The organism is Ralstonia psammae, assembly GCF_958405935.1.
In the GTDB taxonomy this organism is placed as follows: domain Bacteria; phylum Pseudomonadota; class Gammaproteobacteria; order Burkholderiales; family Burkholderiaceae; genus Ralstonia; species Ralstonia psammae.
The window spans coordinates 452070-659709 of sequence record NZ_CATZBU010000002.1; the positions used below are offsets into that span (position 1 = coordinate 452070).

Consider the following 207640-nt stretch of genomic DNA (forward strand, 5'->3'; position numbering starts at 1 on the left):
CGTGGCTCTTGATGACCAAGCCGCGCAAGCCAAGCAGCGCGGCGCCATTGTAGCGCCGATGATCGACGCGCCGCTTGAAACGCGTCAGCACCGGAAGCGCCACGACGGCGAGCAGCTTGGTGAACCACGAGCGACTGAATTCCTGACGCAGCATCTCGCCGATCATCTTGGCCAGGCCTTCGGTGCTCTTGAGCGCCACGTTACCGACAAAGCCATCGCAGACAACGATGTCGGTCGTGCCCTTGAAGATGTCGTTGCCTTCAACGTTACCGAAGAAATTGAGATCGGACGCGCGCAGCAACTCACCCGCCTGCTTGACCACCTCGTTGCCCTTGATGACCTCTTCGCCGATGTTGAGCAGGCCCACCGTCGGGCGCGGCTTCTGCTCCACCACCGACACCATTGCCGAGGCCATCTGCGCGAATTGCAGCAGGTGCTCGGGTTCGCAGTCGGCGTTGGCGCCAAGATCCAGCACGGTGGTGCCGGCACCCTTCTCGTTCGGGATGGCGGTGGCGATGGCCGGGCGGTCAATACCGTCCAGCGTCTTGAGAACGTAACGCGACACGGCCATCAACGCACCGGTATTGCCAGCGGAAACGCACGCCTGAGCGGCGCCTTCCTTGAGCTGATTGATAGCCACGCGCATCGAAGAATCTTTCTTCTTGCGCAGCGCGACTTCAACCGGATCGTCCATCGACACCACCTCGGAGGCGGGAACAACGTGGACGCGCGGGTTCGCGGTGGCGTGGAGTCGCTTGAGCTGTGCCGCAATAGCATCGGGCTGCCCGACGAGCAGCATTTCGACGTCTTCGTGTGCGGCGAGAAAATGGATCGCTGCAGGGATTGTCACGCCAACGCCGTGATCACCGCCCATGCAGTCGATGGCAAGCTTGATGGTCATGCGAGTCTGAGTTGCGGTTTCACGTGCGGCTCCGGCCGTTGGCGCGCGTATGGTACACAAACCCGTACACGCATTGCCGAATTTCGCTCAACAAAAAAGCGGCAAATTGGCTTGCCGCTTTTTCGCTTGCATCATGAACCTGTGCATTCAGACCAACCCAACACGCTTGCCAGAAAACTGGCAAATCGCATCAGTCGTTCTTGGTCTTCACAACCTTGCGGCCGCGATAGTAGCCGTTCGGGCTCACGTGGTGACGCAGGTGCACTTCGCCGGTGGTCGGCTCGACAGCGATCGGGGCCGCCGTCAGGAAATCGTGCGAACGATGCATGCCGCGCTTGGACGGCGACTTCTTGTTTTGTTGAACAGCCATGACTGACTCCTAAGCAATTTGATCGATTTTATCACATCACACGGAGCCGGAGCGTAGCCATTCCGGTAGGCGTGTGAAACGTACTGCCATCAGCGCGCGCAATACTCGCGCACGCCTAATGTTTGGTCTTCAGGTTTGCCAGCACCGCGAACGGCGACGGCTTCTTTTCAGCTTCGGTCTCTTCCGGCAACACCTCATCCGGGCAGACTGCGTGACGCGGCGACACCGGCAACGCCAGCAACAGCTCATCTTCGATCTGCGTGATCAGATCGAAGCTGCGCGAGCCGACGATGACATCGGCCTCGTCGTCATCCAGCGGAGCGGCATCGGCCTCGGCTTCCGAGCGCATGACTTCCAGGCGCGTGCGCACTGGCAGCGGTTGCTCGTAGGCCTTGAGGCAGCGCTGGCATTGCAGCCAGACCGCGCCATCCACCTCCAGGTCTACGAAGAGACGCTGGCGGGGCAACTGACCGGCGGTGGCCTCTTCGCGCACCAGACCCTGCAGTTGCCAACGGAACTGCGTGTTGGCGTCAGCTGGGGCATCGGCGGCCTGTTCGGCCCGCAGGCGGGACATATCGGCCAAATGGACCGCGCCGCTTGCCGGCTCACCCGCGCGAATGAACGCGAAAAGATCGAATGCACGAAAATCCACGAATCGAACCTGCTGAACGCGTTGCTGTTGGTGCGCGAACCGGATCGACCGCTCTGCAGCGCCCGACACCTTGCGCCTGGGCGCCCGGTTTGCGACACTGCGCGGCCAAACCGCGAAACGCGGGATTATAGCGGGCAGAAACCTCTGGCGTCAAAAGGTTTTGCTCAAAATCTACTGCATCTTCAAGCACTTATGACTTCTGCATCGCGTCCACCGTTAATTCTCGCCTCCAGCTCCCCGTATCGGCGGGAATTGCTCGAACGCCTGCGCCTGCCGTTTGAGATCGTGGTACCGAACATTGACGAGACCCCCGCCCCGGACGAGTCGCCCGACCAGACCGCTCTGCGCCTGGCACGGCAGAAGGCGGAGAAGGTCGCGACAGGCCATCCAGGCACGCTGGTCATCGGCTCCGATCAGGTCGCCACACTGGACGGCAAGCAGGTCGGCAAACCCGGGGACCACGCCCGCGCACTGGCGCAACTGCGCTGGATGCGTGGACGCACCGTCACATTCCATTCCGCGTTGTGCCTGTACGACGGCCGGACCGGGCAACACCAGAGCGAGGACATCCGCACGCTGGCCACCTTCCGTGATCTTTCCGATGAGGAGCTGGACGCCTATCTGCATCTGGAACACCCGTACGACGTTGCCGGGAGCGCCAAATCGGAAGGCCTGGGCATCGCCCTGCTCGAACGCGTGGAGTCGTCGGACCCGACCGCGCTGGTTGGCCTGCCGCTGATCGCACTGACCAGCATGCTGCGCAACGTCCACTACCCGCTCTTCGCCTGAACCATGGCCGGTACGCTTTACCTCATCCCGAATACGCTGGGCTCGCGCGATGCGGCTGACCCGCTGCCCGACGTGATTCCGACTGGCGTGCAGCAGATCGCCGCGCAACTCGATTACTTCGTTGCCGAGCATGCCAAGACCGCACGTGCGCTGCTGAAGAAGCTGTCCGAAACTACGCCGCTGGCGCGCCCGCTGCAGGAAATCACCATCCGCGAGCTGAACGTCAAAACGCCGGAATCGGAGCTGGAAGCGCTGCTAGCGCCGGTGGTTGCCGGCCAGGATGCGGGGCTGATGTCGGAAGCCGGGGTGCCTGCGGTGGCCGATCCGGGCGCGAACCTTGTGCGTCTCGCGCACCGACGCGGCGTGCGCGTAAAGCCGCTGGTAGGGCCGAGCTCGATTTTGTTGGCGGTGATGGCGTCCGGCTTGAACGGCCAGAGCTTTGCGTTCAACGGCTATCTGCCGGTCGATGCAGCCGAACGCAAGACCGCGCTGCGCACACTGGAGCAGCTTTCACGCTCAGCGGGCCAAACGCAGGTGTTTATCGAAACGCCCTACCGCAACGGCGCATTGCTCGAAGCCATTCAGGCTGGCTGCGCGCCGAGTACGCTGCTATCGATTGCAGTGGACCTGACGCTGCCCAGCGAGCAGGTGGTCACTCTGCCCGTGAGCGACTGGCGCGCAGACCGCATGAACCTGCACAAGCGGCCGGCAATCTTCTCGCTGCTGGGGCGATAGCGCCCCGCTTCCTTCTTCTACTCCTTCATCAGGAGCTTGAGCTGGCCCGTGGTGGCCAGCGCCTTCACAGCGCCCGCGCCCATCGCCGTACCGAGCTTGCGCGCCACGCGCGAGGCAAAGTTTTCCTTGACGGTGTAGTCGACCACGTCCGGCGCCTTGATGACGCTGCGCGCAACGAAGTCCGAACTACCGATCGCGTCGGCCAGACCCAGATCCACGGCCTTGGCGCCCGTCCAGAACAGCCCGGTGAACAGCGTCGGATCGTCCTTCAGGCGGGTGCCGCGCCCCTGCTTGACCACGTCGATGAACTGCTGGTGCACCTGGTCCAGCATCTCCTGCGCATATTGCTTCTGCTGGGGCGACACAGGCGAGAACGGATCGAGCATCCCCTTGTTCGAACCGGCCGTGAGCAGGCGGCGCTCCACGCCCACCTTGTCCATCAGACCCGTAAAGCCGAAGCCGTCCATCAGCACGCCAATCGAGCCGACGATGCTGGCCTTGTCGACGTAGATTTTGTCAGCGGCGGCGGCCACGTAGTAACCGCCTGACGCGCACATCTCCTCCACCACGACGTACAGCGGAATCTTCTTGTACTTGGCGCGAAGACGGCGGATTTCGTCGTTGATCATGCCCGCCTGCACGGGCGAGCCACCCGGCGAGTTGATTTTCAGAATCACGCCGACCGTGTTGTCGTCTGCAAACGCCGCCTGCAACGATGCATTAATGTTCTCGGCGCTGGCGTTTGTGTTGGCCGCAATCTCGCCGTCGAGCGTGACAATCGCCGTGTGACGGCCCGTGCTGACGGTTTCGCCCTCCAGGCTGGCGAACGCATAAATAAGCACTCCAATCAGGCCCAGGGTCACGAACCGGAAAAAGATGCGCCAGCGGCGCGCAGCACGCTGCTCACGCACGGTCGCCATCAGCACTTTTTCGAGCACCTCGCGCTCCCAGCCGCCGGCTTGTGCGAATGCGGATGCTGCTGGCGCAGCTGCCGATGCGGGCTTGCCTGCAGCCGGGTCACGCAATTCAGCTTCAAGCGGATGATCAGCGTGCTGCGTAACTTCCAGCGCTTCTGGTTTGCCTGCACCCTCGTTGGGGGCGTCGCCGGGGCCATTCGGCGGAATCGAGTCGGTCATAGACAAGAAGAAAAACGATCGAGAAGAAGAACTGCGCTAGTCGGCAGAAGATATTGGTTACGGTGCAGGTGCAGGCGCCCGGAATAACGCATCCGGCTGCCACCAGACCGCGCCGTCGTGCTCAGCCACTTCAAGCTTGGACAAATGCGAGCCCCGGCACGGCCCGCCGACGCACCGGCCCGTATCCGGCTCGTAAATGGCGCCATGCGTCGCGCACATCAGATACAGGCCCGAGCTTTCAAAAAACTGGCCTTCCTGCCAATCCATTTCCATTGGCACGTGCGCGCACTGGTTCAGATAACCATGGACGCCGCCCGCGTAACGGACGACAAACGCGCTGACGAGCCGCCCGCGCACCTCCACCTGAAACCGGACACCCAAGCCGCCATCTTCCAGCGCAACGCTTTCGCACACACGAACCGGCTCAGCCATATCAGGCATGTTCTGTCAGCCAATCGTGCAAATCGGTGACCGACGTGGCGCAATACAGCGGCGCGAGCGTGTCCAGCACATCGACAGGATGCGCGCCGTATGTGACGGCCACGCCGGCGGCCCCCGCATTGGCCGCCATCTGCAGATCATGCGTCGTGTCGCCAATCATCACCGTGCGCTCGACGTCCATGCCAAGGTCGCGCGTGAGTTCGAGCAGCATCGCGGGGTGCGGCTTGGAGAAAGTCTCATCGGCGCAGCGTGTGTTGTCGAACATACCCGTGAGATTCGTCACTTCCATCGCACGTTGCAGGCCAACGCGGGACTTGCCCGTCGCCACAGCCAGCAGATAGTTCTGGCGGCGAAGCGCTTCCAGCATTTCGCGCACCCCGGGAAACAGCACGAGATGCGCGTCGCGGCTGAGGTAGTGGAAGCGATACCGATCCGCCAGCTTGCCGTAGTCGGCAGGGTCGAGCGTCGGGACGGCATATTCGAGCGCATCCCGCAGGCCCAGGCCGATCACGTGGCTCGCCCGTGCATCGTCCGGCACCGGCAGGTCAAGATCGCGGCACGCAAGCTGGATCGACCGGGTGATGGCCGACGTCGAATCCATCAACGTGCCGTCCCAATCGAAGACGATCAGATCAAAGCGCTGCTGCGGCATCGGAATCGGGGCCCTGGAAAGCGTTAAGAAAGTCGGCGCACTCGGCGGGCAACGGGGCAGTGAATGTGACGGTTTCGCCGCTTTGCGGATGCGTCAATTGCAAGCGATGCGCATGCAGGAACATCCGCGCCAGTCGCGGAGAAGCATTCGCGCGTGACAACGCTTTGTTCAGGGCGAAGTCGCCGTACTTGTCGTCGCCCAGGATCGGAAAGCCGGCGTGCGCCAGATGCACACGGATCTGGTGCGTACGCCCCGTCTTCAGCTCGGCCTCCAGCAACGTGTACGGACCAAACACGCCAACCTTGTTGAAGATCGTGTGCGACGCCTGCCCATCGGCCTGCACGCGCACGCGACGCTCGCCTTCCGGCGTGGTGTATTTGTGCAGCGGCGACTTGATGTGTTGGCGCTTGTGCGGCCAGACACCCTTCACAGCGGCAAAGTAACGTTTATCGAGCTGCCCTTCGCGAATCTGCTCGTGCAGCGCCACCAGCGCAGAGCGCTTTTTGGCGAGCAGCAGAACACCCGACGTTTCACGGTCAAGACGGTGCACCAACTCGAGAAACTTCGCATCCGGTCGGGATTGGCGCAATTGCTCAATCACCCCGAACGCCACCCCGGAGCCGCCGTGCACGGCCACGCCGGCGGGCTTATCGATCACCAAAAGGTGCGTATCTTCGTGAAGGATCGTGAATTCTGCCGCCGGAATCGCGCGCGGTGCTTCGGCCTGCTGGGCGATCCGGAGGGGCGGAATACGGACCAGATCGCCGAGTTTCAGCCGGTATTCCGCATCGATACGGCCCTTGTTAACCCGTACCTCGCCGGAACGCAGGATGCGGTAGATATGGCTTTTGGGCACGCCCTTGGCCAGGCGCATCAGAAAATTGTCGATGCGCTGGCCTTCGGCGTCTTCGCCGATTTCAACATAGGCAACGGATTTGCCGTCGAGTGTGTCGCCGAGTGTGCCACGTCCGGCCTGTTGAATGCGGCCATCAAATGGATGGCGTAACTCATTCATTTTCAATATAATTTTCTCGCTGGACAGTCGTTTAGGCGCCAGCAACAGCCGGTCGGAACGAAACAACAGGTATTGTACACAGCCACCGTTTCGGTCCGGAACGTGCCGATCTCTCGCCCACTTGTGTTACAAAGCTAATTACGTGGCCGGCTAATCGGCACGAAAGCAGCACGCACCGCTGTCCCATCGCGCAGGACGTGAACCAAAGATCACGTCGGCAACGTCGGCCAGCGTAGAACGAGCAGCTGGTAGAACAGAATTCAAAGGCGGGCGCCACATGGGTCATCCCATACGGCGCCCGCTTGGTGAAAGAAGCCCTTGCCGCACCAGACTGGTGCCGGCCGGCTGAACATCCGGTTACCGCGTTGCCATGGCGGTCCGGCGGCAAAACTCTAAAAAGCAGCACGCCGCCCGATTTGCCCGCCGCGGGTTTCGTCCGGACAGGCCGTCCGTCAATTCGCTCTTTGTGGTCGCTTCACGCGACTCGCCGCCGCCGGCCCGCCTGCAAATGCAGTGGGCCCGTGGCACGAGTGACAGGACGCGCAACTGGACGCCAACCGCGTCCGCAGACTCCGCCCTGCCATCCGTGACGCCCTCATTTCTTTCACCCGTGCCCCGTCGCGCCTTTTTTTATTGGCCGACACTTCGGCAATTCGTTGACCACCCGCTCCGCCTTTGCGTGCTCCATGAAGCGCCGTGCTTGCACGGCATTGGAGTGAGGTTGCAATGAAACGCATGTTGTTCAATGCGACGCAGCAAGAAGAATTGCGCGTCGCCATTGTCGATGGTCAGAAACTGATCGATATCGACATCGAAACCGCCGGGCGCGAACAGCGCAAAGGCAATATCTACAAGGGTGTCATCACCCGAATCGAACCGTCGCTGGAAGCCTGCTTCGTCAACTACGGCGAAGAGCGGCACGGTTTCCTCCCCTTCAAGGAAGTCGCCCGCGCCTATTTCAAGAACGGCGTGGACGTGCGCACCGCACGCATCCAGGATGCCCTGTCCGAAGGGCAGGAACTGATCGTCCAAGTTGAGAAGGAAGAGCGCGGCAACAAGGGCGCCGCCCTAACCACGTTCATCTCGCTGGCCGGCCGCTACCTGGTCCTGATGCCGAACAACCCGCGCGGCGGCGGCGTGTCGCGCCGCATCGAGGGCGAAGACCGCCAGGAACTGCGCGAGACGATGGCGCAACTGGAAGTGCCGGACGGCATGAGCATCATCGCCCGCACCGCCGGCATCGGCCGCTCGGCCGAAGAGCTGCAGTGGGACCTGAACTACCTGATGCAGCTGTGGAAGGCCGTTGACGGCGCCGCCGTCGACAACAAGGCCCCGCTGCTGATCTATCTCGAATCCAGCCTGGTGATCCGCGCGATTCGCGATTACTTCCAGCCGGATATCGGCGAAATCCTGATCGATACGGACGATATCTACGATCAGGCCCGCGCGTTCATGAGCGTGGTGATGCCCGACAACATGAATCGGGTGAAGAAGTACCGCGACGACGTTCCCCTGTTCTCGCGCTTCCAAATCGAGCACCAGATTGAATCGGCGTACTCGCGCATGGTCATGCTGCCTTCAGGCGGCGCCATTGTGATCGACCACACCGAGGCGCTGGTCGCCATTGACGTGAACTCGGCACGCGCCACCAAGGGAGCCGATATCGAGGAAACCGCCGCGCGCACCAACCTTGAAGCTGCCGACGAAATCGCCCGTCAGCTCCGTCTGCGCGACCTGGGTGGCCTGATCGTGATCGACTTCATCGACATGGAGTCGAGCAAGGCTCAGAAGGACGTCGAAACCCGCCTGAAAGACGCGCTGCGCCATGACCGCGCCCGCGTGCAGATGGGCAAGATCAGCCGCTTCGGCCTGATGGAGTTGTCGCGCCAGCGCCTGCGCCCATCGCTGTCGGAAGGCTCGCACGTCACTTGCCCGCGCTGTAACGGCACGGGTCACATTCGCGATACCGAATCGTCCGCCCTGCAGGTGCTGCGCATCATCCAGGAAGAGGCGATGAAGGAAAACACCGCCGCGATCCACTGCCAAGTGCCGGTGGAAGTGGCTGCTTTCCTGCTCAACGAAAAGCGTCCGGACATCAACCTGATCGAGACCCGCTTCAAGGTCAACGTGCTGCTGATCCCGAACAAGCATTTGGAAACGCCGCACTACAAGCTGGAGCGCCTGCGCCACGACGATCCACGCCTGGACGACGACAAGGCCAGCTACAAGATGGCCGAAGAGGCCGCCAAGGAACTGGAAGCCGACACCGCTTACAGCACCCGCAAGGAAACTGCCAAGCCGCGCCAGGAAGCAGCCGTCAAGGGCATCACGCCGGACCAACCGGCACCCGTGTCGGTGCCGCGCGCTGAGCGTCCGGCTCGCACTGAACCCGCTCCGGTACCGCAAGCGCCGGCTCCGGTGCCTGCTCAGGGTGGTTTTGTTTCGTGGCTGAAATCGCTGTTTGGCGCCAAGCCGGCCGAGCCGGTGGTGGCTGCGCCGATCGAAGCGCCGAAGCAACGTGCAGACGAAGGCAACCGCCAAGGCCGTGGCAATCGCCAGGACCGTGGTGGCCGTGGCCAACGCGGCGAACGTGGCGAGCGCCAAGGTCAGGGCCAGAACGGCCGCGATGGCAGCCGCCAAGGCCGAGAGCGCAACGAAGCCCGCGAAGGTCAGCAACAAGGCCAGCGCGAGGGTCAACGTGACGGCCAGCGTGGCAACCGCGATCGCAACCGCCAGCCGGCTCAGGTCGAAAGCACTGTTCGCGAGACAGCTGAAGCCCGCCTGCCCCAGCAAGGCCAGGAAGTCCGTGCCGAGGGCCAGAATCAGGGCCAGGGCCGCCGCGAGCGCAATCAAGACCGTCGCGAGCGCCAGCCGCGTGAGGGCCGTGAAGCCCGCGAAGGTCGTGAGCCGCGCGAGCCGCGTGAAAACCGTGAACCGCGCGAAAACCGCGGCGAGCGCGATCAACAAGCCAAGGAGGCCGCAGCCGTGGCCACCGAAGCCCTGCTCGACCAGACCGCCGCATCGCCAGTGCCGCAACCGCTGCTCGACACCGCTGCTCCGGCAGAAAGCGTCGTGGACGAAGGCGTGACCCCGGGTGCGGAAGGCAACGGTGAAGGTGAAGAGCGCCGTCGTCGTGGCCGTCGTGGTCGCAACCGCTATCGCCGTGACCGCGAGGGTGCGGAAGGCGTCCGCGCAGAAGGTGAAGGCGAAAACGAAGGCGCCGAAAGCGCAGACGAAGCCGTCGCAGAGATGCATGCCGAGCCGGTGCTACCCGCAACTGTGACGGAACCTGTGCAGACGACGTCGTTCGCACCGGTTGAGAACCCGGCTCCGGTGGTGCAAGAGCCAGTGCATACGGCGGAAGCCGTGGCACCCGTGTCGGCCCTGCCGCAAGTGCAGCCGACTGAGCCCGTGCTGGCAACCGCTGCTGCAGCGCCTGCCGCGGAAGTGCAAGCGCCTCAAGAGGCCATCGTGACGGCCTTTGCCGAAGTGCCGGCGCCGGTCAGCACGATTGCCCAGGCTTCGCCGCTGCCGATCGAGACGCTGCAGAGCGTGCTGGACAACGCCGGCATGACCTGGGTCCACACGGATACTCAGAAGCTGCGCGCCTCGCAGGAAGAAGCTGCCCGCACCGTTCCGGCACCGCGTGTGCCACGCGAGCGCAAGCCGCTGCCGCCGGTCCAGCACGGACCGATGGTTCTGGTCGAAACCAACCGCCCGGCGGGTGGTGCAGACCAACAGTAAGCAGCACACCGGCGGGCAACCGCCGGGGCACATGCCTGAGGGCGGCTTCGGCCGCCCTTTTTCCTGTGCGCGTGATATCGAGTATGAAACCCCACCGCTCGCGTGGCACAGGGGCTGCGCTACACTCGAAGTTGTATCGGATGCGACAGTCCCGCTTCGCGGATTGACGCACCGCACCACACCATGACCGAAACCGTCATCCCCCTCTACGATCTGCGCGATGGCCAGCACCACCGCGCCACGGTGCCCACCGTGCCCAATGTGCTCGTCCCTGCAGAGGGCCGGCTGACGGACACGCGCGGCCGCCGGTTGCACGATCTGCGCATCTCGGTGACGGACCGCTGCAACTTCCGCTGCGTCTACTGCATGCCGAAGGACGTGTTCGACAAGGATTACCGCTTCCTGCGGCATTCCGAGCTGTTGTCATTCGAAGAGATCGAACGCATGGCGCGGCTGTTCATCGAGCACGGCGTCGAGAAGATCCGCCTGACCGGCGGCGAGCCCCTGCTGCGCAAGAACATTGAGCGCCTGATCGAAATGCTCGCCCGCCTGACCACGGCCGAAGGCAAGCCGCTGGACCTGACGCTCACCACCAACGGCGCCCTGCTCGCACGCAAGGCGCAGTCGCTCAAGGACGCTGGCCTTAGCCGCGTGACCGTCAGCCTTGACGGCATCGACGATGCGACTTTCCGCCGCATGAACGACGTCGACTTTGCCGTGAGCGAAGTCCTGCAAGGCATTGAAGTCGCGCAGAACATCGGACTGGCACCAATCAAGGTCAACATGGTCGTCAAGAAAGGCGACAACGATGATCAGATCGTGCCGATGGCGCGTCACTTCCGTAGCAGCGGCATCATCGTCCGCTTTATCGAATACATGGATGTGGGCACGACCAACCACTGGGAAATGCGCTCCGTCGTGCCCTCGGCGGAGGTCGTCAAGCGTCTCTCCGCGGAGTTTGCGATTGAGCCCCTGTCGGCCAACTACAGCGGCGAGACCGCCGAGCGCTGGCGCTACGTTGATGGCGCTGGCGAAGTCGGTGTGATTTCCAGCGTGACGCAGGCGTTCTGCCACGATTGCACACGCGCCCGGTTGTCGACCGAAGGTAAGCTGTATCTCTGCCTGTTCGCCACCGAAGGCTTCGACCTGCGCGCGCTATTGCGCGGCGGCGCGACCGATCTCGAACTCTCCAATGCGATCCGCACGGTCTGGCAAGGCCGCGCCGACCGCTACTCCGAATTGCGCGCCAGCGGCGAGGCCCATCCGGCCGGCCGGCGCATCGAAATGTCCTACATCGGCGGCTGAATCCGCCAGCGCTCAACGACATGATTCCGACATCCGACATCACCGGCCTGATCCTGGCCGGCGGCCGGGGCAGCCGCATGGGCGGCGTCGACAAGGGCCTCCAGACGCTTCGCGGCGCGCCGATGGCGATGCACACGTTGATGCGCCTGTCGCCACAGGTCGGCCACATGCTCGTCAACGCCAATCGCAACCTGGCCGCGTACGAATCGTTCGGCGTGCCGGTGGTGGTGGATTCGGTACCGGACTTTGCCGGCCCCTTGGCGGGCATCCTGGCCGGGCTGGAGCAATGTCAGACGCGTTACCTGCTGACTGCGCCATGTGATTCCCCCTTCGTGCCGACCAACCTCGCGGCCAAGCTCTCGCAGGCAATGGAAGAGGCCAACGCGCGGATCGCCATGCCGGTGACGATGGAGCCGGATGCGCACGGTCAAGCGCGCCGGCAAGTGCAGCCGGTATTCTGTCTGATCGATGCGCTGCTGGCCGACGACCTGATTGCCTATCTGCAAGGCGGTGGCCGCAAGATCGAAACCTGGACCGCGCGCCACCCGACGGTGGACGTGTTATTTGACGACAGCACCGCCTTCGCCAACATCAACACGCTGGAAGAACTGCACCACCTGGCCGAGCGCCGCTAGAGCGCCAACGCCACCTGATCCCTCATCGACGTCATGACCACCCTCGCCTCTGTCGTTTCGTGCCTGTCCGATTACGATCCGAATGCCCTGCCCGTGGCGCAGGCGCAAGCCATCATGCGCGACTTCGTGCAGCCCGTGAGCGGCATTGCACGTGTGCCCATCCGCAGCGCGCTCGATCGCGTGCTGGCCGAAGACGTGCTGTCGTCCATCGACGTGCCTTCGCACGACAACTCGGCGATGGACGGCTTCGCCTTTGCCAGCGCAGAGCTGGCAGGCGACGCGGGCGAAGTCTCGTTGCGCGTGATCGGCACGGCGTATGCGGGGGCCGCGTTTGAGGGTGCGCCGAGCATCGGCGAAGCCGTGCGCGTGATGACCGGTGCCGTCATGCCGGCGGGCTGCGATACGGTCATCCCGCAGGAGTTTACGCAAGGCGATGCAAGCACCGTCCGCTTTGCCCGCGATGCCGTGCGCGCCGGCGACAACCGCCGTCTGCGTGGTGAAGATCTCGCGCGGGGCAGCGCCGCGCTGTCGGCCGGCCGTAAGCTGCGCCCCGCCGATATCGGCCTGCTCGCCTCGCTCGGTATCGCCGAAGTGTCAGTGCGCCGCAAGCTGCGCGTGGCGTTCTTCTCCACCGGCGATGAGCTGCGCTCCATTGGTGAACCGCTCGACGCTGGCTGCGTGTACGACTCCAACCGTTACACGCTGCACGGCATGCTCTCGCGCCTGGGCGTGGAACTGCTCGACATGGGCGTCGTCCGCGACGACCCGGCGGCACTCGAGGCCGCTTTCCGTACCGCCGCCGAAAACGCCGATGCGATCATCACTTCGGGCGGTGTCTCCGTCGGCGAAGCAGACTTCACCAAACAGATGATGGCCAAGCTTGGCGACGTGACGTTCTGGAAGATCGCCATGCGCCCAGGCCGGCCGATGGCGTTCGGGCGCATCGCGTCAAATGGCCGCAGTGCTTTCCTGTTTGGCTTGCCCGGCAACCCGGTGGCGGTGATGGTGACGTTCTATCACTTCGTGCGCGGCGCGCTGCTGCGCATGATGGGCGCGACTGACGCCGGCGCTCCGCTGGTGCCAGCGGTGAGTGCCGCCCCGATCCGCAAGCGCCCTGGGCGCACGGAATATCAGCGCGCAATTGCCGCCCTGAACGATCGCGGCCAGCTCGAAGTCCGCCTGACCGGCCAGCAAGGTTCCGGCGTGCTGCGTTCCATGAGCGAAGCAAATTGCTTCGTCGTGCTCGCCCACGAACAGGGCCAGGTCAACGCTGGCGACGCCGTGCAGGTACTGCTGTTCGACGGTCTCGTCTAAGCGGCGTGACGACGGCGGCTCTTGTGCCGGCTGCAACACCGTACGCTGTCGGTTTTTTGCGTCACCTCCCGGCTGCGGGTATCGGCGCCTCGGTCGATTCGCTACACTCTGCGCCAGTTTGATTGTTTCGGATTTGAGCCTGAGCACTGCCATGATGACCAAGGAGATTGCGTATCTTCACCCGGCCCACACCGCGCGCGCGCTGGTGCTGGTGTATCTCTGTTTCTCGCTGCCGGTCGTAGGGCTGTTCTTCTTCGTCGGCTTTGTCCGCTACGGTGAACTGCCGACGATCGTCGTGCTCAGTGGCCTGATCCTCAATGCCCTCGTTGGTTTTGGCGCGCTGTGGCTCGCCTGCCATGCCTACAACTGGGTCGCCGAGCGCTTTGGCGGTATCGAGATCCTGTTGCGCGACGTGCCGGAAGAAGCCTGATCGGCTTCCGTGGTTCAAGAAGAAGGGGCGGAAATATCCGCCCTTTTTCTTTTGCTGACGCCGATGGCCTGTTCGCCCCCGCCTTACTCGGCCTCAGTTTCGTCGTCCTGCGGCACGGCGGTTTCCAGCCCCAGCACGCTCTGCGCGGAATCGCTCGGCAACGCCTCTACCGCCTTGAGCTTGCGGTTCATCTGGCGGGTACGCACCTCGGCCTGCTCGATGTTGCTGACGGCGCGCTCCAGCGTCTTCTTGGTCGCGGCCAGCACATCGCCAAACTTTCCGAACTCGCTCTTCACCGCACCGAGCACTTGCCAGACTTCGCTCGAGCGCTTTTCCAGCGCCAGCGTTCGGAAGCCCATCTGCAGGCTGTTGAGGATGGCCGTGAGCGTGGTCGGGCCCGCCACCGTCACGCGGAACTTGCGCTGCAGCTCGTCCGTCAGGCCCGGGCGGCCCAGCACTTCGGCGTAAAGGCCCTCGGTCGGCAGGAAGAGGATGGCGAAGTCGGTCGTGGCCGGCGGCGCGATGTACTTCTCGTGGATGGTCTGCGCCTCTTTGCGCACTGCGACTTCCAGCTCGCGGCTGGCGCCGGCAGCGGCGTCGACATCAGCACGTTCCTGTGCGTCGAGCAGGCGTTCGTACTGCTCCTTCGGAAACTTGGCATCGATCGGCAACCAGACAGTTGCATCGTGATCGGCATCGGTTTTGCCGGGCAGGCGGATGGCGAATTCCACGCGCGCACCGGTGCCGCGCGCGGTCTCAACGTTCTTGTCGTACTGGTCGGGCGTGAGCATCTGCTCCAACAGCATCTCAAGCTGGACTTCGCCCCAGGTGCCGCGCGTCTTCACGTTGGTCAGCACCTTCTTCAGGTCGCCCACGCCCTGGGCCAGCGCCTGCATTTCGCCCAGGCCGCGATGCACCTGTTCAAGTCGATCCGACACCAGCTTGAACGACTCGCCCAGGCGTTGCTCCAGCGTGGCGTGCAGCTTTTCGTCGACGGTGCGGCGCATCTCGTCGAGCTTGGTCGCGTTGTTCGCCTCGATGTCCTTGAGCTTCTGTTCCAGTGTGGCGCGCACCTCAGCCAGACGGCGCTCGTTGCCCTCACCCAGTTGGGTGAGTTGCTGCTGCATCGCCTCACCAAAGCGGCGCAGCGCGTTGCCCTGCTCGTCGCGTGCCTGCTGCGCTTGCTGCTGCAAGTTCTGGCGCACGGCTTCGAGCTGCTGCGTGTTTGTCTCGGTCAACTTGGTGAGCTGCTGCGCAAACGTGTCGATCTGGTTGTTCTGCAGCGTGGCGACACTGGTGAGCTGCGTGGCCAGCACCTGCTGGAATTGCCCCAGTTGCTGGGTAATGTCACTGCGGCCGATACGGGCCGTCTCAGCGATTTCGCCACGCAGTTCGCGCTCGATGCGTTCGTTGCCGCGGGTCAGTTCGTCGCGCAGTGCCGCGAGCATCGGCGCCACATCGTTCTCCGCGGGGCGAGACACACCGCGCCAGATCAGCACGCACAGCACAGCCACCACGGCCACGCCCAGCAATGTCAGTAAAGCCAACCATTCCATATCAGCGTTCGGTCAGGAAGATGCGCGCTGCGCCAGCGCATCCGGGTTCAACAAATTGGGTGGGTGCCCTGCGCGCGGGCCGAAGCCAAGCGCAGCGATCAGGTTGTCGGCCGCCAGATTGGCCATGCCCAGGCGCGTACCAAAGGTGGCACTGGCAATGTGCGGCGTGAGCGCGACGTGCTCGGCCTCCAGCAACGCCGGGTGCACCTTCGGCTCACCCTCGTACACATCCAGGCCGGCCGCGAAGATGCGCTTATCCGCCAGCGCCTGCGCCAGCGCGGCGTCATCCACGATGCCGCCTCGCGCGAGGTTGACCAGGGTGGCGGTCGGCTTCATCTGCGCCAACTCAGCCGCACCGATGGCGTGGTGGCTCTCCTTGGAATACGGCAGCACCAGCACGAGGTGATCAGCCTGCTTCAGCAATTCTTCCTTGCTGACGTACGTGGCGCGCGTGTCCTGCTCGACTTCCGACGAAAGCCGGCTGCGGTTGTGATAGATCACGCGCATCGAGAAGCCGCTTGCACGCCGCGCCAGCGCCTGGCCGATGCGGCCCATGCCGAGAATACCCAGCGTGCTGCCATACACCTCGGCGCCGAGGAAGGTGTCGTACGTCCAGCGCTTCCACTGCCCTGCACGTAGCCAGCGTTCGGATTCGGACACACGGCGTGCGGCGGCCATCAGCAAGGCCCAGCCGAAATCGGCCGTGGTCTCGGTGAGGATGTCCGGCGTGTTGGTGGCCAGGATGCCCGCGCGCGTCATCGCCGCAAGATCAAAGTTGTTGTAGCCGACCGCCATGTTGCACACCGCGCGCAGCGTCGGTACGCGGCTGATCAGATCGCCGTTGATGGTGTCGGCTGCGTTGGACAGCAGGCCCACGCGACCTTGCAGACGCTCGGCCAGCGCTTCGGGCGGATAGTTGACGTCCGCCTGGTTGTCGATCACGTCGAAGGTCTCGCGCAAGCGCTCAAGCACTTCGGGAAACATCGCACGGGTGACAAGGATTCCGGGTTTCATACGTTCAGCACACGTTCGGTTAGCGGAAGAAGACGAAGGTCATCAGAACGAAAATCGGCACGAGAATGCACACGGACCACAGCATGTAGCCAAAGAAGCTCGGCATCTGCAGCCCACGGCTTTCCGCGATGGCCTTGACCATCAGGTTGGGCGCGTTGCCGATGTAGGTGTTGGCGCCCATGAACACGGCCGCGGCCGAGATCGCTGCCAGCGTAGAGGCGCCCTCGCTCATCAGCATGCTCGCGTCGCCGCCGGCGGTGTTGAAGAACACCAGATACGTCGGCGCATTGTCGAGGAACGACGACAGCAACCCGGTCGCCCAGAAGTACATCGCGTTGTTCGGCTGACCCGCGCTGTCGTTGACGAGATGGACGATGCCTGCGAACGGGCCATCCACGCCGGCCTTGAGCATGGCGATCACCGGCCCGATCGTGATGAAGATGCCGGCAAACAGCTTGGCGACCTCCAGGATGGGCTCCCAGTTGAACTCGTTGCCGGCGCGCGCGCCACTGGGGGTGAGCCACAACGAAAGCAGTGCGATGGCGATCAGCCCGATGTCGCGCACCACGTTCTGCAGCAGCACCTCGGTGCCCATCACGTGGAAGACGATGCCAGGCTTCCACAGCCCGCTCATCAGCACGAGCCCCAGAATGCCTGCCAGCAGCACGAAGTTGACGTTGCCTTCGAAGCGTAGCGGGCCCGCGTCGTCTGGTGTGGCGTCGGTGATGTTGGGCAGTTCTTCCTTGCCCGTGTGATAGAAGTAGCTGTCGATGACGAAGAAGCTGGCCAGCAGCAGCACCCACATCGTCAACGTCTGGCGCCAAAGATGTTGCGCGGTCCAGAAGAAATCGACCCCCTGCAGAAAGCCGAGGAACAGCGGTGGATCGCCCAGCGGCGTAAGCGCTCCACCGGCATTGGCCACCAGAAAGATGAAGAATACGACGACGTGCGCGCGATGCCGGCGCGCCTCGTTGGCGCGCAGTAGCGGCCGGATCAGCAGCATGGCGGCACCGGTCGTCCCCATGACGCTGGCCAGGGCCGTGCCGAGCGCGATCAAGCCCGTATTGAGCTTTGGCGTGCCATGCAGATTGCCGCGGATGCAGATCCCGCCTGCAACAACGTACAAAGCGGCGATCAGCGCGATGAAGGGGATGTATTCAGCAAGGGCTGCGTGATTGACGGACGCGATGGACGCCTCCGGACCGAACACGATCCCGAACGGCACCAGAAGCGCCAACGCCCAGGCCGCCGCGATCTTGCCGTAATGGTCGTGCCACAGCTTGGGCACCATGAGCGGTGCGATGGCAATCGAGAGCAGGATGCCCGCAAACGGCAAACCCCAGAGCACGGACAACTCCGCGCCATTCACATCAGCGGCGCGCGCCAGGCCACAGACAAACAGGAAGACAAGGGGCCAGAGGCGTTTCACGTAGGCGTTCTCCTAAGCGTGGGCGCGCACCGCAAACGCAGTCGCGCCGCACAAACAAAGACGCCAGTGTAAACGCCCGAGGTCTGTCGCCCACTAAACCTCCGCAGATGTTTGATCGGGCAACGAGCCCCGGATGCTGCCTCAGGCAGCGGTCACCACGATCACGTGCACGCGATACGGGCCATGGGCGCCGAGCACGATGGTCTGCTCGATATCCCCCGTACGCGACGGCCCGCTGATGACGTTGGTGGCGCGCGGCAGTTCGCCCCGCTCCGCGCGCATCAGCGCATAGGCGTCTTCCAGATCGGCGACGATGCGCGACTGCGGTACCACGGCGATATGCGTCTCGGGCAGCAGCGCCGTGGAGGCGACGTTCTCCGGCCCCGACAGCAGCATCAGCGAGCCCGTCTCGGCAATTGCGCAGAAGCAACCCGTAATGCCGACGAGATCGGCGTGCTCCTGATCGGCTTGGACTTCACGCACGGGAGGACGGAATTCGATGCCGATGCCGGCGGCCGCCCAGTCGAGCGATTGCAACGTGGTCCAGGCCACCGCCTGCGGTTGGAGCTTCAGGCCAGACAGATAGCGGGCCACAGCGCCCGGCACGTCGGATAGCGCGTCCACCGTGTCCAGCGTGGAGGCCAACTTCAGCGCCTGCTCGGCGAAATGCGCGGCGAGATTCTCGGGCATTGGCGGGCGCGGGCCGGCGGGATGGCGCGCGAGGTAATCCGCCACCGCGTCGCGCTCACCCTGTGTCGGTTTCGCGGGACGATGCTGCGCATTGCGGATGCGCGCAAAGATGGCATCGCGTGCGCGGCTGGTGTCGAGCGGGTCGACGGGGGTGTCCGGTTGTGATTCCATGGCGGCTCCGAAAGATCGGTCGATTATACGAGCCGCTCTCAGCACGATCCGCCAACGCGATTGAAACTTATTCGGCGCCGACGTGAGCCTTATTGCACGCCAAACACTTGCTTCAGATACGTGAGGTAGGCCGGATCGTCGCACATGGTCTTCTCCGGTGCATCCGACAGTTTGGCCACCGGCTGGCCATTGCAGCGGACCATCTTGATGACGATCTGCAGGGGCGTGTAGCCCAGGTCGTTTGTCAGATTGGTCCCCACGCCAAACGCCAGCTTGCACCGGCCATGGAAACGCTCATACAGGCCGATGACCTTGGGCATGTCGAGGCTGTCGGAGAAGATCAGCGCCTTGGACTTCGGGTCGGCGCGCATGTCGTCGTAATGCTTGAGCATGCGCTCGCCCCACTCGAACGGGTCGCCGGAATCATGGCGAACGCCGTCGAAGAGCTTGCAGAAGAACATGTCGAAATCGCGCAGGAAGGCGTCGAACCCGTAGGTATCCGATAGCGCGATACCGAGATCGCCGCGGTATTCCTTGGCCCAGGTTTCCAGCGCAAAGGTCTGGGAATCGCGCAGGCGCGGACCCAGTGCCTGGCAGGCTTGCAGATACTCATGCGCCATTGTCCCCAGCGGCGTCATGCCGTGCTTCATGGCGAAATACACATTGCTGGTGCCGGCGTACTGGGCGCCGAGCTGTGCGTGCGTCTCCAGCAGCACATGCTCGTGCCAGGTGTGCGAGAAGCGGCGGCGCGTGCCGTAGTCGGCAATGCGACAGTCTTCCAGGCCGGGGCGCATCAGCGAGGCCAGCTTGTCGGTCAGGCGGCGTTTGCCCTCCTCCCACTGCGGGTGCGTCTGCGTGCGGCTGAAGAACACCTCGTTGACGATGGCCAGGACTGGCACCTCAAACATGATCGTGTGCAGCCACGGCCCCGCGATGACGATCTCGATCTGCCCGTCGTTGCTGGGCGCCTGGCGCACGTCGATGTACTTCTCGTTGAGATGGAACAGGCCGAGAAAATCGACGAAATCGCTCTTGATGAAGCGCATGCCGCGCAGGTAATCCAGCTCGGCATCGGTAAAGCGCAGGGTGCAGAGATGGCGGATTTCCGCGCGAATCTCGTCAATGAACGGCACCAGATCGACGCCCGCGTTGCGGCACTTGAAGCGGTATTCGACGTGCGCGCCAGGAAAGTGATGCAGCACCACCTGCATCATCGTGAATTTATAAAGATCGGTATCGAGCAGCGAGCGGATGATCATCGGACAGCGCCAAAAGCCATGTGGACTGGCCGTCATGCTAACCGAAGCCAAGCGGGACGCCCGTGGCAGTCACATAAATCCCGGCGCGCGCCCCGGAAAATGGCCGTTTTGGCTGTCTATACAGACGGAAAACCCCTTGATTCCGCTATAATTTCCGGTTTCCGACCGGATTTTTGCACCATGGAAGCAGAACGCCTCAATGCCATCCAGAACACGTTGGCCGACCTGAAGTCGCGCGCCGACGACCTTCGGAGGTATCTTTGACTACGACGTCAAATCTGAACGTCTAGTTGAAGTCGACAAAGAACTCGAAAACCCCGAGGTCTGGAACGACCCCAAACGCGCCCAGGAGCTGGGCCGCGAGAAAAAATCCCTTGAAACCGTCGTGCTGGCGCTGACCAAGCTCGACGAAGACCTCACCGGCGGCGCCGAGCTATTCGAGCTGGCCCGCGAAGAGGGCGACGACGATACCATCGAAGCCATCGAGGCTGACACCGCGGGCATGCGCGCCATTGTCGAAGACATGGAATTCCGCCGCATGTTCTCCGGCCCGATGGACGCCGCCAACTGCTTTATCGACATCCAGGCCGGCGCGGGCGGCACCGAAGCATGCGACTGGGCATCGATGCTCCTGCGCCAGTACCTGAAGTACTGCGAGCGCAAGGGCTTCAAGACCGAAGTGCTGGAAGAGTCCGAGGGCGACGTTGCCGGCATCAAGAGCGCGTCGATCAAGGTCGAGGGCGAATACGCGTTCGGTTTCCTGCGCACCGAAACCGGCGTGCACCGCCTGGTGCGCAAGTCTCCGTTCGACTCCGCTGGCGGGCGCCACACGTCGTTCTCGTCGATCTTCGTGTATCCGGAAGTGGATGACTCGATCGAGATCGAGGTCAATCCGGCGGATCTGCGTGTCGATACGTATCGCGCTTCCGGCGCGGGTGGTCAGCACATCAACAAGACTGACTCGGCCGTGCGGATTACGCACATCCCGACCGGCATCGTCGTGCAGTGTCAGAACGACCGCTCGCAGCACCGCAACCGCGCCGAGGCGATGACGATGCTGAAGTCGCGTCTGTACGAGCATGAGCTGCGCAAGCGTCAGGCCGCGGCAGACGCACAAGAAGCCGCCAAGACCGACGTGGGCTGGGGCCATCAGATCCGCTCTTACGTGCTGGACCAGAGCCGCATCAAGGATCTGCGCACCAACGTGGAGATCTCCAACACGCAGAAGGTGCTGGACGGCGACCTGGACCCCTTTATCCAGGCCAGCCTGAAGCAAGGCGTCTGACCCAAGCCAAACCAGAGCGACCGCCATGTCTGAGACGTCCCTGTTCATCCTGACCGGTGCCTCGCGCGGCCTGGGCGCTGCGCTGGCCCAGGCGCTGATGCGGCCCGGCCACCGCCTCATCTGCGTGGCACGCGGCGATAACGCCGAATTGCGCGCGCAGGCGGCAGCCGCTGGCGTGACACTCGACTGGCACCAGGTTGACCTGTCCGACGCGCATGCCGCCGAGGCCTGGATGACCAAGACGATTGCGAGCCTACCCGCTTTTGCCAACGTGACGCTGGTGCTCAACGCTGGCGCAGTGGAGCCCATCGGCACCATCGACACGCTGCGCGCCGACACGCTTCTGCCGCATCTGCAATTGAACCTGGCCGGCCCGATGGCGCTGACCGCTGCCCTGCTGCGCGGTACCGCCGGGTGGAACGCGCAGCGCCGCGTACTGGCAATCTCGTCGGGCGCCGCGCGCCGGCCGATCGCTGGTTGGGCCGCCTATTGCACGGGCAAGGCGGGGCTCGACATGTTCGTGCGCGCCATCAACGCCGACGGCGACGCCAGCGTGCGCGCCGTGGCGCTGGCCCCCGGCGTGATCGACACTGACATGCAACGCACCATCCGTGGCGCCGAGTTTTCCGGCGTGCAGCGCTTCCGCGATCTGCACGCGCACGGCGAGCTGGTCTCGCCGCAAGACGCCGCCGCGCGCATCGCCTCTTACCTGGTCCGCCCCGACTTTGGCGCGACCGAGCTGGACGACCTGCGCAACATCGCCTGATACGACATTCCTCTCATCACCATCATGACCGAACAGAACAACCCGGCCGAATCGAACACCGTGGCCGCCGTGCCGGCGCAGGACGACAACAAGATCATCGCCGAGCGCCGCGAGAAGCTGGCAGAGATCCGCCAACAAGGCGTCGCGTTCCCCAACGATTTCCGCCCGACGCACCATGCCGGTGATCTGCAAGCCAAGTACCGCGAACTCGAGCAGGCTGCACTGGAAGCCGAACCGGTACAGGTGGCCGTCGCCGGCCGCATGATGCTCAAGCGCGTGATGGGCAAGGCCAGCTTTGCCACCGTGCAGGACGCCACCGACCGCATCCAGTTCTACATCAGCCGCGACGCTGTTGGCGAAGACGTCTACGCGAGTTTCAAGAAGTGGGATCTGGGTGACATCGTGGCCGCGCGCGGCACGCTGATGAAGACAAAGACCGGCGAACTCTCGGTCGCCGTGACCGAGCTGCGCCTGCTCTCGAAGAGCCTGCGACCGCTGCCGGGCGACTACTACGGCCTGGCCGATCAGGAACAGAAATATCGTCAGCGCTACGTTGATCTGATCGTGTCCAAGGAGACGCGCGACACGTTCCGCGCCCGCACCAAGGCCATGGCCTCGCTGCGCAACTTCATGGCCGGCAACGGGTTCATGGAGGTCGAGACGCCGATGCTGCACCCGATTCCGGGCGGCGCCGCAGCCAAGCCGTTCATCACGCACCACAACGCGCTGGACATGCAGATGTTCCTGCGCATCGCGCCGGAGCTGTATCTCAAGCGACTGATCGTCGGTGGTTTCGAGCGCGTGTACGAAATCAACCGCAACTTCCGTAACGAGGGCGTGTCGCCGCGGCACAATCCCGAGTTCACGATGATGGAGTTCTACGCTGCCTACACGGACTACCGCTGGCTGATGGACTTCACCGAGCAACTGATCCGCCAGGCTGCCATTGACGCCTCGGGCACCGCCACGCTCACTTATCAGGGCCGCGAGCTAGATCTTGCCAAGCCGTTCCATCGCCTGACGATCTGCCAGGCGATCCAGAAATACGCACCGCAATACACCGACGCGCAACTGGCCGACGTGGACTTCCTGCGCGCCGAGCTGAAGAAGTTCAAGATCGACACCAATGCGCCGCAATTCCTGAACGCCGGCGTTGGCACGCTGCAGCTCGTGCTGTTTGAAGAAACCGCCGAGTCGCAACTGTGGGAGCCGACCTTCATCATCGACTACCCGGTCGAAGTATCGCCGCTGGCGCGCGGCTCTGACACGCTGCCGGGCATCACCGAGCGCTTCGAGCTGTTCATCACCGGCCGCGAAATCGCCAACGGCTTCTCCGAGCTGAATGACCCGGAAGACCAGGCCGAGCGCTTCCGCAAGCAGGTTGAGCAGAAGGACGCCGGCGACGAAGAAGCCATGTTCTATGACGCCGACTACATCCGCGCATTGGAATACGGCATGCCCCCGACCGGCGGTTGCGGCATCGGCATCGACCGTCTGGTGATGCTGCTGACTGACAGCCCGAACATCCGTGACGTGATCCTTTTCCCGCATCTGCGCCGCGAAGACTGATCGGCTCCGTCATTTGCCTTGGAAAGAACGCCCCTTCGGGGGCGTTTTTTTGTTGCCCGCGCGCTCGCAATTGGCGCGCCTACCCCGCCATTTGTAACATCGCCCCGCATTCACAGTATGTATCAAAGCGCGGCAACTCACTGATTTTTAACAGAAAAATGAGAGTACAGATGCTTACAAATTAAAACGGCATCCGTTTGGGCGATGGACCACACTGTGTTCATCGAAGGGCCGAACAATCAATGGGCCGCAGGAGAACGAAGATGAACAACATCCAACCGAACCAAGGTCAACAATACGGCGGCACGTCGCCGGGTCAGGTCCCGCCGTCGTCACGACGCATGCATCCGCTGATGACGACGGCTGCGGTGGCCGTAATCATCGCCAGCCTGACGGCGGTGGCCGCCATCACCGGCGTGCTGCCGACCTCGAAGGCTACGCAGGGCAGCACCGACCCGAATGTCGCCGCCCAATCGGCCGCGGCAATGCCGGGCGCTTCGGCCCCGATGGCACTGGCTGCACCGGGTCAGACAACGCAACCGAATCAGGCTGCCCCCTATCCGGCACAGAACGTGGCACCCGCTCCGACACGAGCCCGTGAGCCGTCGTACGCTGAACGCGCACCCTCGACCAGCCCGAGCTATGCACAAGCACAGCCGCGCCAGTCGGCCAGCCCGTATGCCGGCCACGTGACGTCAATCACCCCGATTACCACGCAAGGTAAGGAAACCGGCCTGGGCATGATTGGTGGCGCCGTGGTGGGGGGGTTGCTGGGTAACCAGATTGGCCGCGGCAATGGCCGTACGCTCGCCACGGTGGGCGGCGCGGTGGCGGGGGGCTACGGTGGCCACGTGGCGGAAAACTACTACAGCCGCGACACCCAGTACCGCGTGAACGTGCGCATGGACAACGGCACCAACCGCAGCTTCACCTACAAGGCAGCGCCGGGCTTCCAACCGGGTGAGCGCGTGCACATTGAGAACGGCTCGCTGGTGGCTGGCTAAGCCAATCTCCTCGCCAAAGAAAAACCGGCCTTCGGGCCGGTTTTTTCATGCGTACGCGTTCTAGGCTACGCGCTTATTCCGCTTCGTCGATCCAGGCTTGCTGGATGGCTTCGAGGAACTTCTCGCCGCCACGCTTGTGGTCGTCGTCAAAGCCTTCCAGCGTGACGACCTTGTTGTGCAGATCGACAAAGTTCAAGCGCGTCGGATCGACGTCGGGGTACTTGTCGTACAGCGCTTCGGCGATCTGCTGGATGTCGTTCCATTTCATGATGGGCTCCCTCCACCGCTGGCCACTCGGCTCAGTGGTTTTCCTTGGCGTGGTTGATCGTGTACTTCGGAATCTCGACGGTCAAATCCGTATCCGCCACCTTGGCCTGGCACGACAGGCGCGAGTTCGGCTCCAGGCCCCAGGCCTTGTCGAGCAGATCCTCCTCCTTCTCCGTCGCCTCATCCAGCGAGTTGAAGCCCTCGCGCACGATCACGTGGCAGGTCGTGCAGGCACACGACTTCTCGCATGCATGCTCGATCTCGATATCGGCGCCGAGCAGCGCGTCGCAGATGGTCGTGCCGGGCTTGGCTTCGATCACGGCCCCTTCCGGGCAGTATTCGACGTGAGGAAGGACGACGATTTGTGGCATGAAGAAACTCGTTCGATAAGTGTGTTTTGGGGGATGCAATCGGCGATCAGCCGAGTTCCTCGATACGTTTGCCAGCGAGCGCCTTGCGGATGCCGCGGTCCATGCGGCGCGCGGCGAATTCGTCGGTACCGTGCGACAACGCGTCCACGGCGTCCTTGATGGCGCGGTGGTCTTCGCCCTGCAAGGTGGTGCGCAGCGCGGCGATTTCGGTGTCGATGGTGGCGCGCTCTTCGGCGGAGAGCAGATCGCCATCGGCCGCCAGTGCCTGTGACAGCGCCTCAAGCAAGCGCTCGCCTTCAACGCGTTCTTCCGCCAGCGCACGACGGCGCATGTCGTCTTCGGCGGATTGGAAACCTTCCCGCAGCATGCGAGCGATATCGTCATCGCCCAAGCCGTACGACGGCTTCACGGTAATCGACGCTTCCACGCTAGACACCGTTTCGCGGGCAGATACCGACAGCAAGCCATCTGCATCGACCTGATACGTCACGCGGATGCGCGCGGCGCCGGCCACCATCGGCGGGATGCCGCGCAGCTCAAAACGTGCCAGCGAACGGCAATCGCTCGCCAGTTCGCGCTCGCCCTGCAGCACGTGGATCGCCATGGCCGTCTGGCCGTCCTTGAAGGTGGTGAATTCCTGCGCGCGCGCTACGGGAATCGTGCTGTTGCGCGGGATGATCTTCTCGACCAGGCCACCCATCGTCTCGACACCCAGCGACAGCGGGATCACGTCGAGCAGCAGCCAGTCTTCACCCGGCGCACGGTTGCCGGCCAGCAGGTTGGCCTGCATGGCCGCGCCGATCGCGACCACCTGATCCGGGTCGAGGTTCGTGAGCGGCGTGCGGCCGAACAGTTGGCCCACGGCACGACGGATGATCGGCATGCGCGTCGCGCCACCGACCAGCACCACGCCCTTTACGTCGTCCATCGTTACGCCCGCATCGCGCAGCGCGCGGCGCACGGGCGACAACGTCTTCTGCACGAGGTTGGCGGTCAGTTCGGCAAAGGTCTCGGCAGTCAGCACGAGATGCACGGTCTCGCCGGTGGACAGCATCGCGTCAATCTCGGTGTTGTCGGCGGTGGAAAGCCATTCCTTGGCAGCACGCGCCTTGTTCAGCAGCAGGCGCGTGTCTTCGGCGGAGAGCGGCTGCAGGCCCGCCTGCTCGACGATCCAGCAGACGATGCGCTGGTCGAAATCGTCACCACCGAGCGCGGAATCGCCGCCCGTCGACATCACCTCGAACACGCCCTTGGTGAGCTTGAGCACCGAGATGTCGAACGTACCGCCGCCCAAGTCATAGACCGCGTAAATGCCTTCGGCGGCGTTGTCCAGGCCATAGGCGATGGCAGCTGCGGTCGGCTCGTTCAGCAGGCGCAGCACGTTCAGGCCGGCCAGCTTGGCGGCGTCCTTGGTGGCTTGGCGCTGCGCATCGTCAAAGTACGCGGGCACGGTAATGACGGCGCCGACCAGCTCGTCGCCAAGCGTGTCTTCCGCGCGCTGGCGCAGCGTGGCGAGAATCTCCGCCGACACTTCCACCGGGCTCTTCACGCCGGCCACGGTCTTCAGTTGGACCATGCCGGGCGCGTCGACAAAGTCGTACGGCGTGTTCTCGATGTGGGCGACATCCTTCAGGCCGCGCCCCATGAAACGCTTGACCGAGATGATGGTGTTCTTCGGGTCACGCACGGCTTCGGCCTGCGCCTTGTAGCCGATGTGCGCACCGCCTGTGGGCAGATAGCGCACCACGGAGGGCAGCAACGGGCGGCCCTGATCGTCCGGCAACACTTCCGGCACGCTGCTGCGCACGGAGGCCACCAACGAGTTGGTCGTGCCCAGGTCAATGCCCACCGCCAGACGGCGCTGGTGCGGTGCGGGCGATTCGCCGGGTTCGGAAATCTGCAGTAAAGCCATGGGGATGTCTCGATTGCGCGGATGAGCTGCCTGCCAGGGCAAACCCAACATTGTCGCAAATTCTGGGTTCTAGTCTTCCAGCCGGTCGATGGCCTCGGCGGTGTCGCGTTCGATCTTTTCGATGAACATCAATTGGCGCACGGCATCGGCTGCTGCTGCGGTGTTGCCATCGCCATCGAGCAGACTGGATAGCGCCTGATAACGCGTGCGTTTTTCCTTGCGCAGCATGCCAAGCAAATCGTCCAGCGCATCCACGTTGCGCTCCGCCTTGGCGTCGCCCAGCGCTTCGCGCCACTCCATTTGCTGCATGAGAAACGCGGGCGGCATGGCCGTGTTGTTCTCGGCCTGCACATCGACACCGTGCAGGTGCAGCAGATACGTCGCCCGTTTGAGCGGGTCGCGCAGCGTCTGATATGCCTCGTTGGCGCGCGTGGCCCATTGCATGGCGACGCGGCGTTCAGCGTCGCCTGCGTGGGCATAACGGTCTGGATGCGCCTGCGATTGCACCGTGCGATACGCAGCGTTCAGCGCGTCGGCGTCGACCTCGAAGTGCTCGGGCAGACCGAAGAGGGAAAAATGCGTCGTGTTCGCTGACAAGCCGGAATTCATGAATAAAAAAAGCGGCCGTGCCGCCTCGTGTTCCTTATTCGACCGGCTCGCCCCGATCGCACTTCAGGCATTCCACCACCACGCCGATCCTGCTGGCGCGCCCGGCTTCGGTTTCCGTCCAAGGCCGCAACTGCCAGGGCGGATCGTGGCGCATGTGCTGCCCATGTCCGCAGGCGAGACGGGCGACCCAGTGGCCCTCCTCGTCCCGCTCGAAACCGACAATCGCTTGCTTCAATGTGTCCCGCTCACACGCGGAACGACTCGCCGCAGCCGCACTCGTCCTTCACGTTCGGGTTATTGAAGCGGAAACCTTCGTTCAACCCTTCGCGTGCGTAGTCCAACTCGGTGCCATCGATGTACGGCAGGCTCTTCGGATCGACGATCACCTTGACGCCGTTGGATTCGAAGACCTGATCTTCGGCGGCAATCTCATCCGCATATTCGAGCTTGTAGGCCAGGCCCGAACAGCCCGTGGTCTTCACGCCCACGCGCAGGCCCACGCCCTTGCCACGGCGGGTCAGGTAGCGGGAAACGTGCTGCGCGGCCTTGTCGGTCAGGGTGATCATGCTGCGTCCTTTCTATCCAATCCGGCTCAAGCAGCCTTCTGCTCGGCCGAGCCGTGCTTTTCCTTGTAGTCGGCCACGGCCGCCTTGATGGCGTCTTCGGCCAGGATCGAGCAGTGGATCTTCACCGGCGGCAGGGCCAGCTCTTCAGCGATGGCCGTGTTGCGGATTTCCAGCGCTTGATCCAGCGTCTTGCCCTTCACCCATTCCGTCACCAGCGACGACGAAGCGATGGCCGAACCGCAGCCGTAGGTCTTGAACTTTGCGTCTTCAATCACGCCCTGCTCGTTGACCTTGATCTGCAGCTTCATCACATCGCCGCAAGCGGGCGCGCCGACCATGCCGGTGCCGACCGTGTCGTCGCCCTTCTCGAACGAACCGACGTTGCGCGGATTTTCGTAATGGTCCAGAACTTGGTTGCTGTAAGACATTTCACACCTCTATCAATCGTTGGCTGGCGCGGGGGCGCCCGTTATTCGTCAAACGCCGCGCTCAGTGCGCCGCCCATTGAATGCTGTTCAGATCCACGCCGTCCTTGTACATCTCCCACAGCGGGGAGAGGTCGCGCAGCTTGCCGATCTTGCTCTTGAGCAACTCGACCACGTAGTCGACTTCTTCTTCCGTCGTGAACCGGCCCACCGTGAAGCGGATCGAGCTGTGTGCCAGTTCGTCGTTGCGACCCAGCGCACGCAGCACGTACGACGGTTCCAGCGAGGCGGATGTGCAAGCCGAGCCCGACGACACGGCGACGTCCTTGATTGCCATGATCAGCGACTCGCCTTCAACGAAGTTGAAGCTGATGTTCAGGTTGTGCGGCACACGGGCTTCCATGTCGCCGTTGACGTACACCTCTTCCATCGTGTTCAGGCCGCGATACAGGCGGTCACGCAGCATGCGGACGCGCTCGTTTTCGGTGGCCATTTCTTCCTTGGCGATGCGGAAGGCTTCGCCCATGCCGACGATCTGGTGCGTGGCCAGCGTGCCCGAACGCATGCCGCGCTCGTGGCCACCGCCGTGCATCTGCGCTTCAATGCGGATACGCGGCTTGCGGCGCACGTACAGCGCACCGATACCCTTCGGACCATACGTCTTGTGCGCCGAGAACGACATAAGGTCGACCTTCAACTTCTGCAGATCGATGCCAACCTTGCCCGTCGCCTGTGCGGCGTCGACATGGAAGATCACGCCCTTCTCGCGGCAGATCTCGCCGAGCTGCTCGATGTCCTGAACGACGCCGATCTCGTTGTTCACCATCATCACCGACGCAAGAATGGTGTCGGGGCGGATGGCTTGCTTGAAGACCTCGATATCGATCAGACCGTTGTCCTTCACGTCCAGGTACGTCACTTCGAAGCCCTGGCGCTCCAGCTCACGCGTCGTGTCCAGCACAGCCTTGTGCTCGGTCTTGACGGTAATGATGTGCTTGCCCTTGCTGCTGTAGAAGTTGGCAGCACCCTTGATGGCCAGGTTGTTGGATTCCGTGGCGCCGGACGTCCAGACGATTTCGCGCGGGTCGGCGTTCACGAGCGCGGCAACCTGTTCGCGCGCGGTCTCGACGGCCTTCTCGGCTTCCCAGCCAAACGGGTGGCTGCGCGAGGCGGGATTGCCGAAGCTCTCGCGCAGGTACGGGATCATCTTGTCGACCACGCGCGGGTCCACCGGCGTCGTCGCGGAATAGTCCATGTAGATGGGAAGTTGCAGGGTGCTCATATCTTGTCTGCCTGATGTGGGGGGCGATATTTTTGTGCGGGGCTGGCGTCGTGGCCGGCCTCACGCTGGCGCAATCACGACTGCGCCAGACTGAAAACGGAGTTGACCAGCGGGGCGCGCTTGACGGGCTCGGCGGCCACCGACGCGGTGGCGGGCGCATCCACGCTGCGGGTGCGTGCCGGTGTGCGCTCACGGCGTGCCGGACGCGCCTCACGCATGTCCTGAATCACTTCGGGCTGACGTTCGCGTTGCTGATCGACCAGGTTCTGCAGCGACACCGAATCGAGATACTCGACCATCTTCTGGTTGAGCGTGGCCCACAGGTCGTGCGTCATGCAGCGGCCCGTATGACCGCCGGCGTGCTCTTCACCGCCGCAGTTGCCCTTGCCGCCGCATTGGGTGGCGTCCAGCGGCTCGTCCACGGCAATGATGATGTCGGCAACGGTAACGTCGTCGGCACGGCGCGCGAGGCTGTAGCCGCCGCCCGGACCGCGCACGCTTTCCACGATTTCGTGGCGGCGCAGTTTGCCGAACAGCTGCTCCAGATACGACAGCGAAATCTTCTGACGCTGGCTGATGCCAGCCAGCGTGACCGGACCCTGCTCTTGGCGCAGCGCCAAGTCAATCATGGCGGTGACCGCGAAGCGGCCTTTGGTGGTCAATCTCATGGCGTCGGGGAAATACCTGATCGTTTTGCTCAAGTATAAAGGAACCCGACAAAATCAGTCAACTAAGGTGTCGGGGGATTCCGCGTCGCAGCAAGGGGATTTGCAGAGCCCGAAAAATGGGGTGGCCACGCGGCAGGCCGTATTGTGGACCAAAACAATCAACCACGTCCGATAGGGCTATCACGCCACTCCCGCAGCGCAACCTGCGAGTCAGGCGCCAAGGCACCGTCACTGCGGGTTTTTACTTATGCAGTGAAAAGCGCAATTTCATTGACTTCTGTTACGCGGTAGCCGAGACTGTCAGATACGCAAACGTTTGCGAAGAGCGAGGCGCGATTGCCCTTAGGAATGCCTTACGGCGTGACACGGTAACGACGCCCGCACCCCACCCGCCCCAGATAGGCCTCTTCCTGGAGGAGACACCATGGATATCCGCCGTCGCCGCGCCCTTCAACTTGGCGCGGGTTCTGTCGTAGCTGCAGCACTGCCATTCCCGTTTTCGCTCGCGCACGCCGCCAACCAGCCGCCCAAAGTTGCGCTGGTCATGAAGTCCCTCGCCAACGAGTTCTTCCTGACCATGGAGAACGGCGCGCGCAAGCATCAGAAGGATCACGCGTCGGAGTACTCGCTGCTGACCAACGGCATTCGCGACGAAACCGACACCGCCGGGCAGATCCGCCTGGTCGAGCAGATGATCGTCGCGCGTGTGGATGCGCTGGTGCTGGCACCGGCCGACTCCAAGGCGATGGTGCCGGTCGTCAAGAAGGCCGTGGACGCGGGCATTCTGGTCATCAACATCGACAACCGGCTGGACCCCGCGGCACTCAAGGAGAAAGGGCTGCACGTGCCTTTCGTGGGGCCGGACAACCGCAAGGGGGCGCGACTCGTGGGCGACTTCGTTGCCAAGTCGCTCAAGCCGGGCGATGCCGTGGGCATCATCGAGGGCATTCCGACCACCACGAACGCCCAGCAACGCACCGCTGGCTTCAAGGACGCGGCCGAAGCCGCCAAGCTGAAGGTCGTGGGGGTGCAATCGGGCGAATGGGAGATCGACAAGGGCAATAAGGTAGCGGCTGCCATGCTGCGCTCGGAGCCTGACCTGAAGGCCCTGCTGTGCGGCAACGACAACATGGCGATCGGCGCCGTATCGGCGGTGCGCGCGGCAGGCAAGCTGGGCAAAGTGCTGATTGGCGGCTATGACAACATCGACGCCATCAAGGCCATGCTTGCTGACGGGCGCGTCGTTGCCACGGCTGATCAGCACGCCGATCAACAGGCGGTCTACGGCATCGAGACCGCTCTGAAAGCGCTGGCCGCCAAGACGCCGCAGGCGAAGCTGTCGGGTGTCGTCGAGACACCCGTCAACCTCGTCACGCGCACGTAACGCCACAGACGGGCAAGCCGCCGCCAGCCATGTCTGCCGCTCACGAACCCCGCCCGCCGCTGCTGCGCGTCTCCGCTGTCAGCAAGCACTACGCCGCCCCCGTGCTGCGAGACATCGATCTCGACGTGCATGCGGGCGAGGTGCTGGCGCTCACGGGGGAAAACGGCGCGGGCAAGAGCACGCTCTCAAAGATCCTGTGCGGACTGGAGACAGCGACGTCGGGTTCGATGACGCTAGCCGGCACGCTGTACGCGCCCGACTCGCGCAACGCAGCCGAAGCGCTGGGCGTGCGCATGGTGCTGCAGGAACTGAGCATGGTGCCCACGCTCACGGTGGCCGAGAACCTGTTCCTCGGCGAGCTGCCCCGGCGGCTGGGTTTTGTGGATCGCTCTGCGCTGCGGCATCGGGCCGAACAGGCGCTCGCGCGCGTCGGCCTGGACCTCGACCCGTGGACGCCCGTGCACACGCTCGGCATGGGCCACCGGCAGATGATCGAGATTGCCCGCGCGCTGGCCAGCGCGTGCCGTGTGCTGATCCTCGACGAGCCGACGGCCATGCTGAGCGCGCACGAAAGCGCCACGCTGTTCGAGCGCATCGACGCGCTGCGTCGCGAGGGCGTGGCCATCCTTTATATCTCCCACCGCCTGGACGAACTGGCGCGCATTGCTGACCGCATTGTCGTGCTGCGTGACGGCAAGTTGATCACCGATGCCCCGGCCGCCACGATCACGCAGGACGCGCTGATCCAGGCGATGGTCGGTCGTGACGTGGCAGCCTCATCCGAAACGGAACGTGCGGCGCGCGCGCCGTGGTTTGGGGACGGCTCGCCGGCGCTGCGTGTGACCGGCCTTACGCGTGCACCAGCCGTGCGCGATGTGAGCTTCGACGTGGCGCCGGGAGAGATCTTCGGCATCGCGGGCCTGGTCGGTGCGGGGCGCACGGAACTGCTGCGGCTGATCTTCGGTGCGGACCGCGCGGATGCGGGCACCGTCGAAGTCGGCTCACCGCTGGCGCCCGTGCGCATCCGCTCGCCCGGCGACGCGGTGCGCCACGGCATCAGCCTGCTCACCGAAGACCGCAAGGACGAAGGCCTGATGCTGAGCCTGCCGATCGCTACCAACATCGCGCTGGGCAACATGCCAAGCGTCACGAAACGCGGCTGGCTGCAACCAGCGCGCGAGCGTGCGCTGTCGCAGCGGCACATCGGCGCCTTGCGCATCCGTTGCGCGGGGCCGGAGCAGCCGGTGGGTGAACTCTCGGGCGGCAATCAGCAGAAGGTGGCGATTGCCCGCTGGCTGGAGCGCGACACGCCCGTGCTGCTGTTCGATGAGCCCACGCGGGGCGTGGATGTGGGCGCCAAGTTCGACATCTACACGCTGCTCGACGCGCTGGCCGCGCGAGGCAAGGCGCTGGTCGTGGTGTCGAGCGATTTGCGCGAACTCATGCAGTTGTGTGATCGCATCGGCGTCATGCGCGCCGGGCGGCTCACGCACATCTTCCAACGCGACGCCTGGAGCCAGGACGCCCTGCTCGCCGCCGCTTTCGGTGAATCGGGTGACTCCGATTCACCTGCACCTCAATCGCCTTCGGAGACCGCCGATGCGCTCTGATTCCACCTTGCCCCCGACGCCGCCCGCTGCGCCCGCCTCCACGCGCGCGGCGCTGGGCATGTCGCTTGGCACCATCGGCGGATTGCTCGCAGCGCTGGTCGCCATGCTCGTGCTGTTCGGCACGCTGTCGCCGACGTTCTTCTCGCCGCCCACGTTCACGACCATCGCCAACGAGATTCCCGACCTGTTGGTGATGGCCGTGGGCATGACCTTCATCCTGATGATCGGCGGCATTGATTTGTCGGTCGGCTCGGTACTCGCGCTGGCGGCTTCGGTGCTGTCGGTGGCCATGACCAAGTTGGGTTGGGGCCTGTTGCCGGCAGCGCTGGCGGGCGTGGTGCTGGCCACGGCGGCGGGCATGCTGACCGGTGCCGTCACGGTTCACTGGGGCATTCCGTCATTCATCGTTTCACTGGGCGTGCTGGAAATGGCGCGCGGCCTCGCCTATAGCCTCACCGATTCGCGCACGGTGTACATCGGCAGCGCGGTCGACTGGCTCGCCAACCCCATCGCGCTGGGTATTGCGCCGTCGTTCCTGATCGCGATTGCCATCACGGTCGTTGGCCAGATCGTGCTGGTGCGCACGGTGTTCGGCCGTTACCTGGTGGCCATCGGCACCAATGAAGAAGCCGTGCGGCTGGCGGGCGTGAATCCGCGCCCCTACAAGATTGCAGTGTTCGCGCTGATGGGGCTGCTCTCGGGCCTCGCTGCGCTGTTCCAGGTGTCGCGTCTGGAAGCTGCCGATCCGAACGCCGGCGTAGGCATGGAGCTGCAGGTGATCGCCGCCGTGGTGATCGGCGGCACGAGCCTGATGGGCGGGCGTGGTTCGGTGGTGCGCACGCTGTTTGGCGTACTGATCATCTCGGTGCTCGAATCGGGCCTGGCACAGATCGGCGCATCCGAGCCCACGAAACGAATCATCACGGGCGCAGTCATCGTCGCGGCCGTGGTCATGGATACCTATCGCAGCAAACGCAACCGCGTCAAGCACCACTAAGAGACAGAGGAGATCGTCATGGCAACCATCAAGGACGTGGCCGCACTGGCCGGCGTTTCTTTCACCACCGTCTCACACGTCATCAACAACACAAGACCGGTAAACGCCGAGACACGCAAGCGCGTGGAAGAGGCCATCCGGGCCACGCGCTATGTGCCCAGCGCCGTGGCGCGCTCGCTCAAGCACCGCACCACGCGCACCATCGGCGTGCTCGTGCCCACCGCCACCAACCCATATTTTGCGGAGCTGGCGCGGGGCATTGAAGATGTGTGCGCCGCCGCCGGCTACAGCGTCATTCTGTGCAACTCCGACGACGACCCCCGCAAGCAGCGGGACTATCTGCGCGTGCTGATGGAAAAGCGCGTCGACGGCATCATCGTCAGCAGTGCCGGGCCGGACACGGCATTGGTCGAAGCGCTCGGTGAATCCGCCCTGCCCATCGTGATGGTCGACCGCCCGACCGAAGGCATCCAGGCCGACCAGGTGCAAGTCGATCACGAAGAAGGCGCCTACATGGCGACCAAGCATCTGCTGGAACTTGGCCACCGCCGCATCGCTTGCATCAGCGGGCCGTCGGCGCTAAGCGTGACGGCAGAGCGCCTGGCCGGTTTCCACCGCGCGCTGCGGGAAGCCGGCGTGCCGGAAGCCTCCGCCCGCATTGCCGAAGGTGACTTCACCAGCCCTGGCGGCTACCGCGCCGCGCGCCAGTTGCTGACCGAAGGCGAGATGCCCACTGCCATCTTTGCCGGCAATGACCTGATGGGCATCGGTGCGCTGCGCGCCGCGGCCGAACTGGGCATTCCCGTGCCGAAGTCGCTGTCCGTGATCGGCTTTGACGACATTGAACTCAGCCGTTACGTCTATCCGGCGCTGTCCACCGTTGGCCAATCGATCCGCCAATTGGGCGAGACCACCGCGCAGACGCTGCTCCAACACCTCGGCGACAACGCCTTGCGCCATCCAGTGGAAGAGCCGCGCGCACGTCGCATCGTGCTGCCACCGCGCTTGTCGCTGCGCGAGTCGACCGCCGAGCCCGAGCGCCCGGCGCGTGCCGCCTGAGCCCGCATTCCTTTCACGCTTTCAACGTAGTCCCGCCATGGTGGCCAAGCGCCCTTCCGCTTCTTCTGCGCACGCCGCTGCCGACGTGCTGATCGTCGGCAGCCTGAATATGGATCTCGTGATCCGCACGCCTCGTTTGCCGCGTCCCGGGCAAACGGTTGCAGCGCCTGCGCTGGAAACCATCCCCGGCGGCAAGGGCGCCAATCAGGCCGTGGCCGCCGCACGCTTGGGTGCCCGTGTCGCCATGCTCGGCTGCGTGGGTAATGACGCCTACGGCGCCGCGCTGCGCGACGGCCTGCGCCGCGAGGGTGTGGACACATCCATGGTGTCGGTGCACGCCGGGGCCGCCACCGGCATCGCCTGCGTGACCGTGGCCAACAGCGGCCAGAACACCATCGTCATCGTGGCCGGCGCCAACGAATTGCTGACGCCAACCATGATCGAAGCGCAGCGCGCTGCGTTCGAGCGCGCACATGTGATCGTCTGTCAGTTGGAATCGCCGCCCGATGCGGTGGAATGCGCGCTCAAGCTGGGCCAGCGGCTGGGCAAGACGGTCATCCTGAACCCGGCACCGGCGCTCGGCCCGCTGCCTACCCCATGGATTGCCGCCTGCGATTACCTGATCCCGAACGAAACCGAAGCCGCGCTGCTGACGGCTCGGCCCGTCGATTCGCCCGAAGCTGCGCTGGATGCCGCCGCTGATCTCCATGCGCAAGGCGCGCGGCACGTGATTGTCACGCTGGGGGCACGCGGCGTTGCTTACGTGGATGCCCACTCGCGCCTGCTGATGCCGGCGCCGACCGCACACGCCATCGACACCACCGCTGCCGGCGATACGTTTGTCGGCGCGCTGGCGGCCGCACTGGCGGAAGACGCGGCACCCGATGCAGCCATCGAATTTGGGCAAGCTGCGGCGGCCGTGTCAGTCACGCGGCTGGGCGCTCAGCCGTCCATTCCGTTCCGCAGCGAGCTGGGTGCGCCTACCGCGCCCGCAGCCAACTAGACCGGCGTGCTGGTGCTGGGCGGCGTGCTCGCAGTCGGGGCGCGCGGCACCAGCAGGCACAGCGGATCCCGCAAGATGCGGCGCCAGACGGCGCCCGTCACGCGCTTGCGGTCAACCCCGCGCAGGTTGCGCGAGCGCATCGCCATGTTGAAGGCCAGCGCAAACGACACCAGCACGTTGAGCACACCCATCAGCGCAATGCCGGCCACGGCCAGCCAGAACGGCGCCGTATGCATGACGTTGACGCCCAGCACGCCCACCGCGGTTGCCACCGCACCGGTCGACAGCGTGACGTGACGCACTTCCATATGCGGGCCGAAAAACGACAGGATCTCGGGCCCCAGCCCCAGCATGAAGCCCAGCGACACGTTGGCGACGATGCCCGACAGATTGCGCTTCCAGAAGCTGGCGATGCGCTGTGCGCCCTGCGTGCCCACCATGAAGCGCAGGCGCCGGTGGTAGGCAATCACGTCATGCACACGGTGCAGCGCAAACCAATTGTCGGCCCAGCCCGCCGCCAGGCTTGATGCCCACAACAGTACGCCCGTGAAGATGGCGTACAGCGGTGTCGGCCCGAGAATGGAGAACGAATCGATGGTCGCCATCGCCTTCTCTGCCGAGATCAGATCCGTATGGACGAAACGCCCGGCCAACCACTGCACCAGGAAAGCCACCGGCGCCACGGCCACCAGGTTGCCCGCAATCGCCGCGGCGTTGGAGCGGATCATGGCAACCGTGTCGTCGACAAAGCGGTCCAGCCCTTCCTGGCGGCTCACCTGGTCGAGCCGGTGCGCCAGCGCAGGCGCCGTCATGGCGGGCTGCTTGGTGGCCAGCGTGAAATGCGCGAAATGGATGCCGAGAAAGCTCACCGCATAGTTGATCGAGGCGAACAGGCCTTCGGTAAAGCGCGAAAGATGCGCCCCCGTGATGAAGAATTTGATGTACACCGTGGCCGCCGTAATGACGCCACCGCCGGCTGCGGCCTTGACCATCGCGCCGTATTCCTTCCCGTCGCGGGTGATGTAGTGCTCGCCGGTCTCGGCGGAACGCTCCACGACTTTGCGTGCCAGATCAGCAAACGTGGAGCGAATCAGATACCCCACGCTGCGGCGATGCTGGCTGGCCGACACCAGCTCGGCCGTCAGATGCACGAAGCGGCGCGAGCCCTGCGTGTCCGCCCACGCCGTGAGCAGCAAATCGATGCGGCTCAGCCACGCCTTCATGCGCTCGACCTGGAACACGACTTCCACCGAAACGCCGTTCTCGTCCAGATGCTGATACACGCTGGCCGTAGCCGCGCGGCAGCGGTCCAGCACAGCGCGGAAGTAGTTGAGTTCCTGCAGCAAGCGCTCGGGGCTCGCAAGCGCCGTGTTGGGCCGTTCCAGGAAGATCGCGTTAGCCGCGTCGGCCAGCAGGTAGAACGGTGAATCGGTGAGTTCCGCGTGGTCCATGCGGCTGCGAATGCCGCGCGACAACCCTGCCGCGCGCACCTGGCTGATCAGGATCTGGATGCCGATGCCAAGGCTGCGCTCCAATCGTGTCTGGCCCACAGCGTGCTCGTCATCCGCCATCCCCGCGCGGAACAGCGCGTGCAGGCGCGCGACCAGTTCGTCGTCCAGACCATCCACCCACTGCGCATCGGTCGGCCCCACAAACAGCAGTGCAAACAACGTTGCCAGTTGCGGCTGATTGGGTGCGGGCGGCAGCAAGCGCGCCTGCCAGCGGTCGATCAACTCGCTCCAGAAACCGGAGCGTGACGACAAGCCCGTATCGCACAGCAGCGACACCGGATCGTTGTCCTGCACGATGCTGCGCAACGTCTGCGCGACGCGCTCGGCCAGGACCGGGTTGTTCTCCAGCACCTGCAGCAGATAGCGCAGGCGCGCATAGCGCCAAGACTCTGATACGGCACCCACAGGCCGGTCCGCCCGGCGCAGCCAGTAGCCCAGCTCGGTCAGCCATTCATTGCGTTCGGCCAGACTGCGCGTGGGCTCGAACTGGGCCAGGATGGCATCGAGTTGATGGCTGGCGTGCCGGGAAGCGCGCCACTTGCGCCACGGGTTAAGCAAAAAATCGAACATCGAACTCCCTTGATGGCGGACGCGTGCAGTCGAACGCTGCAGCACGTGCCAGTTCCCCCGTCAGGCGACACGCAGCGCCTGAGTGTGATCTGAAATGGCGTGGACAGTAACCCGCCGGCTGCCCTGGGGCAAGGCGGCGGGAGTCCGACAATCCAAGTGGCCGAGCAGTTCAGGCGGCCGGAACGATATGGTCTTCGCCGCTCGCCCCAAAGAGCTGGGACTTGAGCTTGGCAAGCTGATCGCGAACCGCCGCCGCCTTTTCGAATTCGAGGTTCTTGGCGTGGTCGAGCATCTGTTTTTCCAGGCGCTTGATTTCCTTGGACGCCTGCTTCTCGCTCATGTCTTCGTACTTGGCGGCCTCTTGCGCGGCCTTCAGTTCGGCTCGCGCGTCGTCGACGTTGTACACGCCGTCGATGATGTCCTTGATGCGTTTGACGACGCCGCGCGGCGTAATGCCATGCGCCTCGTTGTGGGCGATCTGCTTGGCGCGGCGGCGCTCGGTTTCGCCAATCGCCTTCTTCATCGAATCGGTCATGCGATCGGCATAGAGGATGGCGGTGCCGTTCACGTTCCGCGCCGCGCGGCCGATGGTCTGAATGAGCGAGCGCTCGGCACGCAGGAAGCCTTCCTTGTCGGCATCCAGAATCGCCACGAGTGACACTTCTGGAATATCCAGACCTTCGCGCAACAGGTTGATGCCGACCAGCACGTCGAACGTGCCCAGGCGCAGGTCACGGATGATCTCCACGCGCTCCACGGTGTCGATGTCCGAATGCAGGTAGCGGACCTTGACGCCGTTCTCCGACAGGAACTCGGTCAACTGCTCGGCCATGCGCTTGGTGAGCGTGGTCACCAGCACGCGCTCACCAGCCTCGACGCGCACATGGATCTCAGACAGCAGATCGTCGACCTGCGTCGTGGCCGGGCGCACCTCAATGATCGGGTCGACGAGGCCCGTCGGGCGCACCACCTGCTCGACGACTTCCGTGCCCGCGGTCTTCTTTTCGTAATCGCCGGGCGTGGCGGAAACGAACGTAACCTGGCGCATCTTGGTCTCGAATTCGGCAAACTTGAGCGGCCGGTTGTCGAGCGCAGAAGGCAGGCGGAAACCGTATTCGGATAGCGTTTCCTTGCGCGCACGGTCACCGTTGTACATGCCGTTGAGCTGGCCGATCAGCACGTGCGATTCATCGAGGAACATCAGCGCATCGGGCGGCAGGTAATCGACCAGCGTCGGCGGCGGCTCGCCAGGCGCGGAACCGGATAGATGGCGCGAGTAGTTCTCGATGCCCTTGCAAAATCCGAGTTCCTGGAGCATCTCCAGATCGAAGCGCGTGCGCTGCTCCAGCCGCTGCGCTTCCACCAGCTTGTTTTCCTTGTAGAAGAAATCGAGCCGTTCGCGCAGCTCCGCCTTGATGGTCTCGATGGCGCGCAAGACGGTCTCGCGCGGCGTGACGTAGTGGCTCGACGGGTACACCGTGAAGCGCGGAATCTTTTGCCGCACACGGCCGGTCAGCGGATCGAACAACTGGAGCGATTCGACCTCATCGTCAAACAGCTCCAGGCGCACGGCCATTTCTGCGTGCTCGGCGGGGAAGATGTCGACCGTGTCGCCGCGCACGCGGAAGGTGCCGCGCTGGAAATCGGTCTCGTTGCGCGTGTACTGCATGGCGATCAGGCGCGCGATCACGTCGCGCTGGCTGACCTTGTCACCCGCGCGCAGCGTCAGGATCATCTGGTGGTATTCGCTCGGGTTGCCAATGCCGTAGATGGCCGACACGGTGGCCACGATCACCACATCGCGGCGCTCGAGCAGGCTCTTGGTGGCCGAGAGCCGCATCTGCTCGATGTGCTCGTTGATCGACGAATCCTTCTCGATGAAGAGGTCGCGCTGCGGCACGTATGCCTCAGGCTGGTAGTAGTCGTAGTACGAGACGAAGTATTCGACCGCATTGCGCGGGAAGAACTCGCGGAACTCCGAATACAGCTGCGCCGCCAGCGTCTTGTTGGGCGCAAAGACAATGGCCGGCCGCCCCACCTGCGCGATCACATTGGCCATGGTGAAGGTCTTGCCTGAGCCCGTAACGCCCAGCAGGGTCTGGTACGACAGGCCGTCGCCAATGTTCTCGACGAGCTGGCGGATCGCCTCCGGCTGGTCGCCGGCCGGCGGATACGGCTGGTACAACTGGAACGGCGAGCCCTCGAAAGTCACGAACTTCGACTCGTCGTGCGGGCTGGGGACTTGGCTCAGATCGGTCATGGCGGCGGGTAGGATGGCGGCGCAGGAAGTCGACAAAGTGACTCGCACGCCCTCAGCAAATAAGGGCGGCAGCGGCAATTGCAACCAATCGTCTAGTGTAGCGCGCGCCTTTGGCAATCGTTTGGACCGCGGGGCCGGCACATCTGTACCGGCCGTTGAAACGCTTTAGGCCCCTGTTACGCAAGGATTTTTCGGGCGATTAGAGCCTGTATTCGGTACAATCTGTCTTCGTGCGCGCCTCGTTGTACATCTGGCGCCGGGCGATCCGCCCCGGAGTCCACGCCGCACCGCCTGCAAGATCCCACCGAATTCCGAACCAACCGATCGAGACATCTCATGTCGCTTTTCTCCGCAGTCGAACTGGCCCCGCGTGACCCTATCCTGGGCCTGAATGAAGCTTTCAACGCCGATACCCGCAGCACCAAAGTGAATCTGGGCGTGGGCGTGTACTTCACCGACGAAGGGAAAATTCCGGTGCTGCGCGCCGTGCAGGAAGCCGAAAAGGCCCGCCTGGCCGCCGCTGCCCCGCGTGGCTACCTGCCGATCGAAGGCATTGCCGCCTACGACCAGGCCGTGCAGAAGCTGCTGTTCGGCGCTGAATCGCCCCTGATCACCGAAGGCCGTGTGGTCACCGCACAAGCCCTGGGCGGCACCGGCGCGCTGAAGATCGGCGCCGACTTCCTCAAGCGCCTGTACCCGAACGCCAAGGTCGCAATTTCCGACCCCAGCTGGGAAAACCATCGCGCGCTGTTCGAGTCGGCCGGCTTCGAAGTCGTCAACTACGCGTACTACGATGCCCCGTCGCACGGCCTGAACTTCGCCGGCATGATGGATTCGCTCAACAGCTACGCGCCGAACACGATCATCGTGCTGCACGCCTGCTGCCACAACCCGACCGGCGTGGACATGACCACCGAGCAGTGGAAGCAGGTCGTGGAAGTCATCAAGGCCAAAAACCTGATCCCGTTCCTCGACATGGCCTATCAAGGCTTTGCCGACGGCATCCAGCAGGACGGCCTGGCCGTGCGCCTGTTTGCTGAATCGGGCCTGTCGTTCTTCGTTTCCAGCTCGTTCTCGAAGTCGTTCTCGCTGTACGGCGAGCGCGTCGGCGCGCTGTCGATCGTGACGACGAGCAAGGACGAAGCCGCCCGCGTGCTGTCGCAAGTCAAGCGCGTGATCCGCACGAACTACTCCAACCCGCCGACGCACGGCGGCACGATCGTCGCCAGCGTGCTGACGAGCCCCGAGCTGCGCGCGATGTGGGAGCAGGAACTGGGCGAAATGCGCGATCGCATCAAGTCGATGCGCAACGCGCTGGTCGACAAGCTGGCCGCCAAGGGCGTGAAGACCGATTTCTCGTTCGTGAAGGCCCAGCGCGGCATGTTCTCGTACTCGGGCCTGACCTCCGCGCAAGTGGATCGCCTGCGCACCGAGCACGGCATCTACGCCGTGTCGACGGGCCGCATCTGCGTGGCCGCGCTGAACACGCATAACATCGACGCCGTGGTCAACGCCATCGCTGATGTTCTGTAAGGTGCTGTAGGCGTCACGCCTTAGGCGCAATTGCAAAAAGAAAAGCGGCTTCGGCCGCTTTTTTGCTGCATGGAGCTAGACTGACACGGGCGCATCATATAAGCCGCGTAACACTCTGTTATCAGGGTTTATGCTGCATCGCAGTAGCCTGCACTCAGGCGCATAATCGTTTGCGTCGCCCTCGCCACTAAAGACCGGTCCAGCCATGCTTTACCAGCTTCACGAATTCCAGCGCGCCCTGCTCAGCCCCATGACGGCCTGGGCCCAGGCGACTGCCAAGACCTTCACCAACCCCCTGAGTCCGCTGTCCCTGATGCCCGGCGCGCAACGCTACGCCGCGGGCTACGAGCTGCTATACCGCCTGGGCAAGGAGTACGAGAAGCCGGAATTCGGCATTCGCTCCGTCAAATCCAACGGGCGCGACATTCCCATCGTCGAACAGACCATCGTCGAGAAGCCGTTCTGCCGCCTGATCCGCTTCAAGCGCTACGCCGACGACGCCGAGACCATCACGCTGCTCAAGGACGAGCCCGTCGTGCTGGTGTGTGCGCCGCTGTCGGGCCACCACTCGACGCTGCTGCGTGACACCGTGCGCACGCTGCTGCAGGATCACAAGGTGTACGTGACCGATTGGATCGACGCTCGCATGGTGCCGACCGAAGAAGGTGCCTTCCACCTGTCGGACTACATCAACTACATCCGCGAGTTCATCAACCATATTGGCGCCGACAAGCTGCATGTGATCTCGGTGTGCCAGCCGACCGTGCCGGTGCTGGCTGCGATCTCGTTGATGGCCTCGGACGGCGAGAAGACGCCGCGCACCATGACCATGATGGGCGGTCCGATTGACGCGCGTAAGAGCCCGACCGCCGTGAACTCGCTGGCGACCAACAAGTCGCACAGCTGGTTCGAGACCAACGTGATCTACACGGTACCGGCCAACTATCCGGGCCACGGCCGCAAGGTGTATCCGGGCTTCCTGCAGCACGCCGGCTTCGTGGCGATGAATCCGGACCGCCACCTGTCGTCGCACTACGACTACTACCTGAACCTGATCGAAGGCGACAGGGAAGACGCGGAAGCCCACGTGCGCTTCTACGACGAGTACAACGCCGTGCTCGACATGGCCGCCGAGTACTACCTCGAGACCATCCGCGACGTTTTCCAGGAATTCCACCTGGCCAACGGCACGTGGGTAGTGGAAGGCAAGCCGGTGCGCCCGCAGGACATCAAGAGCACCGCGCTTTTCACCATCGAAGGCGAACTGGACGACATCTCCGGCAGCGGTCAGACCGAAGCCGCGCATGGCCTGTGCACCGGCATCCCGAATGCGCGCAAGCAGCACCTGACGGCGCCCAAGTGCGGCCACTACGGCATCTTCTCGGGTCGCCGCTGGCGCGAGCAGGTGTATCCGCAGTTGCGCGATTTCATCCGCCGCTACGACGAGAACGCACCGCGCATCAAGGCTGTTGCCTAAGTCTGAACGCCCCAACAAAAAAGCCTCGCGATTGCGAGGCTTTTTGTTGTGCGACGACGCTTCGGTCAATGCAGGGTCGATCAAACCCGGGGCCGGTCCAGATACGCCAGCAGCATCTTGATATGCAGTTGCGCGAACGCCTCGTGCTCGTCGGCCGAGGCAATGTCGCGCCCCACCACGGCGCTGATCGTGTAGCGGTTGGACAGCACGTAATAGCCCAGCGCCGAGATCGTCAGATACAGGCGCGGCACATCGACGTCGTCACGGAAGATGCCGGTCCGCTGGCCGCGCTCCACCACGCCACGCAGCACCTCGATGACCGGATTGACCAGCTCGCCCAAGTGCGGCGACGTCTTCAGATGCCGCGCCTCGTGCAGGTTTTCGCTGTTGAGCAGGCGGATGAACTCGGGATTCTCGTAATAGAAATCCCAGACGAAACGCGCGAGCTGGATGACCGCCTCGCGCGGGTCCGACGACTCGATCTGCACCTGCTCTTCCGCCTCCTTGAAGCGGAAATACATGTGCTCGAGCACGGTGAGGAAGAGCTTTTCCTTGCTGCCGTAGTAGTAATACAGCATGCGCTCGTTGGTCTCGGCACGGCGGGCGATGGCGTCGACACGGGCACCGGCAAAGCCGCCACGCGAAAACTCTTCGATGGCCGCAGCGAGGATGCGTCGGCGCGTGCCGGCGGGGTCGCGACGCGCGCGGGGTGCGGCAGATTCGCCATGAACATCGGCTTCGATGTCGGCGAGCGGCGCGGCTGGGTGAGACGGCATGGCACCTCGGTCCGTTTAGAACGCAAGAATTATGTCATAGGGTGAAGACATGCCCGCCGCACGCGATGTCAGGGCATGCACGCCTTGCGCAGGGGCCAAATCGGCGATAATGGCAGGCTATTCAAACGAGAAGTCCCATCGTGGTTTCCTTGGTCCCCGCATTGGTCACATCCTTGGCCGACCGGCTCGAAAACCTCCTGCCGCAAACGCAATGCACCAAGTGCGGCTACAACGGCTGCCGCCCCTACGCTGAAGCCATGGCCAACGGCGAGGCGCTGCCCAACCGCTGCCCGCCCGGCGGCGCGGAAGGCATTCGCCGGTTGTCCGACGCGCTCGGCCGCACGGGTGAACCGTCGCCGCTGGACCCTTCCAACGGCATCGAACAACCGCGCGCCGTCGCCGTCATCGACCCGGAACGCTGCATCGGTTGCACGCTGTGCATTCAGGCGTGCCCGGTCGACGCCATCGTGGGTGCGCCCAAGGCGATGCACACGGTGCTGGAAGACTGGTGCACTGGTTGCGACCTCTGCGTGCCACCCTGCCCCGTCGATTGCATCGACATGATCCCCGTGACCGGCGAACGCACGGGCTGGGATGCCTGGAGCCAGCAACAAGCCAATGTTGCGCGGGACCGCTACGGCTTCCGCAACGCACGCCTCAAGCGCGAGCAAGCCGAGAACGAAGCCCGCCTTGCCGCCAAGGCCGCGGCAAAACTCGCTGCCGTCAGCGCCGAACAACCGGCTGATGACGCCGAACTCGCCGCGCAGGCACGCAAAAAGGCAATCATCCAGGCCGCGATTGAACGGGCGCGCCAGAAGCAGGCCGAGATGGCCGCACGCGGGCAAGGTCCGCGCAACGTGACCGACGTGTCGGCGGATGTGCAGGCGCAGATTGACGAGGCTGAAGCCCGCCGCAAGCGCATCGCCAGCCAGATCGAACACGGCACCCAACCCGACGCAGACAAACCCTGAACCCTGCCCCGACGATGAATCCCGCCAAGCGCCACGCCATCTTCGAGACCCTGCGCGAGAGCAACCCAACGCCGACTACCGAACTGGAATACACCACACCGTTCGAGTTGTTGATTGCCGTGCTGCTCTCGGCGCAGGCGACCGACGTGGGCGTGAACAAGGCAACACGCAAGCTGTTTCCGGTGGCCAATACGCCGGCAAAGCTCTTGGCGCTGGGCGAGGAAGGCATCACGGAATACATCAAGACCATCGGGCTGTATCGCACCAAGTGCAAGCACATCCTGCAGACGTGCCGCATCCTGCTCGACCGGTACAGCGGTGAAGTGCCGCGTGACCGCGCCGCGCTGGAAGAGCTACCGGGCGTAGGCCGCAAGACAGCCAATGTAGTGATGAACACGGCATTCGGCGAGCCCACGATTGCGGTGGACACGCACATCTTTCGCGTGGCCAATCGCACCGGGTTGGCGCCGGGCAAGAACGTGCTGGAAGTCGAGCTGAAACTGCTGAAGGTGGTACCGGAGGCGTTTCGACAGGACGCGCACCACTGGCTGATCCTGCATGGGCGCTATGTGTGCAAGGCACGCAAGCCCGAGTGCTGGCATTGCGCCATCGAGCCGCTGTGCGAATTCAGGCCGAAGACGCCGGCACCGAAGGAATGAAAAACGGGGACCGCAGCTGCTGATGCGAGTCCCCGTTTCTTTGCGCGATCGATGGTGGATCAAACGATCTTGCACGCCTCTTCGAACGACAGGCGCGGGTTGCGCGGGTGCAGCTTCTCGGCGTCGCCGTAGCCGATGTTCATGATGAAGTTGACCTTCCACTGGCCATCGGGGAAGAACGTCTCGTTCACCTTGTCGGCATCGAAGCCGGCCATCGGGCCGCAATCCAGGCCCAGGGCACGCGCAGCGAGCACCAGATAGCCACCCTGCAGCGAGCCGTTCATCAGCGCTGCTGCATTGATCTTGGCCTGGTCGCCGGCGTACCACGAACGCGCATCGGTGTGCGGGAACAGCTTGGGCAGTTGCTCATGGAATTGCGTGTCGTACGCAACGATCACGGCCACGGGTGCCTGGCGGGTCTTTTCCTGATTGCCGGCCGACATACACGGAATCAAGCGCTCCTTGGCGGCCGCACTCTTGACGAACACGAAGCGGGCCGGCGTGCTGTTGGCGGCGGTCGGGCCGTACTTCACGGTGTCGTACAGCGTGTGCAGCAGTTCGTCGTCGACCGGCTTGTCCAGCCACACGTTGTGGGTACGGGCTGCGTGGAACAGTTGGTCCAGTACGGACGGTTCAAGCATCGGCATTGCAAGGTGCTCCGGAAAGAGTTGAGGAGCGCATTGTAATGCGCCGTATCCGCGCGCGCCCGACACCTACACGCCCCGGATGGGCATCCGGCACCGTCAGCGGTACGGATGCTTTATAAAAAATGGCATGCCTTGTTTGTATTTAATCCCATCTATTGCGACACGCCATTGCATTGGCATGGTCATTTTTACAGCCCATCGCGCGCGATGAAAAACAGCCCTTTACAACGGTTTGCTTACGAACTAATTTTTCGTTCGTCATTGCATTACCCGCAGGGTTGGACGTATCGGATGCGCCCCCGGTTTTAAGCCAGGGGCGCGGCTGCATTCATCCCGACGTTTTCGCACTGTCCTTGCCAGACTTTGCGCAAACACCCTGAGTGCTTGACCCCAACGCCGTTTCCATTTTTTGAAATCCGATCGGGTTTCAGGGGTTTCTTTTGCCCAATAAAAAGCGATTGCATTAATTTCCGCAAGCAAGGCGGGAAATCAGAATATTCGGTTCGCGTCGTAGATAAATTACAAAACGCAAATCGAATATGGAGCCCACTTAAAACTACACGTTTTAAGTGATGGCGTTCGTCACCCTGAAGAAGGCCATTATCGCCATGAAAAAATCCAGGTTATCGACCGGTGATTTTGCAGGATTGCCTCGCACCTTTGGTGCATCGTTTGCGGCAGCGGCGCTGTCCGCCGTGCTGCTGGCGGGTTGCGGCGGCGGAGACTCATCCGCCACGGCCAACCCCAGCGGCGTTGCCTCCAACGCCGGCAGCGCAACCACGCAGCCGGTGACGGCGGCCGTGCCGCCCGACCAGCCTTACGTAGACCCGAACGTCTACGGCACCGGGCCCAACGACGCCCTGCCCGCCGACCCTGGCGAGAGCGCGGCCATCACCCACCACACGGTGACGATCGGCGGCAAGAGCATCGCCTACACGGCCACCGCCGGCCACCTGACGACCATCGACCCGGTCACGTCCCAGTCCAACGCGACGATGTTCTACGTGGCGTACACGCAGGACAACCCGGACCCGTCGAAACCGCGCCCGGTGACGTTCTTCTATAACGGCGGCCCAGGGTCGTCGTCGGTGTTCCTGCTGCTGGGCTCGTTCGGGCCGAAGCGGCTTCAGTCATCGTTCCCGAACTTCACGCCGCCGGCGCCGTACAAGCTGCCCGATAACCCGGACAGCCTGCTCGACCGCTCCGACCTGGTGTTCATCAACCCGGTCGGCACAGGCTATTCAGCCGCCATTGCACCGGCCAAGAACAAGGACTTCTGGGGCACCGACCAGGACGCGCGCTCCATCGATCGCTTCATCCAGCGTTATCTGACCAAGAACTCGCGCTGGAACTCGCCCAAGTTCCTGTACGGCGAGTCGTATGGCACGGCGCGCAGTGCGGTGCTGTCGTGGGTGCTGCATGAAGACGGTATCGAGCTGAACGGGATCACGCTGCAATCGTCGATCCTCGACTACGCGAATGCACTCTCGGCCGTCGGCACCTTCCCCACGCTGGCCGCCGACGCGTTCTACTGGAAGAAGACGACGCTCAACCCGGCACCGACCGACCTCGACAGCTACATGACCCAGGCCCGCAACTACGCCGACAACACGCTCGCACCGCTTGCACAAGCACCGAGCGCCGCAGACGGCGGCTTCGTCAACGTGCGCCTGAACCTGAACCTGGCGACGGCACAGACGATGGGCTCGTACATCGGCACCGATCCGGTCTCGCTGATCCAGACGTTCGGCAACCCGGCAGCGCTGGGCAACGTTCCGTCGCAGAACAACAATCCGCCGTACACATTCTTCCTGACGCTGAACCCCGGCATCCAGATCGGCCAGTATGACGGCCGCGCCAACTACACTGGCCAGGGCATCGCGCCGTTCATCCTGCCGAACTCGGGCAGCAACGATCCGTCGATCTCGAACATCGGCGGCGCGTACACGGTGCTGTGGAACAGCTACCTGAACACCCAGCTCAAGTACACGTCGACCTCGTCGTTCGTGGACCTGAACGACGCCGTGTTCAACAACTGGGACTTCAGCCACATCGACCCGACGGGCGCCAACAAGGGCGGCGGCAACACGCTCTACACCGCCGGCGACCTGGCCTCGACGATGAGCCTGAACCCTGACCTGAAGGTGCTGCAGGCCAGCGGCTACTTCGACGCGGTCACGCCGTTCCACCAGACCGAATTGACGCTGGCGCAAATGCCGCTCGATCCGACGCTCAAGGCGAAGAACCTGACGATCAAGAATTACCCGTCGGGCCACATGATCTATCTGAACGATGCGTCGCGCACTGCGCTCAAGGGCGATCTGGCTTCGTTCTACGATGGCGTGATGGCCGATCGGCCGGCCTTGATGCGGGTGCAGAGCCTGCAACGCCTGCCAGGGGGGCCGAAGAAGTAATCGCTTCAAGGCAGAAAGCAAAACCGCCCAGTTCACGCTGGGCGGTTTTTGTTCGGAGTGACGTTCCGACTTCAGGCCATGTCATCCGCACCGTGACCGGCAGGTTTCGCATCTGCACGCGTGAGCCACAGCACGCCCGCCAGGATCAATGCGCCACCGGCCATCTGCATGGGTGCGATCGACTCGCCGAGCAGCATCGCGGCCAACATCACCGTCACGACCGGCTCCAGCGTAGACAGCATCGACGCCTGCGCCGCCCCCAGCTTCTGCAAGCCTGCAAAAAACGTGAGGATCGCCACCACCGTCGACACGCCTGCAATGGCCAGGGCCGCAGCCCAGCCGCCGAACGTGCCGGGCAGATGCGCAGGCGCGCCGACCAGCGCCATACCCGTGTACACCACGGCCGCAGCGGTACAGATGACGGTCGTACATGCCAGGGGATCCAGCCCGCGCGTGACCCGTGCGCCGACCGTGATGTAGATCGAGTAGATCACCGCGGACGCCACACCCAGCGCAATGCCGAACAGGCTGCCGCCGGCCAGGCCTGCACCGCCCACCGTCAGCCCCGCCCCTACCGAGCACAGCACCAGCGCGATGATCGCCGTGGTGGTCAGCCGCTCGCGCAGGAAAATCGCGGCCAGCACCGTCACGAACATCGGATACAGATACAGCAGCAGCGCCACCAGGCTAGCCGGCGCGTAGTTCAACGCCGTGAAGAACGCGAACGACTGTCCCGCGTAACCGATGCCGCCCATTGCCGCCAGCCCCGCCACGCGTGACCAGGGCGGTATGCCGATGCGACGAACACGCATCACCACCATCAACGCCCCGGCCGCGATCACAAAGCGCAGGATCAGTAGACCCACCACATTGGCGCCGCTCGCGTAGGCGTAGTGCGTGAAGATGGCCATCGCGCCGAATGATGCGGCGGACACGGCGATCAGCAGCACGCCAAGGAGCTTGTCAGCGGCGCGCGCAGCGAGGGAGGAATCGGTGGCTTGTCTCATGGCGTGCGCCGTTTTTTCTTGCGATCGGCGTCTGCGGGTGCGAGGCGCCATTGTAGCGTTGCCGTCGTCCGAGGCCGCCCGGCAGGCATCAAGGCGCGCCGGTACAATGGCGGAATCATGTTCAATCCCTCCCGCGACGAAGTCCGTCAATTCTTCTGCGGCGCGTGGCGCAAGCACCGCCAGGCAGAAATCCTCACGCCCCTCGAAGCCATGGCGCTCGACTGGATGCTGCAGCATCCCGAATACCACGACACGCTGGAAGCCGGCGAAGAAGCCCTCGCCCGCGACTACACGCCCGAGAGCGGCCAAAGCAACCCGTTCCTGCACCTGTCGATGCACCTGTCGATCAGCGAGCAGGTCTCGGTGGATCAGCCGCGCGGCATTCGCGCCGCGTATGAGGCACTGGCCCAGCGACTCGACTCTGCGCACGAGGCACAGCATCAGGTGATGGAATGCCTGGGCCAGATGCTGTGGACGGCGCAGCGCACCGGCCTGCCACCCGACGGCGAGGCCTACATCGAATGCGTGCGCAAGCGCGCAACTGCCCGCTGAATCTGACGCCACAAAAAAAACCGCTCCGAGGAGCGGTTTTTCTTTACCGGCGATACCGCATTACTTCTTGAGCACCAGCGAACCCGGCAGCGATTCGATGTACGCAGCAATATCCTTCAGCTCAGCCTGCGTGAACGGACGCGGCTTGCCGTCGGCACCGGTCGTGGCAGGGTTGCTGTTGACCTGGCCCGCCATGATGGCGTTGCTGCGGCCAACCAGCGGGTTGTTGCTGGTCTGATAGGCCAGCAGCGCGTGATAGATGTAGTCGCCGTGCTGACCAGCCAGCTTAGGATAATCCGGCGAGATCGGGGCGTTCAGGCCGGCACCATGGCAGGCCGCGCACGTGCCCTTCTCCACCAGTTGCTTGCCTTTTTCCAGATCAGCAGCCTGTGCCGACACGGCCGCAGCCAGCATCAACGCGCCCAGATTGAACGAGATTGCGAGCGAGATCTTCTTCATATTCTTCCTCGTCACTTCTGGGGGTTGTTTTGGGTAGCGGCCGTCTGCTGCGAGTAATACGCGGCGAGGTTGGCGATGTCCTGGTCCGTCAGCGACCCGGCGATGGCCCGCATGGTCGGGTGTTTGCGGTCACCCTTCTGGTACGCATGCAGCGCGCTTTCGATGTACTTGGCGTTCTGGCCGCCCAGATAGGGCACGCGATACACCTCGGGGAACGACGTCTTGTAGTCGGGGATGGCATGGCAACCGATGCACATGGCGACCTTGTTCTCGGCGGCGGCCGCATTGCCCTGAACGTCGGCGGCGGCGGCGTTGTTGGCTGCGGCGGACAGTGCGCCTAATGTGCCCAGTGCGGCCACCATGGTGAGGATCTTTTTCATCTCGTTCTTAAGCGTGGAGTTTCAGAATCCTGCTCGCCCTGCCGGCTTGGCTCGTGTCAGCCGGCTGTCTCGCTGGGCGCTTTCACCCGCCGTTGGCAAGAAGCCAGAAGACGGTCATTTGCGGTGCGTCAAACCGGCGCATTGTACCGCACCGATTTTTTGCCAGTCCAGTTAGGGCTCCCGTGACTTGACAGCAAGGAATGGCGCGGTGGGGTCGCGCTGCTGCCGCCCGGCGTCAAACACCCAAATCCTCTTATACTGGCCGTTTCCAAATCTTTTACCGCTCAGTAGGCTTGCACGATGAATACCACCACCTCGCCTGCCCCATCCGACCAGCGCACACGCTTCGAAGGCTCCGATCAGTACGTTGCCACAGATGACCTCAAGCTCGCCGTCAATGCCTCGATGACGCTGCAGCGCCCGCTGCTCATCAAGGGCGAGCCAGGCACGGGCAAGACCATGCTGGCCGAGGAAGTGGCCGCCGCGCTGGGCATGCCGCTGCTGCAGTGGCATGTGAAATCGACCACCAAGGCGCAGCAGGGCCTGTACGAATACGACGCCGTCTCGCGCCTGCGCGACTCGCAGCTGGGCGATGACAAGGTGCACGACATCCGCAACTACATCGTCAAGGGTGTGCTGTGGCAGGCCTTCGAGGCGGATGAACCTGTCGTGCTGCTGATCGATGAGATCGACAAGGCCGACATCGAATTCCCCAACGACCTGTTGCGCGAGTTGGATCGCATGGAGTTCTACGTGTACGAAACGCGCGAAACCATCCGCGCCAGGCACCGCCCCCTGGTGATCATCACGTCGAACAACGAGAAGGAATTGCCCGACGCGTTCCTGCGCCGCTGCTTCTTCCACTACATCAAGTTTCCGGATGCCGAGACCATGCAGGCGATCGTCGACGTCCACTACCCAGGCATCAAGCCGTCGCTGGTGAAGGCCGCGCTGGAGGCGTTCTACGAGATGCGCAACCTGCCGGGGCTGAAGAAGAAGCCTTCGACCTCTGAGCTGATCGACTGGCTCAAGCTGCTGCTGGCCGAAGACATTCCGCCGGAATCCCTGCGCAGCCAGGACAAGAACGCCGCGATTCCACCGCTGCATGGCGCGCTGCTCAAGAACGAGCAGGACGTGCACCTGTTCGAGCGCCTGGTTTTCATGAACCGCGCCAACCGCTGAGCAAGGCTGCACGATGTCGCGCCTGATCGAGCCCGTCATCCTGTCCGGCCAGCACGCCTGGCTGGAGCCGCTTGGCCCCGAGCACGAGGAGGAAGTCCGCGCGGCGGCCGCCGACGGCGAGCTGTGGAAGCTCTGGTACACCTCAGTGCCCACGCCGGAAAAGACCCGCGACTGGCTGGCCATTGCGCTGGACATGCGCGAGCGGCTGGGTGGCATGCCCTTCGTCGTTCGCGAGATGCACGAAGGCAGCCCCGGCAAGGTGATCGGCGCGACGCGCTTCTTCAACGTGGACGAGGCCAACCGGCGGTTGGAGATCGGCCATACGTGGTACGCAAAATCCGTCCAACGTACGGCCGTCAACACCGAATGCAAGCTGTTGCTCCTCACGCATGCATTCGAAACGCTGCGCTGCATTGCAGTGGAATTCCGCACGCACTGGATGAACCACCAGAGCCGCGCCGCCATTGCGCGTCTGGGCGCCAAGCAGGACGGCGTGCTGCGCAATCACCAACGCATGCCGGATGGCAGCTTCCGCGACACGGTGGTGTTTTCGATCATCGAATCGGAATGGCTGACTGTGAAACGCCATCTGCAATACAAGCTGGAGCGGCCCTCCATCTGAGGGCCGAAGGACACCATGCTGATCGACTTCTTTTTCACGCTGCGGCAGGCCAAGCTGCCGGTCTCGGTCAAGGAATACCTGACGCTGCTTGAAGGGCTCAAGCAGCAGGTCATCGCACCGTCGCTCGACGAGTTCTACTTCCTGGCGCGCATGACGCTGGTGAAGGACGAGAAGCATTTCGACAAGTTCGATCAGGCGTTCGGCGCTTACTTCAAGGGCGTGGAAGGCGCGGTCGACTGGCGCGCGGATATTCCGCTGGATTGGCTCACCAAGAAGCTGGAGCGCGAGCTTTCGCCGGAAGAGAAAGCCAAGATCGAGGCCATGGGCGGCCTCGACAAACTGATGGAGCGCCTGAAGGAACTGCTGAACGAGCAGCACGAGCGTCACGAAGGCGGCAACAAGTGGATCGGCACCGGTGGCACGTCGCCGTTCGGGCACGGCGGCTACAACCCGGAAGGCATCCGCATCGGCGGGCCATCGAAGGGCAACCGCACCGCGGTCAAGGTATGGGAAGCGCGCGCGTACAAGGATTACGACGACACCGTCGAACTCGGCACGCGCAACATCAAGGTGGCGCTGCGCCGCCTGCGCAAGTTCGCGCGCGATGGTGCGGACATCGAGCTGGACCTGGACGACACCATCCACTCCACCGCCGCCAACGCCGGCATGCTCGACATCAAGATGCGCCCCGAGCGGCACAACAACGTCAAGGTACTGATGCTGATGGACGTGGGCGGCTCGATGGACGATCACATCAAGCGCGTGGAGGAGCTTTTCTCTGCCGCCAAGACCGAGTTCAAGCACCTCGAGTATTACTACTTCCACAACTGCGTCTACGAATGGCTGTGGAAAAACAACCGGCGGCGCCATGCGGAGCGCTTCTCCACGTGGGACGTCATCCGCAAGTACCCGCCCGACTACAAGCTGATCTTCGTGGGCGATGCGACCATGAGCCCGTATGAAATCCTGCAGGCCGGCGGCTCGGTGGAATACAACAACGCCGAGGCCGGGGCCACGTGGCTCAAGCGACTGATCGAGCAGTTCCCGAAGTTCGTCTGGCTGAACCCCGAGCCGGAAGGCCTGTGGGAGTACCGCCAGTCCATCTCGGTCATCAACCAGATCGTGAAGACGCGGATGTATCCGGTGACGATTGCCGGGTTGGAATCGGCGATGCGGCTGCTGTCCAAGTAGCGGCCCTCGTTCGTGTTGCTCCGGGCGTGGATGCGGTGATTACCTGACGCGTAATCGACATCATCCACGCCGGCACCGAAGATGAAGCCATGCAGCGCGGTGCATGAATCCACGCGCTGAGCACGCTCCCCACCTCGAACGGAGAAACGCCATGACTGCCACCCAACTCGCCGCCAACGACACCCTCGCCGACACGCTGGTCGACCGCTACATCGCCGCGTGGAACGCCACGGATGCTGCCCAGCGCCGCAACCTCGTCGCGCAGACCTGGAGCGAAACCGCCACCTATGTCGACCCGCTGATGCAGGGCGCGGGCCATAACGGCATCGACGCGCTCATCGCCGGCGTGCAGGCCAAGTTTCCGGGTTTCCGCTTCGCACGTGACGGCCAGGCTGACGTGGTGCAGGACACGATCCGCTTTCGCTGGACCCTCGGCCCGGAAGGCCAGGCGCTGGTCAAGGGCACGGACTTCGTACGGATGGAAAACGGCCGCATGCAGGCAGTGACAGGTTTCATCGACCAGATGCCGGGCATGGGCGACGCGGCCTGAGCATGTGCTGCGAAAAAGAAAACGCCCCGCAATGCCGGGGCGTTTTGCATGGGCGCACGCGACACGCGGCGATCAGATGGCCAGCATGTCTTCCTGACCGGCGTTGGCACTTCGCAGCCCTTCCGCCCAACCCTTGGTCGGCAGCTTGAGCGAAGCCTGCAACGCTTCGGCACGCTCTTGCACGGCCTTCCAGCTCACCTGCAGCGGCGGCCCATTGAAAGCCAGCGCGATCACGTTGCCGTCGTGCACTTCGGGAAAGACCAGCACGCGATTGTCGAACGCGTCGCAGATACGCTCGATGTTGCGCGGGAAGCTGGTGTGGTCGCCAAACAGGTTGATCGTCATCACGCCCGGCAAGCGCAGCACCTGGCGGCAAGCCTTGTAGAACGCCGGCGTGTCCAGCACGGGGCCACGCGCGGTGGCGTCATACAGGTCGATCTGCAGTGCATCGACGGTACCGTGGTGGCTGGCGTCCATCACCCAGTCGTAGGCATCCTGTTCAAGCACGCTCAAGCGCGCATCGTCGAACGGCATGCCAAACATGCTGCGCGCCGCGACGATCACGGACGGGTTCAGCTCCACCGCCGTCACCTGCGCGGGCGCGAGCTGGCGATGACAGAACTTGGTCAACGCGGCAGCACCGAGACCGAGTTGCACGACGTGGAAATCCGGTCGCGCGGCCGGATCGAGAAACAGCAGCCACGCCATCATCTGCTGTGCGTATTCCAGTTCGATGGCATCGGGCTTTGACAGGCGCATGGCGCCCTGCACCCATTCGGTACCGAAGTGCAGATAGCGCACACCAGCCAGTTCAGAGAACGTGACGGGAGCAAAGCGCGGGGCCATGCGCTTCGGTTCGTCATCGTGGTCCAGGCGGTCTGCGCGCTTGGTACGGGCCGGACGGCGCGAGGCTACGGCCTCGATGGATTTACGTTTCAACAGCGTCATAAAGCGGATCAACGGGAAGAAGACTGAGCGGCTGCAGCGCGCTGCAGCCATTCGCGATTGTGGTCTTTGGCATAGCGCGTCCAGTGCTTGGCGTCGCGCAGTATCTCTTCAAACAGTGCCTGGGCGCGCTGCCTGTCGGCGTCGTTGTTCTGCGCAAGCAGCCATTCGCCGAAGAGGCACCGGGCTGCGGCATCGTTCGCGCAGGTCAGGGCTTGCTCGAATGCTTGACGCGTATTCGGCGCGTTCGTCGCGGCCAATGCGCGTGCATACAGCAATGTCGGCTCGGGCTGCTGGCGCGTCACGCGATGCGCTTCGAACAGTGTGTCGAGCGTGCCCTTGGCGAGTGCCGCATCGCCGGTGGCGAACTGCGCGCGAGCCAGGCCCAACAGCACAGCCGGGTCGCCTGCAAACGGGCCCGTGGCCGCCTGCTCGAAGTGCTGGCGTGCTTCCTTCGCGTCGCCCGCTTCCAGCAGCGCTTCACCCAGGCGCAGGCGGTGCTGCACGGTCGGCGCGCGGTCGAAATCGTTGCGCGCCTCGCGTACGGCCCGGTTCGGGTCGATCAGTTGTGTCACGGCGCGGCTGGCGACGCGGGCACCGCGCGAATGGCGCATCTCCGGAAGATAGATCGCGAAGAAATACACCACGCTGCCCAGCAACGGAAACGCAAAGAGGATGAACAGCCAGTACATGTTCTGGTTGTTGCGCACGACGTGCACGGCAAAGAACAGCGCGACGATGACGTGAAACCCGATTCCGAGAAACGGCATGTGAAGGCCCGATAGTGAAATGCACCGACGCCCCCCGCGTCGGCCACGGGCGCGATTGTGACAGATGCGCTGCGGCACAGGCGTGACCCGTTCATAACGTTTGCGCATCAAGCGTCCTAAAACCCGCATGTCATTGACCTTGACAGTCGATTAACCAACTAGTTAAATAAAGGCATGCCGACATCAGACGACACCCTTTCGACCGTGTTTGCCGCCCTGGCCGATCCCACCCGCCGCGCGATCCTCGCGCGCCTGGCGGAGGGTGAAGCCCCGGTGAGCGAACTTGCCCGCCCGTTCGACATGTCCGCCCCGGCCATTTCCAAGCACCTGCGCGTGCTGGCCGAGGCTGGGCTGATCGAGCGCGAAATCAACGCACGCTGGCGCATCTGCCATCTGCGCCCCGGCGCGCTGCGCGATGCGCATGGCTGGCTGGAGCGCTATCGCCTGCACTGGGAAGGCAACCTGGACCGTCTGGTGGCCTTTGTCGAGCAGACCCAAACCCCGCCCACCAAAGACTGACGCAAGCCTCCCGGAGACCACCATGGACCGCGCCGCCACATTCGAGCTGGAGATGACCCGCCACATCCGCGCGCCGCGCGAGCGGGTGTTCGATGCCTTTACCGATCGGACCGCATTGGCAGCGTGGCATTGCCCGCGCGGCATGGGTGTCACGGAAGCCACCGCAGATGCCCGCGTGGGTGGTCAATACCGCATCGTCATGGGCGGGCGCGACGGCGCTCGGCACATCGCCGCGGGGCAATACCAGGCGCTCGACCGCGCCGACTTTCTTGCCTACACGTGGTGGTGGGAGGCCGGCTCGCTGCCGCCAGAGCTGAAGACGCTGATTGAAGTCACGCTCACCGACAAGGACGGCGGCACGGACCTGCATATGCGCCACACCGGTTTCCCGGATGCGCTGGCCCGCGACGGCCACATGGGCGGCTGGCAATCGGTCTTCAACCGCCTGAATGACTATCTCGACCCCGAAGGCACAGCGGGCACCGTCACCGTCTACGGCAACCCGCGCAGCACCTATTGCAGAACGGTGCGCATGGCGCTCGCCGAAAAGGGGGTGCCCTACAAGCTCGAACCGCTCGCGCCACACACACCGGAGCTGATCGCACACAATCCGTTCGGCCGCGTGCCGGCATTCAGCGATGGCCCAATCGCGTTCTACGAAACGCGCGCCATCCTGGGCTACATCGACGAAGCCTTCGATGGCCCCAGCCTCCTGCCGCAATGGGGCGCCACCGCCCACGCACGCGGCGAGCAGTGGATCAGCCTGATCAACTGCCACGCCTACGACACGATGGCGCGTCGCTACGTGCTGCAGTACATCTTCCCCAAAGGGGCAGACGGACAACCCGACCGCAGCACCATCGACGCCGCCCTGCCGGAAATGGCCATGCAACTGCAGGTGCTCGACCAGGCGTACGGCGAGCGCGACTTCCTGGTCGGCAACACGCTGTCGATGGCCGACCTGTTCCTGGCGCCGATCGTGATGTATCTGGAGATGTTTCCAGAGAGCAAAGCGTTGCTGGAACGTTGCCCGAATATCCGCCGCGCCCAGGCCGTCATTCGCGAGCGGCCAAGCTACGCCGCCACGCTGCCGCAGCCCGGTTGATCGAACGCCATGAAAAACGCCGGCGCCTGTCGCCAGGCAGCCGGCGTTGTGTTTGGAGCGAGGCGCTTCTTAGGGGCGACCGAGAAAATCCAGCTTGCCGATCTCCACGCCGTTATGGCGCAGCAGCGCGTAAGCGGTGGTGATATGGAAGTACAGGTTCGGCAGCACGAAGCTACGCAGGTATTCGATGCCCGTGAACTGAAGTTCGCGCGTCGGGCTCTTGAGCGTGATCTGGCGATCTTCGCTGCCTGCAAACGCCGCGGGGTCGATGCTGTTGACGAACTCCAGCGTCTTGGCAATGCGCGCCTTCAGCTCTGGAATGGTCGTCTCCACATCCGGGTACGACGGCACCTCGTTGCCAGACAGACGCGCCGCTCCGCCCTTGGCCTGGTCACAGGCAATCTGCACCTGCCGCGGGAACGGATGCATGTCCGGCGCCAGACGCGCGGTCATCAGATTGGCTGGGTCGAATTTCTTCGCTTCTGCATGGGCAGCCGCCTTGTCGAGCAGGGCCGACAAGTTGCCCAGCATGCGGTTCACGGTCGGGACCAGAAACTCGTACATCGAAGGTGTGGTCATGGAAGTGATGTCCTTGGTATCCATCGTTGTGGCCGCCGGCAATCTTCTGCGCGATCCGCCGGCGCAGCGCTTTCTTGCGCAGGGCACAGTGTAGGCCAGCGATTCAGCCGCTGCATGGCGCACGCGCACGCCTCGTCATGAGGCATTTGGCACGAGATTAGTGCGACAGAACCTCCAGCCGTGTGCTGATCGACTGGCCCGGCGGCATCTCTCGCGTGGCATGGCTATTGCATGGGCAATGACAAGGCCAACGGCGGCCTTGATCCACCTTGGCACATCGCAAAGACACGCTCCGCAGGGGGCGTCCGGGGCAACGGCGCTCCGAGGCGATATGGCACGACCCGGACAACCGGTGCGTCGCCATCTCGCTTCGGAGCGCTTTTTTTTGGCCCGGCGCGGCTGCATCGGCGACACCACCAGCAAGGCATGACATGAACGCTTCCTCCACCCCGGCTTCTACGGCCGATGTGTCCGTCGAGACCATCGGCGAGCTGATCAACCTGTCCGGACGGCAACGCATGCTGTCGCAGCGGATCGTGCTGCAAATGGTGTTGGCCGCTCAGGGCCACACCGCCGCACTCGACATCGCACGGTCATGTCTGGCCACGTTCGCGGCGGCACACACCGATCTGGTCGCGGGCAATGCGCGCCTGCCCGGTCCGTTCTCGGAGGCATTGCGTCAGTTGTACTTCGGCAAGCTGCGCGGTGATGCGCGTGTGCGCGAGTTCATCGTTCTGGTCAAGACCGCCATCGATACCTTGTCGAGCGGCACGCGCCACCGAAACCCGTCGCTCGATGCGCTTGTGGAGCAGGCCACGCCTGTGCTGGAACTGCTGCAGACCATCACTCAGGCCTATCAGGAAGAAATGCACGTGTGCGAAGTCGCGCTGCGCAAGCGCCAGGCGGACATCGCCGCGCACCTCGGACGCATTTCGATGCAGGCCAACATCGTCGCCATGAACGCGCGTGTCTCGGCGGCACGGGCGGGGCCGTATGGGCGCGAGTTCTCGGTCATCACTACGGTGCTCGCGGACATCATCCAGGAGATGGACCAGTTGATCCGCAATGTCGTCGGAACGAACGACGCCGCCCAGTCCGGCGCCGGCACACGCCGGCCATCCACGCCGGTATCGCAAACGTTCGGGCACATGTCGCTGCGTTGATCATGAGACGGAGAACCGCTTGAAACCGTACCTGCACTTCATCCGCTTGCTTGTCTGCGCCGCCCTGCTGTCGGGGCTGATTGGAAGCGCCTGCGCGCAACCGCTGACGATCAACTCGGCCATCAACAAGGCCGGTCGCCAGCGCATGTTGTCGCAGCGCATGGCCAAGGCGTATTGCCAGATCGGCCTGGGCGTGGAGGTCGCGCGATCGAAGAAGATTCTTGAGCAATCCGTCGCGCTCTTTGACCGGCAACTCACGGAGCTGAAGGCATTCGCGCCCACGCCCGAGATCAAGGACACCTACGCCAAACTCGAGCAGACGTGGCTCGCCTACAGGCAGTTGCTTACAGGAGGCGATCCGAACATCGACAACGCAAAGAAGATCGCTCAAGCCAGCGAAGACGTGCTGAAGCTCGCGCAACAGGGCACGGTGCTGCTGGAGAAACATTCGGGTACGGCCACTGGCAAGCTGATCAACGTGGCAGGCCGCCAGCGGATGCTCTCGCAGCGGATTGCCAAGCTGAGCATGTTCCGCGCGTGGGACATCACCTCTGCGCAGATGACGCAGGATCTGGATTCAGCACTGAAGGAATTTACGGCCGCTCAGGCATTCCTCACGTCTGCGCCGCAGAACTCAGGGGCGATCAACAATGCGTTGCAACTGGCCAACACGCAGTGGCTGTTCTTTGCGGAAGCACTCAAGCAAACGGAAGGTACGCGTGCTGAACAGTTGAGAGACGTCGCCACAACCAGCGAGCGCATTCTTCAGGTGATGGATGACGTGACGGGCTTGTACGAAGGGCTGACCAAGTAGCAGGAAGCTACGACAACCACTCGCGCAGCGCTTGCCAGGCCACCAATTTCTGGGCATACGGCACGGCTGCATAGGCCGGACTGCTGGAAGGGAGTTTGAGGATGGTGTGGCGGTCGCCGATATCGCCCAGCGCCTTCACACCAATGCGCGCCGCTGTTCCGCCGTTAAAGGCAATGACCGCCAGTTCCGGCAATGAAGCAATCAGGCCAGCCAGGTCATTGCCGGCATGGTCCCGAATCTTGCTGTCGAGACTGCCTTCGCGCTTGGCTTCGGCCACCACATCCCACAGGCCGATGCGATGCGCGAGCAGCGCCTGCAAGCGCACGGTGTAATCCATGCCCGGCAAGTCCTGGCCGATCACCTCGCCGGCCAGGCGCCAGAACTGGTTGTGCTTGTAAGCGTAGTACTGCGATTGCGCAAGCGATGCTTCACCGGGCAGGCTGCCCAGGATCAGCACGCGCGTGTGCGCGTCGACCACGGGCGGAAAGCATCGCTTGAGCGTCACACCGTACGTCAGGCCAGCAGACGGTTCACGCGTTGCACGTAAGCCGCCGGGTCGGCCAAAGCGCCACCTTCGGCCAGCAGTGCCTGATCGAACAGCACGTGCAGGCGATCTTCAAACGCGGCGCGGTCGGCTTCGTTGCCGGTCACGGTTTCCAGCAGCGCGAGCTTGCGCACGAGCGGGTGGGTCGGATTCAGCTCCAGCACCGGCTTGCTCTCGGGCGCTTGTTGGCCGGCCTGCTTGAGCAAACGCGCCAGCGTGCCACTGATATCGCCATCATCGGCCACAAGGCAAGACGGCGAATCGGTCAGGCGATGCGTGATGCGCACGTCCTTGGCCTTGTCACCCAGCACCGCCTTGGCGCGCTCGACCAGCGCCTTGAACTCGCCCTCCACCTTGGCGTGCTCTGCCTTCTCGGCTTCGTCTTCCATGGCGCCCAGGTCGAGATCGCCTCGCGCGACGGATACCAGCTCCTTCTCTTCGAAGTCGTGCAGGAACGAGAGCATCCACTCGTCCACGCGATCGGTCAGCAGCAGCACTTCCACGCCCTTCTTGCGGAAGATTTCCAGATGCGGGCTTGACTTGGCGGCCGTCCAGTTTTCGGCGGTCACGTAGTAGATCTTGTCCTGGCCTTCCTTCATGCGGCCGATGTAATCAGCCAGCGAGACGGTCTGGGCGCTGTCTTCGTTGTGCGTGGAAGCAAAGCGCAGCAGCTTGGCAATGCGGTCCTTGTTGGCGTGGTCTTCACCGATGCCTTCCTTGAGCACCTGGCCGAAGTTCTGCCAGAACGTGGCGTACTTCTCCTTCTCGGCCGCGTCATCCGACTCGGCCATCGATTCGAGCATGCCGAGCACGCGCTTGGTCGAGCCCTCCCGGATGGCCTTCACGTCGCGGCTTTCCTGCAGGATTTCGCGCGAGACATTCAGCGGCAAGTCAGCCGAATCGATCACGCCCTTCACGAAGCGCTGGTAGGCCGGCAGCAGTTGCTCGGCATCGTCCATGATGAATACGCGCTTGACGTACAGCTTCAGGCCGCTGCGGCGCTCGCGGTCCCACAGGTCGAACGGCGCATTGGTCGGGATGTACAGCAGTTGCGTGTATTCGCTGCGGCCTTCCACGCGGTTGTGCGTCCAGGCGAGCGGCTTGCCGTTTTCGTGCGCGATGTGCTGGTAGAAGGCGATGTACTGATCATCGGTCACGTCAGCGCGCGGGCGTGCCCACAGTGCGCTGCCCTGGTTGATGGTTTCCCATTCGTCCTGGGCGACCATCGCTTTTTTCTCTTCGTCCCACGCTTCCTTGCGCATCTGGATCGGCAGGGAGATGTGGTCCGAATACTTCTGCACGACCGACTTGAGGCGCCAGGCAGAAAGGAAATCGTCCTCACCCTCGCGCAGGTGCAGCGTGATGGTGGAGCCGCGCTCGGCGCGTTCGATGGTGTCAACGGTGAATTCGCCGTCGCCGGTGCTTTCCCAGCGCACGCCTTCATTGGCGGCCACGCCGGCGCGGCGCGATTCCACCGTCACGCGGTCGGCCACGATGAACGCCGAGTAAAAGCCCACGCCAAACTGGCCGATGAGCGCAGCGTCCTTCTGCTGGTCGCCCGAAAGCTGGCTGAAGAACTCGCGCGTGCCTGAGCGGGCGATGGTGCCGAGGTTGCGGATGGCCTCGTCGCGGCTCATGCCGATACCGTTGTCGGCAATGGTGATGGTCCGCGCGGCAGCATCAAAGCCGATGCGGATGCCAAGCTCGCCACCGCCTTCCAGCAACGACGGATTGGCGATGCCCTCAAAGCGCAGCTTGTCCACTGCATCTGACGCATTGGAAACCAGCTCCCGGAGGAAGATTTCCTTGTTGCTGTACAGCGAGTGGATCATCAGATGCAGAAGCTGCTTCACTTCTGCCTGGAAAGCCATCTTCTCGTGCGGTGCGCTCATGGTGTGCGTAAAAAGTCTGGAAAGTGGAAAGAGAAGCGGGCTACACCTTGCGCGCGCGCCCGCATGAATTTGTGAGGCTAGATAAGGCGTGGCGCTCGGTTTTCAAGCCCCGCGATCGAGCTGCTCCGCCAGGAACCGGAGCAGGTCCGGGTCCGCGCTGGTAGCGATGTTGAAGCGCATCCACGTCGACGGCATCTGCGACGGCGAAAACAGGCTCCCCGGCGCAAACACATAGCCCTGTTCGTGCCCCGCGCGGGCAATGGCATTGGTGTCCTGGCCGGTATCCGCCCAGAGAAACATGCCCGCGCCCTGCTGCGCAAACAGCTTCAGGCCCATGCGTTCGAGGCTGCGCTGTACGCCGTCGCGGGCGCGGTCCAGACGGGCGCGTATGCGTTCGACGTGCTTGCGGTAGTGGCCTTCGGTAAGGATCTTGTAGAGCACGCGCTCGTTGATCTCGGGCGTGACCAGACCGGTCAGCAGTTTGCCGTCGACCAGGCTCTTGGCAAGCTCCGGGTGGCAGGCGATGAACCCCACACGGAGGTTGGCCGCGAGCGTCTTGGAGAAGCTGCTCAGGTAGATCACGCGGCGCAGTTGGTCCAGGCTCGCGAGCCGCGTGCCGGGGTGTCCGGGCGGGGCGAGATCGCCGTAGATATCGTCTTCGACGATCAGGAAACCGTACTGCTCAGCCAGCCGCAGCAACTGAAACGCCTTGGCGGCCGACAGCGAGGTGCCCGTCGGGTTATGCAAGATCGAGTTGATGATCAGCAGCTTGGGCCGGCGCACCTGCACCAGCCCTTCCAGAGCAACCAGATCCGGGCCCTCGGCGGTGTACGGCACGCCGATCACCTGCGCACCTTGCGCGGCAAAGCGTCCGAACATCAGGAACCACGCCGGATCGCCCACCAGCACCGTATCGCCGGGCTGCACGTACTGGCGCGCGATCAGGTCCAGCGACGAGGTGATGCCCGAGGTCATGACGATCTGGTCCGGCCGTGCGCCGATCTCCAGTTCCGCCAGCCGCGTCTGCAACTGCTGGCGCAGCGGCAAGAAGCCCTGGGGCGACCCCCACGCCAGAAACTGGTTGCCGTTCTGCCGGCCCAGCGTACGCAGCGCGTTGGCGATCAACTCGCCGTCGAGCCAGCCGTTGGGCAGAAAGCCGATGCCCGGCGCCTTGCGGGGCTCCGCAGAATGGAACATGTTGCGCAGCAACCAGGTCACGTCGATCTTGCGTGCGGCGCTGGGCGGCGGCGCGACCGGCTCCTCCGGCAGCGGCGTGTGGCGCTCCTTCACATAGAAGCCCGAGCCGCGGCGCGATTCCAGATACCCCTGGGCCACCAGCCGCTCGTACGCCTCAACCACGGTGAAGCGCGAAATGCTCTTCTCCTGCGCCAGTTGCCGGATCGACGGCATGCGCATGCCCGCGCGAAACACGCGCTCGTCAATGCGCATGCGCGCCCACTCGGTGAGCTGATCCACCAGCGTCATCTGCGCCGATGGAATCGGGTCGGGCAACTGCTCCGCCGCCGGGCGGGCGGCCGCGCGACGGGCATCCAGGCTGATGATGTGCGAGGTGGAATTCATGAGGGGTAGGCTGAAGCGCGCCGAAAACTGTACAGAAAGCGCCACGACAAAGTGTATAGGTACTGTACAGACGCAGTTCGGTAGGATCAAGGTCAGAATTCCGCCCCCAGCGCATCGGAGATCCCACATGCCAACGTTGAAACGCTTTGACGAAGACGCCTACCGCGTCACCTGCGACGCCACCGTCGTCGCCGTGCATCCGGAAGGCATTGAACTGGAAGCAACGGTGTTCTACGCACGCAGCGGCGGCCAGGCTGGCGACACGGGCACGCTTGTGCTGGGCGATGGGCAAACCATCGCGATTGCCGACACCGTCTACAGCCCCGATCGCCAAACTGTCCTGCATGTGCCTGCCGACAACGCGGACCTTACGCTGCTCGCGCCCGGCACGCCGGTCACGGCCGCCATCGACTGGGACCGCCGCCACCGCCTGATGCGGCTGCATACATGCCTGCACCTGCTGGGCTCGCTGATCCCCGTGCCGGTCACGGGCTGCGGCATCTCGCCGGACTCCGGCCGCATCGATTTCGACCTGCCCGAATCGACGCTCGACCGCGACACGCTCACCACGCAACTGAATGACCTCATCGGCCGCAACACGCCGGTGCGCATCGACCTGATCACGCCGGAAGAACTGGCCGCGCAGCCGGAACTCGTGCGCACCATCGGCGCGGCACCGCCGGCGGGCGCGTCGGCCATCCGCATCATCCACATCGACGGCATCGACCGCCAGCCGTGCGGCGGCACCCATGTGCGCGCCACCGGAGAAATCGGCCGCGTGGTCGTCACCAAGATCGAAAAGAAGAGCCGCCAGAACCGACGCGTGGCAGTGGCGTTTGCAGATTGAGCGGCCGCCATGACCAAGTCCGCCACCCTGCCCCTGGAACACATTGACCACGCTGAACGTCGCGGCCTGCTGCTCGGCTTCATCGGCGTGGCGATCTTCAGCCAGACGCTGCCGTTCACGCGCATGGCCGTGGCCGAACTCGATGCCACCTTCGTAGCGCTGGCGCGTGCGGTGCTGGCGAGTGTGCTGGCGCTCGGGCTGCTGGGGGCCACGGGTGCGTTCTCGGCCGGCAAGCGCCCGCGTGGCAATCAATGGTGGCAACTCGCAGTGACGGCGATGGGCGTGGTGGTGGGCTTTCCGCTGTTTTCCTCGCTGGCGATGCGCGATGTGCCGGCGGCCCATGGCGCCATCATCACCGGCTTGCTGCCGCTTGCGACCGCCATCTTTGCCGCCTGGTTCGGGCGCGAGCGGCCGTCCGCAGGGTTCTGGCTGTGCGCCGTGGTGGGCAGCGTGCTCGTTGTTTCATTTGCGCTGCTGCAAGGTGCGGGCGCCTTGCACCGTGCCGATTGGCTGCTGTTCGCCGCCATGGTGACCGGCGCCCTCGGCTATGCGACTGGCGGCAAGCTCGCGCGTGAGCTGGGCGGCATGCAGACGATCGCCTGGGCGCTGGTCGTCTCGCTGCCGGTGCTGCTACCCCTGGTGGGCGCGCTGGCGTGGCTGCCGTCGACACATCAGGCCGAAGCGTTGGCGCAGGCCTCGTCCCGCGCCTGGATCGGGCTGGCTTACGTGTCGGCCTTCTCCATGTTCATCGGCTTCCTGTTCTGGTACTCCGGCCTGGCCGCGGGCGGTGTTGCGCGGGTCGGCCAGATACAATTGCTGCAACCTTTCATGACGTTGATCGGCGGCTGGCTGCTGCTGGGCGAATCGCTCGACGCGCCTACCGTGCTGTTTGCGCTGGCTGTGATTGCCGTGGTCGGCATCGGCCGGCGAACGTCGGTGCGCCGATAGCAGCGTCGTTCCCTGTCTTGTTCACCGCATCTCACCAAGGAGTCTTCATGACCGCCTCGCACGACGTCCAGGCCAAGCTCAAGCAACTGGGCATCGAACTGCCCGCCGCCGGCGCCCCCGCCGCCGCCTACGTCATGGCCGCGCAGACCGGCAACCAGGTGTTTCTGTCGGGCCACATTGCCAAGAAAGACGGCAAGCCGTGGGTCGGCAAGCTGGGCGCCAACATGACCACCGAAGAGGGCAAGGCAGCGGCCCGCGCCATCGCCATCGACCTGCTGGCCACGCTGAACACGCATCTGGGCGGCGACCTGAACCGCGTCAGGCGCATCGTCAAAGTGATGAGCCTGGTGAACTCCACGCCGGAATTCACCGAGCAGCACCTGGTGACCAACGGCGCGTCCGAGTTGCTGGCCGAAGTGTTCGGCGATGCCGGCAAGCACGCCCGCAGCGCCTTCGGCGTCGCCCAGATTCCGCTCGGCGCCTGCGTTGAAATCGAACTGATCGCGGAAGTCGCTTAAGCGCCGCATCGACGCCGCCCCCACCCCTCCAAGTCGGGCGCGTTGCCTGCTATTCTCATCGTTTTGCCCACCCACGGCGCCTGCTCACGAGGTGGGCGCCGCAATACTAGGACCACACCATGGACCACACCGCCTGTACCTTCTCCAGCCGTGCTCAGAAACTGACCAGCTCGGCGATCCGGGAAATCCTCAAGATCACCGAACGTCCTGAGGTCATTTCGTTTGCCGGTGGCCTGCCCGCCCCGGTCACCTTCCCGGTCGAAGCAATTCAGGCGGCGTGCGCCCGCATGTTTGCAGACAATCCGCAGGCCTCGCTGCAGTACACCCCCACCGAGGGCCTGTCGGTACTGCGCGAGTGGATCGCCCAGCGTCATGGCACCACCGCCTCGCGCGTGCTGATCACCACGGGCTCGCAGCAGGGCCTCGACCTCCTGGGCAAGATCTTCATCGACCCGCAAAGCAAGGTGTTGGTCGAAACACCGACATATCTGGGCGCATTGCAGGCGTTCTCCCTGTTCGAGCCGGCCTACACGTCGGTGCCGACCGATGACAAGGGCCTGCTGCCCGACGCGCTCACGCCAGAGCTGGCTGCCGGCGCGCGCTTCTTCTACACGATCCCGAACTTCCAGAATCCGACCGGCCGCCGCCTGCCGCTGGACCGCCGCCAGGCCCTGGTGGCTCGCGCGAAGGCACTCGGCGTGCTGCTCGTGGAGGACGATCCGTACGGCGAGCTGAGCTACACCGGCGACGCCCTGCCGTCGCTGCGTTCGCTCAACCCGGACGGCGTGGTCTATATGGGCTCGTTCTCGAAGATCCTGGCACCGGGCATGCGCCTGGGCTACATCATCGCGCCCGAGCACATCCACTTCAAACTCGTGCAGGCCAAGCAGGCATCGGACCTGCACACGCCAAGCTTCACACAGCGCGTGGCGTACGAGGTGCTGAAGACCGGCCTGCTCGACACCCACATCCCGAGCATTCGCGACCTTTACGGCAAGCAATGCGAGGCGATGCTCGAATCGCTCACGCGCCACATGCCGCAAGGCGTGCACTGGAACCGCCCCGAAGGCGGCATGTTCATCTGGGTGGAAGTGCCGGAAGGCATCGACACGATGGCGCTGCTGGAAAAGGCCGTCGCGCGCAACGTGGCCTTCGTGCCGGGTGCGCCGTTCTATGCCAATGCGCCGCGTCGCAATACCCTGCGCCTGGCGTTCGTGACGGTGGCACCGGAGCGCATCGAGCAAGGCATTGCCGTGCTGGGCGAGTTGATCCGCACGGAAATCGCAGCGCTTACGCCCAAGGCCGCCTAAATTACATCATCGTTCAATCCAATCCATCCAAGAAAGGAGCTGCCGTCGATGCTGCGGATCTGGGGAAGACTCTCTTCGGTCAACGTTCAGAAAGTGGTCTGGTGCGCGCGCGAGCTGTCGCTGGACCATGAGCGCATCGACGTCGGGGGCGCCTTCGGCGGGGTCGACACGCCGGAATTCAAGGCGATGAACCCGAACGGGATGATCCCCGTCATCGAAGACGGCCTGAACGATTCCGGCGATACGCGCTTCGTGCTGTGGGAGTCCAACGCCATCGTGCGCTACCTGTCGGCACGCTACGGCCCGGGCAATCTTTACCCTCTCGAACTTCACGAACGCGCCGATGCCGACCGCTGGATGGATTGGCAGACCACGGCATACAGCCCCTCAATGGTGGATGCGTTCCTGCAGCTCGTGCGCACGCCGGAAGACCAGCGCGACGCCGCGCGCATTGAGCGGTCACGCCAGGCTGCCGAGCGCAGCACCGCCATTCTCGAAGCCGTGCTGGCCAAACAGCCGTACGTGGCCGGCCAGCGTTTCACCATGGCCGACATTGCCTGCGGCTGCGCCACGCACCGCTGGTTCGGCTTGCCGATTGAGCGCCCAGCGCGGCCGAACCTTGAGCGTTGGATGGCGGAGTTGCGCGATCGGCGGGCTGCGCGGGAAGTGTTGGCGTTGCCGGTCGTGTAGACCATCTCCTAAACCGATTGCGGTAGCATCACCAACCGCGCACGGCACCCTACGCCGGCGCGGTTTTTTGTTTTCACCGAGGGAAACCCGGATGCCATTGAACCGACCTTCCACCACCGTCGCCACGATCCTCTGGGGCGCGCTTTACCTGGTTGCCGCCATCGTGTCGCACCGGCTGAACGGGCCGGTCGACATGACGGGCTACATCTGGCTACCGGCGGGCGTGGCCATGGCTGCGTTCATGCTGCGGCCGTACCGCGAATGGCCGGGGCTGGGCGCAGCGTTTGCCGCGGCGCAACTGGCGCTGGCCGCCATTGAACACACCAACCCGGCTCACGCGATGCTCTTCGTGCTCGACGAGGCGGGTAGCGCGGCGCTGGCCGTGGCGCTGGTGCGGCTGGCGCGCGTGCCGCTCGAAGGGCTGTACTTCGTGCGCGCGATGCTGGTGGCGGGTGCGTTCAGTGCGCTGCTGGGGGCGCTGTTCGGGGCGGCATGGTTTGCATGGTCGCAAGGCGGCTCGTTCGGGCACGTGCTGCGCATCTGGGCGGCATCGGATTTCCTGGGCGTGCTGATCGTCACGCCGGTGCTGGCGGCATGGTCGCGCTTTCGCGCGTTCCGCTCAGGCGGCACGGACCGCACGGATTTCGTACTCGGCCTGGCAGCCGTCGTTGCGCTAGCGCTGTCGGCGTACATCATTTTCGATGGCAACAGTGATGCCAAATTTGGCGATGGAATCGGCTTTGCGCTGACCTACGTCCCGTTGTTCTTTGCCGTGGTGGTGGCCCTGCTGTGGGGCGGCCGCGGTGGCTCGATGGCGGTGCTGCTGCTTACGCTGGTGGCGCTTACGCAAACCGCCGAGGGCGACGGTCCCTTCGCGGTGCTGGATCATCACTATGGCCAGTCGCTGCTGGAGGCGCAGCTGTACCTGGGCATTGCCGCGCTGCTGGTGCTGCTGGTGAGCGCGCTCAAGACCACACGCGAACAACTGCACGAGCAAAGCGCGCAGTGGCAGAACCGCGTGGAATTGGCGTTGGCGGCGTCGGGCCAGCTCGTCTACACCATCGACCCGGCCAGCGGCCGCATCGACTGGGGCGGCGACGTGGCCATCGTGTTCGGACACGACCCCGCAAGCATGGCGTCGATCTCGACCGTACTGCAACTGGTGCATCCGGATGACCGCGACGCGCTGCGTGCGCGTTGGCTTGGGGCAGCCGCACTGGCAGACGAGGCCGCAACGCCTGCGCGCCGCCAGACGCTGCGCATCACCGCACGCGACGGCACGCTGCACACCGTGGTGGATACCGGTCGCCCGCTGACGGACGCCGTCGGCAACACGGCGCTCGTGGCCGGCACCTGGTCGGTCGAGACCGCACTGTGACCGCCTCGGCGTGCGGCGGCACGGCTGTGCTGCTGATCCATGGTCTAGGCGGCACGGCCTACGACCTGGGCGTACTGCAGAAAGCGCTGCGCAACGCCGGCGCCGTCACGCACGTGCCGACCTTGCCCGGGCACGGCACGCGCCCCGAAGACCTGATCGACATGCCGGCCGAAGCGTGGCTGGAAACACTCACGCAAACGTATGAGCAGCTCGTCGCCGAGCATGAAACCGTGCATATCGCGGGGATGTGCATGGGCGCATTGCTGGCGCTGGTGCTGGCGCACCGCGTGCGGCATGGCATTGCCCGCCCGCAAGACAGGCTGGCGCTGCTCGCCACACCCATCCATATCGACGGCTGGTCGACGCCGTGGTATCGGGATCTGCGCTACGCGGTGTATCGTATCCCGGGCATGGCTGCGCGCATGCGCGTGGAAGAAGACGAGCCGTTCGGCATCAAGAACCCGCTGTTGCGGCGGATCATCAAAGCGAAGCTCGCGCGCGGCGACAGCTTCCACTACCCGTGGGTACCGCTGGCGTGCATTCGGCAGGTGGATCGGCTCCGACGCTGGGCGCTGGCCGGCGCGCCCGACACGCTGTGCCGGACGCTGGTGATCCATTCTCGCGAGGACGAACTCACCAGCCTGCGCTCCGCCGAAACGCTGCAGGCCACCCTGCCCCACGTACGCAGCGTGGTGCTGGAAAACAGCTACCACATGATCTGCGTGGACAACGACCGCGATCAGGTCGCCGCAGAGGTCCTCGGCTTCTTCGGCTTTGAACCGGCAGCCAGGCGCAAGAGTTCGGCCACCGCGGAGTGATCGCGTCGATCAGACAGCCGGACCGACGCTTTCGTGCTCGTGCGCCGCGTCCAGCCTGCGCTGCCGCTCGCTGCCCTTGAACACACGCCGCACCACCACGAAGAACACCGGCACCAGAAACACCGCCAGCACCGTCGCCGTGACGATGCCGCCCAGCACGCCCGTGCCGATGGCGCGCTGGCTGGCCGATGCGGCACCGCTCGCAATCGCCAGCGGCACGACGCCGAACGCAAACGCCAGTGACGTCATCACGATCGGCCGGAAGCGCAAACGCGCGGCCTCCAGCGTGGCGTCAATCAGGCCCATGCCTTGTGCCACCAAGTCCTTGGCCACTTCGATGATGAGGATCGCGTTTTTGGCCGACAGGCCGATGGTGGCAATCAGCCCGACCTTGAAGTAGATGTCGTTGGGCAGGAAGCGCAGCGTCGCGCCCAGCAGCGCACCGAACACCCCCAGCGGCACCACCAGCATGACCACCAGCGGAATCGACCAGCTCTCGTACAGCGCCGCCAGGCAGAGGAACACCACCAGGATCGACAACGCAAACAGCGCCGGCGCCTGTGCACCCGACAGGCGCTCCTCGAACGACTGCCCCGTCCACTCGTAGCCGAAGCCTTCGGGCAGGCCGCGGGCGATCGACTCCATCGCCGCCATGGCCTCGCCGGAGCTGTGGCCGGCCGCGGGCGAGCCGGTGATCGTCATGGCCGGAAAGCCGTTGTAGCGATCCAGCTTGAGCGGCCCGACAATCCACTGGGTGGTGGTGAACGCGGAGAGCGGCACCATGCCACCAGCCGCGTTGCGCACATGCATGCGGCGGAGCTGCTCGACCGAGACGCGCTGCTTGCCGTCTGCCTGCACGATCACGCGGCGCACCTGGTTGCGATAGACGAAATCGCCCGCGTAATCGGAGCCGAACATCACGGCCAGCGTGCGGTTGATATCGTCGATCGACACGCCCATCGACAGTGCCTTCTTGCGGTCCACGTCGATCAGCACCTGCGGCGCATCGCCCTGGCCCGCGAAGGTGACTTCCGACAGTGCCGGATGCTTAGCGGCTTCGGCAAGCACGCGGTCGCGCGCCTGCGCGAGGCGCTCGTAGCCGGCGCCGCTGCGGTCCTGCAGACGCAGATCGAAGCCGGGCTTGCTGCCCAACTCCGGCAGCGCGGGCGAGTTCATCGCCATCACCATCGCGCCCTTGATCTTGCCGAACGCCGCGTTGGCGCGTTCGACCACGGCATCGACGTGTTGGTCGCCGCCCTTGCGTTGCTTCCAGTCCTTGAGCGTCAGGAACAGCATGGCCGCGTTCTGGCCGTTGCCGTACAGGCTGAAGCCCGTGATGGCCAGCGTGGATGCCACGGCCGGCTCCTGCGTCATGTAGTGCTGCTCGGCCTGGCGCACGACTTCCAGCGTCTGCGCCTGCGTGGCACCGGTCGGCAGCATGACGACGGTCATGAATTCGCCCGTGTCTTCTTCCGGCAGAAAGGCCGTCGGCAGTTGCGTGAACAGCAACACCACCACGCCGATGACCGCACCGTAGGCCACCAGTGCACGCCCCGTGCGGTTGAGCAGCTTGGCGACACCGCCCTGGTAGCGCGACGTCAACCGCGCAAAGCCCCGGTTGAATGCGCCGAAGAAGCCCTTGCGCTCGGCACCATGGCCAGCCTGTACCGGCTTGAGCAGGGTCGCACAAAGCGCCGGCGTCAACGTCAACGCCAAAAACGCCGAAAACACCATCGACACCGCCAGCGACAGCGAAAACTGCCGATAGATGTTGCCCACCGCGCCACCAAAGAACGCCATCGGCACGAACACCGCCGTCAGCACCAGCGAGATGCCCACGATGGCGCCACTGATCTGGCGCATCGCCTTGGCCGTCGCCTCGCGCGGCGAGAGCCCTTCTTCGTGCATCACGCGTTCGACGTTTTCCACCACCACGATGGCATCGTCGACGAGGATACCGATGGCGAGCACCAGGCCGAACAGCGTCAGCACGTTGATGGAGAAGCCCATCGGCAGCATCACCGCAAACGTACCCAGTAGCGCAATCGGCACCACCAGCGTCGGGATGAGTGTCGCGCGCAGGTTCTGCATGAACAGCATCATCACCAGGAACACCAGCACCACGGCTTCAAGCAGCGTCTTGACCACTTGCTCGATGGCAATGCCGACAAAGCGCGAGCTGTCGTACGCCACCTCGTAGCGCACCCCGGGCGGAAAATGCGCCTGCGCCTCGTCCAGCACCGCACGCACGCGCTTGGCCACGCCCACGGCGTTGGCGCCCGGCGCGAGCTTGATGCCGATGGTTGTGGCCGGCTTGCCGTTCATGCGCGAGAGGTAGAGGTAATCGCTGCCGCCCAGCTCCACGCGCGCCACATCGCGCAGCAGCACCATGCGGCCCTGTGCGTCCGCACGCAGCGGGATCTGGCCGAATGCGTCGGGCGTGGTGAGCCCGTCATCACCGGTGACGCTCGCGTTGATGGGCGCGCTGCCCGGCACCGCCCCGCTGCCGATCTCGCCCACGGTGATACGTGCGTTGTAGCGGCGCACGGCGTCGCTCAAGTCACCGGCAGTGAGGCCCAATGCGGTGAGCTTGTCGGCATCGGGCCAGATGCGCATGGCGTATTCCGCATCGAACAACTGAGCGGTGCCGACGCCCGGTACGCGACGCAACTGCGGGATCAGGTCCGACGAGGCGAGGTCGCCCAGGTCGATGCCGTCAAAGCGGCCGCGCTCGGCCGACAGCGACAGATACATCATGTAGTTCTCGGCCGCCTTCTCGATGCGGATGCCGTTGCGGCGCACAACCTCGGGCAGGCGCTCCTCGACGATCTTCAGCCGGTTCTGCACCTCCACCGCGGCAAGATCGGGGCTCGTGCCCTGCGTAAACGACAGGTTGATCGACACGTTGCCCGCCGCATCGGACGACGACGACATGTACAGCAGCCCCGGGGCGCCGTTCATCTCGCGCTCGATGATGGCGGTGACGGCGCTCTCCACCGTGCGCGCGGACGCGCCCGGGTAGTTGGCCGAGATGCTGACGTTGGGCGGCGCGATGTTCGGGTACTGCGCCACCGGCAGCTTGGGGAGCGCAAGCAGGCCTGCCAGGATGATGGCCAGCGCAATCACCCAGGCAAAGACCGGACGATCGATAAAGAAGCTTGCCATGGTCAGCCCTTCTTTGGCTTCGTGTCGGCGCGCGGTGCAGCAGGGACAGGCTGGATCGCCATACCCGCTTCCAGCGCCTGCATGCCTGGGATGGCAATACGCTCTCCACCGGACAGGCCGCTCGTCACCAGCCATTGATCGCCGGCCAACGTTTGCGCAGCCACCGGCAAAACGGCCAGCGTGTTGTCGGCCTGCACAACAAACACCGATGCGCCATGGCGATCGCGCTGCAACGCGCCCTTCGGAATCGTCACCGCGCCCTGCTGCACGGCGTGCGAGAGCTTCACGCGCACATACATGCCGGGCAGCAGCAGGCCATCGGGGTTGGGCAGCACGGCGCGCATCGAGACGTTATCGGTCGCACGGTCCACCGCCAGATCGGAGAACAACAGCCTGCCCGGGCGCTCGTACGCCACGCCATCGCTCAAGATGACTTGCACGCCGATATCCTGGCCACTCAACGCGGCGGCTTGGCCCTTCCTGAGCGCGCGTTGCAAGGCGAGCACCTCGGCTGCGGGCTGGGCAAAGTCGACGTAGATCGGGTCGATCTGTTCGACGGTGGTGAGCGGCGTGGCGGCGTCTTCCTTCACCAGCGCACCTTCGGTGACCTGCGCGCGGCGCGAGCGGCCTGCAATCGGGGCCGTGACGGTCGCGTAGCCCAGACGCAGTTGCGCGGTTTCCAGCGCAGCGCGGCTGGAGACCACGTCCGCCGCGGCCTGACGTTCGGCGGCTTGCGCTTCGGCATATTCCAGCTCGCTCACGGCGCGCGTGGCGGCCAGCCCCTTGTAGCGCAATGCCTTGTCGCGCGCGATGGAGAGCTGTGCCTGCGCACGCGCAAGCGCACCTTGTGCGGCGTCCGCCTGTGCCTTGAGCGGCGCCGGATCGATGCGGAACAGCACCTGGCCGGCCTTGACCACCTGGCCTTCTTCGTAGGCGCGCTTGAAGACGATGCCGTCGACGCGCGCTCGCACTTCCGCCGTGCGATACGGCTCCAGGCGGCCAGGCAGTTCGGTCACCAGCGGTGCATCGGAGCGTTGAGCAACGGCAAACTCGACCGGCGGCGGGCCGGCTGGCTTGGCGGCATCATCAGCGTGCTTGCTGCACGCTTGCAACACAGCCAATGCGCAAGCGCACAGCAACCACCGGGACGAACGGTAACGACGGGACAACACGGAGAACATCATGAGAAGGGGGCTGGGCGCGACCGCGCCCGAGGTCTTGACGAAGCGAAGCGGAAGGCTAGCACGCGCGTGCGCCGCGGGCTGACCGATTGATTTCCCAGTCTGATCAAGACCTTACGAAGAAAGCAATCGCCGCGCGTCCACGCCAATCTACGACCGCTTGATGCTGTTTCAGAAGACGCGGCCGAGCTGCAAGTACACGTTCCACACGCCCTGCGGCGCCACCGCAAAACCGAAGTACAGCGGCCCGATCGGGCTGTTGCCACCGACGAATACGCTGCCGCTCTTCAGATAAGGGCCCGTGCCAAAGTTGTTGCGCAACTGCCAGACGTTGCCGGCCTCCGCGCTGGCCCCGAACACCGGCGCCCGCAAGCCGAGCAGATCGTCGACGCGCAGGTCATACAGATAGGTCAGCCGGCCGTACAGCATGTACTGGCCGTTGAACTGATCCTGCGCATAGGCCGAAAGATGTTGGAAGCCGCCCAGGAAGAACCCCTCGTTGGCGCCATTGCCCGTGTTGCCGCCGTTGTCGCGCGTCGGGCTGTTGACGCCAAACAGGCCCGCCCCTTCCAACGCCACATTGAACGTGTGGCGGCCGTAGCTCGTCGCCCATAGGCCCTTGGCCTGCGCGGTGTTGAACTTCTTGTCGAGCGAGCCAAAACCTGCTTCCACGCTGCTGTAGAAGTAGTAGCCGCTGCGCGGGAACAGCGGATCATCCAACTGATCCAGCGTCAACTGGGCGCGAAAGGCGGGCTGCTTGGCACGCAGCGTCGGTAGATCGAGCGGCCCTTCGTCCGTCAACGCCAGATAGTTGAACGTCGCGCTTTTGCTCATGTAGTTCACCCCCAGCCGCAGTTCGCCCTTGCGGCCAAGCGGAATGCCAAGATCGACACCGGCACGCGCCGTCTCCATGGTCATGCTGTTGAACGGCTTGGCGTCCTTCGTAGGCGCCTCATCGTCAAAGTAGAGGTCGGAGCGCCGGCGCGAGTACTCGGCATACGGCGCCACGTAGAACCCACGCGCCTGCCACAGCGGCTGACGCAACTCGGTATGGATGCTCGCCCGATTACTGCCGAGCACGATGTCATTGCGCCACTCCAGCCCGCTCTGCGTGAGCCACGGATACCGGTGGCCGAGGTTGACGTTGAACGCGCCACGCCCATCGAAGTTGGTCGACATGCCCAGCCCGAACAGGAAGAACTGGTTGCCCCACGACTTTTCATGCGCGTCGATCTTGAGCGTATGCACGCCGTTCTCTTCCACCAGTTGCTGCGTGACGGTTTCGAAGTCGCCCGTGGTGGCCAGCGCCGACAGCTCGCGGTTGAGCGCTTCCGCGTCATACGCATCGCCTTCGCGTACCTTGATCAACTGGCGCACGCGCGCGGCCGGCACACGACCGCTCGTGGTCACATCGATGGCGTCAATGCGTGCGCCCGCCACCAGCATGCCTTGCGGCTCATGGGCAGCGCGGTACGCGGCATACGCCTGGGGCGACAGCGACAACGCCGCGAGCCGAGCCTCAACGCCCTGCGCGGCGCGCTCGCCCTGCCGCACGCCCTGCGGGCCCTTGGCGAAATCGGTGAACGAGAGGTCGGAGAGCTGCGGCTCGATCAGCACATCCTTGCCGCGCAGCAGGGCCTTTTGCGCACGCACGTTCTGACCCACCAGGATGGTGATCATCTGCTGCGTCACCGCCGCCGGCGAGGCCAGGTCTTCGGGCCGCTGCAAGTCCGACCCGATGTTGACGGCGATGATGATGTCCGCACCCATGTCGCGCGCGAGTTGCACTGGCAGATTGCTCACCAGGCCGCCATCCACCAGCGTGCGTCCGCCCACCTCGATGGGCGCGAACAGCCCCGGCACCGCCATGCTGGCCCGCATCGCCAGCGGCAGCGAGCCGTGGTCGAGAATCACCCCGTCGCCCGTGGCCAGATCGGTCGCCATGGCCTTGAACGGAATCGGCAGGCGCGAGAACTCGATGTTGTCGGGCCACTGGGCCGTCCAGTTCTTGAGCAGCGCGAGCAGGCGGTTGCCCTGCACCAGCCCGGCCGGCAGCTTGAGCTTGCCGTCGCCATACCCCGCGGACAGGCCGATCGGATACTGGAAATCATCCTCGCGCAGCGATTGCGGCAGCTTGGCGCGATCGTTGCGATCGAAGGCGATGTCGCTCAGGTCCACCTGCGAGAGCTTCTGCTCCAGCGCATCCGCACGCATACCGCTGGCGTACAGCCCGCCCACCACGGCGCCCATGCTGGTCGCGGCAATCACATCCACCGGAATGCGCATGCGCTCCAGCATCCTGAGCACACCAATATGGGCATAGCCGCGCGCCCCGCCGCCCGACAGCACCAGACCGATACGCGGTCGCGTCGATTCGGCATTCGCCGGCGTTTGCGCTGCCGCGGTCTGGCCATGCACGGCAGGCGACAACGTCGCCAGTGCCATCAACGCTGTCAGTACGGCGGTAGCCGATCGGGTGCCGCGGCGGCGAAACAGGAAGGCCGTCAGAAAAGCCATGAATGGAGGGCAAATTTGTGGAGTGGGCAGCGCTGCAGGCGCCATGATTCCACAACCCGGATTTACCCGGTGCAATTGCTTGCGCCGCGCCATACCACGCCCCGACGCCGATGAATACTTTTCAGGGTGAAAGTGACAGAATATTGCCCAGACCCGGACACGCTTGTTCCTACAATCCGCGTTTGCCCCTGCGAACAGGGGTCGACAGAAGACGTTCGCTGAAACGCCCAAACAGGAGGAGATCAAGATGTGGAATCAAGTCTATGACCCGCTCGGCAGTGCCGTGTGGTCGACCCTAGCGGCCGGGATACCGGTTGCGGTGCTGCTGTGTTCGCTGGCGTTCTTCCATATGCAGGCGCATCTGGCGGCGGGCCTGGCGCTGATTGTCGGGGTGGGCATCGCCTCGTTCGTCTTCGGCATGCCGACTGCAATGGCCGGCAAGGCAGCCGGTCTGGGCATCGTCTCCGGCCTCTTCCCGATCGGCTGGATCGTTCTCAACATCATCTTCCTGCATCGGCTCACCACCTTGAACGGGTCGTTCAAGGTCTTACAGAGTTCGATTTCCGGCATTACCGAAGACCGCCGCCTGCAACTGCTGCTGGTGGCGTTCAGCTTTGGTGCGTTCTTTGAAGGCGCAGCGGGCTTCGGCACGCCGGTGGCCGTCACGGGCGCCATCCTGATCGGCCTGGGCTTCTCCCCGTTGGCAGCCTCTGGCCTGGCGCTGATCGCCAACACGGCCCCGGTGGCCTACGGTGCGCTGGGCGCGCCGCTCATCGGGCTGGCTTCGGTCACGGGGCTGGACTTGCTGCAGCTCTCTGCCATGGTCGGCCGCCAGTTGCCGTTCTTCTCGGTGCTGGTGCCGTTCTGGCTGATCTGGGCGTTCGCGGGCTTCCGCGGCATGCTGCAGATCTGGCCCGCGATCCTGGTGGCGGGCGTGTCGTTTGCGATTCCGCAGTTCCTGGTGTCGAACTTCCACGGCCCCTGGCTGGTCGACGTGATTGCGGCATTGGTGTCGATGGGCACGCTCACGCTGTTCCTGAAGGTGTGGAAGCCCAAGACGATCTGGACCTCGACCGCCCTGCGCAACCGCGAAGACAACTCGCGCGTCGACCCCGAAGCCGCCGCCGAAGCCCGCGAAGCCACCACGGCCACCAACGGCAAGATCTCGCGCATGCAGGCGTGGCTGCCGTGGGTGATCCTGACCGTGTTCGTCTTCATCTGGGGCGTACCGCAGTTCAAGGCGTTCGCAGACGGCATCTGGGCCTACAAGTTCGCCATTCCGGGCCTCGACAAGATGGTGCTCAAGGGCCCGCCGGTGGTGCCCAAGGTGATTGCCGAAGGCGCGGTGTTCAACTTCAACGTCCTGTCGATGGCGGGTACGGGCATCCTGGTATCGGCCATCGTGGGCGGCCTGCTGATGGGCTACTCGCTGCCGCGCATGCTCAAGGAGTACTGGAACACCATCAAGCTCACCCGCTATTCGCTGCTGACCATCTGCGCGATGTTCGGCATCGGCTACCTGACGCGCTACTCCGGCCTCGACGCAACGCTGGGCCTGGCCTTCGCCCACACGGGCGTGCTGTATCCGCTGTTCGGCACGATGCTGGGCTGGCTGGGCGTGGCCCTCACCGGGTCGGATACGGCATCGAACGTGCTGTTCGGCGGCCTGCAGAAGACCACGGCCGAGCAGCTTGGCCTGTCGCCGATCCTCATGTCGGCAGCCAACAGCTCGGGCGGCGTGATGGGCAAGATGATCGATGCGCAGTCCATCGTGGTGGCCTCCACCGCCACCAAGTGGTACGGCCACGAAGGGGACATCCTGCGCTATGTGTTCTTCCACTCGCTCGCGCTGGCCTTCCTCGTGGGGTTGATGATCACGCTGCAGGCCTATGTGGAGCCGTTCACGCGGATGGTGGTGCACTAAGCCCCTGCTCCGGGACGAACAAGAAAGCCGCTCAATTGAGCGGCTTTTTTCATGGCCGGATGCCTCTCATGGTCCACCCGCTGCCCCCACCACCTCACGCTTGGTGCTCCGCGCCCCAACCGCTGAGTCAAGAGCCGCACGTGCCGAGCGCCGAGCACCGCACGTCGAGCGAAAAGCCTCACGCGTCGAGTTCTGCACTCCAATCGCCAAGCAAAAAACCTCGCACGCCGCGTTCCGAACTCCAATCGCCGGGCCAAAAGCCTCGCACGCCGCGTTCCGAACCCCAATCGCCGAGCCAAAAGCCTCGCACGCCGCGTTCCGAACCCCAATCGCCGAGTAAAGAGCCTCTCGCGTCGAGTAAAGAGCCCCAATCGCCGAGCTAAAAGCTCGGGACGTGGGGCCTTCGCTCGGGAAGCCCGGCCGGCAGCAAGGGCGCTTTCACGCGCGTATGATGGGTAGCTCTTCCGCGCACGTCCCGCCCTGGGGCGTCGGTCTCCTTTCCCCGACCCACCATGCTGCTGCGCCGCCTAGAAAAGCTCATCGATCCGTTCCGTCCGCTGCCCGACGCCCAGCCTCCGGCCAATGTCTGGCGCTTCTACGCCCACTTCCTGCGCGAAGTGCGCGGCGTCTTCGCAATCCTGCTGCTCGTGGGGTTGCTGGGCGCGCTGATCGAGGTCGCGCTGTTCGACTTCCTAGGCCGCATCGTCGACATGATCCAGGCGACACCCGGCGCGGCGTTCTTCGGCCGCCACCGTAACGAGCTGTTGTGGATGGCCTTTGTCGCGCTGATCGCCCGGCCGGTCATCTTCGGGCTGCACGACGTGCTCGTGCACCAGGTCATCAACCCGAGCCTGTCGAACCTGATCCGCTGGCAAAACCATCGTTACGTGCTCAAGCAGAGTCTGACGTTTTTCCAGAACGACTTTGCGGGCCGCATTGCCCAGCGCATCATGCAGACCGGCTTCTCGCTACGCGATTCAGCCGTGCAAGCGGTGGATGCACTCTGGCACGTTGTGATCTATGCGATCAGCGCGATGGTGCTGTTCGCCAAGGCCGACTGGTGGCTGGTGGTGCCGCTGGTGGCGTGGATCGGCTGCTACGTCGTGGCCCTGAGCTACTTCGTGCCGCGCGTGAAGGCACGCTCGGTCATCGCCACGGAATCGCGCTCCAAGCTGATGGGCCGCATTGTTGATGGCTACACCAACATCACCACGCTCAAGCTGTTCGCCCACACGCAGCACGAAGAGACCTACGCGCGCGATGCCATGGCCGAGCAGACGGACAAGACGCGCCTGTCCGGCCGCATGATCAGCGGCATGGATTTCACCATCACCGCCATGAACGGGCTGCTGATTGTCGGCACGACGGCGCTCGCGCTGTGGCTGTGGAGCCAGGGCCGCGTGAGCGCCGGCACCATCGCGCTGACCACGGGACTGGTGATCCGCATCAACAACATGTCGGGCTGGATCATGTGGGTGGTCAACGGCATCTTTGAAAACGTCGGGCAGGTGCAGGACGGCATGCAGACCATCGCACTGCCGCGTGCCGTGGTCGACCAGCCCGGCGCCAAGCCGCTGCGCGTCACCCAGGGGGAAGTGCGCTTCGAGCACGTGGAATTCCATTACGGTAAGGGCGGTGGCGTCATCGAAGGGCTGGACCTCGTGGTGCGCCCCGGTGAACGCATTGGCCTGGTCGGCCCATCGGGCGCGGGAAAATCGACGCTGGTCAATCTGCTGCTGCGGCTGTACGACGTGGAGCACGGCAGAATTCTGGTGGACGGCCAGGACATTGCTGCTGTCACGCAGGAGAGCCTGCGCGAGCAGATCGGCATGGTCACGCAGGATACGTCGCTGCTGCACCGCTCCATTCGCGACAACCTGCGCTACGGCAAGCCCGACAGCACCGAAGCGGAACTGATGGACGCCGTGCACCGCGCACGCGCTGACGAATTCATCCCGCAGCTGTCTGACGCGCAAGGACGCCGCGGCTTTGATGCGCTGGTGGGGGAGCGCGGCGTGAAGCTGTCAGGTGGTCAGCGCCAGCGCATTGCCATTGCGCGCGTGCTGCTCAAGGATGCGCCGATCCTGATCCTGGACGAAGCCACTTCGGCACTGGACTCGGAAGTCGAAGCGGCCATCCAGGAAAGCCTCGAAACCCTGATGCAGGGCAAGACCGTGATAGCGATCGCGCACCGGCTTTCGACGATTGCGCGCATGGACCGCCTGGTCGTGCTCGATGGCGGGCGCATCGTAGAGAGCGGCACGCACGCGGAGTTGCTGGCACACGGCGGCCTGTACGCCCGGCTGTGGGCGCACCAGACCGGCGGCTTCGTTGGGGTGGACTGAGCGTTACGACAGGCGCCGGCCCAGCGTCTCGGGCACCATCGCCAGGCCGATCAGCGAGACCAGCCCGCAGCCGATCACGTAGAAGGCCGGCGCGTTTGCGTCGCCCGTGAGCTGGATCAGCTCGGTCGAGAAGAACTGCGCAAAGCCGCCGAAGATGGCAATGGCAACGCAGTAGGCAATCGACAGCCCCGTGGCGCGCAGCCGCTGCGGCAGCACCTCGCTGACGAGCACCATCGACGCCGGCGAGGTCATCGACATCGGCACAGACAGACAACCGACGACAATCAGCAACCGGGCGAGCGACGGTTCTGCGTTGATCAGTGCGAAGGCCGGATAAATCATTGCCAGCAGTGCAACGCGCGACCACAGCACCACCTTGCGGCGCCCGACACGGTCTGCCAGCCGGCCCGCAAACGGTGACAGCACCACCTGCACCAACGCCGCGATGCACGCAGCCCAGATGCCCAGCGACAGCGGCATGTGCAGCACGCTCACGGCGTAGTTGCTGAGGTAGTAGACGATGATGTAGGTGGACGAGGCCACGCCGATCATCAGCAGAATGCCCGCCACCAGCGCACGGCGGTGTTCGCGCAGCGGCGGCAGCGTTGCGTCGGCTTCGCGTGTGCCCGCCGGCGCGGCGGTTTCCTCAAGACGGCGGCGGATGATCAGGCCGACCGGGATCACGAGAATGCCGATCACGAACGCGAGCCGCCAGCCCCACGACTCCAGCGCCGCCGGTGCCAGCAGATTGCTCAGCAGCAGGCCGACCAGCGCGCCAAACAGCGCTGCCAGCCCCTGGCTGAACGGTTGCCAGCTCGTATAGAAGCCACGCGAGCGCTCGTCGGCGTACTCAAGCAGCAGCGCAGTCGAAGCGCCCATCTCACCGCCGATGGCAAAGCCCTGCACGAGCCGCGCAAGCACGACGAGCACAGGCGCAACGATGCCGATCTGGGCGTAGGTGGGGGTGACGACGAAGATCAGAGACGACAGACCCATCAGCCACAGCGTGAGCGCCACGGCGGGCTTGCGCCCCACGCGGTCGGCGTACATGCCGATCAGCAGGCCGCCGAGCGGGCGCATCAGGAAACCGACACCGAACGTGGCGAAGGACATCAGCAACTGTCCGGTCGCGTTGCCGACAGGAAAGTACAGGCGGCCGATCAGCGTGGCGAAGAAGCTGTAGACCACAAAGTCATAGAACTCCAGACCGTTGCCGACGGTGATGGCGGCAATGGCGCGCGTGCGCGACAGCGGTTGCGCCTGCGCCGTCACAGGCGTACCGGCACGGCCGCCATACGACGGCGCGGAAGCGTTGTTGGACATGGGTTGTCTCCGGAACGTGTCGTGTTTTCAGGCCGGGTTTCGGGCTTATGCCCCGCGTGCCTCTTCCGCCAGAACGGCCGCCGCGTCAGGCTTCACGCGCAGATACCACGCTGCCGACATGAGCAGAACCCAGCCTGCGCCGACGTACAGCGCCACGCGGGTGTCTTCCATGTAGCCCAGCACGCCGATCACGAACAGCATGAAGGCGATGGCGAGTGCCGGCCCGACGGGCCACAGTGGCACCTTGAACTTGAGCGCACGCACCTCTTCTGCCGACAGACGGCGTCGCATGGCCACCTGCGAGAGCAAAATCATCAGCCATACCCACACGGTGGCAAACGTGGCGATCGACGCGATGATCACGAAGACGTTTTCCGGAATCAGATAGTTCAGCACCACGCCGCCCAGCAGCGCACCCGCCATGAACAGCACCGTCACCCAGGGCACGCCGTGGCGCGACGTGGCCGCAAAGATGCGGGGCGCCTGGCCCTGTTCGGCCATGCCGTACATCATCCGGCCCGCGCCGAAGATGTTGCTGTTGATGGCCGAGATGGCCGCCGAAATGACGATCAGGTTAAGGATCGCCGCCGCAGACTGGATACCCAGACCGGAGAAAATCTGCACGAACGGGCTGCCCTGGCCGTCGATGCCCGTCCACGGGAAGATCGCCATCAGCACGCACATGGTGAGCACGTAGAACAGCAGGATGCGCGCCGGCACGGCGTTGATTGCCTTCGGGATGACCTTGTCAGGGTTCTGCGCTTCACCGCCGGTGATGCCGATGATCTCCACGCCGCCGTACGCAAACATCACCACGGCAAACGACGCCACGAGGCCGCCCACGCCGTGCGGCAGGAACCCGCCGTGCGACCAGAGATTGCTCAGGCCCGACGCGTGCTCGCCGTTCATCTTCACGCCGAGGAACAGGATGACGGTGCCGCCGATGATCATGGCGCCGATCGCCACGATCTTGATCAGCGCGAGCCAGAATTCCATTTCGCCGAACACCTTGACGTTGCACAGGTTCAGGCCGCAGATGAACATAACGATGCCGAGCACCCAGATCCATTGCGGCACCTCGGGAAACCAGAAACCCATGTAGATGCCGAAGGCGGTCACGTCGGCCAGACAGACGATCACCATCTCGAGGATGTACGTCCAGCCCGTGAGAAAGCCGGCCAGTGGACCGAGGTTGTCGCGCGCATAACGCCCGAAAGAACCGGAAACCGGCTGGCGCACGGCCATCTCGCCAAGTGCGCGCATCACCATGTAGACGGCCGCACCGCCGATGATGTACGCGAGGATCACGGCCGGTCCGGCCAACTGGATGGCCGAAGCGGACCCGTAGAAAAGGCCCGTGCCGATGGCCGAACCAAGCGCGAGAAAGCGGATATGCCGCGCGCGGAGGTTGCGTTGAAGGTGTTCCAAACTGTCTCCTCTTTATATTTCGGCGAGGCTGCCCGCGCGGCCGGTCCGAGCTTGACGCATGGGTCGAGCGGACGCGAATCCATATACAGACAACATCACGTTTATATATATGTTGTTGTATATACATTATCAGTGGCATTGGGGTATTCCCGAGGGGGTAGCCCGCCCATGTCTGCTGCAAGCGCACAAAGAAAAAGGCGGACATTCGTCCGCCTTGGGTCCGGTGGCGGCGAATGCCGCCCGGCCGATGCGATCGCGGGTGCTACACCCAGCCCATGCCGCCCACCAATGCCCCCAGCCCCACCAGCACCAGCGGATGTACGCGGGTGAAGGTACAGGCCACGACCGTCGCCACGGTCAGCGCGATGGTGCTGAAGCTGCTGTCTGCGCCGCGCGCCAGCACCCAGCCGGTGGAGAACAACAGGCCGATCGTCAGCGGAGCAAGCCCGCGGCGCACCAGCGCAATCCAGCGCGCGTCGGGCTTGCGGTCCATGACGCGCGCGATGACGGCGGCGATCACGCAAGATGGCCCGCAGATGCCGACCAGCGAAGCGATCGCGCCGCCCAATCCTGCCGCCTGCCAGCCGAACAGCTCCACGAACAGCACGTTAGGCCCAGGTGCGGCCTGCGAGATGGCGTACATGGCGCTCAATTGTTCGCTCGTCATGTAGTGCCGCGTATCGACCAGGAAACGGTGCATGTCGGGCAGCGTCGAACTGGCCCCGCCAATGGCGAGAAACGACAGCACGAGAAAGTGCCAGAACAGGTCGAAAACCGTAGTGAGATAGCTCATCGCGTGGCCTTCCACTCCAGCACCAGCGCGAGGGGAATCAGTACGACCATGACCGGCAGCAGCGGCCACTGCAGCACGCCAATCGTCAGGAACACAGCCAACCCGATGCCGACGGCGCGCCAGGTGCGCGACTGCCCTTGCGCCAGCTTGACGGCGGTGGAGAGCACCAGCCCCGCCGCCACCGCCGCCATGCCCTTGAGCAGGTTCTGCACGACGCTTAACGCGCTGAAGTGGTCGTACAGCATGACGATCAGCAGGAGCAGCACGGCGGGCGTGAGCACGAGGCCGCTCATCGCAGCCGCCGCCCCGCGCACGCCGTGGTAACGGTAACCGAGCATGACCGACAGGTTGACGACGTTCGGGCCCGGCAACACCTGACCCAGGCTCAGCAGCTCGGCAAACTCCGTGTTGGAGAGCCAGCGGTTGCGATCGACAATGCCGGCGCGCGCAAATGGCAGCACGCCACCGAAACCCGACAGGCCCATCCGCGCAAACTCGGTGAAGAGCTTGCTGCAGGAGGGCATGTTTGCTGCGGCGTTGGTGTCAGGCTGGGCGCTCGGGTCGCTCATGGGTTCAGGCGGCGGCCGGTGCGGGCTTGGGCAACGAGAGCTTCGGGTCGCGCAGCTTGGGCTCCAGCGTCTTGCCCTTGCGTGCGCGCTTGCCTGCGTACGGCTCTTGCGCGCGGGTGGTCATGGTCTGTTCGACCGCCTTACCGCCGCGCGGGCCGGTACCCGAGAGCACGAAGCCCGCTGCACCGAAGGCCAGCGCCTGAAGCAGCGTTTCGTTCTTCTCCAGCTCCATCAGGATCACCCCACGGCCACCGCTGGCGAGCGTCTTCAACTCGCTGATCTGGAACAGCAGCACGCGGCCGCCTTCCGACAGACACGCCACGCCATAAGCGTCAGCCGGCACCGGCGCCGGCTTGTTGGGCTGGTCGCCCTCGTCCAGCGTCAGGAACGCCTTGCCGGCCTTCTGACGGCCGACCATGTCGCCCACCTTGGCCAGGAAGCCGTTGCCGCCGCGCGTGGAGATCACCAGGTTCTGTTCGGCATGGCCGGCGAACGTGTGGGCGATATGCGTGCCCGGCGCGAGTTCGATCAGTGTCGTCAACGGTACGCCGTCACCACGGCCGCCCGGCAGGTTAGCCACAGCGACGGAATAGACGCGACCCGTGCCCTTGTCGTCGCGCGTGCCGAAGATCAGCAGCGCATCGGTGGTACGGCATTCAAACGTGTCGTACAGCGTGTCGCCTGCCTTGAAGCCGAATTGCGTGGCGTCGTGTCCATGGCCTTGGCGCGTACGCACCCAGCCCTTCTGCGAGACGATCACCGTGACGGGTTCATCGACGACCTTCACTTCGGCAGCGGCACGGCGCTCTTCCTGGATGAACGTGCGGCGGTCGTCGCCGTACTGCTTCGCATCGGTCTCGATCTCCTTGATGATGCGACGGCGCATCATGGTCTCGGACTTCAGCAGCACGTCCAGCTCGCCCTGTTCTTCGCGCAGGTTCTTCAGCTCCTGCTCGATCTTGATGGCTTCCAGGCGTGCGAGTTGGCGCAGGCGGATTTCCAGGATGTCTTCCGCCTGGCGATCACTGAGGTTGAAGACCTGGATCAGTGCAGCCTTGGGGTCTTCGCTCTCGCGAATGATGCGGATCACGTCCTCAATGCGCAGCAGCACCAGCTGCCGGCCTTCGAGGATGTGAATGCGGTCTTCGACCTTGCCCAAACGATGGCGTGTACGGCGCGTGACCGTGGCAAAGCGGTAGGCGATCCACTCGCGCAGGATCTCGGCCAGACCCTTCTGGCGCGGCCGGCCATCCGTGCCGATCATCACCAGGTTGATGGCCGCGCCCGACTCCAGCGACGTATGCGCCAGCAGTGCGTTGGCAAATTCCTGCTGGTCGATGTTCTTGCTCTTGGGCTCGAACACGAGGCGCACCGGCGCGTCCTTGCCGGATTCGTCACGCACCGCATCGAGCAGCCCCAGCATGGTCTGCTTCATGGTGAGCTGATCCGGCGACAGCGACTTCTTGCCCGTGCGCACCTTCGGATTCGTCAGCTCTTCAATTTCTTCCAACACCTTCTGCGACGAGGTGTTGGGGGGCAGTTCATTGACGACGAGTTGCCACTGGCCGCGCGCAAGTTCTTCGATCTTCCAGCGCGCGCGCACCTTCAGACTGCCACGACCGCTCTCATACACCTGCGCAATATCCGCTGCCGACGAGATGATCTGCCCGCCGCCCGGAAAGTCCGGCCCTGGCATGTACTGCATGAGGTCGGTGCTGGTGAGCTTGTCGTCGCGGATAAGCGCCACGGTGGCATTCGCCACTTCGCGCAGGTTGTGCGACGGGATCTCCGTGGCCATGCCGACCGCAATGCCCGATGCGCCGTTGAGCAGCACGAACGGCAGGCGCGCCGGCAGCAGCTTCGGCTCGTCCATCGAGCCGTCGTAGTTCGGGATGAAATCGACCGTGCCCTGGTCCAGCTCTTCAAGCAGCAGACGCGAGATGGGTGTGAGGCGCGCTTCGGTGTAGCGCATCGCCGCCGCACCGTCGCCATCGCGCGAACCAAAGTTGCCCTGGCCGTCGATCAGCGGGTAACGCAACGAGAAGTCCTGCGCCAGGCGCACCAGCGCGTCGTAGGCGGATTGATCGCCGTGGGGGTGGTATTTACCCAGCACGTCGCCCACCACGCGCGCCGACTTGACCGGCTTGGCATCGGAGCGCAGCCCCATCTCGTGCATCGCAAACAGGATGCGGCGCTGCACCGGCTTCTGGCCATCGGCCACCTCGGGCAATGCGCGGCCCTTGACCACGCTGATGGCGTAGTCGAGGTAAGCGCGCTCGGCATAGGCGCCAAGCGTGAGCGCTTCGGCCGGCTCGCTGGGGTCGAAGAGGATGTCTTGTTGTTCCATGGAGGCTCAAGCGAAAGCGGCGCGCTTCAACGTTGCGGCGCCGCCGGGATCAATGTTGGGGTACGTTCGTGGCCAAGCCGGTGGCCGGGTCCAATACGAGTTCGATGCGTGCGGGCCGGCCCGTGCGGCCAGGCTTGCGCGTGGCGACGACGCCGTTGGCGCGCACGTTCATCAACCCGGGCACAGCGGCAACCGGGTTGTAGTAACGATAGAACTGCAGCACCGTCTTCACGTAGTTCTGCGTCTCGGCGTAGGGCGGAATGTCGTTGCCGTGCTTCTGCACCGCGCCTTCGCCGGCGTTGTAGGCGGCCAGCACGAGTTCCAGGTTGCCCGAGAACATGCGCAGCAGATCGCTGAGGTAACGCACGCCGGTGGTGATGTTGGTCTTAGGGTCGGCCAGCTTCTGTGCGGCTGTGCGGCGGGCGTCGCCGGTCACGCCGTAGCGCGCACCGGTGTCCGGAATCACCTGCATCAGCCCAATCGCCCCCTTGGGTGACACGGCCTGCGGGTTGAAGCCGGATTCGGCGGCAATCACGGCCTTCACCAGCGCGGGGTCGATACCGTGCTTGCTCGCGGCCTGGCGGATCAGCGGTTCCACCGTCGGCACGTTCGGATGCTGCAGCACCGCGCGCACGAGGCGCTGGCGCATGCCGCCGGCGTTGTCGAGTGCGTCGCGCTTGCTGGCATTCAGGTAGGCGTCGGCGTCGGGCAGCTCGGTCGCCGGCAGGGCGATGGCGCTGTCGTCCTTGTCATCGCCCTTGCTCGCCACCGCCGCGCCCTTCATGAAGAGCACGTAGCGATCGTCCAGACGTTCTGCAGCGAAGTGCGCGAGACCGTTTTCATCGATGTAGCCGTAGACGTCCGCGCGCGCCGGCGGGCTGGCCAACAGGGCCAGCGCCGTGAACGCGAATGCGAAACGTACGAAGAGCTTCATCGTTGTCGGTCAGCGATCAGATGTCGGCTTCGACTTCGTTGCCGCGCGCTTCCAGCCACGTGCGGCGTGCGCCGGCTTCGCCCTTGCCCATCAGCATGTTCATCATGTTGATGGTCTGGTCTTGGCCCAGCTCGCCCAGCGCCACGGGCAGCAGGCGGCGGGTGTCGGGGTTCATGGTGGTTTCCCAGAGCTGCTCGGCGCTCATTTCGCCCAGGCCCTTGAAGCGGGAGATCTGCCAGGCGCCTTCTTTCACGCCGTCCTTGCGCAGCTTGTCTTCAATCGCTTCGAGTTCACCGTCGTCCAGCGCGTAGAGCTTCTGCGCGGGCTTCTTGCCACGCGCCGGAGCATCGACACGATACAGCGGCGGCCGGGCCACGCATACGTTCCCGCGGTCGATCAGTTGCGGGAAGTGCTTGAAGAACAACGTGAGCAGCAAAACCTGGATGTGTGCGCCGTCCACGTCCGCATCGGACAAGATGCAGATCTTGCCGTAGCGCAGGCCGGAGAGGTCGACCGTATCGTTCGGGCCGTGCGGGTCCACGCCAATGGCGACGGCAATGTCATGCACTTCGTTGTTGGCGAACAGGCGGTCGCGCTCGGTCTCCCAGGTGTTCAGGACCTTGCCGCGCAACGGCAGGATGGCCTGGAATTCCTTGTCGCGGCCCATCTTGGCCGAGCCGCCGGCGGAGTCACCTTCCACCAGAAAGAGTTCGTTGCGGGTGACGTCGTCGGACTCGCAGTCGGTCAGCTTGCCGGGCAGCACGGCCACGCCGGAGCCCTTCTTCTTCTCGACCTTCTGCGCGGCACGTGTGCGCGCCTGCGCCTGCTTGATGACGAGTTCGGCCAGCTTCTTGCCATGCTCAACGTGCTGGTTCAGCCACAGCTCCAGCGCCGGACGGCTGAAGGTGGACACCAGCCGCACCGCATCGCGACTGTTCAGGCGCTCCTTGATCTGGCCCTGGAATTGCGGGTCGAGCACCTTGGCCGACAACACGAACGAGGCGCGCGCAAACACGTCTTCAGACATCAGCTTGACGCCCTTGGGCAGGAGCGCGTGCATCTCGACAAAGCTCTTCACGGCCTGGAACAGACCTTCGCGCAAGCCGGATTCGTGCGTGCCGCCAGCGGGTGTCGGGATCAGGTTGACGTACGACTCGCGCACCGGAGAGCCCTCTTCCGTCCAGGCCACCACCCACGAGGCGCCTTCGCCGAAGGCAAAGCCCTCTTCGCCGGGCTTGTCGGGATCGGCAAAGTGTTCGCCTTCAAACAGGGGGATCACCGGCTCCGCGCCGCTGCCCTGCGCAAGTGATTCGACCAGATAGCCGCGCAGGCCCTGGTCGTATTGCCATTCGAGCGTCTCGCCGGTTTTTTCCAGCGTGAGCGTGACCTTCACGCCCGGCAGCAGCACGGCCTTGCTGCGCAACAAGCGCTGCAGCTCGGCCTGCGGAATATTCTCGGAATCGAAATACTTGGCGTCCGGCCACGCGCGCACGCGTGTGCCGCTCTTCTTCTCGCCGCGTTCGGCCTTGCGGGTGGTCAGCGGCTCGATCACGTCGCCGCCGGAGAATGCGAGCGTCGACACATTGCCGTCACGCCACACCGTCACTTCCAGCCGCGTCGACAATGCGTTCGTGACCGACACGCCCACGCCGTGCAAGCCGCCGGAGAACGCGTATGCGCCACCGCGGCCCTTGTCGAACTTGCCGCCGGCATGCAGGCGCGTGTAGACGATCTCGACCACCGGCACGCCCTCTTCGGGGTGGATACCGACAGGAATGCCGCGCGCATCGTCTTCCACGCTCACGCTGCCGTCCTTGTGCAGCGTCACGGCAATCAGCTTGCCGTAGCCGCCCAACGCCTCGTCAGCGGAGTTGTCGATGACTTCCTGCACGATGTGCAGGGGATTGTCGGTGCGCGTGTACATGCCCGGCCGTTGCTTGACCGGTTCCAGGCCCTTGAGGACCTTGATCGACGATTCGCTGTATTGGGAGGTTTTGCTCATGGAAGGCGGAAAAACTGACCAGGCTTGGGTCTGTCCCCAAGCACCGGGAATGCAGCGCGCATTGTAAAGGAAGCCGTCCTCAACAATGCGGAGGGATTGTCAGCGTTGGAATGCGACCCGAAAACCACATTGGGTCGACAATCCGCTGACATATTGCAGAGCTACTGCGGCGTCACACCGTGCCGGCGCGCTTGCCTTCAAGGGCTTCCCAGCGCTCCAGTGCTTCCAGCAGCTCCAGTTCGATGGCTTCGTGGCGCTCGGCAAGCTTTTGCGCGCGCTCGGGGTCGCGGCCGTAGATCGTGCCGTCTTCCAGTTCACCGCCGACCTGCTTCTGCTCAGCCTCCAGCGCCTCGATGGTGGCGGGCAACGCGTCCAATTCGCGCTGCTCCTTGTAGCTGAGCTTGACGGTGGCGCGTTCGCGCGGCTTGGCCGCCTCGGGCTTCTTCTCTTCGACGGCAGGTTTGGCGGCTTGCGCCATCTGCGCGGCGCGCGCCGATTGCGTCTGCCAGTCCGAGAACCCGCCCACATATTCGCGCCAACGGCCCTCGCCCTCTGCCGCAATCACCGAGGTGACGACGTTGTCGACGAACGCGCGATCGTGCGAGACGAGGAATACGGTGCCGCTGTACTCCTGCAACAGCTCTTCCAGCAGCTCAAGCGTGTCGATGTCCAGGTCATTGGTCGGCTCGTCCAGCACCAGCACGTTGGCCGGACGGGCAAACAGACGCGCCAGCAGCAGCCGGTTACGCTCGCCGCCCGACAGCGAGGCCACCGGCGAGCGCGCCCGCTCGGGCGGGAAAAGGAAATCCCCCAGGTAGCTCATCACGTGCTTGCGCTGACCATTGACTTCGATCCAGTCGCTGCCCGGGCTGATGGTGTCGGCAAGCGAGCGGTTCAGGTCCAATTGCGCGCGCATCTGGTCGAAGTACGCGACCTGCAGGTTGGTGCCGTTGCGCACCGTGCCCGAATCAGGCGCCAGTTCGCCAAGGATCAACTTCAGCAGCGTGGTCTTGCCGACACCGTTGGCGCCGAGAATCCCAACCTTGTCGCCGCGCAGAATCGTGGCAGTAAAGTTGTCGACGACGGTCTTGTCGCCATAGCGCTTGGTCACGTCGATCAGTTCGGCGACGATCTTGCCGGAGCGATCGCCCTGCGAGACTTCCAGCTTGACGTTGCCCTGCACCTCGCGGCGCACCTGGCGCTCCACGCGCATCTGTTCCAGTCGCGCAACGCGGCCGACGCTGCGTGTGCGACGCGCTTCCACGCCCTTGCGGATCCACACTTCTTCCTGCGCGAGCAGCTTGTCGAAGCGGGCGTTTTCCAGCGCCTCGGCTTCCAGCTCCTGCGCTTTGCGCGTCAGATACGCCGTAAAGTTGCCTGGGTACGAACGCAGCTTGCCGCGATCGAGTTCGATAATGCGCGTCGCCACGCGGTCGAGGAACGCACGATCGTGCGTGATGAACAACACGCTGCCGCGGAAGGTCAGCAGCAAGTCTTCGAGCCAGCGGATGGAGTCGTAGTCGAGGTGGTTGGTCGGCTCGTCCAGCAGCAGGATATCGGGCGCGCCCACCAGCGCCTGCGCAAGCGCCACACGCTTGGTCAGGCCGCCCGACAGCGAACCGATGCGCGCTCCCGGCTGCAGGCCCAACTGGGCGATGGTCGTTTCCACACGTGTACGCAGTTGCCAGGCGTCTGCGGCTTCCAGTCGGGATTGCAAAGCCTGCAGCCTGTGCAGCGCGTCTTCATCGTGGGAATCGCCCATCGACGTGATCAGCGCTTCGTATTCGGCAAGCAGCCCGGCGGCGTGCGGCACGCCCATCGCCACGGCTTCGGCCACGGTCTGCTCGGGGTCGAACTCGGGCTCTTGCGGCACATAAGCCGAGGTCACGCCGCTCTGGCGGGCGATCAGGCCGTCATCCGGCGAGGTCGTTCCCGCCACGATCTTGAGCAACGACGACTTGCCGGTGCCATTGCGGCCGATCAGGCCAACGCGCTCGCCGGCCTCCAGCGAGAAATCGGTGTGGTCGAGCAGCGCCACGTGGCCGAACGCCAGTTGCGCATCGGTAATGGAAAACAGGGCCATGCTGGAGTGAAATGGGTGCGGGCCGCGTGCGGCCGGAAGGCGCGTATTGTAGTCGCCCCGCGCGACTCCCATCGGCGGCGTTGCGCTTGCACATGCCGGTGCTATAACGCTTGTGCCGCCGGACTCGCTTTTTCCGGCCGCGCCATCCATACCGTTACCAAAGGGGAACAACGATGCGCGGACTATTCGGGCTGTTGATCATCTTGATCGTGGCAGGCATTCCGGTGCGGCAGATCTTGCTGCGGACCGGCTTCTCACAGTGGTGGACCCTGCTTGTGCTGGTGCCGGTGGTGAACCTGGTGGCGCTGTGGATTTTCGCGTTCTCGAACTGGCCGCGGCAGTCTTCTCAGCCGGGCAACGTGCTGCCTAACCAGAACTAAAAGACGCGCGCACCAAAGAAAACGGCCCGCTTTCGGCGGGCCGGAAGAGTCTCTCCTCGATGCCTTGCGAACAAGACATGAACGGAGCATAGCGCCCCTCGTCCGTCTCGGGCAGTCGGGACAAACCCGGTAGGGAAAAACGCCTAACGCTAGGCCCGGTGCGGCTTCGCACCGCAGCAACGCATGCTGGGTCAAGCATGCACCGCGGGCAAGTCCGCTGCACCTGCCGGACGGCTGAGACGGTGCGTGGCGCACGCCGCGTGTGCGCCATGCACCACTGCAACGCACTCGCCACGCATCGGCTTTTAGAAGGCGGAATCCACGCTTGCAGCCTGCTTACAACACCAGAAAAGCACAGGCCTGCAGGTTGCAGCGCCGGGCCGTATCATGCGGCAGGCCCTCCGGCCACGAGCCGGGCATAACGATAAAGTGGGTCGCCGATTCTTTCCGGGGGATACAACCATGCCGTTCTTCACGCGCGCGCTGCCGGCTGCAGCGTTGCTCTTCGCTTCGCTGTTCAGTTTTGCGCCGGGCACTGTCCTGGCCTCCTCCACGCCGGTGCTTGACCGCATCCGCGACACCGGCACCGTCCGCGTCGCCTACCGCGAAAGCTCCGTGCCCTTTTCCTTCTACGACGCCGACAAAAAGCCCGTCGGCTACGCCATGGACCTCTGCCTGCGCGTGGTCGACAAGCTGCGCACCGACCTCAAGCGGCCCGACCTGAAAGTGCAGTATGTGATGGTCACGCCGTCGACGCGGATACCAGCCATCACTGAAGGCAAGGCCGACCTCGAATGCGGTTCGACCACCAACAACCGCGAACGCCGCGAAAAAGTGGCCTTCACGATCCCGCATTACATCGCGGGCATCCGCATGATCGTCAAGACCTCGTCGGGCATCCGCAAGTGGGACGACCTGCGCGGCAAGACCGTCGTCACGACCAAGGGCACCACCAGCGTGGCCGAACTGCGCAAGATGAACGACGTGCGCGTGCTGAACATGACGTTCCTCGAAGCCAAGGACCACGCCGAATCCTTCGCGATGGTCGAAGCCGGCAAGGCCGACGCCTTTGCGATGGATGATGTGCTGCTCTACGGCTTCCGCGCCAACACCAAGACCCCAAGCGACTACGCTGTCGTCGGCGACATGCTGACGGTCGAGCCCTACGCGATCATGCTGAGCAAGGACGACCCCGAGTTCAAGCGCCTCGTCGATCGCGCGATGACCAACATCATCCTCGACTACGACGCCGACAAGCTCTACAAGAAGTGGTTCCAGCAACCGATTCCGCCGCACAGCGCAAAGCTCGATATTCCGATGAGCTTCCTGCTGCGCGACTCGTTCAAGTACCCGAGCGACAAGGTGGCTGACTAAACGAAGCCGCACGCGGCATCAGCGCCGCCGTCATTGCACGGCGGCGTTTTACTTGGTGCCGTCAGCGCTGGGACGGCAGCATCGGCCTGTTCAGCAGGCGCGACAACACCGCTTCCGGCGAATGCGTGCGATCTGCAATGGCGGCCGGATCCAGGTAGAACGTCTGCTCCATCATCGCGCGGCCGCGCATCGCCGCGTGCAGCGCCTGGTCGCTGAAGACGACCCATGTAGCGCCAGGCGCAAACTCGAAAGTCTGCTGCGCCGCGCCGCGCTGATACGCCAGATCGGCCTTCGCAAGATCATGCAGCTGCAGCATGCGGTGGTCATACTCCGAGCGCCGGCGCTTGGTGATGTGAAGCTTGTGCATGAGCCACGACTGCCCTGGAAGCATCCCGCGCGTCTTGGGCACGAAACGCTGGGCGAAGTCGGCAAACGGCTCGCCGATGCGCCAGACGCGCGGGGCGTCCGGATCGACGTTGTGGAACACGCGCAAAAGGCGTTGGCCGTGCAGCGGGTTCGAAGGAAATGCGTCGACGTGCAGGCGCGTATCGTCCTTGCGCCAGCTCACCGGCCGCCCGGCAATCTCGGCCGGCCGCAGCGAGGTGCCGGCGCGTTTCAGGTGTGGCGCATAGTCGGGAAAAAGCGCCAGGACAAGGCGCTCCGCGGCATCAGCGTAACGGCGGATCAGCGCGGCAAGATCGTTCAGATCTGCGGGCGCCCCCACGGCGCCACGCACCGCGGTTTCGTTCGCACGCAGGTTGATGTTCTTCGTCTTACCGTCGGACCAGTGAGCGTCGAGAAAACGCTGCTCACGAGCATCGAGCGGAAAGTCGAGCTGCGAAAAATGCAATACATTGCCGCGCTCGAGTGCGGAGCGCATGGCAGCCGCCTCGTCGGGTGTCACCGCAGGCGCCCATTCGCGCACTGGCCAGGGCACAACCATATCGATGGCAGGCGGTACAACGATGCCTGGTTGCCCGGAACGCCCCTCGCGCACCGGCGGTTTAGCGGGCGCAAACCCTTGCATACTTCCCATGAACTTATCAATCGCTTACGCAAACAATCGCGAATGATAGTGCGCTCACCAACTCAGTGCATCGCCAGGAAACACAACGTAGCATGTCGTACGCAGTGTGCCGACAGAGCGTCGGGCGCTCGGAACGGATTCAGAGGAAGTGCTTGACCACCTGCTCTTCCAGGCCGACAAAGCGCACGAGCTGGCGTGAACCATCAGGAAACTGCTTGATGACGTGGCCGTCGGGGGTATCGGTGTGACGGAAATAGATCGGTCGATCGATCGTCCCGGCCCGATGCTTGGGGAGCAGGCTCTCCAGCGACGGCTCCACCGTCCACGGATCGTCCCGTTCTTCGGATGTCAGCATGTTGGTCGCCTAGGAGGTTTCTGGAATAGGTCATGAAGCATAACTTCCGTGAACAAACGTGGAAAGTTCGTAATACTTAAATCTGATTCTTTGACCGATCGTTCGTTCGCTTTAGCGTTTGCTTCATCCCAGGAGCCCCCGAACTGTGGGCGGCAACCTACAGAACCCATGGCGTCATCATCGTTTCATATGGCATCGGTAACCGCTGCCCATTCGGCCCTCCACCCCCGTGCCTCACTGGTCTTGGCCCTGCAAATTGCGTAGAATCGCGGCTCGCTCGGGCGGCCGTTCGCGTCACCCGGGGGTCGGTCACTCGCCGTAGCACAATGGATAGTGCACGCGCCTCCTAAGCGTGAGATACAGGTTCGATTCCTGTCGGCGGGACCAGCAGATACGACAAAGCCAGGCAACACGCCTGGCTTTTGTTTTCTTGCCCGCACAAAACAACGAGGCCCGCCACACGCGGGCGGGCCTATGGCTGCGGATGGCCCCGGGCCATCTAGGTCAACACCGGCAGCGCTTCGAGCACGAGCAGCCCGATCAACACCCCGATGATCGTCAGCAGCACGCGAATCCCTACTCGCGCACCTCGGATCACCAGTGGCGCAGACGCCAGTCCGATCACGCCCGCAACGCAAACGGCGAGCAACAGGTACAGGTTGGAGAAGGCCATCGGGAATTCCATCATCCGCCCCTTTCCGGCCGTTAGCATGGCCGGTATTTTTAGTATAGGCCGCGGGTTCAAGCCGGCAAGCGGCGCCGGCACCTACATCGGTGCCACTGGCATCTTTTGCGCACTGCAAAAATTTGTGCTATAGTCCGTGGCTTGGCTGCTTACTGCCGTATTTTTCGGTCCGCGGTAGGTCGATGTGCTGGTTCAAACCGGCGCGCATCGCCCGAATCCCCGCCCGTTGCATGCATGCGCAGCCGATTGCCATTGTGCTTGGCATCGTCTCCGATCTCCCGCGTGGATTCACATCACGCCGAAGGGACCGCCGCCCCACCTCGCTGACTTTTTCAGCTTGAGGCCGGCCCATTCCCCCGCCTGTCCGTTCTGCAGCCCGTCTGTCGAACCGGCCTTATCCGATTGGCGCCGACGCCCGTGATTAACCGGTCGCCGTATCCCATTTCCGTCGCCTGCATCCGTTGATGTAGCGGCGCGGCAGCCTTACTACCTATTCGACATGACGCAGCCTCAAGACGGCAGCGGCGCTATTGCGCACGCTGAAACCAGCAATACCAATACCGAAAATCTCATCGCCGAAGCCGCGACCCGTGCCAGCGCCTTTGCTGCGCTGGGCCTGGACGATCGCATCGTCCGCGCGCTGAGCGAAGTGAACTACACCACGCCCACGCCGGTGCAGGCGCAAGCCATTCCGGCCTGCCTGTCGGGCCGCGACCTGCTGGTCTCGAGCCAGACCGGTTCGGGCAAGACCGCCGCGTTCATCCTGCCGGCCATCCAGCGCATCAGCGAGCAGCCTGAGCCGCAGCGTCCGCGCATGGACGGCCCGCCGCAACGCATGAAGGGGCGCCGCCCCCGCCCGGCACCGGCCAAGCCGTCGCTGCTGGTGCTCACGCCCACGCGTGAACTTGCCCTGCAAGTGACCACCGCCACCGCACAATACGGCCGCCATCTGCGCCGTATCGTCTGCGCGAGCATCCTGGGCGGCATGCCCTACCCGAAGCAGCTCGACATGCTGGCACGCATGCCGGACATCATCATCGCCACGCCGGGCCGCCTGCTCGACCACATCGACTCGGGCCGCATCGACCTGTCGGCGCTCGACATGCTCGTCTTTGACGAAGCCGACCGCATGCTCGACATGGGCTTCTCGGATGACATCGACGCCATCGTCGGTGCCACGCCGGCCACGCGTCAGATGCTGATGTTCTCGGCCACCATGGACCGCCGCATCGAGCAACTGGCCGAGCGCATGATGCGCGAGCCGCAACGTATCGAAATCGCCGCCGCCAAAGTCGATCAGAGCAACATCGAAGAGCGCCTGCACTTCACCGACGACATGTCGCACAAGCAGCAACTGCTGGATCACCTGCTACGCGATGCGTCGCTCAAGCAAGCCATCGTCTTCACGGCGACCAAGCGTGATGCCGACTCACTGGCCGAGCGCCTGACCGAGCACGGCTTCTCCGCCGGCGCCTTGCATGGCGATATGCACCAAGGTGCGCGCAACCGTACGCTGACGGCATTGCGCCGCGGCCAATTGCGCGTGCTGGTGGCCACCGACGTGGCAGCCCGCGGCATCGACGTGCCGGACATCACGCACGTGGTCAACTTTGACCTGCCCAAGCAAGCCGAAGACTACGTGCACCGTATCGGCCGTACGGGCCGTGCCGGCCGCAGCGGTATCGCCATCAACCTGGTGAACCACAACGACACGTTCCAATGGCGCCGCATTGAGCGCTTCGTTGATCGCCGTATCGACGCATCCGTGGTGGAAGGCCTGGAGCCGAAGCGCTCGGCCAAGCCGCGTACCGGCGGCCCGCGTGCCGGCGGCGACCGTGGCGGCTACCGTGGGAACGGTGGCAATGGCGGCGGTTATCGCGGCCAACGCGAAGGCTACGGCGCACGCCAGGGTGGCAATGGCGGCAACAGCGAAGGTCGCGTCCAGCGCAGCTTCGGCGGCGACCGCGACGGCTTCGCCCCCCGCCGCGACGATCGCAACGGTAACAGCGGCGGCTACCAAGGTGGCCAACGCGAATGGAACCGCGACGACCGCGCCCCGCGTCAGTCGTACGGCCAAGGCGTGCAAAACCGTGGCGGCGAATGGCAACAGCGTCCCGCGCGTACGCCGGGCACGCAAGAAGCCAGCCGTGGCTACGGCAACAACAATGGCGGCAACGGCAACGGTGGCGGCTATGGCAATCGTGACGGCAACCGCGAGAGCTACGGCAACCGCGAAGGCGCCCCGCGTCGCTTTGGCGACAACAACGGCGGCAGCCGCTTCGGCGGCGGCGGCAACAGCGCGCAGCGTCGCAGCGACGGCAACCGCGACAGCTACGGTAGCAAGGGCCGTTCGCGCGACTTCGATCGTTGATTGATCACGGGCTATCCCCTCCGGATAGCCCCAGCAGACAGCCGATAAAAAAACCCCACGTCTAACGGCGTGGGGTTTTTTGTTTCCTCGGTAACGCCGGTTCATCGCAGCTCGCCTTGCCCGCCTTGTCCAAGCGGGCATATGAGTCGCTGTTTCCGAATGCCCATCGCCCGACGTGTTGTGTCAGTGCCTCGGCCAATAAAAACCCCCGCCGAAGCGAGGGTTGCGTGCGGTTGCGCCCATCAAAGCGCGCAGGTCCGGAAGCCGACAAAAACGTCATCGCGCTCTGGCAGCAGGAAGCCCCGGAAACGGGGATGACGCGCGCGCTGTGGCGTATGGGCGGCGGCGCCACGCACCGCCTGCATCGTCATGAAGTGAGGCGCCGACAGGCTCGCCACACGGCCGCGCGGCACACCCGGCACGAAATCCGGATACGGCTCGAACGGCGACGACGTCCACTCCCACACCTGCCCCCAATGGAAACCGGCACGGCCTTGCACCGCGGCCATCTCCCATTCGTCTTCGGTCGGTAAGCGGCGGCCGGCCCAGCGACACCACGCCTGGGCTTCGTACAGGCTCACATGGCGCACGGCTTCATCTCGGTTGATCGTACGCGCCTGACCGTAGCGCAGCGCCTGCCAAGTGCGCGTGGCGGGATCGCGCTGCCAACCCAGCGGCGCCGAGCGCTCCTGCATCATCAGCCACTCCATGCCAGCCGGCGACCACCACTGCGGATGGTCGTAACCACGGTCTTCGATGAACTCCAGGTATTGGCCGTTCGTGACCGGCTGCGCATCGATCTCGAACGCGGGCACATACGTGCGGTACGGCGGACACTCGTTGTCGAAGAAAAAACCATCGGCGTCGGGCCAGCCCATCTGGAAGCGGCCGCCGGGCAACGACAATGTCTGTGCAGCCGGTACGGCCACGGCGGCCAGCGGCGGTTGTCCGGCGGGTTGCAGGCCGAGCACCTGCAGCAAGCCGTGCAGATGTTCGGCGCACAGGTCTTCATGAAAGACTGCCCAGCGGAACGGCTCGAGCGCCGCATCGTCATCCGTGCCGAGCGTGGCGAGCTTGCGCAGCACGCGGTCGAGCACATCGTGCGCGTACTGCTTGATCGCCGCGATGCCGGGCAGCGTCAGTTCCCAGCATGCCTCCGGCGGCATGCGATCCATGTCGAAGAAGTTGTCGGCGCCATCGAGCGCGGCAGGCAGCGTGCCCTGCCAGAGCGCCAGGTCCCACTCGGTGCCGGCGCCGTCCTCGATGGTGTCGCTGCCGTTGCGACGCGGCTCGCGCAGGCACCAGAACTCGGCAAACCACGCGAGTTGGCCCAGCGTCCAGAGCGGGGGTGCGTGATGTTCCACGCGCTCAATCTGCCAGCCGCGCTGCGTATCGCCAAACGCGGACAACAACGCCAGCGTCCGATTGCGTGCGTCGACAAGGCTGTACGCGATGCCCTGGCGCGGCAGGCGGCGGCCGTCGGTCCAGTCGGGTAGCGATCCGATGAAGGTCGGATCGGGGAGCATGAAGAATTCAGCCATCGCGGCAAACCTCGGGCGGGAATCAGCCCATTATCGCACCGGCCTGCTTGGCGCTCTGCCGCCCCGCCTAGCGTCGCGTTCGCGCCTAACGGCCCACGCTTGCGTGGCAAACGGCAAAGTCGCTGCCGGCGTCGGTCCAGGCATGCAGGTCTTCGAAACCGGCATCGGCAAACATCGTATGCAGGCTCGGCAAGTCGTATTTGACGGAGTTCTCGGTATGCATGCGTTCGCCAGCGGCGAAGGCACGCGCCTGCTTGCCCCACCGCACCGTGACATCGCGGCGCGCTTCCAGATGCATCTCAACACGGTGCGCATCCGCGCGGTACAGCGCGACATGGCGCCAATCCCGGACGTCGAAATTCGCACCCAGGAGCCGATTCAGGTTGCGCAGCACGTTCAGGTTGAACGCTGCCGTCACACCCAGCGGATCATCGTAAGCAGCTTCGAGCCGGTGGCTATCTTTGATGAGGTCGATGCCGATCAGCACACTGTCACCAGGGGCAGAAGCTTCGTGCAGGCGCGAGAGAAATGCCCCCGCCTCTTGCGGCGTGAAATTGCCCAGGCTCGAACCGGGGTAGAACCACACACGGCGCCCATCGCCCACAGCATCGGGCAACACCAGCGGCGCGCACAGATCGGCGCCAATGCCGACCATCGGCAATTGCGGATGCTGACGCGCAAGCCCCCGGAGCGTATCGCGCAGGAAATCCGCCGAGATATCGATCGCCACATAGCGCGACGGTGCAAGCGTGCGGAACAGGCGTGCGGCCTTTTCGCAATTGCCGGCGCCCAGGTCGATCAACGTGGCGCCACGCCCGACGCGCATCGCGATCTCGGCCGCATGCAGGCTGAAGATCGCGGCTTCGGTGCGCGTCGGGTAGTACTCGGGCAGGTCGGTAATCGCTTCGAACAGACGTGAGCCCAGGGCATCGTAGAAGAACTTGGGGCTGATACTGGCCGCAGATGAGAGCAAGCCGGCTTCCGCCTCGGCACGCAGTGCGGCGTCGTCTTCCGTAAACAGCTGGTAAAAAGTCAGGCCCGCGCCAACGGCGTCGACCGTGGGCTGCGGCTGGGTCAGACGAGCCAGCGCGCGGCGGGCGTAGGCATCGGCGGACGGCTTGGTGGCCTGCATGGTGTCTCCCGTTGTGGGTGGAACGGCACGGTGCTGCATGTTCATGAGGGCCATTGGCAGCGAGAAATGTGCCATCGCGCCGATGCCATCGCCGCACGCCGGTGGCGCGCGGATGAAATTGCAGCGTAGACGCCGCTTTGTGACAGCGCCACCGTTCTTTCGCCGGAGACCGCCACAACGCGGCATCGCATCAATCGTAAAAATCACCCGCGCCACTGAAAAAATCGCACACACCGCGACACCATGCCGATGTTGCGTTTTTGCAGCGCACAATCCACGCGCTGCGATATAATGCGGACTTCCTCAAAGGGGAGTAGCTCGGGGGTTCTTCAGCCCCAGGCACGATCGTCATGACGAAGCGCACGCTTCCGGTCGTGCCGGCACCAGCAGGTTTCCAACCTGTTCGTGTCGAGCAAGACCTTTGCAACCGGATTCCATGGTCTGCAAAGCGTCTCGTCCCAGCACTCCATGCAGTCCGGTCAACCGATTTTTATTGTTGTTTGACTTGGAGCCGCCATGGAATGGTTATCTGACATCTTCACCATGCAGTTTGCTGCCGCGCTGGCATCGATCATCGTGATCGACCTCGTGCTTGCGGGCGATAACGCCATCCTTATCGCGCTGGCTGCGCGCAACCTGCCGCCCGAACTGCAGAAGAAAGCCATCATGTGGGGCGCCGCGGGCGCCATCATCGTGCGTGCGCTGATGACGCTGGCGGTGGTATGGCTGCTGAAGATTCCCGGCCTGATGCTCTTGGGCGGATTGGCACTGGTGTGGATTGCATGGAAGCTGCTGGCTGACGACGGCCAGGGCGGCGATGAACACGGCGCGGGCAGCACCACGCTGATGGGCGCCATGAAGACCATCATCATCGCCGATGCGGTGATGGGCATCGACAACGTGCTCGCCATTGCCGGCGCATCGCACGGCAGCTTCCTGCTGGTGGTGCTCGGCCTGTTGATCAGCGTGCCGGTGGTGGTGTGGGGGAGCGGCGTGGTACTGCGCCTGATCGAGCGGTTCCCGATCATCATCTACGGCGGCGCGGCGGTGCTGGCTTATACGGCCGCGCACATGATCGTGGCTGAACCCGTTCTCAAGCCGTTCTTTGCCGCACAGCCGCCGCTTAAGTGGGCGGTGTATGTGGCGGTGTTTCTGATCGTGCTGGGCGGTGGTTGGCTGGTGCAACGTCGCCGCCAACAACCCGCCTAAGCCAGGATCGGCTGACCGGCGAGCACGCGCGCCAGCTTGGCGCGATCAATATTGCCACCGGTCAGCGGCAGGCCGATGCGCCGGCCGGCAATCTGCTCCCGCTGCTGCCATGCACCCGCCAGGGCCGCGGCGGCGGCGCCCTCGGCTACGTTATGCGTGGTGGAGAAGTACAAGCGAATGGCCTCCGCCACTTCGTCATCCGTCACCGCAATGATCTCGTCGACCCCAGCGCGAATCACCTCAAGCGCCTTCGCATCCGGTGTGCGGCAGGCGAGCCCGTCGGCCAGCAGCGTCGACACCGGCGCCGACACCACGGTACCGCTTGCGAACGAGTGCTCGTAGCATCGGGCATGCGCCGACACAACGCCAACAATGCGTGTCGACAGCCCCAGCGCATCGCGCACCCGTACCGCCGCACAAACGCCCGAACCCATGCCGATCGGCACGTAGACCACGTCCAGCGGCGTGGTCTCCAGGAATTCCAGCCAGTAGCTCGCCACTCCCGCCACCAGATCTTCGTGATACGAGGGCACAAAGTGCAAGCCACGTTCAGCGGCCAGTTGATCGGCGGCCTCGCGGCTCGCCTGGAAGTCATCGCCCGCTTCAATCAGCTCGGCACCGAGTGCGCGCATGGCGGCGTTCTTCTCCACGCTATTGCCGTGCGGTACGACGATGGTGACGGCCATACCGTTCCGGCGCGCCGCCAATGCAATCGACTGACCATGATTGCCGCGTGTCGCTGCGATCACGCCGCGTACCTGCGGCTCACGTTGGCGCAAGGCATGCAGATAGGTCAGCCCACCCCGCACCTTGAACGCGCCCACCTCTGTGTGGTTCTCATGCTTCACCCACACCGCCGCGCCCATGGCTTGCGAGAGCAACGGCCAACAATACTGCGGAGTCTGCGGAATCACCGCATGGACGACGCAGGCCGCTGCGCGCAGACGGCGCAATTCGGAGGTACGGTCCAGCGTCGCGGGGGGTGCAATGGGTGACATGGTGTTTCTCCGGCAGACAGTTCGAAGCGATGGCGCCATCTTGCCAGCCCCGCCCTGCCTGGCAACATCGACAATTCCCCGCTTTGTCAGCCCAGCCGTGCCGCCCCTTCAACCGGGCCAGTTTCCGGACACTGCCGGTACAGTCGACGTCGCGCCGCTCACGTTACAATGCGGATCACTCGTTTTCCGACGCACTGCCTCTTCGCCCGCGCTCGCATGAAGCCTTATCTCGACCTGATGCGCCATGTCTACGCACATGGCACCGACAAAGCCGACCGCACCGGCACCGGCACGCGCTCCGTGTTCGGCCACCAGATGCGCTTCAACCTGCAGGACGGCTTTCCGCTGGTGACCACCAAGAAGGTCCACATCAAGTCCATCGTCTATGAGTTGCTGTGGTTCCTGCAGGGCTCGACCAACGTGCGGTGGCTGCAAGATAACGGCGTGACGATCTGGGACGAATGGGCCGACGCCGACGGCGAACTGGGTCCGGTCTACGGCTCGCAGTGGCGCTCGTGGCCGACGCCCAACGGCGAACACATCGACCAGATCGCCGAGCTGATCGCACAGATCAAGCGCAACCCCGATTCGCGCCGGCTGATTGTCTCCGCCTGGAACGTGGCCGACATCCCGCGCATGAAGCTGCCGCCCTGCCACGCGTTCTTCCAGTTCTACGTGGCCGACGGCAAGCTGTCGTGCCAGCTCTACCAGCGCAGCGCCGACATCTTCCTCGGCGTGCCGTTCAACATCGCCAGCTACGCGCTGCTCGTGCACATGGTTGCCCAGCAGACTGGCCTCGATGTGGGTGATTTTGTCTGGACCGGCGGCGATTGCCACCTCTATAGCAACCACTTCGAACAGGTCGAGACGCAACTCGCGCGCGAACCGCTGCCATTGCCTAAGCTGCACATCAAGCGCAAGCCCGAAAGCATCTTCGACTACCAGTACGAAGACTTTGAGATCGTCGGCTACCAGAGCCACGCTGCAATCAAAGCGCCGGTGGCCGTGTAACCGTATGACCATCCTGACGCTCATCGTCGCCCGCGCCCGCAACGGCGTGATTGGCCGCGACAACACCCTGCCCTGGCGCCTGCCCGAAGATCTCGCGCACTTCAAGCGCACCACCATGGGCGCGCCCATCGTGATGGGCCGCAAGACATACGACTCGATCGGCCGCCCGCTGCCTGGCAGGCGCAACATTGTCGTCACGCGCAATGCCAAGCTCGAACTGCCGGGCTGCGAAATCGCGCATTCGATGGAAGACGCACAGCGCCTGTGTGTAGGCGCCGAGCAGATCTTCCTGATCGGCGGCGCGCAACTGTATGCGGATGCCCTCCCGAGCGCGGACCGCCTGATCGTCACGGAGATTGACGCCGATTTCGAAGGCGATGCGCACTTCCCCACGCCCGACCCGAAGGTCTGGCACGAAGTCGCACGCGAGACGCACCACGCGGCAGCGCCCAACGATTTCGACTACGCGTTCGTTACATACGAACGTCCGCCATCGAACGAGCAGTAACCGGCAGCAGAGGCAATAAAAAACGCGCTCAGTTTCGAGCGCGTTTGTCATTTCGGCGTTGGGCGGCTTATTCGCCGGCAATCGTCATCTGTTCGATCAGGATCGAGCCGGTTTCCTTCGTACCACGTACGAGCGCATCCGCACCGATGGCAACGATCTGGCGAAACATCTCACCCAGGTTGCCGGCAATCGTGATCTCTTCCACCGGATACTGGATCACGCCGTTCTCTACCCAATAGCCCGACGCGCCGCGCGAGTAGTCGCCCGTGACGTAGTTCACGCCCTGGCCCATCAGTTCGGTTACCAGCAGCCCCGTGCCCATGCGGCGCAGCATGCCGGCAAAGTCGTCCTCGGGCGTGGTCTTGTCGGAGAACAGCCTCAGGTTGTGCGAGCCGCCTGCGTTGCCCGTGGTCTGCATGCCGAGCTTGCGCGCGGAATACGTCGACAGGAAGTAGCCCTCCACCACGCCGTTCTTCACCACATTGCGGCGCTGCGTGCGTACGCCCTCCTCGTCGAACGGCGCGCTGCCCATGCCGCTGAGGACGTGCGGGTCCTCGGCGATCTGCACGTGCGGCGCGAAGACTTCCTTGCCCAGCGTATCGAGCAGGAACGTCGACTTGCGGTACAACGCGCCCCCCGACACCGCCTGCACAAACGCGCCCAGCAAACCCGCAGCCAGCGGCGCCTCGAACAACACAGGGCACTTGCGCGTCGTCAGCCGGCGCGCGGACAAACGCGCCAGCGCGCGTTCCGCCGCGTACTTGCCGATCGCTTCGGGCGCGGCCAGATCGTCCGGCGAGCGCTTGGACGAATACCAATCGTCGCGCTGCATATGCGCCCCCGAGCCGGCGATCGGCGCGGCCGAAATGAAGTGACGCGAATACGGGTAGCCCGCCATGAAACCGCGCGACGTGGCCAGCACGAAGTGCGAATGCTGGGCCGAAATGCTCGAGCCATCGCTGTTGCGGATCTTCGGGCTCACGGCAAAGGCTGCGGCTTCCGCGGCGCGTGCGATCTCCACGGCGGCTTCCGCGTCGATCATCCATGGGTGATAGAGCTGCAGGTCTTGCGGGTGTTTCTCAAGCAGTTCTTCTTCTGCCAGGCCAGCGCAATCATCGTCGGCGGTAAAGCGCGCGATGTTGTAGGCGGCCTCGACGGTGAACCGCAAGGCTGCCGGCGAAAAGTCGGACGTGCTGGCGTTGCCGCGCTTCTTGCCCAGCATGACCGTCACGCCAACAATTTTGTCGCGGTTCTGCTCAATGGTCTCGATCTCGCCCTTTCGCACCGTGACCGACAGGCCCTGGCCTTCGGAGATTTCCGTCGCGGCATCGGAGGCGCCGAGCTCGCGTGCAATGCGCAGCACATCGGTGGCCATCTCCTCGAGTTGTTCGCGGCGGTAGGCAAACACGGGGTCGGTCTTGGAATCGAGCGTTTGAGACATAGGCAGTAGAGGGGAGAAACGGGTGCCGCGATTTTGCCAAAAGCGGGCGGAAACGCCCATCATAGCAAGATACAATGCGCGCCATGAGCCGAGCATCCCGACACAACCCCACGTATCTGCAACCCATCGTGCGCACCGACATCGGTGACGAGGACGATCCGGATACGCCCAAGAGCAAATCGCAGCGCAAGCGCGAGGTGAACGCCTTGCAGGATCTGGGCACCGCCCTGGAAGCGCTGCCCAAGGACAAACTCGCAAAGGTGCCGTTGCCCGAAAAGCTGGTCGACGCCCTGCGCGAAGCCAAACGCACCACCGCCCATGAAGGCAAGCGCCGCCAGATGCAGTACATCGGCAAGCTGATGCGCGCCCTGACCGACGAGGAAGTCGAAGCCATCCGCCGCGTGCTGGCCACCTTCGTTGGCGCCTCCAAGGCGGAAACCGCTCGCCTGCACGCCATCGAGCGTTGGCGCGATCGCCTGATCGCCAGCGACGACGCCGTCACGGAGTTCATTGCAGCGCACCCGGATTCCGACGTGCAAGCCCTGCGCACGCTGGTGCGCAATGCGCGCAAGGAAGCGCAGCTGGCCAAGCCACCCAAGTCGTCGCGCGAGCTGTTCCAGATGGTCAAGCAGGCCCTGGCCGGCGGTGACCGCGACGAAGGCGACGCCGATCAACCCGAAGCCGAAGACGACGAAGCATGACTGCCCCCGCCCCATCCGCCCCGATCGCCCGCCGCCACCCCGACGAGCTGATCATCGGCTTTGTGTCGATTTCGGACCGCGCCTCAGCGGGCACGTACCAGGATGAAGGGATTCCGGCACTGCGCGACTGGTTCGGCGCCGCGCTCTCGTCGCCGTGGCAAGCGGTGGAGCGGCTGATTCCGGACGACCAAGCGACGATTTCCGAAACACTGATCGACCTCGTCGACCATGCCGGCTGCGACCTGGTACTCACCACGGGCGGCACCGGCCCAACGCGCCGCGATGTGACGCCCGAGGCCACGCTGGCGATCGCCACCAAGGAAATGCCGGGTTTTGGCGAGCAGATGCGCCAGATCAGCCTGAACTTCGTGCCGACGGCGATTTTGTCGCGTCAGGTTGCAGTGATCCGCGAAACGCCGTCACGCGCCACGCTGATCATCAACCTGCCCGGTCAGCCGCGCGCCATCAAGGAAACGCTGGAAGGTTTGAAGGATGTGGAAGGCCGCGCCACGGTGTCGGGCATCTTTGCGGCCGTGCCTTACTGCATCGACCTGATCGGCGGCCCGTATGTCGACACGCACGACAGCGTGGTCAAGGCCTGGCGGCCCAAGCACGCTGTGCGCGCAAAACCGCTGCAGGTTTAATTATGGAGCGACCGAAGACGCCAGCGCTTCAGCGTCCGGCGTTTGCGGCACGTCGCGGATGAAGTGCTCGCGGTAGTAACGCAGCTCTTCGATCGATTCGATGATGTCTGCGAACGCCGTGTGCCGCTGGTGCTTCGTAAAGCCCTTGGCAATAGCCGGCTGCCAGCGCTTGCAGAGTTCCTTGAGCGTGGAAACGTCCAGGTTGCGGTAATGGAAGTACTCCTCCAGCTTGGGCATGTAGCGCGCCATGAAACGGCGGTCCTGGCAGATGGAGTTGCCGCACATCGGCGATTTGCTCTTCGGCACCCACTTCTTGAGGAATGCCAGCAGTTCGGCTTCCGCTTCCGCTTCCGTCGTGGTCGAGGCCTTGACCTTGTCGATCAGGCCCGAACGGCCGTGCGTGCCCTTGTTCCACGCGTCCATGCCGTCGAGCAGTTCGTCGGATTGATGGATCACCAGCACCGGGCCTTCAGCCAGAATGTTCAGCTCCGAATCCGTTACCACCACGGCCACTTCGATGATGCGATCGTTTTCGGGGCTCAGGCCAGTCATCTCCATGTCGAGCCAGACCAGATTGTTGTCGCTCTTGGCGGCAACGCGGCTGGGGGTGGACGAGGATGCGGCAGACGGGGAAACAGGGGTACTCACTGGGGTGCTCACTCAAGGGCCTTGAGAAAATGACTGAAGGCTATAATTTTCGCATATCTGATAGGTGTTTCCCCACATGCCCGCCTTTACTGCTGTCTTCCTGATCGCCCTTGTATTGATGTCCGCCACGCGCCTGTGGCTGGCCGCGCGGCAAGTCCGCCACGTGGCGCGTCACCGCGATGCTGTGCCTGCACAGTTTGCCGAGTCGATCACGCTGGACATGCACCGCAAGGCTGCCGACTACACCATCGCCCGCACCCGGCTGGCGATGCTCGAAGTACCGGTTCAGGCCGCCCTGCTGATCGCGCTGACGTTGCTCGGCGGGCTGAACTGGATCAACCAGGCATGGCTGGGCGTGTTTGGCCCCGGCTACGTGTATGGCGTGGCGCTTATCGCGTCGGTCATCGTCATCAGCAGCGTGATCGAGTTGCCGTTTTCGCTGTACGCGCAGTTTGTCGTCGAAGAGCGTTTCGGCTTCAACCGCATGACATTCAAGCTGTGGCTGGCCGACAACCTCAAAGGCCTGGCCATCGGCACCGTGCTGGGTCTGCCGCTGCTGCTGGCAGTGCTCTGGCTGATGGACAAGATGGGCGCGCACTGGTGGCTGTATACCTGGATCGTGTGGATGGCGTTCATGCTGTTTGTGCAGGCCATCTACCCGAACGTCATCGCACCGCTCTACAACAAGTTCACCCCACTGCAGGACGAGGAAATGCGCTCGCGCATCGAGAACCTGCTCAAGCGCTGCGGCTTCGCCAGCAAGGGCCTGTTCGTGATGGACGGCAGCCGCCGCAGTGCCCACGGCAACGCCTACTTCAGCGGCTTTGGTGCAACCAAGCGCATCGTCTTCTTCGACACGCTGCTCGCCCGCCTGAACCCATCTGAAATGGAAGCCGTGCTCGCACACGAGCTGGGCCATTTCAAGCGCCATCACATCACCAAGCGCATCGCCGTGACGTTCGTGCTGAGCCTCGGTGCACTGGCGCTGCTCGGCTGGCTCATGACGCGTACGTGGTTCTACCTGGGCCTGGGCGTCGCGCCGAACCTGTTCTCCGACAACCACGCGCTGGCGCTGATGCTGTTTTTCCTGGTGCTGCCGGTGTTCACGTTCTTCGTCTCGCCGCTGGCGAGCCTGTCGTCCCGCAAGGACGAGTATGAAGCGGATGCCTTTGCCGCAGAGCATGCCGACGCCAATCAACTCGTCTCGGCGCTGGTCAAGCTGTTCCAGGACAACGCATCGACGCTCACCCCGGACCCGGTCTACTCAACGTTCTACTATTCGCACCCGACTGCATCGCAGCGCGTGGAGCGCCTCGTACAGGCCCGCACAGCATGACGCGCGGCAAACCGGGCCGTGCTCATAAACAGACTGCAAGCGGCGAACACGGACTCGTCATCGCCGCGCACGGGCGCCATTACCTCGTAGAACGCGAAGGGGGCGGTTTCCTGCAATGCTTCCCGCGCGGCAAGCGCAGCGAGTGCGCCGTCGGCGATCGCGTGGTCTATGAAGCCACCGCCGTCGACCAGGGCGTTGTCGTGCGCGTGGACGAGCGCCGCAACCTGCTCCACCGCTCCGACCAGTTCAAATCGAAGGTGCTGGCCGCAAACCTGGATCAGGTCATCATCATGCTCGGTACCGAGCCGAGCTTTTCGGAAGACCTGCTCGGCCGCGCGCTCGTCGCGGCAGAGTCCCTCGGAATCACCCCGCTGATCCTGCTCAATAAGATCGACCTGACCGCACGGCTGGAGACGGCTCGCTCGCGCCTGGCGCTCTATCGGGAGTTGGGTTACACGATCGTGGAACTGACCGTGCATGGTGCGCCGGAGGCCGCGCACGCAGCGCTCGAGCCGCACGTGGCTGGGCGCGCATCGATCCTGATCGGGCAGTCGGGCATGGGCAAGTCGTCGCTGCTGAATCTGCTGATTCCGGGCGTGGAAGCGCAAACGCGCGAGATCTCCGAAAAACTCGATTCGGGCAAGCACACGACCACCTTCACGCGGCTCTATCACCTGCCCCCAGCATGGGGCCAGGGCGGCGTGCTGATCGACTCGCCGGGCTTCCAGGAATTTGGCCTGCATCACCTGAGCGAAGGCATGCTGGAACGCGCCTTCCCCGAATTCCGCCCGCGCCTGACCGAGTGCCGCTTTTATAACTGCCGGCACCTGCAAGAACCCGGCTGTGGCATTCTGGGTGCAATGGCCGAAGGCAAGATCGATCCACGCCGGCACCAGCTTTACGCGCAACTGCTGCACGAATCGGAGCAGCAGAAGCCTTGGTAACGGCTTCGTAAAACGCTCGGGGAGGCTGGGATGAAATTGCTGATCAGCAGTCCATCGCTCGGCATGGCCGCACACTGGCAGAACGTGCTGTCCGCCGCCGGCATTCGCACCGAGCTGCGCAACATCTACCTGAGCAGCGTAGCGGGGGACGTTCCGCCGCAGGACTGCGCGGCGCAAGTCTGGCTGGTCAACCCGGCGCAGGAAGCGCAGGCGCTAGCGCTGCTCGATCAGGCGCAGCATCCGCCGACCGGCCCGGCATGGCGTTGCATGCATTGCGGCGAGAGTCACGAGCCGCAGTTCGCCCAGTGCTGGCGCTGCGGCAAAGACCGCGAGAATGCGGCCTGATTGATCGTTCGGCGGCCAAGCGTCGTGCGTCAGCCTAGCCACACGGCAATCGACAGCATCGCCAGCAGCAGCATCCACAGCACGACCGCGCGCCACACCAGCCCTACCGCTGACTGCAGCGTGCGCACGTTCGGCTCCTGCCCCACTTCCATCGGATAGGCGCCATCCTCGTCGGCAATGCTATCCGCCGAATCGCGTTGCGGAATGGGCGTACCAAGACGCACGCCGAGCGCACCGCCACCCGCCGCCAGCAAGATGCCATTCACTTCGTTGTTCCACTTGGCAGCGCGGTTGCGCCAGGCGTACACGGCATCTTCGAAGTTGCCGACGATGGAGAAGCCGATGGCGGTCAGGCGCGCGGGGACGTAGTCAATGACAAAAAACGCCTGCCGGGCGAATAGACCCAGCGCGGGGCTGCGCTCCGTCGATGTATCACTCCAGTGTCGAGCCAGATACTCCGCGCCGCGGTACAGCACCACACCTGCGGGTCCGATCGGCACCAGGAACCAGAAGAACACGCCAAACACGTGACGATGCGCCGCCACGATCGCGCATTCGAGCGTATGGCGGACGATCTCATTGACCGGCATGTCGGTCGTGTCCTGTCCTGACCACTCGTTGAGCAGCAGGCGCGCAGTGACAACATCATCGCTGCGCAGCGCCTCGTGGATATCGGTGAAGTAGTGGCTGAACTGGCGGAAGCCAAGCGTCAGGTAGACCATCAGCACGTTCCACAGGAACGCCAGCCCGAGGCTGATCGACGACAGCAGGTAGTGCACCAGCGCCACGACCACCACGGCCGGCAGTGTGACCACGCACCACGCGAGCACAGCATCGCGACGATGGCCGGTGTCGAACCATTCTTCTGCCCGCGCAGCCAGAGCGCGCACGACGTCGTAGATCGGGTTGTCCCGGCTGAGCGCACGGAACTGTTCGAGAATCAGCGCGCAGAGTACGGAGAAAAAAGTCATTGGAGGGGCGTTGCGAAGGCGTGGATCGCGCCGTGAATGCGATGTGTAAGACGATAGCACACAGCGTGCGCGCAACAGCGCACCGGGGGCCCATATTCGCGCCGGCGCTACGCTGCCAGCAGGTGGTACAGGTTGCGCAGCATGCCCGCCGTCGCCCCCCAGATGAAGTGATGGCCGGAGTCAGGCGCTTGGTCAGATCGCCGATACGGCATCGCGTAGAAACGACGCACACGGTCTTCCCACCGCAGCTCGCGGACTTGATGGTTAGCCGGGTCCATCAAAAAGGCCAGCGGCACTTCAAACACCTCGGCCACTTCACTTGGGTCCGGCTGCAGCGTGAAATCGGGCACCAGCAAGCCGACAATCGGACTCACATGGAAACCCGTCCCGGTGATGTAGTCCGGCAGGCGACCGACCACCTCGATGTGATCCGCACTGATGCCGACCTCTTCCATCGTCTCGCGCAGTGCTGTGTCGACCATGTCCCGGTCAAATTCTTCACGCCCACCGCCGGGAAAGCTGACCTGGCCGGCATGTTGGCTAAGCGATGCATTGCGTTGCGTCAGCAGCACAGTCAGCCCCACCTCGCGCTGCACCAGCGGCACCAGCACCGCCGCCTCGCGCAGCTTGAGCGAAGCATCGATCAGGCGCGATTCATCTGTCTGTTCCGGCTGCCAGTCGGGTTGCGTCTGCAACCGTTCGCGCACGAATTCCGCCGTCAGCCGCGAGACCCCAAGTGCCGGCAATGATGCCTCGGTCGGCACCACCGGCAACTGCTCAGGATCGAACACGGGACGGCGCATCGGATGGAAATGAATGGGTTGTGGGTGGAAGACATACATGCGGTCAATCTTCCGCCGCAAAAGAGAAAAAAGGCACCCGAAGGTGCCTTTTCGCAACGCGCGCAGATTACTCCGCAGCGGCTTCCTTGCGCTTGAAGGTCAGCTTCTCCTTGATGCGAGCCGACTTGCCCGAGCGTTCGCGCAGGTAGTACAGCTTCGCACGGCGCACATCACCGCGACGCTTCACTTCGATGCTGGCAAGCAGCGGCGAGTACAGCTGGAACGTACGCTCCACGCCTTCGCCAGAAGAGATCTTGCGAACGATGAACGACGAGTTCAGGCCACGATTGCGCTTGGCAATCACGACGCCTTCATACGCCTGCACACGCTTGCGGGTGCCTTCAACGACGTTCACGTTGACGATCACGGTGTCGCCAGGGGCGAACGGGGGGATCGTCTTGTTGGCCGTCAGACGCTTGATTTCTTCCTGCTCGATTTGCTCGATGAGATTCATCTTTTTCTCCTTGACCATCATGCCGGCGTTTTGCCCGGTCGGTTGACCGCGGCCCCGGTAGAGGATGGGAACTTCACTTGGCCGAGCCTTCCTGTGTGGAAGCCTCTGACCCCTTTGCCGTTATCGCCGCGGCAGCGAGGAACACCTCATCGCCACGGGACAACAAACCCTGTTCGCGCGCCGCCTCGATCAGATCGGGCCGCTTGCGCATCGTGTTCAACAGCGCCTGCTGGCGGCGCCACTTCTCGATCTCGGCATGGTGACCGCCCAACAGCACATCGGGCACACGCACACCTTCGTACTCTTCCGGCCGCGTGTAATGCGGGCAGTCGAGCAAGCCGTTGACGAAACTGTCTTGCACCGCCGATTGCGCATCGCCCAGCACGCCGGGCAGCTGCCGCACTACGGCGTCGATGATCGCCATCGCTGCAATCTCACCGCCGGAGAGGACGAAATCGCCAAGGCTGATTTCCTCATCCACGCGACGGTCGACCAAACGTTGATCAATCGCTTCGTAGCGTCCGCAGAGCAACGTGAGCGCCGGCAACTGCGCCAACTCCATCACCCGCTTGTGCGTGAGCGGCTTGCCTTGCGGCGACAGCAACACCACATGCGAAGCCGCCGGCGCTTGCGCTTCATGAATCGCATCCAGCGCGGCTTCCAGCGGCTTGGCCAACATCACCATGCCGGGACCACCGCCATAAGGGCGATCGTCCACGGTGCGGTAGTTGTCCGTCGTGAAATCGCGCGGGTTCCAGGTGCGCAACGTGTACACCTGCTGTTTGGCTGCGCGGCTGGTGATACCCCAGTCCGTCAGCGCCCGGAACATGTCCGGAAACAGCGAGACGACGTCGAACTGCATCGCCGAATTCTCCGGCCGCATGTTCAGTAATCCAGACCCCAGTCGACGACGATGCGCTTGCCTGCGACATCCACCGACTTCACGTAAACCTCGACAAACGGCACAAGCCGCTCGACCTCGCCTTCACCAACGATACGCAGGATTTGATGCGCACCGTTATCAATCAAGCCGCTCACCGTGCCGAGCGTTTCCTGTTGCTCGTTGACGACCGTAGCGCCGATCAGATCGACCCAGTAAAACTCGTCATCGTCCGGCTCGGGAAAATCGGCCCGGCTGACCCACACGGCGTAGCCGCGCAGTGCCTCGGCGACATTGCGATCGGGCGCGGCAGGCGAGCCCGCCACCACCGTGCCGCTATGCTCGCGCGACGTACCGACGGGAAACACCCGCCAGTCCGCCGACGTTGCCAGCGCACCAACAGGGGGCTTGAGCCACCAGGTGCGGGCATTCAGCAGCGCGTCGGCATCGCCGTGCAACTGGACCTTGATCCAGCCGCGAATACCGTAGGCACCGCCCACATAACCCACCTCGATGAGATCGTCGGGGAGGGTCGGGTTGGTACCCGAGCCCGGGCGCATGGCTTGCAGCCGCTCGGCAACCTTTTGCGAGATTGCCTGCGTTGCAGCAGCCACAGGACCGGGCCGTGTCGATCCGGCGCGCGTCACGGCAGGAAGTGCTCGGACGGCACCGTCGATCGACGCATGCTAAAACTTAAGCAGCAGCCTTCTTGGCGCCCTGCTTCACCAGACGGGCAACCGTCGGCGACAGTTGCGCGCCCACGCCTTCCCAGTAGGTCAGGCGGTCTTGCACGATGCGCAGACCTTCTTCGCCTTCACCGGCGAGCGGGTTGTAGAAACCGACGCGCTCGATGAAACGGCCATCACGGCGGTTACGCGAGTCGGTCGCAACGATATTGAAGAACGGGCGCTTCTTGGAGCCACCGCGGGCCAGACGGATCACGACCATGGATCTTTTCCTTGAAAAACTGGGTATGCGTACAGAGAAACACGCAAGTATAGCGCAATTTCTCCGGCCAAACAAACACTTAGGCTGGGCGAAAGTGTACGCCCTGTGGGGCGCGTGGCAACGGCGGTACGCAAAAGCCACCATTGTGCTCGCGGCTTGGCTTAGCGCGGTGCCCGCAGCGCTCGGCAAGCTGCCGATCGAGTCACTTCGTGTACCGCCGGGCTTCCGTGTCGAAGTACTGACCGAGGCGATGCCGGCCGCACGTGAAATGGCGCTCTCCCCGGCCGGTATTCTTTATGTGGGCAGCCGCGCGGGCAAGGTCTACGCGATGTCGTTGCAGACGTCGAATGCACCTGTCCATGTGGTGGCGTCCGGGCTGCAACTACCCGTCGGCGTGACGTGGCGTGATGGCAACCTTTATGTATCGGCGGTCTCGCGCGTGGTGAGGCTCAACGGCATTGATGAGCGGCTCGCCAATCCGCCCGCGCCGGTCGTCGTCAATGACAAGCTGCCGACGGAAACGCATCACGGCTGGAAATTCATCGCGTTCGGGCCGGACGGCAAACTGTATGTGCCGGTAGGCGCACCCTGCAATATCTGCCGCCCCGATGAAAACCGGTACGCCAACGTCATGCGCATGAACGCCGACGGCAGCGGCCTGGAACTCGTAGCGCGCGGCATCCGCAACACGGTCGGCTTCGACTGGCACCCAACCACTCACGAATTATGGTTCACCGACAACGGCCGTGACCTGATGGGTGACGACGTGCCCGACGACGAGTTGAACCGCATCACCAAGCCCAATTCGCACTTCGGCTACCCGTTCTGCCACGCCGGCAACGTTCAGGACCCCGAATTCGGCGCCGGGCATCCGTGCAGCAACTACGTGCCGCCCGTCGCCAAGCTTGGAGCGCACGTGGCGGCGCTCGGCATGCGTTTCTATACAGGCGGCAACTTTCCGGCGGAGTATCGGAACAACATTTTCATCGCTGAGCACGGCTCCTGGAACCGATCGTCAAAAGTCGGCTACCGCGTCATGCGCATCGTATTGGACGACGCCGGCAATGTGACGAAGCAGGAACCGTTCGTTCAGGGCTGGCTGCAAGGCGAGCAGGCATGGGGCCGGCCAGCCGATGTAATCGTGGCACCTGACGGCAGCCTGCTGGTGTCCGACGACTTGGCCGGCGCTGTGTATCGCATCCGCTACACCGGAAAATGACCTCGGCGTCGCCCACCGCCGTGGCAATGCGTGCACGAAACATCTCGTTACACGGGTAACGTTCGGACAGTGGATGCCTGCTGAGTGAAGCCTTACATTGACAAGCATGAACACGCGCTGCCGATCTCTCTTGCACACGTCAGAAGCACGCGGCGCGTGGCGCTTTCGAATCCTTGCCCGACAGGAGATAGCCATGCCGATCCGCGCATTGCTTCGCACCTTGGCGGCAGGCGTTCTGATCGTCGCCTCTGCGGGCGCTGTGGCTGCCAACGCATCGGCGCGTCAAGCCGCCGTCGCCTTTGCAGAATCCACCATGCCCTCTTGGACGCAAGCGGCACAGACCATGCCGCAGGACCGTCCGTTGGTGGCGCAATTCTTTGCCGACACCCGCAGCGAGCAGGCAGCCCGCATCCGCGCACAGATGGAACGCATGGAAGCGCGCGCCCGGGCCGATGATCGCCTCAACGGCCGGGTTCAATCCCGGGACGGCGGCCGCGGCGACTGGCAGCAACAAGAACGCATGCGCCAGGAACGCGGCAACGGCGATCAAGGCAACTGGCGCGGCTCGCGCCGAGGCTAAAACGCATACGCTGCCGCATTTCACATCCCGGAACTTGCCCCGGGGCACCTGAGTCGTATTAGATGGCACGGGCACACGTTTGGCGTGCCCCAGCCATCACACCCATGACAACGACAACAGGTGCTTCAATGCCATCCCATCTTCACCGCCATGTGCGGCTTATCCTCGGCCTGATCTGGACCACGGCCTTCATGCTGATACTCGCTCACCTGCTCTACGGCGAAGTCAGCCTGCGCCAACAGGCGCCTCGACTGTTGCAAGACCTTACGGTTTCGACGAGCGTGCCGTCGCTGCGTCCGATTCCGATTTAGTGACCCCGCTACTCCTGCCGCAAACGCTTCGCAGCGCTGCGCGCGTCCTGCCGAACCGACGGCCCCGTCCTCCCATTGCTGATGCGTCTTTACGACGCGCTCCCGGTGCCGCCATTGGGCTGCGTCGCGGTTGATCTTGGGCGTAGAATGCGCGGCGCTGTGTTGTCTTGCCGTGTGTTCATCGCCCGCTATGCCTACGACCGCTCTCCAGAAAAAATCCAAGCTGCTGACCGTACTGCTCGCCTTCCTGTTCGGGAGCGTGGGCGCGCATCGCTTCTATCTCAAGGGCGGACGTGACTTCTGGGCGTGGTCCCAGGTGTTTGCCATGTTGCTTGGCGTGGTTGGCGTGGCGCTGCTGTGGTCGACGCAGCGCGCGAGCGTCCCAGGCTGGGTCTGCGCGATGATCGGCGGGTCTTCCGTGCTGGCGGGTTATCTGTCGGCGCTCGTCTACGGCCTGCGTCCCGACGAAAAATGGGACGCGCAATTCAATGCCGACGGCGTGCCCACACACTCGGGCTGGCCCGTCGTACTGCTGAGCGTCCTCACGCTCATGATCGGCACCGGCCTGCTGATGGCCGGCCTCGCCATCACCTTCCAGACGTATTTCGAAACGCAGGTGCAGGCAGCGAAAGAGCTGTCGCAGTAGTCAAAACAAACTGCCCTGGCGCTCGTCGACCGGCTTTCCTGGTTTGACGGCGCGCGGGGGCGGTCTGAACTGCGAGGTGTCGAGCACCAGTTCGTTGTAGCGGTGGTAGTTGAAGCCGAGCTTGTCGGCGGCCTTGTAGAAGCGCTGCCGCAATAAGTCCGCCCAAATGCCGGTGCCGCGCATGCGGGTGGCGAAATCCGCCTTGTAGTCCTGTCCGCCGTGCAGATCGCGGATGCGGTTCATCACGCGTTGCGCGCGGTCGGGAAAATGTGCCTTGAGCCAATCCTGGAACACCGCGTTCAGCTCGTTCGGCAAACGCAGCACGATGTAGCTTGCGTACGTGGCCCCCGCCTCATGTGCGGCTTCCAGAATCTGCTCCATGTGGTCGTCGGTGATGAAGGGGATCATCGGCGCGACGCTTACCCCCACCGGAATGCCCGCCTCGGCCAGGGTGCGAATCGTGCGCAGGCGGCGCGATGGCGTGGCGGCGCGAGGTTCGAGCTTGCGCGCCAGATCGGCATCGAGCGTGGTGATTGTGACGGCGGCGACGACCAGATTCTTCGCAGCCATCGGGGCGAGCAGATCGATGTCGCGCTCGATCAATGTCGACTTGGTGATGAGCCCGACCGGGTGATCGCAATCGTGCAGCACCTGCAGCACGTCGCGCGTGATGCGCAACTCGCGCTCGACCGGTTGATACGCATCGGTGTTCACGCCCAGCGCAATCGCCTCGCAGCGGTAGCTGGGCTTGGCCAGCGTTTCGCGCAACACCTCGGCGGCATTGGTCTTGGCGAACAGCTTGGTCTCGAAATCCAGGCCCGGCGACAGCTCCAGGTACGCATGCGTCGGCCGCGCAAAGCAATACACACAACCATGCTCACAGCCGCGATACGGATTGAGCGACACCCCAAACGGAATATCCGGCGACTGGTTATGACTCAGGATCGAGCGCGCACGCTCGATGGAGACGCTGGTCTCGATGCGCGGCGGCGCGTCTTCCGAATCCAGTTGCCCGAGGAGTGGCTGCCAGCCGTCATCGACGCGCGTACGTTCGTCGCGTTCGAAGCGGCCTTGCAGATTGGAAGTGGCGCCGCGCCCCTTGCGAGGGACGTGGCGATCGGACATATCAGACACAGCAGAACAGAATGGATGCGCGGGCTGGCTGATCGTATCGCATCCGCTCCGGCTGCGCTGCGGGTGACGCGGGCTACGCCTCGGGATCGAGCTTCACGTCCCAGAGCGATTTGCCGTCGAGGTCGTGCAGCGACACGTGCATCGTGCGCGTGGCCGGGTCGATCTTGGCGCGGCCGTAGTACTGTTGCAGCGCCGCCGGCGACTGATTCTGCGGATTGTCCTTGGGAATGCTGAGGTAGCGCACGTCCGGTCCAAAGGTCTGGTCCACTTCGTTCGGCCCGAACGTGCCCGCGTTGATGGGCCCACCGACGAATTCCCAGAACGGTTTGAACTCCGTGAACCTGGCGCGCGACGGGTGGTAGTAAGTGGCCTGCGCGTAGTGCACGTCAGCCGTCACCCACACGACGTTCTGGATGTTCTCCTGCTTGATGAAGCCCAGGATTTCAGCCAGTTCCAGTTCGCGGCCCGACGGCGCACCGTCATCCGCATTGGCCCACGCTTCGTAGGTGCCCTTGGGCACATCCGGATTCAGATCGGGCACCACCAGCGAGATCGGCATATCGCTTGCAATCACCTTCCACGTCGCCTTCGACTGCTTGAGCGATTGCTTGAGCCACGCCGTCTGCGCCGGGCCAAGGAAGGCTGAATCGGCATCCAGCCTGGTCTGGCGGTTCGGCGAATTGCGCCCGCGATAGCTGCGCTCGTCCAGCATGAACACGTCGAGCAGCGGGCCGTACTGGAACGCGCGATAGATCTGCTCGGGGTCGATCGGGTTGAAGCGGAACGGGTTGTACTCGAACATCGCCTGCTTTGCGCGGGTGGCCAACAGCGATGCGCTCCGTTCCTGATAGCGCTTCTCTTCCGGGCCGATCTGCTGGCCGGGGTACCAGTTGTTGCGCACTTCGTGGTCGTCCCACTGCACGAGGAACGGCACTTCGGCCGAGAACGCGCGCTTGTTTTTGTCGAGCTGGTTGTAGGCGAAGGCACCGCGGTAATCATCGAGCGTTTGTGCAACGTGCGACTTGGCCTCGGTGACGAGATTGGTCCACATCGAGCGGTCGGGCAGTTTCACCTCGGCTTGGATCGGGCCGTCGGCATAGATCTGGTCGCCCGAGTGGATGAAGAAGTCTGGCGATTCGCGGCGCATCGCCTCGTACAGGCGATAGCCGCCGAAGCGCTCGTTGATGCCCCAGCCCTGGCCGGCCTCGTCGCCGGAGAAGACAAAGCAGATCGGGCGGTTGGCCTGCACGGGTGCCGTGCGAAAGCGGCCGATCACGGGCTCGCTGAAGGCCTTGTCGTGCACGAGGTCCTGGAAGCGCACGCGGTAGAACACGTCGGCGCCAGCGGCCAGGCCGGTCAGGTCAACGCGGGCTGTCAGGCCGCTGCTTTCGAGAGCCGCCGGACCAACGCGACGCGCAACATGCTTGAAGGCGGCATCCGTCGAGTATTCGACGATCATGCGTGCGGGACGATCGGTGCGGCTCCAGACGATGGCGCTGTCGTGCGTGATATCACCACTCATCACGCCCCCAGGCACTTGCGGGCGCAGGCGCTCGGACGTCACTGCAGCCGGTGCGACGCCCTGGGCCAGCACGTCGCCAATACGCGAACCGAGCAGCGCGGCACCGCTGACGGAAACGAGACTCTTGATCAGCGTGCGGCGAGTCGGCTTGAAGATCGGCTGGTCGGACATGCAGGCTCCGGTGTCGGTGATGAAGGTGCCGCCCAGCGTAAGGCGTTTCCGTGACAACGCTACGTCACCGGCCCTCTTCCGTCACATCAATGGCGAGCGTCTCCTTGATCTCCTCCATCACGATGTAACTCTTGGACTGCACTGCGCCGGGGAGCTGCAGCAGGATGTCGCCCAGCAAGCGCCGGTATTCGCTCATCTCTCGAATGCGCGCCTTGATGAGGTAGTCGAAATCACCCGAGACGAGGTGGCACTCCAGGACCTCTGGGATGCGCAGCACTTCGCGGCGGAACTGCTCGAACATGTTGCCCGATTTGCTGCCCAGGCTGATCTCTACAAACACCAGCAGCGAAGCGCCCAGCATGGCGGGGTTGAGGCGCGCGTAGTAGCCGAGGATGAAGTTCTCGCGCTCCAGGCGTTTGACGCGCTCGATGCACGGCGTGATGGTCAGACCGACAGCCTCGGACAGTTCCTTCATCGACAGGCGCCCGTCCTTTTGCAGCAGATCGAGAATGCGCCGATCGAGCTTATCGAGGGCCCGGACGGGCTTGCGCTGGGTTCGCATGGTCGAAAACGCCTCAAAATCGAAATTGTTTCTGTTTCCGATAAATATACAGAAACAATTACTAGTATTGTGCGAATACGATAGCGACATCTATCGCAAATGCATCTCCGGGGAGTATCACCATGCGCGTGCTCGTTCTTGGCAGCGGCGTGATTGGCGTGACCAGCGCCTATTACCTGGCCCGCGCGGGCCATGAAGTCACCGTCGTCGACCGCGAAGCCGGTCCGGCGCTGGAGACGAGCTTTGCCAATGCTGGCCAGATTTCCCCGGGCTACGCCTCGCCGTGGGCCGCACCGGGCGTGCCGCTCAAGGCCATCAAGTGGATGTTCCAGCAGCACGCGCCGCTGACGATCCGCCCCGACGGCACCCTCTTCCAGCTCAAGTGGATGTGGCAGATGCTGCGCAACTGCGACGCCGCCAGCTATGCGCAAAACAAGGAGCGTATGGTCCGCCTGGCCGAGTACAGCCGTGACTGCATCCGCGACCTGCGCGCCGACACCGGCATCGCCTACGAAGGCCGCCAGCAAGGCACGCTGCAAATCTTCCGCACCCAGCAACAGCTCGATGGCGCCGCGAACGATATCGCCGTGCTCGAGCGCGCTGGCGTGCCCTACGAACTGCTTTCGCGCGAAGACCTCGTGCGCAGTGAACCGGGCCTGGCCTCGACCCGCCACAAGCTGGCCGGTGGCTTGCGCCTACCCAATGACGAAACGGGCGATTGCCAGCTCTTCACCACGCACCTGGCCGCGATGGTCGAAAAGCTCGGCGTGCGCTTCCGTTTCAACAGCACGATCAACAGCCTCATCTTCAAGAACGATGCAGTGCGCGGTGCGCTGGTCGACGGCCAGCCGATCGACGCCGATCTCGTGGTCGTGGCACTGGGCAGCTACAGCACGCCATTCCTGAAGAATCTGGTGAACGTGCCGGTGTATCCGCTCAAGGGTTTCTCGATTACCGTACCGATGACGGACGCGACCAAGAGCCCTGTCTCCACCATCCTGGACGAGACCTACAAAGTGGCTGTGACGCGCTTTGACGACCGCATCCGCGTGGGTGGCATGGCGCAGATCGTCGGCTACGACAAGCGGCTGGACCCGGGCAAGCGCAAAACGCTGGAGTTTGTGGTCAACGATCTGTTCCCGGGTGCCGGGGATGTGTCGCGCGCCTCGTTCTGGACCGGCCTGCGCCCGATGACGCCGGACGGCACGCCCATCGTCGGCCAGACGCCCGTTCGCGGCCTGTGGCTGAATACCGGCCACGGCACGCTGGGTTGGACCATGGCATGCGGCTCGGGCAAGCTGCTGTCGGATCTGGTGTCGGGCCGCTCGCCTGCCATCCGCTCGGATGACCTTTCGGTATATCGCTACCTGGGCGGCACGCCGATGCCGGCAACCAAGCCTGCGCTGGCCTGATCGCCTACGCTGCATGCAATGAAAAGGGAGGCCGAGGCCTCCCTTTTTTGTTCCGCTGATGCCGCCTTAGAACTGCGCCTCCGGCACCGCACCGATCGTCTCGCCGCCCGTCAGGACCGACTGCGCGATACCCGGTGCCTGTGTGAGCAACACGTCTGCAAACACGCGTGCCGTGGCGATCTTCGCGCCGTAGAAGTTCGGGTCTTCGCTCTCGCGGTCGAGCGCCACCAGCAGCGCACGCGCCATCTGCCAGCCCGACAGCACGATGCCGCACAGTCGCAGATACGGCACGCTGCCCGCGAACACGGCGTTCGGCTGCGCCTTGGTCTGCGCCACCACAAAGCGCACCACCGATTCCAGCGCCTCGCGGCCGGCGGCCAGGCGCGCCCGCATCGCATCGCAATGCGCACCGCCCTTGGCGGCCAGTGCCGCTTCCACCTTGGCGATTTCCGCGCAGATGCCCAAGGCCACCGCACCACCGTCACGCACCGTCTTGCGGCCGATGAGATCGTTGGCCTGGATGGCCGTGGTGCCTTCGTAAATCGGCAGGATGCGCGCATCACGATAGAACTGCGCGGCGCCCGTCTCTTCGATAAAGCCCATGCCGCCGTGCACCTGCACGCCCAGGCTCGTCACGTCGATCGACATCTCGGTGCTCCAGCCCTTCACGATCGGCACCAGGAATTCGTACAGCGCTTCGTTCTGCTTGCGTGTGGCGTCATCGGCAGCGTGATGGCCGGCATCGCACGCTGCGGCGGCCACGTAAGCCAGGGCGCGCGCGCCCTCGGTCATGGCCCGCATCGTCAGCAGCATGCGCTTGACGTCCGGGTGGTGAATGATGGGCACAGCCTTGGCAGCAGAGCCATCCACCGGGCGGCTCTGCACGCGTTCACGTGCATAGGCCACAGCCTTCTGGTACGCACGCTCCGACACGCCAATGCCCTGCATGCCCACCGCATAACGGGCCGCGTTCATCATGATGAACATGTATTCCAGGCCGCGATTTTCTTCGCCGACCAGCGTACCGATCGCGCCACCGTTATCGCCAAATTGCAGCACGGCCGTCGGGCTCGCCTTGATGCCCAGCTTGTGTTCGATCGACACGCAATGCGCATCGTTGCGCGCGCCCAGCGAGCCGTCTTCATTGACCATGAACTTCGGCACCACGAACAGCGAAATCCCCTTCACACCTTCGGGCGCGCCAGGCGTACGCGCCAGCACGAGGTGGACGATGTTCTCGGCCATGTCGTGCTCGCCCCAGGTGATGAAGATTTTGGTGCCGAAGATCTTGAACGTGCCGTCGCCCACCGGCTCGGCACGCGTGCGCACGAGTGCCAGGTCGGAACCGGCCTGCGGCTCGGTCAGGTTCATCGTGCCCGTCCACTCCCCCGAGATAAGCTTGGGCACGAAGCGCTGCTTCTGCTCTTCGGTGCCGGCCGTCAGCAATGCCTCGATGGCGCCATCCGTGAGCAGCGGACACAGCGCGAACGACAGGTTGGCCGCGTTCAGCATCTCGATACACGCCGTGGCGATCAACTTGGGCAGGCCCTGACCGCCGTATTCCAGCGGGTGCTGCACGCCCTGCCAACCGCCCTGGCCGAACTGGGCGAACGCCTCTTTGAAACCCGCGGTGGCTGTGACAACGCCGTCCTTCCAACTGCTCGGATTGCGGTCGCCTTCCACATTGAGCGGCGCAACAACTTCACCGGTAAAACGCGCGCTTTCTTCCAGCACGGCCTGCGCCGTGTCGGCGGTGGCATCTTCAAAGCCAGGCAGCTTGGCGACGTTGTCCAGGCCAGCCAACTCGTTCATCACGAACAGCATGTCCTTGACAGGGGCTTGATAGGTCATGTCTCTCTCCAACTCTTGTTAAGCGCGATCAGGACAGTGCCTCATTGAGCAGATGACGCACTCTCCTGATGGCGCTCGCGTATAAAAAAGCCGTTTCCAAACAGGTCGGAAACGGCTTTGCGTCGGGCGGTGCTGCGCGCTTCAACTTGATGCGCGCAGCGCGTTGCGATCAGCCCAGTGCGGTCACCAGCTCCGGCACCACGGTGTTCAGGTCGCCCACGAGGCCGTAATCGGCCACCTGGAAGATCGGCGCTTCCGGATCCTTGTTGATCGCGACGATCACCTTGGAGTCCTTCATGCCGGCCAGGTGCTGGATCGCGCCCGAGATACCCACGGCGATGTACAGCTGCGGCGCGACGATCTTGCCCGTCTGGCCAACCTGGTAGTCGTTCGGCACGAAGCCAGCGTCCACTGCGGCGCGCGAAGCACCCAGCGCGGCACCCAGCTTGTCGGCCAGCGGTGTCAGCACCTTGGTGTAGTTCTCGCCCGAGCCCACGCCACGGCCACCGGAGACGATGATCTTGGCGGCGGTCAGTTCCGGGCGGTCGCTCTTCGTCACTTCGCGCGAGACGAATTGCGAGATGCCGGCGTCGGCCACTGCGCTCAGGTTCTCGGTTGCAGCGGAGCCACCGGTGGCGGCAGCCGGGTCGAATGCCGTGCCGCGCACGGTGATCACCTTCACCTTGTCGGCCGATTGCACGGTGGCAATCGCGTTGCCGGCGTAGATCGGACGTTCGAAGGTGTCGGGGCTGTCGACCTTGGTGATGTCGGACAGTTGGGCCACGTCCAGCTTGGCGGCAACACGCGGCAGGATGTTCTTGCCGTAGGCGGTGGCAGGCGCCAGGATGTGGCTGTAGTTGCCGGCAATGGCCAGCGCCTGCTCGGCAACGTTCTCGGCCAGGCCATCGGCAAACTGGGGCGCGTCGGCCACCAGCACCTTGGTCACGCCGGCGATCTGCGCAGCGGCCTGTGCAGCGGCGCCGCAGCCAGCGCCGGCCACCAGCACGTGGACGTCACCGCCGCATTGGGCGGCTGCCGCCACGGTGTTCAGCGTCGCGGCCTTGATGGATTGATTGTCGTGTTCAGCAATAACGAGTGCAGTCATGTTTGTTCTCCCCGCGCTCAGATAACTTTGGCTTCGGTCTTCAGCTTGGACACCAGCGTGGCCACATCGGGCACCATCACGCCGGCGCTGCGCTTGGCAGGCTCGACCACCTTCAGCGTCTTCAGGCGCGGTGCAACATCCACGCCCAGGTCTTCCGGCTTGACCGTGTCGAGCTGCTTCTTCTTCGCCTTCATGATGTTCGGCAGCGTCACGTAGCGCGGCTCGTTCAGGCGCAAGTCGGTCGTGACCACGGCCGGCAGCTTGACCGACAGGGTTTCCAGGCCGCCGTCCACTTCACGCGTGACCGAAGCCTTGCCGTCGGCAATCTGCACCTTCGAGGCAAACGTGGCTTGCGGCAGGCCTGCCAGCGCAGCCAGCATCTGGCCGGTCTGGTTGGCGTCGTCGTCAATCGCCTGCTTGCCCAGGATGATCAGTTGCGGCTGTTCCTTGTCGACCAGCGCCTTGAGCAGCTTGGCGACAGCCAGCGGCTGCAGCTCTTCGGCTGTCTCGACCAGGATGCCGCGGTCGGCGCCGATGGCCATGGCGGTGCGCAGGGTTTCCTGGCACTGCGCCACGCCGCACGACACGGCGATCACTTCAGTCGCGACGCCCGCTTCTTTCAGGCGAACCGCCTCTTCCACGGCGATCTCGTCGAACGGGTTCATGCTCATCTTGACGTTGGCCAGATCGACACCGCTGCCGTCCGTCTTCACGCGAACCTTCACGTTGTAATCGATCACGCGCTTGACTGCGACCAGGACTTTCATGCGCTCACTCCACTAATTGATAAGACGATTTTGCAAAACGCCGGCCATTATAAGGGGGGCCGGTCGCTCGCGTAATTTTTCCGAACGGTCGTGCTATTTTAACCGCGAAAATTTGCCGGACGCCAGTCAAACGTCCGGCAATCTGTTTGGTAGAACCCTCTACCGGATCACCGAAGGATCACAAAGTGGTTACCAAGCCACAATCACGGCGTCTTTGTACTTCGCCTTAACGAAGGACTTCACGACGTCGGAATGATACGCCTTCACAAGCTTGGCAACCCAGGGTTGATCCTTGTCGGCAGCGCGGATGGCAATCACGTTGGCGTACGGGCCCTTCGGGCTTTCGATGGCGATGCCGTCCTTGGTCGGGTCCAGGTTGGCCTTTTCAGCGTAGTTGCCGTTGATGGCGGCCGCATCCAGATCATCCAGCGAGCGCGGCAGTTGTGCGGCATCCAACTCGACGAACTTCAGCTTCTTCGGGTTCTCGGCCACATCGCGGGGCGAGGCCTTGAAACCGGCGTTCGGCTTGAGCTTGATCACGCCTTGCGATTGCAGCAGCAGGAGCGCGCGGCCGCCGTTGGTGGGGTCATTCGGCAGCCCGAAGCGCGCGCCGTCCTTCAACTCCTTCAGCGACTTGATCTTCTTCGAGTAGATACCCATCGGGAAGGTGATGGTCTGGCCGACGCTCACGAACTTGTAGCCGCGCGTGGCAATCTGGTCGTCCAGATACGGCTGGTGCTGATAGCTGTTGGCATCCAGATCACCGGCAGCCAGGGCGGCGTTCGGCTGGATGTAATCATTGAACTCGACGATCTGGAGCTTCAGGCCTTCCTTCTCGGCAACCTTCTTCACCTCTTCCATGATCTCGGCATGGGGGCCGGCGGTCACGCCGATCTTGATCGGCTTGCTCTGCGCCAGGGCGCTGCCCGCGACCAGTGCCAATGCGGCACCAAGGCTCGCGGACCATTGCAGCAGTTGACGACGATTCATTGTGTTTCCTCGTTTTGTCTGTCGATTGAGTGATTAACGGTGGCTCAGGCGGCGCACGAGCCAATCGCCCGTCGATTGCACCGCCTGCACAAAGACGATCAGGATGACGACAACCGCCAGCATGATGTCCGATTCATAGCGCTGATAGCCGTAGCGGATCCCCAGGTCGCCCAGGCCGCCGCCGCCGATGGTACCGGCCATGGCCGAGTAACCGACAAGACTAACGAAGGTGATCGTCAGGCCAGCGAGGATGCCGGGCATTGCCTCGGGCAGCAGCACCTTGTAGACGAGTTGGCCGGTCGTCGCCCCCATCGATTGCGCGGCTTCGATCAGGCCGCGGTCCACTTCGCGCAATGCAGTCTCGACCAGGCGTGCGACAAAGGGAATCGCGGCAATCGTCAGCGGCACGATGGCCGCGGCGGTGCCAATGGACGAGCCTGCCAGCAAGCGTGTGAACGGAATCACCGCGACCAACAGGATGATGAACGGCACCGAGCGCACGGCATTGACGACAAGGCCTGCCACGCGGTTAAACACCGGGGCCGACAGCACGCCGCCCGTGGTCGTCAGATACAGCAGCACGCCCAGCGGCACGCCAAACAGCGCACCAATGCCTCCGGACACGCCCACCATGGCGAGCGTTTCCCAGAAGGCCGGCAGGAACAGATCGGTCAGGTCAGACCACATGATTGATCTCCTCGACCACCACGCCTTGCTCGCGCAGGAAGTTCATCGCATTGTTGATGTCAGCGGCCTCGCCCGACGCCAGGATCGCCAGCGAGCCGAAGGCCTGGCCCTGAATCTCATCGATATGGCCGTGCAGGATGTTGAAGTCGAGCCCGTAGTTGCGGATCGCCTGCGCGAGCACCGGCTGGTCCACGCCTGCGCCGGTAAAGGCCAGGCGGAACAGGTGGTCACGGCCACCCTGCTCGCGTGCTGTGAGGCGGCTTTCCACGCGTGCGAGCACGGAGGGCGGCAACTCCTGCGAGATCACCTCACCGATGAGCGCGCGCGTCACGTCATGCTCGGGCTTCAGGAACACGTCGATCACGCGGCCAAGTTCCACCACGCGGCCGGCGTCGAGCACTGCCACGCGGTCGCACACCTGCTTGATGACTTCCATCTGGTGCGTGATCAGCACGATGGTCAGACCCAGTTCGCGGTTGATCTTGCGCAGCAGGTCGAGAATCGAACGCGTCGTCTCCGGGTCCAGCGCGGAGGTCGCCTCGTCGGAAAGCAGCACATCCGGCTGGCTTGCCAGCGCGCGGGCGATGCCAACGCGCTGCTTCTGGCCACCGGAAATCTGCGCGGGATAGCGGTCCTTGTGTGCCGTAAGGCCAACGAGGTCCAGCAACGGCAGCACGATCTCCCGAATGCGTTCGCGCGGGGTGCCGGCCAGCTCGAGCGGCAGCGCCACGTTGTCGTACACGGTGCGCGACGACAGCAAATTGAAGTGCTGGAAGATCATGCCGATCTTGCGGCGCGCCTGGCGCAGCCCGTCGGCATTGAGTGCGGTGAGTTCCTGCCCCGCCACGGTGACGGTGCCGGAGGTCGGCCGGTTCAGCAGATTGATGACGCGGACCAGCGTGCTCTTGCCCGCCCCGCTGCGGCCGATGATGCCGAAAATCTCGCCTCGGTTGATGGCCAGATCGACGTCGCGCAGCGCGTGGACGTCATGGCCGCCCGCGCCCCGAAAGTGCTGCGATATCCCCTTGAGTTCGATCATGCGTACATACAAAAACGGCAACCGCCCTGTGTCCAGGCCGTTGCCGTCTCTTTTTTGTTTGAATGAGGCGTTAGTGTAAGGCAGGCCCTACATGCGAGGAACGATTCTTTAACGATGTCTTTATTACTTTTTCGAATGTCATCGACGATTCGTCATCGTCAATCGCTTAAAGCTCGGCAAGCGCCTTGATGTGCGCAACCACGCTGCGGCCTAGCGCGCTGAGGTTGTAACCGCCCTCCAGGCAACTGACGATGCGGCCCTTGGCATGCGTGCGCGCCACCTGCATGAGTTGCTGCGTGATCCAGGCGTAGTCCGCCTCGACCAGGCCCATCTGGCCCAGATCATCTTCGCGGTGCGCATCGAAGCCAGCGGAGATGAACAGCATCTCGGGCTGGAACGCCTCCAGCCGCGGCAGCCAGATCGTTTCCACCACCTCACGCACGGTCAGGCCATTGGTGTACGCCGGCAGCGGAATGTTCACCATGTTGGCCGCGACCGCCTCGGTACCTGAATACGGATAGAACGGGTGCTGGAAGATGCTGCACATCATCACGCGCGGTTCATCGCGGAAGGCCGCTTCGGTACCGTTGCCATGGTGCACGTCAAAGTCGACGATCGCCACGCGCTGCAAGCCGTGATGGTCAAGCGCATGACGTGCGGCCACGGCCACGTTGTTGAAGAAGCAGAAGCCCATCGCGCGGCCCGGCTCCGCATGGTGGCCCGGTGGGCGCACGCTGCAGAAGGCGTTCTCCAGCTCGCCGGCGATGACCTTGTCGGTGGCGTCCACCGCTGCACCTGCGGCAAGCACCGCGGCCATATAGGTGTGCGGGTTCATCGAGGTGTCGGGATCGATCGGCATATAGCCGGCAATCGGCACGCTGGCCACCAGCTCGCGTATGTATTCGGCGCGATGCACGCGGCACAGCTGCGTCTCGGTGGCAGGCGGCGCCTCGCAGGGAACGAGCAGGTCGTCGATGCGGCTGGCGATGAGCTGGTCTTCGATCGCGCGCAGGCGGTCCGGACATTCGGGATGGTGTGGTCCCATCTCGTGCCGGAGGAATTCGGGATGCGTGTAGAGGCCGGTCGCCATGTTGTTGTGATCCGGTGTGCTTCAGTGTCTCCAGCCGTTACGTTAGCACGGCTGTGCAACAACGCCGCGCCCTGAGGCGATCCAACAGACGCATCCGCTACAATGCCCCGATCCCGTATGAAGCCTGCCCATGAGCCAATCGCCTTCTTCCCGTCGTCCCGTATTGCGCGCCCTGGTGGCTGGCGCAGCGCTCTCCGCGCTCTCTTTCCCCGCGCTGTCGCTGGCTGCCAAGAAGGCCGGCAAGTCGCCCAAGCGCCGCGTTGCGGTGCATGAAGAAGAGATCGACCCCGACCGTTATCGCAACAATCCGCAAACGCAGGCCTTCATCGGCATGCTGGTCGCGCAATACAACTTTGACCGCACGTCGCTCGATACGCTGTTTGCAGGCACGGCCTATTCCGCCACGGTGGCGCGCCTGATCCTGCCGCCCGCCACGCCCGCGCGTCGCAGCTGGACCGCCTATCGCGGCCGCTTCATCGAGCCGATCCGCATTGGTGCCGGCGTACGGTTCTGGCAGCAATACGGCGACACGCTGCGCCGGGCCGAAAACGAATTCGGCGTGCCGGCCGACGTGATCGTCGGCATCCTGGGCGTCGAGACCATCTACGGCCGCGACATGGGCAACTTCCGCGTGATGGACGCGCTGTCCACGCTGGCCTTCGACTACCCCGACACGCCCAACCGCGAAGACCGCAGCACGATGTTCCGCAACCAGCTCAAGGACTTCCTGCTCTGGTGCCGTGACACCGGCACGGACGCGTTCTCGGTCCTGGGCTCTTACGCAGGCGCAGTCGGCATTCCGCAATTCATGCCGACCAGCATCCGGGAATACGCCATCGATTACGACCGCGACGGCCATATCGACCTGCGCAACAGCGCGGTGGATGCCATCGGCAGCGTCGCGCGCTTCCTGCAGATGCACGGCTGGGAGCCGAAGCGCCCCGTGATGTGGAACATTGCCGGCGATGCCGACAGTCAGGGCATTGCAGCAGCGGCCGCAGACGGCCAGCCGTATCCCGGCATGACGCTGTCCAGGCTCACACGCGCTGGCCTGGCGCTGTCACCAGGCGTCGATGCCGCTCGCGAGCAAGAGACCGAAGTGCTGATGATCGATCTGCCCACGCCTGGCCAGCCGACCGAATACCGCGTCGGCCTGCGCAACTTCTACGTGCTCACGCGCTACAACCGCAGCTTCTTCTACGCGGCCGCGGTGTACGAGTTAGGCCAGGCGGTACGGCAGGCGATGCAGGGTTGATCCACCGCCCACGCAAACAAAAAGCGCAGCCGAAGCTGCGCTTTTTTCATGGCGATGCGGCGTGCCGTCAGGCGGGGAAGACGCCCGTTGACAGGTAACGATCGCCTCGGTCGCACACCACGAACACGATCGTCGCGTTCTCAACCTCCTCGGCGACACGCAGCGCCACGCACAACGCGCCGGCCGCGGAGATACCGCAGAAGATGCCTTCTTCACGAGCCATGCGACGTGCCATGTGCTCGGCGTCGGACTGGCTCACCGGCTCGGTGCGATCGATGTACTTCGGATCGTAGATCTTTGGCATGTACGCTTCAGGCCACTTGCGGATCCCCGGAATGCGTGAGCCTTCTTCCGGCTGTGCGCCAACAATCTGGATGTCAGCGTTCTTCTCTTTCAGGAAGCGCGAGACGCCGGTAATCGTGCCCGTCGTGCCCATCGCCGAGACGAAATGGGTGATGCGGCCTTCGGTGTCGCGCCACAGTTCGGGGCCGGTGGTCTCGTAGTGCGCGAGCGGGTTGTCCGGGTTGGCGAATTGATCGAGGATGACGCCCTTGCCTTCCTTCTCCATCGCGTCGGCCAGGTCGCGTGCGTATTCCATGCCGCCCTTGACCGGCGTGAGGATGATCTCCGCGCCGTAGGCGGCCATGCTCTGGCGGCGTTCCACCGACAGGTCTTCCGGCATGATCAGCACCATCTTGTAGCCGCGCACGGCGGCGGCCATGGCAAGGGCAATGCCGGTGTTGCCCGACGTGGATTCGATGAGCGTGTCGCCCGGCTTGATGCGGCCACGCGCTTCGGCGTGTTTGATCATGGACAGCGCGGGGCGATCCTTGACCGAGCCGGCCGGGTTATTGCCCTCGAGCTTGCCGAGGATCACATTGCCGCGGCGCGCGTTGCCTTCGCCGGGAATGTGCTGGAGCTGAACCAGCGGCGTGTTGCCGATGGTGTCTTCGATGGTGAGATAGGCCATGATGCGTGGGGGACGGGAATCAAGGCATTGTAATGCAGCCCAAATCCCTCCCCCGCACATGGCGAAACGCCCCGCTCTGGGCGGGGCGTTGTCGGCAGGATGACTGAAGCGCTTACTTCTTCTTGGCTTCCTTGCCGACCTTCTTGGCCGCTGCAACCGGCGCCGGTGCCGGTGCACCGAACGTCAGCCCGTCGTTCTCCAGCTTGGCGAGCGTCTTGTCGCCGATGCCGGACACTCGCGCCTTGAAGTCGGCGGCATCCTTGTACGGCCCGTTCTTGGTCCGCTCTTCAATGATCGACTTGGAACGCTTGGGGCCGATGCCGGACAGCGTTTCCAGCGCAGCGTGATCTGCGGTATTCACGTCTACCGCCGCCCACGAGACCGACAGCATCGACAGCGACATCAACGCAGTGGCCAACAGCTTCTTCAACATGTGCTTCTCCTGGGTGTAGGGAATAAAAAACCGCCACGTGAGGTGGCGGTTTCGACACATCTTAAAGAGCGTCCTGGCGATGCCGCAGCGCACGGACAAAAAGTCACACGCTGTCTGATTGTTGGGGCGTTGTGCGATCAGGCCGGCTGCTTCAACAGCCACTGACAGTAACGCTCCACGCCTTCCTGCACCGTCAGGAATGGCGCCGTGTAGCCCGCCGCGCGCAGGCGCGACTGATCCGCCTGCGTGAAGCACTGGTACTTGCCACGCAACGCATCTGGAAACTTGACGTACTCAATCAGGCCTTCCTGTGCCAGCTCTTCGGTGGAAAGCGCCGGCTTGCCTTCCGCTGCGCGCAACGTGTTCACGACTGTCGTGGCGATGTCGTTGAACGGCTGTGCACGGCCCGTGCCGAGATTGAAGATGCCCGACTTGTCCGGATTGTCGAAGAAGAACAGGTTGACCTTCACCACATCTTCCACCGACACGAAATCGCGCATTTGGCCGCCTTGCGGGTAGCCGTTGTACTCGCCGAACAGCTTGACAGTCCCTTCCGCGCGGAACTGATTGAAATTGTGGAACGCCACCGACGCCATGCGCCCCTTGTGCTGCTCGCGCGGGCCGTAGACGTTGAAGTAGCGAAAGCCGACGATCTGCGACAACGCGGTCGGCATGACACGGCGCACGACCTGGTCGAACAGCAGCTTGGAGTAACCGTACACGTTCAGCGGCCGCTCGAACTCGGGCTCTTCACGGAAGGTTTCCGACGCGCCGTATGTCGCCGCCGACGAGGCGTAGAGGAACTGCACACCCTGATCGAGGCACGCGCGCATCACCGCCAGCGAGTAGCGGTAGTTGTTGTCCATCATGTAGCGGCCATCGGTCTCCATGGTGTCGGAGCAGGCGCCTTCGTGGAAGATCGCGCGGACCTTGCCAAACTCGCCGCGCGCAAAGCGGTCGACAAAATCGGCCTTGTCCAGGTAGTCGCTGATCTGGCAGTCGACGATGTTCTTGAACTTGTCGGCCCGCGTGAGGTTGTCGACGGCGATGATGTCGGTCTCGCCGCGCTCGTTCAGGCCCTTGACGATGTTGGCGCCGATAAAGCCAGCCGCGCCGGTGACGATAATGGTCATGATCCGTTGATCAGGTGATCAGTTGAAGAGTTCTGCGTGGGTGACGACAGCCGTGCCCAGCTTGCCGACCACGATGCCGCCTGCGCGATTCGCGTACTGCACGGCTTCCTTGATGTTGGCGCCCGCGCCCAGCAGCGTGGCCAGCGTGGCGATCACGGTGTCGCCCGCGCCCGAGACGTCGAACACCTCGCGCGCCTGCGCCGATACGTGCAGCACCTCATGCTCGGTGTAGAGCGTCATGCCCTCTTCCGAGCGCGTGAGCAGCAGCGCTTCGAGCTGCAGCTCCCGGCGCAGATTCTGTGCACGGATGGTCAGGTCCTGCTCCGACTTCCACGAGCCGACCACCTGCCGCATTTCAGCGCGGTTGGGCGTGATCATGGTCGCGCCCTTGTAGCGCGAATAGTCGTCGCCCTTCGGGTCGACCAGAACGCGGCGGCCTGCCTGGCGCGACGCCTCGATCATCTTGCCGACGTGCGTGAGACCGCCCTTGCCATAGTCCGACAGCACCACCACGTCGTGCTGTGGCACCAGCGTGCCGAAACGGTCGAGCACCGACATCAGCACTTCGTGCGTGGGTGCGTTCTCAAAATCGACGCGAATCAACTGTTGCTGACGTGCCAGCACGCGCAGCTTGATCGTCGTGTTGACCGCGGGATCGCGATGCAGGTGACCGGTAACGTGGCTCTCGCCGAGCAGCGTTTCGATGCTGCGGCCCGGCTCATCGTCGCCAATCACACCGAGCATGGCTGCCTGCGCACCAAGCGCCGCCACGTTGCGCGCCACGTTTGCGGCACCACCAAGACGTTCATCCTGGCGCTTGATCTGCACGACCGGTACCGGCGCTTCCGGCGAAATCCGATCGACGTCTCCAAACCAGTAGCGGTCGAGCATCATGTCGCCGACCACGAGAATGCGGGCGGCGTGGATCTGTTCGGGAGCGAGCGTGGTCATGGGTCGGGGCGTCGGCAGCGGCCGTCGGGTCTCTGTGATTACGATTGGGTGGAGCGCCCGATGGCCTGGTATTCAAATCCCGCATCGCGCATGGCTTGCGGCTCGAACAGGTTGCGGCCGTCGAACACCATCGGCGTCTTCAACAGTGCCTTCACGGCGTTGAAGTCCGGGCTGCGGAATGCCTTCCACTCGGTCACGATGACCAGCGCGTCGGCATTCTTGAGCGCGTCCATCTGACCGGCGCAGAACGTCACACGTTCCAGTTGTTCGGCAGAAAGATCGAGCGCCAGTGCATGGCGGGCCTCTTCCATCGCAACCGGGTCATACACTTGCACGCGCGCGCCACGCGCCAGCAGCGCGGCAATCAGGATGCGGCTGGGTGCTTCGCGCATGTCATCGGTGTTCGGCTTGAAAGCCAGACCCCAGATGGCGAACGTGCGGCCGGTCAGGTCAGCGCCCATGCGGTCTTCGATCTTGCTGACCAGCACTTCCTTCTGCTTGTCGTTGACGGCTTCAACGGCTTCCAGCACGTGCAGCGTCTGACCATACTCCTGCGCCGTGCGCACCAGCGCCTGCACGTCCTTCGGGAAGCACGAACCGCCGTAGCCGGTGCCGGCATAGAGGAAGCTGTAGCCGATACGCGGGTCGGAGCCGATGCCCAGGCGAACGAGTTCGATATCCGCGCCCACCTTGTCGGCCAGATTGGCCATCTCGTTCATGAACGAGATGCGCGTGGCCAGCATCGAATTGGCGGCGTACTTGGTGAACTCGGCGGAGCGCACGTCCATGTAGAACGTGCGTTCGTGGTTGCGGTTGAACGGCGCGTAAAGCGTGCGCATGATCGCCTTGGCGCGCAGGCCATCGGTATCGCCATACGTCCCGAGCACGATGCGGTCCGGGCGCATGAAGTCGTCCACCGCGGCGCCTTCTTTCAGGAACTCGGGGTTCGACACCACCGAGAAGCCGATGTCCGACTTGCCGCGCGTTGCCAACACTTCGCGCACGGCAGCGCGCACTTTGTCGCCCGTTCCGACCGGCACCGTCGATTTGTCAACGATCACCTTGAAGCTCGTCATGTGCTGGGCGATGTTGCGGGCGGCCGCCAGCACGTACTTCAGGTCGGCCGAACCGTCTTCATCGGGCGGCGTTCCCACTGCGATGAACTGCACGTCACCGTGCGCCACGCTGGCAGCCACGTCGGTCGAAAACTGGATGCGGCCGGCTGCGCGGTTACGCTCGATCAGCTCCTTCAGGCCCGGTTCGTAGATGGGCACGCCGCCGGCGTTGAGCAGGTCGATCTTCTTCTGGTCGACGTCGAGGCAGAACACATCGTTGCCCAGCTCCGCCAGACACGCGCCGGTGACCAGACCGACATAACCGCTACCGATGATGGTGATTTTCATACGAACACTTAAAGATTAAAAAAGCGCCAGCGCGGCCGCTACGAACACACCGCGCCGGACTGAATTACATGCTGGCACCGCCGCTGCCGCCGAGCGTCTCGGTACGGCGCGGTGCATACGTTTCCCAGCGGTTGCAGCCGGGGCATTGCCAATAGAAGAGACGCGCGCGGAAACCGCACTCCTGGCAGGTATAGCGCGCCAGGTTGCGCGTACGACTTTGCAGCAGATCGCGAATGGCGCCGAGATCCTGCGCGCGCTGGATGTCGGCATTGCTGCCCGCTTCAACCGGATCCGCCAGCGCACTCTCGGCGATATCGGCCGTCGCGGGCGCTTCATGGCCAACCGCCTCGGACGCGCGCGACGCTTCGGCTTCCACCAGCCGCGTCAACGCCATCAACGAGGGCTGACGGCGGATCTGGTCGCGCATCAACGCCACGGCATCGTCGATACCGTGTACGTCCAATTCATATTGGTAGACCGTATCGAGCAGTTCGGGGCCCAGGCGCGCATCCATCTTGGAGCGCAGCCAGGCGAGACCCTCAGCGGCACGGCCAAGCTGCGTGTACGCCTTCATCAGCCGCTCAGCCACCAACGGTAAGAACGCCGTGTTTTGCTCTTCGATACTGCGCCAACGCTTGATGGCGCCTTCGACATCGCCTTGCCCTTGCGCCACATCGCCCAACTGGATGGTGGCACGCACGTTCTTGGGGTTTTCCTGCAGGGCGCGCTCCAGCCATTCGACGGCGGTCGGCACGTCCTTACGCTGCAGCGCTTCCTGCGCGACCTCGCAGCAGAACTGCGCGATCTGCACGGCGTAATCCTTGCCTTGCAGCGTCTGCAACTCACGCGCCGCGTCAATGGCCTTGCGCCATTCCTTCTCGACTTCGTACAACTCGAGCAGCACGCGCTTGGCCGGCTCAGCAAATGTGCCTTCCATCAACATGCGCAGGGATTCCTCAGCGCGATCCAGCAGGCCCGCGCGCAGGAAATCCTGCCCCAGTTCAAACAGCGCGTGAGCGCGCTCATTGGCGGGCAGATCGGGGCGGTTGACGAGGTTTTGGTGAACGCGGATGGCGCGCTCGGTTTCGCCGCGCCGGCGGAACAGGCTGCCGAGTGCAAAGTGCAGCTCGGTGGTCTCCGGGTCCAGCCGCGCAACTTCAATGAAGGCGTCAATGGCCTTATCCGGCTGCTCGTTGAGCAGGAAATTCAGCCCCTTGAAATACGAGCGCGGCAGCGACGATTGTTCGGTGCGTAACTGGCGGGCATCGAGCCGAGCGGCCACCCAGCCCAAGCCAAACACCAGGGGGATGGCCAACAGCCACCAGAGATCAAAATCCATGCGTCAGACCTTGGGGCCGGGAACGTGATAAGGAGAATCGGCGACAACGGGGGGCGGCGCCTCGGTCACCTCTTCGGCCTTTTTCATGCGACCGATCTGGCGACGCAGGCGGCTTGCCGTAAAGCGATGCCGTATCACGCGCGGCGCCATCGCCAGCATGGCCAGCAAGATGCCGGCGACAAAGAACGCCAAGGCGATCAGGATCAACGGTGCATGCCAGACCACGCCAAACGGGAGCACGAGCGAGACTTCCGCCGTGTTATGCAGTGCGAGCACGAAGAGCACCACAAACAACACGATGCGGATGACCCAGACGAGAAATTTCATGCGGATTCGGAAACGGGCGGCGGTGCAGCAGCCGGAGGCGGCACGATTGCCGGGTTGTGCCGCATTGTAGCGGATTCATATGGCGGCCAGCCACGCCAGGCTTGGCGGCAGACAAGCATTGCCGGAATAAAAAACGCCCCGGCAAGCGGGGCGTTCCTGAAACTACCAAGTGCTACCTAGGCTCAGCGCGACATGGCCAGCGGCACCGCCGTATCTACCGGAAAACCGGCAGTCTGACGCGTGCCGTCAACTTGTCGCGCAGCCTTTACAGCCGCGAGCGACACGGCAGGCTCGCCCTCCGAAGAAGGCTCGCCCTGCCGCTCCAGGCTGCGGTCAACCCGTTCGCGCAACTCCTTGCCCGCCTTGAAGTGCGGCACCCGCTTCTCGGGTACCAGCACCTTCTCGCCAGACTTGGGATTGCGACCGACACGCGGCGGACGACGATTCAGACCAAAACTCCCGAATCCGCGGATCTCGATGCGGTGACCGTCCGCCAGGGCGTCGGACATCGCATCCAGGATCGTCTTGACCGCAATGTCCGCATCACGCAGCAGCAGCTGCGGAAAGCGGGCGGCCAGCTTTTCCACGAGTTCGGACTTGGTCATGGGCATCTTGCGCGCGTCCTCGTCGTTCTTTAGGGTCGACCCGGTGGATGCTTACTGGTTGGTTTCGTTCAGCTTGGCCTTCAGCAGCGCGCCAAGGTTCGTGGTACCAGCTGCGCCGGTATCCGCCGAGAACTTCTGCATCGCTTCCTGTTGGTCTGCGCTGTCCTTCGCCTTGATGGAGACGTTGATGTTGCGCGACTTGCGATCGATGTTGACGATCATCGCGGTCATCGTTTCGCCTTCCTTCAGCACGTTGCGGGCATCTTCCACGCGGTCGCTCGAGATTTCCGAGGCACGCAGGTAGCCTTCCACGTCGTCAGCCAGCTGCACCACGGCGCCCTTCGGATCAACGGCCTTGATCGTGACCGGCACGATCGAACCCTTGTCGTTGGTCGAGATGAAGTTGTTGAACGGGTCGCCCGACAGTTGCTTGATACCCAGCGAGATGCGTTCCTTGTCGACGTCGATGGCCAGCACAACGGCTTCCACTTCGTCGCCCTTCTTGTACTTGCGAACGGCTTCTTCGCCAGTCTCTTGCCACGACAGGTCCGACAGGTGCACCAGGCCGTCGATGCCGCCCGGCAGACCGATGAACACGCCGAAGTCGGTGATCGACTTGATCTGGCCAGCCAGCTTGTCGCCCTTCTTCTGGTTGCGCGCGAAATCGTCCCACGGGTTGGCCTTGCACTGCTTCATGCCCAGGCTGATACGACGCTTGTCTTCGTCGATATCCAGAACCATGACTTCCACTTCGTCGCCCAGCTGGACAACCTTCGACGGGGCCACGTTCTTATTGGTCCAGTCCATTTCCGACACGTGGACCAGGCCTTCGATACCGGCTTCGATTTCGACAAACGCGCCGTAGTCGGTCAGGTTGGTCACCTTGCCGAACAGGCGGGTGCCTTGCGGGTAGCGGCGCGAGATGCCGACCCACGGATCTTCGCCCAGCTGCTTGACGCCCAGCGAGACGCGGTTCTTCTCTTGGTCGAACTTGAGGATCTTGGCGGTGATCTCTTGGCCAACCGACAGCACTTCGCTCGGGTGACGCACACGACGCCATGCCAGGTCGGTGATGTGCAGCAGGCCATCGATGCCGCCCAGATCCACGAACGCGCCGTAGTCGGTGATGTTCTTGACGATACCGTTGACGATCGCGCCTTCCTTGAGCGTTTCCATCAGCTTCTGACGCTCTTCGCCCAGCGTGGCTTCAACCACGGCACGGCGCGACAGCACAACGTTGTTGCGCTTGCGGTCCAGCTTGATGACCTTGAATTCGAGGGTCTTGCCTTCGTACGGCGTGGTGTCCTTGATCGGACGCACGTCGACGAGCGAACCCGGGAGGAATGCACGAATACCGTTGACCATGACGGTCAGGCCGCCCTTGACCTTGCCGGTCACGGTACCGGAGATGATCTCGCCGGATTCCAGTGCCTTCTCAAGGTTCAGCCACGAAGCCAGGCGCTTGGCCTTGTCGCGCGACAGGATGGTGTCGCCGTAGCCGTTTTCCAGTGCGTCGATTGCGACCGAAACGTAGTCGCCGACTTGCACTTCCAGCTCGCCCTGGTCGTTCAGGAATTCTTCGACCGGAACAAATGCTTCAGACTTCAGGCCCGCGTTCACAACGACGAAGTTGTGGTCGATACGCACAACTTCCGCAGAGATCACTTCGCCAGCCTTCATATTGGACTTGGCGATCGACTCTTCGAACAGGGCGGCAAAAGATTCGTTAGTTTGGGACATAAAAAATAGGCATCCGCAGAACATGCCTCGCATTGCTTTCGCACGGAATGGGCGAAGACACGCATGCGGGGTTATGAGTTGAACAACCGCCGGCAGCGACATGCCACCAGCACCGATCGAACCAGTCCAGCCGGGTCAGTTCGCCTTGTTGGCGCCCTGCACCTGCCGGTACCAGTCCAGTACCTGCGCAACCACTTCATCGACCGTCATGTCAGACGAATCCAGTTGCCGCGCATCTTGCGCCGGACGCAGCGGCGCGACACTGCGGGTACGATCCCGCAAATCGCGCGCTTCCAAGTCCTGCGAAAGACTTTCCACTGTAGCAGAAAATCCCTTTGCAATCAATTGTTTATAGCGCCTCTCAGCACGTGCCTGCACGCTGGCCGTGAGGAACACTTTGAGCACCGCTTCGGGGAAAACGACCGTGCCCATGTCGCGGCCGTCGGCCACCAGGCCGGGCGCCTCCAGGAACGCACGCTGGCGTGCATGCAACGCCTCACGCACGGCGCCATGCACGGCAATGGCCGAAGCTTGGTTGCCAACCGACTCATGGCGCAGCGCCAAGCTCACATCTTCGCCCCTTAGCCAGATGTGATCTGCCTTGAAGCGCACATCCAGTTCGCTAGCGACGCGCACGAGGCTCTCAACGTCGTGGTCGTCGATGTTCTCGCGCATGCTGGCGAGAGCCACCAACCGGTAAAGCGATCCGCTATCCAGCAGGTGAAAACCGAGCAGATCAGCGACCTGGTGAGCGACCGTGCCCTTGCCGGATGCGGTCGGGCCGTCGATGGTGATGACCGGGTACGGCGTGGAAGCAGCGGTGTCGGACATGATGAAATGCGGGCGGTTAATTGCGTTTCAGACGGTAATGCCGCCGAACGCCGTGAAATATTCCGGGAACGTCTTGGCGACGCAGCGCGGGTCGTTGATGCGCACCGGCACCGGGCCGAACGCGGCCAGCGAGAAAGCCATTGCCATGCGATGGTCATCGTAGGTGTCGATACCGCCGGCCGGCGCGGTCCATTGCGACGGGGGGGTCACGCGGATGTAGTCGGCCCCTTCCTCCACCTCGGCGCCGAGCTTGCGTAGTTCGGTGGCCATGGCGCTCAGGCGGTCGGTTTCCTTGACGCGCCAGCTTGCGATGTTGGTAAGCGTGGTGGTGCCGTCGGCAAACAGCGCGGCCACAGCCAGCGTCATGGCCGCATCCGGAATGTGGTTGCAATCCAACTCGACGGCGTGCAGCTTGCCATCGTCGCGCTCGACACCGCGCACCTCGATCCAATTGCCGCCGGCCATGACGTTGGCGCCCATGCGGTTCAGCGCGTCGGCAAAGCGGACATCGCCCTGGATGCTGGACATGCCGACACCTTCCACGCGCACCGGCCCGCCGCCGAGCGCGCCTGCGGCGAGGAAGTACGACGCGGATGAAGCATCGCCTTCCACAAAGATCTCGCCCGGCGCCTTGTAAGCTGCCCCGGTCGGCACGATGAACGACGCCCAGCCATCACGCGCAACCTGCACGCCAAAGCGCGCCATCAGGTTCAGCGTGATCTCAACATAAGGCTTGGAAATCAGCTCGCCGACCACTTCGATGGTGACATTGCCGGCTGACCCGACCAGCGGCAGCGCCATCAGCAATGCCGTCAGGAACTGGCTCGACACATCGCCGCGCACGCGGATCGGCGCATCGATCTTGACCGGCGCGGCGTGGATCGCCAGCGGCGGATAGCCTTCGTTGCCCGTGTAGTCGATGCGCGCGCCAACTTGGCGCAGACCGTCGACCAAATCGCCAATCGGCCGCTCGTGCATGCGCGGCACGCCGTGCAGCGTGTACTCGCCGCCTTGCAGCGCCAGCGCGGCCGTCAACGGGCGGATGGCTGTGCCAGCATTGCCCATGAACAGATCGGCCGACTTGTTCGGGAAGCGGCCGGCGGTGCCGGTGACACGGTACGCGTTGTCGCCCAGGCCTTCGACCGGGACGCCCAGCTTGCCGAGCGCATCGAGCATAACGCGCGTGTCGTCAGAGTCGAGCAGGTCGCGCACCACGGTTTCGCCCTGCGCGAGGGCCGCCAGCAACAGCACACGGTTGGAGATGCTCTTCGAGCCCGGCAGCTTGATGGTGCCGCGCGCCGTCTTCAGCGGACCGACGTCGAGATGTTCCATGAATCCAGTGAGTTCAAAACAAACGTTATTCGGATTGCGCGCCAGTGCCATTTCCCGGCACCGCGCGTTGTGGCCACGCCAGACGCGCTTCGCTGGCACGGCGGAACACGCGCTCGAGCGAGGCGCCGTCGCGCTCGGCAATCATCGTCTTCAGACGGCCGATCACGGCTTCGTAGGTTGTGAGTTCACGCAGCAGCGCTTCGCGATTCGACAAGCAGATGTCACGCCACATCTCGGGCGACGATGCGGCGATGCGCGTGAAATCGCGGAAGCCGCCGCCGGCAAAATCGAGTTTGAGCGCGCCGTCTTCGGCATTGATGATCTGCGCGACCAGCGCGTACGACAGCACGTGCGGCAGGTGGCTAACGGCGGCGAACACGGCGTCGTGCTGCACGGCCGACATGATGTGGCAATACGCGCCCGCCGCTTCCCACATGGCCTGCACACGCGCGACGTCGCTGCGGCGGTTCTCTTGCAAGGGGCAAAGCACGGTCTTTTTGCCAACGTAAAGATCGGCCAGTGCAGCCTCCACGCCGTTCAGCTCACGGCCGGCAATCGGATGCGCCGGCACGAACTGGCTGACCTGATCGCCCAGCGCCGTCTTGGCAGCCATGATGACGTCGGACTTGGTGCTGCCAGCATCCGTGACGATGGTGTCCGGGCCCAGATGCGGCTGCATGGCGAGCAGCAACGGCAGCGTCTGCGCGACAGGTGCGCACAGCACGACCATGTCGGCGCCACGCACCGCCTCTTCCATCGGCAGCGCTTCGTCGATCACGCCGAGCCGGATCGCCGTTTCAAGCGACGCAGCCGATCGACCGACGCCCACGATATGCCCAACCACACCCGCGCGACGCAACCCCAGCGCCAGCGAGCCGCCAATCAGGCCGACGCCAACAATCACCAACCGGGAACTGGAAAAAGAAGAGGCCACAACACCGCCCTGCCAGAAAAAAAGCAAAGCGGCATTGTAGCCCGATGTGCGCGGCGCCCGATGCCTGATACGGGGCGCCGCGGCGGTTGCGGCAGAAGCTACGCGGCGGCTCTTTCCTGCGCCAGCGCCACTTCCAGTGCATCGATGAACGTGGCGTTCTCTTCCGGCAAGCCGATGCTGATACGCAGCCATTGCGGCAGGCCGTAATTGCCGACTGGACGCACGATCACACCTTGCTTGAGCAGCGCAACGTTCACGCGCGCACCGGCGTCGATGTCGTCACCCACGCGCACCAACACGAAATTGCCCGATGACGGTACGTATCGCAAGCCCAGCCGCTCGAACGCGTCCGTCAGCTGCACGTAGCCGGCGGCGTTCAGTTCGGCCGATTGACGCAGGAATTCCGCATCATCGAGCGCCGCCACGGCAGCCGCCTGGGCCAGGCTGTTCACGTTGAACGGCTGGCGGATGCGGTTGAGCAGATCGGTCAACTGCGCCTGCGCAATGCCGTAACCCACGCGCAAGCCAGCCAGCCCGTACGCCTTGGAGAACGTGCGCGAGACAAGCAGGTTCGGATACTGGCGCACCCACGCGGTAGAGTCGTACTGCTGATCGGGCTTGAGGAACTCGTTGTATGCCTCGTCCAGGACGACCACGACAGTCGGCGGCACCTTGGCCAGGAACGCCGCAATCTCATCGGCTGACAGGAACGTGCCGGTCGGGTTGTTCGGATTGGCGATGTAGACCAGACGCGTGTCCGGCGTAATTGCGGCGGCCATCGCGTCGAGGTCATGGCCGTAATCACGGGCCGGTACCTCGATGGCACGCGCGCCAACCTCCTGCGCCGCCAGCGCATACACGGCAAACGAGTGCTGCGCGTAGATCACGGCTTGCCCCGGCGACACCAGCGAGCGAGCTGCCAGTTCGAGGATGTCATTGCTGCCGTTGCCGAGCGTGATCCAGGCTTCCGGCACGCCAAACTTGGCATGCAGCGCGGCTTTCAAGCTGAAGCCGTTGGCATCCGGATAGCGCGCCAGATCGTCAATGGCGGCGGCCATCGCGTTCTTGGCTGACTGCGGCATGCCAAGCGGGTTTTCATTGGACGCCAGTTTGACGATGTGCGCGGCGTCCAGACCGAACTCGCGAGCCACTTCGGAAATCGGCTTGCCGGCCACATAAGGGGCGATGGCGCGGACATACTCGGGGCCGAACTGCAAAGACATGGGGTGCTCCTCTGTTATCGACGCCCTGCCCGTGCAGAGCGCCTTGAATTCCTCGGGAGCGTGGCTAACCGCTGCGAGCGGCCTGAACTTGGACCCCAACCTTGTCACATGCAGTGGAACCGTACGTGAGTACGGCGAGCATCGCAGGCCCAAGATCGGGCCGCGCAATACATTTGCGACGTCCCCGTCAATGTGCCGAGGGATAGGACCCCAACACTTTGAAATACGCCGCGTCGTGACGCAGCTTTTCCAGCGCGCGCGCTACCTGCGGGTCGCGCTGATGGCCTTCCACATCGACGTAGAAGTAGTATTCCCACGCGCCGCTGCGCGCCGGACGCGACTCGAAGCGGCACATCGACACACCGTTCTCTGCCAACGGTGCCAGCAACTTGTAGACCGCGCCGGCCTCGTTCGGCACCGACAGGATCAACGACGTCTGATCGCGCCCGCTCGGCTCCGTCTCATAGTTGCCGATCACGACGAAGCGCGTACGGTTGTGCGGATCGTCTTCCACATTGGCACGCACCACGTGCAGGCCATAGCGATTGGCCGCCTGCACGCTTGCCAGTGCCGCAACGGTTTCGTCCTCGCCGGCCATGCGCGCGGCCTCGGCGTTGCTCGACACCGCTTCGCGCGGCAGATTCGGATAGTTCGTGTTCAACCACCGTTGGCACTGCGCCAGCGCCTGCGCGTGCGCACGCACCACCTTCACCTGCGACATGTCGCCCGTCTTGTGCAGCAAGTTGTGATGCACCCGCAGCGCAATCTCGCCGCTGATCTTCAGCGACGTCTGCAAGAACAGATCGAGCGTGCGCGACACCACGCCTTCCGTCGAATTTTCGACCGGCACTACGCCGCAATCGACCGTGCCGGACTCCGCCGCACGAAACACCTCGTCGATGCTCGGGCACGGCATCGGCTGGATCTCGTGGCCAAAATGCGCGATCACCGCCTGCTCCGAGAACGTGCCCGCCGGGCCGAGGTAGCCGATGCGCAGCGCCTGCTCCAAACCGCGGCAGGCGGACATCACCTCGCGCCAGATGGCGGCGATGCTCTCATCGTGCAGGGGCCCTTGATTGCCCGACTGCATCTTGCGGATGACCTGCAGCTCGCGGTCCGGCCGGAATGCCGGTGACGAATAGCGCTTCTTCACTTCGCCCACTTCCTGCGCCACCCTGGCGCGGTCGGAGAGCAGCGTAAGCAGCTGGTTGTCGATGGCGTCGATCTGCGTGCGCAAGGGCGCAAGCTCCGCCGCCAATGCGGCGTCCTTGTTTTGCTTCGTATCGTCTGACTGACTGGTCATTGTAGGAATCCGGTTCGGCAACGGATTGCAAATTGCCGCGCGAAGCGGGCGCTTCGCGCAATGTTCTGCCGTGATTGAGTGTCAGGCTCAGGCAGACACTCTTTCAAACTCACGCATGAAGTCGACCAGCGCCTCTACGCCTTCCAGCGGCATCGCGTTGTAGATGCTCGCCCGCATGCCGCCCACGGACTTGTGGCCCTTGAGCTGCACCAACCCGCGCTCGCGCGCCTGCGTGAGGAACGCCTCGTTGCGGGATTCATCGTTAAGGAAGAACGGCACGTTCATGCGCGACCGGCACGTCGGATGGATTTCGTTGCGGTAGAAGCTACTGGTGTCGATAAAGTCGTACAGCATCTTCGACTTGATGATGTTGCGCGTCTCCAGCGCCTCAACCCCGCCCTGACGCTTGATCCACTGGAACACGAGCCCCGCGATGTAGATGGCGTAAGTGGGCGGCGTGTTGTACATCGAGCCGTTCTCGGCCACGAGACGCCAGTTGAATGCCGACGGGCACAACGGGTGCGCATGGCCCAGAAGGTCCTTGCGCACGATGGCAATCGTCAGGCCGGCAGGGCCGATGTTTTTCTGCGCGCCGCCGTACAGAACCTGATAGCCGTTCCAGTCGATCGGCCGCGAAAGAATGTGGCTCGACACGTCAGACACCACCACACGCCCGTGCGCCTGACCAACGTCGGGCGTCTCCTGATACTCAACGCCAACAATGGTTTCGTTCGTGCACAGGTGCACGTAAGCCGCGTCTGAAGATAGCTTCCAGCTCGATACATCTGGAATCTTGTGGAAACGCTCGGCCTCGCTGGTGGCGGCGATGTTCACCTCGCCGTACTTGCGCGCTTCCTGCTGTGACTTGACGGACCATGTGCCGGTGACGACGTAGTCCGCTTTCGGTGCGTCCGCCGAGAGCCGACGCATCAGGTTCAGCGGCACGATGGCGTTCTCGGCGATGGCGCCGCCTTGCAGGAAGAGGATTTCGTAGTTGTCCGGCACGGCCAGCAACTGCCGCAAATCGGCGAACGCCGCTGCCAGGATGCTTTCAAATTCGCGGCCGCGATGGCTCATTTCCATCACGCTCATGCCACTGCCGTGCCAGGAGACCATCTCCTCTTTCGCCTGTTCCAGCACTTCGACTGGCAACACTGCCGGACCTGCCGAAAAGTTGTACACGCGCGCCTGGCTGGTTTGAAGGGCTCGATCCGCTTGGTTCATGGGGCGAAGGGCAAAAGAAAAATGGCTGTCTGGGCGCAAACCCAAACAGCCATTATCTACCAACTGGCAGCGCGGCGGGGATTGCGCCCCGATCGTCCGCCTATGCCGGTCAATTACTTCGAAGCAGCAGCAACTTCCTTGTCAGCCATGTCGCGCATCTTCTTGCCGACTTGCGGGCCGTACTTCTGCATCACGTTGCCCCACACTTCCTGCATGGCCTTGCCCTGATTGGCCATGAACTTCTGGCCGCTCGGCGTCTTCAGGAACGCGGTCAGGTCCTTGATTTCCTGGGCCGAGTAGTACTTGCCCAGCGAGTCATAGTGCGCTTGCAGAGCGTCCTTGCGGAAGGCTTCCGTGTCGAAGTCCTTGCCGGCGCCGTCGGTCATGCGCTGCACAGCGCCGTTCTTCTTCAGCTTGTCGACAGCAGCTTGCTTCTGCTTGTCGTTCAGAGTCTTGTTCTCGACCAGTGCCTGCTCCAGCACCAGCGGGGCTTCCTGCTTCGCGCCGTTGGCCAACACTTCACCCTGACCCTTGATGGCTGCATCGACGTTCATCGTCGTCAGCAGCTCCTTGATGGCAGCCGTCTTGTCGGCGTCGCCAGCCTGCGCGAACGCAAACAGCGGAGCGAAACCGGCCACCACGATCAGATGTTTGAGTTTGAGACTCTTGTGCATTGTTGCTCCCTTGAGATAAGCGTTGCGTTTAGGCCGGGCGTGTGACGCAAAAGTTCCAAGCCCTTGCCGCGCACAGGTCCGGCATCATGACAGAACTGCGCCTAACGGCAAGCAAAAGATGTTTCTAATTATGTCTCGCTACTGTCATCCAGCTGCGCATCGGCGTCCGGCGCTGCATCCGCCGCGTCAGCGCCTTCGACACCATCCGCACCTTCCGCGTCGGACTCCATCACACGTTGCAGCCCGGACAGCTTATTGCCCTCACCCACCGAGATGAGGGTGACGCCCTGCGTGGCACGACCCATTTCACGGATCTCGTCCACACGCGTGCGGATCAGCACGCCGCCCGTGGTGATCAGCATGATCTCGTCCTCCGGCGCCACCAGCGCGGCGGCCACCACCTTGCCGTTACGCTCAGTGGTCTGGATGGCGATCATGCCCTTCGTGCCACGGCCATGTCGGGTGTATTCCGAGATCGGCGTGCGCTTACCGTAGCCGTTCTCGGTGGCGGTCAGCACGCTACCGGCGCGCGACTGGGCACCTTCGCCTTCGGTTTCGGCCGGCGCCACCAGCATGGCGATCACCTGCTGGCTTTCTTCCAGGTTCATCCCGCGAACGCCGCGCGCCTGACGACCCATCGGGCGCACGTCGTTTTCATCGAAGCGGACTGCCTTGCCGGCATCAGAGAACAGCATCACGTCATGCTGACCATCGGTAATGTCTGCGCCGATCAGGAAATCACCCTCGTCCAGATCCACCGCGATGATGCCGGCCTTGCGCGGGTTCGAGAATTCCGTCAGCGCCGTCTTCTTGACCGTCCCCTTGGAGGTGGCCATGAACACGAAGTGCTGCTCATCGAACTGCTTCACCGGCAGGATCACGTTGATCTTCTCGCCCGGTGAGAGCGGGAACATGTTGACGATCGGACGACCGCGCGAGTTGCGGCTGCCCTGCGGCACTTCCCACACCTTCAGCCAGTACAGACGGCCACGGTTCGAGAAACAGAGGATGTAATCGTGCGTGTTGGCGACAAATAGCGTGTCGATCCAGTCGTCTTCCTTCGTCGCGGCAGCTTGCTTGCCGCGGCCGCCACGCTTCTGCGCCCGGTATTCGGAAATCGGCTGACTCTTCATATAGCCGCTGTGGGACAGCGTCACCACCAGATCTTGCGGCGTAATGAGATCTTCTGTATCCAACTCGGTCGCATTGTGCTCGATTTGCGAGCGCCGCTCATCGCCGAATTCCGCGCGGATGGCGGTAAGTTCCTCGACGATGATGGCGGTAATGCGTTCCGGCCGCGCCAGAATGTCCAGCAGATCAGCGATCTGGGCCATCACTTCGCGGTATTCCTGGACGATCTTGTCCTGCTCCAGTCCGGTGAGGCGCTGCAGGCGCATCTGCAGGATTTCCTGCGCCTGCGTGTCCGACAGCTTGTACAGGCCATCGGCCTGCATACCGAACGCGGGCGACAGCCCTTCCGGACGATACGCAGCACCGCCGCCAGAGGTGTCGCTCTCTGCGCGAACGAGCATATCGCGCACTAGGCCCGAATCCCAGCTGCGGTTCATCAGTTCAGCCTTGGCGACCGGCGGGGTCGGCGCAGCCTTGATGATTGCAATGAACTCGTCGATGTTGGCAAGCGCAACAGCCAGACCTTCGAGGATGTGACCGCGCTCGCGCGCCTTGCGCAGATCAAATACGGTGCGCCGCGTCACCACCTCGCGGCGGTGCAGCAGGAAACACTCCAGCATCTGGCGCAAGTTCAGCAGGCGCGGCTGGCCGTCGACCAGGGCGACCATGTTCATGCCGAACGTGTCCTGCAACTGCGTATTCTTATAGAGGTTGTTGAGCACAACCTCCGGCACTTCGCCGCGCTTGAGTTCGATCACCACGCGCATGCCGGACTTGTCCGACTCGTCGCGAATGTCGGAAATGCCCTCGATGCGCTTTTCGGTGACCAGCTCGGCGATACGTTCGAGCAGCGTGCGCTTGTTAACTTGATAGGGCAGCTCGTCAACGATGATCGCCTGGCGCTGGCCGCGGTCGATATCCTCGAAATGCGTCTTGGCGCGCATCACCACGCGGCCGCGGCCGGTGCGATAGCCCTCACGCACACCCGAAATGCCGTAGATGATGCCCGCCGTCGGGAAATCCGGCGCCGGGATCAACTCGATCAGCTCATCGACCGTCGCTTCCGGGTTGCGCAGCAAATGCAGGCAACCATCCACGACTTCGTTCAGGTTGTGCGGCGGAATGTTCGTCGCCATGCCCACCGCAATCCCGGACGAACCGTTGATCAGCAAATTGGGAATGCGCGCAGGCAGAACGGACGGTTCAGTTTCAGAACCGTCGTAGTTCGGCTCGAAATTGACCGTTTCCTTGTCGAGGTCGGCCAGCAATTCGTGGGCGATCTTCGACAGGCGGATTTCGGTGTAACGCATTGCCGCGGCGTTGTCGCCGTCGACCGAACCGAAGTTGCCCTGGCCATCAACCAGCATGTAGCGCAGCGAGAAGTTCTGCGCCATCCGCACGATGGTGTCGTATACAGCAGTGTCGCCGTGGGGGTGGTACTTACCAATCACATCCCCGACGATACGGGCGGACTTCTTATAGGGGCGATTCCAGTCGTTGTTCAGCTCGTGCATCGAGTACAACGCACGGCGATGCACCGGCTTGAGACCATCCCGCACATCAGGAAGGGCGCGGCCCACGATTACGCTCATGGCGTACGCGAGGTACGAGCTGCGCATTTCTTCTTCGAGCGATACCGGGAGTGTCTCTTTGGCGAATTGATCCATTGGGCGAACGGTGGGAGGTCCTTAGTGAGCACAGGGATGCGCACTACAGGACGCTGCGGTTGCGCGAATAACAGAACATTTTACCATGTCGCAAGCCCCCTCCCCTCATACGCGCGAGCGACGCATCGTCAACCCCAGGCACGTTCCCTGCGAGCGAGGGCAAAACCGGCGACCCAATCCCCATAAGGGTTTGCGAGCCATTTCCTGCCTTGTTGCGTACACACCACAAGGCCGTGGTGCCCCGTTCGAATCGCTTATATTTGCTTTTTAGGAGTGCGTGCTTGTGGCACAATCCCCCAGCGAAGAGGCAGACATTGTTCGAAGTGGAGCCTTCACCACACCGAGAATGTTATACTCCGAAGAATGTATGACTTGTTTTCGTCCCATCTGCTCGCAGTCTTCTGCGGTGATCTCATCCTGAGAGGAGAAATATGAAAAAATTTGCCAAGCTCGCGTTCGCTGCAGCTGCGGTAGCCATGGCTGCGTCCGCTTACGCTCAGTCGGTGCCCTACGAAAAGAAGGCCGTCAACGACAACTGGGGTAACGGCACGAGCGAGTGGGTCTGGAAGAACGGCACGAACGAACTGTGCTGGCGCAATGGCTTCTGGACGCCGGCAACCGCCAACGCTCAGTGCGACGGCGCTCTGGCTCCGGCTGCTGCTCCGACGGCTGCTCCGGCCGCTCCGGCCGCTCCGGTTGTGTCGAGCGAAAAGGTTACGTTCGCTGCTGACACCCTGTTCGATTTCGACAAGGCTGTGCTGAAGCCGGAAGGCAAGGCTAAGCTGGACGACCTGGTCTCGAAGCTGAATGGCATCAACCTGGAAGTCGTGATCGCCGTTGGCCACACCGACTCGTTCGGTTCGGACAAGTACAACGACCGCCTGTCGGTCCGTCGTGCTGAAGCCGTCAAGGGCTACCTGGTCAGCAAGGGCATCGAAGCCAACCGTGTTTACACGGAAGGCAAGGGCAAGCGCCAGCTGAAGGTTGATCCGAAGTCGTGCAAGGGCGCTCGCAAGGCACAAATCGCCTGCCAGCAACCGAACCGTCGTGTGGACGTCGAAGTGGTCGGCACCCGCAAGGCTCAGTAATTCGGTTCACACCGGAAAAAAGCCCAGCTTTGGCTGGGCTTTTTTTCGTCTATACATCAGCAGATGCCCGCCACGGGTCTGCTGCTGAAATGGGCACTAAAAAAGCGATGGCGCCAAATGCGCCATCGCTTTTTCCGTTTGGGCCCCCGAAGGCCCTTCGGCGAAGTCGCCCTTCTTATTGGTAGGAAGGCGTCGCCTGATCGTTGGCAACCATTGCGCGATCGCCCACGCGCAGATTGTTCGGGTTTCGCTGCGTGACAGTCGCGACGCGGCCATCGTCCAGACGTACGGTGATGCGGTACACGGTCTGGCCGCCCGCGCCGGCACGCTGCTCGACTTGGTTGCCTGCATAGGCACCGAGTGCTGCGCCGCCAATGGTCGCAACGGTGTTACCCGTACCGCCGCCGACTTGGTGACCCAGAATACCGCCGGCCACGCCACCGATAATCGTGCCCAAAATGCCCGGGCTATTGGCCGGAGCTTGCATGGGTTGGATCGATTCGACACGGCCATAGAGGGCGCCCGTTTGCTGCGGCTGCCCGCCATAAGCGGGTTGCTGGCCATAGGCAGGCGGCTGTTGAGCGTATCCACCGTTATAGCCACCGCCGTAACCCGGCGCTGCGCAGCCCGCCAGCACCGTCAGGCCCGCAACACCCAGTCCCATCAGAATTTGTTTGGATTTCATTGATCTCTCCTTGAGCGAAGGTGACAGTTGGAGGATTTGCATGCGCATTTGTTCACCTCTGTTTCAATGTGAAACCTTTTTCAGACCCCGTGATTTGGTCGGGGCGACGCTTTTTGGTACATTTCCTCACCTAGCCGATATGCCCTGGCGCAGCGCAACATGACGACCACTCACGCGAACGCCGATCCCGGCGAACTCGAAAAATTCAGCGAACTCGCCCACCGTTGGTGGGACCCGAACAGCGAGTTCAAACCCCTGCACGAAATCAACCCATTGCGTCTTGACTGGATTCAGTCGATCGCACCGCTGGCCGGCAAACGGGTGTTGGACGTCGGCTGCGGCGGCGGCATCCTTTCAGAGAGCATGGCGCGTGCCGGGGCCAACGTCAAAGGCATCGACCTGTCACGCAAAGCACTGCGCGTCGCCGATCTGCATAGCCTGGAGGCCGGTGTTACCGTCGATTACGAGGAGATCGCAGCAGAAGCGCTTGCCGCACGCGAGCCGGGCAGTTTCGATGTCGTCACTTGCATGGAAATGCTTGAACATGTGCCCGATCCGGCATCCGTTGTGCGCGCTTGCGCGACGCTGGTAAAGCCAGGCGGTCATGTATTTTTCTCAACCATCCATCGCAACGCCAAAGCGTATCTACTGGCGGTCATTGGCGCGGAATACGTGATGAACATGCTGCCGCGCGGCACGCACGACTACGCCAAGTTCATTCGTCCCTCGGAGCTGAGCGCGTTCGTACGTGGGGCCGGGCTCCAGGCTCAAGAGATGCGCGGGCTGGAATACAACCCGATCACCGGCCGCTACGCCCTGACGCACGACACGAGCGTCAACTATTTGATGGCCACACGCCGTCCGGCCGAGGCATGACCGTGCGCCAGTTTCCCGATCCGCTGGGCGCAGTGCTGTTCGACCTGGATGGCACGCTCGCGGACACTGCCCCCGATCTGGCCGCCGCAGCCAACAAGGTGCGCACCGACCGCGGGCTCGAACCGGTGGACTATGAAGCGCTACGCCCAGTGGCCTCGCATGGTGCCCGCGGGCTGATTGGCGTGGCCTTCGGCGTTGGACCGGGGGATGCGGAATTCGAATCGCTACGGCTGGCGTTCCTTGCCAACTACGAGGCGGAAATCTGCGTGCGTACGCAGTTGTTTCCGGGCATGGCTGACGTGCTGGTCGAACTGGGCCGCGCCGGCATCCCCTGGGGAATCGTCACCAACAAGTCGGGCCGGCTGACGGTGCCGCTGGTCGCACAGTTGCAGTTTCCGGTGCCACCGGCCTGCGTCGTTGCTGGCGACACCACACCGCACGCCAAACCCCATCCTGCCCCGCTGCTGCATGCGGCCGAATCCATCGGCGTCGCCGCACGGCAGATTGTCTACGTGGGCGATGACCTGCGCGACATCGAAGCCGGCCGCGCTGCCGGTATGCCTACCATTGCAGCCAGTTACGGCTATTGTGGTAATGGGCCGTCGCCGGCGGAATGGCGCGCCGATGCGTTGATTGCCAGCGCGGCCGAGCTGATTCCGCTGCTGCTCGAATCGCAACGCGCTTGAGCACGACGCCCCGGTGAATGCCCGGGCGCCGCACCTTCAGGACCGCCGCCTCCCATGCGGGACGTGGCGGTCGACCGACTGACGAAGTAGGCCACGCCGTGGCCGGATCGACACCAGCATGAGCAACTCCCCCGATTCGCACCCTGACCTGCAATCGAATACCAACGGCTGGCGCGCACGGCTCGATCGCGTGCGCGGTACGGCCGGCTGGCAACGCGCGGCGCAGGTCGGTACGTCGCGGCGGACCAAGCGCATCGGGATCGGCGTGCTGATTTTTCTGGTGGTGTTCGGGCTGCTGGGTGCCTTCGGCGGCCCGCCGTTGCTGCACTATCTGGCGCAAACGCAGCTCAGCAAGCTGCTCGAACGGCCGGTTTCGGTCAGCAAGATCAGCATCAACCCATACACGCTTCGGCTTGATGTTGACCAACTCCACATTGCCGAGCGCGACGGCAAGACATCATTCGTCGATATCGGCCATCTGCATGTGAACGCGTCGTGGAGTTCGGTCTTCCGCCGCGCGCCCGTCATTGAAGAGCTCAGCATCGACGCGCCACACGTGCGTATTGTGCGCACCGCCGAACAGCGCTTCAACTTCTCCGACATCGTCGACAAGCTGACCCAACCGGACAACCCGCCCAAGCCCAAGTCGAACGAGCCGGCGCGTTTCGTCTTCGCCAATCTGCAGTTGACCAACGGCGCGATCGACTTTGTCGACCAGCCGCTCGGCGAGCAGCACAAGGTGGACGGTTTGCAGATCGGCGTGCCTTTCCTGGCGAGCCTGCCGGCCGCCGTGGACATCTTCGTGCAGCCGCTGCTGGCCGCGCGCATTGACGGTGCGCCGCTGCATTTCGCGGGCAAGACAAAGCCGTTTGCCGATTCGCTTGAGTCGAACCTCAACGTCAAGGTCGACGGTCTGGATCTGCCACGCTACCTAGGCTACGTACCCGGCCCGCTGCCGGTGCGGGTGCCGCGAGGCAAGCTGACGACCGACCTGACGATCGACTTCCAGAAACCGAAGAGCAGCTCACCGGCGCTGCGCGTGCGCGGTACTGCCGGCCTCGACAACCTGGAAGTGGTTGACACCAAGAATGCGCCACTGGTGGCCGCCAAACAGGTGCGCGCAACGCTGAGCGACGTGCGCCCGCTCGACAACGTATTCCATCTCGATGCGCTCACGCTCGATGGCGTGCGCGTCGATGCCACGCGCGGTGCCGACGGAGCGATCAACTTTGCACAACTTGGTGGCAAGCCCGCGCCTGCCGAAGCGAAGCCAGCCACACCCCAGCCAGCGCCGACCGCCAAGCCGAAACCGTTGGATGTGGTGGTCACCAAGCTGCAACTGGCGAGCAGCACGGTCCACTGGCGTGACGCGACCACGCAGCCGGCTGCAGAACTGACGCTGGAAGACCTCCACGGCGACATTGGCGTGCGCACCTTGGGCGGCCCAACCACGCTCGATGTGGGCGCCAAGCTGGCGCAAGGCGGCACGCTCAACGTCAAAGGGAACACGTCGCTGGAAAAGAACACTGGCGAGCTGGAACTGAAGCTGGATGACGTAAAGCTGCTGGGTGCCGGCCCCTACCTGCGTCAAGCCGGCGCACCGCAATTGCAGAACGGCGCGCTGTCGGCCGACGGCAAGATTGCGTTGGACTTCGGACCGGACAAGTTCAACGTGCGCGCGGAGCCGCTGACCGCAAGCCTGGCCGACCTGTCGCTGGGGGCCGCCACGGGCAAGGACACCCCACTGCGTGCCAAGCTGTTGCGTGCGGATGTGAAGAGCTTCGACCTGGCCGCCCGGACCCTCGCGCTGAACGAAGTGCGCGCCGATGGCCTGCAGATCGACGCGCTGCGCAAGAAGGACGGTACAACCACGTTGACGCTGCTGGACAGAGAACAAACGGCGGCGGGCAAATCGGCGGCGCCGGCCAAGTCCAGCGCAAAGTCGACCGCACCGGCCGAAAAACCCTGGGCTGTGACCGTGCAAACGCTGAGGCTGGACAACAGCGCTGTCGGCTTTGAAGACCAATCGAACTCGCGACCGGTCAAGGTGCGTGTCGAGCCGCTGAACGTGGTCGTGCAGAACGCCTCGACCGATCTCGGTAAGCCCGTCAACGTGCAGATTGGCGCGGGGCTGGGTGCCAAGGGCAAGCTCGACGTGCACGGCGAGGTGGTGCCGCAGCCGCTGAAGGCCGACCTGCGCGTGAACTCGCAGAATCTGTCGCTGGCGGGCTTCGACCCGTATCTGGACAAGTCGCTGAACGCGGCGATTACGAGTGCACTGCTATCGATGGACGGACGCCTCGTGTTCAACCAGGGCAAGGCACTTACGGTCAGCTATCAGGGCAACGCAACGCTGGGCAATGTGCGCCTGCAGGACCGCGTCAGTTCCGATGACTTCCTGCGCTGGCGCTCGCTCGCCCTCAACCGCATCCAGGCCAACTTCGACGGCACCACGCCGCGCGTGCGGGTGGGTGCAGTGGCGCTATCGACGTTCTACGCGCGGGTCATCATCAACCCGAATGGGCGCCTGAACCTGCAGGACATCCGCGTGCAGCCGACCGAGGAGCGCCGATCGCTTACGCAAAGCGATCCCGCATCATCGGCATCGGCCGCTGCAGCTTCCGCCCCGGCAGCCGCGCCCGTGGTAGCTTCGGCTCCGATTGCGGCGCCTGCATCGGCCGTAACCGTAACGGCCACCGGACCCACACCCAAGGCCGGCGGCACAGACCTGCGCGTCGACGCCATCACGCTGCAGGACGGCAACATCCGCTTCACCGATAACTTCGTCAAGCCAAACTACACCGCCAACCTGACCGCCATCGGTGGCACGATCGGCACGATCAGCACAGCCGCCGGCCAGACACCGGCCGACGTGACGCTGCGCGGCAGTGTCGACGGCACCGCACCGGTGGACATCCACGGCAAAGTCAACCCGCTCGCACCCACGGCCTTTGTGGATCTAACGGCCAAGGCCAACGGCGTGGAACTGACCAACCTCACGCCCTACTCCGCCAAATACGCTGGGTACCCGATCACCAAGGGCAAGCTGACGATGGACCTGCACTACCTGCTCGACCAAGGCAAGTTGACCGCCGACAACCACATCTTCATCGACCAGCTCACCTTCGGTGACCGCGTAGAAAGCAAGGACGCCACCAATTTGCCCGTGCGGCTGGCGGTGGCGCTGCTGAAAAATTCGCGCGGAGAGATCGACGTGCGCGTGCCGGTGTCCGGCTCGCTCGATGACCCGCAGTTCAGCATCGGCGGCGTCATCCTCCGTGCATTCGTCAACCTCATCGCACGCGCAGTGACGGCCCCATTCTCGTTGCTGGCCAGCGCATTCGGCGGCAGCGGCGGCGAAGAACTCGGCTACATTGAGTTCGATCCGGGCACATCGAACATCAGCCCGGCGACGGAGGCCAAACTCGATAAGCTCGCCACTGCGCTCAAGGACCGGCCGGCACTGAAGGTCGACATCGTCGGCCGCGTCGATCCGGAATTCGACCGCGACGGCTTGCGCCGCGAAGTGGTGAACCGTCAGATTCGTGAACAGAAGCTCAAGGACGCAGGGGACGCTGCTGAGGCAGACACCACCGTCAAGCCGGAAGAGGAGAACAAGTACCTTGAACGCGCGTACAAGGCCGCCAAGTTCCCGAAACCGCGCAACGTGATCGGGCTCGCCAAATCGTTGCCACCCGACGAGATGCGCAAGCTGATGGAGACCAACGTACAAGTGACGGATTCGGACCTGCGCGAGCTGGCCCAGCGCCGCGCCAACGCCGTGCATGTGGCGCTGGCCGAACGCGTGGAACCTGGACGTCTCTTCGTGGTGGCGCCCAAGCTCGATGCCGCGGGCATCAAGGACAAAGGTAAGACGACGCGGGTTGATTTCGCGCTGAAGTGACCCATCTGTGGGATAATTCTCTTCTTCTCTGGGGCCGACCTGGTTTCGACGTGGGTTGCGAAGCAGCGGAGGGCATACCGAGGACCCGTCACCTCGTTAATCAATGGGAATGCAATAACTGCTAACGACGAACGTTACGCACTGGCAGCCTAAGGGCCGCCGTCCTCGCACTGGCTCGCTGACGGGCTAGGGTCGAAAGACTAGCGAGGTCATCTACGTCAGATAAGCCTTGGGAGTGTCACGGGCCCGAGGACGAAAACCTAGTGACTCGCCGTCGTAGAGCGTGTTCGTCCGCGATGCGGCGGTTAAATCAAATGACAGAACTAAGTATGTAGAACTCTCTGTGGAGGGCTTGCGGACGCGGGTTCGATTCCCGCCGGCTCCACCAAAACACCGCAGTACCAAAGATTACGAAAGACAATCTAAGCTGTTGATTTGACGGGCCTTCGGGCCCGTTTTTCATTGGTGCTCCGGTGTCGCCGCCCTCCGCTGATCGTCTCTGAAAATCCACGTGGAGCAAGGTGTCAGACTGCTCACCATGCGGGCGCTTCGCCCGCACTGCCTTATACCCGCGCCGGGTCAACTACTTGTAATACAGCTCGACCGCGACAGCGCCGTTGAACGGCCCCACCACAGGCTGCTTGCGCCAGACAAGCTGCGCGTCGAGATTGATGGAGGCCGGTGTTGAGCCGCTCATGTCCGTCAGCTTGAACCAGTCGTTGAAGGCCAGCTTTTCCTGAGTCCCTGAACGCAGGATCGAGATCCCAACGGAATCGTTTTTCTGCGGAACCAGCAAGCCGTTCACGACCGTGCCGGCCGTGGGCGTGAAGCGCGCGTTGACCGTGTATGGCGTCGTGCATGCGCGTTGCAGGTTCAGGTTGACGCTCTTGCTCGCAGCCACCGAACCCACCGTCGCACGCAATCCATACACCTCCCCGAAATCGACCGTTCCCGGCGTCACCGTGAGCTGGGGCGAGCACGGTACAAAACGCACCTTGTCCAGCCCTGTCAGCACATAGTTGAGGTTGTTGGTCGCCGGGATATTCAATTTCCAGACGCCATCCAACTGGAACACGTTATACGTCGTTCGAGTCGTGGCTTGTCCCGATGCCGGCGTCGGGCCGTACTTTTCCACGAATACGGAAAACATCAGCGAGAATCGCGCTCTATTCCACCCGTGGCAGTCTAACCAAGTACATCCTTCATGCGAGTGATGCCCGGTGCTGACCTTGCCGCTCGACTGCGTAATTGTTGTTCCTTGATAGCGGATACCCACACGAATGCCGGTTCCGACATCTACGTTCAAAGGATTGAGATAGAAATAGATGGTCTCCGCCCCCCACGCCTGGTCGTCAGCGCAAAGAACGTTGACGATTCTGGGCTTGGATTCCCAAATGATCGTTCCGTCGGGTGCATCTGCCGGCACGGCAAGTTCGGTGCCGAGCGCCTCGGTAATGATGGCGTTGCTATTAGCGGCCCAACAACTCACCGCAAAACTCGTGGCCGGCAGCCACGCGAGCAACATCACCAGGAGTGAGAGCACTCTCGAAATACTCATTTTGGTTTTCATGATTCAAGCTGGAATTTATGGAAGATCGACTTCGTGCGGAACCTGCAGCCCGACGTCGTTGATCTCGACGAATCGCATGCGCAGCGGTCCGACGGTATGCGTTACGGTTGCGTCGAATACCTGGGTCGCCCCGGGTTCGAGCAGCAGATAGTCGGAAATGGCGCGATGCCCGCCCTGCCATTGCAGATCCAGATCGATCAACGACACATGGAACGGGCTGGCGTTGGTCACTTCAATTTGGTCGCGCTTGGTCTGCCAACGCAGTGCGGCAACGGCATCCGACACGCTGCCGCTCAGGGCGTTGGGTCGATAGAACAGCTTCAGTCTTTGCTTGATCGCGAACTGAACCGTGTTTTGTTGGGTAGGCTTGACCGGAATGCCCATGATGTTCAGGAACATCATTGATTCGCGGTCCGACGGCATCCCCTGGCCCGCATAGAAAATGCGTACATCGCTGCTGCGATCCGGCTCGACCTTGAATAACGGCTCCGCGATCGCGAACGGAATGGCCGGGTCGTCCTCGTTCTGCGCATTGGTAATCCAGCTCTGCACAAGCACGGGCTGGTTGTCCAGATTGGTCACTGGCACGATGACGCTCTTGCTGGCTTCGTGATAAATCACCCGGGTTCCGGTAATGGTCAACGCGGCATTCGCCGGAATCACCAGGAAGGGCTGCAGCGCGGCGACGAGAATGACCGCACGACGCGTAATCCCTCGCAGTGCTGCACGAACGCCGGACCATTCGGTGCGCTGAAACCGCTCGGCCGCAGCCCACCGCGGTCTACTCCGAACTGCGACGGCATCGTGCCGTCCGTGATTTGCATTCGACTGATTCAATTTGATCTCCACTCCATGTGTGCACGCGCACACCGTTGCCGATGGCTCGCTCCCCAGGGTTGGACGCCCATCACGTGTGCATGCGAGACAAGTCCCATGGAGCTGGCAGACGGAGCAACTGCCCAGCAGGCGGAACTCATCGACAGCGGACGACCTGCCGCGCGTAATACACACCGGCTTTCGCTAAGGGCAAAGCGTATGGCGCACGACACTGCCCTTCCGCCCATTTCACGCGCAGCTCGCCCTGGTCTTCCTTGAGCAAGACGAGCGCGTTGCCAGTGCGATCGACAATCCCGAGCGATCGCCCGGACCCGGCATCCTCCACGACTGCGCCGAAAGGAACCGGTTCCCCCGCTTCCCGGGTGAGCGTGAACTGCGCGCGGCGCCCACTTTGCGCCTTGAATACCGCCTCTACGATGGCACCGCGACGCGGCACCACCTGCTTGACGGTGTCGTCCAATTCCACGTCTGCGCCCAAGTTATGCGTGTCGGGGCGTAGAGAGCTCAAGCGGTACGGTTGTGCGTAAGTCACGACCGCGTAGCCGTTGCGGCCGACCTGGGTGCCGCCGTCGGTGCGGACAGTCGCGCCCTTGAGCCCTTCCATCTTCATCAATGCGAAGGTGTCGCCCACGGTACGGCTCAAGTTGACTCCGCCGCCATGAACCACCACGGCGCCCGTCGCGCCCACGCTGGCCGATTGGTAATCGCGTCCGACATTGACATTGGCGGAGAGCTGGCCTGCATCGGCGTCGTGGGCGATGCTTGCACCGCCCGTCGCGCCACGCCCACGGCTGGTATAGCCGGCTTGCATGGCGTACGACGTGTTGTCGCTGACATAGCCGCTCAGGCCGCTCTGGATGTTGGTGCCGCCATTGCTGTCATTGCTCACGTTGGTGTAAGCCCGCGGCGAGCGCATCTTGCCGCCCAGCGGGATCGACATCGTGAGCATGACCTGCGTATTCGCCCCGTTTCCGCCAAAGCGCGAGTCGCTTGTCCGGCTCAGGCTCAGGTTGTAGCTGAGCTGTTTCCAGGTGTTGCCGTAACCGACGCTGATGCTGCGGTTGGAGCCCGGCTGATTCCAATAGGTCTGCTGACTGAGGTTCAGGTAGGCGCTGCCGTACTTGCGGTCGGGGCCACCCAAATCCTGGCTGGTCGTCAAGTCGATGCGTGATCGGCTGCGACCGGATTGAAAACCCGCAGCGTTACCCAGATCGTTGACGTGATCGTTGAAGGTGCGGTAACCGGAGGTTGAGTAGCGATAGGCCGCCAGCGTGAAGTTGGTGTTGGTGCGCGTGAAGGTCTTGGCATACAAGATGCGGACACTCTGCCCGGTATCGCGCTTACCCTGCGCTCGGCTGCTCGATTGGGTCAGGTCCACCGACAGCGCGCCGATGGGCGTATTCGTACCCACACCCACGTTGACGGCCTGGAAGTCCGGCGAGGCCTGAAGGCCACCGGCCAGTGTGCTGTTGTCGGTAAGGCCGTAGACGAGCGAACCGCTGACCAGATTGGGCGACGGGCCTTCGCCACCGTTGTACTTGCCAGCCGCAAAGTTGTACTTCAAACGCCCCTTGCGCAGCATCAGCGGCAGGCTTGAGAAAGCCTGATGCGTGATGTGTACGCTGCCGTCCGCCTCGATCACGGCGATTTCAAGGTCGCCGTTGGAGCCCGACGGAAAAATGTCGGTCAGTTGAAACGGGCCGGGTGGCACGTTGGCGCGATAGAGCACGTAGCCGCTCTGGCGCACTTCCACCACCGCGTTGGTGGCGGCCTGACCGCGCACGACCGGTGCGTAGCCACGCTCGCTGTCCGGCAGCATGGCGTCATCGGAGCCCACTTGTACGCCGCGAAACCGAACGCTATCGAACAGCGTGGCGTCGGAATATTGTTCTCCCAGCGTCAACTGGCCTTTGATGGCGTCAATGTCGCGCTGCACCAGCGTGCGGTTACTCTGGAAGCGGGTCTCGCCGCCATTGCTTCCGGTGAGCGCCGACTCATTGCGCAGGCGCCAACGCCCGATGTTCACCCCGTTCTGCAGACCCAGGTAATAGCTGCTGCTGTCGTTGCCGAAGCGACCGTGGCCGTAGTTGCCGCTGAACTGGTAGTTGACGTAGCCGGCGGTGACACCTTCGTCCCACAAATCAGGATCGACATAGCCCCGTGCGGACTGCGACAGAAACGCCTGCGGAATGCTGAGGTTGAGACGCAATCGGCCAGCGTCGAAATCAACCGACGCCTGGTTCATCAACTGCGGCAAATCCAGACACGCTTGGCTATTGATATCCAGCGCAGGCGTGACAGCACTCAGGTTGACGCCAAAGTCCTGCAACATCTGCGCGGTCAGGCAGGGGCGCACCTTACCTTTGCCGGCATGTTGGTGAAAGTCAATGTCACGGCGGCCAACAAGGTTGCCATTGACCTGGACCTCCACGCGATACGTGCCGGGCGGCACGCTGCTGCCGGAAGAGAGCACGGCGCTCAAATCGGCTGGACGGCCTTGGTCATGCAGAAAGTTGGTGTTGAATGCGAGCAGCTCGGGATCGATCTGCGCGACGAGTGTTTCCCCCTCTGCCGCACGCGCGCCATTCGATATTGCCAAACACAATGCCAAATACAGCGGGTTTGCGCTGGGGCGTGCAGCAGGCGCTGGTCCGCGGATCTTTCTGCTGAACGATTTGGTGGTCTGGCGTTTAGACATCGAAATGCTCGCTTTGGGCTCTGAGAATCCGAGGTGTCACATAGGCAAGCTCCGCTACGAATGGGTGCGGGCTGGACCGATCGGGCCGATCGGTGGGGTCAATTGCCGCCAGCTACCGGGCTGGACGACTGGCTGCCGTGCAGGGTGACGCGGTAGCTTTCGCGGCCGCCGTAGTCGTTGATGACCTCGTAGCGCAGCTCCGGCGCCGCCGTGTGGCCGACGGGCTGCTTGACGGGCACCGTGAACGTGGACCCGGGCGCGATCATCTTGGCGTCGATAACGGCCTCAGCCATGGTGCCGGCGTGGAGCTGGGCATCCACCACGGTCACGTGATATGGACTCGGGTTGGTCAGACGCAGCATCGCTTTGCCAGCGTCTTGGTTCAGTTGCCATTGCAGGCTGAGAGGCGCCTTGAGCGGGTCACCGCCGAGCCCGGCCGGCCGGTAGAACACCTTGATGCGTTGGCGCACGGCTAGTTGCAGAACGTTGTCGTTGCTGGCTGCCTGAGGAATCTCCTGAACGTTCAGCCAGAAGGCCGACTCGCGCTCGACGGGCATGCCCACGCCTTCGTACAGCACGCGCAGCAGTTGCTGCTGATTGGCGCCAATCTTGGCTAACGGGGGCGTAATGGCAAACGGCAGTTGTACGTTGGCAGCATCATCGAGCGGGTCCAACCAGGATTGAATCAACGCATCAGCGCCATCGTTACTGACGACCACGGAGCTCTCTTTGTTCTTGCCATCAAAGATCACCCTTGTCGTACTCAAGGAGATCGTGGCGTGACTCGCGGACGCAGCCAACGCGCACGCCAACGCCGCGCCAGCGACGCATCGTTTTGCTTTCATATCCGGAATGGCCTGCGAAGAGGAAGGAGGCAGCGGGCGCAGCACGCTGCCAGTTGAAGCCAGCCGCATTGGCTGGCGCTTGCTTTACTCGTAGCTCAGCGTGAACGGCAGGCTGGCGTTGGCAATACCCGGCTTGATCTTGGTCGGATCAGCGGCGACATACGCGGCGGCAAAGCGCACATTGATGGCGCCACCCGTTGCCGGCACGTCGGTCTGCGCGAGCAGATCGCCGCTGCCCAGATCGAATGCGTTCATGTTCGAGCCTGAACCTTCATACACGGCAATCCCGACGCCTTGTGCAAAGCCCGCGGACGTGTTGCCGTTATTCACACGCAGCGTCTTCTTGTCTGCGCTCAGCTCAGCGGCCTTGCCTGCGAACTTCATGCTGACCTTGGCACCGACCTTGCACACCACGTCGAAGTTGGCCGAGCCGGAACCATTCGTCAGACGCTTGGGTGCCGCAACCGTGCCGATATCGTCAGCGGCGATGTTGCCCATGTTCACGTTGATGGTCCCGGCATCACCCGTGATGGACGAAACTTTGCAGGTATCGTTCAGGACCGCGCCTTGGAAGTTGATGACGCCTGCCACCGAAGTGGGCGGCGTTTGGGCCATTGCGACGGAGGACAGCACAGACATGGCGGCGCCCGCCACGAACAATTTCGCTTTCATTGACTTACCCTTTGATTGAGACCGCAGCAGGAAAATGCCGGGACTTGGTCGAGAACAAATGCCTATCGAAGAAGGCAGGCGCAAGTATTCCAACCGAGGGTGCCGCGCTATATCGGACTGGTCTGAAAAGCGCGTGAAATGGGTGCATTTCTTGGAGTGACGCGCCTGGGTGGGACGCGCGGGAGGCTCCCGATATCGCTTGGGACGCAGTGACCGAAGCGGGTGGCAGGTTCAGCCGGAAGCGTTACAGCGGCAAGGGTTGAGCACGATGCGGCACCGCTCGTCGCCCGTTACATGAACGGTCCGACAACGGGAGCACGCATGCCGTGCTGAATGCAAGATCTCTGGCCCAACAGAAACGGCGCAGGGCGACAGCGCTGCCGTGAGCGCCGAGCCCGCGACGACGAACCGAAGCTCAGGCTTTAACGTTGGGCGCCGCTCACGCGGCACCGCTTCCGCCCGCAGCCGCGTTGGGCTGGTTCAAAGACTGCAGCTCTGCAAACAGTGCGTCAGTGCCAGGTTGTGCACCGCCAGTTGTCGCCGAAAGCCGGCGTTCGATCTCGGCGGCCACGTCGCGCGTGCGTGTATGCCCGACCACCGCGGCGGCGCCTGCAATCCGGTGTGCGGCGTGACGGGCCAGTCCGACATCGTGATCACGCAGAGCCACCCGGAGCGTCTCCATATCGACCTGCAAGGTGTCGCGGTAGATGGCCTCCAACCCGGCCGCGGGCAAGTCGTGCTCCGCCGGCGCAGGACCCGACGCATCGTTGGCGTGCCCGCACCACAGCTCGATCATCTCGCGCAATGCGGCAAGGCGCAGCGGCTTGGACAGGATCCCGTCCATGCCACTGTCAAAGCATCGGATACGATGCGCGTCGTCTGTCGCAGCGGAAATGGCGACGATCGGGGTGCGTGGGGCCGCGCGCTGCCGCTCGATCTCACGCATGCGCTGGGCGACGGCGTATCCGTCAATGCCGGGCAGGTTGCAGTCGAGCAGCACCATGTCGAACACCGTCGCCCCGAACATGTCGAGCGCGGCCTCACCGGTCCCGGCGACGGCCGACCTGCACGCCAGTGCGTCAAGCTGATGCTGGATGGCGTGCTGCACGGCCTCGTGATCATCGACGACCAGCACGAGCGGACCTTCCTGTGCCTCCGGCAACGGCACGTGGGCCTTCGGCTTGTGCTCGCGTGCCGGTGCTGCACCCGTCTCCAACGGTGCCGGCTGCGATGCCCGCTGGGACGCCCCATTCGCCTGCGGCTCGCGGGTGGGCAGCATGACGGTGAACACGGTGCCGATCTCGGGGCTGCTGCTGACCGTGATCACGCCTTTCATCAGGTCGACCAGTTCGCGGCAGATCGCCAGGCCAAGTCCGCTTCCACTCGCGCCGCGGTTGCCAGGGCTTTCCACTCGCGCGTACGGTTCGAAGATGTTGCGCTGGCGCTCGGGCGGAATGCCCATGCCCGTGTCTCTGATTTCGAGCACCAGCGTGCCGGCGCCAGCAGGCTTTCCTGGCAGGTAGTCAACGCGCAAGACCACCTTACCGGCATCCGTGAACTTGATCGCATTCACCAACAGATTCAGAACGATCTGCCGCACGCGTGTGGCGTCGATGTCCGCAGTGAAGCCGGGCGGGCACGCCATGTCCAGCGACAACGCCAGATTCTTTTCGTCCGATCGCCAACGGACCATGTCGAGCGTCTGTTGGGCCCACAGTCCGATCGCGGTTGGCCGGGGCGCCAGTTCGACACTGCGGGATTCGAGGCGTGAGTATTCAAGAACATCGTCGAGCAGGGCCAACAGGGTCTCGGAGGCTGAGATCGCTGCATCGGCGCGACTGGCCTGCTGCCCCGTCAACTGCGAGCGTTGCAGCAACTCCAGCGACGAGAGGATCGTGTGCATGGGCGTGCGGATTTCGTGGCTGATGAACGCCAGGAACATCGCCTTATCGCGCTCGCTGCGGACGGCGGCTAGGCGCGCGCGCCAAAGCACGTACGCCAGCATCGCGAAGGCGAGCACCACACCCGCAACCAGGGCGACCTGTCGCCAGCGGTAATGCAAGATCGAGGCAAGCGACGGCGCGCCATAGTCGGTCGTTTCCTGCCATCGATGCCGGATGGCATCGGTGTTCGACGCCGAAATGGCTGTCAGCGATTTATCGAGGATCGACGCGAGCACGGCATTGTCCTCGCGCGTCACCATCGCCAGGGCATAAGGACGGTCCCAAATGCTGCCCGAGACGAAGAGCCGGTCCTTGAACCTGCGCTGCAGTTGCGGAAGGATCGACGCATCCGTGCCGAGCGCTGCATCGGCTTCGTCGTCGGCGACCGCCTCCAGCGCATCGGATTCCTCTTGAAACGTCAGCAACGTCAACGGCACACCGCTGGAGCGGATTGCGAGTTCAAGGCCGCCGCCGCCTTTGACCGCCACCCGCTTGCCGCCCAACTGCGCGAAACCGGCAAACAGGTTTTCACGCTTGGCCGTGACGATGGCGATGGTCCCGACGTAGTACGGCGGCGTCGCGAGAAAGCCTTCGCGGCCTGGTGCCGCTTCCTCGTCCTTGCTCCAGTCGGGCAACATGTCGACCGCGCCGGACTTCAACGCTGCGATCGACCCTTTCCAGCATGCGCCGTCGACATATTCGAAGCGCAGGCCGCTCAACTCGGAAACCGCGTCGAGAAAGGACGGGACAATCCCAGCCACCTTGCCAGCGTCGACAAACTCGAACGGACGCCAGTGCGCGTCGACGCAGGTACGGACCACCGGATGCGCTGCGATCCACGCATGCTCCTCGGGCGTGAACACCGGGGTTGGGGCCGCATGGCTGCCCCCCGACGTCATACAGAGCAATACGCCCAGGATCAGCGTGCGCACCGTCGCAGCTAGATTGTTCACATCTCCCCCACTCGCCATATCGGAATCGGCTGCACCGGCGGCTCGCCCGCGCGGTGTTGCCGATCATGTCAGTGGGTAAGCTTAATTCAGGTCCGTAACCGAAGGGAGCACAGCACAACGAGCGCCAGCGTTCGGAGGTCAACACCCAACGGTTCGTCGACATGGCTCAAGCGGCTGTGCGCCGCACGACAAGCACCAGCGCACCGGCTGCCAATCCAGCCAGATGCGCGGCGGCAAGCGGTGGGGCCCCAAGCCACGCCGCAGCATCTGCATTGCCGTCGCCCATCCAGGGCCACAGCGCTCGCACTGCGAGCGCTGCCAGCACCACGGCAGCGGCCGGCTCCTTCGACGCGCGTGGCAGCAGCGCAACCACTGCCAGCCCGTAGAGGATGCCGGAGAACCCCGCGTAGTGCTGCAAACCCGGCATGGTGAAAAACAGCACGAGCCCGATCAGCGTCCCGAGCGCCAAGCAGCAGCGCCCCACACGGACGGCGGCTGGCAGGATGGTCGCCAGCATGGCCAGACCGCCAAGGTTGAGCAGGCAGTGCGCCCAGCCGAAATGGATGAATTGGCCCGAGACCAGCCGCCACACCTGCCCGGACGCAATGGAGGCGCGCTCATAGCGCAGCGCATCGAGCACGGTGGCACCACCCGCCTGCAGTGCGAGCATGAGCACGGCAGCCACCAGGCAACCCGGATGCACCGCCAAGCACGATCGTCCCGCAGGCCGACGCAGTCCCGGAATGCTCAACCGCGCCACGAGCGACGCCGCGCCAAGAGGGCGACCCCTGGGACGAGCACGAACCAGATCAGCGGATCCACTGCTCCGGCCCCCGACCCCCCTGCGCTGACGGCGCCACCGCCAGCGGCCGCATCGCTCTCCGGGCTCGTTCCGCCGTCGGCCGCTGGCGCATTGAGCGCGAGGTCCACGAGCACCGGATCGTGATCCGACGAACGATACGCATCCGGCGCGTAGAACGTCTGTTGCTGCTCGGCGCTCTTGTAGGCGAACGAGTATTCCAGCGCAACGGGCTCGTCGGCATTGATGTGCCACTCGTGCACGGCGCGCACGCGCTCGGCCAAGCCGGCGGTGGCGAGGGCATGGTCGATATAGCCGGACTCGCCGCCGTAGACATAGCTGTACGCGTCCTTGCCGATGAACTTGGCGACCATGTCGGCATAACCCTTGTCGGCAAACCTCAGGATCGGGTCTTCCTTGGCATAGCTGTTGAGATCGCCGATCAGCAGCTTGCCCACATCCGGAACGCCGGTCGGCTCGGTTGCCAGCCAGTCCGCGATCAGCCTGGCGGCGCGCACGCGCGTGGGGTTCCAGCAGCTCTGTCCATCGCCCTGGTCGGCGTCGTTGCCGGTGGCGCCCGTGCAGCCCTTGGATTTGAGGTGATTCACCACCACGGTGAAGTTGTGCGCGCCACCCACGCGGCGGAAGCTGCGCGCCAGCGGCTGGCGGTTCCTGTCGTCGATGGCCAGCGTCGCCGGCACGCCGACGGGCTGCACGGTGCGGCTGTTGTAGACAATCGCCACGGTGATCGCGTCACTGCCCAGCCTGGGTACGCCAGGATCCACATAGCGCCAATCTGCGCCCAGCCGGTCTGTCAAGCGGCGGATGGCGCTGAGATCGCCGTAACCGTCGTTCTCGATCTCCATCAGGCCCAACACATCGGCATCGAGGGCGCGGATCGCAGCAACGATCTTGGCTTCCTGCCGCTCGAATTCAGCCAGTGTCTTTGCACCCCGGTTGTTCGGATCGTCGAAGCCAGCACCCTTCCCGTCACCGTTGAAGTAATTCAGCACGTTGAACGAAGCCACGCGCACGTCCGCCTGCGCGTGGCGCACGGGCGCCCCTGCACGCGGATTGGCGGCGGTGTTGAAAACCGGCGCAGCCGCCCCGGGCACCGGCTGCAGGCGCCAGGCGTTGTAGCGCTTCTCCAGCACGCCCTGCACACCGCTCACCGTATAGCCGGCACGCACAGGGTTGGTCGCAGACAGGCCCGGCACCGGGTAGCGCACGATGCCGGGATTCTGCTGGTTGGAGCCATCGTCGAGCACGAGGCGGTTCAGCGCATTTGCCGCGGCCTGGGCCGCCGCGCCATTTGCCGGCAGGGCGACATTGGTCGGCAGCGGCAGGCGCCCATTGCTGAGCAGGATGCTTCCGTAGCGTCCAAGTTCGTACGTTTCGCTCACGGTCAGCGTCTGCGGCAGGCGCACGAGCATCCCCTCGTACGCCGACAGTGCCCGGGCATCCGCCACGGGGAGTGTCACGTCGACCGGTGTCACACTGTTGCCGCTGTTGCAGCTTGCCATGCCGTTGGTGGCGAGCGTCAACTGCGTCTGGCCATACTTTTCCTCGACCTTGCCGACGAGGTGAACCAGATCGCCCGCGCGTGCGGTAACCCCGGGCGCGTAGATGAACAGACCTTCCGACACGCCGGGCACCTTGCGGCGCTGACCATCGGGCTGCTGCACAAAGAAGCCGCTGAAGCCGGTGGCGCCGCTGTAGTCGGCAGTCACGATCGCTTCGACCTCGACGTTCTGGCCGGCCAGGGGCGACGTCGCCGCGGCACCCTGGACGTCAGCAAGGTGCGTTGCCGGTGCACCGCACAGCGCGGCCACAGACGGTGGCGTGGCAGCGCCCTGCCCGTTGTACAGACCCAAATCGGAAAAGTCGTCGACGCTGAACGCATCCCATTGCACGGACGGATCGAAGGCAGCGGTGACGTCCGTATCGCCCTGCTTCACCGTGCCTTTGCGGCGCAGCGTGTGGTCCTTGGTGCCGGCGCTGGCCGTACCCCAAAAGCCGGACGGCGGTTGATAGCCGACCTGGCCAATGCGGTCGACAACGACGCCGGAGCGCGTCAGCGTGAGCGCGTCGTCGCCGTTGAAGGAGAACGCAGCGGTCTGGTTGACACGGGTGCCGAGCGCGCTGGCCAGTGTGCTGTGGGCCATCACATGCACGGAGCCCGGCGCCAGCTTGCCCGAGAGCGGAAACAACGCCGTGGGCGTACTGCCGCCATTGTTGTACTGCGCGATCTTGTAGACCGACAGATCGGCCTCGACACCATCTGGGTTGTAGATCTCGATGGCCTTGTTGTTCGAGCTGCCTTCTATGTACTCGCTGATGAGGAGTTCGGCATGGGCAGGCAACGCCATGAACAGCACGGCGGGAAGGAGGAAGTGCAGACGCATGGGGACCGCGGGATGGGGGGATGGAATGGTTTCGGCATACCTCCAACAACGCCGATGACGCACGCATGGCGCGCAGTCACCGGTCGTTCAGCATTCTGTAAGCCGCCCCTTCCCGGCAGCCTGCACGCACCAAAAATTGAAAAACCCGCGACGCTCTCGCAGTCGCGGGTTGTTCAGGCAGCGGTTCGATGCCTTAGTTGCCGATCGTCACATTGAAGACGAGTCCGTCCGGCCTCACCAGGTAGTAGCCGCCGTCCACACCGACCCAGTGATAGCCACGCGGCGGCGGCGAGAGACGGTGTTCGCGCCAGTTGTCGATGACGTACTGGCGATCGCGGTATTCGGGCGGAATGCGCTCACCCCGGTTCCACCGATGGGCCCACGCGCGATCGCCACGGCGATCCATGTCGGCGCGATCACCACGACGTTCCCTATCGGCACGATCGCCACGACGGTCCATGTCGGCATGATCGCCTCGGCGGTCCCTGTCGACACGTTCGTCGTGGCGGTCGCGGTCCCAGCGTTGATCGCGGTCTTGCGCATGGCCGGCCAGCGGTGCGAGCGCGGATACGGCCAGCATCAATACCATCAGGAATTTGGTTTTTTGCATGGTTTGCTCCCTTGAAGCGTCCGGACAAGCCGGACCCTGTATCCACTCTAGGCCGCAGACCGGCGCGAGGCTGTGACGAACCGCGTTAAGGATGTAACAGGTGATGTTTTGTGCGCTGTGCACCGCGTGCGCTATCCAATCGTGGCGCGTGGGCTCCACAGCCTCCATAGCAATTGACCGGCACCCTTCACGTCCTTCCGTTCCCCCCACGGCCACGGTCGGAGGACCAATACAGAATTGCTGAAATTTGTGCTTTTCTGTACCTGTTGAGCGATCGGCGACCGGTGCTAGCCTGCAAACTCTTCGTCCTTGCCGCAGACTGCGATTCCACCATGCCTACCCTCGCCAACCTGCTCACCTTTGCCCTGGTTGCACTCGGCATGGTGCTCACGCCGGGCCCGAACATGATCTATCTGATCTCTCGTTCGATCTGCCAGGGCCGGAATGCCGGGCTGGTGTCGCTGGCGGGTATCGCCACGGGCTTCGTCTTCTACATGCTGTGTGCCGCATTCGGCATCACCGCCTTGCTGATGGCTGTGCCGTTTGCCTACGATGCACTGCGCTTCGGCGGCGCGATCTATCTGCTGTATCTCGCCTGGCAGGCGGTGCGCCCTGGGGGCCGCGCGCCGTTCCAGGTGCGCGAACTGCCGATGGACGGCCCGCGCAAGCTCTACACGATGGGCTTGCTAACCAGCCTGCTCAATCCGAAAGTCGCGGTGCTCTACCTGTCGCTGCTGCCGCAGTTCATCGAGCCGGCGCACGGCAGCGTGCTGGTGCAGTCGGTCTGCCTGGGGCTCACGCAGATCTGCGTAAGCGTGACCGTCAATTCGATGATCGCCGCCACGGCGGGCAGCATCGCGGCGTTCCTCTCGCGCAAGCCGAGCTGGCTGTCGGTTCAGCGCTATCTGATGGGCACCGTGCTGACCAGCCTGGCGCTGCGCATGGCGATGGAAGCCCGCAAATAAGGCACCAGCCCGCGGCACCGCCAAATGACAACGGGGCGATCCGGCCAAACCGGATCGCCCCGCTTGCATTGAACGCACGGCCCGATCAGCGGCGGCGCATGTAGAACGTGAAGACCTTGTCGTGCTCGCTGTGCTCCAGCAGCTCATTGCCCGTCTGCTTGGCGAATGCCTGGAAGTCCCGCGTGGCGCCAGGGTCGGTGGCAAGAATCTTGAGCACGTCGCCGCTTTGCATGTCGGCAAGCGCCTTCTTGGTGCGCAGGATGGGCAGCGGGCAATTCAGGCCGCGCGCGTCGATTTCCTTCTGAAACTCCATGTCTTCCTCAGTGGTACGGGCAAGCGGCGCAGTGCCGCTCGCATCAGTCATTCCGGGATTGTAACGAGCCGCGTGGGCTGCCATTGGCGCGGCGGCGGCTCGGCCGGTTCGCCGGTGCGGATGTCGATGTAGCTGACGGGCAGCCCGCGCGCAGTCAGGAAATCGGCGACGGCATAACCGGTGCCGGCCGTCCAGGGTCGGACTTTCTCAAACGGCTTCAGGCGGTATTCAACCAACTCTTCCGACAGCGCGATCTCGCCATCGGCCACGACGTGGTACGCGATGATCAGTTCGTTCTTGCGGATGAACTCGTACACGCCGATCAACGAGATCGATTGGGCGTCGAGGTTCGTCTCTTCCTTCAGCTCGCGGGCGATGCCCGCTTCGGGCGTCTCGTCGCGTTCCAGAAAACCGGTGACGAGGGCAAACATGCCCTCAGGCCACAACGCATTGCGCGCCAGGAACATCTGCCCGCGATACTCCACGACCGCCGCCAGGACCGGCAGCGGGTTGTTCCAGTGGACGAAGCCGCAGTCCTGTGTTGGGCACGCGGTGCGCAGGCGGCCGGCGTTGTGCTGCTCGACGAGCGGCGTGGCGCATTGGGGGCAGAAACGGTAGTCGAAGCTCATGGTGGAGAGATGCGTTAGACAGCTTGTTCACAGGCCGCGCGGATGTCGGCAGCGAAGGCTTCCACCGTCTCGGGCTGCACGTCCCACGAGCACATCAGGCGGCAGCCGCCGGCACCAATGAACGTGTAGAAGCGCCAGCCGCGTGCGCGCAGTGCCTCGATGGCGGGCAAAGGCAGCTCGGCGAACACGGCGTTCGATTCGGTCGGGAACATGATGCGCACGCCCGGAACATCGGCAATGCGCGCATGCAGAAGCTGCGCCATCGCATTGCCGTGACGCGCGTTGCGCAGCCACACATCGTTCTCGAGCAAACCCAGCCACGGTGCCGAGATGAAGCGCATCTTCGATGCCAACTGCCCCGCTTGCTTGACGCGATACGCAAAATCTTCAGCCAGGCGGCGATCGAAGAAGACCACGGCCTCGCCGACCGGCAGTCCGTTCTTCGTGCCGCCGAAGCACAGCACGTCCACGCCGGCGCGCCACGTAATCTCGGACGGATGCACGCCGAGCGACGCCACCGCATTGGCGAAACGCGCGCCGTCCATGTGCACGCGCAACTGGCGACGCTTGGCAATCGCGGCAATCGCGCGGACTTCGTCCACCGTGTAGACCGTGCCGACTTCCGTCGACTGCGTCAGCGAAACGACCTTCGGTTTCGGGTAGTGGATATCGGAGCGCCGCGTGACGAGCGCTTCGACCGCGTCGGGGGTGAGCTTGCCGTTCTCGCCCTTGGCGGTCAGCAGCTTGGAGCCGTTGGAGAAAAACTCGGGGCCGCCGCATTCGTCCGTCTCGATGTGCGCCAGCTCGTGACAGATCACGGAGTGATACGACTGGCACAGCGACGACAGCGCCAGCGAATTGGCCGCCGTGCCGTTGAAGACGAAGAAGACTTCGCAGTCGGTCTCGAACAGGTCGCGGATGCGGTCGCACACGCGCTGCGTCCACGAATCATCGCCATAGGCCGGCTCGTGGCCGCTGCCATTGGCCTCCAGGAAGTACTTCAGGGACTCCGGGCAAAAGCCCGCGTAGTTGTCTGAGGCGAAATGCTGCATGGGCTGCATGACGGGCCGCCAAATGGGAGTGGAAGACGGGTTACTTCTGCTCGGACCACAGCACGCCGCCGGTGGCCCAGTTTTGGCGCTTGATGTCCGTGATGATGATGTCGACGGCGCCCGGCGCGCAGCCCAGCGATTCACAGGTGACGCGTGTCACTTCTTCGACGAGCTTCCTCTTCTGCTCAACGCTGCGGCCCTCGAACATCTCGATATGGAAAGTCGGCATGGTGTCTCCGGTTTGGTGAGTCGCTTCGACAGTCGCGCCAGTTGCGTCAGTCGCGATAGGAAGCATCGATTTTATCTAGTTTGCGCAACAGCGCCGGCCACTCGATCACGCCTTCGATGGCCCCGCCGTCTTCAAGCTGTTCTGCCGCGCGGTCTGCCACGTGCGGTGCGGGCGAGACGACCTCGCCGCCGGCGAGCGCCTGGACCTGGATTTCGCATGCCTTGATGAGCGTGGCCATCAGCACGTGCGCCTCGGCCACGGTACGGCCAATGGTGAGCGTGCCGTGATTGCGCAGCAGCATGGCGAAATGGTTGCCGAGCGACGCAGTGAGACGCGCGCCCTCTTCCGGCGTAAAGGCAAGGCCTTCGTAATCGTGATACGCGATGCGCTGGTGAAACCGGAGCGCATGCTGGGACAGCGGCAGCAGCCCACGCTTCTGCGCCGATACGGCAATGCCCGCCGTGTTATGCAGATGGATCACGCACTGCGCGTCGGGCCGGGCGGCGTGCACAGCAGCGTGCAATGCAAAACCCGTCACGTTGACGGACGGACGCGCAGACGCATCGGGCCAATCGCCGACCAGCTGGCCACGGCCATTGATCTTGACCAGGTTGGAAGCGGTGATCTCGTCGAATGCGAGACCGAACGCGTTGATCAGGAAGTGATCGGGCTCGCCCGGCACCGTGGCCGACAGGTGGGTGTAGACCAGATCGTCCCAACCGTTGAGCGCGGCCAGGCGATACGCGGCAGCAAGGTCGACGCGCACCGCGCGCTCGGCTTGGCTGATCTCGCCGCCGGGCACGACAGCATCGGGGCGCAGGGCAAAAGACATGGGGCTCCTCCAATGGAGGAGGCATTCTAGAACGGGTGCGCCAACCGCGTTGTGCGCGCCTTTACATGCCGCGCATCACGCACGCGCCGGCGACGCCCGCCTGACAGCAACGAACGTGGCCACGCCCACCACCAGCGACGCCGCTGCCACGGCCAGCGACGCATTGAAACCGCCCGTGGCCGCAAAGAGCCGGTTCGCCAGCGGCGGCCCGATGATCTGGCCGATGCCGTAGGCGGCCGTCATGAGTCCCATCAGGCGCGGTGCGGCATGCGGCCAGAGCCGGCGCGCCTCGCGCATGGCGAACAGCGTGATCGCCGTGAACGGCAGGCCGAGCAGCGTGCTCGAAAGCGCCAGCCCCGCTACCGTGGGCCACACGATGCTGATGGCCACGGCAACCGCTTGCATTGCATACGCCGCAGCCAGTAGCGAGCGGTTGTCGCGCGCCAGGCTGATCCGGGTCGAAAGGAAGGCGCCAAGGGCCACACCCACACCGAACATCGGCCAGAACAGGTCAGGCCAGACAGAACCCGCCGGCAACACCTTGCGCGCGATCACGGGTAGGAATGTGGCGGTGATGATGTAGCCGAAGCCGGCCAGGCCGTAGGCGAGCGTGAGCGCACTGGTGGGCGCATCGAGCCCGGGTGCCGTGCCGGACGCGGCGGGCGCCGCAGCGGCATGCGCACGCGCTTCAGGCCGGATGGTCGACCACACCACCGCAGAGAGCAGCGCCGACAGCACGCCAAACGCAATCCATGCCGACGTTGCGTGCCAACCCAGCGCCACCATGCCGCTGGCCGCCAGGCCCGGAATGGCAATGCCCAGGCCGGGCCCGCAGAAGATGATGCCGCCAAGCGCCGCGTGCCCAAGCTCCGTCAGCCGGTGCAAGCACCAGCCCGCGGTGAAGACGAACACCAGCGCGCTGGCCATGCCGGCCGCAAAACGCAGAAGAAGCCACGCAGGCTGCCCTTGGAGCATGCCCATTCCTGCGGTCAGCAGCACCGTCGCAATCAGGCCGGTGCGAATGAGCCGTGCCGCGTCGCCGCGCACCGCCATGCAGGCCAGCGCGCCCACGAAATAGCCCAGGTAGTTGCCGGTGGCCAGCCAACTGCCCTGGGCCAGCGTCAGGCTGCCGTCGTGAAGCATCATCGGCAAGATCGGCGTAAAGGCGAAGCGGCCGATGCCCATGGCCACGGACAGCGCCACCATGCCCGCAATCGCGACGCGCCAGGCGGCAGCCCGCTGGGAATGCGCGGCGGACAAGGCAGAGGTAGACGACAGCGTGTGCTCCATGGAAGGGCCCGGATGAGGAAATCGGCACTTCATCGTACGCAGGGCCGTTCATCCTGAAAAATGAATTATATTGAACGAACCCATTAGCGTTTGAGATACATCATGAATCTTTCCTCGCTCGAGATCTTCCGGACGGTCGTGCGGGAAGGCGGGGTCACGCGAGCCGCCCAGCAGTTGAATCGCGTGCAGTCGAATGTGACGACACGCATCCGCCAGCTCGAGACCTCACTCGGCGTGCAACTGTTCGTGCGCGAGAGCAAGCGCATGGTGCTCACGCCTGCGGGGCAGACCTTGCTGGCCTACGCCGACGACATCCTCCGCCTGGCCGCCGAGGCGCGCCAGGCCGTGCAGCCGCGCGAGCCGCATGGGCGCCTGCGCATCGCCTCGATGGAAAGCACGGCGGCCAGCCGCCTGCCAGCGCTCCTGGCCACGCTGCATCAGCGCTGGCCGCGCGTGCAGCTCGAGCTGGTGACGATGACCACGCGCCAGTCCATTCAGGCGCTGTCGAACTTTGAAGTCGATTGCGCGTTCGTTGCCGAAACGGCGTGCCTGGCGAACACCCGCGCCGCAATGACGACGCTGCCGGCCTTTGCCGAAGAACTGGTGCTGATTGCTCACCGCGCCCATCCGCCCATCCGCCGCGCCGCGGACGTGCAGACCGCCGGCATGCTCGCGTTCGAACCCGGCTGCGCGTATCGGCAATTGATCGAAGACTGGTTTGCCGAAGACGGCGTGGTGCCGTCCCGGGTGCTGGAGCTTGGGTCGTACCACGCCATCATTGCTTGCGCGGCGGCCGGCATTGGCGTAGCGCTGGTGCCGCGCTCGGTGCTGGAGCTGTACACGAACGCGCCGGAAATCAGCATCCACGCGCTCGGCAAGCCGGGCCGCGTCGACACGCTGCTTGCCTGGCACCGTGATATGGCGGGCCCCGCCCTGCAAGCGCTGGTGCAGGTGCTGAACGAGCCGCACGCAGCGACGAGCATGAACGCAAGCGAGGCCATTGCTGCCTAAACTGAAAGCGGGTGTCGGGACCGTGCCGCCGGTCTGATCGGGCAAAGCGCGGCGCTCACGGACGGAGGCGCAGATGCGACCGTCGTTGCGGATACGGCATTGGATGGGATGGTTGGCAGCGGCCCTCGCCGCGGTCTGGACCAGCCTTGCCGTGGCAGCCGCGCCGGTCGTGGTGTTGCCGGTCACCGGAGCCATCGGGCCGGCCAGCGCAGCCTATGTGATCCGGGGCCTGCAAGAGGCGCGCGATCGCGGTGCGCAGCTCGTTGTGCTGCAAATGGATACGCCCGGCGGCCTTGATGCGTCGATGCGGCAGATCATCCAGGCCATCCTTGCGTCGCCGGTGCCCGTGGCGGGCTACGTGGCGCCCGGCGGCGCACGGGCAGCGAGCGCGGGCACATACATTCTCTATGCGTGTCACGTTGCGGCGATGGCACCGGCCACCAATCTGGGCGCCGCCTCGCCCGTGGCGATCGGCATGGGTGGCCACGCTCCCGGCACCGGCGACGGCGCCAAGCCGGCCAGCGCGCCGGCCGCCCCTTCCAGCAATGAAGACACCCTGGCCCGCAAGCAGATGCACGACGCGGCGGCGTACATCCGCGGCCTGGCGCAGCTGCGCGGCCGCAACGCAGAATGGGCAGAGCGCGCCGTGCGCGAGGCCGTGAGCCTCGACGCGCCTGAGGCCGCCAGCCAGCACGTGATCGACGTTGTTGCGGCAAACCTTCCGGATCTGCTCAAGCAAGTCGACGGTCGTGCGGTACACACCTCCGCCGGCGTGGTCACGCTGCATACCGCCGAGGCAACGACCGTGACACTGGAGCCGGACTGGCGCAACCACTTCCTCGGCGTCATTACCGACCCGAGCCTGGCGCTGTTGCTGCTGACGGTGGGCGTGTATGCGCTGATCTTCGAGTTCTCGACGCCGGGCATGGTCGTGCCCGGCATCCTCGGCGCAATGTGCATCGTGGTGGCGCTCTACGGGCTGCAGATGCTGCCGATCAACTATGCGGGGCTCGCGCTGATCGCCCTGGGGCTGGGCTGCATGGTGGCCGAGGCGTTCCTACCGACGTTCGGCGCGCTGGGCGTCGGCGGCATCGTTGCGTTCGTGCTGGGCGCAGTCATGTTGATCGATACGCAGACGCCGGGCTTTGGCGTGCCGCTTCCGCTCATTATCGGACTGGCCTTCGTGAGCCTGACCGTGGTTCTTGCGCTCTCAAGCCTGGCAGTGCGTGCACGACGGCGCCCGGTCGTGACCGGCGGCGATACGCTCATCGGCATGACGGGTGAAGTGCTGGACGTCGACACCCCGGATGCAGATGCCGACAGCGACGGCTGGGCGCGCATCCACGGCGAGCGCTGGCGCGTGCGCTGCGAGGGCGGCATTGCCCGTGGCGACCACGTGCGCGTCATCGCCCGCCATGGATTGACGCTGCTGGTTGAGCCGGTGGCACCCGCCGCCGCGTCCTCTTGAGGAGAAGCAACATGGTCTACGGATTCTTCAGCGCAGGCGGCCTGATTTTCCTGGCCGTACTGCTCGTCATCTCGTCATTCCGCGTGCTGCGCGAATACGAGCGCGGTGTGGTGTTCATGCTGGGCCGCTTCTGGCGCGTGAAGGGCCCGGGGCTGGTGCTGCTGGTACCCGCGGTGCAGCAGATGGTGCGCGTGGACCTGCGCACCGTGGTGATGGATGTTCCGCCGCAGGACGTGATCTCGCGCGACAACGTATCGGTCAAGGTCAATGCGGTCGTGTATTTCCGCGTGGTCGACCCGGAACGCGCCATCATCCACGTCGCCAATTTCCTGGAAGCCACGAGCCAGCTTGCGCAGACCACGCTGCGTGCCATCCTGGGCAAGCACGAGCTGGACGAAATGCTGGCCGAGCGCGAGAAGCTCAACCTGGACATCCAGAAGGTGCTCGACATCCAGACCGACCCCTGGGGCATCAAGATCGCGAACGTGGAGATCAAGCACGTCGACCTGAACGAATCGATGATCCGCGCCATTGCCCGCCAGGCCGAGGCCGAGCGCGAACGCCGTGCGAAGGTCATCCATGCAGAAGGCGAACTGCAGGCGTCGGAAAAGCTGCTGGAAGCAGCACGCATGCTGGCCCAGCAGCCCGAGGCCATCCAGCTGCGCTATCTGCAGACGCTCACGCAGATCGCCGGCGACAAAAGCTCGACGATTGTCTTTCCGCTGCCGATGGAAATGCTGGGCGCGGTGAAGAAAGCCGCCGGCGGCTGACACGCATCACAAATCGATCTTCATGCCGAGCTTGAAGAGCCGCGGCGCGCCCATCGACAGACGGTTGTTGCCGGCACCCGCCCAGTAGCGCTTGTCGGTCAGGTTGTCCACATTGAATTGCAGCGTGGCGCGCTTGCCCGAGATGCGCGTCACGTAGCGCACGCCTGCACTGAAGAGCGTCGTGCCGCCCAGCTCTGCCTGGTTGGCATCGTTCACCGGACGCGGGCCCAGATAGTAGGCGCCTGCGTTGAGTGAGACAGAACGCAGCATCGGCAATGTGTATTCGGCAAAGAGGCTGGCGGTGCTGCGCGGGGTGTTCTCCGGCGTTTTCCCGTCGAGGCCGTTGCCGACGCCGCGGAACTTCGCGTCCGTCCAGCCGGCGGAAGCCAGCAGCGACAGGGCCTTCGTCACGCGCCCCTGCGCTGTCAGCTCAATACCGCGAATGCGTTCGCGGCCGTCCTGGACGAATATGTTGGCGTCGTTCGTGTAGCTTGCGGCGCGGTCGATGTCGTAGACGGCAGCGGCCAGTTGCGTACCGGCAGGCGTTTCATAACGTACGCCCACTTCCTTCTGCTCGGAGAGCGCCGGCGGCATCGCCACGTTGGCATTGGCGGCCGTGTTGGGCGCGCGCGCACCGGCCTCCAGCCCCTGCGCATACGACGCATACGCAGACAGCGCGGGCGTGAACTTGTAGATGACCGCACCCAGCGGGGTCGTCTTGCTGGCCTCGTAGCGGTTGGGCGCCTGCTCGCTGGTGTAGCGCGTATAGCGCAGGCCGGCGATCACTTGCCAGTGCTGCGACAGCGTCATGCGGTCCAGCGCGTAGACGCCCGTATCCACGGCACGCTGCTCGGCCGTAAAGCCGGTGCCCGCAGTCGGCAACCAGCCAAGGTCGACCGGGTTGTACAGGTTCTGCGTACCCGAAAAGCGGTCCGAGTACACAGCCGCCTGACGCATGTCGGAACGCGCGACGCCGAAGGTCAGGTCATGCGTGATCCACCCTGTCTTCTCGGTACCGGAGAAGTCCGCCCGCACGTGACTGGTGTTCCAGCGGCCGCTCTGGCGCTGGCCAGAGAGCGTGCCCGCACCTGTCACCGCGTTGGTCAGGCGAAATTCGGAGAATGCCCGCGTGCGAGCCGTCTCCGACGTGCCGCCCTCCACTGTCAGCAGCCAGGTATCGGCGAGCGCGTAATCGGCACGCAGCAACGCGTTGGTGTTGTTGCCGTCAAAATCGGCCCAGCCTGGCGCAATGCGTTTGCTCGGGTCGGGCATGGTCGGCAATGTGATGACGCCGTTCTTGGCGGGGGGCAGCGTCACCACCGATTGCTCGGTGATGACCTTGCGCGAGTATTCCAGGTCAGCCTTCAGGCTCAAGCGGCTGTTGACCTTCCAGTCGAAGGCCACCGCGGCAAGCTGCCGCGTGCCGTCAATGCCGCTGGTTGGCGACTGCAGCGAGCCGCCCGCCGCGTTGAAGCGGATGCCGTACTGATTGTCTTCACCAAAGCGGCGTCCCACGTCGAGCGTGCTGACCACGGTGCCGTTGCTGTCGAACTGCATGCCCAGCGCAGTGACCGGCGTGTTGCCCGCCCGCTTGGTGACGAGGTTCACCACACCCCCTGGCGTGGTGTAGCCGTAATACAGCGCCGACACGCCCTTGAGCACCTCCACGCGTTCCTTGTCTTCAAGCGGGATCGCCGTGAGCGCCGGAATCGGCATCGAGCCGTTGAAGCGGAAATTGGTGCGGTTCTCCAGCGTCACGCCGCGGATGGCGAGGTTGTCGAACGTCTCGCCTGAAAGCTGCTGGCGCGTCACACCGGCCGTATTGCGCAGCGCGTCGTACAGCGAGGTGTCCTGCTGCGCATCAAGCGCCTCACGCGTGACCACGTTCACGGTGGCAGGGATGTCGCGCAGCGACATGCCGCGAAACGCGCCGACCTGCGCCGTGCTGGCAGCAAAGCCGCGCTGGCTGCCTGCCGTGACGGTCGTTTCGTTCAGGTCGACTGTGGCGGCACCTGCGGCGGGCAGGCTGTCTTCGGCATGCGCCAATGTGAAAACGGCAGGAGGAACGGCGGCGAGCGCGCAAGACAATGCGCGGGCCGCCGCACTGGCCACAAGATGGCGGGTCATCGCAGATAGTGGATCGATCAGGATTGGCGAAACCGGACGCGCTGCAACGCAGTCATGCGCTGGGGGATGAAAAAACGCGCCGCAAAACATCACGCGGCGCGTCGATCCGTTGGCTGGCAGGTGAAAACCCGCTGGCTCGCCCGGTAGGAGCGATGGTCAGCGGTCGGGCATTCGCCTTTTGCCGGCCATCAAATGAGAATGATTCGCATTATACAGATTGAAATGTGATGTCAGCAACGGTTAATTGGCCGGCACCCCCTGCTTCCACTGCGGCCAGTGCTGCACGATGTCGTCCAGCAACGGCTTGGCCGCATTGACGAGGTTGTGCGTGGCCGGCACGAAGCCACCCTGCTGCGCGTAGTTGATGAGCCCGTCGGATGCGCTCTGCCCGTCATACGGGCGGTCGAAGTCGGACCCGGCGCGCAGCAATGCCACGCGACTGAAGTCGACCTTGCCGGCCCGGGCGCCGCGCGTCAGCACCTCCAGCGTGGCGTTGTCCTCCTGTGCCGTGGTGCAGTAGGTGCCCTTGTTGTCGGTCATCGTCTTCACCCAGTCGCGCGCGCGTTGGCCCAGGTTGCGGCCGGCCCACCATGTATCGGCCGAAGCCACATCGCACTGGATGACGGCGGGTGGCTGATTGGCCGGCGCATACGCGTAGTTTTTGCGGAAAGCGATGGCCTCGGGGCTGTCTTCCAGCGTCGTCGATTTCGACAGCGTGTAGGCGCGCTGCAGCAGCGTCTCGTTGAGCTGAAAGACTTCGGTGCGGTAGTCCATCGGCGGTTTCTCGCCCGGCCCCTTGGTGCCAATGCCGAAGTAGCCGTAAGGCCAGCCGGCCGGCATCTCGCGCGCATCAATCTCGTGCGAGAGGCCGTAATCGACCGCGTACCGCGCCCACGCCGCCGAGCCCACCGTCCCCTGCCCCGGATCGATGCCCGCAATGCCGGCAATCACAAAGTAGGTGTGCGAGAGGTCCAGCTTGCTGCGGTAGAGCAGCGCGGAAATCGTCGACGCAGCATTGGCGTAGCCCATGCCCGTGGTGACCTGGCAGATGCCGTCGTAGTTGCACAGCATGTTGGGCGCGTCGGGCGACAGGCCGGAAATGTAGACCTTCTCTTTCAGGTCGTAGCGGTCGATGAAGGGCTGGGCTTCTCCCTGGAACATGTTGATGACGATGACCTTGACGCCATCAAACGCGCAACTGTTCAAGGTCAGCGCTGCGGCACCTACGGCGCAGAGCTTGGCGATCGTACGCAAACGAGGCATGGGCATCTTGAGTCGGGAATCGATCATGGCGAGGGCACTCCGCGTTTCCACACGCTCCAGCGCGTGACGATCTCGTTGACCAGCGGACCGCCCGCCAGGTAGAGGTTGTTGAGCGACGGCACGAACCCGCCCGAGTTGCTATTGACCAGCGAGTCATACGGCGTCTGCCCCGGATACGGCCGATCGAAGTTCGATGCAGTGCGCAGCACAGCCACACGCTGCAGGTCGAGCAGGCCCGCCTTCGAACCGCGTGTGAGCGCCTCGAACGTGGCGTTGTCTTCCTGCTGCGTGGTGCAGTAGGTGCCCTGCCCGTCCGTCAGCAGCTTGACCCACGCGGCCTCGCGCTCACCCAGCTTGGCGCCGTGCCAGTACGTGTTGCCCGCAGCGGTGTCGCATTGCACGACAGAGGGCGGCTGGTTGGCCGGTGCGCTCGGGTAGTTGGCGCGATAGGCCCGTGCGGTGGCGTTGTCGTCCAGCACCGCGCCCTTGGAAAGCGCCAGCGCCTTCTGCAGCAGCGCCTCGTTCACGCGGAAGACTTCGGTCTTGTAGTCCAGCGGCGGCTTCTGCCCCGGGCCCTGCGTGTTGATGCCGATGAAGCCGTTGGGCCAGTTGGCGGGCACCTCGCGCGCATCGATCTCCCATGCGATGTCGCTGTCGACCAGGAAGCGCGCCCACGCAGCGCTGCCAAGCGTGCCTTGCGACGGATCGATCCCGGCAATGCCAGCCACGAGGAAGTACGTCCGCTGCAGATCGAACTTGCCGCTGTAGATCAGCGCCGACACCGACGACGCGGCATTCGCCTTGCCCATGCCGGTGGTGAGCTGGCAGACGTCACTGGCGTTGCAATGCACGTTCGGGTAGTCGATCGACAGGCCCGGCACCGGCACGTCCTGCGTGAGCCCGAGCTTGTCGATCCACGGCTGCGCCTCGGGCGCGAACATGCTGATGATCAGCACCTTGACCTTACGCGCGTGCGACTCCGGCGCGAGTTGCGCAACCGGTTGTGTCGATGCACCAATGCCGGCCGCCAGCAACGCGCCAACCGCGACGGCACGCGCCAATCGTTTGCCTTTGCGCCCGAGCAGCCGATGCGGCGGCTGCGGTGGCGGGGCGTCGACCTTGTCAGATAGGACGCTCATGGTTCTCCTCGGATTTTGGGGATAGGGATGGGATCAACCCGCGCTGTGGGGAAACAGCGCGCGCCATCGATGCAAATTGCCTGCCAGGCGGCACACAATCCGCACTCAATCTGTCACGTTCCCGGGTATAGGCGATGGCGCGGCCTGTCTCCAGCCAGGACACGCTGGCGCAACTTATCTACCCCATATAGACAAGCACACACACCGGTGCGCATCGTGCGCCAAAGCCGTCATCCCTAGCGTTCCGAATCGGTCGAGTCTTCACCCTTGAGGTCGTCAGCAAACTTCCGCATGAGGCGCACCAGATCCTTCACGTCCTGCTCATTCCATTGGGCGAAGATAGCGTGGCCGATCTTCGCCCGCGCCTTGTCCACGCGGTCCGTCATGGCCTTGCCGCTCTTGGTGACGACGGCTTCCCGAACACGACGGTCGGCCGCGCTTTCCTGACGGCAAACCAAACCCTGGCTTTCCAGCTTGGCCACCTGCCGGCTGACCGTGGTGTAGTCGCGCCCCACACGGTCGGCCAATTCGACCACCCCGATAGGACCGAGCCGCTCCACCAAAACCAGCAACGGAAACAACGCCCGGTCGAGCGATATGCCAGCCGCCCGAACCATGGCTTCGTCGCGCTGAGGCCGGTTCATGACACCCACGATCTCAAGCAAGGCCCCATGAAGCTCGCGGAGCTCAGCGTCAATATGTGTATTTTGCACTTTTTTTATTGACATCCATTTCTCCCGTTTTCTAATATGTGCATATTACACATATATGGACAGTCATGAAAGTGCGGTTTGCAGTCGATGTGCTGATCTGCGGGGCGGGAGCATCGGGCCTGACCTTGGCGATCGAGTTGGCGCGAAGAGGGATTTCCTTTCGCTTGATTGAGAAGATGCGTGATCCGTTTCATGGGTCACGTGGCAAGGGCATCCAGCCCCGGACGCAGGAGATTTTTGAGGATCTCGGCGTCCTGGACCGCATCGCTGCGGCCGGTGGCGCCTACCCACCGCAGCGGCGATATCTAAGCGATGGCAGCTACACCGACTCGCTTGTCATAGAGCATCAGGCGCCAACGCCTGCTGAGCCCTATCAACTTCCGCTGATGGTGCCCCAATTCCTGACCGAAAGCGTGCTGCGCGAGCGTCTGGCCGAGCTTGGCTATCGGCCCGAGTTCGGCCACGAACTGACCGGTTTTGAGCAGGACACAGCGGGTGTGACGGCGCGGATTGTTAGTCAGGCTGGAGAAGAATCGTTTCGGGTGCGTTGGCTGGTAGGCGCCGACGGCGGCCGCAGCTTCGTGCGCCGCGCACTCGATATCGGATTTCCGGGCAAGACACTGGGCGTCCGCGCCGTTGTGGCAGATGTCGTGTTGACGGGCCTTTCGCGAGATGCCTGGCACCGCTTCAACGAAGGGGACTTGCAACGCCAGATTGCACTCTGTCCGCTCGCCGGCACCAGCCTGTTCCAGATACAAGGCCCGATTCCGTTGGATGGTGACATCGACCTGTCTGCGCAAGGCCTGACGACCATGGTGGGGAAACGCACCGGCCACCATGACATCCACGTTCAATCGGTGTCGTGGTCGTCGGCGTACGTCATGAATGCTCGGCTCGCCGAGCGTTACCGCGTCGGCCGTGTGTTCCTGGCTGGAGATGCGGCCCACACTCACCCGCCGACTGGCGGCCAGGGCCTCAATACCAGCGTACAGGATGCATACAACCTGGGCTGGAAGCTCGCCGCTGTCGCCCATGGAGCACCCGAAACATTGCTCGATAGCTATGAGGAGGAGCGCCGGCCGATCGCTGCCGCAATGCTGGGCCTGGCGACCAAGTTGCTCGATGCAGCCAAGCGGGGTGACATGCGCCGCGACCGCGAGGTGCACCAACTTGATATCGGTTACGCCGGCACCTCACTCGCGCTCGAACCACGCCGACGTGTTGCCGGCTTGTCGGCCGGCGACCGCGCCCCCGACGCGCCAATCCGGGGCGCGGGAGGCCAGCCAACACGGTTGTTCGACTTGTTCCGAGGAACGCACTGGACGTTGCTCGGTTACGGGGTCGAGCGCGACGTGGTGCCGCCGCGTCCGGGCCTGCATATCCATCGCTTCGGTTCGCGCGGCGACCTGCTCGATGATGGAGGCCATTTTCATGATGCCTACTCCCCCGCCGTGGGCGATTGGGTGTTGGTGCGCCCCGATGGCTACATCGGTGCCATCGCCGCAACTGACGACAGCGAAGTGCTGGAAGACTACCTCACGCTGGTAGGACTCGCCCCCATCCATGCCTGCAGCTAACGCGATTTCCCAACGCACCTGGGCAACGCCTTTGGCCTGATGCCGGATACACGCCCTCCCGGACGATTTCACTTATGAACACGAAAGATCAATTGCAGTGGGCCGGCTTTCAAGCCGCGAATCGCTTTCGCCGCGCCATCCGTAAATTTGACGCGACTCGGATTCCCGAAGAGGACATCTCCGCGTTGCTTGCTGAAGTCGCGTTCGCGCCCTCAAGCGGGAACCTCCAACCCTATGAGTTGCACTGGATTCGAGACGCTTCCTTAAAAGACAGCGTTGCGTTGGCGTGCAACGGACAGCAAGCAGCGGCATCGGCGCAGGACATCATTGTTGTTGTCGCGAGCCCCGCGCTCGCAAAACGCAATGCAAGGGCGCAACTCGCGCATGTTGACGCCTCTTCGACGCTGGAACAGCGCTCCAAGGCGTATCACCGCAAGCAAATTGGGAAGTTTCAGAAGATCCTCGCTGTGGGGTCATCCGCCGCGTGGTCACCGCTTCTGTCTCTCGCGGCATGGATTCGACCCAGTTTGTCTCTGCTTCCGGTGGGTCACATCGGCAGTCGGCATTGGGCGGCACGCAACGCGATCTTCGCGGCCCACACCCTCATGCTCGCTGCCGCCGCGAAAGGGATCGACTCTTGCCCGATGGAGGGCTTTTCTGCCTCAAAGATCATCAGAATCCTGGATCTCCCGCGCGGGTCCGTGATCCCTCTCGTGATTGCGCTCGGCTATCGTGCCGACGACGCAAGGATCGAAGAACGTTGGCGCCGCTCGATGACAGACGTGGTGGTCGCGCACTAGACGCATTGGGGCACTTGTCTACAACGCCCTAAAAACAAAACGGCGCGCGCCCCGTTACCGGGAACGCGCGCCGTTCAGCGCATCAGGCTCAGTTTGTTGACGCTGAGCGTTACATCAGACCTTCTGCTGCACCCACGCGGCCACACCGGCCAGCGCCTGCGGCAGGTTGTCCGGCTCCGTGCCGCCGGCTTGTGCCATGTCGGGGCGGCCACCGCCCTTGCCGCCGACCTGCTGGGCGACAAAGTTGACCAGCTCGCCTGCCTTGACCTTGGCCGTGGCGTCAGCCGTCACGCCGGCGATCAGCGCCACCTTGCCGTCGCTCACGCTACCCAGCACGATGGCGGCGGTCTGCAGCTTGTCCTTGAGCTTGTCCATGGTCTCGCGCAGCGTCTTGGCATCGGCGCCATCCAGCTTGGCGGCCAGCACCTTGATGCCGGCAACGTCCACGGCCTGGCTCACCAGTTCGTCGCCCTGGCTCGCGGCCAGCTTCGACTTCAGGCGCTCCAGTTCCTTCTCCAGCGTCTTGACTTGGTCCTGCACCTGGCCGATACGCTGCGTCAGTTCCGAGGGCTGTGCACGCAGTGCGGCAGCCGCTTCGTTGATGCGGGTGTCGAGCGTCTGCAGGTAATGCAGCACGTTGTCGCCGGTAATGGCTTCCACGCGGCGGATCCCCGCTGCCACACCCGATTCGGCCACGATCTTGAACAGACCGATATCACCGGTGCGCGCCACGTGGGTTCCACCGCACAATTCTTTCGACGTGCCGATCGACAACACGCGTACTTCGTCGCCGTACTTCTCGCCGAAGAGGGCCATCGCACCGTTCTTGACCGCATCGTCAAAGCCCATGATCTGAGCGGCAGTCGGGGCGTTGGCGAAAATCTCAGCGTTGACGCGCGCTTCCACTTCGCGGATCTGCAGCGGCGTCATCGGCGCGTTGTGCGAGAAGTCGAAGCGGGTCTTGTCGGCATCGACGAGCGAACCCTTCTGCTGCACGTGGCTGCCGAGCACTTCGCGCAGGGCCTTGTGCATCAGGTGGGTGGCCGAGTGGTTGCGCATGGTGCGTGCGCGACGCACAGCGTCCACTTCCGCCGCCACGGCATCGCCGACCTTCAGCACGCCGGTGCGCAGCGTGCCGTGGTGGCCGAACACTTCCGGCTGCACCTTGAGCGTGTCGGCCACGTCAAACCAGACGGTGGCGGCCTTGAGCGTGCCCTGGTCGCCGACCTGGCCGCCCGATTCCGCATAAAACGGAGTGTGGTCCAGCACCACTACGCCGGTCTGGCCCGGGTGCATTTCCTGCACCGATGCACCGTCTACAAACAGCGCCGTCACACGGGCGGTTTCGCGCACGAGCTGGTCGTAGCCGTGGAACGTGGTCTTGTCGCCGGTGTAGTCGAGCGTGCCGGCGGCCAGCTTGAACTTGCCCGCCGCGCGTGCCTGCTCGCGCTGGCGGTTCATGGCGGCGTCAAAGGCCGCTTCGTCGACGATCACGTCGTTCTCGCGGCAGACGTCTTGCGTGAGGTCCAGCGGGAAACCGTAGGTGTCGTGCAGCTTGAACGCCAACTCGCCGTCGAGCATCTTGGCACCCGAGGTCTTCAGCTCACCCAGCGCCGCGTCGAGGATCGACATGCCGTGCTCGATGGTCTCGAAGAAGCGCGCTTCTTCCGTGCGCAGCACGTCGACCACTCGGTCGCGCGCCTCGCGCAGTTCCGGATAGGCTTCGCCCATCTGCGCGACGAGGTCGTCCACCAGCTTGTGGAAGAACGCGGCGCGGCAGCCCAGCTTGTAGCCGTGGCGGATGGCGCGGCGGATGATCCGGCGCAGCACGTAGCCGCGGCCTTCGTTGCCCGGGATGACGCCGTCAACGATCAGGAACGAGCACGCGCGAATGTGGTCGGCAATCACGCGCAGTGAGTTGTTGGCCAGATCCTTGGTGTTGGTCTCGCGCGCGGCGGCGGCAATCAGCGCCTGGAACAGGTCGATCTCGTAGTTGCTGTGCACGTGCTGCAGGATCGCAGCCAGACGCTCCATGCCCATGCCGGTGTCGACGCACGGTGCGGGCAGCGGGGTCAGCGTGTATTCGCCGGTCGCCGGATCGAGCTGGCGATCGAACTGCATGAACACGTTGTTCCAGATTTCGATGTAGCGGTCGCCGTCGGCTTCCGGCGAGCCCGGGGGGCCGCCCCACACGTCCGGGCCGTGGTCGTAGAAGATTTCCGAGCAAGGACCGCACGGGCCGGTCTCGGCCATCTGCCAGAAGTTGTCGGAGGCGTACGGCGCGCCCTTGTTGTCGCCGATACGCACGACGCGCTCGGGCGGCAGGCCGATGACCTTGGTCCAGATGTCGTAGGCCTCGTCGTCGGTCTGGTAGACCGTGGCCCACAGCTTGTCGGCCGGCAGCTTGTATTCCTGCGTCAGCAGCTCCCACGCCCACACGAGCGCGTCGCGCTTGAAATAGTCGCCGAACGACCAGTTGCCGAGCATTTCGAAGAACGTGTGGTGACGCGCGGTGTAGCCGACGTTTTCCAGATCATTGTGCTTGCCGCCGGCGCGCAGGCAGCGCTGCACGGAAGCCGCGCGCACGTACGGGCGCTTGTCGGTACCGAGGAAGACGTCCTTGAACTGCACCATGCCGGAGTTGGTGAACAGCAGCGTCGGGTCGTTGCCCGGCACCAGCGGCGAGGAGCGCACCACGGTGTGGCCCTTCGTCTCGAAGAACGTCAGGAATTTTTGGCGGATATCGGAGGCTTTCATGTCGCGGGGTGCCGGAGTCAGCATTGCGCCTTGGAGCATGCCGCTCCTGAGCGCCTTGGATTAGTGCAAACCGTTGATTATACGGGGTTCGCGCCCGGGTCGCGTCCATTCTGCGCCGCATTTTCCCCGGTAGGCCGCATGGGGCTGGGGCCCCGCCGGGGCGTGGTGTAGAGTGCACCCGTTCCAATCGTGTCGATTCGTCAATCCATGGGCGCCCTGAGCCATCTCCGTGTTCTCGACCTGACCCGCGTGCTTGCCGGCCCCTGGTGCGCGCAGAACCTTGCCGATTTCGGCGCCGACGTCATCAAGGTGGAGCGCCCGGGCGCCGGCGACGACACGCGCACATGGGGTCCGCCCTGGCTGAAGGATGATGCCGGCCAGGACACCGCCGAAGCGGCCTACTACCTCGCAGCCAACCGCAACAAGCGGTCGATCACCGTCGACATCAGCACGCCCGAAGGCCAGGACATCGTCCGCCAGCTCGCCGCACACGCCGATGTGGTGCTCGAGAACTACAAGGTCGGCCAGCTCCGGAAATACGGGCTCGATTACGAATCGCTCAGGGCCGTCAAGCCGGACCTCGTCTATTGCTCCATCACGGGCTTCGGCCAGACCGGCCCGTACGCCGCGCGCGCTGGTTATGACTTCATCGTGCAGGGCATGGGCGGCTTCATGAGCCTGACCGGCGAACGCGACGATCTGCCCGGCGGCGGCCCGCAAAAGGCGGGCGTGGCCATCTCGGATTTGATGACGGGCATGTACGCCACTGTGGCCGTGCTTGCCGCGGTCGCGCATCGGGACCGCACCGGGGAGGGCCAGTACATCGACATGGCATTGCTCGACGTGCAAGTCGCCATGCTGGCCAACATGAACACCAACTACCTGGCCAGCGGCCAGGCACCCAAGCGCTGGGGCAACGCGCACCCGAACATCGTGCCCTATCAGACGTTCCAGGCGGCCAATGGCTGGATCATTGTGGCGGTCGGCAATGACGGCCAATTTCGTCGCTTTGTCGACGCCGGCGGCATGCCCGCGCTGGCCGACGACCCGCGCTTTGCCACCAACCCGCAGCGCGTGGCCAACCGCGACGTGCTGGTGCCGATCCTGGCCGAGATGGTCAAGCGCTTCGGCAAAGGCGAATGGATCGACAAGCTCGAAGCCGCCGGCGTGCCGTGCGGCCCGATCAACTCGCTGGACGAGGTGTTCGACAACGAGCAGGTGCAGGCGCGTGGCTTGCGCGTGGACCTTCCTCACCCGAGCGCCGGCACCGTCAAGCTGGTCGGCAGCCCAGTCAAGATGAGCGCCACGCCGACTACGGCCGTGAGCCACCCGCCGCTGCTGGGCGAACACACCGAAACCGTGCTGCGCGACGTACTGAACCTGAACCCGGACCAGATCGAAACGCTGCGCGCACGCGGCGTGATCTGAACCCGAGCACACTCCACGCCAACCATTCCCCCACCCTTAGAGGTCAACATGTGGCTCGACGCGTTGCTGGCTTATCTGCATTACATCTCGATCTTCACGCTGATCGTCTTCCTCACTGCCGAGGCCGTGGTGCTGCGCCCCGACATGACGCCCGAGATCCGCAAACGCCTGGCACGCTATGACGCCGTGTTTGGCATTGCCGCGCTCGCGGTGCTGATAACGGGGTTGCTGCGCGTGCTCTACGGCGCCAAGGGCTACGCGTTCTACGTCCACAACCCGGTGTTCCACGTCAAGGTTGGCCTGTTCATCCTGATCGGGCTGATATCGATCATTCCGACTGTCACGATCCTGCGCTGGAAGAAGCAAGGCAAGACGCTGCCCGACTTTGTGCCCACGCCATCGGAGATCGCCAAGACGCGCCGCTGGGTCATGATCGAGTCGCACCTGATCATCTTCATTCCGCTGGCGGCCGTACTGATGGCGCGCGGTATCGGCATGTAATTGCACGGGGCCGAGCCACCGCGTTGTGCGGCCCCGAATTTTCTACGGGGCCGCGCTAGGGACAAACCCTGAATCGTTTGCCCAGGCGCCGCGCCGGGCCATGGCAAGGGCCGCCCTCCCCCTCCGCAAGGTGCTTGAAAGCCGGTCTGCTTAGCGTGCAAACTTGGTCGCCGTCCAAGGCACAAGGCGGCCTGCCACACCCGGCGCAGCACGCCACCCCGAGGAGACCAGACTTGCAGAACGATCCACAAGGTCGTCCGATGATCCGCAGTCATCAGGACTTTGCATCCGGCATCATGTTCATCGTCGCAGGCGCGGCGTTTGCCATTCTGGCGCGCAGCTACCGCATGGGTACGGCCGGCAGCATGGGCCCGGGCTACTTCCCGTTCTGGCTGGGCGTCGTGCTTGTGCTGCTGGGCGTGGTGGTGGTTGTGCAATCGCTGTCGCGCAAGGGCGTGGCCGATCGCATTCCGCGCTGGGACGTCAAGACACTGCTGTGGATTCTCGGCTCGGTGGTGCTGTTCGGGTTGCTGCTGCAACCGCTTGGACTGGTGCTCTCGCTCGTGGTGCTCGTGCTGGTTTCCAGCATGGCGAGCCACGAGTTCACGCTCAAGGGCGCGGTCGGCACCGCCGTCGTGATGGTGGTGATGAGCCTCGCGGCCTTCGTCTATGGGCTCAAGCTGCAGTTCCCGGTATGGCCCGCCTTCATCGGCAATTGAGCGCGACGCGGACGACACCATGGACCTCTTTGCCAATCTCGCGCTCGGCTTCTCCACCGCGCTCTCCCTGCAGAACCTGATCTACGCGTTCATCGGCTGCGTGCTCGGTACGCTGATCGGCGTGCTGCCGGGCCTTGGCCCCATCGCCACGATTGCGATGCTGCTGCCGGCCACGTATGCCCTGCCGCCGGTCGCCGCGCTCATCATGCTGGCCGGCATCTACTATGGCGCGCAGTACGGCGGCTCCACCACGGCCATCCTCGTCAATCTGCCGGGCGAATCGTCGTCGGTGGTGACCACCATCGATGGCTACCAGATGGCACGGCGCGGGCGCGCGGGCGTGGCGCTGGCCACCGCGGGCCTGGGCTCGTTCTTCGCAGGCTGCGTGGCCACACTGGTGCTGGCGGCATTTGCCACGCCGCTGTCGGAATTCGCGTTCAACTTCGGGCCGGCGGAGTATTTCTCGCTGATGGTGCTGGGCCTGATCGGCGCGGTGGTGCTGGCTTCGGGCTCGCTCATCAAGGCGATTGCGATGATCGTGCTGGGCCTGCTGCTCGGCCTGGTCGGTACCGACGTGAACTCGGGCACCGCGCGTTATTCGTTCGACGTGCCGGAGCTGGCCGACGGGCTGAACTTTGTGTCGGTGGCGATGGGCGTGTTCGGCTTTGCCGAGATCATCGCCAACCTCGAACAGAAGGAGCACCGCGAAACTTTTGTCGAGCACGTGCGCAACCTCTGGCCCAGCCGCGAAGACTTCAAGCGCATGATCCCGGCCGTGCTGCGCGGCACGGCGCTCGGCTCGCTGCTGGGCATCCTGCCGGGCGGCGGCGCGACGCTGGCGTCGTTTGCGTCGTACTCGCTGGAGAAGAAGACCTCGAAGTATTCGAGCGAGTTCGGCAAGGGCGCCATCGAGGGCGTAGCCGGCCCCGAATCGGCCAACAACGCGGCCGCGCAGACGTCCTTCATTCCGCTGCTCACGCTGGGCATCCCCCCCAACGCAGTGATGGCCCTGATGGTGGGCGCGATGACCATCCACAACATCCAGCCCGGCCCGCAGGTGATGACCAGCAACCCCGCGCTGTTCTGGGGCCTGATCGCCTCGATGTGGATCGGCAACCTGATGCTGATCGTGCTGAACCTGCCGATGATCGGCGTGTGGGTGCGCCTGTTGAAGGTGCCGTACCGCTTCCTGTATCCGGCCATCCTGGTGTTCTGCTGCATCGGCGTGTATTCGGTGTCGAACACGACGTTCGATATTTTCCAGACGGCGCTCTTCGGATTGATCGGCTACATGTTCGTCAAGCTGCGCTGTGAACCGGCCCCCATGCTGCTCGGCTTCGTGCTGGGGCCAATGATGGAAGAGAACTTCCGCCGCGCACTGCTGCTCTCGCGCGGGGATTTCTCCACGTTCGTCACACGGCCGCTGTCGCTGGGGCTGCTGATTGCGGCGGGCATCCTGGTCTTGCTGGTGGCGCTGCCCGCCATCAACAGAAAACGCGAGGAAGCGTTTCAAGAAGAATAGGAACAGCGGCGTGCTGCATCGCACCCTAAGAAACCGGAGGCCCGCCCTCCGGTTTCTATTTGCGCACGCGGCGACGCAGCATTAGAGCCAGACCTCCACTTCAGTTGACGTTGGACGCGGCGCTTCGGATAACGGAGGGCGATCGGCCCACAGAGGCCGACCACTTATCCAATGTCCAGGAGACAACCGAATGTCACAGACTTCCCTGCTTCGCGCTGCGCGCGACTTCCTGCGCACGCAAGCGGCAGCCGCCGTCTTGGCCACATCCGCCGCCCTCACTTTGGGGGCCGCCGCGCCGGCACAGGCCGCCAGCGCCTATGCCGCCACCCGGTATCCGATCGTGCTGGTCCATGGCCTGTCGGGCACCAGCAAGTTCCTCGGCGTGGTCGATTACTGGTACCAGATCCCCGAAGACCTGCGCGCCAATGGCGCCAATGTCTACGTGGCCGACGTGTCCGCCTTCAACGATGAAACCGTGCGCGGGGAACAGCTCGTCAGCCAGATCCGCAGCGTGCTGGCCACAACGGGCGCCACAAAGGTCAACCTCATTGGCCACAGCCAGGGTGGGCTGACGTCGCGCTATGCGGCCGCCGTGGTGCCGAACCTCGTAGCATCCGTCACCACCATCGGCACGCCCCACAAGGGGTCGGAGTTTGCGGACTTTGTGGAATCGACGCCGGCCCCTTTCCAAGCGCTCGTGAACCTCGGCGCCGACATATTCGGGTCAGTGCTCGGCTGGTTCAACGGCAACAGCAATCCGCAGAATGGTTTTGCGGCGTTGCATATCCTGTCGACCTCGGGCGCAGCCGATTTCAATCAGGCGTTCCCGAGCGCGGGCCTGGCCAGCGGTTGCAACACCGGCAACGCCACCGACGTGCGCAACGGCAACGTGCAAAAGCTGTATTCGTGGACGGGCCGCTCCACCGCCACCAACCTCCTCGACCTGTTTGATCCGGTGCTGGTCTTCAGCGGCGGTGTCATGCAGGCGCGTGGCTCGGGGACGAACGATGGGCTCGTCTCGGTGTGCAGCGCCAAGTTCGGGCAGGTCTTGTCGACGGATTACGCGTGGAATCACCTGGATGAGGTCAACCAGTTGCTTGGCCTGATCGGCTGGGGTGCCGCAGACCCGGTTGCGGTGATCCGCACGCAAGCCAACCGGCTGAAGACGGCAGGTCTCTGACCCCCTCACCATCCAACGCATTCGCCACGATGAAGCCCCAATCGCCATCGATACAACCCATGTCGTTTGTTGTCGCCGTGCTGGTGGCGGTGTCGGTCGCGGGCGGGGTCTACTGGTGGCACACGGCGGACGCGCCCGAATCGCCTGCGGCATCGCAGCCGCAGGCGCCCAAGGGCGCATTCATCGGCAGTGTCGGGGGCGAACCGTCGACGACGGTTGCGCCCGCACCCGAGCTGGCCGACACGCAGGCGCCGGACGGCCTGCATGTCGATACGCACGGCCACCTCATCGTCGAAGCCGACAACCGCGCGGTATTCGACTACTTCCTCGACGTGCCCGCCTCGCTGCCCGAAGCGCAGCGTGTGTCGATGGCCCAAGCACATCTGCGCGCCAAGCTGGTCACGCCGGCGCTGGCGGAGGCGCAATCGCTGCTGCAGCGCTACCTCGCCTATCGCAAAGCCGCGGCAGCAAGCGGCACCGCGGCCCGCAACAAGCCGAGCCTCGAACAAGTCCGGCAGCGCCCCGAGATGATCGCCGCGCTGCGCCAGCAGTTGAGCGACCGCACCGCGCTGCGCCGCCAATACCTGGGCACGGACGTCGCCCAGGCCTGGTACGGCGATGACGATGCGATGGACACCGCCGCACTCGATCGTCTGGCCGTGATGGCCGACCCGTCGCTCACGCCGGAGCAGCGCGCCGCCAGGATCGCCGCCATCGATGCCAGCCTGCCGCCCTCGGTGCAGCAAGCGCGCCGCAACGCCTCCGCCCCGCTCAAGCTCGCCAACGATATGGAAACGTGGACAAGGCAAGGCATGAGCGAAGCCGAGATGCGCCAGCGCCTGTCCGCCCGAGGTGTGGACAGCCTGGTGGCCGACCGCCTGATCCAGGGCAACCGCGAAGAAGCCGACTGGCGCAGCCGCTACGACACCTACACCCACGAACGCGATCGCATCAACGCCTTTGCCGGCCTGTCGGATGCCGATCGCGCAGCGCAAATCGCGCAACTACGCCAGCAGACATTCACCGCCTCGAATGAGCTGTTGCGCGCTCAGGCGCTCGACGCTCTGGCCCAGCGCAAATAGCGTCCGGCCGGGCGGGCGACTGCGCGAGCGCCGGGCACGGTAAAATCACGGGATTGCCGAATCACGCACTCCCATGAGCCAAGACAACGCCACCGGGGCGGCCGCCCCCACGTCCAACTTCCTGCGCCAGATCATTGACGGCGACCTCGCGCAAGGCACCTACGCCAATCGCAAGGACACCGCCGGCCAGCCGATTCCGCCGGTCGTCACGCGCTTCCCGCCGGAGCCCAACGGCTACCTGCACATTGGCCACGCCAAGAGCATCTGGGTGAACTTCGGCATGGCCCGCGACTACAACGGCCGCTGCCACCTGCGCTTTGACGACACCAATCCCGTCAAGGAAGACACCGAATACGTCGATTCCATCATCGACGCCGTGCACTGGCTTGGCTATTCGTGGAGTGACGCCGGGGGCGAGCACCTCTACTACGCCAGCGACTACTTCGAGCAGCTCTACGGCTTTGCCGAAGTGCTGATCCAGCGCGGCGTGGCCTACGTCGACAGCCAGAGCGCCGAGCAGATCGCCGCCAACCGGGGCGATTTCACCAGGCCGGGCACGCCGTCGCCGTTCCGTGATCGTTCGGTGGACGAAAACCTTGCGCTGTTCCGCGACATGCGCGCTGGCAAGTACAAGGATGGCGAACTGGTGCTGCGCGCCAAGATCGACATGGCCGCGCCCAACATCGTGATGCGCGATCCGGTGCTGTATCGCATCCGCCATGCCCATCACCATCGCACCGGCGACGCATGGTGCATCTACCCGATGTACGACTTCACGCATTGCATTTCCGATGCGCTGGAGAACATCACCCATTCGCTGTGCACGCTGGAGTTCGAGAACAACCGCCCGCTGTACGACTGGGTGCTCGATCACCTGCGCGACGCCGGCGTGCTGCCCGCGCCGTTGCCCCATCAATACGAATTCGCGCGCCTGCACCTGACGTACGCCATCACCAGCAAGCGCAAGCTGCTGCAACTCGTGACGGAAAAGCGCGTCGACGGCTGGGATGACCCGCGCATGCCGACGCTTGTTGGCATCCGACGCCGCGGCTATACGCCGGAGTCGGTCCAGCTCTTCTGCGAACGCGTTGGCGTGTCGAAGGCCGATAGCTGGATCGACATGAGCATCCTGGAAGGCGCCGTGCGCGACGACCTCGATGCGCGTGCGCCCCGCTCGGTGGCGGTGCTGGACCCGGTCAAGCTTGTGCTCGACAACGTGCCGGCCGATTTCAACGAGCCTTGCTCCGCACCCGTGCACCCGAAGCAGCCCGAACTCGGCCGCCGCGAATTCCCGCTCACGCGTGAGCTGTGGATCGAGCGCGAGGACTTTACCGAGACGCCGCCCAAGGGCTACTTCCGGCTGTTCCCGGGCAACAAGGTGCGTCTGCGCTACGGCTATGTGATCGAATGCACCGGGTGCGACAAGGATGCCGCCGGCAACATCACCGCCGTGCACGCCAACATCATTCCGGACACGAAGAGTGGCACGCCGGGTGCTGACAGCGTGAAGGTGAAGGGCAACATCCACTGGGTGAGCGCCGCACACGCGCTGGAGGCTGAAGTGCGCCTGTACGACCGCCTGTTCAGCGACCCGCAGCCGGACTCGGGCGACAAGAACTTCCTGGACGCGCTCAACCCCGACTCCAAGAAGATCGTCACGGCCTACCTGGAACCCACGCTGGCAACGGCCAAGGCGGAAGACCGCTTCCAGTTCGAGCGCCATGGCTACTTCGTGGCTGACCGCATCGACTCGCAACCGGGCAAGCCCGTGTTCAACCGCGTGGTCGGCCTGAAGGACAGCTGGGGCAAGTAAGCACAGGCCCATGCGCGCCATGGGCCTCTGAGATCGGAGGCATCATGCGTGCATGGATCGTACTGCTGGCGGGGTTGCTCACCACCCCCGCCCTTGCTGCGTCATTTGCGCCAGACCTGACCCACACATCGGTCTACTTTGGCACGTCGCATTTCGATCGCAGCACGATGCGCGGTCGCTTCGACAAGATCGACGGCGCCATCAACTTCGATGAAGCCACCAACCAAGGCGGCTTCGATTTCACCGTCGATGCTGCCTCCATCAACACGGGCCTGCGGGTGCTGGACGGTGTGCTGAAATCCGAGCAGTTTCTCGACGCCGCGCAGTTTCCGGTCATCCGCCTGCGCAGCGACCGCTTTGTCGTGGAAGGCGGCAAGCTTGCCGCCATCGAGGCCAAGCTGACGCTGCACGGCGTGACACAGCCTGTGCGGCTGGAGGTTCGCCGCTTCAGTTGCGGCGACGAGAAGATGCCCGGCAGCACGCGCCACGTCTGCGGTGGTGATTTCCACCTCGCCATCGCCCGCAGCGCCTTCGGCATGACGCGTTTCCTGCCCGAGGTAGGCGACCGCGTCGACCTCGACCTCAGCGTGGAAGCCACGCCTCAATAAACACCGCAATCCACTTATGCCCAATATCGATTTCGCACTGACCACCGAATACATCGAGCTGCACAAGCTGCTCAAGCTCACCGGCGTGGTCGACAGCGGCGGCGCCGGCAAGGCGGTTGTCGCCGAGGGCGCAGTCACGGTCGACGGCCAGCCAGAGTTGCGCAAGACGGCCAAGATTCGCGCGGGCCAGGTGGTCATGCTCGGGGATGTGCGCATTGCCGTGCAGGGTGTCGACTAGCACCGCAGGTGTTTGAAAACGCACCTTGTGCTACGGTGCGGCACCTTCACTACCATCCACATCCAGGAGACTGACCATGCCGATCGCCCTCTGGTGCGTTCTGGTGGCAGCGGTGTTGCCGATCGTGTGCGTCGGCATCGCCAAGGCCAAAGGCCCGCGGTACGACAACCGCAACCCGCGCGCGTGGCTCGCACAGCAAACCGGCGTAGCGGGCCGTGCCGCAGCCGCACAGCAGAACCACTTTGAAGCGTTTCCGTTCTTTGCGGTGGCTGTGCTGGTGGCCATCCTGGGCGGCGGCGTGATCGACCGCATCAACCTGCTGGCCATTGCGTTCATCGTGGTGCGCGTGCTGTACACGGTGTGCTATCTCGCCAACTGGGCACCGCTGCGTTCGCTGATGTGGTTTGCAGGCTTCGCCCTGTGCGTTGCGCTGTTCGTCCAACCCGCCTTCGCGCACTGAGCATCCGCTCTGCCATAAAAAACGGCGCCCAGGTGGCGCCGTTTTCGTTGGGCCATGCGGATTACGTCGATGCATCCGGCGGCACCGCCGGCGCGCGGAACAACCGCCAGGCCATCCCGCCCAGCACCGCCACCGCAGCCAACAGTGCGCCCCACAGCACCCACTGGCGCCTGCGGCCGCCCGGCGGCTCTGCCGTGAGCGCGTCGGCAGGCGAATCGCTCATCGCGCCAAGCTGTGCCTGCGCGATGGCGGGCGAGGCACCCGCCAGCAAGTCTGCGCGTGCGATCGGATTGCCGCGCGCCACTTCCGCCACCGCCAGCGAGAACGGCACATTACCGCGCGCCGCATACGTGACCGTAGCCGGACGCCAGCCAATCGCCAGTTGCGGCGCACCGGCTCCCAGGCCACCACCGCGCGTGTCGACCTGCAGACGCCAGTAGCGCTCTCCTGTGGCGGGCACGCCGATGGCCGCGTTTTCCTGCTCGCCCTTCCCGTCTGCCCCAGCCAGCCTGAACAGGCGCGCAGAGGTTACCGGCCGCCAGGGTGCCTGGGCATCGGCACGCGCATACAGCGTCGCCTGCGCGATGGTGTTGGCTTGCGGCAAATGGATCTTCACGCGCTCGACCGGGAACACGCCGCCGGTATCGAACTGGTAATCGCCGGCCGCGGGCGTCTGCACTGGAGCCAGCCCAGAGCGCCACTGAATGGCGCTATCCGCCAGCGCAACCGGCGCACCGGCGGCCAGCTCTGCACGCACGGCATCCGGCGCAGGCGGTTTGCCTTGCCACGTCAGGCGCAGGTATTTCGCACGCAGCCCAGTGAACTCGATGCGATCCTGCACCAGCGTACTGCCCTGATTGGACAGGCGGAACAGCGTAGCCTGGGCGACCGGGCTCCAGTGCTGCAAGTCATCGCTGGCCTGCACGCTCACACCGCTCTGGAATTCCGCGGCCGGGAGCGCGACGACCAGCGCGGTCACCGTGTCACGAAGCTGGCTGAGGTCGACCACCCACGCGCGGATCGACGCTTGCGACAACTGAGCGCCCGTTGCACGCAGCACGCCATCGGTACCGAGCACGACACCGGCGGCACCAGGCTTCTGCGCATCGTCGACGGGGGTGGCGAACCAGTGCACGTCTTGCAGCGTGCGTGCCTGCGGCACCGGATCGTGCGGGATGTCGATGGTGAACGGCACGGGCTCGCCGTCGCCATTGAGGATGCGCAGGTCGGCCAGGTTGGCCTCGTGCGCATGGGCATAGACGTCTTCGCTGAGTGTGACGGCGTAGTAAGGGGCGCCGGGCGTGCCGGTCAACGCAAAGCGTTCGGCCCAGGCCGGCGCAGACAACAGCGACGCCGCAGCCATCGCAAGAGCAACCTTCTTCACAGAACCTCCCCGGTTTCAGCTTCGGCGCTGGTTTTGGGCTTCGGCGGTAGCGGCGACAGATAGCCGATCAACAACAGCAGCACGCCAATACCGATAAACGACACGATGCGCTCGACACCCGTGACGCGTGACAGATCAAACAGGAACAGCTTGACCACTGTCACGCCCAGCAGCGCCCCGCCGGTGAACCACAACGCGCGGCTGGCGCGCCGCGTGGCAAACACCATCACCGCCAATGCCAGCAGCGTCCAGAACATCGACAGCGATGCCTGCACCAGCATTGAGGCGCCAAGATCGTCCAGCGTGTACGGGACATGCGCCCAATGGTGCAGCGTGCGCAGCAGCACCGCGTTGGCCCAGATGAAGAGCGTCGCGCCGACGGCGTAGCCGATCACCATCGGTTCGGACACGAGCTTCTGCAACGCCACGCGGCGCATCCACAGCGCAATGGCGAGGAAGACGAGCAGTTGCGCCACGTCCAGCGGATTGAGAATCGGCAGGTAGAACAGCGGGGCGGCATTGCCGTCGCTGGCGGCGCTGGCCAGGCTCCACAGCCACAGCAGGGCAGCCAGGGGCGCAGCGCCCCAGAGCAGGTAGGCGCGCTCGAAGCGGGCGATCGGCCAGCGGATGCGCCAGCCTGCGCCCGCCAGCAGGGCAAGCAACGCGCCGTAGGCATAGGCCCAGGCGGCGAAGCTCCACGTGCCCTCGGGCACGTAGGCATCGAGGCGCCAATAGCCTTCCGTCGCGAGTACGCAGCAGATCAGCCAGAACAGCACGGTATGCAGCGGCGCGAGGATGGCGTCTTTCACGTCGCGTTCCTGGCGGCGCAGCAGCACGAAGGCCAGCACCACGGCCGCCATCCACACCAGCCCGCCCCAGCCGGCCAGCGGCGACGGCACCCAGTGTTCGATCGCGGCCAGCGAAATCAACGCGAGCACCGGCGACAACGCCAGCGCGGGCCACTCAGCCAGTGCCCAATCGAGCTTGCGGCGCAGGCCGTGTGCCGCCCACGCCGTCAGCACGGCGAAGGCGGCATACAGCGGAATGTCGGGCCGGTCGACTGTCTTGCTGGCGAAGCGCCAGGCCCAGCGGTCGATCTCGTTGCTGCCGCTGCCGAGCCCCCACAGCAAGCCCCACACCGACGCGACGATGCCGAGCACCGGCGCTGCCTTCAGCCACGCACGGGCATCCGCCTTGCCATGCAGGCGCCAGCCGCTGAAGACACCCGCCAGCGCAATCAACAACCCACCGATATAGCGGCTGTTGAGCACGGCCCAGCCGCTCTGCGGGGCCCAATCGAATACGGCATCCAAGGCGAAGGCAGCGCCTGCCGCGAGTTGCAGAAGCAGGCCCGCCGCCAGCGCCAGCCGACGCTGCTGGCGCACGCCCAGCCACACCACGGCGGCGCCTTCCAGCGCCCACACCGCACTGGTGGTGCGCCCGTCGAAGGCCAGCGGAATCGCCAGCGTGATGAAGATCACACCCAGCGCGAGCATCGTCTCGTACAGCAGGCCGAGGTTCGCACGCCTGGGCGCCAGCCAGCCCGCAATCGCCAGATAGAACGCGGCCAGCGCGGTGGCGCTCCACGCCATCGCAAACGGAATGTGGTGCACCAGCCCGGCCTGCAACCCCATCGCCACCAACGGCGTGCCGAACACCAGCGTGCCGTCAACGTAGTTCGTCAGGCTGATATGACGGCGCAGCGCGGTCAGCAGCGCAATGCCCACATACATCAGGAAGAAGAGGATCAGGAACGGTTCGGTGCTCGCCAACAACGTAGGCTGATAGCGCAGCACGCCCCACGCCGTGGCAATGCCGAACGTAAAGACGAAGCCCAGCAGATTCAGCGCCCGCCACGCCCGGAACCACGCAATGGCGAAGATGCCCGCGTTGAGCAGCGCGTAATAGCTGAACAGCGCCACGTGGCTGCCCTGCCCGGTCGAGATCAAAATCGGTGCCAGGAAGCCGCCCGCACTGCCAGTAAAGGCCAGCGCCGGCGCGTTCTGCTTGACGGCCAAGCCGGCGGCCAGTGCGCAGATCAGCACCAGCAGCGCAAACGCCATCCCCGGGCTGAGCAGCGGCACCACGCGCGTGGCTGCAAACACCGTCAGATACAGCACGCCGACCCCGCCGCCCTGCAACACGAGCGCATAGCCAGGACGCTTTTCGCGCAGGCGCCAGCCGATACCCAGCAGCACAATCGCCCCGACCGCCACACCCGCCAGCCGGAATTCGATCGGCAGCATGCTGTTGTCGGCCGCGTACTTGAGCAGGAACGCCACGCCGAAGAACAGGATCAGGATGCCGACCCGCACCACGCTGTTGCCGCCCAGCAGCCAGTCGCGGGCGGCGCCTACGGCGCGCTCGACCCAATCGGGCTCGTGCGGCGCCAAGACCGGCACGGGTTGGGGAACAGGTTGAAGAATGGGCTGCGAAACCGCCACCTGCGGCGCCAGCACAGGCACGACGGGCGCCTCCACGGGCGGCACCGCCTCGGCCACGGCCGAGGGCAGCTCAATGGCAGCGGCCTCCACGTTGGCCGGCGCTGCAAACGTTCCACCTTGGATTTCGGCAATCTGCCGACGCAGGAGCGAAACCTCGTGCTCGAGCCGCGCAACGCGCTCCTGCAGCGTGGCTGGCGGTGGCGACACGGTAGCCTGTGCGGGCGCATGGCCCTCCGCGGTGCCCGGCGCATCCGGCGCATCCGGTGGATTGGCCCACTGCGCGCTGGCCCGCTTGTCCATGTACAAGATCAGCGATGCCAGTCCCAGACCGATCAACGCCCCAAAGAACGCCCCGACGACGCCCCCCGACAGGCCGCCCAGCAGCAAACCCACGATTCCGAATATCCAACGCATCGTTCTGATTGTCCTGGTTTGGATAGGAAAAGCATGCGCCGACTGGCGCACGCACCGCTCGTATACCGCAAACAGCCGCCGTTGGGAATGCGCCCGGCCAATGCCGTCAGCTTCATCGGCCCGTGCGACAATGCGCGCTTTGCCAAAAACGGCCCATCCGCCGACCACCCGCATGGCCCTGAAATCCACGATCTACAAGGTCGATCTGCAGATCGCCGATATGGATCGCCACTACTACGCCAACCACGCGCTGACCGTCGCCCGCCACCCCAGCGAGAACGACGAACGCATGATGGTGCGCGTGCTCGCTTTCGCGCGCCACGCCAGCGAAACGCTTGCCTTCACGCGTGGCCTGTCCGAGCCCGACGAGCCGGAACTCTGGCAGCGCGATCTGACCGACGCCATCGAGCTGTGGATCGACCTCGGCAACCCCGACGACACCCGCATCCGCAAAGCCAGCAACCGCGCAGAGCAGGTCGCCATCTATACGTATAGCGGCAACGCCAGCCGCGTGTGGTGGCAGCAAACCGAGACCAAGGTCACGCGCTTTGCCAACGTGTCGGTGTATGAAGTCGCAGCGGAGACCGTCGCCGCACTGGCTGCCATGGTGGAACGCACCATACGTCTGCAGGTCACCATCCAGGACGGCGACATCTGGATCGCCAACGACGCGGACAACGTCCACGTCCAACTCGAAACGCTCAAGGCCGCGAACGCCACCTGAGCCCTTTCCCCTTATCATCCACGCCACTCCACGAGGCTCATCATGACCATCGAAACCACTGCAAGCGGCCTGCAATACGAAGATGTCGTCGTCGGCGACGGCGCTGAAGCCACGGCCGGCAAATACGTCACCGTGCACTACACCGGCTGGCTCTATGAAAACGGCCAGGCCGGCAAGAAGTTCGACTCCAGCAAAGACCGCAACGACCCCTTTGCCTTCCACCTGGGCGGCGGCATGGTCATCAAGGGCTGGGACGAAGGTGTGCAAGGCATGAAGGTGGGTGGCACGCGCAAGCTGATCATCCCGGCGGACCTGGGCTACGGCGCACGCGGCGCAGGCGGCGTGATCCCCCCGAACGCAACGTTGCTTTTTGAGGTCGATCTGCTCGAAGTCTGATCCTGCGCTAGAATCCGCCCCGGGGTGGGATGGGTCTCACGCTGGATAGCAAGCCCCCACCCCCCGCGGGGTGGGCGACTGGTCAATAGTTAGGCTTTCAAACCCCT

187 protein-coding genes, 1 tRNA gene, 1 other RNA gene and 2 pseudogenes (1 of these 191 running past the window's edge) are annotated in these 207640 nt (G+C 63.9%); 80 read left to right on the plus strand and 111 right to left on the minus strand.

Going from position 1 to position 207640, the window contains the following annotated elements:
• The 3 genes from plsX to R2N16_RS05880 all read right to left on the minus strand — a co-directional run.
• On the minus strand, positions 1–901 hold the 5' portion of the coding sequence (gene plsX / locus R2N16_RS05870) for a phosphate acyltransferase PlsX (protein ID WP_009238535.1). The gene continues 161 nt to the left of window position 1, outside the view; the window shows 901 of its 1062 coding nt (coding positions 1–901); its start codon is at positions 899–901; its stop codon lies beyond the left edge, outside the window.
• Between the two features lie 190 nt (positions 902–1091).
• Complete coding sequence (gene rpmF, locus R2N16_RS05875; RefSeq protein ID WP_009238536.1) at positions 1092–1271, minus strand: 50S ribosomal protein L32; 180 nt, start codon at positions 1269–1271, stop codon at positions 1092–1094.
• A 115-nt stretch (positions 1272–1386) separates the two neighbouring features.
• A complete protein-coding gene (locus R2N16_RS05880; protein ID WP_316664627.1) occupies positions 1387–1923 on the minus strand; it encodes a YceD family protein in 537 nt (178 codons plus the stop codon).
• Between the two features lie 192 nt (positions 1924–2115).
• Between R2N16_RS05880 and R2N16_RS05885 the strand changes: the two genes are divergently transcribed.
• On the plus strand, positions 2116–2712 hold the full coding sequence (locus R2N16_RS05885) for a Maf-like protein (RefSeq protein WP_316664629.1): 597 nt from the start codon (positions 2116–2118) through the stop codon (positions 2710–2712).
• A gap of 3 nt (positions 2713–2715) precedes the next feature.
• A complete protein-coding gene (locus tag R2N16_RS05890; RefSeq protein WP_316664630.1) occupies positions 2716–3447 on the plus strand; it encodes an SAM-dependent methyltransferase in 732 nt (243 codons plus the stop codon).
• A gap of 17 nt (positions 3448–3464) precedes the next feature.
• Here R2N16_RS05890 and R2N16_RS05895 read toward each other — a convergent pair whose 3' ends face one another.
• Genes R2N16_RS05895 through R2N16_RS05910 form a run of 4 tightly spaced genes read right to left on the minus strand, consistent with a single transcriptional unit; the run spans position 3465 to position 6691 of the window.
• Positions 3465–4583: a S49 family peptidase gene (locus R2N16_RS05895; RefSeq protein WP_316664853.1), complete on the minus strand. Its 1119-nt coding sequence runs from the start codon at positions 4581–4583 to the stop codon at positions 3465–3467.
• Positions 4584–4640: 57 nt separating this feature from the next.
• A complete protein-coding gene (locus R2N16_RS05900) occupies positions 4641–5024 on the minus strand; it encodes a Rieske (2Fe-2S) protein (protein ID WP_316664632.1) in 384 nt (127 codons plus the stop codon).
• Complete coding sequence (locus R2N16_RS05905; RefSeq protein ID WP_316664633.1) at positions 5017–5676, minus strand: HAD-IIIA family hydrolase; 660 nt, start codon at positions 5674–5676, stop codon at positions 5017–5019. Before R2N16_RS05905 ends, R2N16_RS05900 begins: the two co-directional genes overlap by 8 nt.
• Positions 5657–6691, minus strand: a complete 1035-nt coding sequence (locus tag R2N16_RS05910) for an RluA family pseudouridine synthase (protein ID WP_316664854.1) — start codon at positions 6689–6691, stop codon at positions 5657–5659. Before R2N16_RS05910 ends, R2N16_RS05905 begins: the two co-directional genes overlap by 20 nt.
• A 726-nt stretch (positions 6692–7417) precedes the next feature.
• Here R2N16_RS05910 and R2N16_RS05915 point away from each other — a divergent pair.
• The 5 genes from R2N16_RS05915 (at position 7418) to R2N16_RS05935 (ending at position 14119) form a co-directional block, all read left to right on the plus strand.
• Positions 7418–10435, plus strand: a complete 3018-nt coding sequence (locus tag R2N16_RS05915; RefSeq protein ID WP_316664634.1) for an Rne/Rng family ribonuclease — start codon at positions 7418–7420, stop codon at positions 10433–10435.
• A gap of 183 nt (positions 10436–10618) precedes the next feature.
• Positions 10619–11740, plus strand: a complete 1122-nt coding sequence (gene moaA / locus R2N16_RS05920; protein WP_316664635.1) for a GTP 3',8-cyclase MoaA — start codon at positions 10619–10621, stop codon at positions 11738–11740.
• 20 nt (positions 11741–11760) lie between these two features.
• Positions 11761–12375 (plus strand): molybdenum cofactor guanylyltransferase MobA, encoded by a 615-nt coding sequence (mobA, locus tag R2N16_RS05925; protein WP_316664636.1) that lies wholly within the window; start codon positions 11761–11763, stop codon positions 12373–12375.
• A gap of 33 nt (positions 12376–12408) precedes the next feature.
• On the plus strand, positions 12409–13689 hold the full coding sequence (gene moeA, locus R2N16_RS05930) for a molybdopterin molybdotransferase MoeA (RefSeq protein WP_316664638.1): 1281 nt from the start codon (positions 12409–12411) through the stop codon (positions 13687–13689).
• A 151-nt stretch (positions 13690–13840) separates the two neighbouring features.
• Positions 13841–14119 (plus strand): hypothetical protein, encoded by a 279-nt coding sequence (locus tag R2N16_RS05935; protein ID WP_004635681.1) that lies wholly within the window; start codon positions 13841–13843, stop codon positions 14117–14119.
• A gap of 83 nt (positions 14120–14202) precedes the next feature.
• Here the strand turns inward: R2N16_RS05935 and R2N16_RS05940 are convergent, their stop codons facing one another.
• The 5 genes from R2N16_RS05940 to pncB form a co-directional block, all read right to left on the minus strand.
• Complete coding sequence (locus tag R2N16_RS05940) at positions 14203–15675, minus strand: DNA recombination protein RmuC (protein ID WP_316664639.1); 1473 nt, start codon at positions 15673–15675, stop codon at positions 14203–14205.
• A gap of 12 nt (positions 15676–15687) precedes the next feature.
• The gene (locus R2N16_RS05945) at positions 15688–16689 is read right to left on the minus strand and encodes a 2-hydroxyacid dehydrogenase (protein WP_316664641.1); all 1002 of its coding nucleotides are present in this window, start codon (positions 16687–16689) and stop codon (positions 15688–15690) included.
• Positions 16690–16708: 19 nt separating this feature from the next.
• Positions 16709–18118 (minus strand): sodium:proton antiporter, encoded by a 1410-nt coding sequence (locus R2N16_RS05950; protein ID WP_316664642.1) that lies wholly within the window; start codon positions 18116–18118, stop codon positions 16709–16711.
• Between the two features lie 141 nt (positions 18119–18259).
• Complete coding sequence (locus R2N16_RS05955; protein WP_316664644.1) at positions 18260–18979, minus strand: LutC/YkgG family protein; 720 nt, start codon at positions 18977–18979, stop codon at positions 18260–18262.
• Between the two features lie 89 nt (positions 18980–19068).
• On the minus strand, positions 19069–20238 hold the full coding sequence (gene pncB, locus R2N16_RS05960) for a nicotinate phosphoribosyltransferase (RefSeq protein ID WP_316664645.1): 1170 nt from the start codon (positions 20236–20238) through the stop codon (positions 19069–19071).
• Between the two features lie 180 nt (positions 20239–20418).
• On the opposite strand from pncB, the gene prfB reads away from it, so the two are divergent.
• The 4 genes from prfB (at position 20419) to R2N16_RS05980 (ending at position 24862) form a co-directional block, all read left to right on the plus strand.
• A protein-coding gene (gene prfB / locus R2N16_RS05965) for a peptide chain release factor 2 (RefSeq protein ID WP_102064856.1) occupies positions 20419–21523 on the plus strand; the annotation gives its coding sequence in 2 pieces (ribosomal slippage) (positions 20419–20499 and positions 20501–21523; 1104 coding nt in all).
• A gap of 25 nt (positions 21524–21548) precedes the next feature.
• On the plus strand, positions 21549–22289 hold the full coding sequence (locus R2N16_RS05970) for an SDR family oxidoreductase (RefSeq protein WP_316664646.1): 741 nt from the start codon (positions 21549–21551) through the stop codon (positions 22287–22289).
• 24 nt (positions 22290–22313) lie between these two features.
• Entirely contained in the window at positions 22314–23858 is a 1545-nt protein-coding gene (gene lysS, locus R2N16_RS05975; protein WP_316664647.1) for a lysine--tRNA ligase, read from the plus strand.
• 263 nt (positions 23859–24121) lie between these two features.
• Positions 24122–24862: a glycine zipper 2TM domain-containing protein gene (locus R2N16_RS05980; RefSeq protein WP_316664648.1), complete on the plus strand. Its 741-nt coding sequence runs from the start codon at positions 24122–24124 to the stop codon at positions 24860–24862.
• A 73-nt stretch (positions 24863–24935) separates the two neighbouring features.
• Here R2N16_RS05980 and iscX read toward each other — a convergent pair whose 3' ends face one another.
• The 9 genes from iscX to iscR all read right to left on the minus strand — a co-directional run bounded on the left by iscX (position 24936) and on the right by iscR (position 30962).
• Positions 24936–25130, minus strand: a complete 195-nt coding sequence (gene iscX / locus R2N16_RS05985) for a Fe-S cluster assembly protein IscX (protein ID WP_009238557.1) — start codon at positions 25128–25130, stop codon at positions 24936–24938.
• Between the two features lie 31 nt (positions 25131–25161).
• Positions 25162–25500, minus strand: a complete 339-nt coding sequence (fdx, locus tag R2N16_RS05990) for an ISC system 2Fe-2S type ferredoxin (RefSeq protein ID WP_316664650.1) — start codon at positions 25498–25500, stop codon at positions 25162–25164.
• A gap of 46 nt (positions 25501–25546) precedes the next feature.
• Positions 25547–27412, minus strand: a complete 1866-nt coding sequence (gene hscA / locus R2N16_RS05995) for a Fe-S protein assembly chaperone HscA (RefSeq protein ID WP_316664651.1) — start codon at positions 27410–27412, stop codon at positions 25547–25549.
• Between the two features lie 69 nt (positions 27413–27481).
• Positions 27482–28021, minus strand: coding sequence for a Fe-S protein assembly co-chaperone HscB (gene hscB / locus R2N16_RS06000; protein WP_316664652.1), 540 nt, complete (start codon positions 28019–28021; stop codon positions 27482–27484).
• Between the two features lie 34 nt (positions 28022–28055).
• Entirely contained in the window at positions 28056–28256 is a 201-nt protein-coding gene (locus R2N16_RS06005; protein WP_316664653.1) for a DUF3565 domain-containing protein, read from the minus strand.
• Between the two features lie 10 nt (positions 28257–28266).
• Positions 28267–28587 carry an iron-sulfur cluster assembly protein IscA gene (gene iscA / locus R2N16_RS06010; protein WP_027677785.1) on the minus strand — a complete coding sequence of 107 codons (321 nt, stop codon included), beginning with the start codon at positions 28585–28587 and terminating at the stop codon, positions 28267–28269.
• 26 nt (positions 28588–28613) lie between these two features.
• A complete protein-coding gene (gene iscU / locus R2N16_RS06015; RefSeq protein WP_004635709.1) occupies positions 28614–29015 on the minus strand; it encodes a Fe-S cluster assembly scaffold IscU in 402 nt (133 codons plus the stop codon).
• A gap of 61 nt (positions 29016–29076) precedes the next feature.
• Positions 29077–30294 (minus strand): IscS subfamily cysteine desulfurase, encoded by a 1218-nt coding sequence (locus R2N16_RS06020; protein WP_316664654.1) that lies wholly within the window; start codon positions 30292–30294, stop codon positions 29077–29079.
• A gap of 74 nt (positions 30295–30368) precedes the next feature.
• Positions 30369–30962: a Fe-S cluster assembly transcriptional regulator IscR gene (iscR, locus tag R2N16_RS06025; RefSeq protein ID WP_316664655.1), complete on the minus strand. Its 594-nt coding sequence runs from the start codon at positions 30960–30962 to the stop codon at positions 30369–30371.
• Between the two features lie 424 nt (positions 30963–31386).
• Between iscR and R2N16_RS06030 the strand changes: the two genes are divergently transcribed.
• Genes R2N16_RS06030 through rbsK form a run of 5 tightly spaced genes read left to right on the plus strand, consistent with a single transcriptional unit; the run spans position 31387 to position 37015 of the window.
• On the plus strand, positions 31387–32346 hold the full coding sequence (locus R2N16_RS06030; protein ID WP_316664656.1) for a sugar ABC transporter substrate-binding protein: 960 nt from the start codon (positions 31387–31389) through the stop codon (positions 32344–32346).
• A gap of 29 nt (positions 32347–32375) precedes the next feature.
• Entirely contained in the window at positions 32376–33956 is a 1581-nt protein-coding gene (locus R2N16_RS06035) for a sugar ABC transporter ATP-binding protein (RefSeq protein ID WP_316664657.1), read from the plus strand.
• Positions 33946–34953 (plus strand): ABC transporter permease, encoded by a 1008-nt coding sequence (locus tag R2N16_RS06040; protein WP_316664658.1) that lies wholly within the window; start codon positions 33946–33948, stop codon positions 34951–34953. Before R2N16_RS06035 ends, R2N16_RS06040 begins: the two co-directional genes overlap by 11 nt.
• An 18-nt stretch (positions 34954–34971) precedes the next feature.
• Entirely contained in the window at positions 34972–36012 is a 1041-nt protein-coding gene (locus tag R2N16_RS06045) for a LacI family DNA-binding transcriptional regulator (RefSeq protein WP_316664659.1), read from the plus strand.
• A 37-nt stretch (positions 36013–36049) separates the two neighbouring features.
• Positions 36050–37015, plus strand: coding sequence for a ribokinase (gene rbsK, locus R2N16_RS06050; protein ID WP_316664660.1), 966 nt, complete (start codon positions 36050–36052; stop codon positions 37013–37015).
• On the opposite strand, the gene R2N16_RS06055 is transcribed toward rbsK, so the two are convergent.
• Together R2N16_RS06055 and uvrB are read right to left on the minus strand one after the other, a co-directional pair.
• The gene (locus R2N16_RS06055) at positions 37012–39096 is read right to left on the minus strand and encodes a site-specific recombinase (protein WP_316664661.1); all 2085 of its coding nucleotides are present in this window, start codon (positions 39094–39096) and stop codon (positions 37012–37014) included. The two genes, rbsK and R2N16_RS06055, sit on opposite strands and share 4 nt — an antisense overlap.
• 169 nt (positions 39097–39265) lie before the next feature.
• Positions 39266–41356 carry an excinuclease ABC subunit UvrB gene (gene uvrB / locus R2N16_RS06060; protein WP_316664662.1) on the minus strand — a complete coding sequence of 697 codons (2091 nt, stop codon included), beginning with the start codon at positions 41354–41356 and terminating at the stop codon, positions 39266–39268.
• 336 nt (positions 41357–41692) lie between these two features.
• Here uvrB and R2N16_RS06065 point away from each other — a divergent pair, with 336 nt between their 5' ends.
• Complete coding sequence (locus R2N16_RS06065; protein ID WP_316664663.1) at positions 41693–42889, plus strand: amino acid aminotransferase; 1197 nt, start codon at positions 41693–41695, stop codon at positions 42887–42889.
• Between the two features lie 205 nt (positions 42890–43094).
• Positions 43095–44366 (plus strand): polyhydroxyalkanoate depolymerase, encoded by a 1272-nt coding sequence (locus R2N16_RS06070; protein WP_316664664.1) that lies wholly within the window; start codon positions 43095–43097, stop codon positions 44364–44366.
• 80 nt (positions 44367–44446) lie between these two features.
• Here the strand turns inward: R2N16_RS06070 and R2N16_RS06075 are convergent, their stop codons facing one another.
• A complete protein-coding gene (locus R2N16_RS06075; protein WP_316664665.1) occupies positions 44447–45142 on the minus strand; it encodes a TetR/AcrR family transcriptional regulator in 696 nt (231 codons plus the stop codon).
• A gap of 140 nt (positions 45143–45282) precedes the next feature.
• On the opposite strand from R2N16_RS06075, the gene rsxB reads away from it, so the two are divergent.
• Both rsxB and nth read left to right on the plus strand, forming a co-directional pair.
• Complete coding sequence (gene rsxB / locus R2N16_RS06080) at positions 45283–46113, plus strand: electron transport complex subunit RsxB (RefSeq protein WP_316664666.1); 831 nt, start codon at positions 45283–45285, stop codon at positions 46111–46113.
• Positions 46114–46127: 14 nt separating this feature from the next.
• Complete coding sequence (gene nth, locus R2N16_RS06085) at positions 46128–46772, plus strand: endonuclease III (RefSeq protein WP_316664667.1); 645 nt, start codon at positions 46128–46130, stop codon at positions 46770–46772.
• A 59-nt stretch (positions 46773–46831) separates the two neighbouring features.
• On the opposite strand, the gene R2N16_RS06090 is transcribed toward nth, so the two are convergent.
• Entirely contained in the window at positions 46832–47419 is a 588-nt protein-coding gene (locus tag R2N16_RS06090; RefSeq protein WP_092971613.1) for a malonic semialdehyde reductase, read from the minus strand.
• Between the two features lie 608 nt (positions 47420–48027).
• Here R2N16_RS06090 and R2N16_RS06095 point away from each other — a divergent pair.
• The gene (locus tag R2N16_RS06095; RefSeq protein WP_428984095.1) at positions 48028–49833 is read left to right on the plus strand and encodes a S10 family peptidase; all 1806 of its coding nucleotides are present in this window, start codon (positions 48028–48030) and stop codon (positions 49831–49833) included.
• Between the two features lie 71 nt (positions 49834–49904).
• Here the strand turns inward: R2N16_RS06095 and R2N16_RS06100 are convergent, their stop codons facing one another.
• A complete protein-coding gene (locus R2N16_RS06100) occupies positions 49905–50840 on the minus strand; it encodes a DMT family transporter (RefSeq protein WP_316664669.1) in 936 nt (311 codons plus the stop codon).
• A gap of 117 nt (positions 50841–50957) precedes the next feature.
• On the opposite strand from R2N16_RS06100, the gene R2N16_RS06105 reads away from it, so the two are divergent.
• Positions 50958–51392 (plus strand): DUF1841 family protein, encoded by a 435-nt coding sequence (locus R2N16_RS06105; RefSeq protein WP_316664670.1) that lies wholly within the window; start codon positions 50958–50960, stop codon positions 51390–51392.
• A gap of 60 nt (positions 51393–51452) precedes the next feature.
• Here R2N16_RS06105 and R2N16_RS06110 read toward each other — a convergent pair whose 3' ends face one another.
• Both R2N16_RS06110 and R2N16_RS06115 read right to left on the minus strand, forming a co-directional pair.
• Positions 51453–51851, minus strand: coding sequence for a c-type cytochrome (locus tag R2N16_RS06110; protein ID WP_316664671.1), 399 nt, complete (start codon positions 51849–51851; stop codon positions 51453–51455).
• An 11-nt stretch (positions 51852–51862) separates the two neighbouring features.
• Entirely contained in the window at positions 51863–52231 is a 369-nt protein-coding gene (locus R2N16_RS06115) for a c-type cytochrome (RefSeq protein ID WP_316664672.1), read from the minus strand.
• A gap of 300 nt (positions 52232–52531) precedes the next feature.
• Between R2N16_RS06115 and R2N16_RS06120 the strand changes: the two genes are divergently transcribed.
• From R2N16_RS06120 to R2N16_RS06135, 4 genes are all read left to right on the plus strand, one after another.
• Positions 52532–53413, plus strand: coding sequence for an AAA family ATPase (locus tag R2N16_RS06120; RefSeq protein ID WP_316664673.1), 882 nt, complete (start codon positions 52532–52534; stop codon positions 53411–53413).
• A 13-nt stretch (positions 53414–53426) separates the two neighbouring features.
• Positions 53427–54035, plus strand: a complete 609-nt coding sequence (locus R2N16_RS06125) for a GNAT family N-acetyltransferase (protein ID WP_316664675.1) — start codon at positions 53427–53429, stop codon at positions 54033–54035.
• 15 nt (positions 54036–54050) lie between these two features.
• Positions 54051–55226, plus strand: coding sequence for a vWA domain-containing protein (locus R2N16_RS06130; protein WP_316664677.1), 1176 nt, complete (start codon positions 54051–54053; stop codon positions 55224–55226).
• Between the two features lie 151 nt (positions 55227–55377).
• Positions 55378–55776, plus strand: coding sequence for a nuclear transport factor 2 family protein (locus R2N16_RS06135; RefSeq protein ID WP_316664678.1), 399 nt, complete (start codon positions 55378–55380; stop codon positions 55774–55776).
• A gap of 72 nt (positions 55777–55848) precedes the next feature.
• Here R2N16_RS06135 and R2N16_RS06140 read toward each other — a convergent pair whose 3' ends face one another.
• Both R2N16_RS06140 and R2N16_RS06145 read right to left on the minus strand, forming a co-directional pair.
• On the minus strand, positions 55849–56724 hold the full coding sequence (locus R2N16_RS06140) for a class I SAM-dependent methyltransferase (RefSeq protein ID WP_316664679.1): 876 nt from the start codon (positions 56722–56724) through the stop codon (positions 55849–55851).
• Positions 56725–56732: 8 nt separating this feature from the next.
• A complete protein-coding gene (locus R2N16_RS06145) occupies positions 56733–57491 on the minus strand; it encodes a tetratricopeptide repeat protein (protein ID WP_316664680.1) in 759 nt (252 codons plus the stop codon).
• 174 nt (positions 57492–57665) lie between these two features.
• Here R2N16_RS06145 and R2N16_RS06150 point away from each other — a divergent pair, with 174 nt between their 5' ends.
• The gene (locus tag R2N16_RS06150; RefSeq protein WP_316664682.1) at positions 57666–58010 is read left to right on the plus strand and encodes an ArsR/SmtB family transcription factor; all 345 of its coding nucleotides are present in this window, start codon (positions 57666–57668) and stop codon (positions 58008–58010) included.
• A 22-nt stretch (positions 58011–58032) separates the two neighbouring features.
• A complete protein-coding gene (locus R2N16_RS06155) occupies positions 58033–59115 on the plus strand; it encodes an SRPBCC domain-containing protein (protein ID WP_316664683.1) in 1083 nt (360 codons plus the stop codon).
• Between the two features lie 69 nt (positions 59116–59184).
• Here the strand turns inward: R2N16_RS06155 and R2N16_RS06160 are convergent, their stop codons facing one another.
• Positions 59185–59694, minus strand: coding sequence for a DUF1993 domain-containing protein (locus R2N16_RS06160; RefSeq protein WP_316664684.1), 510 nt, complete (start codon positions 59692–59694; stop codon positions 59185–59187).
• A 431-nt stretch (positions 59695–60125) separates the two neighbouring features.
• Here R2N16_RS06160 and R2N16_RS06165 point away from each other — a divergent pair, with 431 nt between their 5' ends.
• Together R2N16_RS06165 and R2N16_RS06170 are read left to right on the plus strand one after the other, a co-directional pair.
• Positions 60126–60857: a type IV pili methyl-accepting chemotaxis transducer N-terminal domain-containing protein gene (locus R2N16_RS06165; protein WP_316664685.1), complete on the plus strand. Its 732-nt coding sequence runs from the start codon at positions 60126–60128 to the stop codon at positions 60855–60857.
• Positions 60858–60876: 19 nt separating this feature from the next.
• Positions 60877–61671, plus strand: a complete 795-nt coding sequence (locus R2N16_RS06170) for a type IV pili methyl-accepting chemotaxis transducer N-terminal domain-containing protein (RefSeq protein WP_316664688.1) — start codon at positions 60877–60879, stop codon at positions 61669–61671.
• Positions 61672–61678: 7 nt separating this feature from the next.
• On the opposite strand, the gene R2N16_RS06175 is transcribed toward R2N16_RS06170, so the two are convergent.
• The 3 genes from R2N16_RS06175 to R2N16_RS06185 form a co-directional block, all read right to left on the minus strand.
• The gene (locus R2N16_RS06175) at positions 61679–62176 is read right to left on the minus strand and encodes a DNA-deoxyinosine glycosylase (protein ID WP_316664690.1); all 498 of its coding nucleotides are present in this window, start codon (positions 62174–62176) and stop codon (positions 61679–61681) included.
• Positions 62177–62184: 8 nt separating this feature from the next.
• A complete protein-coding gene (gene htpG / locus R2N16_RS06180) occupies positions 62185–64107 on the minus strand; it encodes a molecular chaperone HtpG (RefSeq protein ID WP_316664691.1) in 1923 nt (640 codons plus the stop codon).
• A gap of 102 nt (positions 64108–64209) precedes the next feature.
• Positions 64210–65688 (minus strand): aminotransferase-like domain-containing protein, encoded by a 1479-nt coding sequence (locus R2N16_RS06185; protein ID WP_316664692.1) that lies wholly within the window; start codon positions 65686–65688, stop codon positions 64210–64212.
• A 127-nt stretch (positions 65689–65815) separates the two neighbouring features.
• On the opposite strand from R2N16_RS06185, the gene R2N16_RS06190 reads away from it, so the two are divergent.
• The 7 genes from R2N16_RS06190 to R2N16_RS06220 all read left to right on the plus strand — a co-directional run bounded on the left by R2N16_RS06190 (position 65816) and on the right by R2N16_RS06220 (position 72197).
• Positions 65816–66535, plus strand: coding sequence for an alanyl-tRNA editing protein (locus R2N16_RS06190; protein WP_316664693.1), 720 nt, complete (start codon positions 65816–65818; stop codon positions 66533–66535).
• 9 nt (positions 66536–66544) lie between these two features.
• Positions 66545–67483, plus strand: a complete 939-nt coding sequence (locus tag R2N16_RS06195) for a DMT family transporter (RefSeq protein ID WP_316664695.1) — start codon at positions 66545–66547, stop codon at positions 67481–67483.
• A gap of 47 nt (positions 67484–67530) precedes the next feature.
• On the plus strand, positions 67531–68001 hold the full coding sequence (locus R2N16_RS06200; protein WP_316664696.1) for a RidA family protein: 471 nt from the start codon (positions 67531–67533) through the stop codon (positions 67999–68001).
• A gap of 119 nt (positions 68002–68120) precedes the next feature.
• Positions 68121–69311: an aminotransferase-like domain-containing protein gene (locus tag R2N16_RS06205; protein ID WP_316664698.1), complete on the plus strand. Its 1191-nt coding sequence runs from the start codon at positions 68121–68123 to the stop codon at positions 69309–69311.
• Positions 69312–69359: 48 nt separating this feature from the next.
• Complete coding sequence (locus R2N16_RS06210; RefSeq protein ID WP_316664699.1) at positions 69360–70001, plus strand: glutathione S-transferase family protein; 642 nt, start codon at positions 69360–69362, stop codon at positions 69999–70001.
• A 91-nt stretch (positions 70002–70092) separates the two neighbouring features.
• Positions 70093–71379 carry an MASE1 domain-containing protein gene (locus tag R2N16_RS06215; protein WP_316664701.1) on the plus strand — a complete coding sequence of 429 codons (1287 nt, stop codon included), beginning with the start codon at positions 70093–70095 and terminating at the stop codon, positions 71377–71379.
• Positions 71376–72197, plus strand: a complete 822-nt coding sequence (locus R2N16_RS06220) for an alpha/beta hydrolase (RefSeq protein ID WP_316664702.1) — start codon at positions 71376–71378, stop codon at positions 72195–72197. The genes R2N16_RS06215 and R2N16_RS06220 overlap by 4 nt, the downstream gene beginning before the upstream one ends.
• A 9-nt stretch (positions 72198–72206) precedes the next feature.
• Here the strand turns inward: R2N16_RS06220 and R2N16_RS06225 are convergent, their stop codons facing one another.
• The 3 genes from R2N16_RS06225 to R2N16_RS06235 form a co-directional block, all read right to left on the minus strand.
• Positions 72207–75362 (minus strand): multidrug efflux RND transporter permease subunit, encoded by a 3156-nt coding sequence (locus R2N16_RS06225; RefSeq protein ID WP_316664704.1) that lies wholly within the window; start codon positions 75360–75362, stop codon positions 72207–72209.
• Between the two features lie 2 nt (positions 75363–75364).
• Positions 75365–76546, minus strand: a complete 1182-nt coding sequence (locus R2N16_RS06230; RefSeq protein WP_428984091.1) for an efflux RND transporter periplasmic adaptor subunit — start codon at positions 76544–76546, stop codon at positions 75365–75367.
• A 168-nt stretch (positions 76547–76714) separates the two neighbouring features.
• Complete coding sequence (locus R2N16_RS06235; RefSeq protein WP_316664705.1) at positions 76715–79060, minus strand: patatin-like phospholipase family protein; 2346 nt, start codon at positions 79058–79060, stop codon at positions 76715–76717.
• A 247-nt stretch (positions 79061–79307) separates the two neighbouring features.
• Here R2N16_RS06235 and R2N16_RS06240 point away from each other — a divergent pair, with 247 nt between their 5' ends.
• Entirely contained in the window at positions 79308–80984 is a 1677-nt protein-coding gene (locus R2N16_RS06240) for an L-lactate permease (RefSeq protein ID WP_316664706.1), read from the plus strand.
• 512 nt (positions 80985–81496) lie between these two features.
• Positions 81497–83329, plus strand: a complete 1833-nt coding sequence (locus tag R2N16_RS06245) for an ABC transporter ATP-binding protein (protein ID WP_316664707.1) — start codon at positions 81497–81499, stop codon at positions 83327–83329.
• 3 nt (positions 83330–83332) lie between these two features.
• Here R2N16_RS06245 and R2N16_RS06250 read toward each other — a convergent pair whose 3' ends face one another.
• From R2N16_RS06250 to R2N16_RS25495, 10 genes and pseudogenes are all read right to left on the minus strand, one after another.
• A complete protein-coding gene (locus R2N16_RS06250) occupies positions 83333–84652 on the minus strand; it encodes an MFS transporter (protein ID WP_316664708.1) in 1320 nt (439 codons plus the stop codon).
• Positions 84653–84697: 45 nt separating this feature from the next.
• The gene (locus R2N16_RS06255; protein WP_316664709.1) at positions 84698–86080 is read right to left on the minus strand and encodes an amino acid permease; all 1383 of its coding nucleotides are present in this window, start codon (positions 86078–86080) and stop codon (positions 84698–84700) included.
• Positions 86081–86342: 262 nt separating this feature from the next.
• Positions 86343–86873, minus strand: coding sequence for a chromate transporter (locus R2N16_RS06260; RefSeq protein ID WP_147214159.1), 531 nt, complete (start codon positions 86871–86873; stop codon positions 86343–86345).
• The gene (locus tag R2N16_RS06265; RefSeq protein WP_316664711.1) at positions 86870–87442 is read right to left on the minus strand and encodes a chromate transporter; all 573 of its coding nucleotides are present in this window, start codon (positions 87440–87442) and stop codon (positions 86870–86872) included. The genes R2N16_RS06260 and R2N16_RS06265 overlap by 4 nt, the downstream gene beginning before the upstream one ends.
• Before the next feature lie 4 nt (positions 87443–87446).
• The gene (parC, locus tag R2N16_RS06270) at positions 87447–89789 is read right to left on the minus strand and encodes a DNA topoisomerase IV subunit A (protein WP_316664712.1); all 2343 of its coding nucleotides are present in this window, start codon (positions 89787–89789) and stop codon (positions 87447–87449) included.
• 49 nt (positions 89790–89838) lie between these two features.
• Positions 89839–90723 (minus strand): lytic transglycosylase domain-containing protein, encoded by an 885-nt coding sequence (locus R2N16_RS06275; protein ID WP_316664713.1) that lies wholly within the window; start codon positions 90721–90723, stop codon positions 89839–89841.
• Between the two features lie 16 nt (positions 90724–90739).
• The gene (locus tag R2N16_RS06280; RefSeq protein WP_024973143.1) at positions 90740–92725 is read right to left on the minus strand and encodes a DNA topoisomerase IV subunit B; all 1986 of its coding nucleotides are present in this window, start codon (positions 92723–92725) and stop codon (positions 90740–90742) included.
• Between the two features lie 172 nt (positions 92726–92897).
• The gene (locus tag R2N16_RS25485; RefSeq protein ID WP_428984096.1) at positions 92898–93203 is read right to left on the minus strand and encodes a hypothetical protein; all 306 of its coding nucleotides are present in this window, start codon (positions 93201–93203) and stop codon (positions 92898–92900) included.
• 258 nt (positions 93204–93461) lie between these two features.
• A pseudogene (locus R2N16_RS25490) lies at positions 93462–93773 on the minus strand (ATP-binding cassette domain-containing protein); the annotation flags it as partial.
• Between the two features lie 207 nt (positions 93774–93980).
• A pseudogene (locus R2N16_RS25495) lies at positions 93981–94958 on the minus strand (ABC-F family ATP-binding cassette domain-containing protein); the annotation flags it as partial.
• A 23-nt stretch (positions 94959–94981) separates the two neighbouring features.
• Here R2N16_RS25495 and R2N16_RS06290 point away from each other — a divergent pair.
• On the plus strand, positions 94982–95188 hold the full coding sequence (locus R2N16_RS06290) for a hypothetical protein (protein WP_316664716.1): 207 nt from the start codon (positions 94982–94984) through the stop codon (positions 95186–95188).
• A gap of 462 nt (positions 95189–95650) precedes the next feature.
• Positions 95651–96562 carry an amino acid ABC transporter substrate-binding protein gene (locus tag R2N16_RS06295; protein WP_316664717.1) on the plus strand — a complete coding sequence of 304 codons (912 nt, stop codon included), beginning with the start codon at positions 95651–95653 and terminating at the stop codon, positions 96560–96562.
• A gap of 61 nt (positions 96563–96623) precedes the next feature.
• On the opposite strand, the gene kdoO is transcribed toward R2N16_RS06295, so the two are convergent.
• The gene (gene kdoO, locus R2N16_RS06300; RefSeq protein WP_316664719.1) at positions 96624–97598 is read right to left on the minus strand and encodes a Kdo hydroxylase KdoO; all 975 of its coding nucleotides are present in this window, start codon (positions 97596–97598) and stop codon (positions 96624–96626) included.
• 130 nt (positions 97599–97728) lie between these two features.
• On the minus strand, positions 97729–97944 hold the full coding sequence (locus tag R2N16_RS06305) for a hypothetical protein (RefSeq protein ID WP_147214150.1): 216 nt from the start codon (positions 97942–97944) through the stop codon (positions 97729–97731).
• A 312-nt stretch (positions 97945–98256) separates the two neighbouring features.
• Between R2N16_RS06305 and R2N16_RS06310 the strand changes: the two genes are divergently transcribed.
• Positions 98257–98331: transfer RNA gene (locus R2N16_RS06310), tRNA-Arg, on the plus strand.
• 112 nt (positions 98332–98443) lie between these two features.
• On the opposite strand, the gene R2N16_RS06315 is transcribed toward R2N16_RS06310, so the two are convergent.
• Positions 98444–98632, minus strand: a complete 189-nt coding sequence (locus R2N16_RS06315) for a hypothetical protein (protein ID WP_012435166.1) — start codon at positions 98630–98632, stop codon at positions 98444–98446.
• Between the two features lie 496 nt (positions 98633–99128).
• On the opposite strand from R2N16_RS06315, the gene R2N16_RS06320 reads away from it, so the two are divergent.
• Entirely contained in the window at positions 99129–101000 is a 1872-nt protein-coding gene (locus R2N16_RS06320) for a DEAD/DEAH box helicase (protein WP_316664721.1), read from the plus strand.
• Positions 101001–101242: 242 nt separating this feature from the next.
• On the opposite strand, the gene R2N16_RS06325 is transcribed toward R2N16_RS06320, so the two are convergent.
• Both R2N16_RS06325 and egtD read right to left on the minus strand, forming a co-directional pair.
• Positions 101243–102541 carry an SUMF1/EgtB/PvdO family nonheme iron enzyme gene (locus tag R2N16_RS06325; RefSeq protein ID WP_316664722.1) on the minus strand — a complete coding sequence of 433 codons (1299 nt, stop codon included), beginning with the start codon at positions 102539–102541 and terminating at the stop codon, positions 101243–101245.
• Between the two features lie 85 nt (positions 102542–102626).
• Entirely contained in the window at positions 102627–103673 is a 1047-nt protein-coding gene (gene egtD, locus R2N16_RS06330; RefSeq protein ID WP_316664723.1) for an L-histidine N(alpha)-methyltransferase, read from the minus strand.
• A gap of 516 nt (positions 103674–104189) precedes the next feature.
• Here egtD and R2N16_RS06335 point away from each other — a divergent pair.
• Positions 104190–104882: a TerC family protein gene (locus tag R2N16_RS06335; protein WP_316664724.1), complete on the plus strand. Its 693-nt coding sequence runs from the start codon at positions 104190–104192 to the stop codon at positions 104880–104882.
• On the opposite strand, the gene R2N16_RS06340 is transcribed toward R2N16_RS06335, so the two are convergent.
• Positions 104879–105880, minus strand: a complete 1002-nt coding sequence (locus R2N16_RS06340; RefSeq protein WP_316664725.1) for a threonine dehydratase — start codon at positions 105878–105880, stop codon at positions 104879–104881. The genes R2N16_RS06335 and R2N16_RS06340 overlap by 4 nt on opposite strands.
• A 216-nt stretch (positions 105881–106096) precedes the next feature.
• Here R2N16_RS06340 and R2N16_RS06345 point away from each other — a divergent pair, with 216 nt between their 5' ends.
• Both R2N16_RS06345 and R2N16_RS06350 read left to right on the plus strand, forming a co-directional pair.
• Complete coding sequence (locus R2N16_RS06345) at positions 106097–106891, plus strand: thymidylate synthase (protein ID WP_316664727.1); 795 nt, start codon at positions 106097–106099, stop codon at positions 106889–106891.
• A gap of 4 nt (positions 106892–106895) precedes the next feature.
• Positions 106896–107399, plus strand: a complete 504-nt coding sequence (locus R2N16_RS06350) for a dihydrofolate reductase (protein ID WP_316664729.1) — start codon at positions 106896–106898, stop codon at positions 107397–107399.
• Between the two features lie 67 nt (positions 107400–107466).
• Here the strand turns inward: R2N16_RS06350 and pmbA are convergent, their stop codons facing one another.
• Positions 107467–108840 (minus strand): metalloprotease PmbA, encoded by a 1374-nt coding sequence (gene pmbA, locus R2N16_RS06355; RefSeq protein WP_316664730.1) that lies wholly within the window; start codon positions 108838–108840, stop codon positions 107467–107469.
• An 83-nt stretch (positions 108841–108923) separates the two neighbouring features.
• Between pmbA and yjgA the strand changes: the two genes are divergently transcribed.
• A complete protein-coding gene (gene yjgA / locus R2N16_RS06360) occupies positions 108924–109541 on the plus strand; it encodes a ribosome biogenesis factor YjgA (RefSeq protein WP_316664731.1) in 618 nt (205 codons plus the stop codon).
• A complete protein-coding gene (gene mog / locus R2N16_RS06365; protein WP_316664732.1) occupies positions 109538–110185 on the plus strand; it encodes a molybdopterin adenylyltransferase in 648 nt (215 codons plus the stop codon). Before yjgA ends, mog begins: the two co-directional genes overlap by 4 nt.
• Here the strand turns inward: mog and orn are convergent, their stop codons facing one another.
• On the minus strand, positions 110186–110833 hold the full coding sequence (orn, locus tag R2N16_RS06370) for an oligoribonuclease (RefSeq protein ID WP_428984092.1): 648 nt from the start codon (positions 110831–110833) through the stop codon (positions 110186–110188).
• Between the two features lie 76 nt (positions 110834–110909).
• Between orn and R2N16_RS06375 the strand changes: the two genes are divergently transcribed.
• Genes R2N16_RS06375 through R2N16_RS06385 form a run of 3 tightly spaced genes read left to right on the plus strand, consistent with a single transcriptional unit; the run spans position 110910 to position 113458 of the window.
• Positions 110910–112169, plus strand: coding sequence for a M48 family metallopeptidase (locus R2N16_RS06375; RefSeq protein ID WP_316664736.1), 1260 nt, complete (start codon positions 110910–110912; stop codon positions 112167–112169).
• A complete protein-coding gene (gene rsgA, locus R2N16_RS06380; RefSeq protein ID WP_316664737.1) occupies positions 112166–113113 on the plus strand; it encodes a ribosome small subunit-dependent GTPase A in 948 nt (315 codons plus the stop codon). The genes R2N16_RS06375 and rsgA overlap by 4 nt, the downstream gene beginning before the upstream one ends.
• Before the next feature lie 30 nt (positions 113114–113143).
• Positions 113144–113458: a hypothetical protein gene (locus tag R2N16_RS06385; RefSeq protein WP_316664738.1), complete on the plus strand. Its 315-nt coding sequence runs from the start codon at positions 113144–113146 to the stop codon at positions 113456–113458.
• Positions 113459–113487: 29 nt separating this feature from the next.
• On the opposite strand, the gene R2N16_RS06390 is transcribed toward R2N16_RS06385, so the two are convergent.
• The 6 genes from R2N16_RS06390 to rpsP all read right to left on the minus strand — a co-directional run bounded on the left by R2N16_RS06390 (position 113488) and on the right by rpsP (position 117553).
• On the minus strand, positions 113488–114429 hold the full coding sequence (locus tag R2N16_RS06390) for a CobD/CbiB family protein (RefSeq protein ID WP_316664739.1): 942 nt from the start codon (positions 114427–114429) through the stop codon (positions 113488–113490).
• A 107-nt stretch (positions 114430–114536) separates the two neighbouring features.
• Entirely contained in the window at positions 114537–115232 is a 696-nt protein-coding gene (locus tag R2N16_RS06395; protein WP_316664858.1) for a CoA pyrophosphatase, read from the minus strand.
• 106 nt (positions 115233–115338) lie between these two features.
• A complete protein-coding gene (rplS, locus tag R2N16_RS06400) occupies positions 115339–115725 on the minus strand; it encodes a 50S ribosomal protein L19 (protein WP_012761581.1) in 387 nt (128 codons plus the stop codon).
• Between the two features lie 73 nt (positions 115726–115798).
• Positions 115799–116587 (minus strand): tRNA (guanosine(37)-N1)-methyltransferase TrmD, encoded by a 789-nt coding sequence (gene trmD, locus R2N16_RS06405; protein WP_316664740.1) that lies wholly within the window; start codon positions 116585–116587, stop codon positions 115799–115801.
• A gap of 23 nt (positions 116588–116610) precedes the next feature.
• Positions 116611–117165 (minus strand): ribosome maturation factor RimM, encoded by a 555-nt coding sequence (gene rimM, locus R2N16_RS06410; protein ID WP_316664859.1) that lies wholly within the window; start codon positions 117163–117165, stop codon positions 116611–116613.
• A gap of 133 nt (positions 117166–117298) precedes the next feature.
• Complete coding sequence (rpsP, locus tag R2N16_RS06415) at positions 117299–117553, minus strand: 30S ribosomal protein S16 (RefSeq protein ID WP_004629147.1); 255 nt, start codon at positions 117551–117553, stop codon at positions 117299–117301.
• Positions 117554–117698: 145 nt separating this feature from the next.
• Here rpsP and R2N16_RS06420 point away from each other — a divergent pair, with 145 nt between their 5' ends.
• The 4 genes from R2N16_RS06420 (at position 117699) to R2N16_RS06435 (ending at position 120309) form a co-directional block, all read left to right on the plus strand.
• Positions 117699–118772, plus strand: coding sequence for a PQQ-dependent sugar dehydrogenase (locus R2N16_RS06420; RefSeq protein ID WP_316664861.1), 1074 nt, complete (start codon positions 117699–117701; stop codon positions 118770–118772).
• Between the two features lie 193 nt (positions 118773–118965).
• Entirely contained in the window at positions 118966–119352 is a 387-nt protein-coding gene (locus R2N16_RS06425) for a hypothetical protein (RefSeq protein WP_316664742.1), read from the plus strand.
• A 128-nt stretch (positions 119353–119480) separates the two neighbouring features.
• The gene (locus R2N16_RS06430) at positions 119481–119663 is read left to right on the plus strand and encodes a hypothetical protein (RefSeq protein ID WP_316664743.1); all 183 of its coding nucleotides are present in this window, start codon (positions 119481–119483) and stop codon (positions 119661–119663) included.
• Positions 119664–119853: 190 nt separating this feature from the next.
• A complete protein-coding gene (locus tag R2N16_RS06435) occupies positions 119854–120309 on the plus strand; it encodes an NINE protein (protein WP_316664745.1) in 456 nt (151 codons plus the stop codon).
• Here the strand turns inward: R2N16_RS06435 and R2N16_RS06440 are convergent, their stop codons facing one another.
• The 3 genes from R2N16_RS06440 to R2N16_RS06450 form a co-directional block, all read right to left on the minus strand.
• Entirely contained in the window at positions 120310–121434 is a 1125-nt protein-coding gene (locus R2N16_RS06440; RefSeq protein ID WP_316664746.1) for a PA0069 family radical SAM protein, read from the minus strand. It lies immediately after the preceding gene.
• 82 nt (positions 121435–121516) lie between these two features.
• Positions 121517–123136, minus strand: coding sequence for an alkaline phosphatase D family protein (locus R2N16_RS06445; protein WP_316664747.1), 1620 nt, complete (start codon positions 123134–123136; stop codon positions 121517–121519).
• 64 nt (positions 123137–123200) lie between these two features.
• Positions 123201–123698 carry an Lrp/AsnC ligand binding domain-containing protein gene (locus R2N16_RS06450; RefSeq protein WP_316664748.1) on the minus strand — a complete coding sequence of 166 codons (498 nt, stop codon included), beginning with the start codon at positions 123696–123698 and terminating at the stop codon, positions 123201–123203.
• A gap of 122 nt (positions 123699–123820) precedes the next feature.
• Between R2N16_RS06450 and R2N16_RS06455 the strand changes: the two genes are divergently transcribed.
• Complete coding sequence (locus R2N16_RS06455; protein WP_316664750.1) at positions 123821–125110, plus strand: D-amino acid dehydrogenase; 1290 nt, start codon at positions 123821–123823, stop codon at positions 125108–125110.
• Positions 125111–125176: 66 nt separating this feature from the next.
• On the opposite strand, the gene R2N16_RS06460 is transcribed toward R2N16_RS06455, so the two are convergent.
• The 7 genes from R2N16_RS06460 to R2N16_RS06490 form a co-directional block, all read right to left on the minus strand.
• Positions 125177–126961, minus strand: coding sequence for an acyl-CoA dehydrogenase (locus R2N16_RS06460; RefSeq protein ID WP_316664751.1), 1785 nt, complete (start codon positions 126959–126961; stop codon positions 125177–125179).
• A 169-nt stretch (positions 126962–127130) separates the two neighbouring features.
• The gene (locus tag R2N16_RS06465) at positions 127131–128066 is read right to left on the minus strand and encodes an electron transfer flavoprotein subunit alpha/FixB family protein (RefSeq protein ID WP_316664752.1); all 936 of its coding nucleotides are present in this window, start codon (positions 128064–128066) and stop codon (positions 127131–127133) included.
• 17 nt (positions 128067–128083) lie between these two features.
• Positions 128084–128833, minus strand: a complete 750-nt coding sequence (locus R2N16_RS06470) for an electron transfer flavoprotein subunit beta/FixA family protein (RefSeq protein ID WP_316664753.1) — start codon at positions 128831–128833, stop codon at positions 128084–128086.
• Between the two features lie 189 nt (positions 128834–129022).
• Positions 129023–129823 carry a MetQ/NlpA family ABC transporter substrate-binding protein gene (locus R2N16_RS06475; RefSeq protein WP_316664755.1) on the minus strand — a complete coding sequence of 267 codons (801 nt, stop codon included), beginning with the start codon at positions 129821–129823 and terminating at the stop codon, positions 129023–129025.
• A 33-nt stretch (positions 129824–129856) separates the two neighbouring features.
• Positions 129857–130510, minus strand: a complete 654-nt coding sequence (locus R2N16_RS06480) for a methionine ABC transporter permease (RefSeq protein WP_009238641.1) — start codon at positions 130508–130510, stop codon at positions 129857–129859.
• A complete protein-coding gene (locus R2N16_RS06485; protein ID WP_316664757.1) occupies positions 130500–131549 on the minus strand; it encodes a methionine ABC transporter ATP-binding protein in 1050 nt (349 codons plus the stop codon). The genes R2N16_RS06480 and R2N16_RS06485 overlap by 11 nt, the downstream gene beginning before the upstream one ends.
• A 166-nt stretch (positions 131550–131715) precedes the next feature.
• Positions 131716–132639, minus strand: coding sequence for a histone deacetylase family protein (locus R2N16_RS06490; protein ID WP_316664758.1), 924 nt, complete (start codon positions 132637–132639; stop codon positions 131716–131718).
• Between the two features lie 130 nt (positions 132640–132769).
• Here R2N16_RS06490 and mltB point away from each other — a divergent pair, with 130 nt between their 5' ends.
• Positions 132770–133894, plus strand: a complete 1125-nt coding sequence (gene mltB / locus R2N16_RS06495) for a lytic murein transglycosylase B (protein ID WP_316664759.1) — start codon at positions 132770–132772, stop codon at positions 133892–133894.
• Between the two features lie 67 nt (positions 133895–133961).
• Here the strand turns inward: mltB and cysM are convergent, their stop codons facing one another.
• From cysM to gyrA, 17 genes are all read right to left on the minus strand, one after another.
• Entirely contained in the window at positions 133962–134864 is a 903-nt protein-coding gene (gene cysM, locus R2N16_RS06500; RefSeq protein WP_316664761.1) for a cysteine synthase CysM, read from the minus strand.
• Between the two features lie 112 nt (positions 134865–134976).
• Positions 134977–135297: a ComEA family DNA-binding protein gene (locus tag R2N16_RS06505; protein WP_316664762.1), complete on the minus strand. Its 321-nt coding sequence runs from the start codon at positions 135295–135297 to the stop codon at positions 134977–134979.
• Positions 135298–135434: 137 nt separating this feature from the next.
• The gene (rfaD, locus tag R2N16_RS06510; RefSeq protein ID WP_316664763.1) at positions 135435–136430 is read right to left on the minus strand and encodes an ADP-glyceromanno-heptose 6-epimerase; all 996 of its coding nucleotides are present in this window, start codon (positions 136428–136430) and stop codon (positions 135435–135437) included.
• An 18-nt stretch (positions 136431–136448) separates the two neighbouring features.
• Positions 136449–137381 (minus strand): D-glycero-beta-D-manno-heptose-7-phosphate kinase, encoded by a 933-nt coding sequence (gene rfaE1, locus R2N16_RS06515; protein ID WP_316664765.1) that lies wholly within the window; start codon positions 137379–137381, stop codon positions 136449–136451.
• Between the two features lie 38 nt (positions 137382–137419).
• On the minus strand, positions 137420–138784 hold the full coding sequence (locus R2N16_RS06520) for a UDP-glucose dehydrogenase family protein (protein ID WP_316664766.1): 1365 nt from the start codon (positions 138782–138784) through the stop codon (positions 137420–137422).
• A 64-nt stretch (positions 138785–138848) separates the two neighbouring features.
• On the minus strand, positions 138849–140123 hold the full coding sequence (gene lapB, locus R2N16_RS06525) for a lipopolysaccharide assembly protein LapB (RefSeq protein WP_316664767.1): 1275 nt from the start codon (positions 140121–140123) through the stop codon (positions 138849–138851).
• Between the two features lie 3 nt (positions 140124–140126).
• A complete protein-coding gene (locus tag R2N16_RS06530) occupies positions 140127–140450 on the minus strand; it encodes a LapA family protein (RefSeq protein WP_316664768.1) in 324 nt (107 codons plus the stop codon).
• A gap of 182 nt (positions 140451–140632) precedes the next feature.
• Positions 140633–141061, minus strand: coding sequence for an integration host factor subunit beta (locus R2N16_RS06535; protein ID WP_316664769.1), 429 nt, complete (start codon positions 141059–141061; stop codon positions 140633–140635).
• A gap of 45 nt (positions 141062–141106) precedes the next feature.
• Positions 141107–142795 (minus strand): 30S ribosomal protein S1, encoded by a 1689-nt coding sequence (gene rpsA, locus R2N16_RS06540; protein ID WP_316664770.1) that lies wholly within the window; start codon positions 142793–142795, stop codon positions 141107–141109.
• A gap of 135 nt (positions 142796–142930) precedes the next feature.
• A complete protein-coding gene (gene cmk, locus R2N16_RS06545; protein ID WP_316664771.1) occupies positions 142931–143626 on the minus strand; it encodes a (d)CMP kinase in 696 nt (231 codons plus the stop codon).
• 27 nt (positions 143627–143653) lie between these two features.
• Entirely contained in the window at positions 143654–144958 is a 1305-nt protein-coding gene (gene aroA / locus R2N16_RS06550) for a 3-phosphoshikimate 1-carboxyvinyltransferase (protein ID WP_316664772.1), read from the minus strand.
• Positions 144959–144983: 25 nt separating this feature from the next.
• Positions 144984–145892, minus strand: a complete 909-nt coding sequence (locus R2N16_RS06555; RefSeq protein WP_316664773.1) for a prephenate dehydrogenase — start codon at positions 145890–145892, stop codon at positions 144984–144986.
• Between the two features lie 98 nt (positions 145893–145990).
• The gene (gene hisC / locus R2N16_RS06560) at positions 145991–147115 is read right to left on the minus strand and encodes a histidinol-phosphate transaminase (RefSeq protein ID WP_316664774.1); all 1125 of its coding nucleotides are present in this window, start codon (positions 147113–147115) and stop codon (positions 145991–145993) included.
• 187 nt (positions 147116–147302) lie between these two features.
• The gene (gene pheA / locus R2N16_RS06565; protein ID WP_232042287.1) at positions 147303–148418 is read right to left on the minus strand and encodes a prephenate dehydratase; all 1116 of its coding nucleotides are present in this window, start codon (positions 148416–148418) and stop codon (positions 147303–147305) included.
• An 87-nt stretch (positions 148419–148505) separates the two neighbouring features.
• On the minus strand, positions 148506–149642 hold the full coding sequence (gene serC / locus R2N16_RS06570) for a 3-phosphoserine/phosphohydroxythreonine transaminase (protein ID WP_316664775.1): 1137 nt from the start codon (positions 149640–149642) through the stop codon (positions 148506–148508).
• A gap of 113 nt (positions 149643–149755) precedes the next feature.
• Positions 149756–150316: a DUF2059 domain-containing protein gene (locus R2N16_RS06575; RefSeq protein WP_316664776.1), complete on the minus strand. Its 561-nt coding sequence runs from the start codon at positions 150314–150316 to the stop codon at positions 149756–149758.
• 128 nt (positions 150317–150444) lie between these two features.
• Entirely contained in the window at positions 150445–153114 is a 2670-nt protein-coding gene (gyrA, locus tag R2N16_RS06580; protein WP_316664778.1) for a DNA gyrase subunit A, read from the minus strand.
• Between the two features lie 431 nt (positions 153115–153545).
• Between gyrA and ompA the strand changes: the two genes are divergently transcribed.
• Positions 153546–154202, plus strand: coding sequence for an outer membrane protein OmpA (ompA, locus tag R2N16_RS06585; RefSeq protein WP_004629211.1), 657 nt, complete (start codon positions 153546–153548; stop codon positions 154200–154202).
• A gap of 175 nt (positions 154203–154377) precedes the next feature.
• On the opposite strand, the gene R2N16_RS06590 is transcribed toward ompA, so the two are convergent.
• Complete coding sequence (locus R2N16_RS06590) at positions 154378–154887, minus strand: outer membrane lipoprotein (RefSeq protein ID WP_316664779.1); 510 nt, start codon at positions 154885–154887, stop codon at positions 154378–154380.
• A 159-nt stretch (positions 154888–155046) separates the two neighbouring features.
• On the opposite strand from R2N16_RS06590, the gene ubiG reads away from it, so the two are divergent.
• The 4 genes from ubiG to ssrA all read left to right on the plus strand — a co-directional run bounded on the left by ubiG (position 155047) and on the right by ssrA (position 160741).
• Positions 155047–155763, plus strand: coding sequence for a bifunctional 2-polyprenyl-6-hydroxyphenol methylase/3-demethylubiquinol 3-O-methyltransferase UbiG (gene ubiG, locus R2N16_RS06595; protein ID WP_316664780.1), 717 nt, complete (start codon positions 155047–155049; stop codon positions 155761–155763).
• Positions 155760–156449: an HAD family hydrolase gene (locus R2N16_RS06600; RefSeq protein ID WP_316664781.1), complete on the plus strand. Its 690-nt coding sequence runs from the start codon at positions 155760–155762 to the stop codon at positions 156447–156449. The genes ubiG and R2N16_RS06600 overlap by 4 nt, the downstream gene beginning before the upstream one ends.
• A gap of 118 nt (positions 156450–156567) precedes the next feature.
• Positions 156568–160353: a DUF748 domain-containing protein gene (locus tag R2N16_RS06605; protein WP_316664782.1), complete on the plus strand. Its 3786-nt coding sequence runs from the start codon at positions 156568–156570 to the stop codon at positions 160351–160353.
• A gap of 30 nt (positions 160354–160383) precedes the next feature.
• Positions 160384–160741, plus strand: a transfer-messenger RNA (tmRNA) gene (gene ssrA / locus R2N16_RS06610).
• 195 nt (positions 160742–160936) lie between these two features.
• Here the strand turns inward: ssrA and R2N16_RS06615 are convergent.
• The 9 genes from R2N16_RS06615 to R2N16_RS06655 form a co-directional block, all read right to left on the minus strand.
• The gene (locus R2N16_RS06615) at positions 160937–161923 is read right to left on the minus strand and encodes a fimbrial protein (protein ID WP_316664784.1); all 987 of its coding nucleotides are present in this window, start codon (positions 161921–161923) and stop codon (positions 160937–160939) included.
• 15 nt (positions 161924–161938) lie between these two features.
• Entirely contained in the window at positions 161939–162760 is an 822-nt protein-coding gene (locus R2N16_RS06620; protein WP_316664786.1) for a fimbrial biogenesis chaperone, read from the minus strand.
• A 136-nt stretch (positions 162761–162896) separates the two neighbouring features.
• Positions 162897–165359 carry a fimbria/pilus outer membrane usher protein gene (locus tag R2N16_RS06625; protein ID WP_316664787.1) on the minus strand — a complete coding sequence of 821 codons (2463 nt, stop codon included), beginning with the start codon at positions 165357–165359 and terminating at the stop codon, positions 162897–162899.
• A gap of 197 nt (positions 165360–165556) precedes the next feature.
• Positions 165557–166303, minus strand: a complete 747-nt coding sequence (locus R2N16_RS06630; RefSeq protein ID WP_316664862.1) for a fimbrial biogenesis chaperone — start codon at positions 166301–166303, stop codon at positions 165557–165559.
• Between the two features lie 84 nt (positions 166304–166387).
• Positions 166388–166975 carry a fimbrial protein gene (locus R2N16_RS06635; RefSeq protein ID WP_316664788.1) on the minus strand — a complete coding sequence of 196 codons (588 nt, stop codon included), beginning with the start codon at positions 166973–166975 and terminating at the stop codon, positions 166388–166390.
• 439 nt (positions 166976–167414) lie between these two features.
• Entirely contained in the window at positions 167415–169889 is a 2475-nt protein-coding gene (locus R2N16_RS06640; protein WP_316664789.1) for an ATP-binding protein, read from the minus strand.
• 148 nt (positions 169890–170037) lie between these two features.
• Complete coding sequence (gene rrtA, locus R2N16_RS06645) at positions 170038–170574, minus strand: rhombosortase (RefSeq protein WP_316664863.1); 537 nt, start codon at positions 170572–170574, stop codon at positions 170038–170040.
• 44 nt (positions 170575–170618) lie between these two features.
• Positions 170619–173075, minus strand: coding sequence for an ExeM/NucH family extracellular endonuclease (locus R2N16_RS06650; protein ID WP_316664790.1), 2457 nt, complete (start codon positions 173073–173075; stop codon positions 170619–170621).
• A 193-nt stretch (positions 173076–173268) separates the two neighbouring features.
• Positions 173269–173685, minus strand: coding sequence for an RcnB family protein (locus R2N16_RS06655; RefSeq protein WP_316664791.1), 417 nt, complete (start codon positions 173683–173685; stop codon positions 173269–173271).
• A gap of 332 nt (positions 173686–174017) precedes the next feature.
• Here R2N16_RS06655 and R2N16_RS06660 point away from each other — a divergent pair, with 332 nt between their 5' ends.
• Positions 174018–174650: a LysE family translocator gene (locus R2N16_RS06660; protein WP_316664792.1), complete on the plus strand. Its 633-nt coding sequence runs from the start codon at positions 174018–174020 to the stop codon at positions 174648–174650.
• 85 nt (positions 174651–174735) lie between these two features.
• On the opposite strand, the gene R2N16_RS06665 is transcribed toward R2N16_RS06660, so the two are convergent.
• From R2N16_RS06665 to R2N16_RS06690, 6 genes are all read right to left on the minus strand, one after another.
• Complete coding sequence (locus R2N16_RS06665; protein WP_004629370.1) at positions 174736–174963, minus strand: sulfurtransferase TusA family protein; 228 nt, start codon at positions 174961–174963, stop codon at positions 174736–174738.
• Between the two features lie 47 nt (positions 174964–175010).
• Positions 175011–175592 (minus strand): NUDIX domain-containing protein, encoded by a 582-nt coding sequence (locus tag R2N16_RS06670; protein WP_316664795.1) that lies wholly within the window; start codon positions 175590–175592, stop codon positions 175011–175013.
• A gap of 14 nt (positions 175593–175606) precedes the next feature.
• Positions 175607–176644 (minus strand): threonine aldolase family protein, encoded by a 1038-nt coding sequence (locus tag R2N16_RS06675; RefSeq protein WP_316664866.1) that lies wholly within the window; start codon positions 176642–176644, stop codon positions 175607–175609.
• A 40-nt stretch (positions 176645–176684) separates the two neighbouring features.
• Positions 176685–176873 (minus strand): 4-oxalocrotonate tautomerase, encoded by a 189-nt coding sequence (locus R2N16_RS06680; protein ID WP_316664797.1) that lies wholly within the window; start codon positions 176871–176873, stop codon positions 176685–176687.
• 46 nt (positions 176874–176919) lie between these two features.
• On the minus strand, positions 176920–177705 hold the full coding sequence (locus R2N16_RS06685; protein ID WP_316664799.1) for a class II aldolase/adducin family protein: 786 nt from the start codon (positions 177703–177705) through the stop codon (positions 176920–176922).
• Positions 177706–177780: 75 nt separating this feature from the next.
• Positions 177781–178995, minus strand: coding sequence for a YbfB/YjiJ family MFS transporter (locus R2N16_RS06690; protein WP_316664801.1), 1215 nt, complete (start codon positions 178993–178995; stop codon positions 177781–177783).
• A 102-nt stretch (positions 178996–179097) separates the two neighbouring features.
• On the opposite strand from R2N16_RS06690, the gene R2N16_RS06695 reads away from it, so the two are divergent.
• The 3 genes from R2N16_RS06695 to R2N16_RS06705 all read left to right on the plus strand — a co-directional run bounded on the left by R2N16_RS06695 (position 179098) and on the right by R2N16_RS06705 (position 182244).
• Positions 179098–180006: a LysR family transcriptional regulator gene (locus R2N16_RS06695; protein WP_316664802.1), complete on the plus strand. Its 909-nt coding sequence runs from the start codon at positions 179098–179100 to the stop codon at positions 180004–180006.
• A 73-nt stretch (positions 180007–180079) separates the two neighbouring features.
• On the plus strand, positions 180080–181474 hold the full coding sequence (locus R2N16_RS06700) for an NfeD family protein (RefSeq protein ID WP_316664803.1): 1395 nt from the start codon (positions 180080–180082) through the stop codon (positions 181472–181474).
• An 11-nt stretch (positions 181475–181485) separates the two neighbouring features.
• Positions 181486–182244: a slipin family protein gene (locus R2N16_RS06705; protein WP_316664804.1), complete on the plus strand. Its 759-nt coding sequence runs from the start codon at positions 181486–181488 to the stop codon at positions 182242–182244.
• A 6-nt stretch (positions 182245–182250) separates the two neighbouring features.
• Here the strand turns inward: R2N16_RS06705 and R2N16_RS06710 are convergent, their stop codons facing one another.
• The 4 genes from R2N16_RS06710 to R2N16_RS06725 all read right to left on the minus strand — a co-directional run bounded on the left by R2N16_RS06710 (position 182251) and on the right by R2N16_RS06725 (position 187501).
• The gene (locus tag R2N16_RS06710; RefSeq protein ID WP_316664805.1) at positions 182251–184371 is read right to left on the minus strand and encodes a TonB-dependent siderophore receptor; all 2121 of its coding nucleotides are present in this window, start codon (positions 184369–184371) and stop codon (positions 182251–182253) included.
• A gap of 240 nt (positions 184372–184611) precedes the next feature.
• Positions 184612–185661, minus strand: a complete 1050-nt coding sequence (locus tag R2N16_RS06715) for a purine-nucleoside phosphorylase (protein WP_316664806.1) — start codon at positions 185659–185661, stop codon at positions 184612–184614.
• Complete coding sequence (locus R2N16_RS06720) at positions 185658–186773, minus strand: purine-nucleoside phosphorylase (RefSeq protein WP_316664808.1); 1116 nt, start codon at positions 186771–186773, stop codon at positions 185658–185660. Before R2N16_RS06720 ends, R2N16_RS06715 begins: the two co-directional genes overlap by 4 nt.
• A 236-nt stretch (positions 186774–187009) precedes the next feature.
• A complete protein-coding gene (locus R2N16_RS06725) occupies positions 187010–187501 on the minus strand; it encodes a MarR family winged helix-turn-helix transcriptional regulator (RefSeq protein ID WP_316664809.1) in 492 nt (163 codons plus the stop codon).
• 50 nt (positions 187502–187551) lie between these two features.
• Here R2N16_RS06725 and R2N16_RS06730 point away from each other — a divergent pair, with 50 nt between their 5' ends.
• Together R2N16_RS06730 and R2N16_RS06735 are read left to right on the plus strand one after the other, a co-directional pair.
• Positions 187552–189063, plus strand: a complete 1512-nt coding sequence (locus tag R2N16_RS06730; RefSeq protein ID WP_316664810.1) for an FAD-dependent oxidoreductase — start codon at positions 187552–187554, stop codon at positions 189061–189063.
• A 74-nt stretch (positions 189064–189137) separates the two neighbouring features.
• Positions 189138–189863, plus strand: a complete 726-nt coding sequence (locus R2N16_RS06735; RefSeq protein WP_316664811.1) for a nitroreductase family protein — start codon at positions 189138–189140, stop codon at positions 189861–189863.
• 114 nt (positions 189864–189977) lie between these two features.
• Here R2N16_RS06735 and alaS read toward each other — a convergent pair whose 3' ends face one another.
• Positions 189978–192620: an alanine--tRNA ligase gene (gene alaS / locus R2N16_RS06740; protein WP_316664813.1), complete on the minus strand. Its 2643-nt coding sequence runs from the start codon at positions 192618–192620 to the stop codon at positions 189978–189980.
• Positions 192621–192827: 207 nt separating this feature from the next.
• Between alaS and R2N16_RS06745 the strand changes: the two genes are divergently transcribed.
• The 10 genes from R2N16_RS06745 (at position 192828) to R2N16_RS06790 (ending at position 202171) form a co-directional block, all read left to right on the plus strand.
• On the plus strand, positions 192828–194048 hold the full coding sequence (locus R2N16_RS06745) for a CaiB/BaiF CoA transferase family protein (protein ID WP_316664868.1): 1221 nt from the start codon (positions 192828–192830) through the stop codon (positions 194046–194048).
• Between the two features lie 48 nt (positions 194049–194096).
• Positions 194097–194549: a DUF2214 family protein gene (locus R2N16_RS06750; RefSeq protein WP_316664815.1), complete on the plus strand. Its 453-nt coding sequence runs from the start codon at positions 194097–194099 to the stop codon at positions 194547–194549.
• Between the two features lie 260 nt (positions 194550–194809).
• Complete coding sequence (locus R2N16_RS06755) at positions 194810–195268, plus strand: tripartite tricarboxylate transporter TctB family protein (protein WP_316664869.1); 459 nt, start codon at positions 194810–194812, stop codon at positions 195266–195268.
• Between the two features lie 19 nt (positions 195269–195287).
• Positions 195288–196790 (plus strand): tripartite tricarboxylate transporter permease, encoded by a 1503-nt coding sequence (locus R2N16_RS06760; RefSeq protein ID WP_316664816.1) that lies wholly within the window; start codon positions 195288–195290, stop codon positions 196788–196790.
• A 190-nt stretch (positions 196791–196980) separates the two neighbouring features.
• Positions 196981–197970, plus strand: coding sequence for a lipase family alpha/beta hydrolase (locus tag R2N16_RS06765; RefSeq protein WP_316664817.1), 990 nt, complete (start codon positions 196981–196983; stop codon positions 197968–197970).
• Between the two features lie 59 nt (positions 197971–198029).
• Entirely contained in the window at positions 198030–199052 is a 1023-nt protein-coding gene (locus tag R2N16_RS06770) for a lipase secretion chaperone (protein ID WP_316664819.1), read from the plus strand.
• A gap of 73 nt (positions 199053–199125) precedes the next feature.
• Positions 199126–200865 (plus strand): glutamine--tRNA ligase/YqeY domain fusion protein, encoded by a 1740-nt coding sequence (locus R2N16_RS06775; RefSeq protein ID WP_316664820.1) that lies wholly within the window; start codon positions 199126–199128, stop codon positions 200863–200865.
• 44 nt (positions 200866–200909) lie between these two features.
• Complete coding sequence (locus tag R2N16_RS06780) at positions 200910–201473, plus strand: YceI family protein (protein ID WP_316664821.1); 564 nt, start codon at positions 200910–200912, stop codon at positions 201471–201473.
• Positions 201474–201489: 16 nt separating this feature from the next.
• Positions 201490–201711, plus strand: a complete 222-nt coding sequence (locus R2N16_RS06785; RefSeq protein WP_045204544.1) for an RNA-binding S4 domain-containing protein — start codon at positions 201490–201492, stop codon at positions 201709–201711.
• Between the two features lie 76 nt (positions 201712–201787).
• On the plus strand, positions 201788–202171 hold the full coding sequence (locus tag R2N16_RS06790) for an MAPEG family protein (RefSeq protein WP_316664823.1): 384 nt from the start codon (positions 201788–201790) through the stop codon (positions 202169–202171).
• A gap of 61 nt (positions 202172–202232) precedes the next feature.
• Here R2N16_RS06790 and R2N16_RS06795 read toward each other — a convergent pair whose 3' ends face one another.
• Together R2N16_RS06795 and R2N16_RS06800 are read right to left on the minus strand one after the other, a co-directional pair.
• Entirely contained in the window at positions 202233–203555 is a 1323-nt protein-coding gene (locus R2N16_RS06795; RefSeq protein ID WP_316664824.1) for a DUF3999 domain-containing protein, read from the minus strand.
• Positions 203552–206413, minus strand: a complete 2862-nt coding sequence (locus R2N16_RS06800; protein ID WP_316664826.1) for a DUF2339 domain-containing protein — start codon at positions 206411–206413, stop codon at positions 203552–203554. Before R2N16_RS06800 ends, R2N16_RS06795 begins: the two co-directional genes overlap by 4 nt.
• A gap of 172 nt (positions 206414–206585) precedes the next feature.
• Between R2N16_RS06800 and R2N16_RS06805 the strand changes: the two genes are divergently transcribed.
• The gene (locus R2N16_RS06805; RefSeq protein WP_316664827.1) at positions 206586–207137 is read left to right on the plus strand and encodes a YaeQ family protein; all 552 of its coding nucleotides are present in this window, start codon (positions 206586–206588) and stop codon (positions 207135–207137) included.
• 42 nt (positions 207138–207179) lie between these two features.
• The gene (locus tag R2N16_RS06810; RefSeq protein WP_316664828.1) at positions 207180–207533 is read left to right on the plus strand and encodes an FKBP-type peptidyl-prolyl cis-trans isomerase; all 354 of its coding nucleotides are present in this window, start codon (positions 207180–207182) and stop codon (positions 207531–207533) included.
• Positions 207534–207640: the final 107 nt, after the last annotated feature.

Excerpts from the sequence above, each read along its gene's own strand:
- R2N16_RS06710 (WP_316664805.1), bottom strand. The coding sequence starts at position 184,371 with ATGACCCGCCATCTTGTGGCCAGTGCGGCGGCCCGCGCATTGTCTTGC.
- R2N16_RS06045 (WP_316664659.1), top strand. The coding sequence starts at position 34,972 with ATGGCAACCATCAAGGACGTGGCCGCACTGGCCGGCGTTTCTTTCACC.
- rplS (WP_012761581.1), bottom strand. The coding sequence starts at position 115,725 with ATGAATCTCATCGAGCAAATCGAGCAGGAAGAAATCAAGCGTCTGACG.
- alaS (WP_316664813.1), bottom strand. The coding sequence starts at position 192,620 with ATGAAAGCCTCCGATATCCGCCAAAAATTCCTGACGTTCTTCGAGACG.
- R2N16_RS06125 (WP_316664675.1), top strand. The coding sequence starts at position 53,427 with ATGTCGCGCCTGATCGAGCCCGTCATCCTGTCCGGCCAGCACGCCTGG.
- R2N16_RS06765 (WP_316664817.1), top strand. The coding sequence starts at position 196,981 with ATGTCACAGACTTCCCTGCTTCGCGCTGCGCGCGACTTCCTGCGCACG.
- R2N16_RS06375 (WP_316664736.1), top strand. The coding sequence starts at position 110,910 with ATGCCCGCCTTTACTGCTGTCTTCCTGATCGCCCTTGTATTGATGTCC.
- R2N16_RS06745 (WP_316664868.1), top strand. The coding sequence starts at position 192,828 with ATGGGCGCCCTGAGCCATCTCCGTGTTCTCGACCTGACCCGCGTGCTT.
- iscR (WP_316664655.1), bottom strand. The coding sequence starts at position 30,962 with ATGAGATTGACCACCAAAGGCCGCTTCGCGGTCACCGCCATGATTGAC.
- R2N16_RS06635 (WP_316664788.1), bottom strand. The coding sequence starts at position 166,975 with ATGAAAGCGAAATTGTTCGTGGCGGGCGCCGCCATGTCTGTGCTGTCC.
- R2N16_RS06475 (WP_316664755.1), bottom strand. The coding sequence starts at position 129,823 with ATGAATCGTCGTCAACTGCTGCAATGGTCCGCGAGCCTTGGTGCCGCA.
- htpG (WP_316664691.1), bottom strand. The coding sequence starts at position 64,107 with ATGAGCGCACCGCACGAGAAGATGGCTTTCCAGGCAGAAGTGAAGCAG.
- R2N16_RS06120 (WP_316664673.1), top strand. The coding sequence starts at position 52,532 with ATGAATACCACCACCTCGCCTGCCCCATCCGACCAGCGCACACGCTTC.
- R2N16_RS06035 (WP_316664657.1), top strand. The coding sequence starts at position 32,376 with ATGTCTGCCGCTCACGAACCCCGCCCGCCGCTGCTGCGCGTCTCCGCT.
- R2N16_RS06750 (WP_316664815.1), top strand. The coding sequence starts at position 194,097 with ATGTGGCTCGACGCGTTGCTGGCTTATCTGCATTACATCTCGATCTTC.
- R2N16_RS06385 (WP_316664738.1), top strand. The coding sequence starts at position 113,144 with ATGAAATTGCTGATCAGCAGTCCATCGCTCGGCATGGCCGCACACTGG.
- R2N16_RS05885 (WP_316664629.1), top strand. The coding sequence starts at position 2,116 with ATGACTTCTGCATCGCGTCCACCGTTAATTCTCGCCTCCAGCTCCCCG.
- mobA (WP_316664636.1), top strand. The coding sequence starts at position 11,761 with ATGATTCCGACATCCGACATCACCGGCCTGATCCTGGCCGGCGGCCGG.
- hisC (WP_316664774.1), bottom strand. The coding sequence starts at position 147,115 with ATGTCTTTGCAGTTCGGCCCCGAGTATGTCCGCGCCATCGCCCCTTAT.
- R2N16_RS06065 (WP_316664663.1), top strand. The coding sequence starts at position 41,693 with ATGTCGCTTTTCTCCGCAGTCGAACTGGCCCCGCGTGACCCTATCCTG.
- R2N16_RS05905 (WP_316664633.1), bottom strand. The coding sequence starts at position 5,676 with ATGCCGCAGCAGCGCTTTGATCTGATCGTCTTCGATTGGGACGGCACG.
- R2N16_RS06465 (WP_316664752.1), bottom strand. The coding sequence starts at position 128,066 with ATGACTGCACTCGTTATTGCTGAACACGACAATCAATCCATCAAGGCC.
- hscA (WP_316664651.1), bottom strand. The coding sequence starts at position 27,412 with ATGGCTTTACTGCAGATTTCCGAACCCGGCGAATCGCCCGCACCGCAC.
- R2N16_RS05970 (WP_316664646.1), top strand. The coding sequence starts at position 21,549 with ATGTCTGAGACGTCCCTGTTCATCCTGACCGGTGCCTCGCGCGGCCTG.
- R2N16_RS06115 (WP_316664672.1), bottom strand. The coding sequence starts at position 52,231 with ATGAAAAAGATCCTCACCATGGTGGCCGCACTGGGCACATTAGGCGCA.
- R2N16_RS06225 (WP_316664704.1), bottom strand. The coding sequence starts at position 75,362 with ATGGCAAGCTTCTTTATCGATCGTCCGGTCTTTGCCTGGGTGATTGCG.
- R2N16_RS06215 (WP_316664701.1), top strand. The coding sequence starts at position 70,093 with ATGCCATTGAACCGACCTTCCACCACCGTCGCCACGATCCTCTGGGGC.
- R2N16_RS06755 (WP_316664869.1), top strand. The coding sequence starts at position 194,810 with ATGATCCGCAGTCATCAGGACTTTGCATCCGGCATCATGTTCATCGTC.
- R2N16_RS05915 (WP_316664634.1), top strand. The coding sequence starts at position 7,418 with ATGAAACGCATGTTGTTCAATGCGACGCAGCAAGAAGAATTGCGCGTC.
- nth (WP_316664667.1), top strand. The coding sequence starts at position 46,128 with ATGAATCCCGCCAAGCGCCACGCCATCTTCGAGACCCTGCGCGAGAGC.
- R2N16_RS06490 (WP_316664758.1), bottom strand. The coding sequence starts at position 132,639 with ATGGCGACCGGCCTCTACACGCATCCCGAATTCCTCCGGCACGAGATG.
- R2N16_RS05945 (WP_316664641.1), bottom strand. The coding sequence starts at position 16,689 with ATGAAACCCGGAATCCTTGTCACCCGTGCGATGTTTCCCGAAGTGCTT.
- R2N16_RS06130 (WP_316664677.1), top strand. The coding sequence starts at position 54,051 with ATGCTGATCGACTTCTTTTTCACGCTGCGGCAGGCCAAGCTGCCGGTC.
- R2N16_RS06640 (WP_316664789.1), bottom strand. The coding sequence starts at position 169,889 with ATGGCGAGTGGGGGAGATGTGAACAATCTAGCTGCGACGGTGCGCACG.
- R2N16_RS06320 (WP_316664721.1), top strand. The coding sequence starts at position 99,129 with ATGACGCAGCCTCAAGACGGCAGCGGCGCTATTGCGCACGCTGAAACC.
- R2N16_RS06660 (WP_316664792.1), top strand. The coding sequence starts at position 174,018 with ATGCCTACCCTCGCCAACCTGCTCACCTTTGCCCTGGTTGCACTCGGC.
- R2N16_RS06485 (WP_316664757.1), bottom strand. The coding sequence starts at position 131,549 with ATGATCGAACTCAAGGGGATATCGCAGCACTTTCGGGGCGCGGGCGGC.
- R2N16_RS06135 (WP_316664678.1), top strand. The coding sequence starts at position 55,378 with ATGACTGCCACCCAACTCGCCGCCAACGACACCCTCGCCGACACGCTG.
- R2N16_RS06100 (WP_316664669.1), bottom strand. The coding sequence starts at position 50,840 with ATGAGACAAGCCACCGATTCCTCCCTCGCTGCGCGCGCCGCTGACAAG.
- R2N16_RS06470 (WP_316664753.1), bottom strand. The coding sequence starts at position 128,833 with ATGAAAGTCCTGGTCGCAGTCAAGCGCGTGATCGATTACAACGTGAAG.
- mltB (WP_316664759.1), top strand. The coding sequence starts at position 132,770 with ATGAGCCAATCGCCTTCTTCCCGTCGTCCCGTATTGCGCGCCCTGGTG.
- R2N16_RS05900 (WP_316664632.1), bottom strand. The coding sequence starts at position 5,024 with ATGCCTGATATGGCTGAGCCGGTTCGTGTGTGCGAAAGCGTTGCGCTG.
- R2N16_RS06675 (WP_316664866.1), bottom strand. The coding sequence starts at position 176,644 with ATGCAGCATTTCGCCTCAGACAACTACGCGGGCTTTTGCCCGGAGTCC.
- R2N16_RS06780 (WP_316664821.1), top strand. The coding sequence starts at position 200,910 with ATGCGTGCATGGATCGTACTGCTGGCGGGGTTGCTCACCACCCCCGCC.
- iscA (WP_027677785.1), bottom strand. The coding sequence starts at position 28,587 with ATGATCACCCTGACCGACAAGGCCGCGCAGCACGTTTCCCGCTACCTG.
- lysS (WP_316664647.1), top strand. The coding sequence starts at position 22,314 with ATGACCGAACAGAACAACCCGGCCGAATCGAACACCGTGGCCGCCGTG.
- R2N16_RS06185 (WP_316664692.1), bottom strand. The coding sequence starts at position 65,688 with ATGAATTCCACCTCGCACATCATCAGCCTGGATGCCCGTCGCGCGGCC.
- R2N16_RS06275 (WP_316664713.1), bottom strand. The coding sequence starts at position 90,723 with ATGAAGCTCTTCGTACGTTTCGCATTCGCGTTCACGGCGCTGGCCCTG.
- R2N16_RS06165 (WP_316664685.1), top strand. The coding sequence starts at position 60,126 with ATGAACGCTTCCTCCACCCCGGCTTCTACGGCCGATGTGTCCGTCGAG.
- uvrB (WP_316664662.1), bottom strand. The coding sequence starts at position 41,356 with ATGACCGATCTGAGCCAAGTCCCCAGCCCGCACGACGAGTCGAAGTTC.
- R2N16_RS05940 (WP_316664639.1), bottom strand. The coding sequence starts at position 15,675 with ATGGAATGGTTGGCTTTACTGACATTGCTGGGCGTGGCCGTGGTGGCT.
- kdoO (WP_316664719.1), bottom strand. The coding sequence starts at position 97,598 with ATGGGAAGTATGCAAGGGTTTGCGCCCGCTAAACCGCCGGTGCGCGAG.
- rimM (WP_316664859.1), bottom strand. The coding sequence starts at position 117,165 with ATGCGCCCGGGCTCGGGTACCAACCCGACCCTCCCCGACGATCTCATC.
- R2N16_RS06190 (WP_316664693.1), top strand. The coding sequence starts at position 65,816 with ATGCCAACGTTGAAACGCTTTGACGAAGACGCCTACCGCGTCACCTGC.
- R2N16_RS06695 (WP_316664802.1), top strand. The coding sequence starts at position 179,098 with ATGAATCTTTCCTCGCTCGAGATCTTCCGGACGGTCGTGCGGGAAGGC.
- R2N16_RS06145 (WP_316664680.1), bottom strand. The coding sequence starts at position 57,491 with ATGCCGTTTCTCGGAATCGGGTTTCACGTCATCGTCGCGCTGTTCTTT.
- R2N16_RS06790 (WP_316664823.1), top strand. The coding sequence starts at position 201,788 with ATGCCGATCGCCCTCTGGTGCGTTCTGGTGGCAGCGGTGTTGCCGATC.
- R2N16_RS06090 (WP_092971613.1), bottom strand. The coding sequence starts at position 47,419 with ATGCCGATGCTTGAACCGTCCGTACTGGACCAACTGTTCCACGCAGCC.
- R2N16_RS06070 (WP_316664664.1), top strand. The coding sequence starts at position 43,095 with ATGCTTTACCAGCTTCACGAATTCCAGCGCGCCCTGCTCAGCCCCATG.
- cysM (WP_316664761.1), bottom strand. The coding sequence starts at position 134,864 with ATGGCCTATCTCACCATCGAAGACACCATCGGCAACACGCCGCTGGTT.
- R2N16_RS06390 (WP_316664739.1), bottom strand. The coding sequence starts at position 114,429 with ATGACTTTTTTCTCCGTACTCTGCGCGCTGATTCTCGAACAGTTCCGT.
- iscU (WP_004635709.1), bottom strand. The coding sequence starts at position 29,015 with ATGTCTTACAGCAACCAAGTTCTGGACCATTACGAAAATCCGCGCAAC.
- gyrA (WP_316664778.1), bottom strand. The coding sequence starts at position 153,114 with ATGGATCAATTCGCCAAAGAGACACTCCCGGTATCGCTCGAAGAAGAA.
- pncB (WP_316664645.1), bottom strand. The coding sequence starts at position 20,238 with ATGATCATCCGCTCGCTGCTCGATACCGATCTTTATAAATTCACGATG.
- trmD (WP_316664740.1), bottom strand. The coding sequence starts at position 116,587 with ATGCAGTTCGACGTCGTCTCGCTGTTTCCGGACATGTTCCGGGCGCTG.
- hscB (WP_316664652.1), bottom strand. The coding sequence starts at position 28,021 with ATGAATTCCGGCTTGTCAGCGAACACGACGCATTTTTCCCTCTTCGGT.
- aroA (WP_316664772.1), bottom strand. The coding sequence starts at position 144,958 with ATGGAACATCTCGACGTCGGTCCGCTGAAGACGGCGCGCGGCACCATC.
- R2N16_RS05890 (WP_316664630.1), top strand. The coding sequence starts at position 2,716 with ATGGCCGGTACGCTTTACCTCATCCCGAATACGCTGGGCTCGCGCGAT.
- R2N16_RS06440 (WP_316664746.1), bottom strand. The coding sequence starts at position 121,434 with ATGTCCGATCGCCACGTCCCTCGCAAGGGGCGCGGCGCCACTTCCAAT.
- R2N16_RS25485 (WP_428984096.1), bottom strand. The coding sequence starts at position 93,203 with ATGGCGCAAGCCGCCAAACCTGCCGTCGAAGAGAAGAAGCCCGAGGCG.
- egtD (WP_316664723.1), bottom strand. The coding sequence starts at position 103,673 with ATGCAGGCCACCAAGCCGTCCGCCGATGCCTACGCCCGCCGCGCGCTG.
- R2N16_RS06105 (WP_316664670.1), top strand. The coding sequence starts at position 50,958 with ATGTTCAATCCCTCCCGCGACGAAGTCCGTCAATTCTTCTGCGGCGCG.
- R2N16_RS06160 (WP_316664684.1), bottom strand. The coding sequence starts at position 59,694 with ATGACCACACCTTCGATGTACGAGTTTCTGGTCCCGACCGTGAACCGC.
- ubiG (WP_316664780.1), top strand. The coding sequence starts at position 155,047 with ATGACGACCACTCACGCGAACGCCGATCCCGGCGAACTCGAAAAATTC.
- R2N16_RS06430 (WP_316664743.1), top strand. The coding sequence starts at position 119,481 with ATGCCATCCCATCTTCACCGCCATGTGCGGCTTATCCTCGGCCTGATC.
- R2N16_RS06095 (WP_428984095.1), top strand. The coding sequence starts at position 48,028 with ATGAAAAAATCCAGGTTATCGACCGGTGATTTTGCAGGATTGCCTCGC.
- R2N16_RS06775 (WP_316664820.1), top strand. The coding sequence starts at position 199,126 with ATGAGCCAAGACAACGCCACCGGGGCGGCCGCCCCCACGTCCAACTTC.
- cmk (WP_316664771.1), bottom strand. The coding sequence starts at position 143,626 with ATGTCCGACACCGCTGCTTCCACGCCGTACCCGGTCATCACCATCGAC.
- R2N16_RS06670 (WP_316664795.1), bottom strand. The coding sequence starts at position 175,592 with ATGAGCTTCGACTACCGTTTCTGCCCCCAATGCGCCACGCCGCTCGTC.
- R2N16_RS05910 (WP_316664854.1), bottom strand. The coding sequence starts at position 6,691 with ATGAATGAGTTACGCCATCCATTTGATGGCCGCATTCAACAGGCCGGA.
- R2N16_RS06030 (WP_316664656.1), top strand. The coding sequence starts at position 31,387 with ATGGATATCCGCCGTCGCCGCGCCCTTCAACTTGGCGCGGGTTCTGTC.
- R2N16_RS06810 (WP_316664828.1), top strand. The coding sequence starts at position 207,180 with ATGACCATCGAAACCACTGCAAGCGGCCTGCAATACGAAGATGTCGTC.
- ompA (WP_004629211.1), top strand. The coding sequence starts at position 153,546 with ATGAAAAAATTTGCCAAGCTCGCGTTCGCTGCAGCTGCGGTAGCCATG.
- serC (WP_316664775.1), bottom strand. The coding sequence starts at position 149,642 with ATGAACCAAGCGGATCGAGCCCTTCAAACCAGCCAGGCGCGCGTGTAC.
- moeA (WP_316664638.1), top strand. The coding sequence starts at position 12,409 with ATGACCACCCTCGCCTCTGTCGTTTCGTGCCTGTCCGATTACGATCCG.
- R2N16_RS06155 (WP_316664683.1), top strand. The coding sequence starts at position 58,033 with ATGGACCGCGCCGCCACATTCGAGCTGGAGATGACCCGCCACATCCGC.
- R2N16_RS06650 (WP_316664790.1), bottom strand. The coding sequence starts at position 173,075 with ATGCGTCTGCACTTCCTCCTTCCCGCCGTGCTGTTCATGGCGTTGCCT.
- lapB (WP_316664767.1), bottom strand. The coding sequence starts at position 140,123 with ATGGATTTTGATCTCTGGTGGCTGTTGGCCATCCCCCTGGTGTTTGGC.
- R2N16_RS06250 (WP_316664708.1), bottom strand. The coding sequence starts at position 84,652 with ATGTCCAACAACGCTTCCGCGCCGTCGTATGGCGGCCGTGCCGGTACG.
- R2N16_RS06245 (WP_316664707.1), top strand. The coding sequence starts at position 81,497 with ATGCTGCTGCGCCGCCTAGAAAAGCTCATCGATCCGTTCCGTCCGCTG.
- R2N16_RS06575 (WP_316664776.1), bottom strand. The coding sequence starts at position 150,316 with ATGCACAAGAGTCTCAAACTCAAACATCTGATCGTGGTGGCCGGTTTC.
- R2N16_RS06055 (WP_316664661.1), bottom strand. The coding sequence starts at position 39,096 with ATGTTCGATTTTTTGCTTAACCCGTGGCGCAAGTGGCGCGCTTCCCGG.
- R2N16_RS06535 (WP_316664769.1), bottom strand. The coding sequence starts at position 141,061 with ATGCCCATGACCAAGTCCGAACTCGTGGAAAAGCTGGCCGCCCGCTTT.
- R2N16_RS05955 (WP_316664644.1), bottom strand. The coding sequence starts at position 18,979 with ATGGAATCACAACCGGACACCCCCGTCGACCCGCTCGACACCAGCCGC.
- R2N16_RS06705 (WP_316664804.1), top strand. The coding sequence starts at position 181,486 with ATGGTCTACGGATTCTTCAGCGCAGGCGGCCTGATTTTCCTGGCCGTA.
- R2N16_RS06295 (WP_316664717.1), top strand. The coding sequence starts at position 95,651 with ATGCCGTTCTTCACGCGCGCGCTGCCGGCTGCAGCGTTGCTCTTCGCT.
- rpsA (WP_316664770.1), bottom strand. The coding sequence starts at position 142,795 with ATGTCCCAAACTAACGAATCTTTTGCCGCCCTGTTCGAAGAGTCGATC.
- R2N16_RS06520 (WP_316664766.1), bottom strand. The coding sequence starts at position 138,784 with ATGAAAATCACCATCATCGGTAGCGGTTATGTCGGTCTGGTCACCGGC.
- R2N16_RS06265 (WP_316664711.1), bottom strand. The coding sequence starts at position 87,442 with ATGAGCGACCCGAGCGCCCAGCCTGACACCAACGCCGCAGCAAACATG.
- R2N16_RS05980 (WP_316664648.1), top strand. The coding sequence starts at position 24,122 with ATGAACAACATCCAACCGAACCAAGGTCAACAATACGGCGGCACGTCG.
- rpsP (WP_004629147.1), bottom strand. The coding sequence starts at position 117,553 with ATGGTCGTGATCCGTCTGGCCCGCGGTGGCTCCAAGAAGCGCCCGTTC.
- R2N16_RS06350 (WP_316664729.1), top strand. The coding sequence starts at position 106,896 with ATGACCATCCTGACGCTCATCGTCGCCCGCGCCCGCAACGGCGTGATT.
- R2N16_RS06290 (WP_316664716.1), top strand. The coding sequence starts at position 94,982 with ATGCGCGGACTATTCGGGCTGTTGATCATCTTGATCGTGGCAGGCATT.
- R2N16_RS06280 (WP_024973143.1), bottom strand. The coding sequence starts at position 92,725 with ATGAGCAAAACCTCCCAATACAGCGAATCGTCGATCAAGGTCCTCAAG.
- R2N16_RS06020 (WP_316664654.1), bottom strand. The coding sequence starts at position 30,294 with ATGAGCACCCTGCAACTTCCCATCTACATGGACTATTCCGCGACGACG.
- R2N16_RS06680 (WP_316664797.1), bottom strand. The coding sequence starts at position 176,873 with ATGCCGACTTTCCATATCGAGATGTTCGAGGGCCGCAGCGTTGAGCAG.
- R2N16_RS06690 (WP_316664801.1), bottom strand. The coding sequence starts at position 178,995 with ATGGAGCACACGCTGTCGTCTACCTCTGCCTTGTCCGCCGCGCATTCC.
- R2N16_RS06305 (WP_147214150.1), bottom strand. The coding sequence starts at position 97,944 with ATGCTGACATCCGAAGAACGGGACGATCCGTGGACGGTGGAGCCGTCG.
- R2N16_RS06260 (WP_147214159.1), bottom strand. The coding sequence starts at position 86,873 with ATGAGCTATCTCACTACGGTTTTCGACCTGTTCTGGCACTTTCTCGTG.
- rfaD (WP_316664763.1), bottom strand. The coding sequence starts at position 136,430 with ATGACCATTATCGTCACCGGCGCGGCTGGCTTTATCGGCGCCAACATC.
- R2N16_RS06700 (WP_316664803.1), top strand. The coding sequence starts at position 180,080 with ATGCGACCGTCGTTGCGGATACGGCATTGGATGGGATGGTTGGCAGCG.
- R2N16_RS06210 (WP_316664699.1), top strand. The coding sequence starts at position 69,360 with ATGCTGCGGATCTGGGGAAGACTCTCTTCGGTCAACGTTCAGAAAGTG.
- R2N16_RS06335 (WP_316664724.1), top strand. The coding sequence starts at position 104,190 with ATGGAATGGTTATCTGACATCTTCACCATGCAGTTTGCTGCCGCGCTG.
- R2N16_RS06530 (WP_316664768.1), bottom strand. The coding sequence starts at position 140,450 with ATGAAATTTCTCGTCTGGGTCATCCGCATCGTGTTGTTTGTGGTGCTC.
- R2N16_RS06630 (WP_316664862.1), bottom strand. The coding sequence starts at position 166,303 with ATGAAAGCAAAACGATGCGTCGCTGGCGCGGCGTTGGCGTGCGCGTTG.
- R2N16_RS06340 (WP_316664725.1), bottom strand. The coding sequence starts at position 105,880 with ATGTCACCCATTGCACCCCCCGCGACGCTGGACCGTACCTCCGAATTG.
- R2N16_RS06325 (WP_316664722.1), bottom strand. The coding sequence starts at position 102,541 with ATGGCTGAATTCTTCATGCTCCCCGATCCGACCTTCATCGGATCGCTA.
- R2N16_RS06110 (WP_316664671.1), bottom strand. The coding sequence starts at position 51,851 with ATGAAGAAGATCTCGCTCGCAATCTCGTTCAATCTGGGCGCGTTGATG.
- R2N16_RS06715 (WP_316664806.1), bottom strand. The coding sequence starts at position 185,661 with ATGATCGATTCCCGACTCAAGATGCCCATGCCTCGTTTGCGTACGATC.
- iscX (WP_009238557.1), bottom strand. The coding sequence starts at position 25,130 with ATGAAATGGAACGACATCCAGCAGATCGCCGAAGCGCTGTACGACAAG.
- R2N16_RS06725 (WP_316664809.1), bottom strand. The coding sequence starts at position 187,501 with ATGTCAATAAAAAAAGTGCAAAATACACATATTGACGCTGAGCTCCGC.
- rfaE1 (WP_316664765.1), bottom strand. The coding sequence starts at position 137,381 with ATGACCACGCTCGCTCCCGAACAGATCCACGCCGCCCGCATTCTCGTG.
- R2N16_RS06235 (WP_316664705.1), bottom strand. The coding sequence starts at position 79,060 with ATGGCTTTTCTGACGGCCTTCCTGTTTCGCCGCCGCGGCACCCGATCG.
- R2N16_RS06150 (WP_316664682.1), top strand. The coding sequence starts at position 57,666 with ATGCCGACATCAGACGACACCCTTTCGACCGTGTTTGCCGCCCTGGCC.
- R2N16_RS06140 (WP_316664679.1), bottom strand. The coding sequence starts at position 56,724 with ATGACGCTGTTGAAACGTAAATCCATCGAGGCCGTAGCCTCGCGCCGT.
- R2N16_RS06455 (WP_316664750.1), top strand. The coding sequence starts at position 123,821 with ATGCGCGTGCTCGTTCTTGGCAGCGGCGTGATTGGCGTGACCAGCGCC.
- R2N16_RS06615 (WP_316664784.1), bottom strand. The coding sequence starts at position 161,923 with ATGAAAACCAAAATGAGTATTTCGAGAGTGCTCTCACTCCTGGTGATG.
- R2N16_RS06435 (WP_316664745.1), top strand. The coding sequence starts at position 119,854 with ATGCCTACGACCGCTCTCCAGAAAAAATCCAAGCTGCTGACCGTACTG.
- R2N16_RS06505 (WP_316664762.1), bottom strand. The coding sequence starts at position 135,297 with ATGTTGAAGAAGCTGTTGGCCACTGCGTTGATGTCGCTGTCGATGCTG.
- R2N16_RS06770 (WP_316664819.1), top strand. The coding sequence starts at position 198,030 with ATGTCGTTTGTTGTCGCCGTGCTGGTGGCGGTGTCGGTCGCGGGCGGG.
- R2N16_RS06730 (WP_316664810.1), top strand. The coding sequence starts at position 187,552 with ATGAAAGTGCGGTTTGCAGTCGATGTGCTGATCTGCGGGGCGGGAGCA.
- R2N16_RS06395 (WP_316664858.1), bottom strand. The coding sequence starts at position 115,232 with ATGCGCCGTCCCGTGTTCGATCCTGAGCAGTTGCCGGTGGTGCCGACC.
- R2N16_RS06200 (WP_316664696.1), top strand. The coding sequence starts at position 67,531 with ATGACCGCCTCGCACGACGTCCAGGCCAAGCTCAAGCAACTGGGCATC.
- mog (WP_316664732.1), top strand. The coding sequence starts at position 109,538 with ATGACTGCCCCCGCCCCATCCGCCCCGATCGCCCGCCGCCACCCCGAC.
- R2N16_RS06240 (WP_316664706.1), top strand. The coding sequence starts at position 79,308 with ATGTGGAATCAAGTCTATGACCCGCTCGGCAGTGCCGTGTGGTCGACC.
- rbsK (WP_316664660.1), top strand. The coding sequence starts at position 36,050 with ATGGTGGCCAAGCGCCCTTCCGCTTCTTCTGCGCACGCCGCTGCCGAC.
- fdx (WP_316664650.1), bottom strand. The coding sequence starts at position 25,500 with ATGCCACAAATCGTCGTCCTTCCTCACGTCGAATACTGCCCGGAAGGG.
- R2N16_RS06600 (WP_316664781.1), top strand. The coding sequence starts at position 155,760 with ATGACCGTGCGCCAGTTTCCCGATCCGCTGGGCGCAGTGCTGTTCGAC.
- R2N16_RS06040 (WP_316664658.1), top strand. The coding sequence starts at position 33,946 with ATGCGCTCTGATTCCACCTTGCCCCCGACGCCGCCCGCTGCGCCCGCC.
- R2N16_RS05895 (WP_316664853.1), bottom strand. The coding sequence starts at position 4,583 with ATGACCGACTCGATTCCGCCGAATGGCCCCGGCGACGCCCCCAACGAG.
- R2N16_RS06590 (WP_316664779.1), bottom strand. The coding sequence starts at position 154,887 with ATGAAATCCAAACAAATTCTGATGGGACTGGGTGTTGCGGGCCTGACG.
- R2N16_RS06450 (WP_316664748.1), bottom strand. The coding sequence starts at position 123,698 with ATGCGAACCCAGCGCAAGCCCGTCCGGGCCCTCGATAAGCTCGATCGG.
- pheA (WP_232042287.1), bottom strand. The coding sequence starts at position 148,418 with ATGACCAGTCAGTCAGACGATACGAAGCAAAACAAGGACGCCGCATTG.
- R2N16_RS06785 (WP_045204544.1), top strand. The coding sequence starts at position 201,490 with ATGCCCAATATCGATTTCGCACTGACCACCGAATACATCGAGCTGCAC.
- moaA (WP_316664635.1), top strand. The coding sequence starts at position 10,619 with ATGACCGAAACCGTCATCCCCCTCTACGATCTGCGCGATGGCCAGCAC.
- R2N16_RS06665 (WP_004629370.1), bottom strand. The coding sequence starts at position 174,963 with ATGGAGTTTCAGAAGGAAATCGACGCGCGCGGCCTGAATTGCCCGCTG.
- R2N16_RS06760 (WP_316664816.1), top strand. The coding sequence starts at position 195,288 with ATGGACCTCTTTGCCAATCTCGCGCTCGGCTTCTCCACCGCGCTCTCC.
- pmbA (WP_316664730.1), bottom strand. The coding sequence starts at position 108,840 with ATGTCTCAAACGCTCGATTCCAAGACCGACCCCGTGTTTGCCTACCGC.
- parC (WP_316664712.1), bottom strand. The coding sequence starts at position 89,789 with ATGGAACAACAAGACATCCTCTTCGACCCCAGCGAGCCGGCCGAAGCG.
- R2N16_RS06720 (WP_316664808.1), bottom strand. The coding sequence starts at position 186,773 with ATGAGCGTCCTATCTGACAAGGTCGACGCCCCGCCACCGCAGCCGCCG.
- R2N16_RS06805 (WP_316664827.1), top strand. The coding sequence starts at position 206,586 with ATGGCCCTGAAATCCACGATCTACAAGGTCGATCTGCAGATCGCCGAT.
- R2N16_RS06800 (WP_316664826.1), bottom strand. The coding sequence starts at position 206,413 with ATGCGTTGGATATTCGGAATCGTGGGTTTGCTGCTGGGCGGCCTGTCG.
- R2N16_RS06425 (WP_316664742.1), top strand. The coding sequence starts at position 118,966 with ATGCCGATCCGCGCATTGCTTCGCACCTTGGCGGCAGGCGTTCTGATC.
- R2N16_RS05935 (WP_004635681.1), top strand. The coding sequence starts at position 13,841 with ATGATGACCAAGGAGATTGCGTATCTTCACCCGGCCCACACCGCGCGC.
- R2N16_RS06685 (WP_316664799.1), bottom strand. The coding sequence starts at position 177,705 with ATGTCTTTTGCCCTGCGCCCCGATGCTGTCGTGCCCGGCGGCGAGATC.
- yjgA (WP_316664731.1), top strand. The coding sequence starts at position 108,924 with ATGAGCCGAGCATCCCGACACAACCCCACGTATCTGCAACCCATCGTG.
- R2N16_RS06735 (WP_316664811.1), top strand. The coding sequence starts at position 189,138 with ATGAACACGAAAGATCAATTGCAGTGGGCCGGCTTTCAAGCCGCGAAT.
- R2N16_RS06205 (WP_316664698.1), top strand. The coding sequence starts at position 68,121 with ATGGACCACACCGCCTGTACCTTCTCCAGCCGTGCTCAGAAACTGACC.
- R2N16_RS06445 (WP_316664747.1), bottom strand. The coding sequence starts at position 123,136 with ATGTCCGACCAGCCGATCTTCAAGCCGACTCGCCGCACGCTGATCAAG.
- R2N16_RS06605 (WP_316664782.1), top strand. The coding sequence starts at position 156,568 with ATGAGCAACTCCCCCGATTCGCACCCTGACCTGCAATCGAATACCAAC.
- R2N16_RS06345 (WP_316664727.1), top strand. The coding sequence starts at position 106,097 with ATGAAGCCTTATCTCGACCTGATGCGCCATGTCTACGCACATGGCACC.
- R2N16_RS06315 (WP_012435166.1), bottom strand. The coding sequence starts at position 98,632 with ATGATGGAATTCCCGATGGCCTTCTCCAACCTGTACCTGTTGCTCGCC.
- R2N16_RS06480 (WP_009238641.1), bottom strand. The coding sequence starts at position 130,510 with ATGTGGTCTGACCTGACCGATCTGTTCCTGCCGGCCTTCTGGGAAACG.
- R2N16_RS06460 (WP_316664751.1), bottom strand. The coding sequence starts at position 126,961 with ATGACCTATCAAGCCCCTGTCAAGGACATGCTGTTCGTGATGAACGAG.
- R2N16_RS06230 (WP_428984091.1), bottom strand. The coding sequence starts at position 76,546 with ATGATGTTCTCCGTGTTGTCCCGTCGTTACCGTTCGTCCCGGTGGTTG.
- rpmF (WP_009238536.1), bottom strand. The coding sequence starts at position 1,271 with ATGGCTGTTCAACAAAACAAGAAGTCGCCGTCCAAGCGCGGCATGCAT.
- rsgA (WP_316664737.1), top strand. The coding sequence starts at position 112,166 with ATGACGCGCGGCAAACCGGGCCGTGCTCATAAACAGACTGCAAGCGGC.
- R2N16_RS06195 (WP_316664695.1), top strand. The coding sequence starts at position 66,545 with ATGACCAAGTCCGCCACCCTGCCCCTGGAACACATTGACCACGCTGAA.
- R2N16_RS06075 (WP_316664665.1), bottom strand. The coding sequence starts at position 45,142 with ATGCCGTCTCACCCAGCCGCGCCGCTCGCCGACATCGAAGCCGATGTT.
- R2N16_RS06655 (WP_316664791.1), bottom strand. The coding sequence starts at position 173,685 with ATGCAAAAAACCAAATTCCTGATGGTATTGATGCTGGCCGTATCCGCG.